Origin of the sequence: Pseudomonas rubra (genome assembly GCF_028656935.1) — a bacterium.
Classification (GTDB): Bacteria; Pseudomonadota; Gammaproteobacteria; order Pseudomonadales; family Pseudomonadaceae; genus Aquipseudomonas; species Aquipseudomonas rubra.
In genome coordinates this window covers 1-228,241 of record NZ_JAMDGZ010000019.1, presented here as the reverse complement: position 1 = coordinate 228,241, position 228,241 = coordinate 1, and the positions used below count along the sequence as shown (strand labels likewise).

At 62.3% G+C, this 228,241-nt stretch carries 208 protein-coding genes, 2 pseudogenes and 1 riboswitch (1 of these 211 cut by a window edge); of the genes and pseudogenes, 119 read left to right on the top strand and 91 right to left on the bottom strand.

Going from position 1 to position 228,241, the window contains the following annotated elements; translation table 11 throughout:
• The 5 genes from M5G17_RS10565 to yccS all read left to right on the top strand — a co-directional run.
• Positions 1 to 151, top strand: partial view of a TldD/PmbA family protein gene (locus tag M5G17_RS10565; protein ID WP_273892861.1) — the final stretch only. 1,181 nt of this gene lie to the left of the window's left edge; 151 of the gene's 1,332 nt are visible here — the last part of the coding sequence; its start codon lies off the left edge, out of view; it ends in the stop codon at positions 149 to 151.
• A 105-nt stretch (positions 152 to 256) separates the two neighbouring features.
• Positions 257 to 1,684 carry a multidrug transporter subunit MdtD gene (gene mdtD / locus M5G17_RS10560; RefSeq protein ID WP_273892860.1) on the top strand — a complete coding sequence of 476 codons (1,428 nt, stop codon included), beginning with the start codon at positions 257 to 259 and terminating at the stop codon, positions 1,682 to 1,684.
• A gap of 105 nt (positions 1,685 to 1,789) precedes the next feature.
• A complete protein-coding gene (gene dbpA, locus M5G17_RS10555) occupies positions 1,790 to 3,127 on the top strand; it encodes an ATP-dependent RNA helicase DbpA (RefSeq protein ID WP_273892925.1) in 1,338 nt (445 codons plus the stop codon).
• Positions 3,128 to 3,212: 85 nt separating this feature from the next.
• Positions 3,213 to 4,394, top strand: coding sequence for a BaiN/RdsA family NAD(P)/FAD-dependent oxidoreductase (locus tag M5G17_RS10550; protein ID WP_273892859.1), 1,182 nt, complete (start codon positions 3,213 to 3,215; stop codon positions 4,392 to 4,394).
• Between the two features lie 117 nt (positions 4,395 to 4,511).
• Entirely contained in the window at positions 4,512 to 6,695 is a 2,184-nt protein-coding gene (gene yccS / locus M5G17_RS10545; protein ID WP_273892858.1) for a YccS family putative transporter, read from the top strand.
• On the opposite strand, the gene M5G17_RS10540 is transcribed toward yccS, so the two are convergent.
• Positions 6,696 to 7,436, bottom strand: a complete 741-nt coding sequence (locus M5G17_RS10540) for a substrate-binding periplasmic protein (RefSeq protein WP_273892857.1) — start codon at positions 7,434 to 7,436, stop codon at positions 6,696 to 6,698.
• 232 nt (positions 7,437 to 7,668) lie between these two features.
• On the opposite strand from M5G17_RS10540, the gene M5G17_RS10535 reads away from it, so the two are divergent.
• On the top strand, positions 7,669 to 8,121 hold the full coding sequence (locus M5G17_RS10535) for a GNAT family N-acetyltransferase (protein ID WP_273892856.1): 453 nt from the start codon (positions 7,669 to 7,671) through the stop codon (positions 8,119 to 8,121).
• A gap of 95 nt (positions 8,122 to 8,216) precedes the next feature.
• Here the strand turns inward: M5G17_RS10535 and M5G17_RS10530 are convergent, their stop codons facing one another.
• The 9 genes from M5G17_RS10530 to tkt form a co-directional block, all read right to left on the bottom strand.
• On the bottom strand, positions 8,217 to 8,513 hold the full coding sequence (locus tag M5G17_RS10530) for a winged helix-turn-helix domain-containing protein (protein WP_273892855.1): 297 nt from the start codon (positions 8,511 to 8,513) through the stop codon (positions 8,217 to 8,219).
• Between the two features lie 17 nt (positions 8,514 to 8,530).
• Positions 8,531 to 9,031 carry a M48 metallopeptidase family protein gene (locus M5G17_RS10525; protein ID WP_273892854.1) on the bottom strand — a complete coding sequence of 167 codons (501 nt, stop codon included), beginning with the start codon at positions 9,029 to 9,031 and terminating at the stop codon, positions 8,531 to 8,533.
• Positions 9,032 to 9,071: 40 nt separating this feature from the next.
• On the bottom strand, positions 9,072 to 11,192 hold the full coding sequence (locus M5G17_RS10520; protein ID WP_273892853.1) for a putative bifunctional diguanylate cyclase/phosphodiesterase: 2,121 nt from the start codon (positions 11,190 to 11,192) through the stop codon (positions 9,072 to 9,074).
• A gap of 213 nt (positions 11,193 to 11,405) precedes the next feature.
• Positions 11,406 to 12,470, bottom strand: a complete 1,065-nt coding sequence (gene fba, locus M5G17_RS10515; RefSeq protein WP_273892852.1) for a class II fructose-bisphosphate aldolase — start codon at positions 12,468 to 12,470, stop codon at positions 11,406 to 11,408.
• A 97-nt stretch (positions 12,471 to 12,567) separates the two neighbouring features.
• Positions 12,568 to 12,894: an MliC family protein gene (locus tag M5G17_RS10510; RefSeq protein ID WP_130262751.1), complete on the bottom strand. Its 327-nt coding sequence runs from the start codon at positions 12,892 to 12,894 to the stop codon at positions 12,568 to 12,570.
• A 51-nt stretch (positions 12,895 to 12,945) separates the two neighbouring features.
• Entirely contained in the window at positions 12,946 to 13,197 is a 252-nt protein-coding gene (locus M5G17_RS10505; protein ID WP_420793373.1) for a hypothetical protein, read from the bottom strand.
• Positions 13,197 to 14,360 carry a phosphoglycerate kinase gene (locus M5G17_RS10500; RefSeq protein ID WP_273892850.1) on the bottom strand — a complete coding sequence of 388 codons (1,164 nt, stop codon included), beginning with the start codon at positions 14,358 to 14,360 and terminating at the stop codon, positions 13,197 to 13,199. Before M5G17_RS10500 ends, M5G17_RS10505 begins: the two co-directional genes overlap by 1 nt.
• 12 nt (positions 14,361 to 14,372) lie before the next feature.
• The gene (gene epd / locus M5G17_RS10495; protein WP_273892849.1) at positions 14,373 to 15,440 is read right to left on the bottom strand and encodes an erythrose-4-phosphate dehydrogenase; all 1,068 of its coding nucleotides are present in this window, start codon (positions 15,438 to 15,440) and stop codon (positions 14,373 to 14,375) included.
• 103 nt (positions 15,441 to 15,543) lie between these two features.
• Entirely contained in the window at positions 15,544 to 17,541 is a 1,998-nt protein-coding gene (tkt, locus tag M5G17_RS10490) for a transketolase (protein WP_273892848.1), read from the bottom strand.
• 259 nt (positions 17,542 to 17,800) lie between these two features.
• On the opposite strand from tkt, the gene M5G17_RS10485 reads away from it, so the two are divergent.
• From M5G17_RS10485 to M5G17_RS10470, 4 genes are all read left to right on the top strand, one after another.
• Positions 17,801 to 18,802: an ArsR/SmtB family transcription factor gene (locus M5G17_RS10485; RefSeq protein ID WP_273892847.1), complete on the top strand. Its 1,002-nt coding sequence runs from the start codon at positions 17,801 to 17,803 to the stop codon at positions 18,800 to 18,802.
• A 12-nt stretch (positions 18,803 to 18,814) separates the two neighbouring features.
• Positions 18,815 to 20,005 carry a methionine adenosyltransferase gene (metK, locus tag M5G17_RS10480; RefSeq protein ID WP_130262739.1) on the top strand — a complete coding sequence of 397 codons (1,191 nt, stop codon included), beginning with the start codon at positions 18,815 to 18,817 and terminating at the stop codon, positions 20,003 to 20,005.
• 166 nt (positions 20,006 to 20,171) lie between these two features.
• Positions 20,172 to 21,851 (top strand): NAD-dependent DNA ligase LigB, encoded by a 1,680-nt coding sequence (ligB, locus tag M5G17_RS10475; RefSeq protein ID WP_273892846.1) that lies wholly within the window; start codon positions 20,172 to 20,174, stop codon positions 21,849 to 21,851.
• A gap of 59 nt (positions 21,852 to 21,910) precedes the next feature.
• Positions 21,911 to 22,306, top strand: coding sequence for a DUF1090 domain-containing protein (locus M5G17_RS10470; protein WP_273892845.1), 396 nt, complete (start codon positions 21,911 to 21,913; stop codon positions 22,304 to 22,306).
• Positions 22,307 to 22,365: 59 nt separating this feature from the next.
• Here the strand turns inward: M5G17_RS10470 and M5G17_RS10465 are convergent, their stop codons facing one another.
• On the bottom strand, positions 22,366 to 22,812 hold the full coding sequence (locus tag M5G17_RS10465) for a c-type cytochrome (protein ID WP_273892844.1): 447 nt from the start codon (positions 22,810 to 22,812) through the stop codon (positions 22,366 to 22,368).
• A 130-nt stretch (positions 22,813 to 22,942) separates the two neighbouring features.
• Between M5G17_RS10465 and mltA the strand changes: the two genes are divergently transcribed.
• The gene (gene mltA, locus M5G17_RS10460) at positions 22,943 to 24,094 is read left to right on the top strand and encodes a murein transglycosylase A (protein WP_273892843.1); all 1,152 of its coding nucleotides are present in this window, start codon (positions 22,943 to 22,945) and stop codon (positions 24,092 to 24,094) included.
• Positions 24,095 to 24,100: 6 nt separating this feature from the next.
• Here mltA and M5G17_RS10455 read toward each other — a convergent pair whose 3' ends face one another.
• Both M5G17_RS10455 and M5G17_RS10450 read right to left on the bottom strand, forming a co-directional pair.
• Positions 24,101 to 24,487 (bottom strand): MAPEG family protein, encoded by a 387-nt coding sequence (locus M5G17_RS10455; RefSeq protein ID WP_130262729.1) that lies wholly within the window; start codon positions 24,485 to 24,487, stop codon positions 24,101 to 24,103.
• 25 nt (positions 24,488 to 24,512) lie between these two features.
• Positions 24,513 to 25,346, bottom strand: a complete 834-nt coding sequence (locus M5G17_RS10450) for an EamA family transporter (RefSeq protein ID WP_273892842.1) — start codon at positions 25,344 to 25,346, stop codon at positions 24,513 to 24,515.
• A 182-nt stretch (positions 25,347 to 25,528) separates the two neighbouring features.
• On the opposite strand from M5G17_RS10450, the gene M5G17_RS10445 reads away from it, so the two are divergent.
• The gene (locus M5G17_RS10445; RefSeq protein WP_273892841.1) at positions 25,529 to 26,764 is read left to right on the top strand and encodes a cation:proton antiporter; all 1,236 of its coding nucleotides are present in this window, start codon (positions 25,529 to 25,531) and stop codon (positions 26,762 to 26,764) included.
• A gap of 64 nt (positions 26,765 to 26,828) precedes the next feature.
• Here the strand turns inward: M5G17_RS10445 and M5G17_RS10440 are convergent, their stop codons facing one another.
• On the bottom strand, positions 26,829 to 27,227 hold the full coding sequence (locus tag M5G17_RS10440; RefSeq protein WP_273892840.1) for an acyl-CoA thioesterase: 399 nt from the start codon (positions 27,225 to 27,227) through the stop codon (positions 26,829 to 26,831).
• Positions 27,224 to 27,394: a hypothetical protein gene (locus tag M5G17_RS10435; protein WP_273892839.1), complete on the bottom strand. Its 171-nt coding sequence runs from the start codon at positions 27,392 to 27,394 to the stop codon at positions 27,224 to 27,226. Before M5G17_RS10435 ends, M5G17_RS10440 begins: the two co-directional genes overlap by 4 nt.
• 15 nt (positions 27,395 to 27,409) lie before the next feature.
• Positions 27,410 to 27,514: riboswitch (S-adenosyl-L-homocysteine riboswitch) on the top strand.
• Positions 27,515 to 27,535: 21 nt separating this feature from the next.
• On the opposite strand from M5G17_RS10435, the gene ahcY reads away from it, so the two are divergent.
• The 4 genes from ahcY (at position 27,536) to M5G17_RS10415 (ending at position 32,856) form a co-directional block, all read left to right on the top strand.
• Positions 27,536 to 28,945, top strand: coding sequence for an adenosylhomocysteinase (gene ahcY / locus M5G17_RS10430; protein ID WP_273892838.1), 1,410 nt, complete (start codon positions 27,536 to 27,538; stop codon positions 28,943 to 28,945).
• Between the two features lie 96 nt (positions 28,946 to 29,041).
• Positions 29,042 to 29,887: a methylenetetrahydrofolate reductase [NAD(P)H] gene (gene metF, locus M5G17_RS10425; RefSeq protein ID WP_273892837.1), complete on the top strand. Its 846-nt coding sequence runs from the start codon at positions 29,042 to 29,044 to the stop codon at positions 29,885 to 29,887.
• Positions 29,888 to 29,953: 66 nt separating this feature from the next.
• Positions 29,954 to 30,739: a substrate-binding periplasmic protein gene (locus M5G17_RS10420; RefSeq protein ID WP_273892836.1), complete on the top strand. Its 786-nt coding sequence runs from the start codon at positions 29,954 to 29,956 to the stop codon at positions 30,737 to 30,739.
• Positions 30,740 to 30,960: 221 nt separating this feature from the next.
• Positions 30,961 to 32,856 (top strand): RNA helicase RhlE2, encoded by a 1,896-nt coding sequence (locus M5G17_RS10415; protein ID WP_273892835.1) that lies wholly within the window; start codon positions 30,961 to 30,963, stop codon positions 32,854 to 32,856.
• A gap of 64 nt (positions 32,857 to 32,920) precedes the next feature.
• Here the strand turns inward: M5G17_RS10415 and M5G17_RS10410 are convergent, their stop codons facing one another.
• The 3 genes from M5G17_RS10410 to M5G17_RS10400 all read right to left on the bottom strand — a co-directional run bounded on the left by M5G17_RS10410 (position 32,921) and on the right by M5G17_RS10400 (position 36,207).
• Positions 32,921 to 33,499, bottom strand: a complete 579-nt coding sequence (locus M5G17_RS10410; RefSeq protein WP_273892834.1) for a YceI family protein — start codon at positions 33,497 to 33,499, stop codon at positions 32,921 to 32,923.
• A gap of 33 nt (positions 33,500 to 33,532) precedes the next feature.
• Positions 33,533 to 34,084 carry a cytochrome b gene (locus M5G17_RS10405; protein ID WP_273892833.1) on the bottom strand — a complete coding sequence of 184 codons (552 nt, stop codon included), beginning with the start codon at positions 34,082 to 34,084 and terminating at the stop codon, positions 33,533 to 33,535.
• Between the two features lie 263 nt (positions 34,085 to 34,347).
• Positions 34,348 to 36,207, bottom strand: coding sequence for a flavin monoamine oxidase family protein (locus M5G17_RS10400; RefSeq protein WP_273892832.1), 1,860 nt, complete (start codon positions 36,205 to 36,207; stop codon positions 34,348 to 34,350).
• Positions 36,208 to 36,399: 192 nt separating this feature from the next.
• Between M5G17_RS10400 and M5G17_RS10395 the strand changes: the two genes are divergently transcribed.
• Both M5G17_RS10395 and M5G17_RS10390 read left to right on the top strand, forming a co-directional pair.
• Positions 36,400 to 37,806: an adenosylmethionine--8-amino-7-oxononanoate transaminase gene (locus tag M5G17_RS10395; protein ID WP_273892830.1), complete on the top strand. Its 1,407-nt coding sequence runs from the start codon at positions 36,400 to 36,402 to the stop codon at positions 37,804 to 37,806.
• A 117-nt stretch (positions 37,807 to 37,923) separates the two neighbouring features.
• Positions 37,924 to 38,643 carry a 16S rRNA (uracil(1498)-N(3))-methyltransferase gene (locus M5G17_RS10390; protein WP_273892829.1) on the top strand — a complete coding sequence of 240 codons (720 nt, stop codon included), beginning with the start codon at positions 37,924 to 37,926 and terminating at the stop codon, positions 38,641 to 38,643.
• Here the strand turns inward: M5G17_RS10390 and trhA are convergent.
• Genes trhA through pilG form a run of 7 tightly spaced genes read right to left on the bottom strand, consistent with a single transcriptional unit; the run spans position 38,640 to position 48,538 of the window.
• The gene (gene trhA / locus M5G17_RS10385; protein WP_273892828.1) at positions 38,640 to 39,257 is read right to left on the bottom strand and encodes a PAQR family membrane homeostasis protein TrhA; all 618 of its coding nucleotides are present in this window, start codon (positions 39,255 to 39,257) and stop codon (positions 38,640 to 38,642) included. The two genes, M5G17_RS10390 and trhA, sit on opposite strands and share 4 nt — an antisense overlap.
• 55 nt (positions 39,258 to 39,312) lie before the next feature.
• Positions 39,313 to 39,780, bottom strand: coding sequence for a chemotaxis protein CheW (locus tag M5G17_RS10380; protein WP_130262702.1), 468 nt, complete (start codon positions 39,778 to 39,780; stop codon positions 39,313 to 39,315).
• The gene (locus M5G17_RS10375) at positions 39,773 to 45,082 is read right to left on the bottom strand and encodes a hybrid sensor histidine kinase/response regulator (protein WP_273892827.1); all 5,310 of its coding nucleotides are present in this window, start codon (positions 45,080 to 45,082) and stop codon (positions 39,773 to 39,775) included. The genes M5G17_RS10380 and M5G17_RS10375 overlap by 8 nt, the downstream gene beginning before the upstream one ends.
• Positions 45,083 to 45,107: 25 nt before the next feature.
• Positions 45,108 to 47,153 carry a methyl-accepting chemotaxis protein gene (locus tag M5G17_RS10370; RefSeq protein ID WP_273892826.1) on the bottom strand — a complete coding sequence of 682 codons (2,046 nt, stop codon included), beginning with the start codon at positions 47,151 to 47,153 and terminating at the stop codon, positions 45,108 to 45,110.
• A 15-nt stretch (positions 47,154 to 47,168) separates the two neighbouring features.
• Positions 47,169 to 47,723: a chemotaxis protein CheW gene (locus tag M5G17_RS10365; RefSeq protein WP_130262696.1), complete on the bottom strand. Its 555-nt coding sequence runs from the start codon at positions 47,721 to 47,723 to the stop codon at positions 47,169 to 47,171.
• A complete protein-coding gene (pilH, locus tag M5G17_RS10360; RefSeq protein ID WP_130262694.1) occupies positions 47,720 to 48,085 on the bottom strand; it encodes a twitching motility response regulator PilH in 366 nt (121 codons plus the stop codon). Before pilH ends, M5G17_RS10365 begins: the two co-directional genes overlap by 4 nt.
• A gap of 42 nt (positions 48,086 to 48,127) precedes the next feature.
• Positions 48,128 to 48,538 carry a twitching motility response regulator PilG gene (gene pilG, locus M5G17_RS10355; RefSeq protein ID WP_273892825.1) on the bottom strand — a complete coding sequence of 137 codons (411 nt, stop codon included), beginning with the start codon at positions 48,536 to 48,538 and terminating at the stop codon, positions 48,128 to 48,130.
• A gap of 227 nt (positions 48,539 to 48,765) precedes the next feature.
• On the opposite strand from pilG, the gene gshB reads away from it, so the two are divergent.
• The 15 genes from gshB (at position 48,766) to M5G17_RS10280 (ending at position 63,655) form a co-directional block, all read left to right on the top strand.
• Positions 48,766 to 49,719, top strand: a complete 954-nt coding sequence (gshB, locus tag M5G17_RS10350; protein ID WP_273892824.1) for a glutathione synthase — start codon at positions 48,766 to 48,768, stop codon at positions 49,717 to 49,719.
• 109 nt (positions 49,720 to 49,828) lie between these two features.
• On the top strand, positions 49,829 to 50,734 hold the full coding sequence (locus M5G17_RS10345; protein ID WP_273892823.1) for an energy transducer TonB: 906 nt from the start codon (positions 49,829 to 49,831) through the stop codon (positions 50,732 to 50,734).
• Between the two features lie 83 nt (positions 50,735 to 50,817).
• Positions 50,818 to 51,798, top strand: coding sequence for an ankyrin repeat domain-containing protein (locus tag M5G17_RS10340; RefSeq protein WP_273892822.1), 981 nt, complete (start codon positions 50,818 to 50,820; stop codon positions 51,796 to 51,798).
• Between the two features lie 71 nt (positions 51,799 to 51,869).
• Positions 51,870 to 52,439 carry a YqgE/AlgH family protein gene (locus tag M5G17_RS10335; protein ID WP_273892923.1) on the top strand — a complete coding sequence of 190 codons (570 nt, stop codon included), beginning with the start codon at positions 51,870 to 51,872 and terminating at the stop codon, positions 52,437 to 52,439.
• On the top strand, positions 52,439 to 52,870 hold the full coding sequence (gene ruvX / locus M5G17_RS10330) for a Holliday junction resolvase RuvX (RefSeq protein ID WP_038997540.1): 432 nt from the start codon (positions 52,439 to 52,441) through the stop codon (positions 52,868 to 52,870). Before M5G17_RS10335 ends, ruvX begins: the two co-directional genes overlap by 1 nt.
• Positions 52,871 to 52,932: 62 nt before the next feature.
• Entirely contained in the window at positions 52,933 to 53,451 is a 519-nt protein-coding gene (pyrR, locus tag M5G17_RS10325) for a bifunctional pyr operon transcriptional regulator/uracil phosphoribosyltransferase PyrR (RefSeq protein ID WP_273892821.1), read from the top strand.
• A 13-nt stretch (positions 53,452 to 53,464) separates the two neighbouring features.
• Entirely contained in the window at positions 53,465 to 54,469 is a 1,005-nt protein-coding gene (locus M5G17_RS10320; protein WP_038997542.1) for an aspartate carbamoyltransferase catalytic subunit, read from the top strand.
• Positions 54,466 to 55,737 (top strand): dihydroorotase, encoded by a 1,272-nt coding sequence (locus M5G17_RS10315; RefSeq protein ID WP_273892820.1) that lies wholly within the window; start codon positions 54,466 to 54,468, stop codon positions 55,735 to 55,737. The genes M5G17_RS10320 and M5G17_RS10315 overlap by 4 nt, the downstream gene beginning before the upstream one ends.
• Positions 55,738 to 55,914: 177 nt before the next feature.
• Complete coding sequence (gene hslV, locus M5G17_RS10310; protein WP_038615396.1) at positions 55,915 to 56,445, top strand: ATP-dependent protease subunit HslV; 531 nt, start codon at positions 55,915 to 55,917, stop codon at positions 56,443 to 56,445.
• Between the two features lie 77 nt (positions 56,446 to 56,522).
• A complete protein-coding gene (gene hslU / locus M5G17_RS10305) occupies positions 56,523 to 57,860 on the top strand; it encodes an ATP-dependent protease ATPase subunit HslU (RefSeq protein WP_273892819.1) in 1,338 nt (445 codons plus the stop codon).
• Between the two features lie 45 nt (positions 57,861 to 57,905).
• On the top strand, positions 57,906 to 58,283 hold the full coding sequence (locus tag M5G17_RS10300) for a gamma-butyrobetaine hydroxylase family protein (protein ID WP_273892818.1): 378 nt from the start codon (positions 57,906 to 57,908) through the stop codon (positions 58,281 to 58,283).
• A gap of 350 nt (positions 58,284 to 58,633) precedes the next feature.
• Positions 58,634 to 60,313 (top strand): class II poly(R)-hydroxyalkanoic acid synthase, encoded by a 1,680-nt coding sequence (gene phaC, locus M5G17_RS10295; protein WP_273892817.1) that lies wholly within the window; start codon positions 58,634 to 58,636, stop codon positions 60,311 to 60,313.
• A 60-nt stretch (positions 60,314 to 60,373) separates the two neighbouring features.
• Positions 60,374 to 61,225, top strand: a complete 852-nt coding sequence (gene phaZ, locus M5G17_RS10290) for a poly(3-hydroxyalkanoate) depolymerase (protein WP_273892816.1) — start codon at positions 60,374 to 60,376, stop codon at positions 61,223 to 61,225.
• A gap of 119 nt (positions 61,226 to 61,344) precedes the next feature.
• Positions 61,345 to 63,027: a class II poly(R)-hydroxyalkanoic acid synthase gene (gene phaC, locus M5G17_RS10285; protein ID WP_273892815.1), complete on the top strand. Its 1,683-nt coding sequence runs from the start codon at positions 61,345 to 61,347 to the stop codon at positions 63,025 to 63,027.
• Positions 63,028 to 63,040: 13 nt separating this feature from the next.
• Positions 63,041 to 63,655, top strand: a complete 615-nt coding sequence (locus M5G17_RS10280; protein ID WP_273892814.1) for a TetR/AcrR family transcriptional regulator — start codon at positions 63,041 to 63,043, stop codon at positions 63,653 to 63,655.
• A gap of 71 nt (positions 63,656 to 63,726) precedes the next feature.
• Here the strand turns inward: M5G17_RS10280 and M5G17_RS10275 are convergent, their stop codons facing one another.
• From M5G17_RS10275 to M5G17_RS10265, 3 genes are all read right to left on the bottom strand, one after another.
• A complete protein-coding gene (locus M5G17_RS10275) occupies positions 63,727 to 64,452 on the bottom strand; it encodes a phasin family protein (protein ID WP_273892813.1) in 726 nt (241 codons plus the stop codon).
• A 10-nt stretch (positions 64,453 to 64,462) separates the two neighbouring features.
• On the bottom strand, positions 64,463 to 64,882 hold the full coding sequence (locus M5G17_RS10270) for a phasin family protein (RefSeq protein WP_273892812.1): 420 nt from the start codon (positions 64,880 to 64,882) through the stop codon (positions 64,463 to 64,465).
• 181 nt (positions 64,883 to 65,063) lie between these two features.
• On the bottom strand, positions 65,064 to 65,339 hold the full coding sequence (locus M5G17_RS10265; RefSeq protein ID WP_273892811.1) for a polyhydroxyalkanoic acid system family protein: 276 nt from the start codon (positions 65,337 to 65,339) through the stop codon (positions 65,064 to 65,066).
• Between the two features lie 124 nt (positions 65,340 to 65,463).
• On the opposite strand from M5G17_RS10265, the gene ubiE reads away from it, so the two are divergent.
• The 11 genes and pseudogenes from ubiE (at position 65,464) to M5G17_RS27600 (ending at position 73,433) form a co-directional block, all read left to right on the top strand.
• Complete coding sequence (ubiE, locus tag M5G17_RS10260; protein WP_273892810.1) at positions 65,464 to 66,234, top strand: bifunctional demethylmenaquinone methyltransferase/2-methoxy-6-polyprenyl-1,4-benzoquinol methylase UbiE; 771 nt, start codon at positions 65,464 to 65,466, stop codon at positions 66,232 to 66,234.
• Complete coding sequence (locus M5G17_RS10255) at positions 66,234 to 66,857, top strand: ubiquinone biosynthesis accessory factor UbiJ (protein ID WP_273892809.1); 624 nt, start codon at positions 66,234 to 66,236, stop codon at positions 66,855 to 66,857. The genes ubiE and M5G17_RS10255 overlap by 1 nt, the downstream gene beginning before the upstream one ends.
• On the top strand, positions 66,854 to 68,461 hold the full coding sequence (ubiB, locus tag M5G17_RS10250) for a ubiquinone biosynthesis regulatory protein kinase UbiB (RefSeq protein ID WP_273892808.1): 1,608 nt from the start codon (positions 66,854 to 66,856) through the stop codon (positions 68,459 to 68,461). The genes M5G17_RS10255 and ubiB overlap by 4 nt, the downstream gene beginning before the upstream one ends.
• Positions 68,462 to 68,533: 72 nt before the next feature.
• The gene (hisI, locus tag M5G17_RS10245) at positions 68,534 to 68,926 is read left to right on the top strand and encodes a phosphoribosyl-AMP cyclohydrolase (RefSeq protein WP_273892807.1); all 393 of its coding nucleotides are present in this window, start codon (positions 68,534 to 68,536) and stop codon (positions 68,924 to 68,926) included.
• A 1-nt stretch (position 68,927) separates the two neighbouring features.
• Entirely contained in the window at positions 68,928 to 69,263 is a 336-nt protein-coding gene (locus tag M5G17_RS10240) for a phosphoribosyl-ATP diphosphatase (RefSeq protein WP_273892806.1), read from the top strand.
• Between the two features lie 25 nt (positions 69,264 to 69,288).
• Entirely contained in the window at positions 69,289 to 69,558 is a 270-nt protein-coding gene (locus tag M5G17_RS10235) for a twin-arginine translocase TatA/TatE family subunit (protein ID WP_273892805.1), read from the top strand.
• A 4-nt stretch (positions 69,559 to 69,562) separates the two neighbouring features.
• Entirely contained in the window at positions 69,563 to 69,946 is a 384-nt protein-coding gene (tatB, locus tag M5G17_RS10230; RefSeq protein ID WP_273892804.1) for a Sec-independent protein translocase protein TatB, read from the top strand.
• A complete protein-coding gene (gene tatC, locus M5G17_RS10225; protein WP_273892803.1) occupies positions 69,943 to 70,734 on the top strand; it encodes a twin-arginine translocase subunit TatC in 792 nt (263 codons plus the stop codon). The genes tatB and tatC overlap by 4 nt, the downstream gene beginning before the upstream one ends.
• On the top strand, positions 70,731 to 71,438 hold the full coding sequence (locus M5G17_RS10220) for a 16S rRNA (uracil(1498)-N(3))-methyltransferase (RefSeq protein WP_273892802.1): 708 nt from the start codon (positions 70,731 to 70,733) through the stop codon (positions 71,436 to 71,438). The genes tatC and M5G17_RS10220 overlap by 4 nt, the downstream gene beginning before the upstream one ends.
• A 24-nt stretch (positions 71,439 to 71,462) precedes the next feature.
• Positions 71,463 to 72,578, top strand: a pseudogene (locus tag M5G17_RS27605) (methyl-accepting chemotaxis protein); the annotation flags it as partial.
• Positions 72,561 to 73,433, top strand: a complete 873-nt coding sequence (locus M5G17_RS27600) for a methyl-accepting chemotaxis protein (protein ID WP_407691958.1) — start codon at positions 72,561 to 72,563, stop codon at positions 73,431 to 73,433. The pseudogene M5G17_RS27605 and the gene M5G17_RS27600, both read left to right, overlap by 18 nt.
• Positions 73,434 to 73,508: 75 nt before the next feature.
• On the opposite strand, the gene M5G17_RS10210 is transcribed toward M5G17_RS27600, so the two are convergent.
• The 14 genes from M5G17_RS10210 to hutC form a co-directional block, all read right to left on the bottom strand.
• Positions 73,509 to 74,243, bottom strand: coding sequence for an amino acid ABC transporter ATP-binding protein (locus tag M5G17_RS10210; RefSeq protein WP_273892922.1), 735 nt, complete (start codon positions 74,241 to 74,243; stop codon positions 73,509 to 73,511).
• Entirely contained in the window at positions 74,236 to 75,198 is a 963-nt protein-coding gene (locus M5G17_RS10205; protein ID WP_273892800.1) for an amino acid ABC transporter permease, read from the bottom strand. Before M5G17_RS10205 ends, M5G17_RS10210 begins: the two co-directional genes overlap by 8 nt.
• Positions 75,199 to 75,276: 78 nt before the next feature.
• Positions 75,277 to 76,077 (bottom strand): transporter substrate-binding domain-containing protein, encoded by an 801-nt coding sequence (locus M5G17_RS10200; RefSeq protein ID WP_273892921.1) that lies wholly within the window; start codon positions 76,075 to 76,077, stop codon positions 75,277 to 75,279.
• Positions 76,078 to 76,272: 195 nt separating this feature from the next.
• A complete protein-coding gene (gene mdoH / locus M5G17_RS10195) occupies positions 76,273 to 78,846 on the bottom strand; it encodes a glucans biosynthesis glucosyltransferase MdoH (RefSeq protein ID WP_273892799.1) in 2,574 nt (857 codons plus the stop codon).
• A complete protein-coding gene (locus tag M5G17_RS10190) occupies positions 78,839 to 80,554 on the bottom strand; it encodes a glucan biosynthesis protein G (RefSeq protein ID WP_273892798.1) in 1,716 nt (571 codons plus the stop codon). Before M5G17_RS10190 ends, mdoH begins: the two co-directional genes overlap by 8 nt.
• Positions 80,555 to 80,815: 261 nt before the next feature.
• A complete protein-coding gene (gene dtd / locus M5G17_RS10185; protein ID WP_273892797.1) occupies positions 80,816 to 81,253 on the bottom strand; it encodes a D-aminoacyl-tRNA deacylase in 438 nt (145 codons plus the stop codon).
• A complete protein-coding gene (pip, locus tag M5G17_RS10180; RefSeq protein WP_273892796.1) occupies positions 81,250 to 82,221 on the bottom strand; it encodes a prolyl aminopeptidase in 972 nt (323 codons plus the stop codon). Before pip ends, dtd begins: the two co-directional genes overlap by 4 nt.
• Before the next feature lie 169 nt (positions 82,222 to 82,390).
• Positions 82,391 to 83,194: an N-formylglutamate deformylase gene (hutG, locus tag M5G17_RS10175; RefSeq protein WP_273892795.1), complete on the bottom strand. Its 804-nt coding sequence runs from the start codon at positions 83,192 to 83,194 to the stop codon at positions 82,391 to 82,393.
• Between the two features lie 10 nt (positions 83,195 to 83,204).
• Positions 83,205 to 84,410 (bottom strand): imidazolonepropionase, encoded by a 1,206-nt coding sequence (hutI, locus tag M5G17_RS10170; RefSeq protein ID WP_273892794.1) that lies wholly within the window; start codon positions 84,408 to 84,410, stop codon positions 83,205 to 83,207.
• A 15-nt stretch (positions 84,411 to 84,425) separates the two neighbouring features.
• The gene (locus tag M5G17_RS10165; protein ID WP_273892793.1) at positions 84,426 to 85,829 is read right to left on the bottom strand and encodes an amino acid permease; all 1,404 of its coding nucleotides are present in this window, start codon (positions 85,827 to 85,829) and stop codon (positions 84,426 to 84,428) included.
• 129 nt (positions 85,830 to 85,958) lie between these two features.
• Complete coding sequence (gene hutH, locus M5G17_RS10160; RefSeq protein ID WP_273892792.1) at positions 85,959 to 87,491, bottom strand: histidine ammonia-lyase; 1,533 nt, start codon at positions 87,489 to 87,491, stop codon at positions 85,959 to 85,961.
• A gap of 67 nt (positions 87,492 to 87,558) precedes the next feature.
• Positions 87,559 to 89,238, bottom strand: a complete 1,680-nt coding sequence (hutU, locus tag M5G17_RS10155; protein WP_273892791.1) for a urocanate hydratase — start codon at positions 89,236 to 89,238, stop codon at positions 87,559 to 87,561.
• A 298-nt stretch (positions 89,239 to 89,536) separates the two neighbouring features.
• Positions 89,537 to 90,106 (bottom strand): HutD/Ves family protein, encoded by a 570-nt coding sequence (locus tag M5G17_RS10150; protein ID WP_273892790.1) that lies wholly within the window; start codon positions 90,104 to 90,106, stop codon positions 89,537 to 89,539.
• Positions 90,103 to 90,813, bottom strand: a complete 711-nt coding sequence (hutC, locus tag M5G17_RS10145; RefSeq protein WP_177414056.1) for a histidine utilization repressor — start codon at positions 90,811 to 90,813, stop codon at positions 90,103 to 90,105. The genes M5G17_RS10150 and hutC overlap by 4 nt, the downstream gene beginning before the upstream one ends.
• Before the next feature lie 143 nt (positions 90,814 to 90,956).
• Between hutC and M5G17_RS10140 the strand changes: the two genes are divergently transcribed.
• Positions 90,957 to 92,321, top strand: a complete 1,365-nt coding sequence (locus tag M5G17_RS10140; protein ID WP_273892789.1) for a formimidoylglutamate deiminase — start codon at positions 90,957 to 90,959, stop codon at positions 92,319 to 92,321.
• Positions 92,322 to 92,412: 91 nt separating this feature from the next.
• Here the strand turns inward: M5G17_RS10140 and M5G17_RS10135 are convergent, their stop codons facing one another.
• Both M5G17_RS10135 and bamE read right to left on the bottom strand, forming a co-directional pair.
• Positions 92,413 to 92,988: a lipocalin family protein gene (locus M5G17_RS10135; RefSeq protein WP_273892788.1), complete on the bottom strand. Its 576-nt coding sequence runs from the start codon at positions 92,986 to 92,988 to the stop codon at positions 92,413 to 92,415.
• On the bottom strand, positions 92,985 to 93,239 hold the full coding sequence (bamE, locus tag M5G17_RS10130; RefSeq protein WP_273892787.1) for an outer membrane protein assembly factor BamE domain-containing protein: 255 nt from the start codon (positions 93,237 to 93,239) through the stop codon (positions 92,985 to 92,987). Before bamE ends, M5G17_RS10135 begins: the two co-directional genes overlap by 4 nt.
• A gap of 234 nt (positions 93,240 to 93,473) precedes the next feature.
• On the opposite strand from bamE, the pseudogene M5G17_RS27595 reads away from it, so the two are divergent.
• Both M5G17_RS27595 and M5G17_RS27590 read left to right on the top strand, forming a co-directional pair.
• Positions 93,474 to 94,511: pseudogene (locus tag M5G17_RS27595) on the top strand (HAMP domain-containing protein); the annotation flags it as partial.
• A 24-nt stretch (positions 94,512 to 94,535) separates the two neighbouring features.
• A complete protein-coding gene (locus M5G17_RS27590; protein ID WP_420793372.1) occupies positions 94,536 to 95,366 on the top strand; it encodes a methyl-accepting chemotaxis protein in 831 nt (276 codons plus the stop codon).
• An 84-nt stretch (positions 95,367 to 95,450) separates the two neighbouring features.
• On the opposite strand, the gene M5G17_RS10120 is transcribed toward M5G17_RS27590, so the two are convergent.
• The 3 genes from M5G17_RS10120 to M5G17_RS10110 form a co-directional block, all read right to left on the bottom strand.
• Positions 95,451 to 96,047, bottom strand: coding sequence for a DUF924 family protein (locus tag M5G17_RS10120; RefSeq protein WP_273892785.1), 597 nt, complete (start codon positions 96,045 to 96,047; stop codon positions 95,451 to 95,453).
• A gap of 3 nt (positions 96,048 to 96,050) precedes the next feature.
• Positions 96,051 to 97,061: a class 1 fructose-bisphosphatase gene (locus M5G17_RS10115; protein ID WP_038997578.1), complete on the bottom strand. Its 1,011-nt coding sequence runs from the start codon at positions 97,059 to 97,061 to the stop codon at positions 96,051 to 96,053.
• Between the two features lie 142 nt (positions 97,062 to 97,203).
• Positions 97,204 to 99,654: a glycogen/starch/alpha-glucan phosphorylase gene (locus tag M5G17_RS10110; protein ID WP_273892784.1), complete on the bottom strand. Its 2,451-nt coding sequence runs from the start codon at positions 99,652 to 99,654 to the stop codon at positions 97,204 to 97,206.
• Between the two features lie 199 nt (positions 99,655 to 99,853).
• On the opposite strand from M5G17_RS10110, the gene M5G17_RS10105 reads away from it, so the two are divergent.
• A complete protein-coding gene (locus M5G17_RS10105; protein WP_130262600.1) occupies positions 99,854 to 100,261 on the top strand; it encodes a YkgJ family cysteine cluster protein in 408 nt (135 codons plus the stop codon).
• Positions 100,262 to 100,394: 133 nt separating this feature from the next.
• Here the strand turns inward: M5G17_RS10105 and typA are convergent, their stop codons facing one another.
• Positions 100,395 to 102,218 (bottom strand): translational GTPase TypA, encoded by a 1,824-nt coding sequence (gene typA, locus M5G17_RS10100; RefSeq protein ID WP_273892783.1) that lies wholly within the window; start codon positions 102,216 to 102,218, stop codon positions 100,395 to 100,397.
• Between the two features lie 128 nt (positions 102,219 to 102,346).
• Positions 102,347 to 103,801 carry a tRNA uracil 4-sulfurtransferase ThiI gene (gene thiI / locus M5G17_RS10095; RefSeq protein ID WP_273892782.1) on the bottom strand — a complete coding sequence of 485 codons (1,455 nt, stop codon included), beginning with the start codon at positions 103,799 to 103,801 and terminating at the stop codon, positions 102,347 to 102,349.
• Positions 103,802 to 104,131: 330 nt separating this feature from the next.
• Here thiI and glnA point away from each other — a divergent pair, with 330 nt between their 5' ends.
• The 4 genes from glnA (at position 104,132) to ntrC (ending at position 109,009) form a co-directional block, all read left to right on the top strand.
• A complete protein-coding gene (gene glnA / locus M5G17_RS10090) occupies positions 104,132 to 105,538 on the top strand; it encodes a type I glutamate--ammonia ligase (protein ID WP_273892781.1) in 1,407 nt (468 codons plus the stop codon).
• A 147-nt stretch (positions 105,539 to 105,685) separates the two neighbouring features.
• Positions 105,686 to 106,234, top strand: a complete 549-nt coding sequence (locus tag M5G17_RS10085; RefSeq protein WP_273892780.1) for a chorismate mutase — start codon at positions 105,686 to 105,688, stop codon at positions 106,232 to 106,234.
• Positions 106,235 to 106,490: 256 nt separating this feature from the next.
• A complete protein-coding gene (glnL, locus tag M5G17_RS10080) occupies positions 106,491 to 107,576 on the top strand; it encodes a nitrogen regulation protein NR(II) (RefSeq protein ID WP_273892779.1) in 1,086 nt (361 codons plus the stop codon).
• The gene (gene ntrC, locus M5G17_RS10075; RefSeq protein ID WP_273892778.1) at positions 107,573 to 109,009 is read left to right on the top strand and encodes a nitrogen regulation protein NR(I); all 1,437 of its coding nucleotides are present in this window, start codon (positions 107,573 to 107,575) and stop codon (positions 109,007 to 109,009) included. The genes glnL and ntrC overlap by 4 nt, the downstream gene beginning before the upstream one ends.
• A gap of 229 nt (positions 109,010 to 109,238) precedes the next feature.
• Here the strand turns inward: ntrC and M5G17_RS10070 are convergent, their stop codons facing one another.
• The gene (locus M5G17_RS10070) at positions 109,239 to 109,676 is read right to left on the bottom strand and encodes a hypothetical protein (protein WP_273892777.1); all 438 of its coding nucleotides are present in this window, start codon (positions 109,674 to 109,676) and stop codon (positions 109,239 to 109,241) included.
• On the opposite strand from M5G17_RS10070, the gene M5G17_RS10065 reads away from it, so the two are divergent.
• Positions 109,675 to 110,130, top strand: a complete 456-nt coding sequence (locus M5G17_RS10065; RefSeq protein ID WP_273892776.1) for a tRNA (cytidine(34)-2'-O)-methyltransferase — start codon at positions 109,675 to 109,677, stop codon at positions 110,128 to 110,130. The two genes, M5G17_RS10070 and M5G17_RS10065, sit on opposite strands and share 2 nt — an antisense overlap.
• A 51-nt stretch (positions 110,131 to 110,181) precedes the next feature.
• On the opposite strand, the gene secB is transcribed toward M5G17_RS10065, so the two are convergent.
• The 3 genes from secB to M5G17_RS10050 are packed head-to-tail and all read right to left on the bottom strand — an operon-like array spanning position 110,182 to position 111,386.
• A complete protein-coding gene (secB, locus tag M5G17_RS10060; RefSeq protein ID WP_130262582.1) occupies positions 110,182 to 110,673 on the bottom strand; it encodes a protein-export chaperone SecB in 492 nt (163 codons plus the stop codon).
• A 40-nt stretch (positions 110,674 to 110,713) separates the two neighbouring features.
• Positions 110,714 to 110,968: a glutaredoxin 3 gene (grxC, locus tag M5G17_RS10055; RefSeq protein ID WP_130262580.1), complete on the bottom strand. Its 255-nt coding sequence runs from the start codon at positions 110,966 to 110,968 to the stop codon at positions 110,714 to 110,716.
• Between the two features lies 1 nt (position 110,969).
• On the bottom strand, positions 110,970 to 111,386 hold the full coding sequence (locus M5G17_RS10050) for a rhodanese-like domain-containing protein (protein ID WP_010222286.1): 417 nt from the start codon (positions 111,384 to 111,386) through the stop codon (positions 110,970 to 110,972).
• Between the two features lie 217 nt (positions 111,387 to 111,603).
• Between M5G17_RS10050 and gpmI the strand changes: the two genes are divergently transcribed.
• The 4 genes from gpmI to M5G17_RS10030 all read left to right on the top strand — a co-directional run bounded on the left by gpmI (position 111,604) and on the right by M5G17_RS10030 (position 116,747).
• Positions 111,604 to 113,139 carry a 2,3-bisphosphoglycerate-independent phosphoglycerate mutase gene (gpmI, locus tag M5G17_RS10045; protein WP_273892775.1) on the top strand — a complete coding sequence of 512 codons (1,536 nt, stop codon included), beginning with the start codon at positions 111,604 to 111,606 and terminating at the stop codon, positions 113,137 to 113,139.
• Between the two features lie 128 nt (positions 113,140 to 113,267).
• Positions 113,268 to 114,554: a murein hydrolase activator EnvC family protein gene (locus M5G17_RS10040; RefSeq protein WP_273892774.1), complete on the top strand. Its 1,287-nt coding sequence runs from the start codon at positions 113,268 to 113,270 to the stop codon at positions 114,552 to 114,554.
• Between the two features lie 87 nt (positions 114,555 to 114,641).
• Positions 114,642 to 115,970, top strand: a complete 1,329-nt coding sequence (locus M5G17_RS10035) for a S41 family peptidase (RefSeq protein WP_273892773.1) — start codon at positions 114,642 to 114,644, stop codon at positions 115,968 to 115,970.
• A gap of 9 nt (positions 115,971 to 115,979) precedes the next feature.
• A complete protein-coding gene (locus tag M5G17_RS10030) occupies positions 115,980 to 116,747 on the top strand; it encodes a divergent polysaccharide deacetylase family protein (RefSeq protein WP_273892772.1) in 768 nt (255 codons plus the stop codon).
• Here M5G17_RS10030 and M5G17_RS10025 read toward each other — a convergent pair.
• On the bottom strand, positions 116,738 to 117,478 hold the full coding sequence (locus tag M5G17_RS10025; RefSeq protein ID WP_273892771.1) for a substrate-binding periplasmic protein: 741 nt from the start codon (positions 117,476 to 117,478) through the stop codon (positions 116,738 to 116,740). The genes M5G17_RS10030 and M5G17_RS10025 overlap by 10 nt on opposite strands.
• Before the next feature lie 144 nt (positions 117,479 to 117,622).
• Here M5G17_RS10025 and M5G17_RS10020 point away from each other — a divergent pair, with 144 nt between their 5' ends.
• Positions 117,623 to 119,128, top strand: coding sequence for a S1 family peptidase (locus tag M5G17_RS10020; RefSeq protein WP_273892770.1), 1,506 nt, complete (start codon positions 117,623 to 117,625; stop codon positions 119,126 to 119,128).
• A 61-nt stretch (positions 119,129 to 119,189) separates the two neighbouring features.
• On the opposite strand, the gene betT is transcribed toward M5G17_RS10020, so the two are convergent.
• Positions 119,190 to 121,193 (bottom strand): choline BCCT transporter BetT, encoded by a 2,004-nt coding sequence (gene betT, locus M5G17_RS10015; RefSeq protein ID WP_273892769.1) that lies wholly within the window; start codon positions 121,191 to 121,193, stop codon positions 119,190 to 119,192.
• A 422-nt stretch (positions 121,194 to 121,615) separates the two neighbouring features.
• On the opposite strand from betT, the gene betI reads away from it, so the two are divergent.
• The 6 genes from betI to selO all read left to right on the top strand — a co-directional run bounded on the left by betI (position 121,616) and on the right by selO (position 132,456).
• Positions 121,616 to 122,281: a transcriptional regulator BetI gene (betI, locus tag M5G17_RS10010; protein ID WP_273892768.1), complete on the top strand. Its 666-nt coding sequence runs from the start codon at positions 121,616 to 121,618 to the stop codon at positions 122,279 to 122,281.
• A gap of 31 nt (positions 122,282 to 122,312) precedes the next feature.
• The gene (gene betB, locus M5G17_RS10005; protein ID WP_130262558.1) at positions 122,313 to 123,785 is read left to right on the top strand and encodes a betaine-aldehyde dehydrogenase; all 1,473 of its coding nucleotides are present in this window, start codon (positions 122,313 to 122,315) and stop codon (positions 123,783 to 123,785) included.
• 78 nt (positions 123,786 to 123,863) lie between these two features.
• Positions 123,864 to 125,561, top strand: coding sequence for a choline dehydrogenase (gene betA / locus M5G17_RS10000; RefSeq protein ID WP_273892767.1), 1,698 nt, complete (start codon positions 123,864 to 123,866; stop codon positions 125,559 to 125,561).
• 243 nt (positions 125,562 to 125,804) lie between these two features.
• Positions 125,805 to 127,547 carry a potassium/proton antiporter gene (locus tag M5G17_RS09995; protein WP_130262554.1) on the top strand — a complete coding sequence of 581 codons (1,743 nt, stop codon included), beginning with the start codon at positions 125,805 to 125,807 and terminating at the stop codon, positions 127,545 to 127,547.
• A 39-nt stretch (positions 127,548 to 127,586) separates the two neighbouring features.
• Positions 127,587 to 130,937, top strand: a complete 3,351-nt coding sequence (gene mscK / locus M5G17_RS09990) for a mechanosensitive channel MscK (RefSeq protein ID WP_273892766.1) — start codon at positions 127,587 to 127,589, stop codon at positions 130,935 to 130,937.
• Positions 130,938 to 130,995: 58 nt separating this feature from the next.
• Positions 130,996 to 132,456, top strand: coding sequence for a protein adenylyltransferase SelO (gene selO / locus M5G17_RS09985; RefSeq protein WP_273892765.1), 1,461 nt, complete (start codon positions 130,996 to 130,998; stop codon positions 132,454 to 132,456).
• Positions 132,457 to 132,466: 10 nt separating this feature from the next.
• Here the strand turns inward: selO and M5G17_RS09980 are convergent, their stop codons facing one another.
• A complete protein-coding gene (locus M5G17_RS09980) occupies positions 132,467 to 132,952 on the bottom strand; it encodes a DUF4265 domain-containing protein (RefSeq protein WP_273892764.1) in 486 nt (161 codons plus the stop codon).
• Positions 132,953 to 133,062: 110 nt separating this feature from the next.
• Here M5G17_RS09980 and trxC point away from each other — a divergent pair, with 110 nt between their 5' ends.
• Entirely contained in the window at positions 133,063 to 133,497 is a 435-nt protein-coding gene (gene trxC / locus M5G17_RS09975; RefSeq protein WP_273892763.1) for a thioredoxin TrxC, read from the top strand.
• Here trxC and M5G17_RS09970 read toward each other — a convergent pair.
• On the bottom strand, positions 133,494 to 134,267 hold the full coding sequence (locus tag M5G17_RS09970) for a ParA family protein (protein ID WP_130262543.1): 774 nt from the start codon (positions 134,265 to 134,267) through the stop codon (positions 133,494 to 133,496). The genes trxC and M5G17_RS09970 overlap by 4 nt on opposite strands.
• Before the next feature lie 316 nt (positions 134,268 to 134,583).
• Between M5G17_RS09970 and M5G17_RS09965 the strand changes: the two genes are divergently transcribed.
• From M5G17_RS09965 to M5G17_RS09860, 22 genes are read left to right on the top strand one after another with little or no spacing between them, the layout of a single operon-like run.
• Positions 134,584 to 135,300: a beta-ketoacyl synthase chain length factor gene (locus tag M5G17_RS09965; RefSeq protein WP_273892762.1), complete on the top strand. Its 717-nt coding sequence runs from the start codon at positions 134,584 to 134,586 to the stop codon at positions 135,298 to 135,300.
• Positions 135,276 to 136,088, top strand: coding sequence for a lysophospholipid acyltransferase family protein (locus tag M5G17_RS09960; RefSeq protein WP_273892761.1), 813 nt, complete (start codon positions 135,276 to 135,278; stop codon positions 136,086 to 136,088). Before M5G17_RS09965 ends, M5G17_RS09960 begins: the two co-directional genes overlap by 25 nt.
• Positions 136,063 to 136,335, top strand: a complete 273-nt coding sequence (locus M5G17_RS09955) for a phosphopantetheine-binding protein (protein WP_130262537.1) — start codon at positions 136,063 to 136,065, stop codon at positions 136,333 to 136,335. The genes M5G17_RS09960 and M5G17_RS09955 overlap by 26 nt, the downstream gene beginning before the upstream one ends.
• Before the next feature lie 9 nt (positions 136,336 to 136,344).
• A complete protein-coding gene (locus tag M5G17_RS09950; RefSeq protein WP_273892760.1) occupies positions 136,345 to 136,599 on the top strand; it encodes an acyl carrier protein in 255 nt (84 codons plus the stop codon).
• Entirely contained in the window at positions 136,596 to 137,141 is a 546-nt protein-coding gene (locus M5G17_RS09945) for a COG4648 family protein (protein WP_273892759.1), read from the top strand. The genes M5G17_RS09950 and M5G17_RS09945 overlap by 4 nt, the downstream gene beginning before the upstream one ends.
• Positions 137,138 to 138,817, top strand: a complete 1,680-nt coding sequence (locus tag M5G17_RS09940) for an acyl-CoA synthetase family protein (protein ID WP_273892758.1) — start codon at positions 137,138 to 137,140, stop codon at positions 138,815 to 138,817. The genes M5G17_RS09945 and M5G17_RS09940 overlap by 4 nt, the downstream gene beginning before the upstream one ends.
• Positions 138,810 to 139,544, top strand: a complete 735-nt coding sequence (locus M5G17_RS09935) for a glycosyltransferase family 2 protein (RefSeq protein ID WP_273892757.1) — start codon at positions 138,810 to 138,812, stop codon at positions 139,542 to 139,544. The genes M5G17_RS09940 and M5G17_RS09935 overlap by 8 nt, the downstream gene beginning before the upstream one ends.
• Complete coding sequence (locus M5G17_RS09930) at positions 139,541 to 140,479, top strand: LpxL/LpxP family acyltransferase (RefSeq protein WP_273892756.1); 939 nt, start codon at positions 139,541 to 139,543, stop codon at positions 140,477 to 140,479. Before M5G17_RS09935 ends, M5G17_RS09930 begins: the two co-directional genes overlap by 4 nt.
• A complete protein-coding gene (locus tag M5G17_RS09925; protein ID WP_273892755.1) occupies positions 140,460 to 142,004 on the top strand; it encodes an HAL/PAL/TAL family ammonia-lyase in 1,545 nt (514 codons plus the stop codon). Before M5G17_RS09930 ends, M5G17_RS09925 begins: the two co-directional genes overlap by 20 nt.
• A complete protein-coding gene (locus M5G17_RS09920) occupies positions 141,997 to 142,422 on the top strand; it encodes an acyl-CoA thioesterase (protein WP_273892754.1) in 426 nt (141 codons plus the stop codon). The genes M5G17_RS09925 and M5G17_RS09920 overlap by 8 nt, the downstream gene beginning before the upstream one ends.
• On the top strand, positions 142,419 to 143,018 hold the full coding sequence (locus M5G17_RS09915) for an outer membrane lipoprotein carrier protein LolA (protein ID WP_273892753.1): 600 nt from the start codon (positions 142,419 to 142,421) through the stop codon (positions 143,016 to 143,018). The genes M5G17_RS09920 and M5G17_RS09915 overlap by 4 nt, the downstream gene beginning before the upstream one ends.
• Positions 143,008 to 145,320 (top strand): MMPL family transporter, encoded by a 2,313-nt coding sequence (locus tag M5G17_RS09910; RefSeq protein WP_273892752.1) that lies wholly within the window; start codon positions 143,008 to 143,010, stop codon positions 145,318 to 145,320. The genes M5G17_RS09915 and M5G17_RS09910 overlap by 11 nt, the downstream gene beginning before the upstream one ends.
• Entirely contained in the window at positions 145,317 to 146,477 is a 1,161-nt protein-coding gene (locus tag M5G17_RS09905) for a sodium:proton antiporter (protein WP_273892750.1), read from the top strand. The genes M5G17_RS09910 and M5G17_RS09905 overlap by 4 nt, the downstream gene beginning before the upstream one ends.
• A complete protein-coding gene (locus M5G17_RS09900) occupies positions 146,464 to 147,711 on the top strand; it encodes an NAD(P)/FAD-dependent oxidoreductase (RefSeq protein ID WP_273892748.1) in 1,248 nt (415 codons plus the stop codon). Before M5G17_RS09905 ends, M5G17_RS09900 begins: the two co-directional genes overlap by 14 nt.
• Entirely contained in the window at positions 147,708 to 148,451 is a 744-nt protein-coding gene (locus M5G17_RS09895) for a class I SAM-dependent methyltransferase (protein ID WP_273892747.1), read from the top strand. The genes M5G17_RS09900 and M5G17_RS09895 overlap by 4 nt, the downstream gene beginning before the upstream one ends.
• Positions 148,448 to 148,933, top strand: coding sequence for a hypothetical protein (locus tag M5G17_RS09890; RefSeq protein ID WP_273892746.1), 486 nt, complete (start codon positions 148,448 to 148,450; stop codon positions 148,931 to 148,933). The genes M5G17_RS09895 and M5G17_RS09890 overlap by 4 nt, the downstream gene beginning before the upstream one ends.
• Positions 148,930 to 150,129, top strand: a complete 1,200-nt coding sequence (locus M5G17_RS09885) for a beta-ketoacyl-[acyl-carrier-protein] synthase family protein (protein WP_273892745.1) — start codon at positions 148,930 to 148,932, stop codon at positions 150,127 to 150,129. Before M5G17_RS09890 ends, M5G17_RS09885 begins: the two co-directional genes overlap by 4 nt.
• On the top strand, positions 150,126 to 150,596 hold the full coding sequence (locus M5G17_RS09880; protein ID WP_273892744.1) for a hotdog family protein: 471 nt from the start codon (positions 150,126 to 150,128) through the stop codon (positions 150,594 to 150,596). Before M5G17_RS09885 ends, M5G17_RS09880 begins: the two co-directional genes overlap by 4 nt.
• A complete protein-coding gene (fabG, locus tag M5G17_RS09875; protein WP_273892743.1) occupies positions 150,589 to 151,317 on the top strand; it encodes a 3-oxoacyl-ACP reductase FabG in 729 nt (242 codons plus the stop codon). Before M5G17_RS09880 ends, fabG begins: the two co-directional genes overlap by 8 nt.
• Positions 151,317 to 152,543, top strand: coding sequence for a beta-ketoacyl-ACP synthase (locus M5G17_RS09870; protein WP_273892742.1), 1,227 nt, complete (start codon positions 151,317 to 151,319; stop codon positions 152,541 to 152,543). Before fabG ends, M5G17_RS09870 begins: the two co-directional genes overlap by 1 nt.
• A 25-nt stretch (positions 152,544 to 152,568) precedes the next feature.
• Positions 152,569 to 153,012 (top strand): hypothetical protein, encoded by a 444-nt coding sequence (locus M5G17_RS09865; protein ID WP_273892741.1) that lies wholly within the window; start codon positions 152,569 to 152,571, stop codon positions 153,010 to 153,012.
• Between the two features lie 15 nt (positions 153,013 to 153,027).
• Entirely contained in the window at positions 153,028 to 153,474 is a 447-nt protein-coding gene (locus tag M5G17_RS09860) for an excinuclease (protein WP_273892740.1), read from the top strand.
• 1 nt (position 153,475) lies between these two features.
• On the opposite strand, the gene M5G17_RS09855 is transcribed toward M5G17_RS09860, so the two are convergent.
• On the bottom strand, positions 153,476 to 154,375 hold the full coding sequence (locus M5G17_RS09855; RefSeq protein WP_273892739.1) for a LysR family transcriptional regulator: 900 nt from the start codon (positions 154,373 to 154,375) through the stop codon (positions 153,476 to 153,478).
• A gap of 145 nt (positions 154,376 to 154,520) precedes the next feature.
• Here M5G17_RS09855 and M5G17_RS09850 point away from each other — a divergent pair, with 145 nt between their 5' ends.
• On the top strand, positions 154,521 to 155,759 hold the full coding sequence (locus tag M5G17_RS09850; RefSeq protein WP_273892920.1) for an MFS transporter: 1,239 nt from the start codon (positions 154,521 to 154,523) through the stop codon (positions 155,757 to 155,759).
• Positions 155,760 to 155,861: 102 nt separating this feature from the next.
• Here the strand turns inward: M5G17_RS09850 and M5G17_RS09845 are convergent, their stop codons facing one another.
• The 10 genes from M5G17_RS09845 to pilM all read right to left on the bottom strand — a co-directional run bounded on the left by M5G17_RS09845 (position 155,862) and on the right by pilM (position 170,235).
• On the bottom strand, positions 155,862 to 156,209 hold the full coding sequence (locus tag M5G17_RS09845) for a YgiW/YdeI family stress tolerance OB fold protein (protein ID WP_273892738.1): 348 nt from the start codon (positions 156,207 to 156,209) through the stop codon (positions 155,862 to 155,864).
• 111 nt (positions 156,210 to 156,320) lie between these two features.
• Entirely contained in the window at positions 156,321 to 157,385 is a 1,065-nt protein-coding gene (hemE, locus tag M5G17_RS09840) for a uroporphyrinogen decarboxylase (RefSeq protein ID WP_273892737.1), read from the bottom strand.
• A gap of 145 nt (positions 157,386 to 157,530) precedes the next feature.
• Positions 157,531 to 158,949 (bottom strand): FAD-dependent oxidoreductase, encoded by a 1,419-nt coding sequence (locus M5G17_RS09835; RefSeq protein WP_045193948.1) that lies wholly within the window; start codon positions 158,947 to 158,949, stop codon positions 157,531 to 157,533.
• A 33-nt stretch (positions 158,950 to 158,982) separates the two neighbouring features.
• Positions 158,983 to 163,428, bottom strand: a complete 4,446-nt coding sequence (gltB, locus tag M5G17_RS09830) for a glutamate synthase large subunit (protein ID WP_273892736.1) — start codon at positions 163,426 to 163,428, stop codon at positions 158,983 to 158,985.
• A 362-nt stretch (positions 163,429 to 163,790) separates the two neighbouring features.
• Positions 163,791 to 165,395 carry an SPOR domain-containing protein gene (locus M5G17_RS09825; RefSeq protein WP_273892735.1) on the bottom strand — a complete coding sequence of 535 codons (1,605 nt, stop codon included), beginning with the start codon at positions 165,393 to 165,395 and terminating at the stop codon, positions 163,791 to 163,793.
• A 16-nt stretch (positions 165,396 to 165,411) separates the two neighbouring features.
• A complete protein-coding gene (aroB, locus tag M5G17_RS09820; RefSeq protein WP_273892734.1) occupies positions 165,412 to 166,509 on the bottom strand; it encodes a 3-dehydroquinate synthase in 1,098 nt (365 codons plus the stop codon).
• Between the two features lie 99 nt (positions 166,510 to 166,608).
• Positions 166,609 to 167,127 carry a shikimate kinase AroK gene (gene aroK, locus M5G17_RS09815; protein ID WP_273892733.1) on the bottom strand — a complete coding sequence of 173 codons (519 nt, stop codon included), beginning with the start codon at positions 167,125 to 167,127 and terminating at the stop codon, positions 166,609 to 166,611.
• Between the two features lie 4 nt (positions 167,128 to 167,131).
• Entirely contained in the window at positions 167,132 to 168,373 is a 1,242-nt protein-coding gene (locus M5G17_RS09810; protein WP_273892732.1) for a type IV pilus secretin PilQ, read from the bottom strand.
• Positions 168,374 to 168,397: 24 nt separating this feature from the next.
• Positions 168,398 to 169,252, bottom strand: a complete 855-nt coding sequence (locus M5G17_RS09805; RefSeq protein ID WP_273892731.1) for a pilus assembly protein PilP — start codon at positions 169,250 to 169,252, stop codon at positions 168,398 to 168,400.
• Positions 169,249 to 170,235, bottom strand: a complete 987-nt coding sequence (gene pilM / locus M5G17_RS09800) for a pilus assembly protein PilM (RefSeq protein WP_476453924.1) — start codon at positions 170,233 to 170,235, stop codon at positions 169,249 to 169,251. Before pilM ends, M5G17_RS09805 begins: the two co-directional genes overlap by 4 nt.
• Positions 170,236 to 170,484: 249 nt before the next feature.
• Here pilM and M5G17_RS09795 point away from each other — a divergent pair, with 249 nt between their 5' ends.
• The gene (locus M5G17_RS09795) at positions 170,485 to 172,938 is read left to right on the top strand and encodes a penicillin-binding protein 1A (RefSeq protein WP_420793371.1); all 2,454 of its coding nucleotides are present in this window, start codon (positions 170,485 to 170,487) and stop codon (positions 172,936 to 172,938) included.
• Positions 172,939 to 173,123: 185 nt separating this feature from the next.
• Here the strand turns inward: M5G17_RS09795 and M5G17_RS09790 are convergent, their stop codons facing one another.
• The 3 genes from M5G17_RS09790 to rpmE form a co-directional block, all read right to left on the bottom strand.
• Positions 173,124 to 174,392: a malic enzyme-like NAD(P)-binding protein gene (locus M5G17_RS09790; protein WP_273892728.1), complete on the bottom strand. Its 1,269-nt coding sequence runs from the start codon at positions 174,390 to 174,392 to the stop codon at positions 173,124 to 173,126.
• A gap of 178 nt (positions 174,393 to 174,570) precedes the next feature.
• Entirely contained in the window at positions 174,571 to 175,392 is an 822-nt protein-coding gene (locus M5G17_RS09785) for a thermonuclease family protein (protein WP_273892727.1), read from the bottom strand.
• A gap of 2 nt (positions 175,393 to 175,394) precedes the next feature.
• Positions 175,395 to 175,610 carry a 50S ribosomal protein L31 gene (gene rpmE, locus M5G17_RS09780; RefSeq protein ID WP_130262468.1) on the bottom strand — a complete coding sequence of 72 codons (216 nt, stop codon included), beginning with the start codon at positions 175,608 to 175,610 and terminating at the stop codon, positions 175,395 to 175,397.
• Between the two features lie 171 nt (positions 175,611 to 175,781).
• Here rpmE and M5G17_RS09775 point away from each other — a divergent pair, with 171 nt between their 5' ends.
• The 3 genes from M5G17_RS09775 (at position 175,782) to M5G17_RS09765 (ending at position 180,620) form a co-directional block, all read left to right on the top strand.
• Positions 175,782 to 178,001, top strand: a complete 2,220-nt coding sequence (locus M5G17_RS09775; protein WP_273892726.1) for a primosomal protein N' — start codon at positions 175,782 to 175,784, stop codon at positions 177,999 to 178,001.
• Positions 178,002 to 178,192: 191 nt separating this feature from the next.
• The gene (gene argS, locus M5G17_RS09770; RefSeq protein ID WP_273892725.1) at positions 178,193 to 179,929 is read left to right on the top strand and encodes an arginine--tRNA ligase; all 1,737 of its coding nucleotides are present in this window, start codon (positions 178,193 to 178,195) and stop codon (positions 179,927 to 179,929) included.
• 1 nt (position 179,930) lies between these two features.
• Complete coding sequence (locus tag M5G17_RS09765) at positions 179,931 to 180,620, top strand: SPOR domain-containing protein (RefSeq protein ID WP_130262462.1); 690 nt, start codon at positions 179,931 to 179,933, stop codon at positions 180,618 to 180,620.
• Positions 180,621 to 180,668: 48 nt separating this feature from the next.
• Here M5G17_RS09765 and M5G17_RS09760 read toward each other — a convergent pair whose 3' ends face one another.
• Positions 180,669 to 181,088 carry a TM2 domain-containing protein gene (locus M5G17_RS09760; protein ID WP_273892724.1) on the bottom strand — a complete coding sequence of 140 codons (420 nt, stop codon included), beginning with the start codon at positions 181,086 to 181,088 and terminating at the stop codon, positions 180,669 to 180,671.
• Between the two features lie 169 nt (positions 181,089 to 181,257).
• Here M5G17_RS09760 and M5G17_RS09755 point away from each other — a divergent pair, with 169 nt between their 5' ends.
• Positions 181,258 to 181,971 (top strand): C40 family peptidase, encoded by a 714-nt coding sequence (locus M5G17_RS09755; protein ID WP_420793370.1) that lies wholly within the window; start codon positions 181,258 to 181,260, stop codon positions 181,969 to 181,971.
• Here the strand turns inward: M5G17_RS09755 and M5G17_RS09750 are convergent.
• A complete protein-coding gene (locus tag M5G17_RS09750) occupies positions 181,968 to 182,996 on the bottom strand; it encodes a type IV pilus twitching motility protein PilT (RefSeq protein WP_273892722.1) in 1,029 nt (342 codons plus the stop codon). The genes M5G17_RS09755 and M5G17_RS09750 overlap by 4 nt on opposite strands.
• A gap of 66 nt (positions 182,997 to 183,062) precedes the next feature.
• On the opposite strand from M5G17_RS09750, the gene M5G17_RS09745 reads away from it, so the two are divergent.
• The 9 genes from M5G17_RS09745 (at position 183,063) to M5G17_RS09705 (ending at position 189,736) form a co-directional block, all read left to right on the top strand.
• Entirely contained in the window at positions 183,063 to 183,749 is a 687-nt protein-coding gene (locus M5G17_RS09745; RefSeq protein ID WP_273892721.1) for a YggS family pyridoxal phosphate-dependent enzyme, read from the top strand.
• A gap of 38 nt (positions 183,750 to 183,787) precedes the next feature.
• Positions 183,788 to 184,606 carry a pyrroline-5-carboxylate reductase gene (gene proC / locus M5G17_RS09740; RefSeq protein WP_273892720.1) on the top strand — a complete coding sequence of 273 codons (819 nt, stop codon included), beginning with the start codon at positions 183,788 to 183,790 and terminating at the stop codon, positions 184,604 to 184,606.
• Positions 184,607 to 184,616: 10 nt separating this feature from the next.
• A complete protein-coding gene (locus tag M5G17_RS09735; protein ID WP_273892719.1) occupies positions 184,617 to 185,207 on the top strand; it encodes a YggT family protein in 591 nt (196 codons plus the stop codon).
• Positions 185,208 to 185,372: 165 nt separating this feature from the next.
• Positions 185,373 to 186,512 carry a homoserine O-succinyltransferase MetX gene (metX, locus tag M5G17_RS09730; RefSeq protein ID WP_273892718.1) on the top strand — a complete coding sequence of 380 codons (1,140 nt, stop codon included), beginning with the start codon at positions 185,373 to 185,375 and terminating at the stop codon, positions 186,510 to 186,512.
• Between the two features lie 7 nt (positions 186,513 to 186,519).
• Complete coding sequence (metW, locus tag M5G17_RS09725) at positions 186,520 to 187,140, top strand: methionine biosynthesis protein MetW (RefSeq protein ID WP_130262448.1); 621 nt, start codon at positions 186,520 to 186,522, stop codon at positions 187,138 to 187,140.
• A 24-nt stretch (positions 187,141 to 187,164) separates the two neighbouring features.
• Positions 187,165 to 187,599, top strand: a complete 435-nt coding sequence (locus M5G17_RS09720) for a DUF4426 domain-containing protein (RefSeq protein WP_273892717.1) — start codon at positions 187,165 to 187,167, stop codon at positions 187,597 to 187,599.
• A complete protein-coding gene (gene rdgB, locus M5G17_RS09715) occupies positions 187,596 to 188,192 on the top strand; it encodes an RdgB/HAM1 family non-canonical purine NTP pyrophosphatase (RefSeq protein ID WP_130262444.1) in 597 nt (198 codons plus the stop codon). Before M5G17_RS09720 ends, rdgB begins: the two co-directional genes overlap by 4 nt.
• Positions 188,189 to 189,403, top strand: a complete 1,215-nt coding sequence (hemW, locus tag M5G17_RS09710; RefSeq protein ID WP_273892716.1) for a radical SAM family heme chaperone HemW — start codon at positions 188,189 to 188,191, stop codon at positions 189,401 to 189,403. The genes rdgB and hemW overlap by 4 nt, the downstream gene beginning before the upstream one ends.
• A gap of 9 nt (positions 189,404 to 189,412) precedes the next feature.
• Positions 189,413 to 189,736, top strand: coding sequence for a DUF3392 domain-containing protein (locus M5G17_RS09705; protein WP_130262440.1), 324 nt, complete (start codon positions 189,413 to 189,415; stop codon positions 189,734 to 189,736).
• Positions 189,737 to 189,817: 81 nt separating this feature from the next.
• Here the strand turns inward: M5G17_RS09705 and trmB are convergent, their stop codons facing one another.
• The 4 genes from trmB to M5G17_RS09685 form a co-directional block, all read right to left on the bottom strand.
• Entirely contained in the window at positions 189,818 to 190,540 is a 723-nt protein-coding gene (trmB, locus tag M5G17_RS09700; protein ID WP_273892715.1) for a tRNA (guanosine(46)-N7)-methyltransferase TrmB, read from the bottom strand.
• 9 nt (positions 190,541 to 190,549) lie between these two features.
• Entirely contained in the window at positions 190,550 to 191,344 is a 795-nt protein-coding gene (locus M5G17_RS09695) for a thiazole synthase (protein ID WP_273892714.1), read from the bottom strand.
• 48 nt (positions 191,345 to 191,392) lie between these two features.
• Positions 191,393 to 191,593 (bottom strand): sulfur carrier protein ThiS, encoded by a 201-nt coding sequence (gene thiS / locus M5G17_RS09690; protein ID WP_273892713.1) that lies wholly within the window; start codon positions 191,591 to 191,593, stop codon positions 191,393 to 191,395.
• Between the two features lie 101 nt (positions 191,594 to 191,694).
• Positions 191,695 to 192,066 (bottom strand): DUF423 domain-containing protein, encoded by a 372-nt coding sequence (locus M5G17_RS09685; RefSeq protein ID WP_045193969.1) that lies wholly within the window; start codon positions 192,064 to 192,066, stop codon positions 191,695 to 191,697.
• A gap of 34 nt (positions 192,067 to 192,100) precedes the next feature.
• Between M5G17_RS09685 and mtgA the strand changes: the two genes are divergently transcribed.
• Positions 192,101 to 192,859 carry a monofunctional biosynthetic peptidoglycan transglycosylase gene (gene mtgA / locus M5G17_RS09680; RefSeq protein ID WP_420793369.1) on the top strand — a complete coding sequence of 253 codons (759 nt, stop codon included), beginning with the start codon at positions 192,101 to 192,103 and terminating at the stop codon, positions 192,857 to 192,859.
• Between the two features lie 62 nt (positions 192,860 to 192,921).
• Here the strand turns inward: mtgA and M5G17_RS09675 are convergent, their stop codons facing one another.
• The 5 genes from M5G17_RS09675 to ftsY all read right to left on the bottom strand — a co-directional run bounded on the left by M5G17_RS09675 (position 192,922) and on the right by ftsY (position 197,682).
• The gene (locus M5G17_RS09675; RefSeq protein WP_273892711.1) at positions 192,922 to 193,431 is read right to left on the bottom strand and encodes a DUF1993 domain-containing protein; all 510 of its coding nucleotides are present in this window, start codon (positions 193,429 to 193,431) and stop codon (positions 192,922 to 192,924) included.
• Between the two features lie 79 nt (positions 193,432 to 193,510).
• Positions 193,511 to 194,365 (bottom strand): RNA polymerase sigma factor RpoH, encoded by an 855-nt coding sequence (rpoH, locus tag M5G17_RS09670; RefSeq protein ID WP_273892710.1) that lies wholly within the window; start codon positions 194,363 to 194,365, stop codon positions 193,511 to 193,513.
• Positions 194,366 to 194,477: 112 nt separating this feature from the next.
• A complete protein-coding gene (gene ftsX / locus M5G17_RS09665; RefSeq protein WP_273892709.1) occupies positions 194,478 to 195,506 on the bottom strand; it encodes a permease-like cell division protein FtsX in 1,029 nt (342 codons plus the stop codon).
• Entirely contained in the window at positions 195,503 to 196,174 is a 672-nt protein-coding gene (ftsE, locus tag M5G17_RS09660) for a cell division ATP-binding protein FtsE (RefSeq protein WP_273892708.1), read from the bottom strand. Before ftsE ends, ftsX begins: the two co-directional genes overlap by 4 nt.
• A complete protein-coding gene (gene ftsY, locus M5G17_RS09655) occupies positions 196,171 to 197,682 on the bottom strand; it encodes a signal recognition particle-docking protein FtsY (protein ID WP_273892707.1) in 1,512 nt (503 codons plus the stop codon). Before ftsY ends, ftsE begins: the two co-directional genes overlap by 4 nt.
• A gap of 230 nt (positions 197,683 to 197,912) precedes the next feature.
• On the opposite strand from ftsY, the gene M5G17_RS09650 reads away from it, so the two are divergent.
• From M5G17_RS09650 to M5G17_RS09635, 4 genes are all read left to right on the top strand, one after another.
• The gene (locus tag M5G17_RS09650) at positions 197,913 to 199,268 is read left to right on the top strand and encodes a M16 family metallopeptidase (protein WP_273892706.1); all 1,356 of its coding nucleotides are present in this window, start codon (positions 197,913 to 197,915) and stop codon (positions 199,266 to 199,268) included.
• The gene (locus M5G17_RS09645) at positions 199,261 to 200,760 is read left to right on the top strand and encodes a M16 family metallopeptidase (protein WP_273892705.1); all 1,500 of its coding nucleotides are present in this window, start codon (positions 199,261 to 199,263) and stop codon (positions 200,758 to 200,760) included. The genes M5G17_RS09650 and M5G17_RS09645 overlap by 8 nt, the downstream gene beginning before the upstream one ends.
• Positions 200,760 to 201,353, top strand: a complete 594-nt coding sequence (rsmD, locus tag M5G17_RS09640) for a 16S rRNA (guanine(966)-N(2))-methyltransferase RsmD (RefSeq protein WP_273892704.1) — start codon at positions 200,760 to 200,762, stop codon at positions 201,351 to 201,353. The genes M5G17_RS09645 and rsmD overlap by 1 nt, the downstream gene beginning before the upstream one ends.
• Positions 201,354 to 201,425: 72 nt before the next feature.
• On the top strand, positions 201,426 to 202,418 hold the full coding sequence (locus tag M5G17_RS09635; protein WP_273892703.1) for a hydrolase: 993 nt from the start codon (positions 201,426 to 201,428) through the stop codon (positions 202,416 to 202,418).
• A gap of 334 nt (positions 202,419 to 202,752) precedes the next feature.
• Here the strand turns inward: M5G17_RS09635 and M5G17_RS09630 are convergent, their stop codons facing one another.
• Both M5G17_RS09630 and M5G17_RS09625 read right to left on the bottom strand, forming a co-directional pair.
• Positions 202,753 to 203,607, bottom strand: coding sequence for a sulfurtransferase (locus M5G17_RS09630; RefSeq protein WP_273892702.1), 855 nt, complete (start codon positions 203,605 to 203,607; stop codon positions 202,753 to 202,755).
• A 38-nt stretch (positions 203,608 to 203,645) separates the two neighbouring features.
• Entirely contained in the window at positions 203,646 to 204,311 is a 666-nt protein-coding gene (locus M5G17_RS09625; RefSeq protein WP_130266746.1) for a TetR/AcrR family transcriptional regulator, read from the bottom strand.
• Between the two features lie 150 nt (positions 204,312 to 204,461).
• On the opposite strand from M5G17_RS09625, the gene M5G17_RS09620 reads away from it, so the two are divergent.
• The 6 genes from M5G17_RS09620 to ggt all read left to right on the top strand — a co-directional run bounded on the left by M5G17_RS09620 (position 204,462) and on the right by ggt (position 210,723).
• Positions 204,462 to 205,895: a coniferyl aldehyde dehydrogenase gene (locus tag M5G17_RS09620; protein ID WP_273892918.1), complete on the top strand. Its 1,434-nt coding sequence runs from the start codon at positions 204,462 to 204,464 to the stop codon at positions 205,893 to 205,895.
• 25 nt (positions 205,896 to 205,920) lie between these two features.
• Positions 205,921 to 206,454 carry a twin-arginine translocation pathway signal protein gene (locus M5G17_RS09615; RefSeq protein WP_273892701.1) on the top strand — a complete coding sequence of 178 codons (534 nt, stop codon included), beginning with the start codon at positions 205,921 to 205,923 and terminating at the stop codon, positions 206,452 to 206,454.
• A gap of 27 nt (positions 206,455 to 206,481) precedes the next feature.
• Positions 206,482 to 208,083 (top strand): GMC family oxidoreductase, encoded by a 1,602-nt coding sequence (locus M5G17_RS09610; protein WP_273892700.1) that lies wholly within the window; start codon positions 206,482 to 206,484, stop codon positions 208,081 to 208,083.
• Positions 208,084 to 208,195: 112 nt separating this feature from the next.
• Positions 208,196 to 208,675: a pantetheine-phosphate adenylyltransferase gene (coaD, locus tag M5G17_RS09605; RefSeq protein ID WP_130262408.1), complete on the top strand. Its 480-nt coding sequence runs from the start codon at positions 208,196 to 208,198 to the stop codon at positions 208,673 to 208,675.
• Positions 208,676 to 208,783: 108 nt separating this feature from the next.
• Positions 208,784 to 209,035 carry a YfhL family 4Fe-4S dicluster ferredoxin gene (locus tag M5G17_RS09600; protein ID WP_045201878.1) on the top strand — a complete coding sequence of 84 codons (252 nt, stop codon included), beginning with the start codon at positions 208,784 to 208,786 and terminating at the stop codon, positions 209,033 to 209,035.
• Positions 209,035 to 210,723 (top strand): gamma-glutamyltransferase, encoded by a 1,689-nt coding sequence (ggt, locus tag M5G17_RS09595; RefSeq protein WP_273892699.1) that lies wholly within the window; start codon positions 209,035 to 209,037, stop codon positions 210,721 to 210,723. The genes M5G17_RS09600 and ggt overlap by 1 nt, the downstream gene beginning before the upstream one ends.
• A 6-nt stretch (positions 210,724 to 210,729) precedes the next feature.
• Here the strand turns inward: ggt and mutM are convergent, their stop codons facing one another.
• Together mutM and M5G17_RS09585 are read right to left on the bottom strand one after the other, a co-directional pair.
• Entirely contained in the window at positions 210,730 to 211,542 is an 813-nt protein-coding gene (gene mutM, locus M5G17_RS09590) for a bifunctional DNA-formamidopyrimidine glycosylase/DNA-(apurinic or apyrimidinic site) lyase (RefSeq protein ID WP_273892698.1), read from the bottom strand.
• 3 nt (positions 211,543 to 211,545) lie between these two features.
• Positions 211,546 to 212,412, bottom strand: a complete 867-nt coding sequence (locus M5G17_RS09585; protein ID WP_273892697.1) for an HDOD domain-containing protein — start codon at positions 212,410 to 212,412, stop codon at positions 211,546 to 211,548.
• 154 nt (positions 212,413 to 212,566) lie between these two features.
• Between M5G17_RS09585 and M5G17_RS09580 the strand changes: the two genes are divergently transcribed.
• The 4 genes from M5G17_RS09580 to M5G17_RS09565 all read left to right on the top strand — a co-directional run bounded on the left by M5G17_RS09580 (position 212,567) and on the right by M5G17_RS09565 (position 217,315).
• On the top strand, positions 212,567 to 213,763 hold the full coding sequence (locus M5G17_RS09580; RefSeq protein WP_273892696.1) for a class I SAM-dependent rRNA methyltransferase: 1,197 nt from the start codon (positions 212,567 to 212,569) through the stop codon (positions 213,761 to 213,763).
• A 340-nt stretch (positions 213,764 to 214,103) separates the two neighbouring features.
• Entirely contained in the window at positions 214,104 to 215,156 is a 1,053-nt protein-coding gene (locus M5G17_RS09575; protein ID WP_273892695.1) for a SagB family peptide dehydrogenase, read from the top strand.
• Between the two features lie 19 nt (positions 215,157 to 215,175).
• Entirely contained in the window at positions 215,176 to 216,123 is a 948-nt protein-coding gene (locus M5G17_RS09570) for a diiron oxygenase (RefSeq protein WP_273892694.1), read from the top strand.
• Complete coding sequence (locus tag M5G17_RS09565) at positions 216,113 to 217,315, top strand: MFS transporter (RefSeq protein ID WP_273892693.1); 1,203 nt, start codon at positions 216,113 to 216,115, stop codon at positions 217,313 to 217,315. Before M5G17_RS09570 ends, M5G17_RS09565 begins: the two co-directional genes overlap by 11 nt.
• An 82-nt stretch (positions 217,316 to 217,397) precedes the next feature.
• Here M5G17_RS09565 and M5G17_RS09560 read toward each other — a convergent pair whose 3' ends face one another.
• Positions 217,398 to 219,071, bottom strand: coding sequence for a DUF4153 domain-containing protein (locus M5G17_RS09560; RefSeq protein WP_273892692.1), 1,674 nt, complete (start codon positions 219,069 to 219,071; stop codon positions 217,398 to 217,400).
• 315 nt (positions 219,072 to 219,386) lie between these two features.
• Here M5G17_RS09560 and ilvD point away from each other — a divergent pair, with 315 nt between their 5' ends.
• The gene (gene ilvD / locus M5G17_RS09555) at positions 219,387 to 221,228 is read left to right on the top strand and encodes a dihydroxy-acid dehydratase (protein ID WP_273892691.1); all 1,842 of its coding nucleotides are present in this window, start codon (positions 219,387 to 219,389) and stop codon (positions 221,226 to 221,228) included.
• Positions 221,229 to 221,298: 70 nt separating this feature from the next.
• Here the strand turns inward: ilvD and M5G17_RS09550 are convergent, their stop codons facing one another.
• The 4 genes from M5G17_RS09550 to M5G17_RS09535 all read right to left on the bottom strand — a co-directional run bounded on the left by M5G17_RS09550 (position 221,299) and on the right by M5G17_RS09535 (position 226,520).
• Positions 221,299 to 223,704: a TonB-dependent siderophore receptor gene (locus M5G17_RS09550; protein ID WP_273892690.1), complete on the bottom strand. Its 2,406-nt coding sequence runs from the start codon at positions 223,702 to 223,704 to the stop codon at positions 221,299 to 221,301.
• Between the two features lie 130 nt (positions 223,705 to 223,834).
• Positions 223,835 to 224,779, bottom strand: a complete 945-nt coding sequence (locus M5G17_RS09545; RefSeq protein ID WP_273892689.1) for a FecR family protein — start codon at positions 224,777 to 224,779, stop codon at positions 223,835 to 223,837.
• Between the two features lie 29 nt (positions 224,780 to 224,808).
• Entirely contained in the window at positions 224,809 to 225,342 is a 534-nt protein-coding gene (locus tag M5G17_RS09540; RefSeq protein WP_273892688.1) for an RNA polymerase sigma factor, read from the bottom strand.
• 122 nt (positions 225,343 to 225,464) lie between these two features.
• Complete coding sequence (locus M5G17_RS09535; RefSeq protein ID WP_273892687.1) at positions 225,465 to 226,520, bottom strand: HAD family hydrolase; 1,056 nt, start codon at positions 226,518 to 226,520, stop codon at positions 225,465 to 225,467.
• 240 nt (positions 226,521 to 226,760) lie between these two features.
• On the opposite strand from M5G17_RS09535, the gene M5G17_RS09530 reads away from it, so the two are divergent.
• Positions 226,761 to 228,152 (top strand): L-cystine transporter, encoded by a 1,392-nt coding sequence (locus M5G17_RS09530; protein ID WP_273892686.1) that lies wholly within the window; start codon positions 226,761 to 226,763, stop codon positions 228,150 to 228,152.
• Positions 228,153 to 228,241: the final 89 nt, after the last annotated feature.

The following is a 228,241-nucleotide window of genomic DNA, read 5'->3' as shown; positions in this document are numbered from 1 at the left end:
TGACAGCGTCTACAGCCTGCTGGGTTCGCAACTGGAGGCGTTGACGACTGAGCGTGAACTGATTCTGTCGACCAGCACCTATGGCCAGCGCCAGACCAGTTCGAGCCATTTGCCGGGAGCGTTGGTCAAGTGCCTGACGTTGACACTGTGATAACCCCGATCGCTGGCAAGCCAGCTCCCACACGGATCTGTGTGAACTTGTCCCTGTCGGAGCCGGCTTGCCGGCGATGAGGCCCTCGACTTTGTAGAGATGCCCATGCCCAACCGCGCCCCGCTGGACCCGACCACCGCCCGCTGGATTCCCTGGGTGGTGGCCATCGCTTTTTTCATGCAGTCGCTCGACGGCACCATCCTCAATACAGCCCTGCCCGCCATGGCTCGTGACTTGGCCGAAGACCCACTGCGCATGCAGTCGGTGATCATCGCCTACATGCTCACCGTGGCTTTGCTGATTCCGGCGTCGGGCTGGATTGCCGACCGCTTCGGCACCAAGCGCATCTTCTTCGGCGCCATCTTGTTGTTCAGCCTCGGCTCGCTGCTCTGCGCCCTGGCCAGCAGCCTCGGCATGCTGGTGGCGGCACGGGTGGTCCAGGGTCTGGGCGGGGCACTGATGCTGCCAGTCGGGCGGCTGGTAGTACTGCGTGCCTACCCGCGCTCGGAGCTGGTGAGAATCATGAGCTTCATCACCATCCCCGGCCTGCTCGGCCCGTTGCTGGGCCCGACCATGGGCGGCTGGCTGGTGGAGATTCTCAGCTGGCACTGGATCTTCCTGCTCAACCTGCCCGTTGGTGCCATCGGCTGCTATGCGGTGTGGAAATTCATCCCCGACCTGCGTGGCTCAGAACGTACCCGCTTCGACGGTATCGGCTTCGTGCTGTTCGGCGCGGCGATGGTGCTGATCACCATCGCCATGGAAGGCCTGGGTGAGTTGCACCTGCCGCACCTGCGGGTAATGTTGCTGCTGTTCGCCGGCATGGCCTGCCTGGCCGCCTACTGGCTGCGCGCTGGCAGCATCGACAACCCGCTGTTTTCGCCCAGACTGTTCCGCACCCGGACCTTTTCGGTGGGCATCCTCGGTAACCTGTTCGCCCGCCTGGGCAGCGGCGCCCTGCCGTTTCTGGTACCGCTGCTGTTGCAGGTGGCGCTGGGCTACTCACCGTCCCAGGCCGGCATGAGCATGATCCCGCTGGCTGCTGCGGCAATGGTTGCCAAGTCGATTGCCCGGCCGCTGATCGAGCGCTTCGGCTACCGCACCATCCTTACCGGCAACACCCTGCTGCTGGGCCTGCTGCTGGCCAGCCTGGGCCTGGTCGACGAACAGACGCCTTACGCCCTGCTGTTGTTCCAGCTTGCCCTGTTGGGCGCGGTCAACTCGATGCAGTTCACGGCGATGAATACCGTGACCCTGATTGATCTCGACGACAGCAGCGCCAGCAGCGGCAACAGCCTGCTGTCGGTGGTCGCGCAACTGTCGCTGAGCCTGGGCGTGGCCTGCGCCGGCGCACTGCTTGGCGGCTTTACCGCCGCAGGCAGTGCCGAGGGCGTGGAGAGCACCCTTGGAGCGTTCCAGCTGACCTTTGTGACCATCGGCCTGATGGCCATGCTGGCGGCGGCTATCTTCATGCAGCTGTCCAGGGCGGACGGAAGGCGTGCCCCTCGTCCGGAACCGGAGATCGAGCCTTAGGGCTAAAGGCCACGAGGCTGGTACACTGCGCGACATTTTGTTTTGCAGGCCAGTCTCGTGACCACCATTGCCACCGCCTTCGCCACTTTGCCGCTGTCCGCCGCCATGCTGGCCAACCTGGACGCCCTCGGCTACGCCCAGATGACCCCGATCCAGGCCCAGAGCCTGCCGGTAATCCTCAAGGGCATGGACCTGATCGCCCAGGCCAAGACCGGTAGCGGCAAAACCGCCGCCTTTGGCATCGGCCTGCTCAACCCGATCAACCCGCGTTTCTTTGGCTGCCAGGCCCTGGTCCTGTGCCCGACTCGCGAGCTGGCTGACCAAGTGGCCAAGGAGCTGCGTCGCCTGGCCCGCGCTGAAGACAACATCAAGATCCTGACCCTGTGTGGCGGCGTATCCCTCGGCCCACAGATCGCTTCGCTTGAACATGGCGCGCACATCATCGTCGGCACCCCTGGCCGTGTGCAGCAGCACTTAAGCAAGGGCACCCTGGTACTCGATGGTCTGAACAAACTTATCCTCGACGAAGCTGACCGCATGCTCGACATGGGCTTTTACGACGCCATCGCCGACATCATCGAGCAGACCCCCAAGCGTCGCCAGACCCTGCTGTTCTCGGCCACTTACCCGGCTGGCATCAAGCAACTGGCCTCGACGTTCATGCGCGACCCGCAAACCGTCAAAGTCGATTCGCAGCACGCCGACAGCCAGATCGAACAGCGCTTCTACGAGATCAATCCAGATCAGCGCATGGACGCGGTGAGCAAATTGCTCGGCCACTTCCGCCCGCAATCCTGCGTGGCTTTCTGCTTCACCAAGCAGCAGTGCCAGGAACTGATCGAACACCTGCAGGCCCAAGGCATTGCTGCCCAGGCCTTGCACGGTGATCTGGAGCAACGTGACCGCGACCAGGTCCTGACCCTGTTCGCCAACCGTAGCCTATCGGTGCTGGTAGCCACCGATGTCGCCGCCCGCGGCCTGGACATCGATGCCCTGGACATGGTCATCAACGTCGAGCTGGCCCGTGATGCCGAAATTCACGTGCACCGTGTCGGTCGTACTGGCCGTGCTGGAGAGAAAGGCCTGGCAGTGAGCCTGGTGGCACCAGCCGAAGGCCATCGCGCCAAGGCCATTGAAGAGATGCAGAAAGCCGACTTGCGCTGGGAGCAACTGGACAGCCTCAAGGCCCAGAACGGTGAACCACTGCTGCCAACCATGTGCACCCTGTGCATCGCGGCCGGACGCAAGGACAAACTGCGCCCGGGCGACATTCTTGGCGCCCTGACCGGCGATGCCGGATTGCCGGGCACTCAGGTTGGCAAGATTGCCATTTTCGACTTCCAGGCCTTCGTCGCCGTCGAGCGGGCAGTGGCCAAGCAGGCACTGCAGCGGCTCAACAGCGGCAAGATCAAGGGGCGGTCTTTGCGAGTGCGGATCGTCTGACAACCTTTTCGCGGGGCAAGCCCGCTCCTACAGGAGCGGGCTTGCCCCGCGATCGCATCACCACCGAACTCTCGAGGATTTAGCAGTGCGTTCCACCGAAGTGATCATCATCGGCGCTGGCGCCGCCGGCCTGATGTGCGCCTTGAGCGCCGCCAAACGCGGCCGTCAGGTGCTGTTGCTCGACCATGCCAACAAACCGGGCAAAAAGATCCTCATGTCCGGCGGTGGCCGCTGCAATTTCACCAACATGTACACTGAGCCTGGCAACTTCCTCTCGCAGAACCCGCACTTTTGCAAGTCAGCCCTGGCCCGCTACACCCAGTGGGACTTCATCGAGATGGTCGGCAAGCACGGCGTGCCCTATCACGAGAAAAAACTCGGCCAGCTGTTCTGCGATAACAAATCCAGCGACATCCTCGGCATGCTCCTGGACGAATGCGCCAGCGCTGGCGCCGAGTTGCGCATGGACACCAGCATCGAGCAGATCGAAAAACTCGACAGCGGCTACCTGCTGGAAACCAGCGCCGGCCAGTTCCGTTGCCAGTCACTGGTGATCGCCACCGGCGGCCTGTCGATCCCGACCCTGGGCGCCACCGGCTTCGGCTATCAGGTCGCCCGCCAGTTCGGCCACAGCCTGCTACCGACCCGTGCAGGCCTGGTGCCATTTACCATCACCGAACCGCAGCTCAAGGCAATCTGCACTGAACTGTCGGGCACCTCGGTAGATTGCGTGGCCAGTTGCAACGGCAACAGCTTTCGCGAGAACCTGCTGTTCACCCACCGCGGCCTGAGCGGCCCGGCGATCCTGCAGATTTCTTCGTTCTGGCAGGCCGGCGATACCGTTGAGATCAACCTGCTGCCAGAGCACGACGCCCTGAGCTGGCTGCAACAGCAGCAGGCCGAGCGCCCCAACAGCGAGCTCAAGACCCTGCTCGGGGAGATCTTCACCAAGAAGATGGCCAACCTGCTGGCCGAACACTGGTTCGCCTCCAAACCGATGAAGCAGTACACCCCGGCGGAACTGGCCCAGGTCAGCGACAAGCTTGGGGCCTGGCAGGTGGTGCCGGCCGGCACCGAAGGCTATCGCACCGCTGAAGTCACCCTGGGCGGCGTCGATACCCGCGAAGTCTCGTCGAAAACCATGGAATCGCTGAAAAGCCCGGGCCTGTACTTTATCGGCGAAGTGCTCGACGTCAGCGGCCACCTGGGTGGCTTCAACTTCCAGTGGGCCTGGGCCTCGGCGTACGCGGCCGCGCAGTTCGTCTAACCTTCGCGGTAGAATCAGCGCATCAAGGAACAAATTTTGCTGGTCAAGGGCCGTGGTAACACGACTGCCATTTGACTGGCTCAATTTCGATCATCGCCCAAGGCCTGCCCACCCGACATGTCATCCTCCTCGCTCAGCCAATCGTTGCGCCGCCTCTGGGCCCTGGACAAGTTCAGCTACGCCATCCGCGTTCTCATCGCCCTGACCGGCAGCATGTTGCTGTGCTGGTACAAGGACGAGATGAGTCTGCTGATTCCGCTGTTCCTGGGGATTATTGCCAGCGCCCTGGCCGAGACCGACGACAGCTGGCAGGGGCGCCTGAATGCCCTGGCCGTCACCTTGGTGTGTTTCACCGTCGCCGCGCTGTCGGTGGAGTTACTGTTCCCTTACCCGATTATCTTCGGCTGCGCCCTGGCCCTGGCCAGCTTCGCCCTGACCATGCTCGGCGCCCTCGGTGAGCGCTACGGCGCCATCGCCTCGGCGACGCTGATCCTGTCGGTCTATACCATGATCGGCGTCGACCAGCGCGGCGGCGAAGTCACTGACTTCTGGCACGAGCCCCTGCTGCTGGTGGCCGGCGCCGCCTGGTACGGCCTGCTTTCGGTACTGTGGCAGGCACTGTTTTCCAACCAGCCGGTGCAGCAGAGCCTGGCCCGGTTGTTCCGTGAACTGGGCCGCTACCTCAAGCTCAAAGCCACCCTGTTCGAACCGATCCGCCAGCTGGACGTCGAAGCCCGCCGCCTGGAGCTGGCGCAACAGAATGGCCGGGTAGTGGCTGCGCTCAATGCGGCCAAGGAGATCATCCTGCACCGGGTCGGCAATGGCCGGCCGGGCTCGAAAGTCAGCCGCTACTTGAAATTGTACTTCCTTGCCCAGGACATCCACGAGCGCGCCAGCTCTTCACACTACCCGTACAACGCCCTGACCGAAGCCTTCTTCCACAGCGATGTGCTGTTCCGCTGCCAGCGCCTGCTGCGCCAGCAGGGCGTGGCTTGCCAGCAACTGTCAGAATCAATCCAGTTGCGCCAGCCGTTCATCTACGACACCAGCTTCGCCCAGGCCCTGGAAGACCTGCACGCATCCCTGGAGCACCTGCGCATCCAGAGCAATCCGGCCTGGCGCGGCTTGCTGCGTTCACTGCGGGCGCTGGCGGCCAACCTTGCGACCCTCGACCGCCTGCTCAGCGACGCCAGCAACCCCGACAACCTCGCCGATGCCAGCGACAGCAGCCTGCTCGACCGTTCGCCGCGCAACTTCAAGGACGTCTGGAGCCGCCTGCGCCAGCAACTGACGCCTACCTCGCTGCTGTTTCGCCACGCCCTGCGCCTGCCCCTGGCGCTGTCGATCGGCTATGGCATGGTGCACCTGATACACCCGACCCAAGGCTACTGGATCATCCTCACCACCCTGTTCGTCTGCCAGCCCAACTACGGCGCCACACGGCGCAAGCTGGTGCAACGGATCATCGGCACCGCCATCGGCCTGACCGTCGGCTGGGCGCTGTTCGACCTGTTCCCCAGCCCCATCATCCAGTCGCTATTCGCCGTCGCCGCTGGGGTGGTGTTCTTCGTCAACCGCACTACCCGCTATACCCTGGCCACGGCAGCGATTACCCTGATGGTGCTGTTCTGCTTCAACCAGATCGGCGATGGCTACGGACTGTTCCTGCCAAGGCTGTTCGATACTCTGGTGGGCAGCCTGATCGCCATCCTTGCAGTCTTCCTGTTCCTCCCGGACTGGCAGGGCCGGCGCCTGAACAAAGTGCTGGCCAACACCCTGAGCTGCAACAGTACCTACCTACGCCAGATCATGCAGCAATACGCCCAGGGCAAGAGCGACGATCTGGCCTACCGCCTGGCCCGGCGCAATGCCCACAACGCCGATGCGGCGCTGTCGACCACCCTGTCCAACATGCTCATGGAGCCCGGGCATTTTCGTAAAGAAGCAGACGTCGGCTTCCGCTTCCTGGTGCTCTCGCACACCCTGCTCAGCTATCTTTCGGGCCTGGGCGCACACCGCGACACAGCCCTTGCTAGCGAGGTTCGCGAGCAACTGATCGATAGCGCCGGGGCAAGCCTGGCCAACAGCCTGGATGAGATCGCCGAAGGCCTGGCCAGCAAACTGCCGGTGGCGATCCACAGCGATGTCGAGGAAGCCCTGGCCAACGACCTTGAGCAGATGCCCGAAGAACTCGATGAAAACCAGCGCCTGGTCCAAACCCAGCTGGCACTGATCTGCCGGCAACTGGGGCCGTTGCGCACGCTCGCCGCGCACCTGATCAAGGACAGCGCCTCGGCCTGATTACAGGCCGTGCTGCTTGAGCAGCCGGGCATAGCTGCCGTCGGCTTTCATCTGAGCAATGGCGCGGTCGAAGCCGGCGACAATCTGCTGGTGCTCGGGGTTCTTCAGGCTGACCAGGATATGCAGGCTGTTCTCGCTGACGGGCTTGTCGAAGAACTCTACCGCCTCCCGCACCGCTTTGGGCTCGCGTTTGAGGTAGTAACCTGCAACAAACTCGTCTTCCAGTGCCAAACGCACACGACCAGCGGCCAGCATGCCGACGGCGACGGAAAAACTGCGCACCGGAATCTTCTGCAAGTTGGCGTCGTTGTCGAACTCGGGTGAGTAGGCATAGTCGCGCACCACGGCAACGGGGAACGGGTACAGGTCGCTCAAGGCATTGAAGCGCACCGCGTCACCTTTGCGCTTGAGCAGGCGTATACGGTTGGTCAGGTAGCCTGCGGAAAACTGGCCAATCTGGGTGCGCGAATCGTTATACCAGGCATTGACCAGCACATCGTAGCGGCCGTCCCCCACCCCCAGCAGCGCCCGCGCCCAAGGCACCTGCTCATACTGGCTGGCATAGCCGGCACGGGTCAGGGCGGTGGTGACGATGGCCGTGGCCAGGCCACCGTTGGCCATGTTGGCATCCGTGAAGGGTGGCCAGCTGTCGGCAACCAGACGCAGTTTTGCGGCCTGCGCCGCCGTGCTCGCCAGTAGCAGTATTCCCAGTAAAACCAAGACTCGAAGCAATGGCCGCATGCTCAAATCCTTTAGCGAACCCCTGGTTCGCGCCGTTGATTTCAACTGCTTGAGAATGTTCAGTGCCTATCAGCCATCGCAGGTTACACAAAGAAGAAGTAATCGGGCAGAGGCAAATGATATCAAATGGCCTCTATTCTGGTCGACTTTGAGCCTGTGTTGACCTGCAGCAATTAGACCCTCGCCTCGCTGTCTGCCATGATCAGGGGTATCAACCGCTTGAGAGACGCCCATGGCCATCGACTGGATCTGCAAACACCACAGTGACATTGGCAAGGAACAACTCTATGCCATTCTGCAACTGCGCACCGAAGTCTTCGTGGTCGAACAGAAATGCGCCTACCAGGATGTCGATGGCCAGGACCTGGAAGGCGATACCTGTCACCTGATGGCCTGGGAGGATGACAAACTGCTGGCATACCTGCGCTTGCTCGATCCGCAATCCCAGGGCGGTGACGTGGTCATTGGCCGGGTGCTGATTGCCGCTGACGCACGCGGTCGCGGGTTGGGGCATGAGTTGATGGAGCAGGGGCTCAAGTACGCAGAGGAATTCTGGCCCGAGGTGCCGGTGTACCTTTCCGCTCAGGCGCATTTGCAGGATTACTATGGGCGCCATGGCTTCAAGGTGGCGGGAGTAGAGTACCTGGAAGACGATATTCCGCATATCGGCATGCGCCGGGGCTGAAGTTCAGGGCTGCTGCGCAGCCCATCGCTGGCAAGCCAGCTCCCACAGGAGTTGCACAGAAACTTGTGGGAGCTGGCTTGCCAGCGATGAGGCCCTCAGGGGTAACCGAGCACTTCGCGAATGGCGCGCAAGTGCTGAATGATCCACTGCTTGTCGATCGCTCCCCAATCGCGAATCCGGTAGTGGCCAGCATGGTTGCGTGCCCCGGCCTGCTGCTCGAACTCGCAGACAATATCCAGGTCAGCCAGCGCGGCAATGGTGTCCTGGGCGGTGCGCCGCGGCATCCCGGTGGCCTCCACCAGGGCCGGGACCGTACTGGCGGTCTGGCTGTCGATCAGCCAGGCCACATACAGCCGACGGTAAAAACTGCTCTTGGTCTTGCTCACTTCCATTGGCACATCCTCAGGGCCTACAGGCTGGCGGGCAGCTCGCGGTAGGTCAGGTAAACCCGCAGGTCGAATTCCAGTTGATGGTAGCCCGGCTGCATGTACTCGCAGAGCTGGTAGAACGCCTTGTTGTGATCGGACTCTTTGAGGTGCGCCAGTTCGTGCACCACGATCATCTTCAGGAACTGCGGCGCCGCGTCCTTGAACAACGAGGCAATGCGAATTTCCTTCTTGGCCTTCAGCTTGCCGCCCTGTACCCGCGATACCGCCGTGTGCAGGCCGAGCGCGCGATGGGTGAGGTCAAGTCGATTGTCGAACAGCACCTTGTCGAGGTTCGGCGCATTGCGCAGGTGCTCCTGCTTGAGCGCCTGGGCATAGGTGTAAAGTGCCTTGTCACTCTGTACTGCATGCTTGTCCGGATAGCGCTGCAGCAGGTAGTCGCCCAGGCGATTGCTGGCAATCAACTGGCGCACCTGATCTTGTAGGGCGGGCGGGTAGGCTTGCAGGTACTTGAGCACGGTCATGATCAAAAACGACGGGCGAGAAAACGCCCAGTGTACCCAACTACACCCGCTGCCAGTCAAAAAAGCCCGGAAACACCCCGGCATCAAGCGCGGTCATCGGCCGTGCCACCAGAAAGCCCTGCACGTACTCGCAGCCATTGGCCCGCAGCCAGTTCGCCTGTTCAAGGGTTTCGACACCTTCGGCAATCACGCTGATAGCGTACTGCCTGCACAACTCGATGACACAGCACACCAGCGCCGCGTCGGCCTGAGAATCTGGCAATCGGGCGACCAGATGCCGGTCGAGCTTGAGCGTATCGATCGGCAGGTCACGCAACATGCGCAACGAACAATCGCCGGCACCGAAATCGTCCAGGGCGATACGCACGCCCAGCTCGCGCAACTTGCGCAGCTGCTTCAAAGCCACGTCGTTGTTGACCATCAACGAGGTTTCGGCAACCTCGACCTCAAGCTGCGCCGGGTCCAAGCCCTGGCTGGCGATCACCCGCCCCAGCTCCTCGGCCAGGTTAGGCATGGCGAACTGCACACGGCTAAGGCTGATGCCCAGCACCAGAGAGGGGTCGAAGCATTCGCGCCAGTCGCGCCGCTGGGCCACACCCTGGGCATAGATCCAACTGGCCAGTTGCGAGATCAGCCGCGCCTCCTCCAGCAAGGGCAGGAACAACCCCGGCGGGACATCGCCGACGCTTGGGTGCTGCCAGCGCAGCAGCGCCTCAAAGCCACGCAGGCGCCCATCGGCGAAGGCCACCTGAGGCTGATAGACCAGGCTGAAGTCCTGGTGCTCAATGGCCCCGCGCACCGAGTTTTCGAGCATCAAGCGTGAGCGCGCCCGGCCATTGAGGTCCTGGTCGTAATAGCGGTATTGCTGGCGCCCGGCCTGCTTGGCCGCATACATCGCAGCATCGGCCGCGCGCAGCAGGCCGTCGAGGTTGGCGCCACAGTCGGGGTAGGTGGCAATGCCGATACTCACGCCCAAGGTGACGTCCATGCCTTCGACCTGCTGACAGATGGACATCCGCTCGATCACCCGCTCGGCAAAGCGCGCGGCCTGCTCCGGATACTCCAGGGCATCGAACAGCGCAGTGAACTCATCGCCGCCCATCCGCGCAAGGATCGCTTTGGCCCCCAGGCAATCCTTGAGCTGCTCGGCGACCCAGTGCAGCACCCGGTCGCCAGCTTCATGACCAAGAAAGTCATTGATGTGCTTGAAGCCATCCAGGTCCAGGTACATCAAGGCCTGGCTCTTGTCGCTACGCTCATTGCGCACCAACGCGCTCTCGGCCGCCTGGTAGAAGCCGCGGCGATTGAGCAGGCCGGTCAAGGGGTCGGTGACGGCCTGAAACTCCAGTTGCTGGTGCAGGCTGCGCACCACCGACATGTCCAGCACGGTGACGACCATGGCCCGCTGGCCGTCGGTCAGGGGCGAACACGACAGCGCCACCGGCACCGGCTCACCGCTCGCCGTGCGCAGCAGGGCATCGTGAATGCGGAAGATCTGCCGATCCAGGTAGGCCTGATAAAAGGCCGACTCACTCCACAAGGTCATCCCCGGCGCTTGCACGAAGTCGAGCAGGCGAGTGCCCTGCAACGCCTCGACGGGCGCCTTGAGCAAGTGTGAAATGGCCGGGTTGGCAAAGGTGATCTGACCATCCTCAGCCACCACCAGAATGCCTTCGGCGGCATTGTTGAGCACCGAGGCACTGAATGCCCGTGCAGCTTCCAGGTCGCGACTCAGACGCTGCAACGAGCGGCGGTTGCGCTGCTGTTCGAGCAACGCCTGGACCTTGGGCTTGAGGATCTGCGGGTCGAAGGGCTTGAACAGGTAGTCAACCGCGCCACTGGCATAGCCCTTGAGCACGGCGGCCTGGGACTGCTCGTTGGCGGTAAGGAAGATGATCGGGGTCAGGCGCGTGCGCTGACTGCCGCGCATCAAGCGGGCGACCTCGAAACCGTCCATGCCCGGCATCTGCACATCCAGCAGGACCAGGTCCACTTCATGTTCGAGCAGCGCGCTCAGGGCTTCGGTCCCCGAGCTCGCGGTGAGTACTTGCCAATCCTGGCGAGCCAGCAAGGCCCGCATGCTGATCAGGTTTTCCGGGTAGTCATCAACGACCAGCAGCACTGAGCCGCTATCGTGTGACTGAGGTTGCGCGCAATCCATGCTGCTTCTCTTTGGACACCCATGCCGGACTTCGGCTGAAATCTGTGCGTAACTCTAGACCCGCCTGCCAGAAATCTGAAGTCAGCACATTGCCATCATGGGCGGAATAGCCTGTTAGCCGACTAACGGTCTGTCTGTTCGGGCCATGCCCGCCGCCTCCCTGGCGCGCGGGCATAAAAAAACCCGCATCACTGCGGGCTTTTCTGTTCAGGCTCAGTTGACCTTGGCGGCCAGCTCACCCTTGGCGTAACGCTGGAACATCGCTTCCAGGGAGATCGGTTTGATCTTCGAAGCGTTGCCTGCGGTGCCGAAGGCTTCATAACGCGCGATGCACACGTCACGCATGGCCTTGACGGTTTCGCCAAAGAACTTGCGTGGGTCGAACTCGCTCGGGTTCTGCGCCATCAGGCGACGCATGGCACCGGTGGAAGCCAGGCGCAGGTCGGTGTCAATGTTGACCTTGCGTACACCGTATTTGATGCCTTCGACGATTTCTTCAACCGGTACGCCGTAGGTTTCCTTGATGTCGCCGCCGTACTGGTTGATGATCGCCAGCCACTCTTGCGGTACCGAGGACGAACCGTGCATCACCAGGTGGGTGTTGGGGATGCGCTTGTGGATTTCCTTGATGCGGTCGATTGCCAGCACGTCACCGGTAGGTGGTTTGGTGAACTTGTAGGCACCGTGGCTGGTACCGATGGCAATCGCCAGGGCATCGACCTGGGTCCGTTTGACGAAGTCGGCGGCTTCTTCCGGGTCGGTCAGCATCTGGCTGTGATCCAGCACGCCTTCGGCGCCGATACCGTCTTCTTCACCGGCCATGCCGGTTTCCAGCGAACCCAGGCAGCCCAGCTCGCCTTCAACCGAAACGCCACAGGCGTGAGCCATGGCAACGGTTTGCTGGGTAACGCGCACGTTGTAGTCGTAGTCGGTCGGGGTCTTGCCGTCTTCGCCCAGCGAGCCGTCCATCATCACCGAGCTGAAGCCCAGCTGGATCGAGCGCTGGCAGACGTCAGGGCTGGTGCCGTGGTCCTGGTGCATGCACACCGGGATGTGCGGGAACTCTTCGATGGCCGCCAGGATCAGGTGGCGCAGGAACGGTGCGCCAGCGTATTTGCGAGCACCGGCCGAGGCCTGGACAATCACCGGGGAGTCGGTCTTGTCGGCGGCTTCCATGATGGCGCGCATCTGCTCAAGGTTGTTGACGTTGAAAGCTGGAACGCCGTAGCCGAATTCAGCGGCGTGGTCCAGCATCTGGCGCATGCTAATGAGTGCCATTGTGTATCTCTCTCCCGACAAGCGTCGTTTTTCGTGCAAGCCTGCCGCAGCGGCGGTTGCTATTCAAGTAGTGTGGGCCTTCAAGCGGCCCGGCCAGTCACGGCGCCTTGCAGCCCCGCCCTATCAAATCGTTGGTGGCGACCCAGTACACCAGGCCCTCTTCACCCTTGCTGTGGAACGCCAGCACTCCATCGCTGTACAACGCACCCGAACCACTGGGCTCAGGCTTGAGCCGGTAGACCTGGTCACCGCCGCCCAGGCGCACATCCACGTCCTGCTGACTGCTATCGGCAAAGCGCCAGAGCACTTCAGCCTGGCTGTCACAGACCCAGCGGGTCCAGTTGTCGGTGGGTGCAGGCGCAGGTTTGAAGCTTGCGCAACCACCAAGCACTGCCAGGGCCATCAAGGCCAGTACCGCTTTCATCCAATATCCTCTAGCAGACCACAAACCGGCCGGTAGGTTGCCGCAAACCGATCAAGGGCAACCCTGGGCACGACGTTGATGTTCGTCGTCGTATTTTTCCAGGCCATCCGGGCCCAGCCTTTTGTTGATCACCGGGGCTGTTTCAGCCTGCCATTCAGACTGATAGCAACCACCTTTCGGCGCGCCGGGCTTTTGCGCCGCTTGCTCCGGATTGCTGGAGCAAGCGCCGAGCAGCCCGGCCAGGATAATCACAGGCAATTGCTTGACCATCAGGTCGCTCCCTTTGCCAGGCGCTGAGTGAATCAGGCCTTGGCCCGCTGTTCCAGCACTTCAACGGCCGGCAGCACTTTACCTTCGACGAACTCGAGGAATGCACCGCCACCGGTAGAAATGTAGGAGATTTGCTCGGCAACGCCATACTTGTCGATGGCCGCCAGGGTATCGCCACCACCGGCGATGGAGAACGCAGCGCTGTCGGCGATGGCCTTGGCCAGCACCTTGGTGCCGTTGCCGAACTGGTCGAACTCGAACACCCCGACCGGGCCGTTCCACAGGACGGTCTTCGACGACTTCAGCAGCTCGGCGAAGTTGGCTGCGGTTTGCGGGCCGATGTCGAGGATCATGTCGTCTTCGGCAACGTCAGCCACCTGCTTGACGGTCGCTTCGGCGCTTTCAGCAAATTCCTTGGCAACCACGACGTCCACCGGCAGCGGCACGTTGACCTTGGCGGCGATGGCCTTGGCGGTGTCGATCAGGTCAGGCTCGTACAGCGACTTGCCCACCGGGTGACCGGCCGCAGCCAGGAAGGTGTTGGCGATGCCGCCACCGACAATCAGCAGGTCGCAGATCTGGCTCAGGCTGTTGAGCACGTCCAGCTTGGTAGAAACCTTGGAGCCGGCAACGATGGCTGCCATCGGCTTGGCCGGGGCTTTCAGGGCCTTGCCCAGGGCGTCCAGCTCGGCAGCCAGCAGCGGGCCTGCAGCCGCCACCTTGGCAAACTTGGCCACGCCGTGGGTCGAACCTTCGGCGCGGTGAGCGGTGCCGAAAGCGTCCATCACGAACACGTCGCACAGTGCGGCGTACTTCTGCGCCAGCTCGTCGGCGTTCTTCTTCTCGCCCTTGTTGAAGCGCACGTTCTCGAACAGGACGATGTCACCGGCCTTGATGTCGACGCCGTCGAGGTAGTCGGCAACCAGCGGCACGTCGCGGCCCAGGGCCTTGCTCAGGTACTCGGCGACCGGCTTGAGGCTGTTCTCGGCAGAAAACTCGCCTTCGGTCGGACGGCCCAGGTGCGAACAGACCATCACGGCCGCGCCTTTTTCCAGGGCCAGCTTGATGGTCGGCAGCGAAGCGAGGATGCGCGCATCGCTGGCAACCACACCGTCCTTCACAGGTACGTTGAGGTCTTCGCGGATCAGTACGCGCTTACCTTGCAGATCGAGGTCGGTCATCTTCAACACGGTCATGAATGCAGTCCTTCAGGGCTGTTTACAAGTGGAGCGGGTTTGATTGACGACGTGCAGAAAGTGATCGGCAACGTCGAGCATACGGTTGGCAAAACCCCATTCGTTATCGAACCAGGCCAGCAGGTTGACCAGCCGGGGGCCGGAAACGCGGGTCTGGCTGGCATCGACAATCGCCGAATGCGGGTCATGGTTGAAATCACAACTGGCGTGAGGCAATTCAGTGTAGGCCAGCAGACCCTGCAACGGGCCGCTCAGGGCGGCTTCGCGCAGCACCCGGTTGACCTCGGCCGCGGTGGTGTCGCGGGCAGTCTGCAAGGTGATGTCCAGGCACGACACGTTGACGGTCGGCACGCGTACGGCTTTGGCCTGAATTCGCCCGGCAAGTTCCGGCAGTAACCGCTCGATGCCGCGGGCCAGGCCCGTGGACACAGGGATCACCGACTGGAACGCCGAACGGGTCCGGCGCAGGTCTTCATGGTGGTAGGCGTCGATCACCGGCTGATCGTTCATCGCCGAGTGAATGGTGGTGATCGACACGTACTCCAGGCCAAAGGCCTGGTCCAGCACCCGCAGCAGCGGCACGCCGCAGTTGGTGGTGCAAGAGGCGTTGGAGACCAGCTTCTCGCTGCCGTTCAGGCAATCCTGGTTGATGCCGTAAACGATGGTTGCATCGACATCCGCTTCACTGGCCATAGGCTGGGAGAACAGCACCCGTGGCGCACCGGCGTCGAGAAAGCGCTGGGCATCGGCGCGGGTGTTGTAGGCGCCGGAACACTCCAGCACCAGATCGACGCCAAGCGCCGCCCAGTCAACCCCTTCGGGGGTGGCACTGCGCAAGACTTTCACGCAGTCGCCATTGATATGCAGACAATCGCCATCGACCTTCACCTCACCGGGGAAACGCCCATGGGTGGAGTCGAAGCGTGTCAGGTATTCGATACTGGCCTGATCGGCCAGGTCGTTCAGTGCAACGATCTCAAAGCCCGCCTTCGCCCCCCGCTCAAAGAGTGCGCGCAAGACGCAACGACCAATACGGCCGTAGCCGTTGAGTGCAACTTTGTAAGGACGCGATTGGGGCATGGGATGCTCACGGAACAGAAGCGTTATCTGCAATCGCGGGGCAAGCCCGCTCCTACAGGACTGTAGGAGCGGGCTTGCCCCGCGATGAATCCAGCACGATCGATCAGTCTTCCAGCAGCTCTTCAGCAGTACCCAGGATGTTTTCCAGGGTGAAACCGAACTCTTCGAACAAGGCCGACGCAGGTGCCGACTCGCCGTAGGTGGTCATGCCGATGACGCGGCCTTCGAGGCCGACGTACTTGTACCAGAAGTCGGCATGGGCCGCTTCGATGGCAATACGCGCACCGACTTCCAGTGGCAGTACCGACTGTTTGTAGGAAGCGTCCTGGGCATCGAACACACTGGTGCACGGCATCGAAACGACGCGGGCCTTGCGGCCTTGCTCGGTCAGTTTGTCGTATGCCTGAACAGCCAGGCCCACTTCAGAACCGGTAGCGATGAGGATCAGCTCAGGCTCGCCTGCGCAGTCTTTCAACACGTAGCCGCCACGGCTGATGTCAGCGATCTGACCGGCATCACGGGTTTGGTGCTGCAGGTTCTGACGCGAGAAGATCAGCGCCGAAGGGCCGTCTTTACGCTCCAGGGCGAACTTCCAGGAAACCGCCGACTCGACGGCATCGGCTGGGCGCCAGGTGTCCAGGTTTGGCGTGCTGCGCAGGCTGGTCAGTTGCTCGATCGGCTGGTGGGTCGGGCCGTCTTCGCCCAGGCCGATGGAGTCGTGGGTGTAGACGTGAATGACGCGCTGTTTCATCAGCGCCGACATGCGTACTGCGTTACGCGCATATTCCATGAACATCAGGAAGGTCGCGCCGTAAGGCACCAGGCCGCCGTGCAGGGCAACGCCGTTCATGATCGCGGTCATGCCGAACTCGCGCACGCCGTAGTACATGTAGTTGCCACTGGCGTCTTCAGCGCTGACACCTTTGCAACCTTTCCACAGGGTCAGGTTGGAACCGGCCAGGTCAGCCGAACCGCCAAGCATTTCAGGCAGCAGCGGACCGAAGGCGTTCAGGGCGTTCTGGCTGGCTTTACGGCTGGCGATGGTCTCGCCCTTGGCCGCGACTTCGGCGATGTAGGCCGCTGCTTTTTCGGCGAAATCAGCCGGCAGGTCACCGCTCAGGCGACGCAGCAACTCGCTGGCCAGTTCCGGGAAGGCTGCGGAGTAGGCGGCGAAACGCTTGTCCCACTCGGCTTCGGTAGCCTTGCCGGCTTCCTTGGCGTCCCACTCGGCGTAGATGTCAGCCGGGATTTCGAACGGGCCGTGGTTCCACTTCAACGCCTCACGGGTCAGGGCGATTTCCGCGTCACCCAATGGGGCGCCGTGGCAGTCTTCCTTGCCACCTTTGTTCGGCGAACCGAAGCCAATGGTGGTCTTGCAGCAGATCAGCGTCGGCTGCGCGCTCTTGCGAGCGGTGTCGATGGCAGTCTTGATCTCTTCCGGATCGTGGCCGTCGACATTGCGGATCACCTGCCAGTTGTAGGCTTCGAAACGCTTAGGGGTGTCATCGGTGAACCAGCCTTCGACTTCGCCATCGATGGAGATGCCGTTGTCATCGTAGAAGGCAATCAGTTTGCCCAGGCCCAGTGTACCGGCCAGGGAAGCGACTTCGTGGGAAATGCCTTCCATCATGCAACCATCACCCAGGAACACATAGGTGTGGTGATCGACGATGTTGTGGTCCTTGCGGTTGAACTGACCCGCCAGGACTTTTTCCGCCAGGGCGAAACCAACGGCATTGGCCAGGCCCTGACCCAATGGGCCAGTGGTGGTCTCGACGCCCGGGGTGTAACCGAACTCCGGGTGGCCCGGGGTACGGCTGTGCAACTGACGGAAGCTCTTCAGGTCGTCGATCGACAGGTCGTAGCCGGTCAGGTGCAGCAGCGAATAGATCAGCATCGAGCCGTGGCCGTTGGACAGCACGAAGCGGTCACGGTCAGCAAAGTTCGGGTTGGTCGGGTTGTGTTTCAGGTAGTCACGCCAAAGAACCTCGGCGATATCCGCCATGCCCATAGGGGCACCGGGGTGGCCGCTGTTGGCCTTTTGCACGGCATCCATGCTGAGGGCACGAATGGCGTTGGCACGCTCACGACGGCTGGGCATCGCTTATCTCCTGGGTGTTGAATTAGTTACGAAACGAAAAAAGGCGGCCATTTTCGCCCAGGCACATGCCCGGGGGCAATGACGGATGGTCGATGCAGCATGATTTTCCTGTGATTGAGAGAAGAATCAGGCGTAAAGCCGGGCAAACAGCTGGATCGGTTGCGTAGCCTGCGACGAATTGCCCCGCCTATCGCGCAATATCAAAACTTTTTGATATTGCCCTTGCGACCTTTTCGCTGCCTGACTAGACTGCCGCTCCATGAACCTGCCCGTACCGTCGATCCGTCAAGAGCAAAGCGATGCGCTGGCCGCCCTGTGCAAGGCCGGCGGTGATCCGTTGCGCCTGAACGTATTGCGCGCATTGGCCAGCGATTCGTTCGGCGTACTGGAGCTGGCGCAGATCTTCGCCATCGGCCAGTCGGGCATGAGCCATCACCTCAAGGTGCTGGCCCAGGCCGGCCTGGTGGCGACCCGCCGCGAAGGCAATGCGATCTTTTACCGCCGCGCCCTGCCCGATGGCCTCAGCCTCGGCGGCAAGCTGCATGCCGCACTGCTCGAAGAGGTCGACAGCTTGAGCCTGGCCGATGAAGTACAGGCACGTATCGCGCAGGTGCAACAACGGCGCGCGGCTACCAGCCAGGACTTTTTCCTGCGTGTCGAAGAAAAATTTCGCGCCCAGCAGGATCTGATTGCCGGTCTGCCGCAGTACCGCGAAAGCCTGCTCGCACTGCTCGACAAACTCAGCTTCGAAGCCAACGCCGACGCCCTTGAAGTGGGCCCCGGCGATGGCGAATTTCTTCCCGAGCTGGCCCGGCGCTTTACCCGGGTCACAGCTCTGGACAACAGTCCGACCATGCTCGACCTGGCCCGCCAGGTCTGCGAGCGCGAAGGTCTGGCTAATGTGAACCTGCAGTTGGCCGATGCACTCAGTGCAACGGATGTGGACGCCGACTGCGTAGTGCTGAACATGGTCCTGCACCATTTCAGCGCCCCGGCCGAAGCCCTGCGGCAGCTGGCCAACCGCGTGAAACCAGGCGGCAGCCTGTTGGTAACAGAGTTGTGCAGCCACGACCAGAACTGGGCCAGAGAGGCCTGTGGCGATATCTGGCTGGGCTTTGAGCAGGACGACCTGGCCCGTTGGGCCAGCGCTGCGGGACTGGCTCCCGGGGACAGCCTCTATGTGGGCTTACGTAATGGTTTCCAGATTCAGGTCCGCCATTTTCAGCGACCGGCTGGCGACATCACCATCGGTAAATTTTAGGAACCCGTCGAGATGAGCGAATACTCCCTTTTCACCTCCGAGTCCGTGTCTGAAGGGCATCCGGACAAAATCGCCGACCAGATTTCGGACGCCGTACTGGACGCCATCATCACCCAGGACAAGTTCGCCCGCGTGGCCTGCGAAACTCTGGTGAAAACCGGCGTAGCAATCATCGCTGGCGAAGTCACCACCTCGGCCTGGGTCGACCTGGAAGACATCGTCCGTAAAGTCATCGTTGATATCGGCTACAACAGCTCCGACGTCGGCTTCGACGGCGCGACCTGCGCGGTCATGAACATCATCGGCAAACAGTCGGTCGACATCGCCCAAGGCGTTGACCGCAGCAAGCCTGAAGACCAGGGTGCGGGCGACCAGGGCCTGATGTTCGGCTACGCCAGCAACGAAACCGACGTGCTGATGCCAGCGCCGATCTGCTTCTCGCACCGCCTGGTCGAGCGTCAGGCCGAAGCCCGTAAATCCGGCTTGCTGCCGTGGCTGCGCCCGGATGCCAAATCGCAGGTTACCTGCCGTTACGAAGGCGGCAAGGTGGTCGGTATCGACGCCGTGGTGCTGTCGACCCAGCACAACCCTGAAGTGTCGCAAAAAGACCTGCAGGAAGCGGTGATGGAGCTGATCGTCAAGCACACCCTGCCAGCCGAACTGCTGCACAAGGGTACCCAGTTCCACATCAACCCGACCGGCCAGTTCATCATCGGTGGCCCGGTAGGCGACTGCGGCCTGACCGGCCGCAAGATCATCGTCGACAGCTACGGCGGCATGGCCCGTCACGGCGGTGGCGCGTTCTCCGGCAAAGACCCATCCAAGGTTGACCGTTCCGCTGCCTACGCCGGTCGCTATGTAGCCAAGAACATTGTCGCCGCTGGCCTGGCCGAGCGCTGCGAGATCCAGGTTTCCTACGCGATCGGTGTCGCTCAACCGACGTCGATCTCGCTGAACACCTTCGGCACCGGCAAGATCTCCGATGACAAGATCGTCCAGTTGGTGCGCGAGTGTTTCGACCTGCGTCCGTACGCGATCACCACCATGCTCGACCTGCTGCACCCGATGTACCAGGAAACCGCGGCCTATGGTCACTTCGGCCGTACCCCGCAGCAGAAGACTGTCGGCGACGACACCTTCACCACCTTCACCTGGGAACGCACCGACCGCGCCGACGCCCTGCGCGCCGCTGCTGGCCTGTAAGTAACAGGTGATCAAGAAGCCCCGTCCGGGAAACCGGTCGGGGCTTTTTTGTGCAGAAACGGGGCGCTGCACGATCGCCCGACACATGACCTGACAGTTGCGAACCCGCAAGGCGAACAAACTTTCCTAGGCTTGTTACTCCACCCCACCGAGCAAGGATGCTCGCATGTTGCACACCTCGCTGCTCCCCCTGCTGCTCTTGCCCTGGCTACTCCCGACACAAGCGCAAACCTGTCCAGACTGGTCGCCGATCCAGGCCCGGGCCGAAATCCACCAGCTCCAGCAAACCCTCGCCCGCTGGGACGACCACTATCATCGCCAGGGCGTATCACTGATTGCCGACGAACTCTACGACCAGAGCCGCACACGCCTGAGCCGTCTGCAAACCTGCTTCCCGTCGCCGACAAAGCCGCAGAACAATCCACTGAAAACCGCCGCGGGCCCGCTGCGCCACCCGATACCCCATACTGGTCTGGGCAAGCTCGCCGACGAAGCGGCCGTCAAAGCCTGGTTGCACGGCAAGCATGACCTGTGGGTTCAGCCCAAGATCGACGGCGTGGCCGCCACCCTGGTCTATCGCGGTGGCAAGCTGGTGCAGTTGATCAGCCGCGGCGACGGCGTCCACGGCCACGACTGGAGCCGACACATTCCTTCACTGGGCACGCTCAACCAACAACTGCCCGAGCCTCTCGACCTGGTTCTTCAGGGCGAACTGTTCTGGCGCCTGGAGGGCCACGTGCAGGCCAACGCCGGCAGCCTCAACGCCCGCGGCAATGTCGCCGGCCTGCTGGCACGTAAAAACATCAGCGCCGAACAGGGCGCGGTGGTCGACCTGTTTGTCTGGGCCTGGCCACTGGGGCCAGCCGATCAGCGCGAGCGACTCAAAGGATTGAGTGCATTGGGCTTTGCATACAGCGAGCACTACAGTGAACCCCTGGCCAGCTTTGCCGATGCTGCCAAGTGGCGTGAGCACTGGTACCGCAGCCCGTTACCCTTCGCCAGCGACGGTGTGGTGATACGCCAGGGCAAGCGCCCGGATGGCACTCGCTGGCAAGCACGCGCGCCTTACTGGATAACAGCCTGGAAGTATCCCTTTGCCCAGGCCCTCGCCGAAGTCCGCGATGTGCGGTTCACTATCGGCCGTACCGGGCGCATCACCCCGGTGCTGCAGATAAAACCGGTGCAACTGGATGATCGGCAGGTCCGCCAGGTCAGCCTGGGCTCCTTCCAGCGCTGGCAGCAACTGGACATCCGCCCCGGCGACCAGGTCGCCATCAGCCTGGCCGGGCTGACCATCCCACGTCTGGACAAGGTCGTACATCGTAGCGTTCAACGCAGGGACCTGCTGGTGCCGGACCCTGCACAGTATCACCCGCTCAGTTGCTGGCAGCCGGAGCCCGACTGCCGTAACCAGTTCATTGCCCGACTCAACTGGCTCAGTTCCAGGCAGGGCCTGGACATGGCACGACTGGGGCCCGGTACCTGGGAAAAGCTGATCGACAGCGGCCATGTCCGCCGCCTGGGCGATTGGCTTGATTTGCAAGACGAGGACTTGCAAACCGTTCCCGGGCTTGGCGAGCGTAGCCGTCAGCAGTTGTTGCATGCCTTCGACCAAGCTCGTAGGCAACCCTTTGAGCGCTGGCTCAGTGCGCTGGGCATACCAGCCTCCACAGCAATCGCCCCATCCACCACTTGGGCAGACCTGCTCCAGCGCGATGCCGAACAGTGGCTGACCGAGCCCGGTATCGGTCGCGGGCGTAGCGCTCAATTGCTGGCATTTTTCCACTCGCCAGAGGTGCAGAAAGTGGCTGAACAATTGCGCAGACACACAATAGAGGGTTTCTAATTCTTCCAGATCAGGGCAGCATCATGGATTCTGCCAAGCCCGCGACAACGGAGCCCCTAATGAAACTGCTTTCCCCGCTTGCCCTGGTCACTGTCTGCTCACTTCTGGCCACGCCCTTGCTGGCTGCTGAACAGGAGCCTGGCCTGACCGGTTGCGCAGCCAAGAAGCAAGCCATCAGTGAACAGATCGAACAGGCTCGCGCCCATGGCAACAGCGACCAGCAAGCCGGCCTGGAAAAAGCCCTGAGCGAAGTAAACGAGCACTGCACCGATGCCGGCCTGCGCAAAGAGCGCGAACAGAAAGTCCTCGATGCCCGCCACGAAGTGAACCAGCGCACCAAGGACCTGGACAAAGCCATGAAAAAAGGCGATGCCGAGAAGATCAACAAGCGCAAGGACAAGCTGGCCGAGGCCAAGAAGGAATTGCAAGAAGCGCTGGATGAGCTGGAGAAGTAATCGATAGGAGCGGCGGCTTGACTGGCCTCATCGCGGGTCAAGCCCGCTCCTACAGTGAATCAGTGATTACGAAACTCGGTATGGCAGGCTTTGCACGCCGCCTCGACCTTGTCCATCGGTGCAGCCAGGTCCACAGCCTTGAGTGGCTGAGTACGGGTCATCGCTACCAGTTCGGCGGTGCTGGTCTCCATCTGCCGGGCCAGGTCCTGAAAGCGCGCCTGCTTCTCCCAGACATCGGCACGAGCGCTGGTATCATCCTCTTCGCGAACCTGCGGGAAGTGCTTCCACGGTTCACGAGACAGGTTATCGAGTTTGACTGCACCGTCGGCAAACTTCTGTCCATCGAAGGCCAGGCGCCCGCGCAGCATGCCACCCAGGTCTTCGCTGGTCTTGAGCATTTGTTTGAAGATCGTCTTGCGCTGACCCAGTGGCGAGTTGGGATCAACCCCGCCACAGGCACTCAGGGTCAAACACGCCAGCAGTACAACAGAAAGTCGCTTGAGCATCTTGATCACTTCGGCTCAGGGAAAAAGGCGGCCAGTATCCTCGCCTCACCGGCAAAGACCAATACCCTTATTAAAACTACGGTTTGCGAAACAGGCTGCGAGCCCCGCCAACCGTCGAGGAAACCCGTTGATGAAACTTCCCTTGCGCCACCTTGGCTGGACCCTGTCGGTGCTGGCCCTGCTGGCCGGCTGCAACGGCAGCGCACCAGAAAAACCCAAGCCACACCCCCTGGCCACTTACGTCGGAGCCACCTGGAAAGACCTGCCAACGGTCAGCGACAGCGACCTGGTGGCAGGCTTCGAGTCCTGGCGCAGCGCCTGCGAGCGGCTCAAGCGCGATGCGATCTGGGCCAACACCTGCACCGCTGCGGCGGCCGTTCCTTCAAGCCCAGCTGAAGTACGCAGCTTTCTCCAGGCGCAGCTGGAGGTCTACAGCATGCGTTCGGCCGAAAACAACGCCAACGGCCTGATCACCGGCTACTACGAGCCGGTCTACCCCGGCAGCCTGACCCAGACGGACAGCGCCAACGTGCCGGTCTATGGCGTGCCGGACGACATGATCGTGGTGGCGCTGGACAGCATCTATCCCGAGCTCAAGGGCAAGCGCCTGCGCGGCCGCCTCGAAGGCCGGGTGCTCAAACCCTACGACACGGCTGAAACCATCAATGCCCAAGGCGCCAAGGCCCCGGTACTGGCCTGGTTGACCGACCCGATGGACCTGCAGTTCCTGCAGATCCAGGGCTCGGGGCGCATTCAACTGGAAAACGGCCGCCAGTTGCGGATCGGCTACGCCGACCAGAACGGCCACCCCTACCGGCCAATTGGCCGCTGGCTGGTGGAGCAAGGGCAATTGAAGAAAGAAGACGTGACCATGGGCAGCATCCATGCCTGGGCCCAGAGCAATCCGACACGGGTACCGGAACTGCTGGCGAGCAACCCCAGCTACGTGTTCTTCAGCACCCGTCCCGACAGCAACGAAGGCCCCCGCGGCTCGCTCAATGTACCGTTGACGGCCGGCTACAGCGTGGCCATTGACCGCAAGGTGATTCCGCTGGGCAGCCTGCTGTGGCTTTCCACCACCCGGCCTGATGGTACCCCGGTGGTACGCCCGGTCGCGGCCCAGGACACCGGTGGCGCGATCACCGGAGAGGTACGCGCGGACCTGTTCTGGGGCACCGGCAGTGAAGCTGGCAAACTGGCCGGCGACATGAAGCAGCAGGGCCAGATCTGGCTGCTGTGGCCCAAGGGCACAGCCTTGCCGGCCGTGCCCCAGGTGCCCTGACGCGGCTCAGATCGAAACGAAGAAGAACGAGGCGATCAGGCCAAGGCCGACGAACCAGACCAGCGAGCGCAACGCGGCCCAGTCGGCCAGGTAGCAGATGATGTACAGCAAACGGCTGGTGATGTAGAGCACCGCCAGCACGTCTTGGGTCACCTGCTCGGCGTTGCCGACAATATCGGCAATGATCACCGCAGCGGCAAACGCCGGGAACGCTTCGAAGCTGTTCAATTGCGCCGCGTGCGCCCGACGCGGCAAGCCCTCCAGCTTGTCGAGGAAGGCCCGCGGGTCATGGTTTTGGCGCAGGTTGAAACGCCCGCTGCCAACCTTGGCAATGCTGGTGCAGACAATGGGCAGGAACAACGCAATCAATACACACCAGAAGGCAACGGTCATGGCCAAATCCTTGTCAGTCGAGTTATCAGAATTTCATGATCAGCATACCGATCAGCACCACTACACAGGCTAAGAGCCTCGGCCCGCCAAAAGGTTCTTTGAGGTAGCGCATGCCGAACAGCACCACCAGAATCACGCTGACTTCACGCAACGCTGCAGCCTCGGCCACCGAGCCCAGTTGCATGGCCCAGAGCACCAGGGCATAGCTGAACAACACGCAAAAGCCCACCGCCAGCCCCAAACGCCACTGCAGGCGCCAGAACAGTATGAACGGCGCGCGCCGGGCCAGCCCTGCCAGCAACGGAAACGGCCAGGCACTGACCAGGGTCAGCCATACAAGATAGTCGAGCGGGTGCGACCACAGCCGGATCGCCTGGCCATCGAGCCAGGTGTAGCAACCGATGCACAAGCCGATCAGGGCCACCACCGGCAGCATCGACCAGGGCAGCCGGTCGCCGCCGCCACCGTGCCAGAGCAGACAGGCCATGCCGCAGGGAATGAGCAGGATGCCGATGATCTGCTGGCTGCTCAGGGCTTCGCCGGCAAAGGTCAGGGTCAGCGCCAATACCACCAGCGGCGACAAACCGCGCATAAGCGGGTAGACCAGCCCCAGGTCGCCAACCCGATAGGCCTGAATCAGCAGGAAACGATAGAACAGTTCAAACAGTGCCGACGCCAGCATCCAGGGCCAGACTTCAGCCGGCGGCACCTCAACGAACGCGACCATGGCAACGGCAAACACCAGCGCCACCACGTCCATGCTGGCAATCACCAGCAAGCGTTCGCCGCTGAATTTGATCAGGGTGTTCCAGGTCGCGTGCAGCAATGCCGCGACCAGTACCAATGAAGTGGCTAACACGCAACGGTCCTTGGCAATGGCCAGCCGCTATATAACCACTTCAGCGCAGGCTGCTGGAAACGAAATCGGAGAAACGCGGTCAACGGATCCAGTCAAAAGTGTGTCCCGAAGCCCTCGGCAAGTCATCAAAGAAATGCCCGAGGCTATCGGGTGTCGACTTGGAAGCCACTACAGGACCTAGGATGCTTGAGCTCGTTGCTGCGTTTATCTGTTTGACCACCCTCCTCACCTATGTAAATTACCGTTTCATCGGCCTGCCCCCGACCATCGGCGTGATGGTCACCGCCTTGCTGTTCTCGCTGCTGCTACAAGGCCTGAGCGTGATCGGCTACCCCGGCCTGGAAGAGCGCGTGCAAGGCCTGATGAACCAGATCGACTTCAACGATCTGCTGATGCACTGGATGCTGTCGTTCCTGCTGTTCGCCGGCGCCTTGCACGTCAACCTTGCCGATCTGCGCAGCTACCGCTGGCCGATCGGCCTGCTGGCAACCGTCGGCGTGCTGATCGCAACCGTGGTCATCGGCTTTCTGGCGCATTGGATCTTTGCCCTGTTCGGCTGGCACGTGAGCCTGCTGTACTGCCTGCTGTTCGGTGCGCTGATTTCACCCACCGATCCGATCGCAGTACTTGGCGCGCTGCGTACCGCCAATGCCTCCAAGCCACTGAAGACCACCATCGTCGGCGAGTCGCTGTTCAACGACGGCACTGCAGTCGTGGTGTTCACCGTATTGCTGGGCATCGCCCAGCTAGGCGAAACGCCAACAGTAGCCGACACCGCGATCCTGTTCGCCCGCGAAGCCATCGGCGGCATCGTGTTCGGCGGCCTGGTGGGCTACATCACCTACCGCATGATCAAGAGCATCGAGCAATACCAGGTCGAGGTCATGCTAACCCTGGCGCTGGTGATCGGTGGTTCGGCCATGGCCTATGAGTTGCACGTTTCGGCGCCGATCGCCATGGTCGTGGCCGGCCTGATCATCGGCAATCTGGGCCGCAACCTGGCGATGAACGACATGACTCGTCGCTATATGGACGGTTTCTGGGAACTGATCGACGACATGCTCAACGCCCTGCTGTTCGCCCTGATCGGCCTGGAGTTGTTGCTGCTGCCGTTTTCCTGGATGCACCTGGCGGCCGCCGGCGTGCTGGCAGTGGCGATCCTGCTGTCGCGATTGCTGACCGTGGCCCCGGCCATTGTCATGCTGCGCCGCTGGCGCCCGGTACCGCGCGGCACTGTACGAGTACTGACCTGGGGTGGCTTGCGCGGTGGCGTATCGGTGGCCCTGGCCCTGTCGCTGCCAACCGGTCCCGAACGTGACCTGCTGCTGAGCATCACCTACATCGTGGTGCTGTCGTCGATCCTGTTGCAGGGCCTGACGATCGGACGGGTGGTGCGTGGGGTTACCGAGCAGCCTTGAGACCGCTATCGCTGGCAAGCCAGCTCCCACAGGGATATGGGAGCCGGCTTGTCGACGATGCCTTTCATTCCACCGCGGTATCGAACTGATCCTTGATGTACTTGATCTCGGTCCGCCCATGCGGCGCCGGCAGGCCGTCTTCACCGAGGTTGACGAAGACCATGCGATCAACCGTAAGGATGCTCCTGCGGGTAATCTTGTTGCGCACTTCGCACTTGAGAGTGATCGAGGTCCGGCCGAATTCGGTGGCAGTGATGCCCAGCTCGATGATGTCGCCCTGGCGCGAGGCGCTGACGAAGTTGATCTCCGAGATGTACTTGGTCACCACACGCTGGTTGCCCAACTGGACGATCGCATAGATCGCCGCCTCTTCGTCGATCCAGCGCAAAAGGCTGCCGCCGAACAGGGTGCCATTGGGGTTGAGGTCTTCGGGTTTTACCCATTTGCGGGTGTGGAAATTCATAGCTGCTCCTGACCGTCTTGCCAATCGATGTGGGTAATGATGGCAGAGCCTGCCCCCCTCCTCCATTTAACATCGACTATGGTCTCGATTAATCGACAGAAAACCTTGGGCAGTTGCGCTGGCGCAGCTATAATCGCCAACGTTTCAAAACGGTCATCGTCATCCACGACCGTTCCCGCCACCTGTCCGAGGGGCGCTGCAGCAGGTTCAACCTGTCAGGCTCGGATGGGGCGTTGTCCCGCCAGGCCTGCCTGCGGACACTAAACGCACAACGGCGCCCATTCGCACATTACGAATGGAGGCTCTCAATGAGCGCTGTAAACACGCCTGCTGGTTTTACCGATTACAAAGTCGCCGATATCTCCCTGGCTGCCTGGGGCCGTCGCGAGACCATCATTGCTGAATCGGAAATGCCTGCGCTGATGGGCCTGCGCCGCAAGTACCTGGAAGAGCAACCGCTCAAAGGTGCAAAAATCCTCGGCTGCATCCACATGACCATTCAGACCGCCGTGCTGATCGAAACCCTGGTAGCCCTGGGTGCTGAAGTTCGCTGGTCGTCCTGCAACATCTTCTCGACTCAGGACCAGGCCGCTGCATCCATCGCCGCTGCCGGCATCCCGGTTTTCGCCTGGAAAGGCGAAACTGAAGAAGAGTACGAGTGGTGCCTGGAGCAGACCATCCTCAAGGATGGCCAGCCATGGGACGCCAACATGATCCTCGACGACGGCGGCGACCTCACCGAACTGCTGCACAACAAGTACCCGGCTGTGCTGGAGCGCGTTCACGGCGTCACCGAAGAGACCACCACCGGTGTGCACCGCCTGCTCGACATGCTGGCCAAAGGCGAGCTGAAGGTTCCGGCGATCAACGTCAACGACTCGGTCACCAAGAGCAAGAACGACAACAAGTACGGCTGCCGTCACAGCCTCAACGACGCCATCAAGCGCGGCACCGACCACCTGCTGTCGGGCAAGCAGGCCCTGGTCATCGGTTACGGTGACGTGGGCAAGGGCTCGGCCCAGTCGCTGCGTCAAGAAGGCATGATCGTCAAGGTCTCGGAAGTCGACCCGATCTGCGCAATGCAAGCCTGCATGGACGGTTTCGAGCTGGTCTCGCCGTTCATCGACGGTATCAACAGCGGTACCGAAGCCAGCATCGACAAAGCCTTGCTGGGCAAGATCGACCTGATCGTGACCACCACCGGTAACGTCAACGTCTGCGACGCCAACATGCTCAAGGCCCTGAAAAAGCGCGCCGTGGTCTGCAACATCGGCCACTTCGACAATGAAATCGACACCGCTTTCATGCGCAAGAACTGGGCTTGGGAAGAAGTCAAACCACAGGTACACAAGATCCACCGTACCGGCCACGGCGACTTCGACCCACAGAACGATGACTACCTGATCCTGCTGGCCGAAGGCCGCCTGGTGAACCTGGGCAACGCCACCGGTCACCCAAGCCGGATCATGGACGGCTCGTTCGCCAACCAGGTGCTGGCACAGATCTTCCTGTTCGAGCAGAAATACGCCGACCTGCCAGCCGCTCAGAAAGCCGAGCGCCTGACTGTTGAAGTCCTGCCGAAGAAGCTCGACGAAGAAGTGGCACTGGAAATGGTCCGCGGCTTCGGCGGCGTGGTCACCCAACTGACCCCGCAACAGGCCGAATACATCGGCGTTACGGTTGAAGGGCCGTTCAAGCCACACGCCTACCGCTACTGATGGGCCAAAGCCGGTGTCGCTACCAAGCGTCACCGGCTTTTTTCTGTGAGCCAGTTGCAAAACTGGCCTGCTTGATCGGTTTACCAGGATTTCGCCATGTCTCAAGAACGTCGTTACAGCTTCGAGTTCTTCCCGACCAAGACCGATGCTGGACATGAAAAACTGCTCGCCACTGCCCGTCAGTTGGCCAGCTACAACCCGGATTTCTTCTCCTGCACCTATGGTGCCGGTGGCTCGACCCGCGACCGCACGATCAACACCGTGCTGCAGCTGGAAAACGAAGTGAAAGTACCGGCGGCCCCGCACCTGTCGTGCGTCGGCGACAGCAAGGATGATCTGCGCTCGCTGCTGACCCAGTACAAGGCCGCCGGCATCCAGCGCATCGTCGCCCTGCGCGGCGACCTACCATCAGGCATGGGCATGGCCAGCGGCGAGCTGCGCTACGCCAACGAACTGGTGGAGTTCATCCGCCAGGAAAGCGGTGAGCACTTCCATATTGAAATCGCCGCCTACCCGGAAATGCACCCCCAGGCGCGCAACTTCGAAGATGACCTGAAGAACTTTGTGCGCAAGGCCAACGCCGGTGCCAACAGCGCCATCACCCAGTACTTCTTCAACGCTGACAGCTACTTCTACTTCGTCGAGCGCGTGCAGCAGATGGGTGTGGATATTCCTGTCGTACCGGGGATCATGCCGATCACCAACTATAGCAAGCTGGCGCGCTTCTCCGACGCCTGCGGCGCTGAGATCCCGCGCTGGATCCGCAAACAGCTGGAAGCCTATGGTGATGATGTCAGAAGCATCCAGCAGTTCGGTGAAGAGGTCATCACCCGCATGTGCGAGCAACTGCTGCAAGGCGGCGCTCCAGGGTTGCACTTCTACACCCTGAACCAGGCCGAACCGAGCCTGGCGATCTGGAGCAATCTCAAGTTGCCCCGCTGATCGTCCTGCCTGGATCGACATGCACGGCTACTAGCCATAGCCGTGCGCACGTCGTAATCTCCAGCCATGCCCGACTTCACCCGCCTGTTGACCGCGCTGTTTCTCACTTGCCTAAGTGCCTTTGCTTACGGCGAGAAGCTGCGTATCGTCACCGAACCCTGGGCCCCCTATGTGTACCTGGAGAACGGCCAGGCCAAAGGCATCGACTACGAAGTCACCGCCGAGGTATTCAAGCGCCTTGGGATCGAGGTGGAATGGCAGTTTCTGCCCTGGAAGCGTTGCCTGGCCATGATCGAGCAAGGCCTGGCTGATGGTGTGCTGGACATCTTCCAGACCGAGCAACGCGACAGCCAGCTGTTCTACCCTAGCGAACCTTTGTCCGACGTTGAGTTCACCCTGTTCTATGCCAACGACCGCCCGCACAGGGTCAAGCGCCTGGAAGATCTGCGCGGCCTGACCGTCGGGACTTCACCTGGCTACAGCTACGGCACGGCGTTCATCGAATCGCCGCTGTTCACCCGTGAACCTGCTCCCACCCACGAAGCCAACTTCGGAAAGCTCGAGCGCGGGCGTATCGATCTGCTGATCACTGACCGCCGGGTAGGACGTTACCTGGTACGCAACCTGGGCCTGGGGCAGCAAATCAGCGAACTGCCGCTGGTGGTCAGCCGCCAGAGCCAGTACCTGGCCGTACGCCGCAATGTTGGCATGGACCTGCTGGCCCAGCGCTTTGCCGCCGAGCTGCGCCGCTTCAAGCGCGAACCGGCCTATGCCGAGCTGCATGCCCGTTACGCCAGTGCCGGGGATAACTTTCAACCCGCCGTTGAGCAGCAGGAAAGCAGCACACGCTGAATGCTCTGTTATACTCGGGCCTTCCCGCCAGGCTTACGCCCGGACGCTCGGCCTTGCAAAAGGCATCCCGACCGGCAGGACAGCGCGGCCAAGAGCCCGCCCGCCGCCCCGGATGCGCATTGAAGACCCTGCTGGACCGGACGCGATAGCATCAACTGATGCCCGTCGCGCCAGGCAAGATTATCCCATCGGGCTCAGCCCCCATTAGAACAGGATTGCTCATGTCCTTTGCCTCCCTCGGTCTCTCCGAGGCTCTAGTCCGCGCCATCGAGGCTGCGGGCTACACCCAGCCCACTCCGGTGCAACAGCGGGCCATTCCCGCCGTGTTGCAAGGCCGCGACCTGATGGTTGCCGCCCAGACAGGTACTGGTAAAACCGGCGGTTTCGCCCTGCCGATCCTTGAACGCCTGTTCCCCGGTGGTCACCCGGACAAATCCCAGCGTCATGGCCCACGCCAGCCGCGGGTACTGGTGCTGACCCCGACGCGCGAGCTGGCCGCCCAGGTTCATGACAGCTTCAAGGTCTACGCCCGCGAACTCAAGTTTGTCAGCGCCTGCATCTTCGGCGGCGTCGGTATGAACCCCCAGGTTCAGGCCATGGCCAAAGGTGTTGACGTGCTGGTGGCTTGCCCGGGTCGCTTGCTCGACCTGGCCGGCCAGGGCAGCGTTGATCTGTCCCACGTCGAAACCCTGGTGCTCGACGAAGCCGACCGTATGCTCGACATGGGCTTCATTCACGACGTGAAGAAGGTCCTCGCCCGCTTGCCGGCCAAGCGTCAGAACCTGCTGTTCTCGGCGACGTTCTCCAAGGACATCACCGACCTTGCCGACAAGCTGCTGCACAACCCGGAACGCATCGAAGTCACGCCGCCGAACACCACCGTCGAGCGTATCGAACAACGTGTCTACCGCCTGCCAGCCAGCCACAAGCGTGCCCTGCTGGCGCACCTGATCACCATGGGTGCCTGGGAACAGGTCCTGGTCTTCACCCGTACCAAGCACGGCGCCAACCGCCTGGCCGAGTACCTGGAAAAGCATGGCCTGACCGCCGCGGCGATCCACGGCAACAAGAGCCAGAACGCACGCACCAAGGCCCTGGCCGACTTCAAGGCCGGCAGCGTGCGTATCATGGTCGCCACCGACATCGCCGCACGTGGTCTGGACATCGACCAACTGCCGCACGTGGTCAACTTCGAGCTGCCCAACGTCGAGGAAGACTACGTCCACCGCATCGGCCGTACCGGCCGTGCCGGTCGTTCGGGCGAGGCCATCTCGCTGGTCGCCCCGGATGAAGAAAAGCTGCTCAAAAGCATTGAGCGCGTGACCCGCCAGAAGATCCAGGATGGCGACCTGATGGGCTTTGATGCCTCCAAGGTCGAAGCTGAAAAACCCGAAGTCCGTGAACGTCCGCAAAACAATCCGCGCGGTGGCCGTGGCCAGCGTGCCGATGGCAGCAATGCCGGTAGCGGCGGTCGCAAGGACAAAGGCAAGGATCAGGGCAAAGACAAAGGCCGCGAAAAGGACAAGGAAAAAACCGCGGAGAAATCCGCCGGTGGCCGCCAGGAGCGCAAGCCGCGCGACAACAAGCCGCGTCAAAGCCAGTCGGCCCAGCCAGGTACACCGCCGGTGTCGGCCAACCGTGATCCGGAAGAGTTCCTGGATGACGACGTGGACAATTTCGGCAACCGCGCCGACTACGTCAGCCCCTACCAGGGCAAGGGCAACCCGGGCCGCAATCGCCGTCCGGGCGCACCTGCGCAAACCGGTTCTGGTTCCGGCGCTGGTACTGGTACTGGCAACCCACCACGTGGCGGACAGCCGCGCAGCAACAACGGCCCGCGCAGCGGTGGCGGTGCAGCAGCCAATGGCGAGAAGCGCGGTGACGGCGCCCGAAATGGCGGTGGCAGCCGTGACGGTGGCGGTCGCAATCGCCGCCCGGCTCGTGATGATCAACCAAGCAAAGAGCCGGCCGTACGCAATCCGCGTGAAGGCCAGCCGCAGCCGAAGATCATGCACAAAGAGTCGAAAGTCGACCGCTTCCCGACTGCCGAACAGCTCGAACAGCTGCCAAGCCGTCCACGTGGCGAGAAGCCCGCACTGCTGACGCGCAACCGCTGAGTTAGCGACCGCGCCAACAAAAACGCCGCCCTCAGGGGCGGCGTTTTTGTTTGTCCAGCAACAATTACTTCTGCTTGATACCTTCGATCGAGATGTCCAGATCCAGGGTCTGCGAAGAAGCACCTGGGCCTTTGATACCGAAGTCGTTCAGGTTCAGCGTGGTGGTAGCGTTGAAGCCGGCACGCTCGCCACCCCATGGGTCCTTGCCTTCACCGTTGAAGGTGGCCTTGAAGATCACAGGCTTGGTAACGCCGTGCAGGGTCAGGTCGCCGGTCACGTCAGCGGTTTTCTCGCCGGTGGATTTGACAGCGGTAGAGACGAACTTGGCGTCTGGGTACGTCTTCACATCGAGGAAGTCTTTGCTGGCGATGTGCTTGTCACGCTCGGCGTGGTTGGACCACAGGCTGGCGGTTTTCAGGTCGACAGCGATCTTGCTGGCTTCAGGCTTGGCGGCATCCCAGCTGAAGGAGCCATCGAAATCCTTGAAGGTACCGTGGATGAAGCTGTAGCCCAGGTGGCTGATTTTCCAGTCAACGAAGGCGTGCTGGCCTTCCTTGTCGATCTTGTAGTCTGCTGCCATTGCCTGACCGGCCGAGAACAGTGCGGTACCGAGCGCCAGAGCGGCAAAAGTCTTTTTCAACATGCGTCTATATCCCTTTGGAGTTGAGGTTGAACATCAAGCTTTGCGGCCCAGCATGCGAGTCAGGGTCGCGTCACGGTCAATAAAGTGGTGTTTCAGGGCTGCCAGGCCGTGCAGCCCGGCAAAGATCACCAGGCCCCAGGCCAGGTAGAAATGGACCTCACCGGCAATATCGGCCTGATCGGGAATACTGCTGATCAGTGCCGGCACTTCGAACAAGCCGAACACCGGGATGCCGACACCATCGGCGGTAGAAATAAGGTAACCGGCGATCATCACCGCGAACAGGCCCAGGTACAGCACGCCATGGCCTAGTTTGGAGGCAATGCGGGTGAACGTGCCGTGATTGTCCAGGGCTGGCGGTGGCGGGCTGACAAAGCGCCAGAGCACGCGTAGCAACATTACCCCCAGCAGGACCAGGCCAATGCTTTTGTGCAGGTCGGGGGCGTCTTTGCGCCATAGGCTGTAGTAGTCCAGGCCCATCATCCACAGGCCCAGGCCGAACAGGCCGAATACAGCCAGAGCAACACCCCAGTGCAGGACGATGCTGACAAAGCCATAACGAGAAGGTGAATTGCGCAGTTGCATTGCCGTGTTTCCCTGTAAGAACTGTGCTCAAGACTAACGAGTTATCTATCGATTAAAAGCAGAAAAACTTGCTGTGAAATATCGAGAAATATGATCTTTAGTATGAGGCGAAGCTATTAAGGAAACATTAACTACGTGGGAAGGGAAGCCCCTGAGGGTCTTGGGGCCGCGATACGGCCCATCGCCGGCAACGCCGGCTCCCACAAGTTCAGCTTGCACAAAACCCTGTGGGAGCCGGCCTTGCCGGCGATGAAGTCAGCGCTCTATTGCACCTTGGCCTGGGTATTGGCCAGCGGCTTTTTCGCAGGCTCCGCCTTGGCGGCGGCTTTCTTGGCCGGTGCAGCCTTGGCTGCCGTCTTCTGCTGCTGTTGCGTCTTGGCTACCGGCTTCTTCGCCGGTGCCTGCTTGGCCGCAGGTTTGGCCGGGGTCGCTTTCACCGGCGCCTTGACTGGCTCTTCCTTGGCCACGGGTGCCACCACAGGCGCTGGTGCAGCCGCCGGGGTTGGTGTCGGAGCCACCTCGACCGGCTTGGCCGCTGGCTGCTCGGCAGGCTTGTCAGCTGCACCGAACAGGCGCTTGAAGAACCCTGGCTTGCCCTCTTCCTGCTTCACCGGTGCCTCGGCCTTGGCCGCTTTGTCGGACGAGCCGCCAAACAGGTTGCTGAAGAAGTTGCCCTTGCTCGCCGCCGCCGCTGCAGCGGTGCCTGCAGCGGCGGTAGCAGCAACCGCCTTGACCGGTTCGAACGACTTGCCGGCAGCCAGGTCCTGGACCTGACTGGCAGCGCGCTGGCCACTGCGCAGTGCGCCTTCGAGGGTGCCTGGGTACATCGCATCGGTGTGCTCACCAGCAAAGGCAATGCGCTGCACCGGACGCTCCCACAGGCGCCAGAACTTGCTGATCTGGCCTGGCCCGTAGGCCAGGTAGGCGCCACCGGTACCAGCGTCGGTGCTGTAACGGCGTACTTCGTAACCGCTGAAGGCACCCCGGGCTTGCGGGTAGAAGGCGTGCAGGCGAATCAGTACCTGATCGACCATCTGCTTGTCGCCAAAGGCCTGGAGCAGACGGGCGTTGTCACCGGAGAGGTTGATTACGACGTTGGCGCCGCCCTTGAGCGCAGGCTCGATCCAGAGCATGCCCAGACCAGTATTGCTGTAGATTTCGCCGGACATCCGCGCGCGGCTTTCCCACACCGGTGTCTTGAACTTGAGCATCAGCTGGTCGCGCCAGCCGTAGTTGGTGCCCTTGAGGGCAGCCAGGTGTTTGGTGTCCAGGCCTGGGGTCATCTGGATTTTCGACAGCGCACGCAGCGGTACCGCCAACACGACATAGTCGGCCTGGTAACCGACGCTACCCACCTTGACGGTAACGCCGTCCTTGTCCTGAATGATGGCGCTGACCGGCGACTGGGTCTTGATGGTCTTCAGTTGCTTGACGAAGGCCTGGGCCAATACCGGGCTGCCGCCAGGCAGGCGTGCGGCGCGCAGGTCACGGTCGCTGACGCCACGGTAGACGCGGGTCTGCTGGGCGAAGTAGAGCAGCGACAGGCGCGAAGGCTCGTCGTAGCGGGTACGGATCTGCTGGTTGATCAACTGACGCGCGGTAGCTGGCAACTGCAGCTTGTCGAGCCAGCCGGAAACGTTGAGCTGGTCCAGGGCAAACAGGGTGCTGTTGGCCGCCGGGTTCAGGGGATCATCGATCGAACGCGCCAGGTCGTCGAGGGTCTTCTCGTAGCGCTTGAGCGCCTCGGCAGTGGCCGGTTGCTTGGTGGCAAGGTCGGCCGCGCTGAAATACTCGCCGTCGATCAGATAGCCAGGAGTGCGCACGAACTCCGGCGCCGGCAGGGTGCTGAGCTTGAAGGCGTCCAGGTACTGGTTGAGCACCGGCTGGGCCTTGCTGTTGCCGATCCATTCACTGGTGGCCAGGCCCGAGCGCCCGCCCATGCCGGATTTGGCTTCCAGCAGGGTCACCTGCCAGCCTTTGTTCTGCAACTCATAGGCGGCTGTCAGGCCGGCCAGACCGCCACCGACGACGATTGCCGTCGGGGCCTTGTCTTTGGCCAGCGCAGCGCCGCTGAACAGTCCTATCATTACCAGCGCACAGGCGCGCAGCCAACCAGCAGACATTTGGCGAACTCCGGATATAAAGCAGAAGTGTTTTGGGGGGATCCCCCAGAAAGAGTAGCCGAAGGATACGCCACGCCAAGCGCCCCCGCCAGCAAGCCCAGCACCCTGATTGCAGCGTACGGGTTGTTCTCGACCGGCGCTTTGCATAGGCTTGCGCGGCATGTCCAAGCCGCCGTCGTCAGGAGAATCGAAATGGGCCTCAACCAACAGTGGATGGAACGCGACCTCAAGGTCCTGTGGCATCCCTGCACCCAGATGAAAGACCACGAAAAGCTGCCGCTGATTCCGATCAAGCGCGGTGAAGGCGTTTGGCTGGAAGACTTCGAAGGCAAACGCTACCTCGACGCCGTCAGCTCCTGGTGGGTCAACGCCTTCGGTCATGCCAATCCGCGCATCAACCAGCGCATCAAGGACCAGGTCGACCAGCTCGAGCATGTGATCCTCGCCGGCTTCAGTCACCAACCGGTGATCGAGCTGTCCGAGCGTCTGGTGCAGATCACCCCTGCAGGCCTGGACCGGGTGTTCTACTCCGATAATGGTTCGTCCTGCATCGAAGTGGCGCTGAAAATGAGTTTCCACTACTGGCTGAACAAGGGTCAGCCAGAGAAAAAGCGTTTCGTCACCCTGAGCAACAGCTATCACGGCGAGACCATTGCGGCGATGGCGGTTGGCGATGTGCCGTTGTTCACCGAAACCTACAAGGCATTGCTGCTCGACACCATCAAGGTACCCAGCCCGGACTGCTACCTGCGCCCCGAAGGCATGGGCTGGGAAGAACACTCGCGCAACCTGTTCGCGGCCATGGAGCAGACCCTGGCAGAGCACCACGCCAGCGTCGCTGCGGTGATTGTCGAGCCGCTGATCCAGGGCGCCGGTGGCATGCGCATGTACCACCCGGTGTACCTCAAGCTGTTGCGCGAAGCCTGCGACCGCTACGGCGTGCACCTGATCCACGACGAAATCGCCGTAGGCTTTGGCCGCACCGGGACGATGTTCGCCTGCGAACAGGCCGGCATCCGTCCGGATTTCCTGTGCCTGTCCAAGGCCTTGACCGGTGGTTACCTGCCGCTGGCAGCCTGCCTGACCACCAACGAGGTGTACAGCGCCTTTTACGACGATTACCCGACCCTGCGCGCCTTTCTTCATTCTCACAGTTACACCGGCAACCCGCTGGCCTGTGCCGCAGCGCTGGCGACCCTGGATATCTTCGAGCAAGACAACGTCATCGAAGCCAACAAGGCGCTGGCCCAGCGAATGGCAACGGCGACTGCGCACCTGGTCGACCACCCGCATGTCGCCGAAGTGCGCCAGACCGGCATGGCCCTGGCCATCGAGATGGTCCAGGACAAGTCCAGCAAGAGCGCCTATCCGTGGCAGGAACGCCGCGGCTTGAAGGTCTTTGAGCACGCTCTGAGCCGCGGTGCCCTGCTGCGCCCCTTGGGCAGCGTGGTGTACTTCCTACCGCCTTATGTGATCACCCCAGAGCAGATCGACTTCCTTGCCCAGGTGGCCACTGAAGGCATCGACATTGCCACCAGCAGCAAGGTCAGCGTGGCGGTGCCGGCTGACTTCCACCCTAATTTCCGCGATCCGGGCTAACCCCATCGCCTGTAGGAGCGGGCTTGCCCCGCGATCCGGGTTGCCTGCATCGCGGGGCAAGTCGAGGCGTCGAACCGCCACTCCCACATAGCACCAACACATATTTAGAGTTAGTACATGAGACTGTCCCGCTTCTTCATCGATGCCCCCCTGAGCCTCGGCGAGCACGACCTGCCCGAAGCCCAGGCCCACTACATCGGCCGCGTGCTGCGCATGGCTGCCGGTGACGCCGTACAACTGTTCGACGGCAGCGGCCAGGAATTTCGCGGCCAGTTGCTCGAAGTCGGCAAGAAAGCCGTCCGCGTGCAGCTCGATGAAGCCTTCGCCGGGCAAGCCGACTCCAGCCTGCACATCCACCTCGGCCAGGGCCTGTCCCGCGGCGAACGCATGGACTGGGCGATCCAGAAAGCCACCGAGCTGGGCGTCGCGGCCATCACCCCGATCGTCAGTGAGCGCTGCGAAGTGCGCCTGAAGGATGAGCGCGCCGACAAGCGCCTGGCCCACTGGCGTCAGGTGGCAATCAGCGCCTGCGAACAGTGCGGGCGCTCAAGCGTGCCGGTGATTCATCCGCCGCAGCTGCTGGCCGACTGGCTCAAGGCTTGCGACGAGGACCTCAAGCTGGTCCTGCACCCGGTCGCCGAGCCCATGATCAGCCATCAGAAGCCGGCCAGCCTGGCCTTTCTGATCGGCCCAGAAGGCGGCCTCAGCGAAGCGGAAGTCGAGCAGGCCAAAGGCGCAGGCTTTCACGCCGCGCGCCTGGGCCCACGCGTGCTACGCACCGAAACCGCACCGGTGGTCGCCCTGTCCGTCGCCCAGCAGTTGTGGGGCGACTTTTAAAGGACGTAGAAGAACACCGCGATGAAGTGCAGCAGGCTGCCGGCGATCACGAACAGGTGCCAGATGCCATGCCAATGGCGAAAGCGGCTGTCGTAAGCAAAGAAGATGATGCCGATGGTGTAAAACGCCCCGCCACCTGCGAGCCAGGCAAAGCCTGCAGTACCGAGGCTGGCCAGTAACGGCTTGACCGCAACCAGGACGATCCAGCCCATCAACGCGTAGATGATGATCGACATGACCCGCGCTTCCGAGCGCGGCTTGATCTCTTGCAGCATGCCGATCAGCGCCAGCCCCCAAACCACCCCGAACAGGCTCCAGCCCCAGGGCCCACGCAAGCTGACCAGGCAGAACGGGGTGTAGCTGCCGGCAATCAACAGGTAGATCGACAGGTGATCGAGCTTGCGCATGATCACTTTGGCCCTGCCGCGCACGCTGTGATACAGCGTCGAGATGCTGTAGAGCAACAGCAAGGTAAAACCATAGATCGCCAGGCTGACGATTTTCCAGGGATCGCCCTGCAGGCTTGCCACCACCAGCAACCAGATGGCGCCGATACAGGCCAGAACGGCGCCGACCAGATGGGTCCAGGCGTTGAAACGTTCACCGTGATACATGCAACAGGGTCCTCCTGACTTGAAACAGGACTCCCATCCTACACAGGCAAATGTTTCAAACCACCCCTGCGTCCACCATCAGTTGCTCCAGTGCGGGCAAGTCCGGGACTCGCGCCACCTGCTCACCCACCTGCACCGCCGCCAGCTCCAGGGCGGCCAGCGGCACATCGACGAAGTTGAGCTGGCTATCGAGCTTGCACGAGCGCGGGATACCCTGCACCAGCAAGGCGACAAAGCGCAACGGGCTGCTGCCCAAGGCATTGAGCACCACGATGCGCGCCCGCTCGCCCACCTGCAGCTGGCCACCACACGCCGCCTCGAAGCTCAGCAGGGGCAGGCGCTGGCCACGCCAGTCGATCCAGCCGAGCAACCATTCAGGCGGCTCCAGGGTCGGACTACCGGCTTGAAAGCCGATCAACTCGGCCACGGCAACGTTGGGCAGCACCAGGCAGCGATCGCTCAAGGGCAGCAGCAAGCCGGTCAGGCTGCTGCGCCGGTTATGCCGGGCGTTTTGTTCAAGCATCGCGGTGACTCCATTGGGCAATGCTCTGCAGCAGCACCGATTCCTGATAGGGCTTGCCCAGGTAGTCGTTGACACCAATGGCAATGGCCCGATCTCGGTGCTTCTGGCCGGTGCGCGAGGTGATCATGATGATCGGCAGGTCCTTGAGCTGGGGATCATGGCGAATCTGGGTGGCGACTTCAAAGCCGTCCATGCGCGGCATCTCGATATCCAGCAGAAGAATATCCGGACGATGCTCCTGCAACAGGGCCATGGCGTCGACACCGTCCTTGGCGGTCAGCACATTCATGCCATGGCGCTCGAGCAGGCGCCCGGTGACCTTGCGCACGGTGACCGAATCGTCCACCACCATGACCAGCAGCGGCCTTGCCGGCAAACTGCCAAGGCTGTCCCGGCGCTGACCGGCGCTGCCCGGGTGGTGCCGGGCCATCTGCTGCAAACCGCGCAACTGGCCGGGCAGATCGAGAATCAGCACCACCCGCCCATCACCCAGTAACGTCGCCCCGGACAAACCCTGGACCGCCGCAAACTGCGGCCCGAGGCTCTTGACCACGATTTCGCGGCTGGCTGCCAGGCCATCGACCTGCACTGCATATTGCTGATCATGAGAGTGCACCAGCAGTACCGGCAGCGGCAGGCTCTGGCCCAACAGCTTTGGCTGCGTTGCGCCCTGCAGCAGTTCACCCAGGTAGTGCAGCGCGTAGCGGTGCCCGGCGTACTGGTAATACGGCGGATCGAGCTGATAACAGGCTTCCAGCTCGGCTGGCGGCACGCGGACAATACCTTCGATGGTGTTCAGCGGAATCGCGTACTGCTCTTCCCCGTAGTGGACCATCAGCCCGCGGTTGATCGACACGGTGAACGGAAGACGAATCAGAAAGCGCGCGCCCTTGCCCGGGTTCGACTCGATCACCATCGATCCACCGAGCTGCTTGACCTCTTCATGCACCACGTCCATGCCCAGGCCCCGTCCGGAAATCTGGGTGATCTTCTCGGCAGTGGAAAACCCCGGCTGCAGAATGAACTGCATGATCTCGTGGTCGCTGAGCACAGCGGCAGGGTCGAGCAGCCCGCGCTTGATCGCTTTGCGCCGCACGGCTTCCAGCGGCACCCCGGCGCCGTCATCGCTCATTTCGATGACGATATCGGCCCCTTCATGCAGCAGGTTCAGGCAAATCAGCCCCTGCTCCGACTTGCCCGCCGCCAGGCGCGCCTCCCGCGACTCCAGGCCATGGTCAACGGCGTTGCGCAGCATATGCTCCAGGGGCGCCATCATGCGCTCCAACACGCTGCGGTCCATTTCCCCTTCAGCATTGCCGACCACCAGCTCGACCTGCTTGCCCAGCTCACTGGACACCTGCCGCACCACCCGCTGCAAACGCGGCACCAGGCGCTCGAACGGCACCATGCGCGTGCGCATCAGGCCCTCCTGCAGCTCACTGTTGACCCGCGCCTGTTGCTGCAACAGGCTCTGCGCGTCATGGGCACGCACACTCAGGGTTTCCTTCAGGTCAAGCAAGTCGGAGGCCGATTCGAACAGGGCCCGGGACAACTGCTGCAACTGCGAATGGCGGTCCATTTCCAGTGGGTCGAAATCCTCATAAGCCTGGCCATCGCCATCTGCCTGGCGGCTGAGGATGCGTCCCTGGGTTTCAGTGTCCAGGCGTCTGAGCTGATCGCGCATGCGCTCCAGCGTGGTTTCCATCTCGCTCAAGGCCACTTGCGCATCGTTGACCTGCTGCTCGATTCGGCCACGGATGATCGAGTTTTCCCCGGCTAGGTTGCCAAGGTCATCCAGCAGTTCCGAAGCCACCTTGACCATGTCACCGGCGCCACGCTCAGGCGCGGTCACCGGCAGCTCCGGCGGTGCCGTGTCCGCTAGCGCCTGGCTGGCGCCGGCGTCGGCCAGGGCCGCGCTGCTGAAGTTGCGGATGTAGTCGATCAGCGCCGTGGCCGCATGCAGCGGCTGTTGCAGGCGCACGGCGTCGAGCATATGAGCCAGACGGTCATGGCAGTTCTGCAGCAGGCTGAACAGCGCTGCACTGGGCTGCAGCTGGCCGGCTGCGAGCAACTCGTAGAGAAATTCAAGCTCGTGGGCCAGGTCGCCGATCGGTGCGATCTCGACCATCCGCGCCCCCCCTTTGAGGGTGTGCAAGTCGCGCAGCAGGTTCTCTACTTCAACGCCGTTGCGCGGCTCGGCCTGCCAGCGCAGCAGCGCTGCGCTGGAGCTTTCGACCAGGTCGAGGCTTTCTTCGAGGAAGATTTCCAGCAGTTCTTTGTCGCCTGCATCCTGCTGCGCTTCGACCGGTTTTTCCACAGGTGTCGGCTGCGGTGCGTCATGGCGGAACTCGCGCAGCGCCGCCAGCAGTTCGACCTGAGCTGTGGGCAACTGGCCTTGCTGCAACTGCTCAAGCATGTGCGCCAGCTGCTGGTGGCTACGCTTGAGCAAGGCGAACAGCTCGGCGCCAGCGCTGAAGCGGCGGTCTACCAAGCCTTCGTACAGAAGCTCCAGCTCTTGCGCCAGCGCTTCGAATGCCCCCAAGGTGGCCATCTGCGCGCCCCCCTTGAGGGTTTGCAAATCGCGCGACAACGATGACAACGCCGAAGCATTGTCGATGTCCAGCAACCAGCGCGCCAGGGCCTGGCCGGCGCTGTCGAGAATGTCATTGGCCTCGTCGAGAAACAGCTCCAGCACGGCGGGGTCCGGCACCTGGGCCGCCAGTTCCGCGGTGGCACTGGCAAGCTCGGTGACTGCCCCGCCCTGGCTGCTGACCAGTCCCATGGCCGAGGGATCGAGGCCCTCGGCCAACAGGTCACGCAAGGCCTGCAGTCGTTCGGGACGCGGGGCGACTTCCTGGCCGGCGGCAATCTGATCGAGCATGTCGATCAAGGCTTCATGGGCACCCTGGGCCTCGCTGAAGAACCGCGCGCTGACCGCCAGGCTACTCTCCTCCACGGCGCCATACAGGTCGAGCAGGGCTTCGCACAGTTCGTCCACTTGCCACAGGTCGGCCAGGTGCGCGCTCTGCCCCAGGGTAGTCAATTCATCGAGCAGGGCGCTGAGTTCCTGGCGCTCGCCCGGATGCTCCTGCCAGCGCAGCAGCAGCGACTCGGCATCCAACAGGATGTCCATGCCCTGGGCCAGGAAGCTGGCGATCAGTTGCGGGTCACGCTTGACCCGCAAGCCCTGGCTGGGCGCAACGAGCAAGGCTTGCAGGCGCGCATCGACTACCTGATGGATATCGGCGATCAACGTCGCGGCCCCGGCAATCGGCGCCAACGGTGTACTGAACAGCTGCTGCAGACCACGCCGCAGCAAGGGCTCTGCGGTTTCCAGCAGGTAAATTTCTTCGAGGTCGAATACCAGTTGATGGGCCTTGAACTCACGGGCCAGCAAATCCAGGCCACCGGCCAGCTCGGCAATCGGCAACACACCGGCCATCGCCGCACTGCCTTTGAGGGTATGCAAGGCACGCTGCAGGCTGTCGCTGACCGCCAGCGGCAGATGCCGGTCGGCCTCGCGCAAAAAGACTTCCAGGCTATCCAGGTGCCCCAGCGCTTCGTTACGGAAAATCTCCAGCAACTGCGGGTCAATGGCCTCGCTGGCCTCGGCCTGGCTGTGCGGGTCATTCATTGCCAGGGCATGCAGGTGGGCGGCCAGTTGTTCGATTTCGGCGTGGGCCGGCGCCTGGCCCCTGGCAAACTCGCCGAGCAGCACCGGCAACTGACCCAGCGCCTGCTGCAACGCCGCCAACGGCGCCTGGCCAATTTCCACCCGGCCTTCGAGCACACGGTTGAGAAAGTGCTCTGCCGCCCAGGCCAGTTCCGCCAGTACCTGTGCACACACCATGCGCCCGCTGCCCTTGAGGGTATGCAGGCCACGGCGCAGCTCGATCAACGCCTCGCGGTCGGTGCCATCGGCTTGCCAGCGGGCCCACATGGCATTGAGCAAAGGGAGTAGCTCGTTGGCTTCTTCAAGAAAGATCTCGCGAAGCTCGTCGTCAACTGGCGGATCTTCAAGCACCGCAAGCGGCGCCGCTTCGACCACCACCGGTTCAGCCTCCAGCCGATAGCCGAGCATACCGAGGCTATTCTGCGCCACTTCGAGGAAGCGCGAGGGATTGGCCTGAGGGTCGGCGATCAGCCACTGCAGGTAGCACTCACACGCGCTCAAGGCCTCGGCCAGATGCCCCAGGGCGGCCGGATCGGTTAGCGATGCACTGCTCAACAGCCGCTGCTGCACATAATCACCGCAGTGCCCGATCAATGCCGCAGCCCGTGGCAGCATCAGCATCGCCAGGGCGCCACGGATCTGCTGCAGCAAACCTGGCAGCCCTTGCAGGCGCTGGGGTTGCCAACCGGCATCCAGACAATCGCCGATCTGGTCCTTGACCTGCTGCAACACGGCATAGGCTTCTTCGAGCACCAACTGACGAATTTCGGCCAGGTCCGTGCCGGGCAGCGGGCTCTGGCTGTTCTGCTCCAGCGGCCCGACCATGCCCGCCAGCGTCGCCTCGACATACAACAGTGCCCCGGCGATATCCATCAGCAAGGCGTCGGCAGGTTCACGCTGGCCCTGGGCCAGGCTTTGCAACACCAGCACCTGGTCGATGATCACCCGCCGTGGCTGACCAAAGCCCAGCACGGCCAAGGTGTCGGCGATCTGTCGCAGCGGCGCCAGCAGTGGTTCCAGCTCGCCCAGATGCTGGCGATCGCCACGCACGAACTGGTCGAGGCGCTCCTTGACCCGTTTGAGGTCCTCGCACAACGCCGCAACGACCGAACGCAAGGCATCACGATCGGGGCCGGCCTGCAGGCGGTCGCGCCAGGTGCCCAGGTACAGGTCAAGGTTGGCCAACTGTTCGGCGTCAGCAGGACTGCTGGCGAGCAGGCTGTCCTGGGCCAAGGCCCCTGCGCCGCGCTCTGCTCGCAACTGATTGAGCACCGGCAACACCACCAGTGGCAAATCGCGGCGGGCACTGCGCAGACGCTCAAGGTACAGCGGCAACTGCTCCAGGCCGCGAAACAATGCCCCCAGGGCTTCGCCGCGCTGGTTGGCACGGCCCTGGCGCAAGGCCAGGCCCAGTTGCTCCATCTCCTCGGCGAGCAGCGCTGCGCCATTGAGTTCAAGCATCAGCAGGCAGCCGCGCACTTGATGCAACTGTTCGATGAAGCCATCGAGCACCGCTTCGTCCCCGGGCTCGGCGGCGAAGTGTTCAAGGGTCTGGCGTGCTTGCCCCAGGCAGTCGGCAATCGAGCCTTTGACCCAGGCCAGCGCCACCGTATCGTGCCGATCCGCCATAACTGCTCCCATCACCATGATGCCCTCAACGCGGCGGCGCCGGCGGCAGGGTAAAGCCGGACACCGAGCGGCGCATTTCACTGGCCATGCGCGCCAGGTTGCCGATGCTCTCGGCGGTGGCGGTTGAGCCCGCCGAGGTTTGCGAGGTGATCTGTTGAATCACCGACATGGTATGCGAGATCTGCCCGGCCGAAGAGGTCTGCAGCTGGGCGGCATCGGAGATGCTGTGAATCAGATCGGCGAGGGTTTGCGACACGCCTTCGATTTCCGCCAGGGCAACCCCGGCATCCTGGGCCAGACGCGCACCGCGTACCACCTCAGCGGTGGTCTGCTCCATGGAAATCACCGCTTCGTTGGTGTCGGCCTGAATGGTGCGCACCAAGGCTTCGATCTGCCGCGTGGCCGACGACGAGCGTTCGGCCAGGCGTTGTACTTCGTCGGCCACCACGGCAAAGCCGCGGCCGGCTTCCCCGGCCAGCGAAGCCTGGATCGCCGCGTTGAGGGCAAGGATGTTGGTCTGATCGGCAATGTCGTCGATCAGGTTGACGATATCGCCGATCTCCTGGGACGACTCGCCCAGGCGCTTGATCCGTTTAGCGGTGTCCTGGATCTGTTCGCGGATGTTGTCCATGCCATTGATGGTGTTGTGCACCACTTCGTTGCCCTTGTTGGCGATGGCCACCGAACGCTCGGCCACTTTCGCCGACTCGTAGGCGTGGGTGGACACCCGGTCGATGGATTCGGCCATGTCACCGACCGCCACCGAGGCATCGCTGATCTGTTGGGCCTGGTGCTCGGAGGCCTTGGCCAGCTGACGTGCAGTGTTCTGGGTGTCCTGCACGGCGGCGGCGACTTCTTCGGCACTCAGGTTGATGGTCGCCACCAGATCGCGCAGTTGGTCGATGGAGTAATTGATCGAATCGGCGATGGCCCCGGTAAAGTCTTCAGTCACCGAGACCGTCACCGTCAGGTCGCCATCGGCGAGGTCTTCGATCTCATCGAGCAGGCGCATGATCGCCTGCTGGTTGCGTTCGTTCTTCTCGGCAGTTTCGCGCAACTGGCGGTGAGTGGTGCGCACCATCACCAGGCCGATGAGGATGATCGAGGCCAGCGCCAGCAAGCCCAGTACGTAGCCGCCGACCGTATCCAGGGTGCGCCCACCGGCCAGGTTTTCAAAGCCGGTGGCCAGCCGCGAGGCTTCATCGAGCAGGGTTTGCGACAGGCCGAAGATACTGCCGGCAGCTTCACGGACGCGGAACAGCTCGGGGGAGGTTTCGAGGATTTCGTCCACGGAACCGGCGACGAACTGGAACAACTCGGCGATCTCGGCCAGGCGCGCGCGGGCGTCCGGATCTTGCACGCGAGTAATCTGGATCGTTTCGTTGCCGCCGAGCATGGCTTCGAGCACCTGGCCAAAACGGCTGGCGTCGCGACCAAAGGCATCAGCGGCCTGCACCGCAGTATCGTCGCCGGCCAGCACGGTGTTGACCGAGCCCAGAATGCGTTCGGCCAATAGCGACTGGCGCTGGGCCACGGCCACCTGGCTGGCCGGTGCCCCGCTCTGCAGGAGGATCTCTACGACCTTTTCGTATTCGATCTGCAACTGCGGCACGGTTTCAGCCAGGGTCGCGGCAACCTGATGCAACGACAGCACGGTCTGCTCGCTGGCCAGAATCGTATCGGTGTTCTTGCGCAGGTTCTCCCAGTCGCGCAGCACGGCGTCCATTTCCTTGCGCACCGCCGGTGGCGCCGCGGGCAGGCCGGTACCGGCATCGCCTTTTTTCAGGTAGCCCCAGCGCTGCTCGAAATCGTTACGCGCCTCGCTCAGCAAGCGAAAAGCCACGGCCTTGCCGGCAGCGGCTTCGGTGGCGTTCTTGGCGATGCGCTGGGACAGCACGCGCAACTCACCGGCATGGCCGATGTACTGCTTGTCGTAGTTGGCCTGGGTGTTGAGGTAGGCAAAGTTGGCGAACAGCAGGATGATCGACAGGATCAACACCACGAACAACGCCGCGATCTGCGCGCTGTTGCGGGAGCCCTGGGACGATGGAGCCGTCTTGGTGGTGGTCACGGGAGAGGCATTCCTTTACAGCGCGACATCAAGAAAACCCGGCGCCTGGGCCAGGGCGAAGGGGCTGAAGATCGCCCAACTGCGCTCGCGCTGAAAATGCCCTTGAACAAAGGGCGCAGCAGCGCTGAGCAGTGGGGTTGGCGGCGACAGGTCGAGGCTGTGCAGAGGAAAATGCTGCAAGCCCAGCACTTCATCGACCAGCAACCCGGTGAACAGCTCGTCATGATCGAGCACCAGAACCCGCCGTTGCTTGCGCGGCGCCGACAGGCCCAGGCCAAAGAAGCCACGCAGGTCCATCACCGGCAGCAGGCGACCGCGCACATTGGCCACGCCGCTGACCCACGGCTTGACCCCGGGGATGCGACTCAGGCGCGGCTCATGCAGGACCTCGGCAACTTCGCCCATGGGCGCGACGAACCACTGTTCGGCGATGCGAAAGCCAATGCCGCTCCAGCTCTGCAGGCGGGTTTCCTGCAGCGGCAGGTCGGCGGCCAGCAAGCGGCAACGCCGGTCGATGTCCAGCAGCAGCTCGAAGGCCGTCAGCGACTCGCCCATGGGCCGGGTGGTCAACCTTTGAGCACGTCGTTGAGCTTCTTGATCAGGGTGTCTTCGTCCACCGGCTTGGTCAGGTAGTCCTTGGCGCCCTGGCGCTGGCCCCAGACCTTGTCGGTCTCCTGATCCTTGGTGGTGACGATGATCACCGGGATGTGCGCGGTTTCAGGGTCTTTGCTCAGCTGGCGGGTAGCCTGGAAGCCATTGACCCCGGGCATGACGATGTCCATCAGCACCGCATCGGGCTTTTCGTGACGGGCCAGAGCCACACCGTCGGCACCGTTTTCGGCCTTGAGCACCTGATGCCCGTGTTTTTCGAGCATACCGGTCAGTTTGTACATTTCGGTCGGCGAATCGTCGACGATCAGAACTCGGGCCATGCTGTTCCCCATGAAGGAATAGACGCCTGCGCAGACGCAGTGTCAGGGTGCGTGTTGTTCTTCTGCGGCGAATCCGGGCACATGGGTGCGGATTGCATCCAGCAGTTCTTCCTTGCTGAAAGGCTTGGTCAAAAATTGATCAGATCCGACGACACGGCCGCGGGCCTTGTCGAACAGGCCATCGCGGGACGACAGGAGTATCACCGGCGTGTCCTTGAAGCTGCTGTTCTGCTTGATCAGGGCACAGGTCTGGTAACCGTCCAGACGCGGCATCAGCACGTCGACGAAAATGATCTGTGGCTGGTGGTCGATGATCTTGGCCAGGGCGTCGAAACCGTCGATGGCCGTAATGACCTCACATCCTGCTTCACTGAGCAATATCTGAGCGGTGCGGCGAATCGTCTTGGAGTCGTCGATCACCATTACCTTCAATGCCGCGCCGGGCTGTTCCATAATTGCTCTACCATCGCTGCTCTAGCGTCGCCTGGAAGGCCGTGCAGGCCACGTGCCAGGCCTTTTTAGCACACTCTGGGGGGTGCATTCCATCGGCCCGCGCCGACGCCCGCCAACGCACTGGCCAGGATGCGTTTTTCCCTTGACCGCCAGCGCTGCGAGCGCCACCCTGACGCCACTTTTCATTCGAGCCAATGCGGCCCATTGCCGCTGAGAGGATTTAGCCCATGAGCGTTCGCCTCGGGATTGTCATGGACCCCATTGCGCGCATTTCCTATAAAAAGGACAGCTCGCTAGCCATGTTGCTGGCCGCCCAGGAGCGCGGCTGGTCGCTGTTTTACATGGAACAGCAGGACCTCTACCAAGGCGCCGGTGAAGCCCGTGCGCGCATGCGCCCACTGAAAGTCTTCGCCGACCCCGAGCACTGGTTCGAGCTTGATGCAGAACAAGACAGCGCCCTGAGCGAGCTGGACGTGATCCTGATGCGCAAGGATCCGCCGTTCGACATGGAGTTCGTCTACAGCACCTACCTGCTGGAGCAGGCCGAAGCCGCCGGGGTGCTGGTGGTCAACCGCCCGCAAAGCCTGCGCGACTGCAACGAGAAGCTGTTCGCCACACTGTTCCCGCAGTGCACCCCACCGACCTTGGTCAGCCGCCGCGCCGATATCCTGCGCGAGTTCGTCAACCAGCAGGGCGACACCATCCTCAAGCCCCTGGACGGCATGGGCGGCACCTCGATCTTCCGCCATCGCCCGGGCGATCCGAACCTCTCGGTGATCCTCGAAACCCTGACCGCCAATGGCGCCCAGCAAATCATGGCGCAAGGCTATCTGCCGGCCATCAAGGACGGCGACAAGCGCATCCTGATGATCGATGGTGAGCCGGTGCCTTACTGCCTGGCGCGCATTCCGGCGTCTGGCGAAACCCGTGGCAACCTGGCCGCCGGTGGCCGTGGCGAAGCCCGGCCGCTGACCGACCGCGACCGCTGGATCGCTGCACAGGTCGGCCCGACCCTGCGCGAGAAGGGCCTGCTGTTCGTTGGCCTGGACGTGATCGGCGAACACCTGACCGAAATCAACGTCACCAGCCCGACCTGCATCCGCGAAATCGATAACGCCTTCGGCACCCGTATTGGCGTGCTGTTGATGGATGCCATTGATCGCAAGCTCAAGGCGCGCTGACAACCGACGCGGAGCAACCGCGCAGAGTGGGGTATCATGCCGGTCGTTTTTATGACCTGGGCACCTGTTCTGCCGGTTTTCCCCGGTTTTTGCAGCTGCTGGATACCTGATGACGCTTCCTGCTGACATCCCTGCCGACTTCTCTCCACCCCGCGTACGCCCGGTGGACCGCCTGGGCTTTACCCTGTTCCTGGCGGCGCTGCTGCACCTGGCGCTGATCCTCGGCGTCGGTTTCACCTTCGCCAAGCCCGAAGAAATCCGCCGGACCATGGAAATCACCCTGGCCACCTTCAAGAGCGAGAAGGCGCCGAGCAAAGCTGACTACCTGGCCCAGGACAACCAGCAAGGCAGCGGCACCCTGGATAAGAAAGCGCTGCCGAAAACCACCGAAGTGGCACCCTTCCAGGACAGCAAGATCAACAAGGTCACCCCGCCCCCGGCCGCCAAGCCCGAGGTGCAGCCACAACCGACGCCGCCTAAAGCGGTGGTCGCAACCAAGGCGCCAAAGCCGGAAAAAGTCGAAACCCGGCCCAAGGAAAGCAAGCCGCAGCCTACACCCAAGGCCGCGACCCCGGATTTCGACAGCTCGCAGTTGTCCAGCCAGATTGCCAGCCTAGAAGCCGAGCTGTCCAATGAGCAACAGTTGTATGCCAAACGTCCGCGCATCCACCGCCTCAATGCCGCCTCGACCATGCGCGACAAGGGCGCCTGGTACAAGGATGAGTGGCGCAAGAAGGTCGAGCGCATCGGCAACCTCAATTACCCTGACGAAGCCCGACGCCAGCAGATCTATGGCAGCTTGCGGCTGATGGTGTCGATCAACCGCGACGGCTCGTTGTATGAAGTGCTGGTGCTGGAGTCCTCCGGCCAGCCCCTGCTCGACCAGGCTGCGCAACGCATCGTGCGCCTGGCCGCTCCGTTCGCGCCGTTTACCGGCGACCTTGCCGATATCGACCGGCTGGAGATCATCCGTACCTGGCGTTTCGCCCGCGGCGATCGACTGCAAAGCAACTGATCTAAGGCTCCGCCTGATGGCAAAACAATAGCCATGCTGCGATTATGCGCGCCCGTATATCCCCCCAAGAAAGGACTCTTTTGATGTCGCGCATCCGTTTCGCCCGTAAAACCGCTGCCTTGGCCTTGGCCCTGGCCGCTTGCGCACTGCCTGGCGCAGCCTTCGCCAGCGCCGCCGAGCTGTCGAAGCAGCTTTACAACGAAGTCGGCGAATACAAGTACGATGAAACGCCGGCGCGCCTGGCCAAGATCCAGGCCCTGCTCGACCAGGGTGCCGATCCCAAAGGCCAGCCGATGTTCCTGGCAGCCTCCTACAAGATCGTCGCGCCGTTCGAGTTGTTCCTGCCGAAGATCGACGCCAAAGCCCCGATCCAGGAGAACGGCGAAACCCTGCTGCTGTTCGTCCTCAACCAGGCCGAACAGTCCAAGGCTTCCGAGGCCGACCTGCGCATGGTCAAGGGCCTGATTAAAGCCGGCGCCGACGTCAACGTGATCGCCCAGGGCGATTCCGCCACACCGCTGAACACTGCGGCACGCAAGGGCTCACCCGAATTGATCAAACTGTTGCTGGCTTCTGGCGCCGATGCCAAGGCGGTGCGGCCGAACGGCTTTACCCCTCTGACCGGACCGGGTGCCTCGAACCTGGAAGTGATCAAGCTGCTGGTCGCTGCCGGCGCCAATCCGTATCAGGTAACCCTGACCGGCACGACGCCGCTGCATCACGTCTGCGAACGCGCCTTTGAAATGAACGGCCAGCCCGACCCGCAAGCCGCCCAGCGCATCGCCCTGCTGCTGAAAAAAGGCAGCTCGATCGATGCCTACCACGAGCAACAAGGCACCTTCCCGGTCGGTACACCGCTGCAAGAAGCCGCCCGCATGGACAACCCGGACTGCGTCGCTGCGCTGATCAAGGCCGGCGCAAGCCTCAAGGCACCGGCGTTCCCCGAGAGTTACCTGGCCAAGTACCCGCAGGCCAAGCAGAAGACCGTCCAGGAGTACGTGCTGTCGGCCGCTGAAGAGTCGCCAACCCTGTACACCGAAGAAGTGGTCAAACTGTTCAAGTAACCCCACAGTAAAGCTGACAAGGTGATCGCAGCACCTTGTCAGCGTGGCCGCTCGCCGCCACACTATCAGCCATGAAGAACCTCAGCCCGGATTACCTCAAGCATCAGTTCCTGATTGCCATGCCGCACATGGCCGACCCGAACTTCGCGCAGACCTTGACCTACATCGTCGAGCACAACGCCAATGGGGCGATGGGACTGGTGGTCAACCGGCCGCTGGAGCTCAACCTGGCCGATATCCTCGAACAGCTGCGCACGGACGTCGAGCCGCCCGCCAGCAGCATTCACGTCCCGATCTACACCGGCGGCCCGGTGCAAACCGACCGCGGCTTCGTCCTGCACACCAGTGACCGCACCTTCCAGGCCACCGTCGAGCTCGATGGCCTGTCGCTGACCACCTCCCAGGACGTGCTGTTCGCCATTGCCGACGGCCTTGGGCCGAAAAAGAGCCTGATCACCCTCGGTTATGCCGGCTGGGAAGCCGGGCAACTGGAAGCGGAGCTGGCCGACAACGCCTGGCTGAACTGCAAATTCGACCCCGAGATCATCTTCGGCATGGCCTGCGAACAGCGCCTGGCCGCAGCCGCCGCCAGCCTGGGAATCAACCTCAGCCTGCTGACCAGCCAGGCGGGGCACGCCTGATGGCCGAAGTACGCCTGCTGCTGGGCTTTGATTACGGCAGCCGCCAGATCGGCGTCGCGGTCGGCCAGGTGATCACCGGCCAGGCCCGCGAGCTGTGCACCCTCAAGGCGCAGAACGGCACGCCGGACTGGGCCCAGGTGGAAAAACTGATCAAGGAGTGGAAACCCGATGCCCTGGTGGTCGGCCTGCCATTGAACATGGACGGCAGCCCCAGCGAAATGAGCGAGCGCGCAGAAAAATTCGCCCGCCGCCTCAATGGCCGTTTCAACCTGCCGGTACACACCCACGACGAACGCCTGACCACCTTCGAGGCCAAGGGCGAACGCATGGCCCGTGGCGGCCAGCGCGGCAGTTACCGCGACAACCCGGTGGACGCGATTGCCGCCGCCTTGCTGCTGCAGGGCTGGCTGGAGGCCAATACCGGGGCCTGAGACCCGATCATCGCATTCAAGCCGGGCCAGCGCACCGCTCCCCGGCCTCTTGAGGAGCAAGCATGAGCCTACCCAATCCCGCCGAACTGATCCGGCAGATGGCTGTCGACCTTCGTGCCCATCTGGCCCGGCGCGCCATTGCCGAACCGCGTTTCATCGGTATCCGCACCGGTGGTGTCTGGGTTGCCCAGGCATTGCTGAAAGAGCTGGGCAGCGACACCGCCCTGGGCACCCTCGACGTTTCCTTCTACCGCGACGACTTCAGCCAGAACGGCCTGCACCCGCAGGTGCGCCCGTCAGACTTGCCCTTCGAGATCGAAGGCCAGCACCTGGTGCTGATCGACGACGTACTGATGAGCGGGCGTACCATTCGCGCCGCCCTCAACGAACTGTTCGACTATGGCCGCCCGGCCAGCGTGACCCTGGTCTGCCTGCTCGACCTGGATGCCGGTGAATTGCCGATCCGGCCGAATGTAGTCGGTGCCACCCTGTCGCTGGCCGCCCATGAACGGGTAAAATTGACCGGACCCGCACCGCTCGCCCTCGAGCGCCAGGACCTCCCCTGCGCCTCCGCCCTTTAAAGAGTCCCCCGCGATGACGCCAATCGACGCCAAGCGCCCGCTGCAGCTCAATGATCAGGGCCAGCTGCGCCACTTTCTCTCGCTCGACGGTTTGCCCCGCGAACTGCTGACCGAAATCCTCGACACTGCCGACTCGTTCCTCGAAGTCGGCGCCCGGGCCGTGAAGAAGGTCCCGTTGCTGCGCGGCAAGACCGTCTGCAACGTGTTCTTCGAGAATTCCACCCGTACCCGCACCACCTTCGAACTGGCCGCCCAGCGGCTGTCAGCCGACGTTATCACCCTGAACGTGTCGACCTCCTCGACCAGCAAGGGCGAAACCCTGTTCGACACCCTGCGCAACCTCGAAGCCATGGCCGCCGACATGTTCGTCGTGCGTCACGGCGACTCGGGTGCTGCGCACTTCATCGCCGAGCACGTGTGCCCGGAGGTGGCGATCATCAACGGCGGCGACGGCCGCCACGCCCACCCGACCCAGGGCATGCTCGACATGCTCACCATTCGTCGGCACAAAGGCGGTTTCGAGAACCTCTCGGTGGCGATCGTCGGCGACATCCTGCACTCGCGGGTGGCGCGCTCGAACATGCTCGCGCTGAAAACCCTGGGCTGCCCGGATATCCGCGTCATCGGCCCGAAAACCCTGCTGCCGATCGGTATCGAGCAGTACGGCGTGAAGGTTTATACAGACCTGGAACAAGGCCTCAAGGACGTCGACGTGGTGATCATGCTGCGCCTGCAGCGTGAGCGCATGGCCGGTGGCCTGCTGCCCAGCGAAGGCGAGTTCTACCGCCTGTTCGGCCTGACCACCGCGCGCCTGGCTGGGGCCAAGCCGGATGCCATCGTCATGCACCCGGGGCCGATCAACCGCGGCGTGGAGATCGAGTCGGCAGTGGCCGACGGCGCCCACTCGGTGATCCTCAACCAGGTCACCTACGGCATCGCCGTGCGCATGGCGGTGCTGTCCATGGCCATGAGCGGACAGACCGCGCAACGTCAATTCGAGCAGGAGAACGCCCAGTGAGCCTCAGTATTCTCGGCGCCCGGGTCATCAACCCGCTGAGCGGCCTGGACCAGACCACTGACCTGCACATCGATGCCGGCAAGATCATTGCCATCGGCGCCGCTCCGGCAGGCTTCAAGCCTGCGCGCAGCATCGATGCCCAGGGCCTGGTGGCCGCCCCCGGCCTGGTCGATCTCAACGTCGCCCTGCGCGAGCCCGGCTACAGCCGCAAAGGCAGTATTGCCAGCGAAACCCGCGCCGCCGCTGCCGGTGGCGTCACCAGCCTGTGCTGCCCACCACAGACCAAGCCAGTGCTGGACACCTCGGCAGTGGCCGAGCTGATCCTCGACCGCGCCCGCGAAGCCGGGCACAGCAAGGTCTACCCGATCGGCGCCCTGAGCAAAGGCCTGGAAGGCGAGCAGCTCGCCGAACTGATCGCCCTGCGCGACGCCGGCTGCGTGGCCTTCGGCAACGGCCTCAATGCCTTTGCCAACAACCGTACCCTGGCCCGCGCCCTGGAGTACGCCGCAACCTTCGATCTGACGGTGATCTTCCATTCCCAGGACCGCGACCTGGCCCAGGACGGCCTGGCCCACGAAGGCGCCATGGCCAGCTTCCTCGGCTTGCCGGGCATTCCGGAAACCGCCGAAACCGTGGCCCTGGCGCGTAACCTGCTGCTGGTCGAACAAACCGGCGTGCGCGCGCACTTCAGCCAGCTGACCAGCGCCCGCGGTGCGCGGCTGATCGCACAGGCCCAAGAGCTTGGCCTGCCGGTCACCGCAGACGTGGCCTTGTACCAGCTGATTCTGACCGATGAAGCGCTGCGCGACTTTTCCAGCCTGTACCACGTGCAACCGCCACTGCGCACCCGCGCCGACCGTGACGGCCTGCGCGCTGCGGTGAAGTCCGGGGTGATCCAGGCGATCTCCAGCCACCACCAGCCCCACGAGCGCGACGCCAAGCTGGCACCGTTCGGCGCGACCGAACCGGGCATCAGCAGTGTCGACGTGTTGCTGCCGCTGGCCATGACCCTGGTGGAAGACGGCCTGCTGGACCTGCCAACTTTGTTGCAACGTTTGTCTGCAGGGCCTGCAGCGGCGCTGCGCCTGCCGGCGGGCGAACTGAAGGTTGGCGGTGCGGCGGACCTGGTGCTGTTCGACGCCAAGGCCTCGACCGTTGCTGGCGAGCAGTGGCGTTCCAAAGGCGACAACTGCCCGTTCATCGGCCACTGCCTGCCAGGCGCGGTGCGTTATACCTTGGTCGATGGGCATATCAGCCACGAAGCCTGAGTCTGCATTGCCACATCGCGGGTCAAGCCCGCTCCCACAGGATTTCACCCATCCGTGTAGGAGCGGGCTTGCCCCGCGATAGCCAATACCGCTCATCCTGTAAGGTTGAAATCCTTCCCTGCACCCCCATATGAGTCTGCATCAGGCATTTTCGCCCCGCTGCGTGGAGACTCTCCCTTGACCACCATCGTTTCAGTTCGCCGCCACGGCAAAGTCGTCATGGGCGGCGACGGCCAGGTTTCCCTCGGCAACACCGTGATGAAAGGCAACGCCAAGAAGGTCCGCCGCCTGTACCACGGCCAGGTCATCGCCGGTTTCGCCGGTGCCACCGCCGATGCCTTCACCCTGTTCGAGCGCTTTGAAGGGCAGCTTGAGAAACATCAGGGCCATTTGATCCGCGCTGCCGTCGAGCTGGCCAAGGAATGGCGTACCGACCGCTCCCTGAGCCGCCTGGAAGCCATGCTGGCCGTCGCCAACAAGGACGCCTCCTTGATCATCACCGGCAACGGTGACGTGGTCGAACCAGAAGATGGCCTGATCGCCATGGGTTCCGGTGGCGCCTACGCCCAGGCCGCCGCTCGCGCCCTGCTGCAGAAGACCGACCTGTCGGCCCGCGAAATCGCCGAGACCGCACTGAACATTGCCGGTGACATCTGTGTGTTCACCAACCATCACCTGACCATCGAGGAGCAGGACCTGGCCGAGTAACTCAGCTGTTCTGGCGCCCGGCCCCGGTGGCCGGGCTTTTCCACGCTGATTCATCGAGCCCAAGGACCATCACTATCATGTCCATGACCCCCCGCGAGATCGTCCACGAACTCAACCGTCACATCATCGGCCAGGACGACGCCAAGCGCGCCGTCGCCATCGCCTTGCGCAACCGCTGGCGGCGCATGCAACTGCCGGCCGAGCTGCGCGTTGAAGTGACGCCAAAGAACATCCTGATGATCGGCCCGACCGGTGTCGGCAAGACCGAAATCGCCCGACGCCTGGCGAAACTGGCCAACGCACCGTTCATCAAGGTCGAAGCGACCAAGTTCACCGAAGTTGGCTATGTCGGCCGTGACGTCGAGTCGATCATCCGTGACCTGGCCGATGCCGCGATCAAGATGCTCCGCGAGCAGGAAATCATCCGCGTCGGCCACCGCGCCGAAGACGCCGCCGAAGAGCGCATCCTCGATGCCCTGCTGCCGCCGGCACGCACCGGTTTCAATGAAGACCAGGTCACCAGCCAGGACTCCAATACCCGTCAGCTGTTCCGCAAGCGCCTGCGCGAAGGCCAGCTCGATGACAAGGAAATCGAGATCGAAGTGGCCGAGGCCGTGGGTGTCGACATTTCCGCGCCACCGGGCATGGAAGAGATGACCAACCAGTTGCAGAACCTGTTCGCCAACATGGGCAAGGGCAAGCGCAAGAGCCGCAAGCTCAAGGTCAAGGAAGCGCTCAAGCTGGTGCGCGACGAAGAGGCCGGGCGCCTGGTCAATGAGGATGAACTCAAGGCCAAGGCCCTGGAAGCAGTCGAGCAGCACGGCATCGTGTTCATCGACGAAATCGACAAGGTAGCCAAGCGCGGCAACGTCGGCGGCGCAGATGTCTCGCGTGAAGGCGTACAGCGCGACCTGCTGCCGCTGATCGAAGGCTGCACGGTGAACACCAAGCTGGGCATGGTCAAGACCGACCATATCCTGTTCATCGCCTCCGGTGCCTTCCACCTGAGCAAGCCGAGCGACCTGGTGCCCGAGCTGCAAGGCCGCCTGCCGATCCGTGTCGAACTCAAGGCCCTGAGCCCGGAAGACTTCGAGCGCATCCTCAGCGAACCCCACGCCTCGCTCACCGAGCAATACCGCGAGCTGCTCAAGACCGAAGGCCTGAACATCGAGTTCGCCGCCGACGGTATCAAGCGCCTGGCCGAGATTGCCTGGCAGGTCAACGAAAAGACCGAGAACATCGGTGCCCGTCGCCTGCACACCTTGCTTGAGCGCCTGCTCGAAGAGGTGTCGTTCAGCGCCGGTGACCTGGCCAGCGCCCACAGTGAAGCTCCGATCCGCATCGACTCCGACTACGTCAACGGCCACCTGGGCGAATTGGCGCAGAACGAAGACCTTTCTCGTTATATTCTGTAAGCCTTTCTCTCTTACAGGCAGGGCCGCCTAGCGGCCCTGAACCACATGGCCAGACTCCCTACCGGCATCAACTTGCACAAAGCCTCCAAGACCCTCACCCTGACCTACGGGCCAGACGAGGCGTACCAACTGCCCGCCGAGTTCCTGCGCGTGCACTCCCCCTCCGCCGAGGTCCAGGGCCACGGCAATCCGATCCTGCAGCACGGCAAGCTTGGCGTTGGCCTGAGCGGGCTGGAGCCTGCCGGCCAGTACGCACTGAAACTGACCTTCGACGACGGCCACGACAGCGGCCTGTTCACCTGGGAATACCTTGAGCAGTTGTGCCTGCGCCAAGAGGCGCTCTGGGCAGACTATCTCGACGAACTGGCCAAGGCCGGAAAATCCCGCGACCCCAACGAGTCGATCGTCAAGCTGATGCTCTAGCCCGGACCCTTCAGGGTTTAGAGCGCATTTTCTAATTCTATTTGCTTGAATGCCTGCACCACGGCCAATGAGTGGCCGTCTTGCGCAATACCAAAAAGTCGGGTAACCAATGGATCTGGCAAGGTCCCTGCATCGGATTTAATGCAGGGTCGGGCCGGTATGTAGAGGTCGCGAGCGAAAGCAGGCAGTCTTCTCACGCAGAACAAACCCGCAGGGCTCATCGTCGTTTGCATCCGGCCGCAGGACCGCAGTTCGTTATCACTGGTCACCCGAGCAGCAGTACCGGGCGTTAGTCTGTGTAACGCGCACAGTCAAACCGGTACTCGTCTCAGGACAACGGAGCGTCGTAGATGAGTAACAAGAATAACGATGACCTGCAGCGCCAAGCCTCGGAAAACACCCTGGGTCTGAACCCGGTGATCGGCTTGCGCCGCAAGGATTTGCTGACTTCTGCTCGAATGGTGCTGCGCCAGGCCATTCGTCAACCGCTGCACAGTGCCAAGCATGTCGCCCATTTCGGCATGGAACTCAAGGATGTGATCTTCGGCAAGTCGAGCTTGCACCCGGAGAGCGACGACCGTCGTTTTCATGATCCGGCCTGGAGCCAGAACCCGCTGTATCGCCGCTACCTGCAGACTTACCTGGCCTGGCGCAAGGAGCTGCACGACTGGATCGATACCAGCAACCTCAGTGACCAGGACATCAGCCGCGGTCACTTTGTCATCAACCTGATGACCGAGGCCATGGCGCCGACCAACACCGCAGCCAACCCTGCGGCAGTCAAACGCTTCTTCGAAACCGGCGGCAAGAGCCTGCTCGATGGCCTGTCGAACCTGGCCAAGGACATGGTCAACAACGGCGGCATGCCCAGCCAGGTGAACATGGATGCCTTCGAGGTCGGCAAGAATCTGGGGACCAGCGAAGGTGCGGTGGTGTTTCGCAACGATGTGCTGGAGCTGATCCAGTACCGGCCAATCACCGAGCAGGTGCTGGAAAAGCCGCTGCTGGTGGTGCCACCGCAAATCAACAAGTTCTATGTCTTCGACCTCAGCCCGGACAAGAGCCTGGCGCGCTTCTGCCTGCGTTCCAACGTGCAGACCTTCATCGTCAGTTGGCGCAACCCGACCAAGTCCCAGCGCGAATGGGGCCTGTCGACCTATATCGACGCACTCAAGGAAGCGGTCGAGGTGGTCCTGGCAATCACCGGCAGCAAGGACCTGAACATGCTCGGTGCCTGTTCCGGCGGCATCACCTGCACCGCTCTGGTGGGCCATTACGCGGCGCTCGGCGAGAAAAAAGTCAACGCCCTGACCCTGCTGGTTAGCGTGCTCGACACCACCCTCGACACCCAGGTGGCGCTGTTCGTCGACGAGCAGACCCTGGAAGCGGCCAAGCGCCATTCCTACCAGGCCGGGGTGCTCGAAGGCCGCGACATGGCCAAGGTGTTCGCCTGGATGCGCCCCAACGACCTGATCTGGAACTACTGGGTCAACAATTACCTGCTGGGCAACGAGCCACCGGTGTTCGACATCTTGTTCTGGAACAACGACACCACACGCCTGCCGGCCGCCTTCCACGGCGACCTGATCGAAATGTTCAAAAACAATCCACTGCTGCGCCCCGATGCACTGGAAGTGTGCGGCACGCCGATCGACCTCAAGCAGGTGACCACCGATATCTTCAGCGTCGCCGGCACCGCCGATCACATCACCCCGTGGCAGTCGTGCTACAAGTCGGCGCAGCTGTTTGGCGGCAAGGTCGAGTTCCTGCTGTCCAACAGCGGCCACATCCAGAGCATTCTCAATCCGCCGGGCAACCCCAAGGCGCGCTACATGACCAGCAGCGATATGCCCGCTAGCGCCCTCGACTGGCAAGAGAACTCGACCAAGCACACCGACTCCTGGTGGCTGTATTGGCAAACCTGGCTGGCCGAGCGTTCGGGCAAGCTCAAGAAAGCCCCGGCCAACCTCGGCAATAAGGCCCATGTGGCCGGTGCCGCGGCGCCAGGGACCTACGTTCACGAGCGTTGATAGCGAACACCGCCGCAGCTCGCAGGGGCGGCGGCGTTTACCAACCACAGGGCTTCGCGCATGCCGCAACCGTATATATTCAGGACCGTCGACCTGGATGGCCAGACCATCCGCACCGCCGTCCGACCCGGCAAGCCGCACTTGACGCCGTTGCTGATTTTCAATGGCATCGGCGCCAACCTGGAGCTGGTGTTCCCCTTTGTCCAGGCTCTGGACCCGGACCTCGAAGTCATTGCCTTCGATGTGCCCGGGGTCGGCGGCTCTTCCACACCACGCCACCCCTATCGCTTCCCCGGCCTGGCTAAGCTTACGGCGCGCATGCTCGATTACCTCGACTATGGCCAGGTCAACGCCATCGGTGTGTCCTGGGGCGGCGCCCTGGCCCAACAGTTCGCTCACGACTATCCCGAGCGCTGCAAAAAACTGGTACTGGCTGCCACCGCTGCGGGCGCGGTGATGGTTCCGGGCAAGCCCAAGGTACTCTGGTTGATGGCCAGCCCCAGGCGTTATGTGCAACCCTCCCATGTGATCCGCATTGCACCGCAGATCTACGGCGGCGCCTTTCGCCGTGACCCGGACCTGGCCCTGTCGCACGCGGCCAAGGTGCGCTCCGGGGGCAAGCTGGGTTACTACTGGCAGCTGTTCGCCGGGCTTGGCTGGACCAGCATCCACTGGCTGCACAAGATCCAGCAGCCAACGCTGGTGCTGGCCGGTGACGACGATCCGCTGATCCCGTTGATCAACATGCGCCTGCTGGCCTGGCGAATTCCCAATGCCCAGCTACACATAATCGACGACGGTCACTTGTTCCTGATCACCCGGGCAGAGGCCGTCGCCCCGATCATCATGAAGTTCCTTCAGCAAGAGCGCCAACGCGCCGTCATGCACCCTCGGCCCGCCCCCAGCAGCTGAGACGCCCGCCACACCCGAGCCCATGGCGGGACGCCAGGCAACCCGGGTGCGCGGCGCAAGGTTGGTGTCGCTTTTGCATTGATGTGTTTGTTGATGGCTTGACGACGGAGTGTTGCCTGATGAAAGACAAACCCGCGAAGGGGACGTTACCGGCCCCCGCCACCTATATGAACGTGCAGAGTGCAATCAGTGGCCTGCGCGGCCGCGACCTGCTCTCGACCTTGCGCAGCGTCAGCCGCCATGGCTTGCGCCACCCGCTGCATACCGCCAAGCACATGCTTGCCCTGGGCAACCAGTTGGGCAAAGTGCTGCTCGGTGAAACGCCCTACCAACCCAGCCCCCGCGACAACCGCTTCAAGGACCCGGCCTGGAGCCAGAACCCGCTCTACAGCCGTGGCCTGCAAGCCTACCTGGCCTGGCAGAAACAGACCCGCCTGTGGATCGAAGAGAGCCAGCTTGAGCCGGACGACCGCGCCCGGGCGCACTTCTTGTTCACCCTGCTCAACGACGCCGTGTCGCCGAGCAACTCACCGCTCAACCCCCTGGCGGTCAAGGAGCTGTTCAACTCCGGCGGCCTGAGCCTGCTGCGCGGTATCAATCACCTGCTCGATGATCTGCGCCACAACAACGGCCTGCCGCGCCAGGTCAGCCTGCAAGCCTTCGAGGTCGGCCGCAACCTGGCCACCACCCCGGGTTCGGTGGTGTTTCGCAACGAGCTGCTGGAACTGATCCAGTACAAGCCGATGAGCGAAAAACAGTACGCCAGGCCCCTGCTGGTGGTACCGCCACAGATCAACAAGTACTACATCTTCGACTTGAGCCCGGCCAACAGCTTCGTCCAGTACATGCTCAAGAACGGCCTGCAGACCTTTATGGTCAGCTGGCGTAACCCCGACCCGCGGCATCGCGAATGGGGCCTGTCGAGCTATGTCGAGGCGCTGGAAGAGGCGCTGAACGTGTGCCGGGCGATCACTGGCAGCCGCGAGGTCAACCTCATGGGTGCCTGCGCTGGCGGCCTGACCATGGCTGCACTGCAAGGTCACTTGCAGGCCAAACGCCAGTTGCGCCGGGTCAGCAGCGCCACCTACCTGGTCAGCCTGCTCGACAGCCAGATCGACAGCCCGGCCAGCCTGTTCGCCGACGAGCAGACCCTGGAAGCGGCCAAGCGCCGCTCGTATCAGCAAGGGGTACTCGATGGCCGCGAGATCGCCCGGGTGTTTGCCTGGATGCGCCCCAACGACCTGATCTGGAACTACTGGGTCAACAACTACCTGCTGGGCAAGGCGCCACCAGCGTTCGACATCCTTTACTGGAACAACGACAACACCCGCCTGCCGGCCGCCCTGCATGGCGACCTGCTGGACTTCTTCAAGCACAACCCGCTGGCCCGCGCTGCGGGGCTTGAGGTGTGCGGCACACCGATCGACCTGCAGAAAGTCAACGTCGACAGCTTCAGCGTCGCCGGCAGCAACGACCACATCACGCCCTGGGATGCGGTGTATCGCTCGGCAGCGCTGCTGGGTGGCGACAAGCGCTTCATCCTCGCCAACAGCGGCCATGTGCAAAGCATCATCAACCCGCCGGGCAACCCCAAAGCGCACTATGTCGACAACCCCCGCCTGAGCAGCGACCCACGGGCCTGGCTCTATGACGGCAAGCAGGTTGACGGCAGTTGGTGGCCGCAGTGGCTGGAGTGGATTCAGGCACGCTCCGGCGCCCAGCGCGAAACCCTGATGGCCCTCGGCAACCAGAACTACCCTCCCATGGACCCCGCGCCCGGCAGCTACGTACAGGCGCGCTGAACAAGAAGAACGGATGAAAACCCGCGACCGTATCCTTGAGTGTGCCCTGCAACTGTTCAACCGCCAGGGCGAGCCGAATGTCTCGACCCTGGAGATTGCCAACGAAATGGGCATCAGCCCGGGCAACCTCTACTACCACTTCCACGGCAAGGAGCCGTTGGTGCAGGGGTTGTTCGAACGCTTCGAGGACGAGCTCACACCACTGCTCGACCCACCGTTGGAAGTGCGCCTGGATGCTGAGGACTACTGGCTGTTTCTGCACCTGATCGTCGAGCGCATGGCCCAGTACCGCTTCCTGTTCCAGGACCTGTCGAACCTGACCGGGCGCCTGCCCAAGCTGGCGCGCGGCATGCGCAACCTGCTCAACGCCCTCAAGCGCACCCTGGCAGCATTGCTGGCCAGCCTCAAGGCCCAGGGCCAGGTGCTTAGCGATACCCGCGCACTGGGGCAACTGGTGGAACAGATCACCCTGACCCTGCTGTTCTCCCTCGATTACCAGCGCGTGCTGGCCCGTGAGGGTGAGGTGGGGGTGGTGGTGTATCAGGTGATGATGCTGGTGGCGCCGCACCTGGAGGCCACGTCACGGCATGCGGCCGAGCAGTTGGCCTTGAGGTACCTAGACGGCTGAAAGCATCGCGGGGCAAGCCCGCTCCCACAAAGTTTCTGTGGAAGCGGGCTTGCCCCGCGATAAAGCCAGTATCAGGCCTGGCTGATCGAGCTGACCGGTGCCGAAGGTGCCGTCGTGGTCGGTGCTGCCGTTACCACTGCAGCTGCGCTTGCTGCCGGTGCAGCGCTGGCCGCAGGTGCTGCCGGTTTCGCTGCAGCAGGCTTGGCGGTCGCAGGCTTTCTCGCTGCCGGTTTCTTCGCCGCAGCCGGTTTGGCCACAGGCTTGGCAGCAGTTTTTGCTGCTGGCTTGGCCGCTGCAGTTTTAGCTGCAGGTTTGGCCGCAGCTTTCGGTGCGGCCTTAGCCAGTGGCTTAGCCACCGTCTTGCTCGCCGCTGGCTTTTTCGAGATAGGCGTGACCGATGCACCGGTCAACTTCTCGATCTGCTTGGTCAGCGTGTCGACCTTCGAATGCAACGCCTTGACCTCACTGCGGCTCGGCACGCCCAGGCGCGAGATGGCACTGTTCAGGCGTTTGTCGAAAGCCTCTTCGAGCTCGCCCCATTTGCCCAGTGCGCGGTCTTTGACATCACTGACCCGAGAGGTCGCCGACTTGGCGCTTGCCTTGGCCGAGTTGACCGAACTCTTGGCCAGTTTTTCAGCTTTCTCACCATCCTTGACCAGGGTGTCGAACAGCTTGTTGCCATCCTGATCGATCTTGGAGTAGATACCCAAACCAGCCAGCCAGATCTTGCGGGAATATTTCTCGATCCCCCCGACCCAGGAGCTGCCTTCTTTCTCAGTAGTCTTCTTGCCAGCCATCCCGCTCTCCTTATTGTTTACGTGCGACACGTTCAAGCAATGCCGTGAGCTCATCGAGCTTGGCAGAGAGTGCCTCCACGTCATGTTTAGACGGAATGCCGATGCGATTCAAGGCGCTTGCGACCCGAGTGTCGAAAGCCTTTTCGATTTTGTCGAGTTGAACCTCGACCTTGCCCCTGACGCTGGTCAGCTCGCTCTTCACCGAATCGATCTCGGAGTTGGCGGCATCGAGCTCGGCATCCAGGCGTTTCTTGCCGCGTTTTTCTACCGATTCACCGGCCTTGACCAGCTCCTTGAGGTAGTCGGCACCTTCCTGGCCGGCCCGGGTGTAAGCCCCAAGGCCCGCCAGCCAGATCTTGCGCGCGTAGCCGCGCACATCACCCAACCTGCGTTGGGCATCGTCTTTTTTCTTCAGGATAATATTGGCCATGCTCTACACCTCACGCGCTGAACGGAAATGGAAGAACTGCCCAGGGAAGTTGGGCTTGAGCACAAGGTAGGGGGAAAAATTAGAATTCTCACCCTAAGGGCAAGATCAGCTGATCCAAATCAGACCAGCTCACACAAATCCTGTGGGAGCCGGCCTTGCCGGCGATGAGGCCAACGCGCAATCAAACCAACGCCTTGTCCAGCGCCCGCTCGATCTCGCTCTTGATGGTCGCGCTCATCATCGACAGCATCATGCCCAGCTTCAGTTCGACCTTGATGCTGTCCTCGCCGATCTGCACGCTGCCATTGGCACCGCTGCGCTTGATCTCGACCCGGTCACCGTTCCAGCTGGCCTTGAGGTCGTACTCACGGGCCAGCTTGTCGACCAGGGCTTCGGCCTTTTGCCGAGCCGCGTCGCGGCCCAGGCTGTGTTTGCGTTCAACGCTGATCTGGGTCATTCATTCAATCCTGGGTTCGAAGGCATACTTGTATTATGCCCGCGTCCCACCTGCGACACACCCCGCCAAGACAAAACCGACCGTACGCCCTAGAATGGCCAGTAATTTTTTCCGGTGAAGCGATATGAACGATCAGCGCAAAGGCGACCACGCCGAACCCACCACCCACTTCGGCTACAAAGATGTGCCGGAAAGCCAGAAGGCCGAGAAAGTCGCCGAGGTGTTCCACTCGGTGGCGGCCAAGTACGACCTGATGAACGACGTGCTCTCCGGCGGCATGCACCGCCTGTGGAAGCGCTTCACCATCGAGCTGTCGGGCGTGCGCCCAGGTAACCGCGTGCTCGACATCGCCGGCGGTACCGGCGATCTGGCCGCCAAGTTCTCGCAGCTGGTCGGCCCTAGCGGCCAGGTGGTGCTGGCCGATATCAACGAGTCGATGCTCAAGGTCGGCCGTGACCGCCTGCTCGACCGCGGCGTGGCCGGCAATATCGAGTTCGTCCAGGCCGACGCCGAAAAGCTGCCGTTCCCGGACAACCACTTCGACTGCGTGACCATCGCCTTCGGCCTGCGCAACGTCACTCACAAGGATGAGGCCATCCGCTCCATGCTGCGGGTGCTCAAGCCCGGTGGCCGCTTGCTGGTACTGGAATTCTCCAAGCCAACCAACAAGCTGATGTCCAAGGTCTACGACGCCTACTCGTTCGCCTTCATGCCGCTGGCCGGCAAGCTGATCACCAACGACTCGGAAAGCTATCGCTACCTGGCCGAATCGATCCGCATGCACCCCGACCAGGAAACCCTCAAGGCGATGATGGTCGAGGCCGGTTTCGACCGCGTCACCTACCACAACATGACCAGCGGCATCGTTGCCCTGCACCGGGGAATCAAGCCCTGATGCTCCTGGCCGGCCTGCTCGCCAGCGTCGAACACGGCCTCAACCGTGTCTTGCGCCTGGACAGCACAGCGCTGCCGCGCCTGCGCCCGCTCGACGGCAAGGTGATTGCCATCGACTGCCGCCAGCCTGCCCTGCAGCTGTTCATCCTGCCCGGCGACGAAGGCCTGATGCTGGCCACGCACTGGGCCAACGAGGCTGACTGCACCCTGCGTGCGCCGGCCAGCAGCCTGCTGCGCCTGGCCCTGAGCCAGGACAAGAGCGCCGTGCTGCACAGCCCGCAGGTCGAGCTTGAAGGCGACAGCGCGGTGCTGCTTGACCTGGTCGCCGTGCTGCAGGACCTGGAGCTGGACTGGGAGTACGAAGTCTCCCGCTGGCTCGGCCCGGTCGCCACGCAGATGCTCAGCGGCCACTTGCGTAGCCGCGCCAACTGGACTCGCCAGGGCCTGGCGGCGCTCAACCAGAACCTGTCCGAGTACCTCGCTGAAGAGGCCAGGACCCTGGTTGGCCAGCGCGAAGCCGAAGCCCGCTTCAGCGAACTCGACACGCTCAAAGTCGATATTGAACGCCTTGAGGCGCGCCTTGAGCGCCTTGCCCGATCCCTTGATACCAGCGATAACGCATGAAGCTGCTTGCCGTCCGCCGTTTGTTGCGCATCCAGCGCGTCGTGATCCGTTACCGTCTCGATGACCTGCTGTTCGCCCTGCCCCTGCCCTGGTGGCTGATGGGCCTGCGTTACGCCATGCCCTGGCGCTGGCTGCCGCGCAAGCAGCTTGAACTGAGCCGTGGCGCGCGCCTGCGCCTGGCACTGCAGGACCTGGGGCCGATCTTCATCAAGTTCGGCCAGTTGCTCTCGACCCGCCGTGACCTGCTGCCTGAAGACATCGCCGACGAGTTGATGCTGCTGCAGGACCGCGTACCACCGTTCGACTCGCAACACGCCATCGCCCTGATCGAAGAACAGCTCGGGGCAAGCATCAGCGAGGTGTTCAGCCGCTTTGACGTCGAGCCACTGGCCTCGGCGTCGGTGGCCCAGGTGCACGCAGCCAAGCTCAAGAGCGGCGAAGAGGTGGTGGTCAAGGTGGTGCGCCCGGGCCTGAAACCGGTCATTGCACAAGACCTGGCCTGGCTGTTCCTGATTGCCAAGGGTGCCGAGCGGGTCTCGGCCGATGCGCGCCTGCTGCACCCGGTGGAAGTGGTCAACGACTACGAGAAGACCATCTACGACGAACTCGACCTGTTGCGCGAAGCGGCCAACGCCAGCCAGCTCAAGCGCAACTTCGAAGGCTCGGAGATGATGTACGTGCCCCAGGTCTACTGGGACTGGTGCCGGCCGAAGGTGCTGGTGATGGAGCGCATCTACGGCATCCAGGTCACCGACCTTGTGACCCTGGCCGATCAGCGCACCGACATGAAGATGCTTGCCGAACGCGGTGTGGAGATTTTCTTCACCCAGGTATTTCGCGACAGCTTCTTCCACGCCGACATGCACCCGGGCAACATCTTCGTCAGCACGGTCAAGCCGTGGAGCCCGCAGTATATTGCCATCGACTGCGGCATCGTCGGCAGCCTGACGCCCGAGGACCAGGACTACCTGGCGCGCAACCTGTTTGCCTTCTTCAAGCGCGACTATCGCCGCGTGGCGCAGTTGCACATCGACTCGGGCTGGGTACCGGCGCAGACCAAACTGAATGAATTCGAAGCGGCGATCCGTACCGTTTGCGAACCGATCTTCGAAAAACCGTTAAAGGATATTTCCTTCGGCCAAGTGCTGATGCGCCTGTTCCAGACCGCACGGCGCTTCAACATGGAAGTCCAGCCGCAGCTGGTTCTGTTGCAAAAGACCCTGCTCAACATCGAAGGCCTGGGCCGCCAACTGTACCCGGACCTGGACCTGTGGAGCACCGCCCAGCCATTCCTGGAACGCTGGATGCGCGAGCGGGTCAGCCCCAAGACCCTGCTGCAGAACCTGCACGGTCAGGTCGAGCAGATTCCGCACCTGGCCGGCATGACCCGCGACCTGCTCGAACGCATGTCGCAGCCGCACCCGTCCGACCCACCGGCGCCCTGGCAGCAGAGGAGCGATCACTGGGCCCTGCGCCTGCTCGGTGCCGGGTTGCTTGGCGGCGGTGCCACCCTGGCCGCCGGCGCGGTCAGCCTGAGCGCTCCCGCCGCCTGGCCGGCCTGGCTGATGCTGGCCGCCGGCCTCTACCTGATCGTGCGTCGATAGCCAGCCGCGCCGCTGGCTGGCACACTAGCGCAAGGGTTCGGCACAGGCTCGAACCCGGCTTTGGAGTCGAAGATGAAAGACTGGCTGGACGAGATCAACTGGAACAGCGATGGCCTGGTACCGGCTATCGCCCAGGATCACAAAACCGGGCGCGTGCTGATGATGGCCTGGATGAACCGCGAATCGCTGACCCTGACCGCCGCCGAGCAGCGAGCCATCTACTGGTCACGTTCGCGTGGCAAACTGTGGCGCAAAGGCGAAGAATCCGGCCACGTGCAGAAGCTGCATGAAATGCGCCTGGACTGCGACGCCGACGTAATCATCCTGATGGTTGAACAACTGGGTCATATCGCCTGCCATACCGGCCGCGAAAGCTGCTTCTACCGGGTCTTCGAGCACGGTGAGTGGAAGACCGTCGATCCGGTCCTCAAGGACCCGCATGCCATCTACAGCGCAGGACACTGACATGAGCGACACCCTGACCCGCCTGGCCGAAGTACTCGAAGCGCGCAAAGGCGCCGAGCCCGACAGCTCGTACGTGGCCAGCCTGTATCACAAGGGCCTGAACAAGATTCTGGAAAAGCTCGGCGAAGAGTCGGTCGAGACCATCATCGCCGCCAAGGACGCCGCCCACAGCGGCGACTGCAGCGATGTCATCTACGAGACCGCCGATCTGTGGTTCCATAGCCTGATCATGCTTGCCCAACTGGGCCAGCACCCGCAGGCGGTGCTGGACGAGCTGGACCGCCGTTTCGGCCTCTCCGGGCATGCCGAGAAAGCAGCGCGTCAGCCGTCGGCCTAACTGAATTATTTCGAGGGATTGCACCATGGGTATTTTTGACTGGAAACACTGGATCGTCCTGCTGGTCGTGGTGGTACTGGTGTTTGGTACCAAGAAGCTGAAGAACTTCGGCAGCGACCTGGGCGAATCGATCAAAGGCTTCAAGAAAGCCATGAACGAAGAAGAGTCCAAGCCCGACGAGCAGACCCCAGCGTCGGTGCAACCTGTCCAGCCGCAGGCCGCTTCGCCGCTGAACCAGCCGCAGACCTTCGAAGGCCAGGCCCACAAGGTCGAAGAACCGGCCAAGAAAGAGTAATCACATGTTCGGGATCAGCTTCAGCGAACTGTTGCTCGTGGGCCTGGTGGCCCTGCTGGTGCTCGGCCCCGAGCGCCTGCCGGGCGCCGCGCGCACCGCCGGGCTGTGGATCGGCCGGCTCAAGCGCAGCTTCAATGCGATCAAACAGGAGGTCGAGCGCGAAATCGGCGCTGATGACATCCGTCGCCAGTTGCACAACGAGCACATCCTCTCCATGGAGCAGGAAGCGCGCAAGATCCTCAACCCCAACAGCGTAACGCCCGAGCCGCCTGCAACCCCGGCGGCTACCAGCGAAAGCGCCCCGGCGCCAGCCCCGAGCGGCAGCGAAGCCACGCCGCCAGTTGCCAGCGCGCCCACCGAACCGACACAGCCTCCGCGAGCCCCATGAGCGAAATTCCGGAAAACGACCAGCCGATGCCGCTGGTTTCGCACCTCACCGAATTGCGTACGCGCCTGCTGCGCTGCGTCGCAGCCATCTTCCTGATCTTCGCCGGGCTGTTCTCCTTCGCGCAGCAGATCTACACCCTGGTCTCGGCCCCGTTGCGCGAGCACTTGCCGGCCAACGCAACGATGATCGCCACCGATGTGGCCTCACCATTTCTGACGCCGTTCAAGCTGACCATGATCGTCTCGCTGTTCCTGGCGATTCCGCTGATCCTCCAGCAGATCTGGGGCTTCATCGCGCCGGGCCTGTACCGCCATGAAAAACGCATCGCCATTCCGCTGCTGGTGTCGAGCATCATCCTGTTCTACGCCGGCATGGCCTTCGCCTACTTCCTGGTGTTCCCGCTGATCTTCGGCTTCTTCGCCAGCGCCACCCCGGACGGGGTGGCGATGATGACGGACATTTCCAGCTACCTGGACTTCGTCATGACCCTGTTCTTCGCCTTCGGCGTGGCCTTCGAGATCCCGGTGGCCGTGGTGCTGCTGGTGTGGATCGGCGTGGTCGACGTGAAGTACCTGAAGAAGATCCGCCCGTACGTGATCATCGGCTGCTTTGTGGTCGGCATGATCCTGACCCCGCCGGACATCTTCTCGCAGACTCTGCTGGCGGTGCCGATGTGGCTGCTGTTCGAGATCGGCGTGCTGTTTGGCGGCCTGATCCGCAAACGCGGCGATCACCCGCAAGATGCGGCCGACGATCATAACGACCAACCGCCAGCGACCCAGCCGTGAACCTGCTGTTACTCGAAGAGGCCGACTTCATCGCGGCCGACCGTGTGGTGCTGGCTGATCGGCGCTTTACCCACATGCAGGAGATCCACCGCGTAGCGGTGGGCGATACCTTGCGCGTGGGTCGTATCGGCGGGCTGATGGGCCAGGCCGTGGTGCTGCGCCTGGAAGGCCATGAAGCCGAGCTCAGCGTCAGCTTCGATCTGCCACCTCCGGCCAAGCTGCCACTGACCCTGGTGCTGGCCCTGCCACGGCCTAAAATGCTGCGCCGGGTGTTCCAGACCGTCGCCACCATGGGCGTGCCGAAAGTGATTCTGGTCAACAGCTACCGGGTCGAGAAAAGCTTCTGGCAAACGCCATTCCTCGAACCCGAGGCCATTCGCGAGCAACTGATCCTTGGCCTTGAGCAAACCCGCGATACCGTCCTGCCCGAAGTGATCATCGAAAAGCGCTTCAAGCCCTTTGTCGAAGACCGCCTGCCGGCCATCAGCGCTGGCACCCTCGGCCTGGTCGGCCACCCCGGCCAGTATCCGGCCTGCCCGCGCGGGCTGAATGAGCCGGTAACCCTGGCCATCGGCCCTGAAGGCGGCTGGATTCCCTACGAGATCGACCTGCTGGGCAAGGCCGGGCTGAGCCCGGTACAGCTCGGCGAACGCATCCTGCGCGTGGAGACAGCGGTCACCGCGCTATTGGCACGCTTGTTCTGACTTCAGTTTTGCCGCTCCTGGCCGATGCATTGGCAACAGAACAAAAACCGCCTCTGCCGATCGCAATGGAGTCCCACCATGTACCGTTGGTTAGCCCAGCATCTGGGTAATGTGAGCGTCAACCTCAAACTCGGCATTGGCTTCGGCCTGGTCCTGCTGCTGACCCTGACCATTACCCTGACCGGCTGGCAGGGCCTGAACGGTATCTCCGAGCGCGGCGACACCCTGGGCGGCATCTCCCAGGTGCACCAGGCCACCCTCGAACTGCGCATCGCCCGCCAGGGCTACCAGATCAAGGGCGATGAGGCGGCCGCACAGAACCTCAGCAATGCCCTGACGGCGCTGGAGCGTCAACTGCAAGCAGTCGACCAACGCATCGTTCTGCCCGAGAACCGCCGCCGTATCGAGCAGCAGCACGAAACCGTGCGCCAGTATCGCCAGGCCCTCGACAGTGCCGACAAGGCCGCCCGGCAGCGGGAAGCCAGCCGCGCCGTGCTTGGCAACAGCGCCGACGAGGCCGCAGCCCTGATCGCCCAGGTCGAGCAACAACTGCTTGGCGGCAGCGACCTGAACCTGTTCAACAGCGTGGTCGGCGCCAGCAAGTTGCTGCAACAGGCGCGTTTCCAGGTCCGCGGCTACACCTACAGCGGCAAGGCCGAATTCCAACAGACCGCGCTGCAAGCCATCGAGCAGGCCACCGCACAACTCAAGACCCTGGCCGAAGTGCTGCCTGCCAGCTACTCCAGCAACTTCAATCAGGCGGCTCGCGCCCTGGGCAACTATCGCGGCGCGGTGATCGAATTCGGCAACGCGCAAAACGCTTCCGAGCAGGCCGCCCAACAGATGGTCGTGCTCGGCCAAAGCCTGATCGAGCTCAGCCAGCAACTGACCACCACCCTCACTGGCCTGCGCGATGAAGAGTCGCAGCACGCCAAATCGATGCTGGCCCTGGCCACCGCATTGGCCTTGCTGATCGGCCTGCTGGCCGCCTGGGTCATCACCCGGCAGATCATCATCCCCCTGCGCCAGACCCTCAACGCCGCCGACCGGGTTGCCAGTGGCGACCTGCGCCACGACCTCAACGTCGAGCGCCGCGACGAACTGGGCCAGTTGCAGCGCAGCATGCAGCGCATGACCGTCAGCCTGCGCGAACTGATCGGCGGCATCGGCGACGGCGTCACCCAGATTGCCAGCGCCGCCGAAGAGCTGTCGGCGGTTACCGAGCAGACCAGCGCCGGGGTCAACAATCAAAAGGTCGAAACCGACCAGGTGGCCACTGCCATGAACGAAATGGCCGCGACCGTGCAGGAAGTCGCGCGCAACGCCGAAGAAGCCTCGGAAGCCGCGGTGATGGCCGACCAGCAGGCCCGTGAGGGTGATCGAGTGGTTGGCGAAGCCATCGCCCAGATCGAGCGCTTGGCCAGCGAGGTCAACCACTCCAGCGAAGCCATGGGCCAGCTCAAGGCCGAAAGCGACAAGATCGGCAGCGTGCTCGATGTGATCAAGTCAGTGGCCCAGCAGACCAACCTGCTCGCCCTCAACGCCGCCATCGAAGCTGCGCGTGCTGGTGAAGCCGGGCGTGGTTTTGCCGTGGTGGCCGACGAAGTGCGCAGCCTGGCGCAACGTACCCAGCAGTCCACCGAAGAGATCGAGCAATTGATCGCCGGCCTGCAGAACGGCACCCAGCAGGTAGCCTCGGTCATGGACGCCAGCCGCGGCCTGACCGACAGCAGCGTCGAACTGACCCGCCGCGCCGGCACCTCGCTAGAGACCATCACCCGCACCGTCTCGTCGATCCAGGCGATGAACCAGCAGATCGCCGCAGCTGCCGAGCAGCAAAGCGCGGTGGCCGAAGAGATCAACCGCAGTGTGATGAATGTGCGCGATGTGTCGGATCAGACCTCGGCCGCCAGTGAGGAGACAGCGGCGTCGAGCGTAGAGCTTGCGCGGCTGGGCACGCATTTGCAGACACTGGTCGGCAAGTTCCAGCTGTAGAAAGCATCGCGGGGCAAGCCCGCTCCCACAGGTTGTTCGAACTCTGTGGGAGCGGGCTTGCCCCGCGATACGGCCTCAAAGTACCTGACGCAAAAACGCCTGAGCGCGCAGGTCCTTGGGCGAGGTGAAGAACGCCTCTGGCGGCGAGTCTTCCAGCAGCTTGCCATGGTCGAAGAACAGCACCCGGTCCGCCACTTCCCGGGCAAAGCCCATCTCATGGGTAACGCAAACCATGGTCATGCCTTCCAGGGCCAGGGTCTTCATCACATCCAGCACTTCGCCGACCATCTCCGGGTCGAGCGCCGAGGTCGGCTCATCGAACAGCATCACCTTGGGGTCCATGGCCAGGGCGCGGGCGATCGCCACCCGCTGCTGTTGACCACCGGACAGGCGTGAGGGGAACTCGTTGGCCTTCTGAGCGATACCAACCTTCTCCAGCAAGGCCCGGGCCTTGGCCTCGCGCTCGGCCTTGCCGCGCTTGCGCACGACCTTTTGCGCCAAGCACAGGTTCTCCAGCACGGTCATGTGCGGGAACAGGTTGAAATGCTGGAACACCATGCCGACTTCACGGCGGTAGGCGTTGACGTCGGTCTTCGGGTCGGCCAGTTGCAGGCCGTCGATGGCCACGGTGCCTTCATCGAACGACTCCAGGCCGTTCAGGCAACGCAAGAACGTCGACTTGCCCGAGCCCGAAGGGCCAAGCACCACCAGCACTTCGCCCTTGGCCACGTCGGTGCTGACGTGATCCACCGCGCGCACGACCTGCCCACGGGTGTCGAAGACTTTTACCAGGTCACGGACTTCAATCACTTTGCGCAAGCCTCCGCTCAAGCCGGCTGGCCATGTGCGACAGCGGCAGGTTGATCAACAGGTACAGGCCGGCGACGCAGAACCAGATCTCGAACGTCGAGAACGAGGTGGTGATCGCCTCGCGACCGCTTTTGGTCAGTTCGGTGATGGCGATCACCGAAACCAGCGAGGTGTCCTTGACCAGGCTGATGAACTGCCCGGCCAACGGTGGCAGCACACGCTTGAAGGCTTGCGGCAGCACCACATGGCGCATCGACTGGCCGGCGCTCAGGCCCAGCGAGCGTGCAGCCTCACCTTGGCCTCTGGCGATCGACTGCACGCCTGCGCGAACGATCTCGGCGACATACGCGCCAGTAAATAGCGCCAGCGCCGCCACCCCGGCAAACTCCCGGGACAGGTTGAGCACGGTACCGATGAAGAAGTAGAAGATGAAAATCTGCACCAGCAGCGGCGTGCCGCGTACCAGCTCGACGTAGACCGTCGACAGGTCACGCAGAGTCGGGTTGTTCGACAGCCGGCAGAGCCCGGCAAACAGGCCGATCAAGAGCCCCAGCACGCCGGAGGCGACCGAGATCCATACCGTGGTCCACAGGCCCCAGGCCAGTGGGCCGGCAGCCCAGTGATGGGTAACGCCGATCAGGTCGCCTTCGGCCACATCGTCGCCGCGCGACAGCTGCACGCTGGCTTGCTCGACCTCAAAGACCTGCTCGCCGCCGCTCTCGTCACGTACAGTGACGCTGGCCATGTCGCCCTTGCTGACGATGGCTTCGATGGTGCCGTTTTCACTGACGCGCTGGGTGACCTCCGCCTGGTAGGCGAAGTACTGCGGCACCCGGTTCCAGCGCCACTCGTAGGACATCATCGAGGTCGCGTAATACAGGCTGATCGCCAGGCCGATCAGGACCAGCGCGGTCAGCCCGTGCCAGGGCCACTGGGCTTTCTTGTGTTTGATCACGTGAGGTACTTCCGTAAAAGCGAACGCGCAGGGCTTAGCCTGCGCGTCGGGTTTCAAGCCAGGCGTGCTGCCGCAGCCTTATTCCATGTCCTTGAGCCAGGCGGTGTCCTTGAACCACTTGTCGTGGATTCGATCGTAGGTACCGTCGTGCTTGATCTGGTGCAGGAAGTTGTTGATGAAGTTGAGGCTGTCGTAGTCGCCCTTCTTCAGGCCGAAGGCCAATGGCTCGAAGGTGAACGGCTTGTCGAGGAACAGCAGCTTGCCAGCGCCAGCCTTGTTCACCGCCACGACGTTGTAAGGCGCGTCGTAGACGAAGGCGTCGGCCTTGCCGTTGACCACGTCCATCACCGCTTCCTGCTCGTTGTCGTAGCCGTGGTACTTGGCCTTGCCGATCAGTTTCTTGGCGACCATCTCACCGGTGGTGCCGAGCTTGGAGGTCAGGCGGTACTTTTCGTTGTTCAGGTCTTTGTAAGACTTGATCTCGTCAGCCAGCTCTTTGCGGATCAGCAGGGTCTGGCCAACAACGATGAAGGGTTCGCTGAAGTTCAGCTTGAGGTTGCGTTCCTGGGTCAGGGTCATGCCGCTGCTGATGATGTCGAACTTGTCGGTCATCAGTGCCGGGATGATGCCATCGTAGGCGGTGGAGACTATCTCCAGCTTGACGCCCATGGACTTGGCCATGGCCTTGAGGATATCGACCTCGAAGCCGATGATCTCGCCGCGCTTGTTGGTCATCTGGAACGGCATGTAGGTCGGGTCCATACCCGCCCGCAGGGTGCCGCGCTTGACCGCATCATCGATGGCGCCGGCCGCCTGGGCGGCATTGACCGCGACCAGCGCCGTGACGCCGACCAGCAGCATCGACAGATACTTCTTAATCATCACCAGATCCCCCAGCAAGAAAGCTCGAATTTTATTTTTAGTGCGAACCGTCCTAGTCAGACGGGTGCGAGATATTCGGGGAGGGATGCTAACGCATGGACAGCGTTGTGGGTATCGGAAAAAGGGCTGAAACAAATCGCGGGGCAAGCCCGCTCCCACAGTTTTGTAGGAGCGGGCTTGCCCCGCGATCAGTCAGGCACCGACCAGCGAAGGCTGCACGGAAGGTTCCGGATGCAAGGGCAACAACGGCGAGTGTGGATCGTTGGCGATCGACTGGCGCCAGACGCCCAACCAGGCCTCGTTCTGCTCAGCCCAGACCGCCGTATGCAGGCGCGAGAGTGCTACCGGATCGCTGAGCAGGGCCAGCCGGGTACTACCGTCCAGACCACCAGGGCCAACCTTCAGAGCCTTGGCAATACGCTCGGCACGCAGCGCCTCGATCGGCGCCGCAACGCCGTGGCGCGCAGTGGCCAGGGCACACGCCAGGGCGTTCTGCTGCGGGTCGACCACCGCACGCACGAATCCGTCGTGCATGGCGTGCCAGCGGTTCTCATGGGTGTACTGGTCGGTGGCCAGCAGCTCCTGAGGCGTGGCGTATTCCTCGGGAATCAGGAACAGGCTCTCATCCTTGGCCCGCAGGCCCAGGTGCACGCGGCTGGAGATCACCGAAACCGGGATCGACAGCATCAGCGAACCTACGATCGGCACCAGCCACCACAGGAAGCTCGGGTTCAGCCACGCCACCAGCAAGGCCCACGCCACACCCAGCAGGGTTTGCGGGCCATGGCGGCGTACTGCTTCGCTCCACGGGGTGGAGTCATCGTCACGCTGCGGCGAGTTCCAGGTCGCGGCCCAGCCGAGGAACGCGGCGAGCACGAAGCGGGTGTGGAAGATCATCCGCACCGGCGCCAGGAGCATGGAGAAGAGCATCTCCAGCAACATCGACAGGGTCACCTTGAAGCGCCCGCCAAACTCTTTCGCACCCTTGGCCCAGATCAGGATGACGCTGAGCAGCTTGGGCAGGAACAGCAGCACGATGGTGGTGGAGAACAGCGCAATGGCCTTCTCCGGGTGCCACTGCGGCCACAATGGATAGAGCTGGCGTGGTTCCAGGAAGTACTGAGGTTCCATCAAGGTGTTGGTCGCCAGCAACGCAGTCGACAGCACCAGGAAGAAGAACCACAGCGGCGCCGACAGGTACGACATCACCCCGGTGAGGAACACCGCACGGTGCACCGGGTGCATGCCCTTGACCAGGAACAGGCGGAAGTTCATCAGGTTGCCATGGCACCAGCGCCGGTCACGCTTGAGCTCATCGAGCAAGTTCGGCGGCAACTCTTCATAGCTGCCCGGCAGGTCGTAGGCAATCCACACGCCCCAGCCGGCCCGGCGCATCAGCGCCGCTTCGACGAAGTCGTGGGAAAGAATCGCACCAGCAAAGGCACCCTTGCCCGGCAATGGCGCCAGGGCGCAGTGCTCGATGAAGGGCTTCATGCGGATGATCGCGTTATGGCCCCAGTAGTGCGACTCACCGAGCTGCCAGAAGTGCAGGCCGGCGGTGAACAGCGGGCCGTAGACGCGGGTGGCGAACTGCTGCATGCGCGCATACAGGGTGTCCATGCCCGAGGCTTTGGGCGCGGTCTGGATGATCCCGGCGTCCGGGTTGGCCTCCATCAGGCGTACCAGGCTGGTCAGGCATTCGCCGCTCATCACGCTGTCGGCGTCGAGCACTACCATGTAACGGTAGTCGCCGCCCCAACGACGGCAGAAGTCGTCGAGGTTGCCGCTCTTGCGTTTGACCCGGCGACGACGGCGACGGTAGAAGATCCGCCCGAAGCCCTTGGCCTCACGGCAGACTTCCAGCCAGGCCTGTTGCTCGGCCACGGCGATGTCGGTGTCGTTGGTGTCGCTGAGCACGAAGAAGTCGAAACGATCGAGGTCACCGGTCGCGGCGACCGACTCGAACGTCGCCCGCAGGCCCGCGAATACCCGCGGCACGTCTTCGTTGCAGATCGGCATGACGATCGCGGTGCGCGCACCGGCTTCGATCGGCTCATTGCCGGCGCTGCTGCCGGAGATCCGGTACTTGTCCCGGCCGGTGAGCAGCTCCAGAAAGCCCATCAATGCGGTCCAGAAACCCGCCGATACCCAGCAGAACAGGATACCGAAGAGGACCAGGATGCTGGTCTGCAATGCATACGGCCAGACTTGCGAGGCGGTCTGCATCAACGGTTGGTGCATGACTTCGTCAAGGTCGACGAACGACCAGCCCTGGTACGGCAGGATGCCCTTCATGTACCAGCCGGCGACGATAGTCTGACCAAGCATCAGCGCCAGCAGGATATAGCGGCGCATCGAGCCGACCCAGCGCCAGCGCGCCTTGGGCAGCTCACGCTTTTCTGGTGCCGGCGCGTTGGTGCGGCCGGTCAGGCGGCGCCAGGCGCGGATCAGGATGTTGGTCCGCCACGGCTCGGGAATGACCCGGGTACGACGGATTGGCGGGGTGGCCTTGAGGCACACCCGACCGCTGCCGTCGACCGCGAGCATCTCGGCGTCTTGCAGTTCTTCAGCGCTGGCCAGGTGCAGGCGCTCGCCCACCGAAGCCTGGACGGCCTCGGCAGCGTTGGCGTCCGGCTGGGCAGACAGACGTTGGTGCAGCTCACTGAACGACGTGCAGCGGGCGAGCTCGGCGCGCTGTTCGTCGCTCAGAGGCAGGTGGGCCAGGTATTCGCTGAGCGATTCTGGCCGGGTTTGAGCATTACTCATCGGCAGGCAACTGATAGCTCCAGGTCTCGGTCAGCACCTGTTCGGTGGTGGCCGGTGCCCCGGTGGTGGATGCCGCGTCGGCGGCAGGTTGCTCGGCAGGCTTTTCAGCCTTGGCGTGTTTGGCCGCAGCTTTGTCCTGCTTGCTTGGTTTGGCAGGCTTGGCCGGCTCAACCGGAACGTCACGCAGCAGGGCAGCGCGCATTTCCACGGACTTGCTCGGATCCTTGACCTTCAACCGCAGGGTCAGGCGCCAGCCTTTGATTTCCGGGTTGTAGCGCAGGTTGTTCTCGACCAACTCGGCGTTGTCGCCGACGCTTACCTGGCTGCGCACGGCGGTGTCTGCCGGCAGTTCGCTCAGTACCGGGCCTTCGAAGTCGACCAGGAAGGCAACGCTGCCATCGGCCTGACGAATCAGGTTGGACTGCTTGACGTCACCGGTCGAGCGCAGGGTCTGCTTGACCCAGCCCAGTTTCGGCGAGTGCAGCTCGGACTCGTCGATGGTCCAGTGCAAGCGGTAGGCGTATTCGAACGGGGTACCTGGCTCCGGCAGTTTCTCCGGGCTCCAGAACGCCACGATATTGTCGTTGGTTTCGTCGGCAGTCGGGATCTCGACCAGATCGACGGTACCCTTGCCCCAGTCACCGACCGGCTCAATCCAGGCGCTCGGACGCTTCTGGTAGTTGTCGTCGAGGTCTTCGAACTGGCTGAATTCACGCTGACGTTGCAGCAGGCCGAAACCACGCGGGTTCTCGACGCTGAAGTTGCTCACGGCCAGGTGTTTCGGGTTGTTCAGCGGGCGCCACAGCCACTCGCCGTTGCCGGCGTGGATCGACAGGCCTTCGGAGTCGTGCAGGGCCGGACGGTAGTTGAGCACCTTGGACGGCTGGTTGCCACCGAACAGGAACATGCTGGTCAGCGGGGCAATACCCAGGCGGCTGACGTGGTCACGCAGGAACACCTTGGACTGCACGTCGACAATGGTATCGCTGCCCGGACGCAGGGTCAGGCGGTAGGCGCCGGTGGAGCGTGGCGAATCAAGCAGTGCGTAGATCACCAGTTGTTTGTCGGTGGCTTTGGGACGCACGATCCAGAACTCGCTGAAGCGTGGGAACTCTTCACCCGAGGGCAGCGCGGTGTCGATGGCCAGACCACGGGCAGACAAGCCATACGCATGGCCCTTGCCGACCACGCGGAAATAGCTGGCGCCCAGCAGGGTCATGATTTCATCCTGCTTGTCGGCCTTGTTGATCGGGTAGAGCACGCGGAAACCGGCGTACCCCAGCTTCTCGGTGGCCTTGGCGTCGAACTGCAGGTCGCCGAAATCGAAGCGGCTCGGGTCGTATTTGATCTCTTTCACGGCTTTCGCGGTGATTTCGTTGATCTTGACCGGCGTGTCGAAATGCATGCCCTGGTGGTAGAAGGACAGCTTGAACGGCGTCTTGTCCTTGGTCCACTCGGCTTTTTCATTGAGGAAGCGGATTTTCTGGTAGTCCGCGTACTTCATGTCACGGAACACCGCCGGCAGATTGCTTTTCGGCGCCTCGTACTTTTGTCCGGCAAGGTCCTTCGCCTTGGCCGCGACATCGTCAAGGTTGAACGCCCAGAGCTGGCCTGCGCCGAGCAGGCTTACCAGCGTTGCGCCTGCCAACAGGGCCTTGCGCAACCGAATGCCGGGAGTTCTTGGTGCATTACAGGGACTTACAATCACGAGCAACCCTCGCCGAAAACAGATCATAAAACCAACGGCCAGCGACATATGCCAGGTTGGCGAGCACTGTTCGGACTCCGAAAGGGCGCAATGATTCCCCAAACGGTTCCGGACAGTCTCAAGTCAGAGTGAAACGAACCTGCGAACACAGGCCCACATAGCGCGCGATTATCCAGCAGGCCGCGTTACAACGCATCAGGCGGAACAAACTATTTCTGCTGGAAAACCCCTTGTTTTGCCGCAAACAGGGGTTTTTTGCCATCATATTTGTAACATAAATGTTACGGGGCCATCATTGACCAGGTGCACTTGCATGTCAGCCCCGAACTGACCACTGGCAACCGTTGCGTGTTGCGCATGCGCCTGGGCCAGCAAATAGTCGAAAAGTTCGGCACCCAGCGCCGGTGGCGCAGCTGTCGAGAAGCTTGGGCGCAGGCCGCTCTGGGTGTCGGCGGCCAGGGTGAACTGCGACACCAGCAGCAAGCCGCCGCCGATATCCTTGAGCGACAGGTTCATCTTGCCCTCGGCATCGCTGAACACCCGGTAGTTGAGCAACTTGTGCAACAGTTTGTCGGCATGGGCCTGGGTATCGCCTGGCTCGACCGCAACCAGCACCAGCAGGCCCTGGTCGATCGCACCGACGGTCTTGCCCTCGACATCCACCCGCGCGCCGCGCGCCCGTTGCAGCAAGCCCTTCATGCTTCTTCCAGAGGCAAGTCGAGCAGGCGCCGGGCCATCTGATCGGCGGCACGCACCAGCGCGTCGGTGATACCCGGCTCGGATGCCGCGTGGCCTGCGTCGCGAATCACCTTCAGTTCACTGTTGGGCCAGGCCTGATGCAGCTCCCAGGCATTGTCCAGCGGGCAGATCACGTCGTAGCGGCCATGCACGATCACCGCCGGCAGATGGGCGATCTTCGGCATGTCGCGGATCAGTTGGTCCGATTCCAGGAAAGCATTATTGGTGAAGTAGTGGCATTCGATGCGGGCGATCGACAGCGCACGCTGAGGTTCGGAGAAGCGATCGACCACCAGCGGGTTGGGCCGCAGGGTCGCAGTGCGCCCTTCCCAGGTCGACCAGGCCTTGGCGGCGTGCATCTGGGCAATCTGGTCGTTGCCGGTCAGGCGCTTGTGGAAGGCCTTGACCAGGTCGCCACGCTCTTCGGCCGGAATCGGCGCGATGTAATCTTGCCAGTAGTCGGGGAACAGGCGGCTGGCGCCGGCCTGGTAGAACCACTCGATCTCTTGCGGACGGCACAGGAAGATGCCGCGCAGGATCAGGCCATGTACGCGCTCGGGGTGGGTCTGGGCATAGGCCAGGGCCAGGGTCGAGCCCCAGGAGCCACCGAACAGTACCCACTTTTCGATGCCCAGGTGCTTGCGGATGCGCTCAAGGTCTTCGACCAGATGCCAGGTGGTGTTGTTTTCCAAGCTGGCATGGGGGGTCGAACGGCCGCAGCCGCGCTGATCGAAGGTAATGATGCGATACAGGTTGGGATCGAAATAGCAGCGGCTCTGAGCATCGCAGCCGGCCCCCGGGCCGCCATGGATGAACACCACCGGCAGACCTTCCGGCGAACCGCTTTCATCGACGTACAACACATGCGGTGCTTCCACGGCCAGATCGTGCCGGGCGTAGGGTTTGATCTGCGGGTACAAGGTCTGCATTACGCACTCCGTGTGGGAATTATTCTGCCGTTGGGCATCATAAACCTGAATTGCGCTTTGAGCATGTACCTGTGTTGTTCTTCAGGGCCCCATCGCTGGCAAGCCAGCTCCCACAGGGGGCAGTCCAACCTGTGGGAGCTGGCTTGCCAGCGATGAGTTCACCCTGGTCTCAAGCCTGGTAGCGCTCCTTGCCCCAACCCAGCACCGTCTCCAGCAATTGCTTCAACACCACCTGGGTCGGCTCGGCCAGGTCTTGCCGATACTTGAACGGCTCGACCTCTTCCATGTAGGTGCTCTGCGCCAGCTCCAGTTGCACTGCATGAATATGCTTGTCCGGGTCGCCATAGTGGCGAGTGATGTGCCCGCCCTTGAAGCGACCGTTGAGCACATGGCTGTACTGGTGAAATTTTGCACACACATCTTGCAGCCTTTGCGCCAACTGCGGATCACAACTGGCGCCATTGAAGGTGCCGAGGTTGAAGTCCGGCAGTTTGCCGTCGAACAGGTGCGGGATGTGCGAGCGGATCGAGTGGGCATCCCAAAGCAAGGCATAGCCGAACTGCTCGCGCAGGCGCGCCAGCTCTTCAACAATAGTGGCGTGATACGGCCGCCAGATCGTCTCCAGGTACCCTGCCCGCTCCTGCTCCGAGGGGGCCTTGCCGTCCTTGAACAGCGGCTCGCCTTCAAACAGGGTCGCCGGGTACAGGCCGGTGGTGGCACCGACGTACAGCGGCTTGTCGTCGTCCGGGCGGTTCAGGTCGATGACGAAACGCGAATATTCGGCTGCGACCACGCTGGCCCCAAGCTCGCGGGCAAAGTCATAAAGCTGCGGGATATGCCAGTCGGTGTCCGGCAGGCTTTGCGCCTGCTCGACCAGGCCGTCCCGCACCACCGAGGTCAGGTTCAAACCAGCGTGGGGCATGCTGATCAGCAGCGGCAGCGTACCCTGGTGAAAATTCAGTACCTTGTCCATAGGCCCTCTCTTAATTGAATAATTCATGGCCCAGGCGCACTACCCGCTTGGGCAGGTCACCACCGAGCCAGTAAGCCAGGTCGGCCGGTCGTTCAATCTGCCAGGCGACAAAGTCGGCGACCTTGCCTACCTCCAGCGAACCGTGGCTGTCGCCCAGGCCCAGAGCTGTCGCCGCATGCTGGGTGACACCGGCCAGGGCTTCTTCCGGGGTCATGCGAAACAGGGTACAAGCCATGTTCAGCATCAGGCGCAACGACAGCGCCGGCGAAGTCCCCGGGTTGAGATCACTGGCGATAGCGATCTTCACCCCATGCTTGCGCAAGGCGTCCATCGGCGGCAGCTGGGTTTCACGCAGGAAGTAGAAGGCACCGGGCAGCAGCACCGCCACGGTACCGGCCGCCGCCATGGCGATGGCGTCGTCTTCGGTCATGAACTCCAGGTGATCGGCCGACAGCGCCTGGTAGCGTGCTGCCAGGCTGGAGCCGGCCAGGGACGACAGTTGTTCGGCATGCAACTTGACCGGCAGCCCCAACTCACGCGCCTTAATGAATACCCGCTCGACCTGGGCCGGCGAAAACGCCAGGTATTCACAAAAGGCATCGACGGCGTCCACCAGGCCCTCGGCAGCCAGGGCCGGGAGCATTTCATCGCAGATATGGCTGATGTAGTCGTCAGCCCGATCTTTGTACTCCGGCGGCAAGGCATGGGCGGCCAGGCAGGTGCTGCGCACGGTCAATGGCAGCTCCTCGCCCAGGCGGCGGATGACCTTGAGCAGCTTGCGCTCGCTGGCCAGGTCCAGGCCGTAGCCAGACTTGATCTCCACAGTAGTGACGCCATCGCGCATCAGCGCCTGCACGCGCTGGCGGGCGCTGGTGAACAGTTCGTCCTCGCTGGCCGCACGGGTAGCGCGCACGGTGCTGGCGATACCGCCACCCTGGGCGGCGATCTCGGCATAGCTCACCCCTTGCAGGCGCTGCTCGAACTCGCCGCTGCGGTTGCCGCCGAACACCGCGTGGGTGTGACAGTCGATCAACCCCGGGGTGACCCAAGCGCCGCCCAGGTCAACGGTTCTGTCAGCGACCAGATCCGGCAGCTGCTGGCGCGGGCCGATCCACTCGATATGGCCGGCGCTGGTGACGATCGCCGCATCCTCGATGATCGAGTAGGCGCCTTGCGCCATGCTTGCCACATGGCAATGCTGCCAGAGGGTTTTCATCCAGAGTCTCCTTGATCAGAGTTGAGTAGGTTCCTGCACCAGCGGCTGCGCGCTGGCAACCACCTGCGGCTTGCACCAGAGCTTGTAGGCCACCACCAGGAACAGCACCCAGACCACACCCACCAGCAGTGCTGCCTGGGTATCAGGGAAGTACCCGAGCACGCCGAATACGAACAGCATGAAGGCAATCGCCGCCGCAGGGCCATAAGGCCAGAACGGTACCGGGAATTTCAGCTGGGCGACTTCTTCACGGCTCATGCTGCGGCGCATGGCGACCTGGGTCACCAGGATCATCAGCCAGACCCACACGGTTGCGAAGGTGGCGATCGAAGCGATCAGCAGGAAGACGTTTTCCGGGATCAAGTAGTTGAGCACCACGCCGCCGAGCAAGGCTGCGCCCATGACCACTACGGTCATCCACGGCACGCCGTGACGGGAGATCTTGGCGAAGCCCTTGGGCGCCTGCCCTTGCTGGGCCAGGCCGTACATCATGCGCCCGGCACCGAAGATGTCGCTGTTGATGGCCGAGATCGCCGCCGAGATCACCACGATGTTCAGTACGGTCGCCGCCGAGCCGATCCCCAGGTTGCTGAAGATCTGCACGAACGGGCTGCCCTGGCTGCCAATCTGCGGCCAAGGGTACAGGCACATCAGCACAAACAGAGTCAGCACATAAAACAGCAGGATGCGCATCGGCACAGCGTTGATGGCCTTGGGGATAACCCGCTGCGGATCCTTCGCTTCACCGGCGGTGATGCCGATGATCTCGATGCCGCCGAAGGCAAACATCACCACGGCAAACGATGCGATCAGGCCACTAACACCGTTGGGCATGAAACCGCCATGCTCGAACAGGTTGCTGATACCCACGGCGTTGCCGGCACCGGCATTGCTCAGGCCGAAGGCCATGATGCCGAAGCCTGCGAGGATCATCGCGACGATGGCGCCAACCTTGAGCAGCGACAGCCAGAACTCCATCTCGCCGAATACCTTGACGTTGCACAGGTTCAGGCCGCCGATCAGGAAGACGATGCCCAGCACCCAGATCCAGCGCGCCACTTCCGGAAACCAGAAGCCCATATAAATGCCAAAGGCGGTGACGTCGGCCAGGCAGACGATGATCATTTCAAAGGCATAGGTCCAGCCGAGGATGAACCCCGACATCGGCCCCAGGTAGGTGCTGGCGTAATGGCCGAAGGAGCCAGCCACCGGGTTGTGCACGGCCATTTCACCCAGCGCGCGCATAACCATGAACACCGCTGCACCACCGATCAGGTAGGCCAGCAGTACTGCCGGTCCAGCCATCTGGATGGCCGAGGCGGAGCCGTAAAACAACCCGGTGCCGATCGCCGAGCCCAGTGCCATGAAGCGAATGTGACGCGCGGTGAGCCCGCGCTTCAGACCTTGAGTTTCTTGCATGTCACGTCCTTATTGTTGTTCTGGTCGTGAAAATGATTGAGCTGCGTCATCGACCATCGCGGGGCAAGCCCGCTCCCACAGTAGGAGCGGGCTTGCCCCGCGAAGTCGCTCGCAGCCGCCCCTGGGGGATTACAGGCTAGGCAGGACCTTGGCCGGCAGCAGGCCGGTCAGTTGACCTTCGGCCAGCAGGGCGATAGCCGCCTCGATGTCTGGGGCGAAGAAGCGGTCTTTCTCGTAGAAGGCGACCTTGCCGCGCAAGGTCTGACGCGCCTGCTCCAGCTTCGGCGAAGTCTTCAGGCCTTCGCGCAGGTCCAGGCCTTGCGCTGCAGCCAGCCATTCCACGGCGAGCACCCCACGGGTGTTCTCGGCCATTTCCCACAGACGCTTGCCAGCAGCCGGGGCCATCGACACGTGGTCTTCCTGGTTGGCCGAGGTCGGCAGGCTGTCGACGCTGTGCGGATGCGCCAGGGCCTTGTTTTCGCTGGCCAGGGCCGCAGCGGTAACCTGGGCGATCATGAAGCCGGAGTTGACCCCACCATTGGCGACCAGGAACGGAGGCAGCTGGGACATGTGCTTGTCCATCATCAGCGAAATGCGGCGCTCGCTCAGCGAACCGATTTCAGCGATGGCCAGGGCCATGTTGTCGGCGGCCATGGCAACCGGTTCGGCGTGGAAGTTACCGCCGGAGATCACATCACCTTCGGCCGCGAACACCAGCGGGTTGTCGGACACCGCGTTGGCTTCGACCACCAGTACTTCGGCGGCCTGGCGCAGTTGGGTCAGGCAGGCGCCCATGACCTGTGGCTGGCAACGCAGCGAGTACGGGTCCTGGACCTTGCCGCAATTTTCGTGGGACGCCGAAACCTCAGTGCCATCACCGAGCAGGTCGCGGTAGCAGGCAGCGGAGTCGATCTGGCCACGTTGGCCACGGGCTTCGTGGATACGTGCGTCGAATGGCGAGCGCGAACCGAGCACGGCTTCCACGGTCAGGGCACCGATCGAGGTGGCAGCGGCGAACAGGTCTTCGCCTTCGAACAGGCCGCGCAAGGCATAGGCAGTGGATGCCTGGGTACCGTTGAGCAGCGCCAGGCCTTCCTTGGCCGCCAAAGTCAGCGGCTCAAGGCCGGCAACCGCCAGGGCTTCGGTGGCCGACAGCCATTGGCCGTTGTGGCGCGCCTTGCCTTCACCGAGCAGTACCAGTGACATGTGCGCCAGCGGAGCCAGGTCGCCGGAAGCACCGACCGAACCTTTGAGCGGGATGTGCGGGTAGACCTCAGCGTTGATCAAGCTGATCAGCGCGTTGATGACCTTGCGGCGGATACCGGAGAAACCACGGCTCAGGCTGTTGACCTTGAGCACCATGATCAGGCGCACCAGGGCATCGTCGATCGGCTGGCCAACACCTGCGGCGTGGGACAGTACCAGCGAACGCTGGAGGTTTTCCAGGTCGTGGCTGGCGATACGGGTCGAGGCCAGCAGGCCGAAACCGGTGTTGATGCCGTAGGCGGTGCGGTTTTCCGCAAGAATCTGCTCGACACAGGCGACGCTGGCGTCGATCTGCTGGTCAGCGCTGGCGTCCAGCTTGAGTTTTACCGGTTGCTGGTAGATCGCACGCAGCTGCGCCAGGGTCAGGGTGCCAGGCTTGAGGGTCAATTCAGTCACGTTAATGCTCCGTACTCGTGAGGCGTATTCGCCTGCATAGATATCAGTATCAACTATTTAACGAAGATCAGCCGGTGATCATCGGCAGGTTCAAGCCTTGATCCTTCGCACAATCGATGGCGATCTGATAACCGGCATCGGCGTGACGCATGACACCGGTGGCCGGGTCGTTGTGCAGTACGCGAGCGATACGCTCGGCCGCTTCATCAGTACCATCGCAGACAATGACCATGCCCGAGTGCTGAGAGAAGCCCATGCCAACGCCACCACCGTGGTGCAGGGAAACCCAGGTTGCGCCACTGGCGGTGTTGAGCAGGGCGTTGAGCAGCGGCCAGTCGGAGACGGCATCGGAGCCATCTTGCATCGATTCGGTTTCACGGTTCGGGCTGGAAACGGAACCGGAGTCCAGGTGGTCGCGGCCGATGACGATCGGTGCCGACAGCTCACCGCTGCGGACCATTTCGTTGAACGCCAGGCCAAGCTTGGCACGCAGACCCAGACCCACCCAGCAGATACGTGCTGGCAGGCCCTGGAAGCTGATGCGCTCGCGGGCCATGTCCAGCCAGTTGTGCAGGTGGGCGTCGTCGGCGATCAGTTCTTTAACCTTGGCGTCGGTCTTGTAGATGTCTTCGGCGTTGCCCGACAGTGCAGCCCAACGGAACGGACCGATACCGCGGCAGAACAGCGGACGGATGTAGGCTGGTACGAAGCCTGGGAAGTCGAACGCGTTGCTCACGCCTTCTTCCTTGGCCATCTGACGGATGTTGTTGCCGTAGTCGAAGGTCGGGACGCCTTGCTTCTGGAAATCCAGCATGGCTTGAACGTGTACAGCCATGGATTGCTTGGCAGCCTTGACCACAGCGGCCGGTTCGGTTTGCGCGCGGTCGCGGTATTGCTCCCAGGTCCAGCCGGCTGGCAGGTAGCCGTTGAGTGGGTCGTGGGCGCTGGTCTGGTCGGTGACCATGTCCGGACGCACGCCACGCTTGACCAGCTCAGGCAGGATTTCTGCAGCGTTGCCCAGCAGGGCGATGGAGATGGCCTTGCCTTCTGCGGTGTACTTGGCGATACGTGCCAGGGCGTCATCCAGGTCCTTGGCTTGCTCGTCGACGTAACGGCTGCTCAGGCGGAAATCGATGCGGCTCTGCTGGCATTCGATGTTCAGCGAGCAAGCACCGGCAAGCGTTGCCGCCAGTGGCTGGGCGCCGCCCATGCCGCCGAGGCCTGCGGTCAGTACCCACTTACCCTTGAGGCTGCCGTTGTAGTGCTGGCGACCGGCTTCGACGAAGGTTTCATAGGTGCCCTGAACGATGCCCTGGCTGCCGATGTAGATCCAGCTACCGGCGGTCATCTGGCCGTACATGGCCAGGCCCTTGGCATCCAGTTCGTTGAAGTGCTCCCAGTTGGCCCAGTGTGGCACCAGGTTGGAGTTGGCGATCAGCACGCGCGGGGCATTGCTGTGGGTCTTGAACACGCCAACCGGCTTGCCGGATTGCACCAGCAGGGTCTCGTCGTCGTTCAGGTTGGTCAGGCTCTCGACGATCTTGTCGTAGCACTCCCAGTTACGCGCGGCACGGCCGATACCGCCGTAGACCACCAGCTCTTTCGGGTTTTCGGCGACTTCCGGGTCGAGGTTGTTCATCAGCATGCGCAACGGTGCTTCAGTCAGCCAGCTTTTGGCGGTCAGCTTGTTGCCGCGCGCTGCGCGGATTTCGACGTCACGGAATTTCTTGAAATTGTTGTCAGTCACGGAAATAGCTCCTCAGCGATCGGTCCAGAGCAACCCAGGCATTGGGTGGGTCATGGCGCTTATACAAACACATCTTTACTTGTATGTACAAGCATAGGCAATTGAAATGCCAACTCCTCTCCAGCATCGCTAAGGCGCCGCCAAGGCAGGCGCTAGAGCCCCGCAGTACACGGGCTGTGGCGAGATAAAAAAATTCTGGGGAGATGAACGGTCAAGCCAAGGGGACCAGCGGCGTTGCACCACTTTGGGTCAATCGGTAACAGCCCCGGCCGCCGTGTGCGGCCGAGGCGTAACAACGTCAGCGCGGACTCAACTCGATCAGGCAGCAACGCCCCTGAATGTTCAAGGTCCGCAGGCCCTGGTTGCCCTCCAGGTGCAGGCAGTCATGGCGCCCGAGCAACTGCACAGCCTCGTCCATCGCCACCTCGACCTGAGCGGACACAGCAAACAACAGCAGAGTCGAGGCTGAACTGAACACCCGCTGGCTGCCATCGAGCCACTGCAGGCGGGCACAGTAACGCTCGGGGGAATAGATCAGGTTGAAGTCGCGAATCGAGCCGCCGAGCAGACTGCAACTGACCTGGCTTTCGCCGCTGAAAGCAAAGGCATCGAACGGCAGCAGCGGCCGCGTTGGCTGGCCGTCAACCTGCAGGCGCATGCCCTCGCCCTCAAGCACAGTGATGATCCGCTGATACCCGGCAAAACTGGAAAAGCCTCCCGACTCGCTGATGTCGGCAATCGACAGACGCCAGCCAAAGCCATCCAGGCCGACGCCGGCATCGCGGGTGATTTCTTCGGTGCTGCCGCCGCCGTTCTTCCAGGGCATGCGGGGATAGTCTTTGGCACGTAATACCTGCAACTGGCTCATTTGCTGAAGCGTCCTTCAAGACGATGACGGGATCCGGGATGAATCAGACGAGCGGCAGTCACCGGCTGACGACCCGACCAGGTACGGCGGCGGATCAGCAGGCACGGCTCACCCTGTTCGATTTGCAGCAGGCGGCATTCTTCCGGCTCGGCGAGGATCGCTTCGACCACATGCTCGCCCTCGGTCAGCGGCGCCACCTGGGACAGGTAGGCGTAGGGCGTCTGCCGGGTGAAGTCCTGGCGCAGGTAATCGGGCGCCACGGCGGCGTTGACGAAGCGGTCTTCGATTTGTACGGCAACATCGTTCTCGTAATGCACGATCAACGAGTGGAACACCCTTTGACCTTCTCGCATGTCCAGGGCCAGGGCGCGCTCGGAGCCGGCGGCCTCTTCGGCGAGAATGACCACCTGGCAAGTATGCTGGTGGCCACGGGCGGCGATTTCATCGGCTATGTTGTTGACCTCGAACAAGGCTGAACGGGTCTTGGGCTCGGCCACAAACGTACCGACGCCTTGCATGCGCACCAGCAGACCTTCGGCGGTCAGCTCGCGCAGGGCGCGGTTGATAGTCATGCGGCTAAAGCCCAACTGGTTGACCAGCTCGCTCTCAGACGGCACCCGATGATGCGGCGGCCAGCTGCCATTCTGGATCTGCTGGGCGATCATTTGTTTGACCCGGGCGTACAGCGGCGCCGGACCCTCGCCCATCTGGGCAACCAGCGCGGAGACAGGAGGTGTCGGCACGGAAAATATCCTTGTTCGGTTGAATGAACGGTAGCTTGCCGGAGTTTACCCAGCAGGCAAACGTCTGTATATGTATATACAAATAATCACAACGAGGTGTTACGCCGATGTCCGTCTTCTTTGCCGAACGTGCTTTGCTGCCTACAGGCTGGGCCGAAAACGTCCGAATCGAGGTCGGCGCCGACGGCCTGCTGGCCAGTATCCAGGCCAACGCTTCGGCCGAAGGCGCCGAACGCCTGGCCGGGCCATTGCTGCCAGGCATGCCCAACCTGCACTCGCACGCCTTCCAGCGCGCCATGGCCGGGCTTGCGGAAGTGGCCGGCAACCCCAATGACAGCTTCTGGACCTGGCGTGAACTGATGTACCGCCTGGTCGGCAAGATCAGCCCTGAACAGTTGGAGGTCATCGCCCGCCAGCTGTACATCGAGATGCTCAAGGCCGGCTACACCTCGGTCGCAGAATTCCATTACGTTCACCATGACACCCAGGGCCAGGCCTACGCCGACCCGGCGGAGCTGTCCCTGCGTATCAGCGCCGCCGCCCGCGCAAGCGGCATCGGCCTGACCCTATTGCCCGTGCTCTACAGCCACGCGGGCTTCGGCGGGCAAACGCCCAACGACGGCCAGCGGCGCTTTATCAACAGCACCGAGCAGTACCTCAAACTTCAGCAGCGGCTGGCGCCAGTGCTGGCCAAGCAGCCTGCCCAGCAACTGGGGCTGTGCTTTCACTCGCTTCGCGCCGTCACGCCAGAACAGATCGCCCAGGTCATGGCCGCCAGCGACAAGGCCTGCCCGGTGCATATCCACATTGCCGAACAGCAGAAGGAAGTAGACGACTGCCTGGCTTGGAGCGGGCGCCGACCTTTGCAGTGGCTGTATGAAAACACCGAAGTCGATCAGCGCTGGTGCCTGGTGCATGCCACCCACGCCGAGCCTGACGAGGTCACCCTGATGGCCCGCAGCGGCGCAATTGCAGGCCTGTGCCTGACCACCGAGGCCAACCTGGGCGACGGTATTTTCCCGGCGGTGGACTACCTGGCCCAAGGCGGGCGCCTGGGCATCGGCTCCGACAGCCATGTGTCGCTGAGCGTGGTCGAGGAACTGCGCTGGCTGGAATACGGCCAGCGACTGCGCGACCAGCGGCGCAACCGCTTGTATGGCAGCGACCAGCCAATGGTTGGACGGACGTTGTACGACGCCGCCCTGAGCGGCGGCGCCCAGGCGCTGGGACAAGCCATTGGCGAGCTCAGCGTGGGCAAACGTGCGGACTGGCTGGTGCTCGATGGCAATGACCCGTACCTGGCCACAGCCAGTGGCGACGGTATCCTCAACCGCTGGTTGTTTGCCGGTGGTGACCGTCAGGTGCGTGATGTGATGGTCAATGGCCAGTGGGTCGTGCGTCAGGGCCGTCATGCCCAGGAAGAAGACAGCGCTCGGGCATTTGCCGGGGTGTTGCGCAGCCTGTTGGGCTGACCAAAATCCGAGGCGAGACTATCGCTGGCAAGCCAGCTCCCACAGGGATTGCACTGCCCTTGTGGGAGCTGGCTTGCCAGCGATTTGGGCATCAGGGCTTAGCCGCAACCATGTCCTTGTCCGCCACCCGCCAGATCAGCCGCTGGGTGTCATAACCCTGCTGGCGCGCCTTGGCCAGCAGGCTTTCGCGCTGCAACGCCGGGATGGTCGGGGTACGCGAGAGTATCCACAGATACTTGCGATCGGGATTGCCAACCAGCGCGGTCTGGTATTTGTCATCGACATAGAGGATCCAGTAGTCGCCCTTGGCAACCCCCGGCAGCAAGGTCGAGAACCAGTTGTCGAACTCTACCCAGAGCTTGTCGGTCTTGCCCGGCACTTGCGCCATGGCCGTGCCACTGGCTTCCTGCCATTCACCGGCAAGGGTGCGGCAACGGTTGAGCACGCCAACACTACCATCAGGCTTCAAGTTGTAATGGGCTTCGGACTGAGCGCAGTCACGCTGGAAATACATCGGCAAGCGCGCCAATTCATACCACTTGCCCTGATAGCGCTTGAGGTCGACCCGCTCGGCCGTTTTCGGCGCAAGCGAGCCCGCGCCAGAGCTGGCGCAGCCACCCAGGATCAACCCAGCACACAGCACCAGCAGCAGTTGCAATCGCTTCATTTCAAGCCCTGCCCGGAATACATCAGCACTTTGTCGGCGGCGTACTGGATGCTGATGAAGGTTTTCTCGTCGCCCCAGGTGCAGCTGGACATACCCAGTGCGCCCGAGCAATCGGCCGGCGCGCCCAGCAGTTTTTCGACCTCGACCTTGGTCATGCCAGACTTGAGCTGTGAGTAGTTTTCCTGGTTGATCTTGTTGCACGCAGTGAGGAACACGCACAACGACAGCAGGGCGAGAGAACGCAACGACATGAAAGGTCACTCCTGGACATGAGGGTGCAGGCACGATGGCCTACCGACAGCTTAGAAGGGAAAAAGCCCCTCCGGTTCCCGAGCACCAAGGCTTTGTTGACGTCAAACCCCCGCCATTGGTCGACTGGTCAGTTCTGCCATTAATCTTTTGCCCATAACGGACGACATAGGAAGGCGCTGCGACCGATTGCCGCGCCCGTCCCGTTGACCCGCCTTGTGCAGACAGACCTCGCAATGACAAAAAACCTGAAGTTCAGCCACAAGATTCTGCTCGCCGCCGCCCTGGTGGTTGCTGTCGCCTTTACTTGCTTCATCCTGTTCAACGACTATCGCCAACGGCAGACCCTGCGCAGCAACACCGAAGCCTCGATGCAGGAGCTCGGCAGCCTGACCGGCAGCAACATCCAGACCTGGCTGCAAAGCCGCATGCAGCTTTTGCAGTCGCTGTCCCAGCAGGTCGCCGTCGATGGCGCCAACAAAGACAGCCTGACGCGTAGCCTGAATCTGCCGGTATACGGCGGTAACTTCCTGCTGACCTACTTCGGTGGCCAGGACGGTTACATGCAGTCGGTACCGCTGGGTAATCGCGCCGCCGATTACGATCCACGGGTTCGCGGCTGGTACAAAGCCGCCACTGGCGCCGGCCAGACCATCGTCACCGAACCCTACATTTCGGTGTCCGCCAACAAGCTGGTGATCACCCTGGCTACCCCGGTACAGCACCAGGGTCGGCTGATTGGCGTCAACGGCGTGGACACCGACCTGGACAGCATCAGCACCATCATCAACGCACTGAACTTCGATGGCCACGGCCAGGCCTTCATCGTCAACGGCGCCGGCAAGATCCTCGTGCACCCCAAAGCCGACCTGGTGCTGAAAAACCTCAGCGACGCCTACCCCCAAGCCACCCCGCAGGTCGGCAGCGGCCTGAAGGAAGCCGAGCGTGACGGCCACCAGCAGTTCATCACCTTCACCAAGGTCAACGGCGTGCCTTCGGCTGACTGGTACGTGGCGCTGGAGCTTGATCAGGATTTTGCCTTCGCCATGCTCAGCGAACTGCGCACCTCTGCAGTGGTGGCCACGGTCATCGCGGTACTGATCATTATTGCCCTGCTCGGCCTGCTGATTCGCGTGCTGATGGAGCCGCTGCATGTGATGGGTCGGGCCATGCACGACATCGCCGAAGGTGAAGGCGACCTGACCCGACGCCTGCGCATCCATGGCCAGGACGAGTTCGGCAGCCTCGGTCAGTCGTTCAACCGCTTCGTCGAGCGTATTCACGAGTCGATCCGCGAAGTGGCCTCGGCCACCGGCCAGGTCAATGAAGTGGCCCAGCGTGTCGTCAGTGCCTCGAACGCCTCGATCCACAATGCCGACCAGCAGTCGAGCCGCACCAGCAGCGTCGCCGCCGCGATTAACCAACTGGGCGCCGCCGCTCAGGAAATCGCCCAGAACGCCGCCCTCGCCTCGCAGCACTCAAGCGATGCACGCAACCTGGCCGAACAAGGCCAGCAAGTGGTCGAGCAAACCATCGAGGTGATGAACCAGCTGTCGGAGAAGATCAGCGACTCATGCAGCAACATCGAGACCCTGAACGCCAACACGGTCAACATTGGCCAGATTCTTGAGGTGATCAGCGGGATTTCCCAACAGACCAACCTGCTGGCCCTCAATGCCGCCATTGAAGCAGCCCGCGCCGGTGAAGCCGGGCGCGGCTTTGCCGTAGTGGCTGACGAGGTACGCAACCTTGCCCACCGCACCCAGGACTCAGCGCAGCAGGTCCAGCGCATCATCGAAGAGTTGCAGGCCGGCGCCCAGGTGGCGGTGAGCACCATGACCCAAAGCCAGAGCCACAGCCAGCACAGCGTCGGCATCGCCAACCAGGCCGGCGATCGGCTGGGCAGCGTGACCATGCGCATTGGCGAAATCGACGGCATGAACCAGTCGGTGGCCACTGCCACCGAAGAGCAGACAGCCGTGGTCGAGTCGATCAATGTCGACATCACTGAGATCAATACGCTGAATCAGGAAGGGGTAGCGAACCTGCAGACAACCTTGCGCGCCTGCAATGACCTGGAGAATCAGGCCAATCGGTTGAAGCAGTTGGTGGGCAGTTTCAGGATTTGAGGTGAAGCTGATCGCGGGGCAAGCCCGCTCCCACAGGCAATGCAAATCTCTGTGGGAGCGGGCTTGCCCCGCGATGAATTCAACTCAGAACCTTGAGCCCGGTTCCAGCAGAAAATCCATCTCTTCATCGGTACTCGGCCGATTCAGCAACAGATTGCGATGCGGGAAGCGGCCAAAGCGGGCAATCACCCGCTGATGCTGCTCGGCGTAATCGAGGAAACCCTCGAACAAGCGCCGATCGGCTTCGGGCTGGGCATCGAGCAGCAACTGATAACGCTCGATGCTGATGTTCTGCCAGTCCAGCACCTCGGCATGCTCCAGCACCAGCAGGATGAACACCCGCTGGATTGGCAGAAGCTGGTAATCCCAGGCCTTGTCCAGGCCCTGCATAACCAGCACCTGGGCACGCCGGTCGCCATCGAAGGCGCGCGGCGTGTCGCGGTGGATCATGCGTGGCAACTGGTCTAGCAGCAACACCAAGCCCAACCAGCCCTGCGGGCTTTGCAGCCACTCATCGAGGCCGCCGGCCAACGCCTGTTCGACCAGGTCGCCGAAGCGCTCACGCGCTTCGTCGTCGTGGTGCTTGCCGAACCACAAGGTGCTCTTCTCGTCAGCCACATCCTGGGGGCTGGTGCCCCAGCCAAACCACCACTCCAGCAACGGCTGCCAAGGTGCGAGCATGATTTACTCCTTGTGATAACCGGTAACGCGCTCGACTTCCTGCTTGGAGCCCAGGAACACCGCCACACGCTGGTGCAGGCTCTCTGGCTGGATGTCGAGGATGCGCTGTTTGCCGTCGGTGGAAGCACCGCCGGCCTGTTCGATGATGAAGGACATCGGGTTGGCTTCGTACATCAGGCGCAGCTTGCCCGGCTTGGACGGCTCACGAGCGTCGCGCGGGTACATGAACAGGCCGCCACGGGTGAGGATGCGGTGCACATCGGCAACCATCGAGGCGATCCAGCGCATGTTGTAGTTCTTTTTCAGCGGACCGGTCTCACCGGCCAGCAGCTCGCCCACGTAGCGGGTCACAGGCTCTTCCCAGTGACGCTGGTTGGACATGTTGATGGCGAACTCGGCGGTGGTTTCCGGCACCTGAATGTTCTCGTGGGTCAGCACGAAGCTGCCCAGCTCGCGGTCCAGGGTGAAACCCTTGACGCCATTGCCCAGGGTCAGGATCAGCATGGTCTGCGGGCCGTAGATCGCATAACCGGCGGCAACCTGCTTGGTGCCTGGCTGCAGGAAGGCCTGCTCATTGAGGCTTTCGTTCTGGCTCAGGTATTCGTTCGGGCAGCGCAGTACCGAGAAGATGGTGCCGACCGAGACGTTGACGTCGATGTTCGACGAGCCGTCCAGCGGGTCGAAGACCAGCAGGTAGGCGCCTTTGGGGTATTTGCCCGGGATCTGGTAGGCGTTGTCCATCTCTTCGGAGGCCATGCCGGCCAGGTGACCGCCCCACTCGTTGGCTTCGAGCAGGATGTCGTTGGAAATCACGTCCAGCTTCTTCTGCACTTCGCCCTGCACGTTTTCAGTGCCCATGCTGCCCAGAACGCCGCCAAGCGCGCCTTTGGAGACGTTGTGGCTGATTTCCTTGCACGCACGCGCCACCACTTCGATCAGGAAGCGCAGATCGGCAGGGGTACTGTTGCTGCGGGTCTGCTCAATCAAATAGCGACTCAGGGTAACGCGGGACATGTAAGGCTCCGAAGGAAGGGGGTAGTAAAAACCCACGCAGTTTACAGGGAGAGTGAAGCGCTAGCGAGCAATCAGACACGCTTGGCCGATCAGACGGCACATCGGCCCGAGAGTTCATCCCTCCCGGGCCGGCCCTTGAAGCTTAGTCGAGGGCTTTCCAGATTTCGGTCGCGTACTCGCGGATGGTCCGGTCCGAGGAGAACCAGCCCATGCGCGCGGTGTTGAGCACCGCCATGCGCCACCACTGTTTGGGCTCCTGCCACAGCGCTTCGACGCGCAACTGCGCTTCCCAGTAAGCGTCGAAATCGGCGCACAGCAGAAAGCGGTCATAGGCCACCAGCGAATCGACCAGGCCGACATAGCGGGCCGGGTCATCCGGTGAAAACACGCCGCCTCGAATGGCCTGGAGCACATCGTTGAGCCGATGGGAGGCGCCGATTGCGGCACTGGCACCAAAATCACCGCTGCGCTTGCGCGCCTCCACCTGCTGGGAGGTCAGGCCGAAGATGAACATGTTCTCGGCCCCCACCTGCTCGCACATCTCGACGTTGGCGCCGTCCAGGGTGCCGATGGTCAGCGCGCCATTGAGGCCGAACTTCATGTTGCTGGTGCCGGAGGCTTCGTAACCGGCGGTGGAAATCTGCTCGGAAAGGTCGGCCGCCGGGATGATGCTCTCGGCCAGACTGACGTTGTAGTTGGGCAAGAACACCACCTTGAGCAGGCCGCGCACAGTCGGGTCGTTGTTGACCACCTTGGCGATATCGTTGCTCAGTTTGATGATCAGCTTGGCCTGGTGATAACTGGCGGCGGCCTTGCCAGCGAAGATTTTCACCCGTGGCGCCCAGCCGGTGCCGGGCTCGGCCCGGATCGCCTGGTACAGGGCCACGGTGTGCAGCAGGTTGAGCAACTGGCGTTTGTACTCGTGGATACGTTTTACCTGCACATCGAACATCGCCTCGGGGTTGAGGGTGATGCCCAGGCGCTCCTGGATCAGGCTGGCCAGGGCCCTTTTACTGTGCAGGCGCTGGGCGGCGAACTGCTTGCAGAATGATGCCTTGTCGGCAAACGGTTCAAGGTCACGCAAGCGCCCTTGCGGGTCATCGAGTACCTCGGCGCCCAGGGACTCGACCAGCATGCCGGTCAGTTGCGGATTGGCCTGGAACAACCAGCGACGGAAGGTGATGCCGTTGGTCTTGTTGTTGATCCGCTCGGGGTAGAGCTTGTGCATTTCGGCGAACACCGTGCTGCGCATCAGCTTGCTGTGCAGCGCCGACACGCCGTTGACACTGTGCGAGCCGAGGAACGCCAGGTTGCCCATGCGCACCCGCCGGCCGTTGTCCTCCTCGATCAGCGACACCGCCCGCAGCACGTCAAAGTCATGGATGCCCTTGGCGCGCAAGGCATCGATATGAAAGGCGTTGATGAGGTAGATGATCTGCATGTGCCGCGGCAACATGCGCTCCATCAGGCCCACCGGCCAGGTCTCCAGGGCTTCGGGCAAGAGCGTGTGGTTGGTGTAGGCCAGGGTCTCGACGGTCAGTTGCCAGGCGGTGTCCCACGGCACCTCGTGCTGATCGACCAGCAGGCGCATCAGCTCGGCGACGGCAATCGAAGGGTGGGTATCGTTGAGCTGGATCGCTGCTTGCTGCGGCAGGTTGAGCAGGCTGTCGTGCATGTTCAGGTGCCGGCGCAGCAAGTCCTGCAGCGAGGCAGAAACAAAAAAGTACTCCTGGCGCAGGCGCAACTCCTGGCCGGCCTCGGTGCTGTCGGCCGGGTACAGCACCCGCGAGATACTCTCGGCCCGCGCCACTTCGGCCACCGCTCCGAGATGGTCCCCGGCGTTGAAGCGCTCCAGGTGCAGCTCTTCCAGCGCCCGTGCCCGCCACAGGCGCAAGGTGTTGACGCTGGCGCCGCGCCAGCCGACCACCGGCGTGTCGTAGGCCACCGCGCGCACGGTTTCTGCCGGCCACCACACCTGGCGCGGCTGGCCTTCGGTGTCGTGCACGGTTTCGACGCTGCCGCCAAAGCTGATCGGATAGATCACCTCGGCCCGCTCGAACTCCCAGGGGTTGCCAAAGTCCAGCCAGTTCTCGGTCTGCTCCTGCTGCCAGCCATCGACCACCGCCTGGCGAAACAGGCCGTGCTCGTAACGAATACCGTAGCCATGGGCGGCAATACCCAGGGTCGACATGCTCTCCATGAAACAGGCCGCCAGGCGCCCCAGGCCACCGTTGCCAAGGGCCGCATCAGGCTCCAGCAGACGGATGCGCTCAAGGTCGACGTTGAGCCCGTCCAGTGCCTCGCGGGCGACATCCAGCAGGCCCAGGTTGCTCAGGCTGTCGTACAGCAGGCGGCCGATGAGGAACTCCAGCGACAGGTAGTACACGCGCTTCTGGCTTTTGCGGTAGATCTGCCGGGTGTGGTCCATCCAGTGATCGACCATATGATCGCGGGCGGCCAGGGCAATGGCTTCGAACCAGTCGTGGTCAAAGGCGTGCTCCGGATCCTTGCCGACCGCATAGGTCAATTTATCCAGCACAGCGGTGCGAAAAGCGGCCACCTCTGCGTCACGAGCGAGCGGTTCCTGAGACATGCGACGTCCTCGGGCAAGTTGACGAAAGCGGATGGAGATTTCTCAGCCTAGACCGTTCGACACAGAGCGACAGCGCAGGTTCTGGAGTTTCTGTGCAAAAGCGGCAGCCGTCGGCGCGGCAACCGGCAAATGGTTGTTCACATTTTGACCAACTCCGGTATGATCGCGCGCCAACTAGAACATCTAAAACCTGAGCCTGATGAAACCGACCCTGATTGCCGCCGCCGAAGTCGACCGACTGGAGACCTGGCAGAAGTACCAAAGCCATATGTGCGGGGGCTGCAATTCGACCTGCTGCACATTAGCAACAGAAGTGAAAATCAAAGACCTGATCCGCATGGGTGTAGTGGATGAGTTCGAGCAAGGCGATCCGCCGAAGAACATCGCCAAACGCTTGCAGAAGGACGGGATCATCCAGCGCTTCAACCAGAAGTCGGGGATTTTCACCCTGACTCAGTTGAGCAACGGCGATTGCCTCTATCTGGACCGTAAGAGCCGTCTGTGCACCATTTATGAGACGCGTCCGGACACCTGCCGCAACCATCCACGGGTGGGGCCACGGCCGGGTTATTGCGCGTACATCCCAAAACCGGCAGCGCGCCGCTAGAAATCATCGCGGGGCAAGCCCGCTCCCACAGTGCTGAGCCTGTGGGAGCGAGCTTGCCCCGCGATTGTTTTACCAGACAAACAAAAACGCCCCCGGCCTTGCGACCGGGGGCGTTTTTTTATTTCAGCCGAGCTTAGTTAGCTTTGGCTTTCTTGGCAGCGCGGGTACGCTCGCTTTCGTCCAGGATCTTCTTGCGAAGACGGATGGACTTAGGAGTGACTTCGCACAGCTCGTCTTCCTGGATGTATTCCAGAGCCTGTTCCAGAGTGAAGCGAACAGGTGGAACCAGAGCGATGGTTTCGTCTTTACCCGAAGCACGCATGTTGTCGAGCTTCTTGCCCTTGGTAGGGTTGACGCCCAGGTCGTTGTCACGGCTGTTCTGACCAACGATTTGACCGTTGTAGATTTCCTGACCGTGTTCAACGAACAGCTTGCCACGCGCCTGCAGGGTTTCCAGGGAGTAGGTCAGTGCCTTGCCGGTTTCAACCGAAACCAGTACGCCGTTCTGACGACCGGACATGTGGCCGGATTTGACAGGGGCATAGCGATCGAAGATCGAGGTCAGGATGCCAGCACCGTTGGTCAGGGTCAGGAACTGGTTACGGAAACCAATCAGACCGCGAGCAGGGATGTTGTATTCCAGACGAACACGACCTTTGCCATCCGGCACCATGTTGGTCAGGTCGCCTTTACGCAGACCCATCTCTTCCATGACCTTGCCCTGCGAATCTTCAGGGATGTCGATGGTGACGTTTTCGAACGGTTCTTGTTTCACGCCGTCGACTTCGCGGATGATCACTTCTGGACGGCCCAGGGCCATTTCGAAGCCTTCACGACGCATGGTTTCGATCAGTACCGAGAGGTGCAGCTCACCACGGCCGGAAACCTTGAACTTGTCAGCCGAGTCGCCTTCTTCAACGCGCAGTGCAACGTTGTACAGCAGCTCTTTGTCCAGACGTTCCTTGATGTTACGGGAAGTCACGAACTTGCCTTCTTTACCGCAGAATGGCGAGTCGTTTACCTGGAAGGTCATGGAAACGGTTGGCTCGTCAACGGTCAGCGGCTTCATCGCCTCGACGTTCAACGGGTCGCACAGGGTGTCGGAGATGAACAGCTCGTCGAAACCGCTGATGCAGACGATGTCGCCAGCCAGTGCTTCTTCAACGTCAACGCGGTGCAGACCGTGGTGACCCATCAGCTTCAGGATACGACCGTTGCGGCGCTTGCCGTCAGCGGAGATAGCCACAACTGGAGTGTTCGGCTTGACGCGACCACGTGCGATACGGCCAACACCGATAACACCCAGGAAGCTGTTGTAGTCCAGAGCGGAGATTTGCATCTGGAACGAACCGTCACGGTCAACGGCTGGAGCCGGAACGTGATCGATGACCGCTTGGTACAGCGGGGTCATGTCTTCCGCCATGGCGGTGTGATCCAGACCGGCAATGCCGTTCAGGGCCGAGGCGTATACAACCTGGAAGTCCAGTTGTTCTTCGGTAGCACCGAGGTTGTCGAACAGGTCGAAGATCTGGTCCAGAACCCAGTCAGGACGGGCGCCTGGACGGTCGACCTTGTTGATGACCACGATTGGACGCAGGCCGGCTTCGAAAGCCTTCTTGGTCACAAAACGGGTTTGCGGCATAGGGCCGTCTTGGGCGTCGACCAGCAGCAGTACCGAGTCAACCATCGACATTACACGCTCAACCTCGCCACCGAAGTCGGCGTGGCCGGGGGTGTCGACGATGTTGATGTGGTAGCCGTTCCAGTTGATGGCGGTGTTTTTCGCCAGAATGGTAATACCGCGCTCTTTTTCCTGGTCGTTGGAGTCCATGACGCGCTCGTCGTTGAGCTCGTTACGCTCCAGAGTGCCGGACTGACGCAGGAGTTTGTCGACCAGGGTGGTTTTACCATGGTCAACGTGGGCGATGATGGCGATGTTACGCAGATTTTCGATCACGTGTGTATCTCGATCAGAGGATTCGGGTTGCCGCCCAGTCTAGGCGGCCAATATGAATGAATGGCGCTCAACGGGCCCGTAGGTCGGGAGGGCGATGGCGGATGCTCCCGCCATATAGCCCCGGCGTCTTATGTCGGACGATAAACGCGCACATTGGCATGTCCCTCACTGAGCAGATGATGGGCATGCAGGCGACTCATTACCCCCTTGTCGCAATACAGCAGGTACTGGCGCGTAGCGTCCAGCTCCTTGAAGCGACTGTTCAGGGCATAGAACGGCAAGGCCTTGACCTCGATGCCGTCCAGTTCCAGGGGCTGGTCTTCCTGGGCATCGGGGTGGCGAATGTCGATCACCACCTGCCCGGCCAGCGCCTGGCTGACTTCTTCGATCTGAATATCTTCGCTGAGTTCATCGATCACGTGGTCGATGGAGATCAGGCGGGCGCGCTCCAGGGCGCGCTCGAGCACCGCCATGTCGAACTGCTTCTCTTCATAGTCGAGGCGATGACGCTTGGCGCAGGTGGTCGGGTTCACCGAAATCACGCCGCAGTATTCGGGCATGTGCTTGGCAAACTCGGCGGTGCCGATCTGCTGGGCCTGGTCGATGATGTCCTGCTTGTGGCTGGCCAGCAGCGGGCGCAGTACCAGCTTCTCGGTGGCCGAATCGATCACCGCAAGGTTGGGCAGGGTCTGGCTCGAGACCTGGGAGATGGCTTCACCGGTCACCAGGGCGTCGATCTGCAGGCGGTCGGCGATGTTGGTCGCCGCACGCAGCATCATGCGCTTGAGGGTCACGCCCATGTAGCTGTTGTCGACCTTGCCGAGGATCTCGCCGACCACTTCTTCGAACGGCACGCTGACGAACAGCACGCGCTGGCTGCTGCCGTACTTCTTCCACAGGTAGTGGGCGACTTCCATCACCCCCAGTTCGTGGGCACGGCCGCCAAGGTTGAAGAAGCAGAAGTGGGTCATCAGGCCGCGGCGCATCATCTGATAGGCGGCGACAGTGGAGTCGAAACCGCCGGACATCAGCACCAGGGTCTGCTCCAGCGCGCCCAGCGGGTAGCCGCCGATGCCTTTGTGCTGGTTGTGGATAACGTACAGGCGCTTGTCGCGCACCTCGATACGCACCTCCACTTCCGGGGTACGCAGATCGATACCGGCGGCGCCGCACTGCTGGCGCAACTGGCTGCCAACGTAGCGGTCAACGTCCATCGAGCTGAAATCGTGGTGACCGCCGCGTTTGCAGCGGACTGCAAAGCGCTTGCCGGCCAGCAGGTGACCAAAGTGCTGCTTGCACTTGGCGACGATATCGTCGAAGTCACCCAGCGGGTATTCGTCGACCTGCAGGAAGTGGGCAATGCCCGGCATGCAGGTCAGACGCTCGGTCATCTCGCGCAGGACTTTCTCGTCCTCGATGTGAGTGATCACTTCGAGGTTATCCCAGACACCATTAACCGCGAGCGCAGGATCGAGGTCCTTGAGCACGTTGCGGATGTTGCGGGCCAGTTGACGGATGAAGCGCTTGCGAACCGGCCGGCTCTTGATGGTGATCTCTGGGAAGACTTTTACGATTAGTTTCATGAAATACAGCGCGCGCGATGCCGACTAAAAAAGTGGGGCGCGGATTATAGCGGAAATCGCTCACGTTTTGAGCAACTTTTGTACAGAAGGTTTTTCGTGCGCCAAAATGGTGCATTATGCCCGCTTAGCGCATCTTTAGAGTGCAGAAAAAAGCCGGAAATTTGCGAAATCGGCCGGAAACGCTGGGGTTTGAGGCAAACATTCCAACTCGGGGCACTGGCATGCAATTTGCTCCCTTGTGAGGCAGGTTGCCTTGGCCGACTATTCGCGCCCGGCATCACCCAAATTAAAGGGCTGCACAGGCAAGCTCTACCCCACCCGGAGGACACTATGTCGAAGTCGGTTCAACTCATCAAAGATCATGACGTTAAATGGATTGATCTGCGCTTCACTGACACCAAGGGCATCCAACACCACGTCACCATGCCTGCCCGTGACGGCCTGGACGAAGAATTCTTCGAAACCGGCAAGATGTTCGACGGTTCCTCCATCGCCGGCTGGAAAGGTATCGAAGCCTCCGACATGATCCTGATGCCGGATGACTCCACTGCCGTGCTCGATCCGTTCACCGAAGAGCCGACCCTGATCCTGACCTGCGACATCATCGACCCTGCCAGCATGCAGGGCTACGATCGCGACCCACGTGCCATCGCCCGCCGCGCCGAAGAGCACCTGAAAAGCACCCTGATCGGTGACACCGTGTATGCAGGTCCCGAGCCTGAGTTCTTCATCTTCGACGAAGTGAAGTTCAAGTCCGACATCTCCGGCTCCATGTTCAAAATCTTCTCCGAGCAAGGCTCGTGGATGTCCGACCAGGACGTCGAAGGCGGCAACAAAGGCCACCGTCCGGGCGTCAAAGGTGGCTACTTCCCGGTTCCGCCGTTCGACCACGACCACGAAATCCGTACTGCCATGTGCAATGCACTGGAAGAAATGGGCCAGATCGTCGAAGTTCACCACCACGAAGTGGCGACTGCCGGTCAGAACGAAATCGGCGTCAAGTTCAACACCCTGGTGAAGAAAGCCGACGAAGTTCAAGCCCTGAAATACGTCGTGCACAACGTTGCCGATGCCTACGGCCGCACCGCCACCTTCATGCCTAAGCCACTGTACGGCGACAACGGCTCGGGCATGCACGTGCACATGTCGATCTGGAAAGACGGCAAGAACACCTTCGCAGGCGAAGGCTATGCCGGCCTGTCCGACACCGCCCTGTACTTCATCGGCGGTATCATCAAGCACGGTAAGGCCCTGAACGGCTTCACCAACCCGGCCACCAACTCCTACAAGCGTCTGGTGCCAGGTTTCGAAGCGCCGGTCATGCTGGCCTACTCGGCTCGCAACCGTTCCGCCTCCATCCGCATTCCTTACGTGTCGAGCCCTAAAGCCCGCCGTATCGAAGCGCGCTTCCCGGACCCGGCTGCCAACCCGTACCTGTGCTTTGCCGCGCTGCTGATGGCCGGCCTGGACGGTATCCAGAACAAGATCCACCCAGGCGATGCCGCCGACAAAAACCTGTACGACCTGCCGCCTGAAGAGGCGAAAGAAATCCCACAGGTGTGCGGCAGCCTGAAAGAGGCCCTGGAAGAGCTGGACAAGGGCCGCGCGTTCCTGACCAAGGGCGGCGTGTTCTCCGACGACTTCATCGATGCCTACATCGAGCTGAAATCGGAAGAAGAGATCAAAGTGCGCACCTTCGTGCACCCACTGGAATACGAGCTGTACTACAGCTGCTGATCCAGTGACGCCCGCGCAAGCGGCGTAGCGTGACAAAGGCCTCCTTCGGGAGGCCTTTTGTTTTTCTGACATTCTTATGGGCATTGACCGACAGGTAATAGCAGCGCAAAGCTGCACACTGCTGTTTTGCCGCTCCGGACCCTCGCCATGCGCACACCGCTGCTTTCCCTGCTGCTGACGTCAACCTTGCTTTTGCACGGCTGCGCCACAACACCTGCACCACCTACCGCCCTGTCACGCTTGCTCGATAGCGTGAGTCAACGCCTGGACATCGCCGAAGCAGTCGCCCTTCACAAGTGGGACTCAGGCCAGCCGGTAGCTGCGCCTGAGCGCGAGCAACAAGTCATTGCCAATGCCCAGACGCAAGCCATGCGCTTTGGGGTGGATGGGCAACGGGCAACCCACTTCTTTGCCGACCAGATCGAAGCCAACAAGCTATTGCAATACAGCGCCCTTTCACAATGGCACGCAACCGGCAGTGCCCCAAGCACACAGCGCTTGGACCTCAACACGCAATTGCGTCCCCAGCTGGACCGCCTGCAACGCACATTGCTGAGCCAACTGGCGGAGTTTGACCGCAACCGCCCGGCACACTGCCAGGCGACCCTCGCCCGCGCCATCGAGCAGTTGGATAAAAGCCCGCAGCATTCCCTGGCCCTGATCCGCGCCACCACGTATTTGTGCTCGCCGCTGTAATCCTTCCTCTATGCTCTATATTGGTGCACGCATCTGCCTGCACCTGAGCAACTCAGCCCATTTTGGTTCACACAAAGCGCTGCCTCAGGGCTTTGTAGGTATTTTTCGCGCAAATACAGGTCTTAATCCGGAAATTCCGCTTCTTTTCGGAGCCTTGGTTTGCTTTTTGCATTTTCTTCGTATCAGCGGATTACCAGCGACCGCGACTTGGGCCCAGGCCGAGGTTGTATGAGCCAAAAGAGGTCACCGACGCCCCATGACCATCAGCGATGCACTGCACCGACTGCTACTGGACAACCTGACCACCGCCACCATCCTGCTCGACGCCCAGCTGCGCCTCGAGTACATGAACCCGGCGGCGGAAATGCTCCTGGCCATCAGCGGCCAGCGCAGCCATGGGCAATTCATCAGCGAGCTGTTCACCGAATCGCCCGAGGCGTTGAACTCCCTGCGCCAGGCGGTGGAACAGGCGCACCCTTTCACCAAGCGTGAAGCCCAGCTGACCTCGCTGACCGGGCAGACCCAGACCGTCGACTACGCGGTGACGCCGATCCTCAGCAAAGGCTCGACCTTGCTACTGCTGGAAGTACACCCGCGCGACCGACTGCTGCGCATCACCAAGGAAGAGGCCCAGCTGTCCAAGCAGGAAACCACCAAGATGCTGGTGCGCGGCCTGGCTCACGAGATCAAGAACCCGCTGGGCGGCATTCGCGGCGCCGCCCAGTTGCTGGCCCGCGAGCTACCCGAGGAGGGCCTGAAGGACTACACCAATGTGATCATCGAAGAGGCCGATCGCCTGCGCAACCTGGTCGATCGCATGCTCGGTTCGAACAAACTGCCGTCGCTAGCCATGACCAACATTCATGAGGTGCTGGAGCGGGTCTGCAGCCTGGTCGAGGCCGAAAGCCAGGGCGGGATCACCCTGGTGCGCGACTATGACCCGAGCCTGCCGGATGTACTGATCGACCGTGAACAGATGATCCAGGCGGTACTGAACATCGTGCGTAACGCCATGCAGGCGATCAGCGGCCAGAACGAGCTGCGCCTGGGCCGCATCAGCCTGCGCACCCGGGCCATGCGCCAGTTCACTATCGGCCACACCCGTCACCGCCTGGTGGCCCGCATCGAAATCATCGACAACGGCCCCGGCATCCCTGGCGAACTGCAGGAAACCATCTTCTACCCCATGGTCAGCGGCCGCCCGGACGGTACCGGGCTGGGCCTGGCCATTACCCAGAACATCATCAGCCAGCACCAGGGCCTGATCGAATGTGACAGTCACCCTGGCCACACCACCTTCTCGATCTTCCTGCCGCTGGAACAAGGAGCCAACGCCTCATGAGCCGAAGTGAAACTGTCTGGATCGTCGACGATGATCGCTCCATTCGCTGGGTACTGGAAAAGGCCCTGCAGCAGGAAGGCATGACCACCCAGAGCTTCGACAGCGCCGACGGGGTCATGAGCCGCCTGGCCCGGCAGCAGCCGGACGTGATCATTTCCGACATCCGCATGCCCGGCGCCAGCGGCCTCGACCTGCTGGCGCAGATCCGCGAGCAGCACCCGCGCCTGCCGGTGATCATCATGACCGCCCACTCCGACCTGGACAGCGCGGTGGCATCCTATCAGGGCGGCGCTTTCGAGTACCTGCCCAAGCCGTTCGATGTTGACGAGGCGGTATCGCTGGTCAAGCGCGCCAACCAGCACGCCCAGGAGCAACAAGGGCTGGACGTGGCACCCAGCCTGACCCGCACTCCGGAGATCATCGGCGAAGCACCGGCGATGCAGGAGGTGTTCCGCGCCATCGGTCGTTTGAGCCACTCCAATATCACCGTGCTGATCAACGGCGAATCTGGTACCGGCAAAGAACTGGTGGCCCACGCCCTGCACCGCCACAGCCCGCGCGCGGCGTCGCCGTTCATCGCCTTGAACATGGCGGCTATCCCGAAGGACCTGATGGAGTCGGAGCTGTTCGGCCATGAAAAAGGCGCGTTCACCGGCGCCGCCAACTTGCGCCGCGGCCGTTTCGAGCAGGCCGATGGCGGCACCCTGTTTCTCGATGAGATCGGCGACATGCCGGCCGACACCCAGACCCGCTTGCTGCGGGTATTGGCCGATGGCGAGTTCTACCGGGTGGGCGGGCATGTGCCGGTCAAGGTCGATGTACGAATCATCGCCGCCACTCACCAGAACCTGGAAACCCTGGTGCAAGCCGGCAAGTTCCGCGAAGACCTGTTCCACCGCCTGAACGTGATCCGCATCCACATCCCGCGCCTTGCCGACCGCCGCGAAGACATCCCGACCCTGGCCCGGCACTTCCTCGGCCGCGCTGCCCAGGAGTTGGCGGTAGAGCCCAAATTGCTCAAGGCGGAAACCGAAGAATTCATCCGCAACCTGCCATGGCCGGGCAACGTCCGGCAGTTGGAAAACACCTGCCGCTGGATCACGGTGATGGCCTCGGGGCGTGAAGTGCACATCGGCGACCTGCCGCCCGAGTTGCTCAACCTGCCGCAAGATGCCGCACCGGTGACCAACTGGGAACAAGCCCTGCGCCAATGGGCCGACCAGGCCCTGGCCCGCGGTCAGTCGAGCCTGCTCGACAGTGCCGTGCCGAACTTCGAGCGAATCATGATCGAGACCGCGCTCAAACACACCGCCGGCCGCCGCCGGGATGCAGCAGTACTGCTGGGCTGGGGACGCAACACCCTGACGCGCAAGATCAAGGAGTTGGGGATGAAGGTCGCTGGCGGCGACGAGGACGGCGACGAAGAGGCCTAAGCATCAGCCCGCCCCCAATCTGTGGGAGCGGGCTTGCCCCGCGATGCTTTTTGCACCGATGCTGTGCCTTGCGCACCGCAGCAAGGCACAAATTCCCCCCGAAACCCTAGCTAACCTCTCAAAACCCGCCATTTTCCGTACTGCAATAAAACTGGCACACCCCCTGCATTAGTATCAGTACTTCCAGTTTTGGGGGCCTTGGTACAGGCAGGCCGGGGAATCCCCTCTTTTATTCACGCAGCTTCACCTGCACCCGCCAGCGTCCATCCTCCTCTGCACCGCTCCATTCGCCATGCAGGGGGCGGGCCGCAACCAGGGTCACGAGCAAGCCACCATCGCTGTGCTGCACCCGCCAGCTCACCGGCTTGCCCTGCACCTGCAACTGCCCGCGCGCAGCCTTGCCCTCGGCCTCGAACAGCAGCGCCAAGGTGCCTTCGACCTCTTCGCCGTGCAGCTTGGGCTCTTCGTTGAACCACAGGTTCAACCCCGCCTCAAGCACCTCGACCTGCTCCAGCACCCGCGGCTCGGGAGCGGTCATACGACCGATCATCAGCCCCACCAGCATGCCGAACAGCGCCAGGGAAAACAGCACGCGCGGCCATAGCTGCGAACGCGGGTCCGGTTCAGGAGTAGAATGCTCACCATCTTTATGTTCGGAGCCGTGCATGTTTCACGTCATCCTCTTTCAACCAGAGATTCCGCCGAATACCGGCAACATCATCAGACTGTGTGCCAACAGCGGCTGCCACCTGCACCTGATCGAGCCGATCGGCTTCGAACTGGACGACAAGCGCTTGCGCCGGGCCGGTCTGGACTACCACGAGTATGCCACGCTCAAGCGCCACGCAGACCTGCCCAGCTGCCTGGAAAGCCTGGGTCAACCACGCGTGTTCGCCTTCACCACGAAAGCCTCGCACCCTTACCATGAAACCGCTTTCCAGCCGGGTGACGCCTTTCTGTTCGGCCCGGAAAGCCGCGGCTTGCCTGCCGACGTGCTAGACAGCCTGCCCGCCGAGCAACGCCTGCGCCTGCCGATGCGTCCGGGCTGCCGCAGCTTGAACCTGTCCAACACTGTCGCGGTGACAGTGTATGAAGCGTGGCGTCAGCAGGGGTTTGCCTGAGCCAAGAAAAAAGCGCCCCTGAGGGCGCTTTTTCAATACATCGCAACAGGCTTATTGCAGCGAAGGCGCTTCGCCAGCTTCCTGCATGCGTTGCATTTCCTGAGCGTACAGGGCGTCGAAGTTGACCGGCGAGAGCATCAGTGCCGGGAACGAACCACGGGTCACCAGGCTGTCCAGCGTTTCACGCGCGTACGGGAACAGGATGTTCGGGCAGAACGCACCCAGGGTGTGGCTCATCGACGCTGCGTCAAGGTTCTTGATCAGGAAGATACCGGCTTGTTGCACTTCAGCGATGAAGGCTACTTCGTCGCCGTTCTTCACGGTCACCGACAGGGTCAGCACGACCTCGTGGAAGTCGCCTTCCAGGCCTTTCTGCTTGGTGTTCAGGTCCAGGGCAACGCTCGGCTCCCACTGCTGACGGAAGATCGCCGGGCTTTTCGGCGCTTCGAACGACAGGTCGCGCACATAGATGCGCTGCAGGGAGAATTGCGGAGTGTTGTCGTCGGCTGCTGCGGCGGCATCGTTGTTCTGTTGATCAGTCATGACAGATCCTTCTTTCCAGAGTCTTTAACGGGTTTCTGATTCAGGCCTTGAGCAGCGCGTCGAGCTTGCCGGCGCGCTCCAGGGCATACAGGTCGTCGCAACCGCCGACGTGGGTGGAGCCCACCCAGATCTGCGGCACCGAAGTACGGCCGGCCTTCTGGCTCATTTCGGCGCGCAGTTGTGGCTTGCCATCGACCTTGATCTCTTCGAAGGCCACGCCTTTGCTGGCGAGCAGGTGCTTGGCCCGCGAGCAATAAGGGCAGTAATCGCTGGAGTAGACGATGACCTGGCTCATGTCACTTCACCAGCGGCAGGTTGTCGGCCTTCCAGCTCGACACACCGCCCGACAGTTTGGCAGCTGTGAAGCCGGCCTTGAGCAGTTCGCGAGCGGTAGTACCGGCGTGCTGGCCCATGGCGTCGACGATGATCAGGGTCTTGTTGGCCTTGTGCTTCTCCAGTTCGCCGATGCGCGCGGCGACTTTGTCCTGGGGAATGTTCACGGCGCCAACGATATGACCTGCGGCGTAGTCCTTGCTCGAACGGATGTCGATCACCAGGCCTTTGTCGGCGTTGACCAGCGCAGTCAGCTCGCCAGTGCTCAGGCTGCGGCCGCCCTTGCGTGCTTCGGTGACGATCAGCAAAACCAGCAGAACGACGAAGATACCGACCAGCAGATAGTGATTTGTTGCGAATTCAATCAGGTGAGCAACCATCGGAGGGTGTTCCAGGCCATTAAAAATGTTGGCCAGTATACACAGCCCCCAAGGTCGGCCAAAGCCCGCCGGGCAGGGTTATCGCCAGTAATTCTCATTGCCGTCTTGCAGCCCGTCGGCCAGCGCCGCCGGGGCCGCAAGGTTAATTCGTCATTCGTGGCCAATTTGCCCTAAAATGCGTGTCTTTATCATCTGAACAACCGTGAGTGTGGGATTGATGACGAGCACGCCAAAACCCTTGGTCCTGATCATCCTGGATGGTTTCGGTCACAGCGAAAGCCACGAATACAACGCCATCTATTCGGCCAACACGCCTGTCTACGATCGCCTGCGCGCAACCCAACCGCACGGCTTGATCTCCGGGTCCGGCATGGATGTCGGCCTGCCGGACGGGCAAATGGGCAACTCCGAAGTCGGCCACATGAACCTCGGTGCCGGCCGCGTGGTGTACCAGGACTTCACCCGGGTGACCAAGGCTATCAAGGACGGCGAGTTCTTTGACAACCCCGTACTGTGCGGCGCGGTCGACAAAGCCGTCGGTGCCGGCAAGGCCGTGCACATCCTCGGCCTGCTTTCCGATGGCGGCGTACACAGCCACCAGGACCACCTGGTAGCCATGGCTGAACTTGCCGCCAAGCGCGGTGCCGAGTCCATCTACCTGCACGCCTTCCTCGATGGCCGTGACACCCCACCGAAAAGCGCGCAGTCGTCGATCGAACTGCTCGATGCCGCCTTCGCCAAGCTCGGCAAGGGCCGCATCGGCAGCCTGATCGGCCGTTACTTCGCCATGGACCGCGACAACCGCTGGGACCGCGTATCGGCAGCCTACAACCTGATCGTCGACAGCAGCGCCGAATTCAGCGCCGACACGGCCCTTGCCGGCCTGGAAGCAGCCTACGCCCGTGGTGAGAGCGACGAATTCGTCAAGGCCACACGCATTGGCGAAGCGGTCAAGGTCGAAGACGGCGACGCGGTGATCTTTATGAACTTCCGCGCCGACCGCGCCCGTGAGCTGTCGCGGGTGTTCGTCGAGCCGGATTTCAACGAATTCCCACGGGCACGTCTGCCAAAACTGGCCGCCTACATCGGCCTGACCCAGTACTCGGCAAAAATCCCCGCCCCGGCGGCGTTCGCCCCGGGCAGCCTGGACAACGTGCTCGGCGAATACCTGGCGAAAAACGGCAAGACCCAGCTGCGCATCGCCGAAACCGAGAAATACGCCCACGTCACCTTCTTCTTCTCCGGTGGCCGTGAAGAGCCGTTCGAAGGCGAAGAACGCATACTGATCCCGTCGCCGAAAGTCGCCACTTACGACCTGCAGCCGGAAATGAGCGCACCGGAAGTGACCGACCGCATCGTCGAGGCCATCGAGCAGCAGCGCTACGACGTGATCGTGGTCAACTACGCCAACGGCGACATGGTCGGCCACAGCGGTGTTTTCGAGGCCGCAGTCAAGGCCGTCGAGGCGCTGGATCTGTGCGTCGGACGCATCGTCGAGGCGCTGGACAAGGTTGGCGGCGAAGCGCTGATCACCGCCGACCACGGCAACGTCGAGCAGATGGAAGACGAATGCACCGGCCAGGCGCACACCGCGCACACCACCGAGCCGGTACCGTTCATCTATGTCGGCAAGCGCAAGGTACAGGTCCGCGAAGGCGGTGTACTGGCCGACGTGGCGCCGACCATGCTCAAGCTGCTGGGCCTGGAAAAACCCGCCGAAATGACCGGCACCTCGATCCTGATCGACGCCTGAAATCGATAAACCGTCGATTACGGTCGGTTTTCCGGACAAACGCCTCAACGCATATGCCTTGAGGCGTTTTTTTTGCAGCCTGTGGCGGGCATACTAGGCCAGTCTCTATGCCTGGTGCTGCCCACCCCATGTTTCGCGCCCTGATCGTACTCGCCCTGTCTTGCCTGCTCAGCCCGGCCTTTGCCGATGAGCGCGCGCAAACCCAGCAGCAACTGGACGCCACGCGCCAGGACATTGCCGAGCTGAAAAAGATGCTTGGCAAGCTGCAGGAAGAAAAATCCGGCGTGCAGAAAGACCTGCGCTCGACCGAAACCGACATCGGCAAGCTGGAAAAGCAGGTGGAGGCCCTGCAACACGAACTAAAAAAGACGGAAGGCGAACTGGAGCGCCTTGATACCGAGAAAAAAAAACTCCAGAGCGCCCGCATTGAACAACAACGACTGATCGCCATCCAGGCCCGTTCGGCCTACCAGAACGGTCGCGAGGAATACCTCAAGCTGCTGCTCAACCAGCAGAACCCGGAAAAATTCGCCCGCACCCTGACCTATTACGATTACCTGAGCCAGGCGCGCCTGGAACAGTTGCGCAACTTCAATGAGACGTTGCGCCAATTGGCCAACGTGGAAAAAGACATCAGCCTGCAGCAAGCCCAGTTGCTGGCTCAGCAAGGCAGCCTCGACACTCAGCGCCAGGAGCTGGAGAAAGTGCGCACCGAGCGCACGCAGGTGCTAGCCAAGCTCAACAATGACGTCAAGGCCCGCGACCAGAAATTGCAGGCCCGTGAACAGGATCAGGCCGACCTGAGCAAGGTACTCAAGACCATCGAGGAAACCCTCGCCCGTCAGGCTCGTGAAGCCGAAGAGGCACGGCAGAAGGCCCTGCTCGCCGCTCAAGAAGCGGAAAAACAACGCCAGCGCGAAGCCCTGGCCGCCAACGACAGAGACGAACCGAAGAAGCCTCGGACGATTCCCGGCCCGCTGGTTTCCAGCAACGGCGAAACCTTCGGCGGGTCTTTTTCTGCCGCACAGGGAAAACTTCCATGGCCGGTCAATGGTCGATTGCTGGCACGCTTTGGCGAAACCCGCGGCGGCGACGCCCGGGCCAAGTGGGACGGGGTGATGATCAGCGCCTCGCCGGGCAGCCAGGTGCATGCCGTGCATGGTGGCCGCGTGGTGTTTGCCGACTGGTTGCGCGGCGCTGGACTTCTGGTCATTCTCGACCATGGTAATGGTTACCTGAGCCTGTATGGCCACAACCAGAGCCTGCTTAAAAGCGCCGGCGACGTGGTCAAGGCCGGTGAGGCCATCTCCACCGTCGGCAACAGCGGCGGCCAGGACAGCTCCGGGCTGTACTTCGCCATCCGCCAGCAGGGCCGCCCCAGCGACCCTGCACAATGGTGCCGTGCCCAGGGATAGGCACTACCCCCTATTTGACGGCGCAGCGTAACTTCAAGCTGCGCCGATGCTCTACGGAGCGCTACCAGGATCAGGAGTTCGTTCGACATGCTGCAATCGCCTCGCCTCACCTCGCTGGCCCTGACCATCGCCATGGTCCTTGGCGCGCCCTTGGCCCGTGCGGCCGAGCCAGCCAAGCCCGCCGCGATTCCAGCAACAACGGTCTCGGCACCGTCGAGCAAGGCACCGCTGCCGCTGGAAGAGCTGCGCACCTTTGCCGAGGTCATGGACCGCATCAAGGCCGCCTATGTCGAACCGGTAGACGACAAGACCCTGCTGGAAAACGCCATCAAAGGCATGCTCAGCAACCTTGATCCGCACTCGGCCTACCTCGGCCCGGAAGATTTCCTCGAACTGCAGGAGAGCACCAGTGGCGAGTTCGGCGGCCTGGGTATCGAAGTCGGCATGGAGGACGGTTTCATCAAGGTGGTCTCGCCGATCGACGAGACTCCGGCCTCGCGCGCCGGCATCGAAGCCGGCGACCTGATCGTCAAGATCAACGGTCAGCCGACTCGCGGCCAGACCATGACCGAAGCGGTCGACAAGATGCGCGGCAAGGTCGGTGAAAAAATCACCCTGACCCTGGTGCGTGACGGCGGCAACCCGTTTGATGTAACCCTGGCCCGTGCGGTGATCCAGGTCAAGAGCGTCAAGAGTCAGATGCTCGAAGACGGCTACGGCTACATCCGCATCACCCAGTTCCAGGTCAAGACCGGTGAAGAAGTCGGCAAGGCCCTGGCCAAACTGCGCAAGGACAACGGCAAGAAGCTGCGCGGCCTGGTGCTGGACCTGCGCAACAACCCGGGCGGTGTATTGCAGTCGGCGGTGGAAGTGGCCGACCACTTCCTGACCAAGGGCCTGATCGTCTACACCAAGGGCCGCATCGCCAACTCCGAGCTGCGCTTCTCCGCCGACCCGGCCGATGCCAGCGAAGGCGTGCCACTGGTGGTGCTGATCAACGGCGGCAGTGCCTCGGCCTCGGAAATTGTCGCCGGCGCCCTGCAAGACCAGAAACGCGGCGTACTGATGGGCACCGACAGCTTCGGCAAAGGCTCGGTGCAGACCGTGCTGCCGCTGAACAACGACCGCGCGCTGAAAATCACTACCGCCTTGTACTTCACCCCTAATGGCCGATCGATCCAGGCCCAGGGCATTGTCCCGGACATCGAGGTGCGCCGCGCCAAGATCACCGCCGAGCAGGACAGCGAGAACTTCAAGGAAGCCGACCTGCAAGGCCACCTGGGTAATGGCAACGGCGGCGCCGACCGGCCGTCGGGCAAAGGCGGCAGCGCCAAGCCACGCCCACAGGACGATGATTACCAGCTCAGCCAGGCCCTGAGCCTGCTCAAGGGCCTGAGCATCACCCAGGGCAAGTAAGGCCAGCAAATGCGTTACCTGCTATTGGCCCTGTTGTACCTGATGAGCGGCGTCGCCCTGGCGGCGCCGGCTCAAGCGGGCAAGGCCTACCTGACGCTGATCATCGATGACCTGGGGCAAAGCCCCGGGCGAGATGCCCGCACCCTCGCCCTGCCTGGCCCAGTGACCCTGGCCATCATGCCCGACACACCCCATGCCAGCGACTTCGCCCGCAAGGCGCACCGTGCCGGCAAGACCGTGATCCTGCACATGCCCATGGACCCCGCCACTGGCCCCTACGCCTGGCACCCCGGCGCACCGCTGCCGGAGCTTGCGCGACGGCTGGACGCAGCGCTCGCCAAAGTGCCCTACGCCGCTGGCATCAACAGCCACATGGGCAGCCGCATGACCGCCGAGCCTGTGGCCATGGCCTGGTTGATGGGTGAATTGCAACGACGCGGCCTGTTCTTCGTCGATAGCCGCACCAGCGCCGCCACGGTCGCGGCGAAATCTGCGCAAAACATCAACCTCGCCAGCGTATCGCGGGATGTATTTCTCGACGATGTGCGGACCACCGAAGCCATTGCCCGCCAGTTACAACAGGGCATTGCCCTGGCGCGCAAGCAGGGCACGGCGGTACTGATCGGTCATCCTTATCCACAGACCCTGGAGGTGCTTGAGCGTGAACTGCCCAAGCTCAAAGCCCAGGGCATCGAATGGATAGAGATTCACCAGATGATTGCCGAACGCAGCAATCGCGCCATGTCCGGCCACGGCCACAACGGCCTCTACAGGTAACGGGCGAAGGTCGCCTCGACAAAGCCGTCGTTGCGCATCTGCTCCAGTGCATGCTGCAGCTTGTTCACGACCTCGTCCGGCACGTCTCGGTTGAGCGCAAGATACAGCTCGGCGCCGTGAAAGCGCAGTACCGTCTTGAGGTTGCTCACACCCACCTGCCGGGCCAGGTAGCGGCCGGCCGGGTCGCCACTGGCCCACAGGTCAATCTCGCCCTTGAGCAGTTTTTTTGCGTTGTCGCGATCACGTAGCACCAGCACCGGGTTCAACCCTTGCTTGGCCAGGTACTCGGCAATCGCATCGCCCTTGTAGGCACCAATGCGGTAGCGGCGGGCGTCCTGCAGGTTGGTCAGGGTAATCGGGCTACCCTCCGGGGCCAGCAGAATCCAGTCATCGGGCCCCAACGGCCCGACCCACTTGAACAGTTTTTCCCGCTCAGGCTGGCGCGCCATGACGAACACGCCGTAGCCGGGAGTGTGCAACGCCTGCTCGTAGATTCGCTGCCAGGGAAAGCGCAGGGTCATGCTGTAGGGAACCCCGGCGCGCTTGAACATCTCGCGCACAAGGTCGGCGGCAATGCCATTGATGCCATCGTCGCGGGCAAAGCTCTTGCCGCTGATGGCCATGTTGTAGGGCGGAAAATTTTCGGTCAGCAGCACCACAGGCTCGCTCGCACGGGCAAGGCTGGTGAACGACAGACAACTGCACAGCAACAGGACAAGACGCTTGAACATGAGGGTACCGGGCTCCTTGGCAACACCAAGAGTGCCGGGGCCTGTGGGCGCTGTCCAGGCTTTCCGGGCGACTGATATATGTACCGCTCGCCACACCGCCTTCCGGCCAATAGTGCATCCCACCTACACCCCCGGAGGCTCGACATGTTCAAAGCTCACACTATTTATCTAGGCGCTATCCTGGCAACTGCTACATGCCAGACCCTGGCAACGGATTACGGCCAGGGGCTGCCAAGCCCTTCTGCCCCCCTGACCCTGCACAACGCACAGAGTCAGAACGAACACTGGAATGGCATCGGCCGGCTCTCGGACAACCTGCAATGCATGGCCTCGCTGATTGACAGCCGTGATCCCTGGAGCCCCTCGGACGGCCCGGCTTACGTGGTCACCAGCGGTCACTGCGTTGATCAACGCAATGGCGTGATCGTTCATGACGTGCCGGTAACCGGCAGCATCGCGTTCAACTATTTTGTCGACACCCTCGAACAACGCCAGGTATTCCCACTCAAGCGTCGAGTCTGGAGCAGCATGCAAGGTGTGGACCTGGCCCTGCTGGAGCTGGACGCCAGCTTGCAGGAAGTCATGGCCAAGGGTATCAAGCCGCTCACGCTGGCCAACACCCAGCAGTCAGGAGTCGAAGTGCTGGTGCTCGGCGACCCGATCAACCCGGGGCAAGGCCTGCGTCTGGCCGCCTGCACCCAGAACAATGCAACGAGTGTGGTGGAGTATCCCTGGGTCTGGCGAAATGTGCGCAGTAACAACTGCCAGGGTATTGCCTCCGGCGCATCTGGAAGCCCGGTCGTTGAGCGCTCCAGCAATCAGGTCGTCGCAGTCCTTAACACCACCACTGACACCCGTTTCGGCACGCCCTCTTGTGGCCTCAACAACCCGTGCACCCTGGACGATGGAAAAGCTGTCGATGCTCCGGCGCTCAACTATGCAATACCGGTGGGGCGCCTGCTCGGATGCTTCCGAGACGGGCTCGCCGACCTGAGCCTGAACACCTGTCATCTGCTGCCTGGCTTCCAACTGGAACAGCAAGACGCCTATTCATTCAAGCCGCTCACCAAGATAGCCACACACGCCGACGGCAGCGAGACCTTGCCGGCGTGGAACTTCAGCTTCAGCATCGACAAACCTTTCTACCGCTACAAGACCACCCGCGATCCATTGGCATGCGAGAACCCGGTGGGTTACAGCGGCACAATCGCCTCCATTGAAGCCAGCATCAAGGATGTCATCGGTCCGCAACCGGGCTGGCACTTCCTCTGTCTGCTGGGTGTGGACTCAGCCGCTCAACGCCCATCCCTGGCGTTGATGGGCAATAGTCTGAGCATTGCTGTCGACCTGCTGCCCGCTGCGCCTGTACCGGAGCCGGACATGTCCGTCGAGCCGCAGGACAATGGCGACATCAAGGTCACCTGGCGTATCGACCCGCCGGACCTGGAAGGCTACCGGGTCAAACGCGGTCCACCCGGCACCACCGATTGCGACGACGACCAAGGCTACGGCATCTTCCACCATGACCGGACCTTCACCTTCAAAGCCGCCAAGCTGCCGCTCACCTTGTGCAGTCAGGCCCAGGATGTCATCGGTCAAGGTTCGGCGGTTCGCAACGACCTGCTCCAGGCGCCAGAAACTTCAGGCTGAAGGCTGAAACAAAGAGGGCCCCGTTGTCACCAACGGGGCCCTCTTTTTCACTCAGGCAGGATCAGCTATAGACCCGGCCAAGCAACTGCCGGTGGCTTTCGAACTGATCGAGCACATCACGGGTGATCTGCTCCGGGCTGAAGCCCATCAGGTCGTATTCCTGGCTGCCGTTGTGCAGATACACCTCGGCACGGTAGAAGCGCTGGCGCACTTCCGATTCGCCTTCCACCGGTGCCTCACTCGGCGCCGCCAGGTAGCCGTCCAGGCTCACTTCGTAGACGAAAGGATTACCCTCATCCATCATCACCCGCAGGCCCATGGTCGAGCGTGACTGACCGACGCGGGTCTCTACTTCAACGCCCAGGTTGCGCAGTTGTCCGGCGGCTTCCTTGAGCGCCGGGCTGACCTGCTTGTCCATGAAGCGCTGGACGATCGCCTGGGTCGGCTGCAGGTCCAGCTGGCTCAGGCGCTCACTGAAGCCGCGACGACCGCGGGCGGCCAGCTCGGCTTGCTCCTGCTCGACCTGGCTGTCCTGCTTCATGGCCTTGTACAAGCCGAACATGAACAGCACCAGCACTACCGAGAACGGCAGGCCAGCCAGTACCACCATGGTCTGCATGGCGGCGAAGTTGCCGGCGAGCAACAGACCGATGGTCACCAGCGTGATCACCACCGACCAGAACACCACCATCCAGTGCGGCGCGTCCTCGTCGACCTTACCGCCTTTGCACGACAGGTTGGCCATCATCACCGCGCCCGAATCGGCCGGGGTGAGGAACAGCACGAAGCCGACGAACACTGCCACGCCAATGACAATCTTGGCCGCCGGGAAGAATTCCAGCAGTTGGTAGATCGACATCGCCGGCTGCTCGAGCGCGGTCTTGCCCAGCTCCACGGCGCCATGATTCATCACCAGGTCCAGCGCAGTGTTGCCGAAAATCGACAGCCAGGCCAGGGTGAAGCCCAACGGGATCAGCAGCACACCGGCAACCAGTTCACGCACGGTGCGGCCTTTGGAGATACGCGCGATGAACATGCCGACGAACGGGCCCCAGGAAATCCACCAGGCCCAGTAGAACACGGTCCACAGACCCAGCCAGCGCTCGGACTTGCCCGCCTCGCTTTCGTAGACGTAGAGATCGAAGGTTTTCAGCACGATACCGTTGAGGTAGTCGCCGATGTTCTGTACGAAGCCGTTGAGCAGGTGCAGGGTGTCACCTGCCAGCAGGACGAAGATCAACAGGCCGCTGAACAAAATAATGTTCAGGTTCGACAGTCGGCGGATACCGTTCTCCACACCGGAAACTGCGGCCACAGTGGCCACTGTGGCCATGACCAGGATCACGATCATCAGGTTGGTATCGCTGTGCTCCATGCCGAACAGGTATTCCAGGCCCGAAGACACTTGCATCGAGCCGATACCGAGGTTGGTCACCAGCCCCAGCAGCGTCACGAACATGCCGAAGATGTCCACCGCATGACCGGCGCCACCCTTGACCCAGCGCTCACCCATCAGCGGGTAAAGCGCCGAGCGCAGTGCCAGCGGCTGGTTGTGACGGTAGGCGAAGTAGCCCACAGCCAGACCGACCAGGGCGTAGATCGCCCAGCCGTGCAGGCCCCAGTGCAGGAAAGTCAGTTGCAGGCCCTGGCGCGCAGCTTCGGCAGTGGCCGAGGCGCCTTCTGGCGGGTTGAAGTAGTGATCCAGCGGCTCGGAAGCGCCGAAGTACAGCAGCGAAATGCCGATACCCGAGGAGAACAGCATGCCGGCCCAAGCGCCGTAGCTGAAGTCGGGTTTGTCGTCCTTGCCGCCAAGCTTGAGCTTGCCGAAGCTGGAGAAGGCCAGGACGACCACGAATACCAGGTAGCCGCCAATCACCAGCATGTAATACCAGCCGAAGCTGCGTGTCAGCCAGGTCTGGGCGAGGTTGAGCACTTCGCCGGCTTTTTGAGGTACAGCGATAAGCAAGGCAGTCAAAACGAGGATCAGCAACGCCGAGGTGAAGAACACCACGCGGTTGACCCGGACCCTCTCAGTGGGGGTCTTGGTAAGGGAGGCAGAACTCATTGCACATTTGCTCCGGGCAGTGCGAGAGAAGCACGAAACGACCTATCCCTGAGCAAATGGTGCAATAGCCCCACTGCCACAGGTGTTATAAAAGCACCTTGAAAAAACCGTGATCCCGAATCGATTGCATTGAAAAAAACAGGCCGAAAACCCCGTCCCGAGGGTTGTCCGCGCGGTGTGATACCGCTCGGCAGATCTGTTCAACGCGCCGTTTACGCCCGTCAACACCTTGTATTACGGGGGTTTCACGTCTTTTTGGGGTGCCAATTTGTGCCAACCGCAGGTAGGAAAAACCTGTCAATGGCACAGATTGTCGCAGAGCTTATTCTTTGTTGATTGAACGTTCAATCAAAACAAAATAGACTGGCCTTCGCCGAGGCAGCCGCTCGTCGACTGCTCGCAGGCCTGAGGAGATTTGCAAGATGCCCAAGGTCGGTATGCAACCCATTCGCCGCCAGCAGTTGATCGAAGCCACATTGCTGGCCATCGACCAGGTCGGCATGGGTGACGCCAGCATTGCGCTGATCGCCCGTTTGGCCGGTGTGTCGAATGGCATCATCAGTCACTACTTTCAGGACAAGAACGGCCTGATCGCAGCGACCATGCAGTACTTGATGAGCGTGCTGAGCGAGAACGTCGCCGCCAACCGGCAGACGCTCAAGGACAACAGCCCGCGTGCCCACCTGCAGGTGATCATCGAAGGCAACTTCGACGCCAGTCAGGTCAATGGCCCGGCAATGAAAACCTGGTTGGCCTTCTGGGCCTCCAGCATGCACCAGCCGTCTTTGCACAGGTTGCAGCGGATCAACGATCACCGCTTGTATTCCAACCTGTGCTGCCAGTTCCGCCGCACCCTGCCGTTGCCCGAGGCACGTAGCGCGGCTCGGGGACTGGCAGCGTTGATCGACGGTCTGTGGCTGCGCGGTGCGCTGTCAGGAGACGCTTTCGACACCGACCAGGCGAAACAAATCGCTTACGAATACATGGATCTACAACTGGCGAAACAGACGAGCCCGGACATGCAAATCCGGGCCTCTGAACCACCGCGCGCCGCGATTGCCAAAAAAGCAGGAGCGCTGCACGGATAGCCAAACACACATATGCACTTGCGAGGACACTATGGCCCGTTTCGAACTGCAAAAACTCTACATTGATGGTGGTTATGTCGACGCTTCCAGCGACGCTACTTTCGACGCCATCAACCCGGCCAACGGCGAAGTCCTCGCCCAGGTGCAACGTGCTACCCAAGCTGACGTCGAGCGTGCGGTAGAAAGCGCCGAACGTGGCCAGAAAGTCTGGGCCGCCATGACCGCCATGCAGCGTTCGCGCATCCTGCGCCGCGCCGTCGACATCCTGCGTGAGCGCAACGATGAGCTGGCCGCCCTGGAAACCCTGGACACCGGCAAGTCCTACTCCGAAACCCGCTACGTCGACATCGTCACCGGCGCCGACGTGCTGGAATACTACGCAGGCCTGGTACCGGCCATCGAAGGCGAGCAGATCCCGCTGCGTGACAGCTCGTTCGTCTACACCCGTCGCGAGCCGCTGGGCGTGACCGTCGGTATCGGCGCCTGGAACTACCCGATCCAGATCGCCCTGTGGAAATCCGCACCTGCCCTGGCGGCCGGTAACGCGATGATCTTCAAGCCGAGCGAAGTCACCTCGCTGACCACCCTGAAACTGGCCGAAATCTACACCCAAGCCGGCCTGCCAGACGGCGTGTTCAACGTCCTGACCGGCAGCGGCCGCGAAGTCGGCACCTGGCTGACCGAGCACCCGCGCATCGAGAAAATCTCCTTCACCGGCGGCACCACCACCGGCAAGAAAGTCATGGCCAGCGCCTCGAGCTCGACGCTCAAGGAAGTCACCATGGAACTGGGCGGCAAGTCGCCACTGATCATCTGCGACGACGCCGACCTCGACCGCGCCGCCGACATCGCCATGATGGCCAACTTCTACAGCTCGGGCCAGGTCTGCACCAACGGTACCCGCGTGTTCGTCCCTGCCTCGATGAAAGCGGCTTTCGAAGCCAAGATCGCCGAGCGCGTTGCCCGCATCCGCGTTGGCAACCCTGAAGACGAAAACACCAACTTCGGCCCACTGGTCAGCTTCGCCCACCTGGAAAGCGTGCTGGGCTACATCGCCAAGGGCAAAGAAGAAGGTGCTCGCGTGCTGTGCGGCGGCGAGCGTCTGACCGAAGGCGAATTCGCCAAGGGCGCGTTCGTCGCGCCGACCGTCTTCACCGACTGCCGTGACGACATGACCATCGTCAAGGAAGAAATCTTCGGCCCAGTGATGAGCATCCTCTCCTATGAGAGCGAAGAAGAAGTCATCCGTCGTGCCAACGACACCGAATACGGCCTGGCGGCAGGCGTCTGCACCAACGACATCAGCCGTGCCCACCGCATCATCCACCAGCTCGAAGCCGGTATCTGCTGGATCAATGCCTGGGGCGAGTCGCCAGCCGAAATGCCGGTCGGCGGTTACAAGCAGTCCGGTGTCGGCCGTGAGAACGGTGTCAGCTCGCTGGCTCAGTACACTCGCATCAAATCGGTACAGGTTGAGCTGGGCAACTACAACTCGGTGTTCTAAGCACCCCTTGTAGACACGCCCGTGCCCTTGTGCACGGGCGTCCCCGCTCCCTGCTCACTGCCAATGAGGGTACTTAACATGTCCCATGAATTCGATTACATCATCGTCGGTGCCGGCTCTGCCGGTAACACCCTGGCGACCCGCCTGACCGAAGACGAAGGCGTTACCGTCCTGCTGCTCGAAGCCGGTGGCCCTGACTACCGCGCCGACTTCCGCACCCAGATGCCGGCCGCCCTGGCCTTCCCGCTGCAGGGTCGCCGCTACAACTGGGCCTACGAGACCGACCCGGAGCCGCACATGGACGGCCGCCGGATGGAATGCGGTCGCGGCAAGGGCCTGGGCGGCTCGTCGCTGATCAACGGCATGTGCTACATCCGCGGCAACGCCATGGACTTCGACGGCTGGGCACAACTGCCAGGCCTTGATGACTGGACCTACCTGGACTGCCTGCCGTACTTCCGCAAAGCGGAAACCCGTGACATCGGCGCCAACGACTTCCACGGCGGCGAAGGCCCGGTCAGCGTGACCACGCCCAAAGCCGGCAACAACCCGCTGTTCCACGCCATGGTCGAAGCCGGCGTGCAAGCCGGTTACCCGCGTACCGAAGACCTGAACGGCTACCAGCAGGAAGGCTTCGGCCCGATGGACCGTACCGTCACGCCAAAAGGCCGTCGCTCCAGCACCGCCCGCGGCTACCTGGACACCGCCAAGAAGCGCTCGACCCTGACCATCGTCACCCACGCCCTGAGCGATCGCGTGCTGTTCGACGGCAAGCGTGCCGTAGGCGTGAGCTACCTGGTTGGCGCCAGCGAAGAGCGCGTCGAAGCCCGTGCACGCAAGGAAGTCATCGTCTGCTCCGGCGCCATCGCCTCGCCGCAACTGCTGCAGCGTTCCGGCGTCGGCCCGCGCGCCCTGCTCGAAGGTCTCAACGTACCGGTGGTCCACGACCTGCCAGGCGTCGGCGAGAACCTGCAGGACCACCTGGAGCTGTACCTGCAGTATGCCTGCACCCAGCCGGTCTCGCTGTACCCGTCGCTGCTCTGGTACAACCAGCCGGCCATCGGTGCCGAGTGGCTGTTCAAGGGCACTGGCATCGGTGCCAGCAACCAGTTCGAAGCCGGTGGTTTCATCCGTACTCGCCCTGAGTTCGAATGGCCAAACATCCAGTACCACTTCCTGCCGGTAGCGATTAACTACAACGGCAGCAACGGCGTACAGGAACACGGCTTCCAGGCCCACATGGGTTCGATGCGCTCGCCTAGCCGCGGCCGTATCCAGCTCAAGTCCAAGGACCCGCGCCAGCACCCGAGCATCCTGTTCAACTACATGGCGAGCGACCAGGACTGGCAGGAATTTCGCGATGGCATCCGCCTGACCCGCGAAATCATGGCTCAGCCTGCGCTGGACGCCTACCGTGGTCGCGAGATCAGCCCGGGCGCCGACGTGCAGACCGACGAGGAACTGGACAAGTTCATCCGCGAACACGCCGAAACCGCGTTCCACCCGTCCTGCTCGTGCAAGATGGGCGACGATGACATGGCGGTCGTAGACGGCCAGGGCCGCGTGCATGGCATGCAGGGCCTGCGCGTGGTCGATGCCTCGATCATGCCGATCATCATCACCGGCAACCTCAACGCCACCACGATCATGATCGCCGAGAAAATCGCCGACAAGATCCGCAACCGCCAGCCGCTGCCGCGCAGCACTGCCAAGTACTACGTGGCCAATGGCGCGCCGGTGAAAGGCAAGGCAATGCGTGAGGTGAAGCAGGCCTAAAGCCCTGCAACGCCCATCGCTGGCAAGCCAGCTCCCACAGGATTTGTACAGACCTTGTGGGAGCTGGCTTGCCAGCGATGACGTCAGCGCCAGCAACATAAAAAAGGCACCTTGCGAGGTGCTTTTTTTGTACCCGCGATTAACCCTTTACAGCCCGCCAACCCCTCAGGTTAGAATCCTTGGCACGCGACCTGCTTATCGAAAAGCTCACCGCCCCTTTCTGTTTTCCCCGGAGTACTGCCTTTGGATGCGTCCACCATCAATAGCCTGTTCTTGATCGGCGCATTGCTGGTAGGTGCAAGTATTCTGGTCAGCTCACTGTCTTCACGCCTGGGCATCCCGATCCTGGTCATCATCCTGGCGGTCGGCATGATCGCCGGTGTCGATGGCGGCGGCATCATCTTCAACAATTACCCAACCGCCTACCTTGTGGGCAACCTGGCCCTGGCGGTCATCCTGCTCGACGGCGGCTTGCGCACCCGCGTAGCGAGCTTCCGCGTGGCCCTGTGGCCGGCCCTGTCACTGGCGACCGTCGGCGTGTTGATCACCACCGGGCTGACCGGCATGGTCGCCGCCTGGCTGTTCGACCTGAGCCTGATCCAGGGCCTGCTGATCGGCGCCATTGTCGGCTCCACCGACGCCGCAGCGGTGTTTTCGCTGCTCGGTGGCAAGGGCCTGAACGAGCGGGTGACGGCAACCCTGGAGATCGAGTCGGGCAGCAACGACCCGATGGCGGTGTTCCTTACCGTAACCCTGATCGAGATGATCGCCAGCGGTCAGACGGGCCTACACTGGAGCCTGCTCACCCACTTGCTGCGCGAGTTCGGCATCGGTGGCCTGCTGGGCCTGGGCGGCGGCTGGTTGATGCTGCAACTGGTCAACCGCATCAACCTCGCCGGCGGCCTGTACCCGATCCTGGTGGTGGCCGGCGGCCTGGTGGTGTTCTCGCTGACCAACGCCTTGCACGGCAGCGGCTTCCTGGCCGTGTACCTGTGCGGCCTGGTGCTGGGCAACCGGCCGATCCGCAGCCGCCATGGCATCCTGCACATGCTCGACGGTATGGCCTGGCTTGCGCAGATCGGCATGTTCCTGGTCCTCGGCCTGCTGGTAACGCCGCACGACCTGCTGCCGATTGCCCTGCCGGCGCTGGGCCTGGCCCTGTGGATGATCGTCGTGGCCCGGCCGCTGTCGGTGGTCGCCGCCTTGCTGCCGTTCAAGGCCTTCCATGGCCGCGAAAAGGCCTTTATTTCCTGGGTTGGCCTGCGCGGCGCGGTACCGATCATTCTTGCGGTGTTCCCGCTGATGGCCGGGCTGCCCGATGCCCAGCTGTTCTTCAACCTGGCATTCTTCATCGTGCTGGTCTCGCTGCTGGTGCAAGGCACCAGCCTGCCCTGGGTGGCCAAGCTGCTGAAAGTAACGGTACCGCCCGACCCCGCGCCCATTTCCCGTTCGGCCCTGGAAGTGCACGTCACCAGTGAATGGGAGCTGTTCGTCTATCGCCTGGGTGCGGAAAAATGGTGCATCGGCGCCGCCCTGCGGGAACTGAAAATGCCCGAAGGCACCCGCATCGCGGCGCTGTTTCGCGGCCAGCAACTGCTCCATCCGTCGGGAAGTACCACCCTGGAAGTCGACGATCTGCTCTGCGTGATCGGCCACGAACACAACCTTCCGGCCCTCGGCAAGCTGTTCAGCCAAGCGCCGCAGCGTGGCCTGGACCTGCGCTTCTTTGGTGACTTCGTGCTCGAAGGTGACGCAGAACTGGGGGCTGTAGCGGCGTTGTACGGTTTGAAGCTCGACGGCCAGGACCCGCACATGCCGCTCAGCCGCTTCATCACGCAGAAGGTTGGCGGCGCACCGGTGGTCGGCGACCAGATCGAATGGAACAGCACCTTGTGGACGGTTGCGGTGATGGAAGGGAACAAGATCAACAAAGTGGGCGTCAAATTTCCCGAAGGTACTCGACCCGGCCCAGGGTTGTTCCTTTAAACTCCGTTCTTCGCCTCTGCCTGTACGAATTTTCTGCCTATGTCTCTGCGTACTTTTTTAAGCGCAGCCCTCTTCGGGCTGTGCCTGTCCCTCTCCCCGGTCTGGGCGGCGGAGCCGCCAAGCACAGCATCGATCCAGCAAAGCCTGGACAAGATCGCCGAACGCAAGCTGCCCGAGGCTGAGCAGAAAGCCCTGCAGCAGGTGCTCGAACAGACCCTGACCTTGCTCGGCACCAAAGAGGACAGCGAGAAAAAGCTCACGGCCCTCAAGCATCAGCTCAGTGACGCGCCGCGCCAGACCAGCGAAAACCAGCGCGAGCTGGCCAAGCTGCAAAACAGCAAGGTCATCCCGGTCGCCCAGCGCTATGCCGCCTCCAGCGTGCCGCAGTTGGAGCAACTGCTGGCCGAGCGCAACACCGAGCAGGGCGAACTGCAAAAAGCGCTGTCTGAGGCCAATAGCCTGACCATCACCGCGCAGACCCGGCCCGAGCGGGCCCAGGCAGAAATCAGCGCCAACCAGACCCGTGCCCAGCAGATCAACACCAGCCTGAAGATCGGCAAGGACGGCGGCAAGCCGCTTAGCGCCGATCAGCGCAACCAGCTCAATGCGGAACTTGCCGCGCTCAATGCCCTGACCCTGCTGCGTCGCCAGGAACTGGCCGGCAACAGCCTGTTGCAGGATCTGGGCAACAGCCAGCATGACCTGCTGATCGAGCGCGCCGCACGCCTGGAACAGGAAATCCAGGACCTGCAGACGCTGATCAACCAGAAGCGCCTGGCCCAGTCCCAGCAAACCGTCACCGAGCAGTCGATCGAAGCACAGAAGGCCGGCGGCAGCACCCTGCTGGCCACGGAAAGCGCTGCCAACCTCAAGCTTTCCGACTACCTGCTGCGCAGCACCGACCGCCTCAACGAACTGACCCAGCAGAACCTCAAGACCAAGCAGCAGTTGGACACCCTGACCCAAAGCGACCAAGCCCTGGACGAGCAAATCAGCGTGCTCAAAGGCAGCCTGCTGCTGTCGAAGATCCTCTACAAGCAGAAGCAGGCGCTACCGCACCTGAAGCTCGACCGCGACCTGGCCGACCAGATCGCCGATATCCGCCTGTACCAGTTCGAGATCAACCAGCAGCGCGAGCAGATCAGCAGCCCGAGCAGCTATGTCGACAAGCTGCTCACCGCGCAACCGCCCGAGACCGTCACCCCGCAACTGCGCAAGGCCCTGCTGGAAGTGGCGATCACTCGCAGCGACCTGCTTGAACGCCTTAACCGTGAACTGAGCGCACTGCTCAATGAATCGATCACCCTGCAACTGAACCAGAAGCAACTGTTCAGTACCGCACAAAACCTGCGCGCAACCCTTGATGAGCAGATGTTCTGGATTCCCAGCAACAAGCCGCTGGACCTGGAATGGCTGCGCACCGTGCCCGAGCGCCTGCAGAAACAGGTGGTCAGCCTGCCCTGGGGGTCGGGCCTGAGGGAGCTGACCGACGGCCTGGGCCAGCGGCCGCTGCTGTTCCTGCCCTTGCTGTTGCTGATCGGTGCCCTGCTGTGGCGGCGCAAGTACCTGTATGCGCGCCTGACCAAGGTTCACCAGGATGTCGGCCACTTCAAGCGTGACAGCCAATGGCACACGCCCCAGGCAATTCTGGTCAATATCCTCCTGGCCATGCCGCTGAGCCTGGGCCTGGCCCTGTGCGGCATTGCCTTGCAGATCGATGCCCGCGGCCAGAATGCCAACCTCGGTTCTGCCCTGTTCCAGGTCGCCCAGGCCTGGCTGGTGTTCTACACCGCCTACCGGATACTTGCCCCGGGCGGCGTGGCTGAACTGCATTTCCGCTGGGAAAAACCCCAGGTCGAATTCCTCCGCGGCTGGATCCGCCGCCTGGGTACCGTGGTCCTGGCCCTGGTCGGTGTGGTGGCGGTAGCCGAGCATCAACCCTCGGCACTGGCGGATGACGTGCTCGGCATCGGCGTGGTGCTGACCTGTTACGCGCTGATGGCCTGGTTGCTCAGCCGCCTGCTGCTGAGCAGCCCCACCCATCGCAACACTTCACTGTTTCGCAAGGCAGTGGGCGTGGCGTTCACCGTGCTGCCGGTAGCGCTGTTCATCGCCGTCTGCTTTGGCTACTACTACACCGCGCTCAAGCTCACCGACCGCCTGATCGACACCTTGTACCTGCTGATGTTCTGGCTGGTGATCGAGGCCGCCTTCGTCCGCGGCCTGGCCGTGGCCGCCCGGCGCCTGGCCTACCAACGGGCGCTGAGCAAGCGCCAGGCTGCCAAGGAGGGCCTGGATGGTGAAGTGGTGGTCGAAGAGCCGACCCTGGACATCGAGCAGGTCAACCAGCAGTCCCTGCGCCTGATCCGCCTGGCCCTGCTCGGTGGCTTCATCGCCGCCTTGTACTGGGTCTGGTCAGACCTGATCAGTGTGTTCGCCTACCTCGACAACATCACCCTGTACGAGTACACCAGCGGCACTGGCGCGGCCATGAGCATGGTGCCGATCAGCCTGCGCGACCTGCTGGGCGCACTGGTGATCATCGGCATCACCATTGCCCTGGCCGGCAACTTGCCGGGCCTGCTCGAAGTGCTGGTGCTGTCACGCCTGAACCTGGCCCAGGGCAGCGCCTACGCCACCACCACTTTGCTGTCCTACGTGATTGCCGGGGTCGGCTTTGTCTCCACCCTGTCAGCCCTGGGCGTGAGCTGGGACAAGCTGCAATGGCTGGTAGCGGCGCTGTCAGTGGGCCTGGGTTTTGGCATGCAGGAGATCTTCGCCAACTTCATCTCCGGGATCATGATCCTGTTCGAACGCCCGGTGCGTATCGGCGACACCATCACCATCGGCAACCTTTCGGGTACGGTCAGCAAGATCCGTATTCGCGCCACCACCATCACCGACTTCGATCGCAAGGACATCATTGTCCCGAACAAGACCTTCATCACCGGGCAATTGATCAACTGGTCGCTGACCGACACCATCACCCGGGTGACCCTCAAGCTGGGCGTCGACTACGGCTCGGACCTGGACCTGGTGCGGACCCTGTTGCTCAAGGCGGCCAACGACAACCCGCGAGTGCTCAAGGAACCGGCGCCGATCGTCTACTTCCTCAACTTTGGCGAAAGCACCCTGGACCACGAACTGCGCATGCATGTACGTGACCTCGGCGACCGCAATCCGGTGCTGGACGAGATCAACCGTTACATCAACAAAGAGTTCAAGAAGCAGCACATCAACATCTCCTTCCGGCAGATGGAGATCTACCTGAAGAACATGCAGGGCCAAGAGTACAAGATGGTACCGGTAGAAAACCTCGACAAGACCGTGCTGCCAACCACTGCCAACGGCGCCAAGCCCGACGACGAGGCCACCGGCAAACCGGCCTGACTGGACGCCAACGGCCATACCCTTGCAGAATACTCAGGTTTTCTTCAGGAGATGGCCGTTGAAAGCCCTCGACGAACTGACTTTCGATAACCGTTTCGCCCGCCTGGGCGACGCCTTCTCCACCTCGGTGCTGCCCGAGCCGATTGCCGAGCCACGCCTAGTGGTGGCCAGCGAAGCAGCCATGGCGCTGCTTGACCTGGAGCCTAGCCAAGCCCACTCCCCGGTGTTTGCCGAACTGTTCAGCGGCCACAAGCTGTGGGCCGAGGCCGAGCCACGGGCGATGGTGTATTCCGGGCATCAGTTCGGTTCCTACAACCCGCGTCTGGGCGATGGCCGTGGCCTGCTGCTGGGCGAAGTGCGCAACGATGCCGGCCAATCCTGGGACCTGCACCTCAAGGGCGCCGGGCAGACGCCGTACTCGCGCATGGGCGATGGCCGCGCGGTACTGCGCTCGTCGATCCGCGAGTTCCTCGCCTCCGAAGCCCTCCCAGCCCTGGGTATCCCCAGCAGCCGCGCGCTGTGCGTGATCGGTTCGAGCACGCCAGTGTGGCGTGAAACCCAGGAGCGCGCGGCCATGCTGCTGCGCCTGGCGCCGAGCCATGTGCGCTTTGGTCATTTCGAGTATTTCTATTACACCCGCCAGCCCGAGCAGCAGCGCATCCTTGCCGAGCATGTGCTCAACACCCACTTTGCCGAATGCCGCGACGCGCCGGAGCCGTACCTGGCGATGTTTCGCAGCATCGTCGAGCGCAATGCCGAGCTGATTGCCCGCTGGCAGGCCTATGGCTTCTGTCACGGGGTGATGAACACCGACAACATGTCGATCCTGGGCATCACCTTCGACTTCGGCCCTTATGCTTTTCTCGACGACTTCGACGCCAACTTCATCTGCAATCACTCCGATGACCAAGGCCGCTACAGCTACAGCAACCAGGTGCCCATCGCCCACTGGAACCTCAGCGCCCTGGCCCAGGCCCTGACGCCGTTCATCAGTGTTGAAGCGCTGAAAGAAACCCTTGGGCTGTTCCTGCCGCTGTACGAGGCCCACTACCTGGACCTGATGAGTCGGCGCCTGGGCCTGACCCGGGCAGAGGAAGACGACACGCTGCTGATCGAACGCCTGCTGCAGTTGATGCAACCGGGCGCGGTGGACTACACCCTGTTCTTCCGTCATCTGGGCGACCAGAGCGCCGAGCAGGCTCTGCAGGTGGTGCGCGACGACTTCATCGACCTGGCCGGTTTTGACTTGTGGTCAGCAGACTACCTGGCACGCTTGCAGCGCGAGCCCGGCAACGCCGATGGCCGTCGCGAGCGTATGCATGCGGTCAACCCGCTGTACATCCTGCGCAACTACCTGGCCCAGCGCGCCATCGAGGCTGCCGAGGGTGGCGACTACGAGGAAGTACGCCGCCTGCACCAGGTGCTAAGCAAGCCGTTCGAGGAGCAACCGGGAATGGATACCTATGCCCAGCGGCCACCGGAGTGGGGCAAGCATCTGGAGATCAGTTGCTCATCCTGATGGGCATGGCTCAACTGTCGAGCCACCAGTCGAGCAGGGTTTCGTCTTCATCGTCGTCAAGGTTGCGGTAGATGTTGGCGTAATACCATTCGACGCCGGTGGCCTCGCGAAACCGGTCAAACACTTCGCGGATGGCTGCAAAACCGTTGCGCGCCGGAATGGCCAGGGTCAGGTTGCCCTTGTAGCGACCATCCAGGGTACCGCCGAGCAGCGTCTGTACCTGGTCTTGCAGCGAATCGACGGCATCCTGGGGCAGGTCGTCGGCATAGATATGGATGCAGAAGTTACCACCGCGCTGCAGCACCTCGGCGCGTTGCTCCGGGTGGTTGATGCGAATCGTGTCGCCACGGGCCAGGTCAAGGGCCAGCCCGGGTGACGACAACAGCTCGTATGTGTTCGTGTCGATCTCGCGTACCGGCACGTTCTCGAACACCGGCTCGCCATTCTTCCGGCTGTCGATAAAAATGCGAATATGCGCTGAATGCTGGCAATCCATCGGGCTCTCCATGGCCTGTTTACGAAGTGCACATCCTAAACCATTCCATCTGTAGGAGCGGGCTTGACCCGCGATCGACCGCACAGCGGTCGCATTCCCCGGAGCTGTCAATGACTGACCCACTACTCATCCCCTGCCCCCACTGCAATGGCCTCAACCGCATCCCCGGCGAGCGCCTTGGCGACAGTCCGAAATGCGGCCGCTGCAAGAAGCCGGTCCTGCTGAGCACACCGTTCGATTTGCAACAGGGTGATTACGCCAGCCAGATCAAGGGCGACCTACCGCTGCTGGTCGATGTCTGGGCCGACTGGTGTGGGCCGTGCAAATCGTTTGCGCCGGTCTTCGCCCAGGCGGCCAGCCAGCTCAGCGGGCGCTGCCGCCTGGCCAAGCTGGACAGCGAGGCCAACCCGCAATTGGCCGGGCAATTGGCGATTCGTTCGATTCCCAGCCTGATCCTGTTCAGAAACGGCCGGGAAGTGGCGCGCCAAAGTGGTGCATTCCCACTCCAGCAACTGCTGGAGTGGCTGCGCAGCCAGGGCGTCTAGGCGTTTTCTTCGAGAAGGGCATGCAGTTCAACGAACTGCAGGGTCAGCTTGTGCCGAGGTTCCAGGTGAATCAGCGGCAGGCTGGCCTGGTGTGATTCGCGCATTTTCACCGAGCTGTTGAGGTACACCGGCAGTACTGGCAAGCCCTCGGCGATCAACTCGTCGAGCATTTGCTGAGGGAGGCTGGCGCGGGCCTGGAACTGGTTGACGACGATACCTTCGACTTGCAGCTCGTCATTGTGATCCTCCTTGAGCTCGTCGATCTCGGCCAGCAGGCCATACAGCGCCTGGCGAGAAAAACTGTCGCAATCAAAGGGAATCAACACGCGATCAGCAGCAATCAGCGCCGAAACCGCATAGAAATTGAGGGCGGGCGGGGTATCCAGGTAGATCCGGTCGTAGTCCTCGTCCAGCTCATCGAGCAGTTTGCGCAGCTTGTTGATCTTGTGCTTGGCCTCAAGCTTGGGCTGCAGGTCTGCAAGCTCCGCGGTGGCGGTCACCACATGCAGGTTGTCGAAGGGTGTTTCGTAGATATCGACCTTGTTCTTCTTGGCAAACGGCCCGGTGGACAGGGTCTGTTTGAAGAAGTCGGCAATGCCCATGGGAATGTCCTCGCCGGTCAGGCCGGTGAGGTACTGGGTCGAGTTGGCCTGGGCATCCAGGTCGATCAACAGGGTCCGATAGCCTTCATTGGCACTCACCGCTGCCAGGTTGCAGGCAATGCTCGACTTGCCAACGCCACCTTTCTGATTGAACACCACGCGCCGCATGGAATGACCTCCGTGTGTCAGGGGAAGACCGAGTATGTGTGCCACGGCACGGCTTGGCCAGCACCGTCTGGCTCAAGTTTGCCAGCAGGCGACCGACAACCGATAACCGCCACTGGTCGGGAAACCTCGGACCGATCCGACGAATCTTCAGGACCGCTGTCTGTTGCACACGGCAATCCGTACAACCAAAATTTGCTACACATCAACTCCACCGGGATAATGCGCGCCACTCGGCGATTGCGCCACACCCCTGTCAGGTCGTTGTTCCGAGTCTTACCCTCGGCAAGGAAGTCCCTCAGGGCGGGAAGTACAGCAAGTGATCACATTCAACATCAGCCAGTGGCGCGCCTGGGCACCAGGCCTGCAGACGGCTGCCGACTGGCAAGCCTGGAGTCAGGCAACCCAGCTGCCGGCCCTGGCCGAACAGGCACCGGATGTGTCGTTTTTGCCGGCCATGCAACGCCGTCGTTTGAGCCGTCTGGCGCGCATGGCCTTCGCCGTGGGCTGGCCACTGGCCGAAGGTCTGCAGGATTTGCCGCTGGTGTTCGTCTCCCGGCACGGCGAAACCCCGCGCACCTTCGAGATCCTCGGCGACCTGGCCAATGAACAGCCGCTATCGCCCACCCAGTTCAGTTTGTCGGTGCACAACGCGGTCATCGGCCTGTGGTCGATCATGCGCGGAGAAACCAGTGAAATGACCGCCCTGGCCGCAGCCGGTGACGGCTTTGAACAGGGCGTGATGGAAGCCGCCTACCTGTTGGGCGAAGGCGCACCCGCAGTGTTGCTGATTGTCACTGAAGAACAACCGCCCGCGGCTTACGGGCCATGGATTGATGACGTGCCCTTTGCCTATGCCCTGGGCCTGTTGCTGACCCCGGGCGACGACTGGCAGTTGGCCCTGGGCACGGCCGCAGCCACCTTACCTGCAAGCGAACCCCATGCCTTGAGCTGGTTGCGTTGCCTGCTCAGGGGCAACAGCACCTTGACCCACACCTGGAAGAGCCGTACATGGAACTGGCAACGCAAGCCATAGACAGACCGCGCAACGCCTATTACTGGCGCCTGCTCGCTACTGCCGTCAGCTTTGCGCTGTTCGGTGTGGGCGGCCTGTGCCTGCGCGTGCTGGTGTTCCCGCTGCTGGCCTGCCTTCCCGGCGATGCCCTGCGCCATCGACAACGGGCCCGACACACCATCAGTTGGCTGTTCTGGCGTTTCATTCGCTTCATGGCCGCCAGCGGTGTACTTACTTACGAAGTACAGGGCGCCGAAAAGCTCGGCCGCCCGGGGCAGATGATCATCGCCAACCACCCGTCGCTGATCGACGTGGTGTTCCTCATCGGCCTGGTACGCCAGGCCAACTGCGTGGTCAAGCAGAGCCTCTGGCACAACCCCTGTACCCGTGGTCCGGTGCGTTCGGCCGCGTACATCAGCAACGACGGCAGCATGGACATGCTCGACAGCGCCGTCGACGCACTGCAGGGCGGCCAGACCCTGATCATCTTCCCCGAAGGCACCCGCACTCAACCGGGCCAGGCGCCTGCCTTTCATCGCGGAGCTGCGGCCATCGCCCTGCGCGGTGCGAAGATCATTACCCCGGTCACCATCAAGGTCACACCCAGCACGCTGACCAAGGCCGAACCCTGGTACCGCATCCCCCAGCGCCGGGTGCATTTCAGCCTGCAGGTCGGTGCCGACATCTCCCCCAAGGCCTTTGCTGCCCAGGGTCCGGCACCACAGGCCTCACGCAAACTCAACGATTACCTGCATCAGCACTTCATCAAGGAGCTCGCCGAAGATGAGCGATCCACAGAACACCCTTAACCACGACATCAAGCTGTTGATCATCGACGCCCTGGGCCTAGAAGACATCAGCGCCCAGGACATCGGCGACGAGCAGAGCCTGTTCGGCGAGGGCCTGGGCCTGGATTCGGTAGACGCCCTCGAGCTCGGCCTGGCGATCCAGAAAAAGTACGGCATCAAGATCGATGCCGACGCCAAGGACACCCGTAACCATTTCACCAGCGTGGCCAGCCTTGCGGCTTTCGTCACCGCCAAACAGGCAGCCTGAGACAGCACCATGCAAACCCGCGAAGACATCTTCAACACCCTGCGCGACGCCCTGGTCGAACTGTTCGAACTCGAGCCGGCCAGCATCAGCCTGGACTCGAACCTGTACCAGGACCTGGAAATCGACAGCATCGACGCCGTCGACCTGATCGACCACATCAAGCGCCAGACCGGCAAGAAAATCGCCGCCGACGAGTTCAAGGCCGTGCGTACGGTCAATGACGTAGTCGAAGCGGTCTACCGCCTGGTCAACACCGCGGCATGAAACGCCTGATCGGCCTCGGCCTGCTGCTGGCCGGTCTGCTGTACCCCTTTGCGGTGTATTTCGGCATGGCCCACTTTGCCCCCTGGCAATTCGGCTTGCTGCTCGGCGGGCTGTGGCTGGCACGGGCCTTGAGCGAGCCCAGGCGGCCCGGCGGGCATTGGATGGCCGTGGCAGCGATTGCCTTCTGCGCGTTGCTGGCGCTGTTCAACAGCCCGCAGTTGCTACGTTGGTACCCGGTGCTGATCAGCGCGTTCATGCTGGGCCTGTTCAGCCTGAGCCTGAAGTTCGGCCCGCCGGTGGCCGAGCGCCTGGCACGGCTACATGAGCCGGAGCTGCCCGCAGTAGCGGTCCGCTATACGCGCCAGGTGACCAAGGCCTGGAGCCTGTTCTTCCTGGCCAACGGCCTGGTTGCCGCCACCCTGACCCTATGGGCACCACTGAGCTGGTGGACCCTGTACAACGGCCTGATCGCCTACGGCTTGATGGGCCTGCTGTTTGCCATTGAATGGCTGATAAGACAACGCGTGCGAGGACGCTCATGAAATGGATTGCCCTTGAGCAACTGCTGCACCCGGCCAACGTAGCGCGCCCAGTGAGCGTCGCCCCGGCGCTGGACCACGCCACCTTATGTAAGCACGCCCTGCAGTTGGCCGCCGGCCTTCAGCAGCGAGGTCTCAAACGCATCGCCGTGCACCTGGACGACGCCGCCGAGCTGGCCGTGGCCCTGCTCGGCGCCTGGCGCGCCGGGGTGCAGGTGCTGCTGCCGGCCGACCTGCAAGCCCAGACCCGCCAGCGCTGGCTGGGCGAGGTCGAGCTGTGGCTGAGCGACCAGCCACAAGACACCGCGCTGCAAACCCTGTTCGAAGCGCCCTTGGCGGCTGCGGATCTCGATCTGGACGCCTGCGGGCTGAGCCTGTGCACCTCCGGCTCCAGCGGCGAACCCAAGCGCATCGACAAGACCCTGCGCCAGCTGGCCAATGAAGTCCAGGCCCTGGAGCAACTGTGGGGCACCGAGCTGGGCAACGCCTGCATCATTGGCAGCGTCGCCACCCAGCACATCTACGGCCTGCTGTTTCGCGTACTCTGGCCGCTGTGCGCCGGACGCCCGTTCGTGCGCCGCCAGTTGCCCTTCCCCGAGGACCTGCAACGCGCCAGCCGCGAACATCCAGCGTTTGCCTGGGTAGCCAGCCCTGCACTGCTCAAGCGCATGGGCGACAACCTCGACTGGCCGGCCCTGAGCCAGGTACGTCGGGTGTTTTCCTCGGGTGGCGAGTTACCAGCCAGCGCCGCCCAGGCCTTGCAGCAGCGCCTGCAGCAGTGGCCAACGGAAATCCTCGGCAGCTCGGAAACCGGCGGCATCGCCTGGCGCCAGGGTGACAACCTGTGGCAACCCTTCGCCGAAGTGCGCCTGAGCCAGAACGAGCAAGGTGCACTGTGCATCGAGTCGCCGTATTTGCCGCCGAACCATGTCGAACAAAGCGCCGATGCCATCGAGTTCAGCGCCGACGGTCGCTTTCGCCTGCTCGGGCGCCTGGACCGCATCGTAAAACTGGAAGAAAAGCGCATCTCGCTACCCATGCTGGAACAAGCCCTGCTCGAGCATGCCTGGGTCGAGGAAGCCCGCCTGGCTGTGATCCAGGAAAACCGCGCCAGCCTCGGCGCCCTGCTGGTGCTCAGCGCCGCGGGCTTGCACGCCTTGCGCAATCAGGGCCGCCGCGCACTGACCGAGGGCCTGCGTCAGCATCTGAGGCAGCATTGCGAAGCCCTGGCCCTGCCCCGGCGCTGGCGCCTGCTGCGCCAACTACCGTTCAACGCCCAGGGCAAACTGCCCCAGGCTGAACTCCAGGCCCTGCTGCTGGCACCCCGGCCAAAAGGCCCGGAAGTCCTGAGCCAGGCCGAGGTCGACGGCGCACTGCAGTTGCAACTGGCAGTGTCAGCGGATCTTGCCTACTTCAACGGCCACTTTCCGCAAACCCCAGTACTGCCGGGCGTGGTTCAGGTCGACTGGGCGCTGGCCCTGGGGCAACAGCTACTCGACCAGCCGCGCCAGTTCGCCGGCATGGAAGTGCTGAAGTTCCAGCAACTGGTGCGCCCTGGCGACCCGCTGCAACTGACCCTGCGCTTCGATGCCGAGCGCGGCAAGCTGTACTTCGCCTACAGCAACGCCGGGGTGCCCTGTTCCAGCGGCCGTATCGTGCTGGAGGCCGTCGGTGAATAAGCCCTGTGCGGTAATCCCGGTGTACAACCACGAACAGGCCGTACCGGCGGTGGTTGCCGACCTGCTCGCCGCCGGCCTGCCCTGCGTGCTGGTCGATGACGCCAGTAGCCCGGCCTGCGCCGCCGTACTGAGCCAACTGGCCGAACAGCAGCAGGTGTTTCTGGTGACATTGCAGGTCAACCTGGGCAAGGGCGGTGCGGTCATGGCCGGCCTGCGCGAAGCCTCACGCCTGGGCTTCAGCCATGCCTTGCAGGTCGATGCCGACGGCCAGCACGACCTGGCCGATGTCAGCCGCTTTCTTCAACAGTCACAGGCTTATCCACAGGCGCTGATCTGCGGTTATCCACAGTACGACGCCAGTGTGCCCAAGGGCCGCCTGTATGCCCGTTACCTGACCCACGTGTGGGTGTGGATCAACAGCCTGTCGCTGCAGATTCCCGATTCGATGTGCGGCTTTCGCGTTTACCCATTGCCGCCGACCCTGGCGCTGATCGATGCGGTCAACCTCGGCAAGCGCATGGACTTCGACCCGGAGATCCTCGTGCGCCTGGCCTGGCGTAACCAGCCGATGCGCTGGCTGCCGACCAAGGTGCATTACCCGGCCGATGGCCTCTCGCACTTTCGTCTGTTCCACGACAACGCGCTGATCTCGAAGATGCACACCAAGCTGTTCTTCGGCATGCTGCTGCGCGCCCCGGCCATCCTCTGGCGGCGGTGGCAGGCATGAGCCAGGGCGAGCAACACTGGGCCCAGCGCCAGGAGCGCGGCAGCTTCTGGCTGATGAAGCTCACCGCGCTGGGTATCAAGCTGCTGGGCCGGCGCCTGCTCAGCCCGGTGCTGTATGGCATCGTCCTGTACTTCTTCGTCTGCGGCCGAAGGGCCCGGCTGAGCATCTGGCAGTACCAGCAGAACCTGGCCGACTGGAGCGGGCAAGCCAGCCTGCGTCCGAGCCTGCGGCGCGTGTTCGGCCAGTTCATGGCCTTCGCCGATGCCCTGCTGGACAAGCTCGATGTCTGGAACGGCAAACTGCGCCTGGAGCAGATCGACATCATCGACCCGGGGCAACTGCACACCCAGCTGCGCGCCGAGCGCGGGCAGATGCTGGTCGGCGCCCACCTGGGCAACCTCGAAGTCTGCCGCGCCCTGGCCGAACTTGGCGAACAGGTGACCATGAACGTGCTGGTGCATACCAAGCATGCCGAACGCTTCAATCGCCTGCTCGGCGAGTCGGGGGCGACCAACCTGCGGCTGATCCAGGTCAGCGAGCTGGACCCGGCGATCATGCTGCAACTGAGCCAACGCCTGGAGCGCGGCGAGTGGCTGGCGATCGCCGGCGACCGCGTGCCACTGCAAGGCGCACGCACCGTGGAGGTCGACTTCCTCGGCCACCGCGCTGCGTTCCCCCAAGGCCCATGGCTGCTGGCCGGGCTGCTCAAGTGCCGGCTCAACCTGTTCTTCTGCCTCAAGCAGCAAGGCCGCTACCAGGTGATTCTCGAACCCTTTGCCCAGGCCATCGAATGGCGCCGCGGCCAGCGCGATCGGGTGATCGCCGACTGGGCCGGGCGCTATGCCGAACGCCTGGGCCACTATTGCCTGCAAGCGCCGCAGCAATGGTTCAATTTCTACCCTTTCTGGAAGACCGATGACGATGCATCCGCATAAGCCCGTGACCTTCGGCGCGCTGCCGCTGGCAATCGAAGACGTCCTCGCCCTGGCCAACCGCCAGGCCGAAACCCGCCTGCAGGAAGATACCGAGTACCGCGCGCGGATTGCCCGTGGCGCGCAGTTCCTCGACTCGCTGCTGGACAAGGAAGGGGTGATCTACGGGGTGACCACCGGCTACGGCGACTCGTGCGTGGTGGCGGTACCGCTGGAGCATGTCGAGGCGCTGCCCAAGCACCTGTACACCTTCCATGGCTGCGGCCTGGGCCAGTTGCTCGATGCACCGGCCACTCGCGCTGTGCTGGCCGCCCGTTTGCAGTCGCTGTGCCATGGCGTCTCTGGCGTGCGCGTCGAGTTGCTCGAGCGCCTGCAGGCGTTCCTCGCCCATGACATCTTGCCGCTGATTCCCCAGGAAGGCTCTGTAGGCGCCAGCGGCGACCTGACGCCGCTGTCCTACGTGGCCGCGACCCTGTCCGGCGAACGTGAGGTCATGTACCGCGGCGAGCGCCGCAGCGCCGCCGACGTGCATCGTGAACTGGGCTGGCAGCCACTGGTGCTGCGGCCCAAGGAAGCCCTGGCGCTGATGAACGGCACCGCCGTGATGACCGGCCTGGCCTGCCTGGCATTTGCCCGTGCCGATTACCTGCTCAAGCTCGCCACGCGCATCACCGCGCTGAACGTGGTCGCCCTGCAAGGCAACCCGGAACATTTCGACGAGCGCCTGTTCGCCGCCAAGCCCCATCCAGGGCAAATGCAGGTGGCTGCCTGGTTGCGCCAGGACCTCGCCATTGACGCGCCGACCGCACCACTGCACCGCCTGCAAGACCGCTACTCGCTGCGCTGCGCCCCCCATGTGCTGGGCGTGCTGGCCGACAGCCTGGGCTGGCTGCGCGGCTTTATCGAGACCGAACTCAACAGCGCCAACGACAACCCGATCATCGACGCCGAAGCCGAACGCGTGCTGCACGGCGGGCACTTCTACGGCGGCCATATCGCTTTTGCCATGGACAGCCTGAAGAACCTGGTGGCCAACGTCGCCGACCTGCTCGACCGCCAGCTCGCGCTGCTGGTCGACACCCGCTACAACCACGGCCTGCCAAGCAACCTGTCGGGCGCCAGCGCCGAGCGGGCGATGCTCAACCACGGCTTCAAGGCGGTGCAGATCGGCGCCAGCGCCTGGACCGCCGAAGCGCTGAAAAACACCATGCCCGCCAGCGTGTTCTCGCGCTCCACCGAGTGCCACAACCAGGACAAGGTAAGCATGGGCACCATCGCTGCCCGCGATGCCCTGCGGGTGCTGGAGCTGACCGAACAGGTCGCCGCCGCCGCCCTGCTGGCGGCCAACCAGGGTGTCTGGCTGCGCTGCCGCGAAGCCGACGCCCGCGACCTGCCGCCAGCGTTGGCCGAAATGCACGTTGCGCTGCTCGAAGACTTCGCCCCGGTCATTGAAGACCGCGCCCTGGAAGGCGACCTGCGTCTGTGCCTGAGCCGAATTGCCGAACAACACTGGAGGCTGCATGCGTAGTCAGGGAGTGCTGCACGTCGATACCGAAGTGCTGGTGCCGTTTTTTGACGTCGACAGCATGCTGGTGGTCTGGCACGGCCATTACGTCAAATACCTGGAAGTGGCGCGCTGCGCGCTGCTCGAGCGTCTCGAGCACAACTACCTGCAGATGCAGGCCTCGGGTTTCGCCTGGCCGGTGATCGACCTGCAACTGCGCTATGTGCGCGGCGCCACCTTTGGCCAGCGCCTGAACGTGCGCGCCAGCCTGGTGGAGTGGGAGAACAGCCTGAAGATCAACTACCTGATCAGCGATGCCGCAACCGGCCAGCGCATGACTCGCGCAAGCTCCGTACAGGTCGCAGTCGAGATCGCCAGCGGCGAGATGCAACTGGCTTCACCACAGGTGATGCTCGACGCCGTGAACAAGGTGCTGCCATGAAGACGCTGCTGCGAGGCCTGCTGTGCCTTGGCTTGCTGGCCAGTTGCACCCTGGCCCAGGCCTTTGGCCTCAACGACCTAAGTAAACAGCTAGGCGAACCTGCGGTCATCAAGGGCCCGTTCATCCAGGAAAAACACCTGCGCGCCCTGCCGCAGCCACTGGTCAGCAAAGGCCAGTTCGTGCTGGCCCGCGACCATGGTTTGCTCTGGCTGCTGCAAACACCGCTCAAGCAGGACTACCGCCTCAACGTCCTGGGTATCGCCCGCCGCGACCCGTCCGGCTGGCAGATGCTGCCGGGCAAGAGCGCCGGCGCCGAACAGAACCGTCTGTTCTTCGCCGTGCTGCAAGGCGACAGCAGTGGCCTGCAGCGTGACTTCGAGCTGAGCCTGCAAGGCGACGCCGCGCACTGGCAACTGCGCCTGACCCCACGCTCGCTGCTGCTCAAGCAAGTGTTCAGCCAGATCGATATCGAGGGCGGGCGCTACGTCGAACGCATCCAGCTGCTGGAAACCCAGGGCGACAGCACGGTACTGCGCATGCCATCGAGCAACAGCGCCAGCCTGACCGACACGGAGCGCCACGATTTTGCCGAGTGAGCGCCTGATGCTACGGCTGTTTCTGCTCCTGCTGATCGCGGTGCTGGCACTGGCCGGCTGGCAGTGGCACCGCGCTGCGCCCTTGTCTGCCGACCTGATGACACTGGTCCCCGGCGCCACCCAGGACCCGCTGGTGCAGCGCGCCGAACAACGCATGCAGGAGCCGCTTAACCGCGAGATGCTGGTGCTGGTCGGCCATCCCCAACGGGACCAGGCCATCGCCCTGGCTCAACGCCTGGCGCAGCAATGGCAGGCCAGTGGCCTGTTCGAGAAAGTCCAATGGAGCCTGCAAACCGACCTGCAAGCACTGCGCGAGCAGTTGCTGCAAGGGCGCCTGGCGATGCTTTCGCGCGCCGATCGCAGCAGCCTGATCGACAACCCGCAAGGTTTCATCGAGCAGCGCGTGCAGAACCTCTACGACCCCTTTGCAGGGTTTAGCCTGGTGCCGAGTCAGGACGACTGGCTGGGCCTGACCGGGCGCATCCAGAACAGCCAGCCACGGCCTGCCGCTGTGCAACTGGACACCGCCAGCGGCGCACTAGTGGCCGAAGCGGACGGGCACAACTGGGTACTGCTGCGCGCCCGCACCCTGGGCAATGCGTTCGACATGCAGCTACCGCTGCAAGTCGCCGACCTGCTCGCCAACAGCCGGGTTGAAGCCGGGCAGAACGGCGCCCGCCTGCTGGCCGCCAGTGGCCTGCTATATGCCGCCAACGGCCAGCGCCAGGCCAGTCAGGAAATCACCTGGGTGGGCGGCGGCGCCACGGTCGGTATCCTGCTGCTGTTGCTGCTGGCGTTCCGCCGTTTGCGCATCCTCCTGGCCTTCGTTCCGGTGCTGGTCGGCATGCTGTTCGGTGCGGTGACTTGCGTGGCGCTGTTCGGTCAGATGCACGTGATGACCCTGGTGCTGGGCTCAAGCCTGATTGGCGTGGCCGTCGACTACCCGCTGCATTACCTGTCCAAGAGCTGGAGCCTGCGCCCCTGGCAGGCCTGGCCGGCCGTACGGCTGACCCTGCCGGGCCTGAGCCTGAGCCTGGCCACCAGTTGCATCGGCTACCTGGCCCTGGCCTTCACGCCATTTCCGGCCCTGACCCAGATCGCCGTGTTTTCCGCCGCCGGCCTGATCGGCGCCTATCTCAGCGCCGTGTGCCTGCTGCCAGCACTACTCAAGGGAATTGAGCTGCAGCCTGCGCAATGGCCCCTGCAGATTGCCCAGTGGTTGGTGGACCTGCGGCAGAAACTGTTGAGCAAGGTGCCCAGTCCGGTCTTGCTCGGTTTGCTGATCCTGTTCTGCGCAGCCGGCCTGTGGCAGTTGGACAGCCGCAACGACATCCGCCAGTGGGTCGGCAGCCCGCCGCAACTGCTCGAAGAAGCCCAGGCCGTGGCACGCATTACCGGCTACCAACCCACCAGCCAGTTCTATCTGGTGCGTGGCGCCGACCAGGCCCAGTTGCTGGCACGCCTGCAAAACCTCGGCACGCGCCTTGATGAACTGGTCGTAACCGACAAGCTCAAGGGCTACATGGCCCTCAGCCAGCTGGTCGCCAGCGCCACCGAGCAGCAACAGGTACGCGATGCACTCGGCAAGCTGCCGTTGCAACCGCTGCAGGCCCTGGGCGTACCGCAAAGCGCGTTAAAGGCTGAACTGGCAAAGGTGCAGGCTCTGCCAACCCTCGACATCGATCAGGCCCTCAGCGGCCCGCTGGGCGAGCCCTGGCGTACCCTGTGGCTGGGCGCGGACGCTGAGGGTGTCGCCGCCATCGTCAGCCTGCAAGGCTTGAACGACCCGGCGTTGCTGCGCTTGCAAGCCGACGACCTCGACGGCGTGCAACTGGTCGACCGCCTCGGTGACCTCAACCGGGTGTTCGCCGCAACCCAGGTCAGCGCTGCCGAACTCAAGCTGCTGTCGTGCGCGCTGATCGTGGTGCTGCTGATCCTGCCCTTCGGCCTCGGCGGCGCTTTGCGCATCGTCGCCCTGCCGCTGCTCGCCGCGCTGTGCAGCCTGGCGTGCCTCGGCTGGCTGGGCCAACCGCTGACCCTGTTCAGCCTGTTCGGCCTGCTGCTGGTCACTGCCATCAGCGTCGACTACGCGATCCTCATGCACGAGCAGATTGGCGGCGCTGCCGTCAGCCTGCTTGGCACCCTGCTCGCAGCGACCACCACCTGGTTGTCATTCGGCCTGTTGGCGGTGTCGAGCACTCCGGCGGTGAGCAACTTCGGCCTGGCCGTCAGCCTCGGCCTGGCCTTCAGTTTTGTCCTGGCGCCCTGGGCGGCCACGGCTGACAAGGAGCAGGCGGCATGAGCATTGCGCTGTTCTGGGCCCTGGCCCTGGCACTGTTCTGGATTGCCAGTGAGCTGGGCCGGCGTCTGGGGCTGATCCCGATTGTCAGCCAGTTGTTGCTGGCGACCCTCGGTCTGCCGCTACTGATGCTGTTCTGGGTCGAGCCGCACTGGCAGCTCAGCGGCGCCGCGCTGGTGGCGCCGTCCTGGCTGAAAACCCTGTACGGCCTGAGTTTCGCCCTGCTGCTGGGGCACATTCTGGCTGACGTGGTGGAGCTGGAGTTCGACCGCCAGAGCCTGAAGATCGCCCTGCCAAGTTTCTTCGTACCCTTCGCCTGTGGCCTGGCCTGCGGCGCGTTGTTGTTGCCCGAGCAGCCCTGGCTGACCACCCTGGCGCTGGGCCTGGTGTTCGCCATTACCGCTATTCCGGTGCTGTACCTGTACCTGCGCAACATCGACTACCCGCCCGCCGCGACCCGTCGCCTGATGCAGTCGGCCATCCTCATCGACCTGACCTGCTGGCTGCTGTTCGGCCTGGGCAAGGGCAGCCTAGAACCGCTGAGCCTGTTGCTGCCACTGCTCGGCGCTTGCCTGCCATTACCCTTGTTCGCCCTCGGTGTGCGGCGGCCCTGGGTCTATAGCCTGGGTTTCTTCGGCTTGCTGTTCGTTGCCGAGCACTACTGCCTCAACGCGTTGATCTTCGGCATCGGCTACCTGTGCTGCCTGGCCTGGCTCAAGTTGCCGCTGCACATGCCGCTACCACCGCTGTGGATAAAGCGCCTGCAGAATGGCATTGCCATCCCGCTGATCCTGACCTTCGGCATCATCCAGATCGATATCCACAACGTCCTGCAAGGCTTCGATGCTCTCCAGTTGAGTGCCTTGCTGCTGTTGCCAATCGTCAGCAAGCTGCTCGGCAACTGGCTGGGCCTGTGCTGGGCGACGCCGTCGTTCGCCGGCGCGAGCAAATGGCGGGAGAGCCTGCTGCTCAATATTCGCGGCTTGAGCGAGATCGTCTTTCTCAACCTGCTACTGCAACAACAGCTGATCAGCCCGGCGCTGTACTTCGCGCTGATGCTGATGAGCCTGGTCGCCACGCTGATGCCCGCGCTGGCAGGCCTGCACCGGATTCCATTGAAGACTGCCCAACCGCCAAGGAGGCCTTATGCCGAACACTGAACTGCAACAACGGCAGGTGCTGATCATCGGCGCCGGCCCGTCCGGCGCCATCGCCGGCGCACTGCTCAAGCGCAACGGCCACGACGTGCTGATCATCGAGCGCCAGCGCTTTCCGCGCTTTTCCATTGGCGAGAGCCTGTTGTCGCACTGCATCGACTTCGTCGAGGAAGCCGGCATGCTCCCGGCCCTTGAAGCGGCGGGTTTCCAGCGCAAGAACGGCGCAGCCTTCGCCTGGGGCGACGAGTACAGCGCCTTTGACTTTGGCGACACCTTCAGCAACGGTAAGCCGAGCACCTTCCAGGTCCAGCGCGCCCAGTTCGACCAGTTGCTGGCCGACCAGGCCGCGGCACAGGGCGTGGAAATCCGCTACGAAGAAGAGATCATCGCCGCCGACTTCGAGCGTGCGCGCCCGCAAGTACGGGTACGCCGCCTGGATGGCAGCGAGTACCGTGTTGAAGCCGAGTTCGTCCTCGATGCCAGCGGCTATGGCCGCGTGCTGCCACGCCTGCTGGACCTTGAAGCGCCATCGAACTTCCCGGTGCGCCAGGCGGTGTTCACCCATATCGAAGACCGCATCGACCACCCGGCCTTCGACCGGGAAAAGATCCTCATCACCACCCATCCACAGCACCGCGACATCTGGTTCTGGACCATTCCGTTCAGCAATGGCCGCTGCTCCCTGGGCGTGGTCGCCGCCGCCGAGCACTTTGCTGCAGCACCGGCTGACCTGGATGCCTGCCTGAAGGACTTCGTTGCCCAGACGCCAAGCCTGAGCAAGGTGCTGACCAACGCCGTGTGGGACACCCCGGCGCGGACCATCGGCGGCTACTCGGCCAACGTCAAGACCCTGCACGGCCCGGGCTTTGCCCTGCTCGGCAACGCCGCCGAATTCCTCGATCCGGTGTTCTCCTCCGGGGTGACCATCGCCATGCGTTCGGCGAGCATGGCTGCCGGCGTGCTGCACCGCCAACTGCAGGGCGAAAGCGTCGACTGGCAGAGCGAGTTCGCCGAGCCACTCAAGCGCGGCGTCGATACCTTCCGCGCCTACGTTGAAGGCTGGTACAACGGCAGCTTCCAGGACGTCATCTACCACCCGGCCAGCTCGCCGCAAATCCGCGCGATGATCAGCTCGATCCTCGCCGGCTACGCTTGGGACCAACGCAATCCGTTCGTCAGCGAGCCCAAGCGGCGCCTGCGCATGCTTGCCGAAATCTGCGCCAGGACGGCGGCATGAACCAGCAGCCCTTCCTCAGCGATAGCTACGTAGAGGAAACCCGCTTCGGCTTCTGGTTCCTGCGCAGCCACACCTGGCAGCACCATGTGCTGCGCGTGGCGATCAACGACCTGCGGAGGCTGTTCGACACACCGTTGCCGCAAGCACCGGTGCTGCTCGATGCCGGCTGCGGCCAGGGCAAGTCGTTCCAGTACCTGCAGCAGGTGTTCGCCCCCGGCCAGTTGCTGGGTACCGACGCCGACCCGCACAGCCTTGAGCTGAGCCAGGCCGAAGCGGTGCGCCTGGGCTTACATGTCGAGCTGCGTGGCAGTGACTGCGCAGCGTTGCAATTCGCTGACAACAGCGTCGATATCCTCTTCTGTCACCAGACCTTCCACCACCTGGTCGAGCAGGAACAGGCTCTGGCCGAGTTCTACCGGGTGCTCAAGCCCGGTGGCTACCTGCTGTTCGCCGAATCCACCGAAGCCTACATCGACACCTGGGTGATCCGCTGGCTGTTCCGTCACCCCATGCACGTACAGAAAAGTGCCGGGCAGTACCTGCAGATGCTTCGCGATCAGGGCTTCGAGTTCGGCGCGCAGAATGTCTCCTATCCCTACCTGTGGTGGAGCCGCTCCAGCGACTTCGGCCTGCTCGAACGCTTCGGCTTGCGCCAGCCGCCAGCGATCGGCCAGCGCGAAGAAACCCTGGTCAACGTCGTTGCCCGCAAACCCCTGAACCCCGCCGAGCCGAGTGCATGAAACGCCTGTTGCTGATCCTCGCCTTCGCCCTGTTGAGCGCCTGCGCCAGCCGCCCACCGCTGCCTGGGCAGTTGCCGGCGCTGACGCTGCCAATGCAGTTGCATATCCAGCGCGAACAGGCCGGGCAACATCAGGACTGGTTGCTGGTGATCCAGCGCGAAAACGCCAGCCTGCGCTGGTCGCTGCTGGATCTGCTTGGTATTCCACAAGCCCGGCAGTTGCTCAACGACGGCCAGTGGCAAGCCGATGGTTTGCTACCGCCCAACCCGGCCGCACGGGAACTGTTCGCCGCCGTACTCTTCGCCCTGACCCCGGCAGAGCAGCTGCAACCGCTCTACCCCGGCGCCCACCAGCAAGGCCAGCAGCGCTGGCTGGGTGAACGCTGGCGTGTCGACTACCGACAAGCCGACGACTTCACCTTGAACCTGGGCCAGGGCCTGCGTTATCTAGTCAGCCCACTGCCCAGCGAGAACACGCCATGACCGCTTACCTCAATGCCCTGGGCCTGGTCTGTGCCCTGGGGCGCGGCCAGGCCGAAGTCGCCCGCAAGCTGTTCGCCGGTGACTGTTCGGGGATGCGCGTGGAAGACGGCTGGGTGCCTGAACGCAGCCTGCCGGTGGCGGCCGTGCCAGGTGAACTGCCTGCCTTGCCAGCCGCGATGCAAGCCCATCACAGCCGCAACAATCAGTTGCTGTTCGAGGCCTGCTTGCAGATTGGCGCAGCAATCGAAGCAGCCATCCTGCGTTTTGGCCGCCAGCGTATCGGTATCGTCCTGGGCACCAGCACCTCGGGTATCAAGGAAGCCTGCGACGGCATCGCTCACTACCTGCGCGAACAACAGTTCCCGCCCGGCTACGACTATGCCCAACAGGAGCTCAGTGCGCCGGCCAATTTCCTCGCCGACTGGCTGCAACTGAGCGGCCCGGCCTATGTGATTTCCACCGCCTGCACCTCCAGTGCCCGCGCCCTGATGAGTGCCCGGCGCCTGTTGGATCTCGGCGTTTGCGACGCGGTGATCTGCGGCGGTGTCGACAGCCTGTGCAAGCTGACCCTCAACGGCTTCAGCGCCCTGGAGGCGGTCAGCGCCGAGCGCTGCAACCCGTTCTCGGCCAACCGTAACGGCATCAACATCGGCGAAGCCGCAGTGCTGTTCCTTATGACCCGTGAAGCCAACCACGAAGGTACCAGCATCGCCCTGCTCGGTGCCGGCGCCAGCTCCGATGCGCACCATATCTCGGCGCCGGAACCCGGCGGCAAAGGCGCCTTGCAGGCCATGCGCAAAGCGCTGGACAATGCCCACCTGCAAGCGCATCAGATCGACTACCTGAACCTGCACGGCACCGCTACCCGGCACAACGACGCCATGGAAAGCCTGGCCGTGCATGCACTGTTCGGCAGCCAGCTGGCCTGCTCATCGAGCAAGCCGATGACCGGTCACACCCTGGGTGCCGCTGGCGCCCTGGAAGCGGCGTTCTGCTGGTTGAGCCTGGCCGCCGACAATGTCGACGGGCGCCTGCCGCCGCATGTCTGGGATGGCGTCGATGACCCGCAACTGCCGGCCCTGAACCTGGTCGAAACCAGCCAGCGTCTGCCGGCCAACGGCCCGCGGCACCTGATGAGCAACTCGTTCGCCTTCGGTGGCAACAACGTCAGCCTGATTCTCGGAGACACCCCATGATCACCTGGCCATTGGCCGAACTGCTGCCTCATGCCGGCGACATGATCCTCATCGATCAGGTCGAAGCCTTTGATGAGGAGCAGATCCACACCCACCTGACCGTGCGCCCCGGTGGCCTGTTCAACCGCGCCGACGGCAGCATGCCGGCCTGGGTCGGCATCGAGCTGATGGCCCAAAGCGTGGCCGCCTATGCCGGTTGCCGCGCGCGCCAGCAAGGCCTGCCGGTGGAGCTGGGCTTTTTGCTCGGCACACGCAAGTTCGAATGCAATGTCGAACATTTCCCTGCCGGTGCACACTTGCGCATCCATGCCCTGCGCTCGCTTGAAGACGACAACGGCATGGGCGTGTTCGAGTGTCACCTGCGCGGCCCGGGCATTCATGCCATGGCGCGTTTGAACGTTTTTCGCCCGCCGCAGGTCGCCAGCTACCTGGCCGAAGCGGGCCCAGAGGAGTCCCCCCATGACTGATACCATCCTGGTCACCGGTTCCAGCCGTGGCATTGGCCGGGCCATAGCCCTGCGCCTGGCGCGCGCCGGTTTCGACCTGGTCCTGCATTGCCGTAGCGGGCGCAGTGAAGCCGACGCCGTTGCAGAAGAAGTCCGGGGCCTGGGCCAGCAAGCCCGCGTGCTGCAATTCGACGTCGCTGATCGCGCCGCCTGCGCCGCCATCCTCGGTGATGACGTGGAAACCCATGGCGCTTACTACGGTGTGGTCTGCAACGCCGGCCTGACCCGCGACGGCGCCTTCCCGGCGCTGACGGAAGAAGACTGGGACCAGGTGCTGCGCACCAACCTCGATGGTTTCTACAACGTTCTGCACCCGCTGATGATGCCGATGATCCGCCGGCGCAAAGCCGGGCGCATTGTCTGCATCACCTCGGTGTCGGGCATGATCGGCAACCGTGGCCAGGTCAACTACAGCGCCTCCAAGGCCGGGGTGATCGGCGCGGCCAAGGCCCTGGCGATCGAGCTGGGCAAGCGCAAGATCACCGTCAACTGCGTCGCCCCGGGGCTGATCGATACCGCCATGCTCGACGAGCATGTGCCGGTCGAAGAGTTGCTGAAGATGATCCCGGCGCAGCGCATGGGCACCCCGGAAGAAGTCGCCGGCGCGGTGAATTTCCTGATGTCGGCCGAAGCCGCCTACATCACCCGCCAGGTGCTGGCAGTCAATGGAGGCCTGTGCTGATGAAACGTGTGGTCGTCACCGGCATGGCCGGTATCACCTCGCTGGGCAGTGACTGGCAAACCATCGCCGGCAACTTTGCCAGCAACCGCAGCGGTATCCGTCGCATGGACGAATGGGACCGCTTCGAGGAGCTCAACACGCGCCTGGCCGGCCCCATCGATGACTTCAAGGTGCCCAGTGGCTGGACCCGCAAGCAACTGCGCAGCATGGGCCGGGTCTCGCGCCTGGCCGTGGCGGCAGCGCAAAACGCGCTGCGCGACGCCGGCCTGCTCGATGACCCGTCGATCCGCGACGGGCGCATGGGCGTGGCCTGCGGCTCGTCCACCGGCAGCACCGACGAGATCAAGGCGTTCGGCAACATGCTGCTCAACTCGGTGGCCGAAGGCCTCAATGCCAATTCCTATGTGCGGATGATGCCGCATACCACTGCGGCCAACATCAGCATCTTCTTTGGCCTGACCGGGCGCCTGATCCCCACCTCCAGCGCCTGCACCAGCGGCAGCCAGGGCATCGGCTACGCCTATGAGGCGATCAAGTTCGGCCGCCTGCCGCTGATGCTCGCAGGCGGTGCCGAGGAGTTGTGCCCGACCGAGGCCATGGTCTTCGATGCGCTGTACGCCACCAGCCTGAAGAACGACACCCCGCACAAGAGCCCGAGCCCCTATGACAGTGGCCGCGACGGCCTGGTCATCGGCGAAGGCGGTGGCATGCTGGTGCTTGAGGAACTCGAACACGCTGTCGCTCGCGGTGCGCACATCTATGCCGAGATCGTCGGTTTTGGCAGCAACGCCGACGGCCAGCACACCACCCGCCCGGAACAGGTGACCATGCGCCGGGCCATGGAGCTGGCGCTGGAAGACGCATGCCTTGCGCCCGATGCCATCGGTTATGTGAACGGCCACGGCACCGCCACCGAACAGGGCGATATCGCCGAGACCCTGGCCACCAGCAGCCTGTTCGGCCCACGCATGCCGATCAGTTCGCAAAAGAGCTTCCTGGGCCACACCCTGGGTGCTTGCGGCGCGCTGGAGTCCTGGTTCAGCATCGAAATGATGAACAGCGACCGCTATGTGCACACCCTCAACCTTGAGCACATCGACCCGCGCTGCGGTGAGCTGGACTACCTGTGCGGCGAGTTTCGCAGCATGAGTCACGACTACGTGATGAACAACAACTTCGCCTTTGGCGGGGTCAACACCTCGCTGATTTTCCGACGCTGGACCTGACCTACAACTTGCTGGAGAGAAAGGAATGTCTTCATTGATTCGCGCCGCTGTGCTTGGCCTGGCCCTGGCGGGCCTCGCGGGCTGTACCTCGAAACCGGTACTGACCCCGCAAGAACAGCTTGTGGTCGGCCACAACTACAGCAACCAGCAAGTCCAGCAGGCCATCCTCAAGGCTGTAGCTGAGCGTGGCTGGACTGCACGCACGATCACCCCGAACCTGATCCAGGCCGACATCCTGGTGCGCAACACCTTCTACGCCGCCGTCGACATCCGCTACAGCGTCAGCAACTTTCGCATCAACTACCGCGACAGCCGCGAGATGGGCTACAAGGACGGCAAGATTCACCGCAACTACAACCGTTGGGTGAACAACCTCGACAAGAACATCCTGCAAGAACTGAAGCGGGTGGAAGCGCAAAACATCGTGCAACGCGCCCTCAACGAACAGCATTCGAACACTGTTGAATAATCAAGGAACGACATAATGCGTCTGAAGACCTGGACCGCCACCACCGCCCTGCTGCTCTGCGCCCTGCCGGGCCTCAGCCAGGCCCGTGACACTACCCACTACCTGCCGTTCGAGAAAGTCGTGGCGCAGATGACCGCCGAGCACAAGCTCGACGGTTCGGTGAAGTTCTACCTGGCCGGTGTGCAGCCCAAGGGCAAGGTCACCGTGCTCAGCCCGGCGGCGATCACCAACAAGAAAACCAACGCCTTCAACAAGACTGACGAAGCAGCCTGCGAATGGGCCCTGCAATCGGCGCTGCTGACTATGCAGGACGCCGCACGCAAGGTCGGCGCCAACGCCGTGACCAACATCAGCAGCTACTACAAGCGCAACGAGCGCAAGGACGCCAGCACCTATGAATGCCACGCCGGCGCAGTCATGGCTGGCGTTGCGCTCAAAGGCGACCTGGCCAAGGTCCAGTAACTCAAGCGCGCTCCAGGGCCTGCCGGGTCAGTAACTCGGCAAAGGCCCTGGCCATCGCCGACGGCGCATCGCGGCGCTGCACCAGCCACACTGCAGTCACTGCATCGTCGTCGAGCAGGGTCCGGTACACCACGCCGTCGATGCGCATACGCTGGAACGAGGCCGGCAATACCGACACCCCCAACCCCGCTGCCACCAGGCCGATGATGGTCATCGCCTCCCCCGCCTCCTGGGCAAAATGCGGACTGAACCCGGCTTGACGTGCCAGGCTCAACAACTGCGCATGCAAGCCACTGCCATAGCTGCGTGGGAAGAAAACGAACGGCTCATGAGCCAGGGCCGCCATGTTCAGCCCCGTTTCGCTGCCTTGAGCCAAGGGGTGGGCAGCATTGATCACCGCCACCAACGGCTCGCGAAACAGCTCGACGACATTCAGGCTTTCGGGCAACGCCAACGGTCGCATCAGGCCGACTTCGATTGACTCGTCGAGCAAGGCATCGGCCACGTCGCGGCTGCTCATTTCCTTGAGGTTCAGGTGCACAGCCGGAAAACGCTGGCGAAAGGCGTGAATCGCCTTGGGAATACTCGAATTGAACGGCGCCGAGGAGGTGAAGCCAATCTTCATCTCACCCAGCTCACCCAATTGCGCACGCCGCGCCACATCAGCAGCCTTGTCCACTTGTGCCAGCACCAGCCGTGCCTCCTCAAGGAACAAGCGCCCGGCCTCGCTGAGCTCGACCCGCCGATTGGTCCGCTCGAACAGGCGCGCGCCAAGCTCCTGTTCCAGGGCCTGGATCTGCTGGCTCAACGGTGGCTGGGAGATCCCCAGGTTCTGCGCCGCACGGCCAAAATGCAGCTCTTCGGCAACAGCGATGAAGTAGCGCAGGTGTCGCAATTCCATGGCGGCTCCAATAGGTCGTAAAACCTCTTAAACAGGTCGAACAATATATTGGAAATGATCATTAGCCAGCTATATGCTTTTTTCACTGCCTGACAGGCCGTAGTGCCCCCCGAGGTTCCCTGTGAAAACTGCTGTTGCGCCACACATCCACGAACTGCCCCCGGCTCCTCTCGACGAGATTGTCGCCACCCTCAACGAAAGCTGGATCGAGAAAGGCACCCCGGCCTTTTTACGCACGGTGCTGGCACTGTTCTGCGGTGGTTTTGCCACCTTTGCCTTGTTGTATTGCGTGCAACCGATGATGCCGCTGCTGTCCCAGGAGTTTTCGATCAGCGCCGCGCAAAGCAGCCTGATCCTCTCGGTGTCCACTGGCACGCTGGCGTTCGGCCTGCTGATCACCGGGCCGATCTCCGACCGTATCGGGCGCAAGCCGGTGATGGTTTTCGCCCTGTTTTGTGCAGCGCTGTGCACTATTGTCAGCGCGCTGATGCCCAGCTGGCACGCTGTGCTGCTGTCCCGCGCGCTGCTCGGGCTGTCACTGAGCGGCCTGGCGGCGGTGGCCATGACCTACCTGAGTGAAGAGATCCATCCTCAGCACATCGGCCTGGCGATGGGCTTGTACATCGGTGGCAATGCCATTGGCGGTATGAGTGGACGGTTGATTACCGGAGTACTGATCGACTTTGTCAGTTGGCACACTGCATTGTTGGTAATCGGTGGCCTGGCGCTGATTGCTGCGGCGGTATTCTGGAAAATCCTCCCGGAATCACGCAACTTCCGCCCGCGCTCGCTGCACCCACGCAGCCTGCTCGATGGTTTTACTCTGCACTTTCGCGATGCTGGCCTGCCGTGGTTGTTCCTTGAAGCCTTCTTGCTGATGGGTGCATTCGTCACCCTGTTCAACTATATCGGCTATCGCCTGCTGGCGGAGCCGTACCACATGAGCCAGGCACTGGTCGCCCTGCTGTCGGTGGTGTACCTGTCAGGCATCTACAGCTCGGCGCAAATCGGCGCCCTGGCCGACAAGCTGGGCCGACGCAAGGTGTTCTGGGCAACGATTGTGCTGATGTTCAGCGGTTTGTTGATGACCCTGCTCAGCCCGTTACTGGTGATTATCGTCGGCATGCTGGTGTTCACCTTCGGCTTTTTCGGCGCCCATTCGGTGGCCAGTAGCTGGATCGGCCGCCGGGCGATAAAGGCCAAGGGGCAGGCATCGTCCTTGTATCTGTTCAGTTACTACGCGGGGTCGAGTGTCGCGGGGACGGCGGGCGGGGTGTTCTGGCATCAGGCGGGGTGGAACGGGATTGGGCTGTTCATTGGCAGCCTGCTGGTGGTGGCTTTGCTGGTGGCTGTGCACTTGAGCCGATTGCCGGCCAAGGCCTGAACAGCGGGGCCGCTTTGCGACCCATCGCTGGCAAGCCAGCTCCCACAGGGATCGCGTGGGAGCTGGCTTGCCAGCGATGGGCTACGAAGTAGCCCCACTGACTCAGTTGATCACTTCAACCAAATCAACATCCACTTCACGGCTCATCAGGTGCTTCTCGACTTCACCTGTCAGCTTGACCTTGGTCTTGTCGTTGAAGGCTACGGGCGGCAGGTCTTCATTGTCGATCTCGACGGTGATGGTGCCGGTGGTGTCCTTGAACTCGTACTTGTCATCGTTGTTCACCTTTTTCACCACGTAGCCTTGCAGCACAACCGGGGTGTCATCAGCAGCGTCGTGGGCGGCGGCAACCGTGGTCACCGGCTGGGCGCCAGGGCCGGTGTAGCCGGCGGCCAGGGCAGCGGTGCTGAACAGCGGGGCAAGCAGCAGAGCGAGGTAGCGAGTTTTCATGGTGAAGATCCTGTCTGGGTTTCGATGGAGCCAGATTACCCAGGCAGGCTGAATTGAACCTTAATAGCAAAACGCCCGGCATGTGCCGGGCGTTTTTGTCTGCAGCGCTGTTTACTGGTGATACTGCGCCGACAGCTCGTGCACGGCGTTGATGAACGCGCCGGCGTGCTCCGGGTCGACTTCCGGGGTAATGCCATGGCCGAGGTTGAACACGTGGCCAGTGCCATGCCCATAGCTGGCAAGGATGCGCCCGACTTCAGCACGAATGGCCTCAGGCTTGGCGTACAGCACGGTCGGGTCCATGTTGCCCTGCAGGGCGACCTTGCTGCCGACGCGCTGGCGCGCTTCGCCGAGGTCGCAGGTCCAGTCCAGGCCCAGGGCATCAGCGCCGGCATCGGCAATGCTTTCCAACCACAGGCCGCCGTTCTTGGTGAAGAGAATGACCGGCACCTTGCGTCCTTCGTGCTCGCGGATCAGGCCGCTGACGATCTTGCGCATGTAGGCCAGGGAGAACTCCTGGTACGCCGCCGCCGACAGGTTGCCACCCCAGGTGTCGAAGATCTGCACCGCTTGCGCGCCCGCGAGGATCTGCCCGTTGAGGTAGCTGATGACCGACTGCGCGAGCTTGTCGAGCAGCAGGTGCATGGCCTGCGGGTTGTCGTAGAGCATGGCCTTGGTCTTGCGGAAGTCTTTCGACGAGCCGCCTTCGACCATGTAGGTGGCCAGGGTCCAGGGGCTGCCGGAGAAGCCGATCAGTGGCACACGGCCGTTGAGCTCGCGGCGGATGGTGCTGACCGCGTCCATGACATAACCCAGGTCCTTTTGCGGATCGGGGATCGGCAGTGCCTCGATGTCAGCCAGGGTGCTGATGACCTTCTTGAAACGTGGGCCTTCGCCGGTTTCGAAGTACAGGCCCTGGCCCATGGCGTCAGGAATGGTGAGGATGTCCGAGAACAGGATCGCGGCGTCCAGCGGGTAGCGGTCCAGTGGCTGCATCGTGACCTCGCAGGCGAACTGCGGGTTCATGCACAGGCTCATGAAGTCGCCGGCCTTGGCACGGCTGGCACGGTACTCCGGCAGGTAGCGGCCGGCCTGGCGCATCATCCACACTGGGGTGACGTCTACGGGTTGCTTGAGCAGGGCGCGCAGAAAACGATCGTTCTTCAAGGCAGTCATGTCGGCATCCGGAAAAAAAGTGGGGGCATTTTCTCAGAGCCCAACGTAAAAGGCACGGTATCAACCGTGCCTTTTGTCTATCGACTTGTGACAGGTCAATAGATTTAGTTAAAAGCATCGCTGGCAAGCCAGCGATGAGGCCCTATCAGACCCCGAGGTAATCCAGAATCCCCTCGGCAGCATTGCGCCCCTCGAAGATCGCCGTCACCACCAGGTCAGAACCGCGGACCATGTCGCCACCGGCGAAAATCTTCGGGTTGCTGGTCTGGTGCTTGTAGGTGTTCTTCTCCGGCGCCACCACGCGGCCCTGGCTGTCGGTCTGGATGCTGAACTGCTCGAACCATGGCGCCGGGCTCGGACGGAAGCCGAAGGCGATGACCACGGCATCGGCCGGGATGATCTCTTCGGAACCCGGAATCGGCTCGGGGCTACGGCGACCCCGGGCGTCGGGCTCGCCGAGACGGGTCTCGACCACCTTCACACCCTCAACCTTGTCTTCGCCGACAATCGCAATCGGCTGGCGGTTGTAGAGGAACTTCACGCCCTCTTCCTTGGCGTTCTTCACCTCTTTGCGCGAGCCAGGCATGTTCGCCTCGTCACGACGGTAGGCACAGGTCACAGCCTTGGCCCCCTGGCGGATGGAGGTGCGGTTGCAGTCCATCGCCGTGTCGCCGCCTCCGAGCACCACGACCTTCTTGCCCTTCATGTCGACGAAATCTTCCGGCGACTTTTCAAAGCCCAGGTTGCGGTTGACGTTGGCCACCAGAAAGTCCAGGGCATCGTGCACGCCCGGCAGGTCTTCACCCGGGAAACCGCCCTTCATGTAGGTGTAGGTGCCCATGCCCATGAACACTGCGTCGTATTCTTCGAGCAGTTGCTCCATGCTGACATCCTTGCCCACCTCGGTGTTGAGGCGAAACTCGATGCCCATGCCGGTGAAGACTTCGCGGCGATTGCTCAGCACGGTCTTTTCCAGCTTGAACTCGGGGATGCCGAAGGTCAGCAGGCCACCGATTTCCGGGTTGCGGTCGAACACCACCGGAGTCACCCCGCCGCGCACCAGCACGTCGGCACAGCCCAGGCCCGCTGGGCCGGCACCGATAATGGCAACGCGCTTGCCAGTCGGCTTGACCTTGGACATGTCCGGGCGCCAGCCCATGGCGAAGGCGGTGTCGGTGATGTACTTCTCTACCGAACCGATGGTCACCGCGCCGAAGCCGTCGTTGAGGGTGCAGGCACCCTCGCACAGGCGGTCCTGCGGGCACACCCGGCCGCAGACTTCCGGCAGGGTGTTGGTCTGGTGCGACAGCTCCGCGGCGGCGAGGATGTTGCCTTCGGAGACCAGCTTCAACCAGTTGGGGATGAAGTTGTGCACCGGGCACTTCCACTCGCAGTACGGGTTGCCACAGCCCAGGCAGCGGTGGGCCTGCTCGGCCGACTGCTGGGGTTTGAAGGGTTCGTAGATTTCCACGAACTCTTTCTTGCGTTGACGCAACAGTTTCTTCTTCGGATCCTTGCGCCCGACCTCGATGAACTGGAAGTCATTACTCAGACGTTCAGCCATGTTCAAAACCTCATCAAACTCTTCAGGCGCATATCACTGCGGGTTGGCACGGGTGCTGGACAGCAGGTTCTTCAGGTTGGCCGCCTTGGGCTTGACCAGCCAGAAGCGCCGCACGTAGTCGTCCAGGTTTTCCCAGAGCTCACGCCCCCATTCGCTGTTGGTTTCTTCGACGTATTCAGCCAGCACGCGTGACAGGTGGCTGCGATAAGCCTCCATGGCCTCGCCGCTGATGCGCTGGATCTCGACCAGTTCATGGTTGAGCTTGTCGACGAAGCTGTTGTCCATGTCCAGTACATAGGCAAAACCACCGGTCATGCCCGAGCCGAAGTTGTAACCGGTCTTGCCCAGAACGCAGACAAAGCCACCGGTCATGTATTCACAGCAGTGATCGCCTGTGCCCTCGACAATCGCGTGGGCACCGGAGTTGCGCACGGCAAAGCGCTCGCCCGCGGTACCTGCGGCGAACAGCTTGCCGCCAGTGGCACCGTACAGGCAGGTGTTGCCGATGATGGCGCTGTGCTGGGTGGCGAACGGGCTGCCCACAGGCGGCACGATCACCAGCTTGCCACCGGTCATGCCTTTACCGACGTAGTCGTTGGCATCACCTTCGAGGTACATGTTCAGGCCACCGGCGTTCCACACCCCGAAGCTCTGCCCGGCAGTGCCCTTGAAGCGGAAGGTGATCGGTGCCTTGGCCATGCCCTGGTTACCGTGCAGGCGGGCGATTTCGCCGGAGATCCGCGCGCCGATGGAACGGTCGCAGTTGCAGATATCCAGGGCGAACTCGGCGCCCGACAGGTCGCGAATGGCTGGCAGCGCCATGCCGACCATCTTCTCGGCCAGCACGCCCTTGTCGAACGGAGGGTTGCGCTCGACTTCACAGAACTGCGGCTTGTCGGCCGGCACGTGCGGGCTGCCCAGCAGCGGGCTGAGGTCCAGGTGCTTCTGCTTCTCGGTTTCGCCGGGGAGCATTTCCAGCAGGTCGGTACGCCCAATCAGCTCGCCGAGGCTGCGCACGCCGAGCTTGGCCAGCCATTCACGGGTCTCTTCGGCGACGTAGGTGAAGAAATTCACCACCATGTCGACGGTGCCGATGTAGTGATCCTTGCGCAGCTTGTCGTTCTGGGTGGCAACGCCGGTGGCGCAGTTGTTCAGGTGACAGATACGCAGGTACTTGCAGCCCAGGGCGATCATCGGTGCGGTGCCGAAGCCGAAGCTTTCGGCGCCGAGAATCGCCGCCTTGATCACATCCAGGCCGGTTTTCAGGCCGCCGTCGGTCTGCACCCGGACCTTGCCGCGCAAGTCGTTGCCGCGCAGGGTCTGGTGGGTTTCAGCCAGTCCCAATTCCCACGGCGCGCCGGCGTACTTGATCGAGGTCAGCGGCGAAGCGCCGGTACCACCGTCGTAACCGGAGATGGTGATCAGGTCAGCGTAGGCCTTGGCCACACCGGCGGCGATGGTACCGACGCCGGCTTCTGCCACCAGCTTGACCGAGACTAGCGCCTGCGGGTTGACCTGCTTGAGGTCGAAGATCAGTTGCGAGAGGTCTTCGATCGAGTAGATGTCGTGGTGCGGCGGTGGCGAGATCAGGGTCACACCAGGCACGGCATAGCGCAGCCGAGCGATCAGGCCGTTGACCTTGCCGCCTGGCAGTTGCCCGCCTTCACCCGGTTTGGCGCCCTGGGCCACCTTGATCTGCAGCACTTCGGCGTTGACCAGGTACTCGGGGGTAACGCCAAAGCGGCCGGTGGCCACCTGTTTGATTTTCGAGCTCCTGATGGTGCCATAGCGGGCCGGGTCTTCGCCGCCCTCACCGGAGTTGGAGCGCGCGCCCAGGCGGTTCATCGCCTCGGCCAGGGCTTCATGAGCTTCCGGCGACAGCGCGCCGAGGGAGATACCGGCGGAGTCGAAACGCTTGAGGATGGCTTCCAGCGGTTCGATCTCGCTCATCTCCAGCGGCTGCTCCAGGGTTTTCACCTTGAGCAGGTCGCGGATCATCGATACCGGACGCTTGTCGACCAGCGCGGTGTATTCCTTGAACTTGGCGTAGTCGCCCTGCTGCACGGCGGCCTGCAGGGTATTGACCACATCCGGGTTGTAGGCGTGGTATTCGCCACCGTGGACGAATTTCAGCAAGCCACCCTGCTGGATCGGCTTGCGCGCGCTCCAGGCTTCGGCGGCGAGCAGCTTCTGCTCGTTCTCGATGTCGACGAAACGTGCGCCTTTGAGGCGGCTGGCAACGCCACGGAAACTCAGCTGGACGACTTCCTCGGACAGGCCGACGGCCTCGAACAGTTGCGCACCCCGATAGGAACCCACGGTCGAGATGCCCATCTTCGAGAGGATCTTCAACAGGCCCTTGGAGATGCCCTTGCGGTAGTACTTGAACACCTCATCCAGGTCACCGAGCACTTCGCCGGTGCGGATCAGGTCGGACAGTACTTCGTAGGCCAGGTACGGATAGACGGCCGAGGCACCGAAACCGATCAGCACGGCGAAGTGATGCGGGTCGCGGGCAGTGGCGGTTTCAACCAGGATGTTGCTGTCGCAACGCAGGCCCAGCTCGGTCAGGCGGTGATGCACGGCACCCACCGCCAGCGACGCATGCACCGGCAGCTTGCCCGGGGCTATATGACGGTCGCTCAGCACCAGTTGAGTCTTGCCGCTGCGCACGGCTTCTTCAGCCTGGTCGGCGATGTTGCGCACCGCAGCTTCCAGGCCAAGGCCTTCGGCATAGTTGAGGTCGATCAGCTGACGCTCGAAGCCGGGGCGGTCGAGGTTCATCAGCGAGCGCCACTTGGCCGGCGAGATCACCGGCGAGCTGAGGATCACCCGCGAAGCGTGCTCGGGAGATTCCTGGAAGATATTGCGCTCGGCACCCAGGCAGATCTCCAGCGACATGACGATCGCTTCACGCAGCGGGTCGATCGGCGGGTTGGTGACCTGGGCGAACTGCTGGCGGAAGTAGTCGTAGGTCGAACGCACGCGCTGCGAAAGGATCGCCATCGGCGTGTCATCGCCCATCGAGCCGACTGCTTCCTGACCTTGCTCACCGAGCGGACGCAGGACCTGATCACGCTCCTCGAAGGTGACCTGGAACATCTTCATGTACTGCTTGAGCTGGTCAGCGTCATAGCTGGCCACGCCCTGGTCGTCGCTGAGGTCGGCCTGGATGCGCAAGGCATTCTGGCGCAGCCAGCGCTTGTACGGGTGGCGCGACTTCAGACGGTTGTCGATGGCATCGGTGTCGAGGATCTGCCCGGTTTCGGTGTCCACGGCGAAGATCTGCCCCGGGCCGACGCGGCCCTTGGCGATAACATCTTCGGGCTTGTAATCCCATACGCCGATTTCCGACGCCAGGGTGATGTAGCCGTTCTTGGTGGTGACCCAGCGCGCCGGACGCAGACCGTTACGGTCGAGCAGGCACACCGCGTGGCGACCTTCGGTGAGCACCACGCCAGCCGGGCCGTCCCACGCTTCCATGTGCATGGAGTTGTATTCGTAGAAGGCGCGCAGGTCGGCGTCCATGGTCTCGACGTTCTGCCACGCCGGCGGAATGATCATCCGCACGCCACGGAACAGGTCAATGCCGCCGGTGACCATCAGTTCGAGCATGTTGTCCATGCTCGAGGAGTCGGAACCGACGCGGTTGACCAGCGGGCCTAGCTCTTCCAGGTCCGGGATCAGGTCGTTGGCGAACTTGGTGCGACGGGCCTGAGCCCAGTTGCGGTTGCCGGTGATGGTGTTGATCTCGCCGTTGTGGGCGAGGAAGCGGAACGGCTGCGCCAGCGGCCATTTCGGCAGGGTGTTGGTCGAAAAGCGCTGGTGGAACACGCAGATCGCGGTTTGCAGGCGCTCGTCGCTCAGGTCCGGATAGAAGGCGGTAAGATCCGCCGGCATCATCAGGCCTTTGTAGATGATGGTCTTGTGCGAAAAGCTGCAGATGTAGTGCTCGGTATCGGCGGCGTTGGCCACCGAAGAGCGCCGACGGGAGCTGAACAGCTTGATCGCGAATTCCTGATCGCTCAGGCCGTCGCCGCCGATGAACACTTGCTCGATCTGCGGCAGGCGCTCCAGAGCCAGGCGGCCGAGAACGCTGGTGTCGATCGGGACTTTGCGCCAGCCCACCAGTTGCAGACCAGCCGCGAGGATCTCGCGGTTCATGTTGTCGCGCGCCGCTTCAGCCTTGGCGTTGTCCTGATTGAAGAACACCATGCCGACCGCGTACTGCTTGGGCAGTTCATTGCCGAACTGTTCGCGGGCCACGGCGCGCAGGAACTGATCGGGCTTTTGCATGAGCAGACCGCAACCGTCGCCGGTCTTGCCGTCGGCGTTGATCCCACCACGGTGGGTCATGCAGGTCAGGGCCTGGATGGCCGTTTGCAAAAGGTGGTGGCTGGGTTCGCCCGTCATATGGGCGATCAGGCCGAAACCACAGTTATCCTTGAATTCTTCGGGATGGTACAGACCTGTTTTCATAGACACTTTCTCACCAGGTTCGCCTCTCACCAAGGCAAATCTTTTTTAGTACAACCACTTACCATCCACGCCGAACGAATGCCAGCTTTGCGGGGGCAATAGGGGAGCCATTGTTGCACAGCGACAGGGAAGCCCACAAATTTACGACGAAATGTCGCAAATCCATGTCGCATTTTTGAATGTTTTTAAGCGTGCGCCGTGGTAACGGCATGGCTTGAGTCTGAAGCGTTTCAGCCTGGACTGCAAGATGGGCTTGTGGCCGGCAGTCTGGGACAGAAAAGCCTGCCGCGCAGTACGCAGCAGGCTTGACCGATGTTCAGGAGTCGCTCAGCAGGTGGCGGGGGTAGTGCCACCAGGCTAGGTCAGCGGGTCGAGGCCAGTTCTTGTTGGACGCTGGCGACGGTACGTGGCCAAGGTTTACCAGCCTGGACCTTGGCTGGCAAGGCTTTGATTGCAGCCAGGGCGGCATCACGGCTGGCAAAGTTGCCGTAGGTGATGACATACAGCGGCTTGCCCTGCAGGTTTTTCTTGAAGTAGCGATAGTCGCCACCTTGAGCCTTCACGTAGGCCTGAGCCGACGCTTCGGAACTGGTGCCTAGGATTTGCACAACATAATTGCCCGGCTTCTGCCCGGCATACCAGGTACCACCAGCTGCTGGCTTGGCGGCCGGCTTCTCGGCAGGCTTGGGTGCAGGTTTGGCAGTTGCAACCTGGGTAGGCGCAGGCTTGACAACAGGTGCAACCGGCTTACTGACAACGGGAGCAACCGGTTGCTGTACCGGTGCAACCGGCTGCACCGCGGCAACAGGCTGTGCAGGTGTTGGCGCCGGGCCTGCGGCGACACCCGCAGGAGGCGCGATGGCGGTGACGGTCGGCGGCTGCAGCGCGGTTTCACCCGCCGGCGTAGACTCTTCGCCTTCGCCCATGCCGGTTGATTCAGCCAGCGGGCCACGCATGACCGGTTGCGACTGGCCTACCAGCGGCAGCGGCATCGGTTGCGAGTTGCCGGCAAATTCGATGGCCGGGCCGCCATTGTTCGACTGGGCAGTGCCCGGTTGGCCCTGGCCCAGCGGCAGTTGCGCCTGCTCGGCAGGAGCCGTGGGCGCCTGATCGCCTTTCTTCGGCATCAGCACGGCAGCCGCAACAGCGACCACAACAACTGCAGACAGCGCCAGCACATGTTTCTTTGGCATATTGAACCCCATAGATGGTCGCTTCGCCGTGGTCCGGCTGGCGATCATGGCTTCGATCAAGGTATCGCGGGCGACCTGGTTGATTGCCCCAGGCCAGCCGTCAGAGTTTTGGTGGATATCAACGATCTGTTCGCTGGTAAACACCTCGATACCACGCCCGGCACCTTCCAGGCGCTGCTCGAGGTACTCACGGGTTTCTTCTTCGCTGTAGGGCTCAAGCTCGATGACATGAAAGCGCTCCTGCTCGGCATTGAGCTCGTCCAGCCCGGCAATCAGTGATGACTCGCCAAACAGGAATACATGCGGACGCCCTTCCGGAGTGCCCGCCGCCAACTCCAGCAAGGCTTGGAGTGCCGACTCGCCCAGTTGTTCCGCATCGTCAACCAGCAAATAGACTTCCTGCCCGGTCAATGCCAGTTGCACCACCTGGGAAAGGATCTCCGGCACTTCAGCCTGAGCCACACCCAGCGACTGGGCGACCTGACCGAGCAGGGCGGCCGCATCGCTGGCGCCACGGGCGGAAACCACCACGCTCTGCACCGACTGCTTGTTGGTGCTGGCCACCAGAGCCTGGCGCAGCAAGGTCTTGCCGCTGCCCTGCGGGCCGGTAACCACCAGCAGCAAATGGCTGTAGCGAGCCAGGTGATGCAGCTGGCCCAGCACTGGCTTGCGCTGGGCGGGGAAGAATTTGAAACCCGGCACCCGTGCAGCGAAGGGGTCGTGGTTCAACTGGTAATGGCCGAGAAAGGCCTCGTCGGCATGCAAACTAGTCATCGGACGCTCATCAACCTCAAAGCTGGGCCACGATTGCGCGGTAATCCGCCGCCAACGTGGCCTGAAGAATCTCTTTCGGATAGTCGTCGGTGATCACCGCTTCGCCCATGCGGCGCAGCAGGACCAGACGCAGACGACCGTCGAGTACCTTTTTATCTACTGCCATGTGTTCCATGAACTGCGCCGGGGTCATTTCCACTGGCGGCACCACCGGCAGGCCTGCGACCTGGAACAGACGGATACCACGGTCACGCTCCTGCTGGCTGATCCAGCCCAGGCGCATGGACATTTCCAGGGCCATGACGGTGCCGGCAGCAACGGCCTCACCGTGAAGCCAGACACCATAGCCCATGTGGGTCTCGATGGCGTGGCCAAAGGTGTGCCCCAGGTTCAGGGTGGCACGCACACCCGACTCGCGTTCATCGGCACCCACCACGGCAGCCTTGGCCGCACAGGAACGGCAGATGGCTTCGGTCAGTGCCACCTGATCGAGGTTGCGCAGGGCCTGCATGTTCGCTTCGAGCCAAGTTAGGAAGGGTTCGTCACAGATCAGGCCGTACTTGATCACCTCGGCCAGGCCCGCCGACAGCTCGCGCGGTGGCAGGGTATTGAGGCTGCGGGTGTCGATCAGCACCGCATTGGGCTGATAGAAGGCGCCTACCATGTTCTTGCCCAGGGGATGGTTGATGCCGGTCTTGCCCCCCACCGACGAATCGACCTGGGACAGCAAGGTCGTCGGCACCTGGATGAAATCCACACCGCGCTGATAGCAGGCGGCGGCGAAGCCGGCCATGTCACCGATCACTCCGCCGCCAAGGGCGACTACGGTCGTGCGGCGATCGTGACGGGCAGTCAGCAGCGCATCGAAGATCAGTTGCAGGGTTTCCCAGTTCTTGTGCGCTTCACCATCGGGCAACACCACTGGCAGCACCGAATAGGCACCCAGGGCCTTGCTCAGGCGTTCAAGATAGAGGGGCGCGACAGTCTCGTTGGACACGATGGCGACCTGCCGGCCAGCGATATGCGGCGCCAGCAGCTCAGGTTGATCCAGCAGGCCTTCGCCAATGTAGATCGGGTAGCTACGTTCGCCCAATTCGACCTTAAGTGTCTGCATGTGTCCCCACAATGAACTAAGCGCGGCATCGATGGCTCGAACCGCGCGATAACGGTGTGCCCTGTCACGGCATGACTGGTCGCCGAGGATAGTCCTGGCTTAACGGGGCGGCAACTTCTGCAAGCGTTCGAGAATATCCAGCACCACCATCCGCGGTGGCCGTTCGTCGGTTTCCACCACCAGATCGGCAATCTCGCGGTAAAGCGGGTCGCGAACCTCCAGCAGCGCACGCAAGGTCGCCTCCGGATTGGCCGTGCGCAGCAGCGGCCGGTTGCGGTCGCGCGAGGTACGCCCAACCTGTTGCTCGACCGAGGCGTGCAGATACACCACCCGCCCGCCGGCATGCAAAGCCTGGCGGTTGGCATCGCGCATCACCGCGCCGCCGCCGGTAGCCAAAACCAAGCCATCGAACGCGCACAACTCGGCGATCATCGCCTGCTCGCGGTCACGAAAGCCCGGTTCGCCTTCCTTATCGAAGATCCACGGGATATTGGCGCCCGTGCGCAATTCAATTTCCTTGTCGGAATCCTTGAATGGCAGGCGCAGCTCTTTGGCCAGCAGGCGGCCGATGGTGCTTTTGCCAGCACCCATGGGCCCCACAAGTATCAAATTTCGCACAGAATCAACGACTCACAGCAATCGCCTGGTCACTCATGATACGCGGAGTCAGGAAGACCAGCAGCTCGGATTTTTTCTCTTGTAGAACATCGCGACGAAACAGCCGCCCAACATACGGCACATCGCCGAAAAATGGCACCTTGTCGACAACTTTACTTTGCACCGTCGAGTACACGCCGCCAATGACGATGGTCTGACCATCCTCAATGCTCACCTTGGCATTGACCTCGTTCTTGCGGATCGCTGGCACGTGGTCCAGGGCATTGAGATAGTCGGGTTCATCCTTGGTTACCTTGACCGCCATGATCACCCGGTTGTCCGCAGTGATCTGCGGGGTGACTTCCAGAGACAGCGATGCCTCGCGAAAGGTCACGGATGTGGCACCGCTGCCGCTGGTTTCCTGGTAAGGCACCTCGGTGCCCTTGAGGATCCGTGCGGTTTCCTTGTCGGCGGTGACCACCTTGGGCTGGGAGATGATCTCGCCATTGCCGGTCTTTTCCATGGCACTGAGCTCCAGATCAAGCAGCACGTTGTTGCGCACCAGTCCCACGCCGATACTGGCTGCCGCCCGATCGACCCCGAGATCGACAAAGGTATCGCCGCTACCCAGGCTCAGGCCCTTGCCCAACTGCACCGCCCCACCCCAGCGAACCCCCAGGGCCTTCTCGAAATCGACATTGGCTTCGACGATGCGCGCCTCGATCATGACCTGACGCACCGGTACATCCAGCTCACTGATCAGCCTGCGCAGCTCTTCCAAACGTTCCGGCGACTGGCTGGCAACCAGGGTATTGGTACGCTCGTCGACACTCAGCGAACCGTGGCTGGCACCGCCGGCCTCGTGGGCCATCAGGGCATGAAATATCTCGGCGATATCAGCGGCCCTGGCGTGATGGATCGGAATCAGTGCGCGCCGCGACGGTGCTGATCCGGCTATCTCGGCAAGCGGTGCGACCAGCAGCACATTGCCTTCCATGCGCTGTTCCAGACTCTTGCTGCGCAGCACCAGACCCAGGGCCTGCTCCCAGGGCACATCCTCCAGGCGCAGGGTCACCGTGCCCTGTACCGCGTCGCTAGCCACCAGATTGAACCCGGAAAAATCTGCCAGCACCTGCAGTACCGTGCGCACCTCGACATCCTGAAAGTTCAACGACAACGGCTCGCCACCGTTCAACTGCTTGCCGGCAACAGCGCCTGCCGATAACCAGCTCCACAACAACACTGCAATGACACCTCCCTTGCCCATCGATGACCTCCCTGGTCAGCATCTTCAACGCAGAGCGAGTGTTCGCCGCCGCGCTTGCCAGCCTTGGCCGGCAACAAAAACCTGCTCGACGACTGCTAGTTGCCGCTCACTGACCTCGACAACCTGCCCCTCGTCACGCCCCAATCGGTCGCCAATCTGCAACCGATACACCCGGCCTTGTGCCTGAACCAGCGCGTAGTAGGCCCCTCCACTGGCAAGGCTGCCGACCATCTCGAATTGCTCCAGCGCCAAGCCCTGCAGAACATCGACAGCTGCCTGCGGTGCGGCAGGCGCGAATGGATTGCGCAGCGCGGCAACAATCCGTCGCTCGGCAGGCTCTGGCGGCGGGCCCTGCTCAAGGGAATGCAATGCATGAGGGCGGTAGGACCTGGCTTGCAGCTCCACCAGCACCAGTCCCGCATCGACCGGTTTTAGCGAAAGGGCGTGCACGGTCACCAGCCGCGACTGACCGGCCAGATCGGTGAAGAACGCGACAAGAGCGGAAAAGGCGCCACTAAGGCGCAACTGAAGGGGCAACCCCTGGTAATGCTCAGTGGCCAACACATCGAGCACCTGTAACTGCTCGATAACCACCGCATGGGCCTCAGCCAGGCGAGACAGGGTTTCGAACAATTCGGGCTCCTCCCCCACAGCCAGCAACTGCCGGCGGGCCTGGTGCAAACGGCTGTGCAATGTTGCTGCCCCCTCAGTGCTGCTTGTGCCCTCGAGCGACAGTTGACCTGCGCCCTGACCTGCCTGCATCAACAACGGCCGCAAATGCAGGGAATAGGCCACACCCATCAGCAATGCCAGCAGCCCCATCAGCGCCAAGACCTGCAAAGGCCAGGTGCCTTTCGCCAGCGGACTCCAGACGTTCAAGGCGCAGCCTCCAGGATTGCCTGCAATTCGAACTCATGACCCTGATCGAATGCGCTCATGCGCTGCACCGTTGCAGAGCTGATCAAAGAAGAAGAGGAAAGACCGGCCGCCAATTGCACCACCGCAGACGCCGACGGAGCCATCCCGGTGAGTCTCAGCGCAGTCTGCTCCTGGCCAAGGGCGGTAAAATACACGCCGTCAGGCATGGCCAGATCAAGCTGTTCGAGCATATCCACGACAAAGTAGCGGGCCACCTGCAAGCCTTCCAATGCACGCAGTTCAGGCATCAGGACTTCAGGCTGCCCAGCCACATCTATTGACGCAGTCAGGCCATGCGCCTGCTCCTGCAATACGCTGCGACCATGCCGGTCGACCAGCCAGGTGACAACAGCCGCCAGCAGCACAACACCCACACAGCCGACCTGAAACCTTCGAATACGCAACTGGTCGCGCCGTTCACGCCATGGCAGCAGATTCAGCCGCTCGCCACCCATGGCCAGGCCACAGGCGACGATCAAGGATGAGGCCAGCGCCTCATCGCCCTGCGGCATTGCCACATCGCCCGTGGTTGCTCGCTGCAATGCCTGGCTGTCGACCTCCAGCACCCTTGCGCTCAGCCCGGCGACTTCGAAGGCGGCCTCCAGCGCATCCAGCACACCGCGATGACAGGCTATAACCGCCAGCTGGGTCCCCCCTGCAGCACCGGCAGCCCGCTCCAGCACCTTATAGTCCAGCGCGATGTCTTCAAGATCAAAGGGGATGAACTGCTCGGCGGCATCACGCACACACGCAGCGACCTCGGCATCACTCAGGCCCGCCGGCAGCGCCAGCTGCTTGTTGATAGCACGGCTCGCCGGCAATCCCACGGCGGCCAGGCGACAGCCGCTGCCACTGCGTTGCAGCGCACGCATCAAGGCTTGACCGACGACCTCAGGATCAGCGATCCAGCCGTCGAGCATGGCCCCCCGCGGGCAGCGCCTCAATCGCCCAGGCCTGCACGCACCAGGCCTCTTTGCGACGGTGCAACTGCACCAGCCGAATGGAAGGAGGGGAGATTTCTATCCCCAGGAGTGAACCGGCATCCTTGCCCAAGCGTCCAAGCATTGGTTTTTTCCTTGCAGCCGCGCGCATAACGCGGCGAGTTGAAAAATGCTTATAATACCCAGCGTTTATCCTTTGTCCGCTGGCCCCGCGCGCAACCCACTCTTCTATCTGGACGCCCAAAAGCCTTGATACGCCTGCTGAAGTTTTTCTGGTGGTCTTTCGTCGCAGTCATCTGCGCGCTCGTGCTCGGTCTGAGCGGCGCATTTCTGTATCTTAGCCCCAGCTTGCCCTCGGTAGAGGCCCTCAGAAGCATCCAGTTGCAGATCCCTTTGCGGGTCTACAGCAGCGACGGCAAGCTGATCGCCGAGTTTGGCGAAATGCGCCGCTCGCCCATCCGTTTCGCCGATATTCCGCCGCATTTCATCCAGGCGTTGCTCTCGGCTGAAGACGACAATTTCGCCAATCACTACGGCGTCGACCCCAGCAGCCTGATGCGCGCTGCAACACAATTGCTCAAGTCCGGGCACATCCAGACCGGCGGCAGCACCATCACCATGCAGGTGGCGAAGAACTTCTTCCTCAGCAGCGAACGCAGTTTCTCGCGCAAGACCAACGAAATCCTCCTGGCCCTGCAGATCGAACGCGAACTGACCAAGGACGAGATTCTCGAGCTGTACGTCAACAAGATCTACCTGGGCAACCGCGCCTACGGGATCGAGGCGGCAGCCCAGGTGTACTACGGCAAATCGATCCGCGAGGTGAGCCTGGCGCAGATGGCGATGATTGCCGGCCTGCCTAAAGCGCCATCGCGTTTCAACCCGCTGGCCAACCCGGTACGCGCCAAGGAGCGTCGTGACTGGATCCTCGGGCGCATGTACAAGCTCGGCAAGATCGACGAAGCCAGCTACCAGGCCGCACTGGCCGAGCCGATCAACGCCAGTTATCACGTACCGACGCCAGAAGTCAGCGCCCCGTACATTGCCGAAATGGCCCGCGCCGAAATGGTCGGCCGCTACGGCAGCGACGCCTACACCGAAGGCTTCCGCGTCACCACCACGGTGCCAAGCGACCTGCAGGAAATCGCCAACAAGGCTGTACTCGACGGCCTTAGCGCTTACGACGAACGCCACGGCTACCGCGGCCCCGAATCGCGCTTCCCGGGCAAGACCCGCGACGCCTGGCTGCAGGAACTGAGCAAGCAACGTCCTCTGGGCGGCCTGGAACCGGTGATCGTCACTGAAGTGACCAAGGCCGGCCTGCAGGTTCTGACCCGCGCCGGCAACCAGGAGTCCGTGGCCTGGGACACCATGAAGTGGGCCCGCCCGTTCCTCAACACCAACAGCCAGGGCCGCGCACCACAGCAGCCTTCGGATGTTGCCCAGATCGGCGACCTGATCCGCGTGCAGCGCCTGGAGGATGGCAGCCTCAAGTTCAGCCAGGTGCCGGGCGCGCAGAGCGCCCTGGTGACGCTAGACCCGAACAGCGGTGCGATTCGCGCACTGGTTGGCGGCTTCTCGTTCGAGCAGAGCAACTACAACCGCGCCATGCAGGCCAAGCGCCAGCCGGGTTCGAGTTTCAAGCCATTCGTCTACAGCGCCGCACTGGACAACGGCTACACCGCCGCGACTCTGGTCAACGATGCGCCGATCGTGTTCGTCGACGAGTACCTGGACAAGGTCTGGCGCCCGAAGAACGACACCAACACCTTCCTCGGCCCGATCCGCATGCGTGAGGCGCTGTACAAGTCGCGCAACCTGGTGTCGATCCGCCTGCTGCAGGCCATGGGTGTCAGCTCGACCATCGAGTACATCAGCAAGTTCGGCTTCAACAAGCAGGACCTGCCGCCCAACCTGTCCCTGGCCCTGGGCACCGCGACCCTGACCCCCATGGAAATCGCCACGGGCTGGAGCACCTTCGCCAACGGCGGCTACAAGATCAGCCCGTACCTGATCGAACGCATCGAAAGCCGCAACGGCGAGACCCTGTTTACCGCCAACCCACCGCGAGTACCGCAAGCCGAGCAGGTCGAGGAAGGCATTGCCGCACCCGAGCAGCCGATCAGCACGCAAATGCCAGGCGAAGCCCCAAGCAGCGTTGCCAGCAACCCGACCGCCGCCATTGCCCAGCCGCCAGCCGTGGCCGAGCGCATCGTTGACGGGCGCACTACCTATATCCTCACCAGCATGCTGCAAGACGTGATCAAGCGCGGCACCGGGCGCCGCGCCCTGGCCCTGGGTCGTACCGACCTTGCCGGCAAGACCGGCACCACCAACGAGTCCAAGGACGCCTGGTTCTCTGGTTACAACGCCGATTACGTGACCACGGTCTGGAGCGGTTTCGACCAGCCGGAAACCCTCGGTCGTCGCGAGTACGGCGGCACCGTGGCGCTGCCGATCTGGATGAGCTTCATGGGCGCCGCGCTCAAGGACAAACCCAACCATGCACCGGCCGAGCCGGAAGGCATCCTCAGCCTGCGCGTCGATCCGGTCAGCGGCCGGGCGGCCACACCGAGTACGCCGAATGCCTACTTCGAGTTGTTCAAGGCCGAGGACACGCCGCCGTCGGTGAATGAGCTGGGTAACGGCAGTGCGCCAGGCAGCCCACTGCCAGCGGATGAGGCGGCACCGATCGACCTGTTCTGATGACCAATGGGGCTGCTTCGCCAGCCCATCGCCGGCAACGCCGGCTCCCACAATCGAGCTGCGTATGCTGAACCTGTGGGAGCTGGCCTTGCCAGCGATGAAGCCAACATCGATCTACAGACGATCACGCACAAAAAAGCCCCGACTCTCACGAGCCGGGGCTTTTTGTTTGACGCTACAACAACTTAGCCGTTGAACACGTCATCCACGCTTTTGAGCGGGTAGTTCTTCGGATATGGCAGGGTTGCCACGCCGGTCTCGATCGCGGCCTTGGCCACGGCGTCGGAAACCAGGGTGATCAGACGGGCATCCATTGGCTTGGGAATGATGTACTCACGGCCGAATTCCAGGGAGTCGACACCATAGGCTGCACAGACTTCCTTAGGCACTGGCAGTTTGGCCAGGTCTTTCAGGGCGTTTGCAGCGGCGATCTTCATTTCTTCGTTGATGCGCTTGGCACGAACGTCCAGGGCACCGCGGAAGATGAACGGGAAGCCCAGTACGTTGTTGACCTGGTTCGGGTAGTCGGAACGACCGGTGGCCATGATCACGTCATCACGGGTGGCGTGAGCCAGCTCCGGGGAGATCTCTGGGTCCGGGTTGGAGCAGGCGAACACGATCGGGTTCGGCGCCATCGACTTCAGGCCTTCAGCACTCAGCAGGTTCGGGCCGGACAGGCCGACGAACACGTCAGCGCCTTGCAGGGCGTCTGCCAGGGTGCGCTTGTCGGTCGCGTGGGCAAACACCGCCTTGTACTGGTTCAGGTCGTCACGGCCAGCGTGGATCACGCCAGTGCGGTCAACCATGAAGATGTTCTCGATCTGCGCACCCATGCTCACCAGCAGCTTCATGCAGGAGATGGCGGCGGCACCGGCGCCCAGGCAGACGATCTTGGCGTCGGACAGGGTTTTGCCAGCGATTTCCAGGGCGTTGATCATGCCGGCGGCGGTCACGATCGCGGTGCCGTGCTGGTCATCGTGGAATACCGGAATATCGCACTGCTCGATCAGGGTGCGCTCGATCTCGAAGCACTCTGGCGCCTTGATGTCTTCAAGGTTGATGCCACCGAAGGTGATGGAAATGCGGCGTACGGTATCGATAAAGGCTTGCGGGCTTTCCGATTCGACTTCGATGTCGAACACATCGATACCGGCGAAACGCTTGAACAGAACGCCCTTGCCTTCCATGACTGGCTTGGAGGCCAGTGGGCCGAGATTACCCAGACCAAGGATGGCGGTGCCGTCGGAAATGACTGCTACCAGATTGCCCTTGCCGGTGTACTTGTAGGCCAGTTCCGGATCGCGACCGATTTCGCGAACCGGCTCAGCCACGCCAGGGCTGTAGGCCAGCGCCAGGTCGCGTGCAGTCGCGGTAGGTTTGGTGAGCTCGACGCTCAGTTTCCCCGGACGAGGCTGAGCATGGTATTCGAGAGCGGCAGTTTTCAAATCTGACATGGTGGGCATTCCGCTATTTACTGTTCTGACGGACCGCCGAGGATACGCAAAGAGCAAAGGGCCGACAAGACTGCCCGGTCACTTGTGTCAAGGGCTTTAACCTACGACTTTCCGCCAAGAGCCACAGCCTGCAAGGGTTTCGATGTGTACAATTGAAATTAAAAATGTAGACAATATTTTATCTTTCGACCCTTTCCAGCATCGACGGATCCGTCAATGGCAGTAGCCAGCGCTGTTGCCCAGGTTTCAAGCCGCCTTTGCGGGAACGATCCAGCACCCAGCCGCGCGCTTCGATGGATCGACCTTTCAGATCGGTGAGGAACGAGGAGGGGAAGTTGCGCTGCAAGCGCGCCGGCACCTGAAGCACCAGGGAGTCGTCGATTTCGATCCAGATACCCCCGCGATTGCGCTCGATACCCATCACCTTGCCACTTATCAGCGCAAAACCGGACTGACGCAACTCGCTCGCCTGTGTCAGTGGCGATTGCCGCCAAAGGCCTTTGCCGGCCTGACGAGCGGCGCGCTCGGCCTGCTCCTGACAGCCTGTCAGCGAGACGTTTGGCGCCACCGCAACACGGTAGCCAAGGCCTTCACTGAGCAGTTGTGCTTCGAAATTGTCGCCAGAGCGGCTGTAGACGTGCGCCAGGGTACGGTCGTATTTGTCCCGCGACTCGACACCCGGAACCAGGCCCACCTGGCCGCCACTGGCCTTGACCAGGGCCTGCAAGCGCTGGCGTGCAGCCTCGGCGAAGGCTTCGCTGGTGCGACCTTTGCGACCGATTTCCGGCGCGTTGATACCAATCAGACGAACACTGCGGCCATCATTCAGACGCAAAGTATCGCCATCGACCACCTGGCGCACGCTGACTACCTGGGCATCGACCGGCGCCGCGCAGAACGCCTGGGCCGGCAACTGCCAAATCGCGCCCATAAAAAAGGCGCCCACAAGGGACGCCTTTTTCAGCAGCAATGCCAAACCCATGGGGCCAGCGTCGCGCAATCTTACTTCTTGGCACCGAACATGCCGAAGCGATCTGCGAACTTCTGTACGCGGCCGCCGGTGTCCAGGACCTTCTGCTTACCGGTGTAGAACGGGTGGCAGAGGTTGCAAACGTCGATCGGCAGTGGCTTGGCCAGAGTCGAACGAGTTACGAATTTGTTACCGCAGCTGCAGGTAACGTCTACAGCTTCGTATACCGGATGGATATCGGCTTTCATGGTGTTTCCTCAGTGCTGACGTGCCGCCACTCAACACCATTGTTGAATACCGCACGCAAAATAGGGTCGGAATAATACCAGAGCAAACAGCCAACGCAAGTTGTCGCTTACACCGGCGGTCGTCTGCTAGGCTCGCCGAGTCCTGGAATCCCCCTGCAGAGAACCTTTCGCGTGTCCGACGTCATTCTACGCCTTGCCCTGCCCTCGCCCCTGCGGCGGCTGTTCGACTACAGGGCACCGGCGAGCATGGCGCGCCAGGCACTGACTCCGGGCATGCGTATCCGCGTACCGTTCGGTCGGCGCGAAATGATCGGCATCCTCATCGAGATCAGCGACGCCAGCGAGGTGCCGGCCGACAAACTGAAACCGGCAATAGCCTTGCTCGACCCGGTGTCGCCGCTGCCACCGGCGCTGTTCAAGCTGTGCCTGTGGACCGCGCAGTATTATCAGCACAGCCTCGGCGACACCCTGAGCTGGGCCCTGCCGGTGCTGCTGCGCCAGGGTGAACCGGCGCAAGCGCGCCAAGAACGCTTCTGGCAAGTAGTACCGGGCGCACGCCTGGACGACCCGCGCATTGCCCGCGCACCGCGTCAGCGCGAAGCCCTGGCAACCCTCGCGCAGCACCCCCACGGCGTTGCCCATGCTTTATTGAATAAACTGATGCTGAGCAAGGACAGCCTCGACCTGCTGCTGGCCAAGGAACTGGTGCAGGTCGAAGTGCGTCGCCACCTGCCCCAGGAGCGCCACGAGCGCTGGCTGGCGCAGCCGGAGCTCCCCCTCAATGATGAGCAGCGCGCCGCGTTCAATGCGGTGCGTTCAGGTTTTGACAGTTTTCATGCCTTTCTCCTGGCCGGGGTCACTGGCAGCGGCAAGACCGAGGTCTACCTGCAACTGATCCGCGAAACCCTCGAAGCCGGCAAGCAGGCGCTGATCCTGATTCCGGAAATCAACCTGGGGCCGCAAACCCTGGCGCGTTTCGAACAGCGCTTCAACGCCCGTATCGCCTTGCTGCACTCGGCGGTCAACGACCGCGAGCGCCTGGATGCCTGGCTGGCCGCTCGCGATGGCGAAGCCGACATCATCATCGGTACCCGCTCGGCGCTGTTCACTCCGATGAAAAACCCCGGGCTGATCATCATCGATGAAGAGCACGACGGCTCTTATAAACAGCAGGAAGGCCTGCGCTACCACGCCCGCGACCTGGCGCTGGTACGCGCACGTCAAGAGAACATCCCAATCCTGCTGGGCTCGGCCACGCCGTCACTGGAGAGCCTGCACAATGCCCACAGCGGTCGCTACGGCCTGCTGCGCCTCAACCAGCGCGCCGGCGGCGCCCAGCAGCCGCGTTTCTTGCGCCTGGATGTAAAAAGCCGGCCACTGGACAGCGGTATCAGCGGGCCAATGCAGCAAGCCATTGGCCAGACCCTGGCGGCGGGCCAGCAGGTACTGGTGTTCCTCAACCGTCGCGGCTTTGCTCCGACGCTGCTATGCCATGACTGTGGCTGGATGTCCGAATGCCCCCGCTGCGATGCACGAATGACTGTGCACCAGCGCTCCAATGAACTGCGTTGCCATCATTGCGGCTATGACGAGCGGGTGCCACGCCAGTGCCCGCAGTGCAACAAGGTCGACCTGCGTCCGGTCGGCGCTGGCACCGAGCGCGCCGAAGAGCGCCTGAACATTCTCTTTCCGGATTACCCGGTGCTGCGCGTCGACCGTGACAGCACCTCGCGCAAGGACGCGATGAACCAGTTGTTCGCCACCATCCAGCGCGGCCAGCCGTGCATCCTGGTCGGCACCCAGATGCTCGCCAAAGGGCACCACTTTCCACGGGTGACCCTGGTGTCGATCCTTGATGCCGACGGCGGGCTGTTTTCGGGGGATTTTCGCGCCAGCGAGCGCATGGCGCAGATGATTGTTCAGGTTGCCGGGCGCGCCGGCCGCGCCGAAGAGCCGGGCAAGGTGATCATTCAAACCCACCTGGCCGACCATCCTTTGTTGGTGCAACTGACCGAGCAGGGCTACTTCGCCTTTGCCGAGCAGGCCCTGAGCGAGCGCCGTGCTGCCGGTCTGCCGCCGTTTGCGCATTTGGCCTTGTTGCGCGCTGAAGCACATAAGCCGGGGCAAGCCGAGGGCTTTCTGGATGAGGCCTGCAGCGCCGCCGAGCAGTTGCTGGCCGAACAAGGCCTGCACGGTATCGAGCTGCTCGGCCCGGTGCCCGCACCCATGGAGCGTCGTGCCGGGCGCTTTCGCGCGCAATTGTTGCTCCAGGCCAATGCCCGGGCACCTTTGCATCGACTGATCAGCGCCTGGTTGCTAGTGTTGGAACAAATGCCGTCCGGGCGCCAGGTGCGCTGGTCGCTGGATGTCGATCCGGTGGATCTGTATTGATCCCTGTGGGAGCTGGCCTTGCCAGCGATGCAGACACCTCGCATTCACTGACAAAGCGCTGATGCAATCGCCGGCAAGGCCGGCTCCCACAGGGATTGGTGGTTGGCAACCTCGCCTCGGCAACGGATAATGTCCAGTTTTTCCACCTGCGCATCGAAGCGCCGCCGCGCTTGCGGTCGAAAGAGAAGCCCATGAAAGACACCATTCGCCAGCTGATCCAGCAAGCCCTCACCCAACTCGTCACCGACGGTGTGCTGCCTGAAGGGCTGACGCCGGCGATCCAGGTGGAGAACGCCCGGGACAAGACCCACGGTGACTTCGCCAGCAACATCGCGATGATGCTGGCCAAGCCCGCCGGCATGAAGCCTCGCGATCTGGCCGAGAAGCTCATTGCCGCCCTGCCTGCCGACGAGCAGGTCAGCAAGGTCGAAATTGCCGGCCCCGGCTTTCTCAACTTCTTCCAGAACACCCAGGCCCTGGCTGCACGCCTGGATGCTGCCCTGGCCGACGCCAAGCTGGGCGTGCACAAGGCCGGCCCGCAGCAGAAGGTGGTGGTCGACCTGTCGGCACCGAACCTGGCCAAGGAGATGCACGTTGGCCACCTGCGCTCGACCATCATCGGCGATGCCGTGTCGCGCGTGCTGGAGTTCCTCGGCGATGACGTGATCCGCCAGAACCACGTCGGCGACTGGGGCACCCAGTTCGGCATGCTGATGGCCTACCTGCAAGAGAACCCGATCACCAGCGACGAGCTGTCGGACCTGGAGAACTTCTACCGCGCCGCGAAGAAACGCTTCGACGAATCCGAAGACTTCGCCGACCGCGCCCGTGGCCTGGTGGTCAAGCTGCAAGCCGGCGATCCGGAATGCCTGAAGCTGTGGACCCGCTTCAAAGACATCTCGCTGTCGCACTGCCAGAAGACCTACGAGCTGCTCAACGTCAAGCTGACCATGGCCGACGTCATGGGCGAGAGCGCCTACAACGACGACCTGGCCAATGTCGTCAACGACCTCAAGGCCAAAGGCCTGCTGGTCGAGAGCAAGGGCGCCCAGTGCGTGTTCCTTGAAGAGTTCAAAACCGCCGAAGGCGAGCCACTGCCAGTGATCGTGCAGAAAGCCGATGGCGGCTACCTGTACGCCACCACCGACCTCGCCGCCGTGCGCTACCGCAGCAATGTGCTTAAGGCCGATCGCGCCCTGTACTTCGTCGACCAGCGCCAGGCCCTGCACTTTAACCAGGTGTTCGAAGTGGCCCGCCGCGCCGGCTTCGTCGGCCACCCGATGCAGATGGAACACATGGGCTTCGGTACCATGAACGGCGCCGACGGCCGTCCGTTCAAGACCCGCGACGGCGGCACGGTGAAGTTGATCGACCTGCTGACCGGAGCCAAGGAGCGTGCCTACGCCCTGGTCAAAGAGAAAAACCCGGAGCTGGCCGAGGCCGAACTGCGCACCATCGGTGAAGTGGTGGGGATTGGCGCAGTAAAATACGCCGACCTGTCCAAGCACCGCACCAGCGACTACAGCTTCAACTTCGAATTGATGCTCAACTTTGAAGGCAACACCGCGCCTTATCTGCTGTACGCCTACACCCGTGTTGCTGGCGTGTTCCGCAAGCTGGGCAAGAACTTCGACGAAGTCGACGGCCAGATCATCCTGCAAGCACCCCAGGAGCAGGACCTGGCCGCGCGCCTGGCGCAGTTTGGCGAGATCCTCAACAACGTCGCCGAAAAAGGCACGCCGCACGTGCTGTGCACCTACCTGTACGACGTTGCCGGCCTGTTCTCCAGCTTCTACGAGAACTGCCCGATCCTCGGCGCCGACACCCCTGAACAACAGCAGAGCCGTCTGCGCCTGGCAGCACTGACTGGCCGCACCCTCAAGCAAGGTCTGGAACTGCTCGGCCTGGAAACCCTGGAGCGCATGTAAGTTGGCTGCCAAGAAAAAACCCGCACCCAAGCGCGGCGCCAGTCGCTATCAGCCACCGGCCAAGCAACCGATCCCGGGCTGGCTGTGGCTGGCAATCGGCCTGTCGGTGGGCGCCTTTGTCGTGTTCCTGATGAAGCTTGAGCCTGGCAACGACGAGGTCAAGCGCACCAAGCCCGAACAGCAGAAGGCCGAGAAGGTCGCCGAAGCCAACAAGACCGCGCCAAGCCCGCAGCAGCCGGTAAAGCCCAAGTACGACTTCTACACCTTGCTGCCGGAATCGGAAGTGATAGTGCCGCCTGAGGCCGTGCCGGAGAAAACCCCGCCGGTGCCGGCGCAACCTCCGGTCACCCCGGCGGAAGCGGCGAAGATCGACACCGCCCGCGCCCAGGCCGCACTGTTGGGCCAGACGCCACCGCCAGCACCGCCGGTGATCAAGCCGGCGGCCACCACCCAGTTCTTCCTGCAAGCCGGCTCGTTCCGCAAGCAGGCGGATGCCGACAAGGTCCGCGCGCAGATCATACTGCTCGGCCAGGCGGTCAAGGTGGAGTCCGGTACGGTGAAGGAAGAAACCTGGTACCGCGTACTGGTCGGCCCGTTCAGCAACCGTGAACAGCTGACCGTGGCGCAGAAGCAACTGGCCGGCAGCGGCTTCAGCAACTTGCTGTTGCAGCAGCGCCAGACCCGCCAGTAACTCCGCCCCAAGGCCTTGTCGCAGCACACTGCGACAAGGCCTCAGGCTTCAGCGCCGCTGGGCGTTGGCCAGTGACACCTGGGTATTGAGCGTCCAGAAGTCATACAGCACCCCCACCAGAAACAGCCCGCCAGTGCACAAGTAGATCAAGCCCGTGATCCACTTGCCCTGGTACATGCGGTGCACGCCAAATACTCCCAGGAAGGTCAGCAGGATCCACGCCAAGCTGTAGTCCAGAGGACCCGGCTGAAAGCGCAGGTCGGCTTCGCGGTCCATTGCCGGAATCAGGAACAGGTCGATCAACCAGCCGATGCCGAGCAGGCCCAGGGTGCAAAACCAGAGGGTGCCGGTGACCGGCTTGCCGTAGTAGAAACGGTGTGCGCCAGTGAAGCCGAAAATCCACAGCAAATAGCCGATCACTTTGCTGTGGGTATCATGTAACGGACCGCCCTGTTGATAACTGTTCATTCATAGCCCCTGTGGGTTATCGATAAATTTTCTAAAGAAAAATGTGACTTTTGCGTGGCAACCCGACGCGTGGTCATTCGCCACCCTGCCGCCCGCAAACCCCTATCCCATCTGGCTCGCGCCTTTCCAATGCAGGCAAATCGCCGCTTTTGCCGGTTTTTGCCGCCCCTTGGAGTCGACCAACGGATCAAAATTTGATCAAAAAGCTGTTATAAAGTTGCGCGCCAACCCACCTAGAGCCCTGCCTATGCGTCCTTTTTTCAAGACATGGCTGACCATCTGCCTATTATTGCCACTGGCTGCCCACGCCACCAATCGTGAGCAACGGTTACCCAACGGTTTCTCCGGGTATACCTCCAATTCCACTGCTACGCGTCCACACAAGAACGTCGGCAGCAGCAAAGCCCAGCACAGCCCCAAGCGCAGCAGCCGCTCGAGCGTACCGCTGCCGGTCGCCGCTGCCATGTCGCCGCAACAGAGCAGCGATGTGCTCAGCCGCGCGGTCAATGTGCTTGGCACCCCGTACCGCTGGGGCGGCAGCAGCCCGAGCAAGGGCTTTGACTGCAGTGGCCTGGTCAAGTACGCCTTCAACGACATCGATGAAGTCGACCTGCCACGTACCTCCAATGCCATGGCCAGCGGCCACGGCATCAAGGTCGACCGCAACGACCTCAAGCCAGGCGACCTGATTTTCTTCAACATCAAGAGCCGCCGGGTCAACCATGTCGCCATTTACCTGGGTAACGACCGCTTCATCCACGCACCGCGTACCGGTAAGCGGGTCAGCATCGACACCTTGAACAAGCCTTACTGGCAAAGCCGTTACGTGGTTGCCAAACGTGTCCTGCCGAAAAGCCAGCAACTGGCCCTGGCCAAGCGCTAGAACCGCCCCGGCGCCCGCTCTTGGGCGCTGTCAGGGCTGACCAGGCCTCGGTGCACCAGGTCCTGCAGGCAACCCTCCAGGGTTTGCATGCCCTGCGCCCCACCTGTCTGAATCACCGATTGCAACTGCGCCACCTTACCCTCGCGGATCAGGTTGCGCACGGCAGGTGTTGCCAGCAGAACCTCATGGGCCGCCACCCGGCCACCGCCCACTCGCTCGATCAGCACCTGCGACACCACCGCCTGCAACGCCTCGGCGAGCATGGCACGCACCAGTTGCTTCTCTTCGGCGGCAAACACATCCACCAGGCGATCGACGGTTTTTGCCGCCGAGCCGGTGTGCACCGTGGCCAGCACCAGGTGCCCGGTTTCCGCCGCAGTCATGGCCAGGCGGATAGTCTGCGGGTCACGCAGTTCCCCGAGCATGATCACATCCGGGTCCTGGCGCAACGCGGCGCGCAAGGCTTGGGCAAAGCCATGGCTGTGCCGGCCGATTTCGCGCTGGCTGATCCGGCTACGCTGTGAGCGGTGGATAAACTCGATGGGGTCCTCGAGGGTAACGATATGCAGCGGCCGCTCGCGGTTCAGGTGATCGACCAGCGCCGCCAGGGTGGTTGATTTACCCGAACCCGTGGGGCCGGTGACCAGCACCAGCCCACCCGGCAGTTCGGCAATCTGCCGAAACACATCCCCAAGACCCAGCTCGCTCAGGCTGCTGACCTGTGCCGGAATCACCCGTAGCACCGCAGCGGCGCCTTGGTGCTGCTGAAATGCATTGACCCGGAAGCGCGCCAATGCTGGCACGGCAAAGGCAAAGTCGATATCCAGATGTGTTTCAAAATCCTTTTGCTGCGCGGTGGACATGAGCTGAGCGAGCAATTCATCCATCTGCCCGGGTGTCAGCTGCGGCAGCGTCATCGGCCGCAAACGCCCTTCAAGCCGCAGCGCCGGTACCTCGCCCGCCGCCAGGTGCAGGTCGCTGGCGCCGGCCCGCACTGCCTGCGCCAGCAGTTGCGTCACATCCATGAGACTCCCCAAAGGCCGCCAAGCAGGTAGAATGCCGCAGACCCAAAGAGCCGCTGGCATCGATCAATGTCCACCATAGCAGACAACCTTTCCACGCTCGCCGCACGCATCCGTGCCGCCGCGCTGGCCGCCGGGCGCGAGCCTGAGACGGTGCAGTTGCTGGCCGTGAGCAAGACCAAACCCGCCGCCGCCGTGCGCGAAGCCTTCGCCGCCGGCGTTCGCGATGTCGGTGAAAACTATCTGCAGGAAGCCCTGAACAAACAGGGCGAATTGAGCGACCTGCCCTTGACCTGGCACTTCATCGGCCCCATTCAGTCGAACAAGACTCGTGCGATTGCCGAGCACTTTGCCTGGGTACATTCCGTGGACCGCCTGAAAATCGCCCAACGCCTGTCCGAGCAACGCCCTGGCGACCTGCCTGCATTGAACATCTGCCTGCAGGTCAACGTCAGTGGCGAAGCGAGCAAGTCCGGCTGCACCCCCGAGGAGCTGCCAGCCCTGGCCCGCGCCGTTGCCGCGCTGCCACGCCTGCGCTTACGCGGGCTGATGGCGATTCCCGAGCCGACCGACGACGAGGCGCTCCAGCAAGCTGCCTTTGCCCGGGTTCGCGCGCTGCAGGCGAGCCTGGGGTTACCACTCGATACCTTGTCCATGGGCATGAGCCATGACCTGGAAGCCGCAATTGCCCAGGGTGCAACCTGGGTGCGTATCGGCACCGCGCTGTTCGGTGCCCGCGACTACGGCCAGCCCTGACCCATGCTGACTCCCTCTTTCCCTATCAAGGACCTGACATGAGCAAGACTCGTATTGCCTTTATCGGCGCCGGCAACATGGCCGCCAGCCTGATCGGCGGCCTGTGCGCCCAGGGCCTGGAAGCTTCGCAGATCCGCGCCAGCGACCCGGGCGCCGAGCAGCGGGCAAAAATCCATGCCGAACACGGCATTGAAATGTTCGCTGACAACGCCCAGGCCATCGAAGGCGCCGACGTGGTGGTGCTGGCGGTCAAACCGCAGGCAATGAAAGCCGTGTGCGAGGCCCTCAAGCCGAGCCTTGCGCCTGAGCAACTGGTGGTCTCGATTGCCGCCGGAATCACCTGTGCAAGCATGAACAACTGGCTTGGCGCCCAGCCGATCGTACGCTGCATGCCCAACACCCCGGCGCTGCTGCGCCAGGGCGTCAGCGGCCTGTTCGCCACCTCCGAAGTTACGCCGGCCCAGCGCCAGCAGGCCGAGCAACTGCTATCGGCCGTGGGCATCGCCCTGTGGCTGGACAACGAACAACAGCTCGATGCAGTGACTGCGGTGTCCGGCAGTGGTCCCGCGTATTTCTTCCTGCTGATCGAGGCGATGACCGCTGCAGGCGAAAAACTTGGCCTGCCACGGGAAACCGCCGCCAAGCTAACCCTGCAAACCGCCCTGGGCGCCGCCCACATGGCCGTCAGCAGTGACGTCGACGCCGCCGAACTGCGCCGTCGGGTCACCTCGCCGGCCGGCACCACGGAAGCGGCGATCAAGTCGTTCCAGGCCAATGGATTCGAAGCGCTGGTGGAAAAGGCGCTGGGTGCCGCTGCGCACCGCTCGGCCGAAATGGCCGAACAACTGGGCAACTAAGGAGCCGAACATGATCGGATTGAACACCGCTGCAATCTATGTCCTGCAGACCATCGGCAGCCTTTACCTGCTGATCGTGGTTCTGCGCTTTGTCCTGCAACTGGTGCGCGCGGACTTCTACAACCCGCTCAGCCAGTTTGCCGTGCGTGCCACCCAGCCACTGCTCAAGCCAATGCGCCGGGTGATCCCCAGCCTGTTCGGCCTGGACATGTCGTCGCTGGTACTGGCGATCATCATCCAGCTGCTGGTAATGGGCCTGACCCTGCTGCTGGCCTACGGCACCACCGGCAACCCGCTACAGCTGCTGGTCTGGTCGATCATCGGGGTGACTGCGCTGTTCCTGAAGATTTTCTTCTTCGCCCTGATCATCAGCGTGATCCTCTCGTGGGTCGCACCGGGCAGCCACAACCCGGGTGCCGAGCTGATCAACCAGATCTGCGATCCGTTCCTCGCACCGTTCCGGCGTATCCTGCCGAACCTGGGCGGCCTGGATATCTCGCCGATCCTGGCGTTCATGGCGCTGAAGCTGATCGACATGCTGGTGATCAACAACCTGGCGGCGATGAGCGGGATGCCGGAGATTCTGCGTTTGCTGGTCTGATCGGTAACCGCAGCGCCCCTATCGCTGGCAAGCCAGCTCCCACAAGGTTCTCAACAACCTGTGGGAGCTGGCTTGCCAGCGATGCTTTTCAAGCCTTGGCACATTGCTTGCCCCCCACCCCGGTGGTCTTTAGACTTACGCCTCATTCAAGCGTGAGCAGGGTCGATGTCCACTGTCTTTCCCGAAGATTCGGTCGGTCTGGTAACACCGCAACTGGCGCAATTCAGCGAGCCGCTGGCGCTGGCATGCGGTCGCTCGCTGGCCTCCTATGAACTGATCTACGAAACCTACGGCACGCTCAACAGCAGCGCCAGCAACGCCGTGCTGATCTGTCATGCGCTGTCCGGCCATCACCATGCGGCCGGCTACCACAGCCCCGACGACCGCAAGCCGGGCTGGTGGGACAGCTGTATCGGCCCCGGCAAGCCGATCGACACCAATCGTTTCTTCGTGGTCAGCCTCAACAACCTCGGCGGTTGCAACGGCAGCACCGGCCCCAGCAGCCTCAACCCGCTCACCGGCAAACCCTACGGCGCCGATTTCCCGGTATTGACCGTGGAAGACTGGGTACACAGCCAGGCGCGCCTGGCCGATCGCCTGGGCATCGCGCAATGGGCCGCCATCGTCGGTGGCAGCCTGGGTGGCATGCAGGCTCTGCAGTGGACCATTACCTACCCCGACCGCGTGCGTCACTGCCTGGACATCGCCTCGGCGCCCAAGCTCTCGGCGCAGAACATCGCCTTTAACGAGGTGGCGCGCCAGGCCATCCTCACCGACCCGGAGTTCCATGGCGGCTCGTTCCAGGATCAGGGCGTGATCCCCAAGCGCGGCCTGATGCTGGCGCGCATGGTCGGCCACATTACCTACCTGTCCGATGACTCCATGGGCGAAAAATTTGGCCGTGAGCTCAAAAGCGACAAGCTCAACTACGACTTTCACAGCGTCGAGTTCCAGGTCGAAAGCTATCTGCGCTATCAGGGCGAAGAGTTCTCCGGCCGTTTCGACGCCAACACCTACCTGCTGATGACCAAGGCCCTGGATTACTTCGATCCGGCTGCTGCCCACGGTGGCGACCTGGCTGCAACTCTGGCCAATGTCACGGCACAATACTGCGTGATGTCGTTCACCACCGACTGGCGCTTCTCGCCGGCACGCTCGCGGGAGATCGTCGACGCCCTGATCGCCGCGCGCAAAAACGTCTGCTACCTGGATATCGACTCGCCCTATGGCCACGATGCCTTCCTGATCCCGACCCCGCGCTATATCACGGGTTTCACGAACTACATGAACCGCATCGTCTGCTGAGGACCTTATGAGAGCCGACCTGGAAATAATCCAAGACTGGATCCCCGCCGGCAGCCGGGTACTCGACCTCGGTTGTGGTAGCGGTGAACTGCTGGCGTCGCTACGCGACCACAAGCAAGTCGCAGGCTACGGCCTGGAAATCGACCCCGACAACATCGCCCAGTGCGTGGCCAAGGGCGTCAACGTCATCGAACAGGACCTCGACAAGGGCCTGGGCAACTTCGCCAGCAACAGTTTCGACGTGGTGGTCATGACCCAGGCACTGCAAGCCGTGGAGTACCCCGACCGGATCCTCGACGAGATGCTGCGCGTGGGCCGCCAGTGCATCATCACCTTCCCCAACTTTGGCCACTGGCGCTGCCGCTGGTACCTGGCGACCAAAGGTCGCATGCCGGTATCCGACTTCATGCCGTATACCTGGTACAACACGCCGAACATCCACTTCTGCACCTTTGAAGACTTCGAGGCCCTGTGCGGCGAACGCCGCGCCCAGGTCCTCGACCGCCTGGCGGTCGACCATTTGCACCGCCACGGGTGGGCGAGCAAGCTATGGCCTAATCTTCTAGGTGAGATCGGCATTTACCGTGTCAGCAGCCCCGGCCTTACCGAACACAAGGTCGCGGTTTAACCCGCACACTGGAGGAGAACGATCATGGGTCGCTTGTTGAGCTGTTTACTGGTTGCCTGCCTGAGCCTGCCGGCAGTCGCCGCCGATGCCATCAAGGGCGAGCGCAAGGAAGTGTTCGGGGATACCACGGTGCACTACAGCACCTTTATTTCCACCTTTCTGACGCCTGAGACCGCCAAGGCCACTGAACTGGTTCGCAGCAAGAATCAGGGCGTGATCAACGTTTCGGTCATCAAGGCCGGCAAACCGATGGTCACCGAAGTCAGCGGCACCGTCAAAGACCTGACCAGCAACTCGGTACCGTTGAAGTTCAAGCAGATCAACGAACAAGGGGCGATCTACTACATTGCCCAGTATCCGGTTCCGCAGCAGGAAACCCGCACCTTCACCATCAACGTTGGGGTTGATGGCAAGACCGAAACCATCAGCTTCAACCAAGAGCTTTTCCCAGGGCAATGATGACTTTTCAGCAGATCGTATTGGCCAGCCACAACGCCGGCAAACTCAAGGAACTGCAGGCCATGCTCGGTGACACCGTGCAGCTGCGCTCCATTGGCGAATTCAGCAGCGTCGAGCCGGAAGAAACCGGCCTGTCGTTCGTCGAGAACGCCATTCTCAAGGCGCGTAATGCCGCGCGTATTTCCGGCATGCCAGCGCTGGCCGACGACTCGGGCCTGGCCGTAGACTTCCTTGGCGGCGCGCCCGGTATTTATTCGGCGCGTTACGCCGACGGCAAGGGCGACGCGGCGAACAACGCCAAGCTGCTCGATGTGCTCAAGGACGTTCCGCAAGAGCAGCGCGGTGCTCAATTTGTCTGCGTGCTGGCCCTGGTCCGCCACGCCGATGACCCGCTGCCGATCCTCTGCGAAGGCCTGTGGCACGGGCGCATCCTGACCCAGGCCAGCGGCGAACACGGTTTTGGCTACGACCCGCTGTTCTGGGTACCGGAGCGCGATTGCTCCAGCGCCCAGTTGAGCCCTGCCGACAAGAACCAGATCAGCCACCGTGCCCGCGCCATGAGCCTGTTGCGTCAACGTCTGGGCCTGGCATGACCGATCGTTCGCCGGCACAGCCACTGCACCTGGGCGAGGCTGGCTTTACTTCCCAAGCACCACGGGTGGCCCTGCCACAACTGCCACCCCTGTCGCTGTACATCCATATTCCCTGGTGCGTGCGCAAATGCCCGTACTGCGACTTCAACTCCCACGCCGCCAGCCCCGAGCTGCCTGAAGAAGCCTATGTCGATGCTCTTTTAACCGACCTGGACCAGGAGCTGGGCGCCGTCTATGGCCGCCCGATCAGTTCGATCTTCTTTGGCGGCGGCACCCCGAGCCTGTTCAGCGCCCGCGCCTTGGGCCGCTTACTGGTGGGTGTGGAGCAGCGCATCGCGTTTGCCAGCGATATCGAGATCACCCTGGAAGCCAACCCCGGGACTTTTGAGCAGGAGAAGTTCAAGGCCTACCGGCAGTTGGGCATCAATCGCCTGTCGATCGGCATCCAGAGCTTCCAGCAGGCCAAACTTGAGGCGCTCGGGCGCATCCACAACGGTGACGAGGCCATTCGTGCCGCCGATATGGCGCGCAACGCAGGCTTCGACAACTTCAACCTCGACCTGATGCACGGCCTGCCCGACCAATCGTTGGACGACGCCTTGAGCGACCTGCGCCAGGCCATCGCGTTGAACCCAACGCACTTGTCCTGGTACCAGTTGACCCTGGAGCCGAACACGGTGTTCTGGAACCAGCCGCCGCTGCTGCCCGAGGACGACATTCTCTGGGACATTCAGGAAGCCGGACAAGCGCTGATGGCCAGCCATGGCTACAGCCAATATGAAGTCTCGGCCTACGCCCAGCCCGGCCGCGCCGCCCGCCACAACCTCAATTACTGGAGTTTTGGCGACTTCATCGGCATCGGTGCCGGCGCCCACGGCAAGCTCAGCCACCCGGACGGGCGTATCCTGCGTACCTGGAAGACCCGCCTGCCCAAGGACTACCTGAACCCGGCCAAGGCCTTCAAGGCCGGCGAGAAGCTGCTGCCGGTGGATGAGCTACCCTTCGAGTTCCTGATGAACGCCCTGCGCCTGACCCAAGGCGTGGACGCCGATCAATTCAGCCTGCGCACGGGGTTGCCGCTGGAGCAGCTAGCCGAGGCCCGCCGCGAGGCCGAACAAAAGGGCCTTTTGCAGGTCGAAACCTCGCGACTGGTCGCCACCCCACGAGGCCAGCTGTTCCTCAACGACCTGCTGCAGTATTTCTTGACCTAAGGATTGCGAATGGATCTGGTACTCGACCTGCTCTCGACTGTTTCCCGCTGGAGTCGCAGCAACTTGTCGGAGATCTCCCTGGCTTTGGTGGGCTGTTTGCTGGTGTTGTTTGGCACCGACATCAAAGGCTGGGTCGAACAACGCCTGGGCGGCCTTGCAGGCGCCTTGCGCGTGCCGTTCATGGCCGTGTTGGTGATGATCGGCAGCGGTGCGGCGCTGATCTATGCCACGCCGTGGGTCATCAAAGGCCTGGCGCAGTTCAACAACTATGCGTTGGCGCCGGTGTTGCTGATTGTGCTGGTGTTGATTGGCGTGGTCGCTGATCGGCGCTGAAATGCATCGCGGGGCAAGCCCGCTCCCACAGAGTCCAAAACACCTCTGTGGGAGCGGGCTTGCCCCGCGATCTGCTACAAATTACGCCAGTTTTTCGAACTTTAGATCCCACACCCCATGCCCCAGTCGCTCGCCACGGCGTTCGAACTTGGTGATCGGGCGCTCGGCCGGACGCTCAACGCACTTGCCGTCGGCAGCCAGATTGCGATAACCCGGGGCCACGTTCATCACTTCCAGCATGTATTCGGCATAGGGTTCCCAGTCGGTCGCCATATGGAACACGCCGCCGACCTTGAGCTTGCTCAGTACCAGGGCTGCGAACTCCGGCTGGACGATGCGACGCTTGTGGTGACGGCTCTTGTGCCAAGGGTCGGGGAAGAACAGCATCAGCCGGTCGAGGCTGTTGTCCGCCACGCACTTGTTCAGCACTTCGATGGCATCGCAGTCATACACCCGCAGGTTCTTCAGGCCCTGGGTCAGCACACCATTGAGCAGCGCACCGACACCCGGACGGTGCACTTCGACACCGATGAAGTCCTGCTCGGGGGCGGCAGCGGCCATTTCCAGCAGGGAATGGCCCATGCCAAAACCGATCTCCAAAGTACGCGGCGCCGAGCGGCCGAAGACTTGGTCGTAGTCCACCGGGCTCTCGGCCAGGGGCAGGATGAACAACGGCCCACCCTGGTCCAGGCCACGTTGCTGGCCTTCGGTCATGCGCCCGGCGCGCATCACGAAACTCTTGATGCGGCGGTGTTGGCGCTCTTCGCCTTCGGCGGTGCTCGGCGTTTCTTGCGATTCAGTCATCAGGGGCTCTTACTTGATCAGACCATCCAGCGGCGACGAGGCGCTGGCATAGAGTTTTTTCGGCATACGCCCGGCCAGGTACGCCAGGCGGCCAGCGACAATGGCGTGTTTCATGGCTTCGGCCATCATGATCGGCTGCTGTGCGTGAGCGATCGCCGAGTTCATCAGCACCGCCTCACAGCCCATTTCCATGGCGATGGTGGCATCGGATGCAGTACCGACGCCGGCATCGACCAGCACCGGTACTTTCGATTCTTCGAGGATGATCTGCAGGTTGTACGGGTTGCAGATTCCCAGGCCCGTACCGATCAGACCGGCCAGCGGCATTACCGCGATGCAGCCGATTTCGGCCAACTGGCGGGCGATGATCGGGTCGTCGCTGGTGTAAACCATTACATCGAAACCGTCCTTGACCAGCACTTCGGCGGCCTTGAGGGTCTCGATCACGTTGGGGAACAGGGTCTTCTGGTCGGCCAGTACTTCGAGCTTGACCAGGTTGTGGCCATCGAGCAGTTCACGGGCCAGGCGGCAGGTGCGCACGGCTTCGACCGCATCGAAGCAGCCAGCGGTGTTCGGCAGGATGGTGTAGCGAGCTGGCGGCAGCACGTCGAGCAGGTTCGGTTCGCCCGGGTTCTGGCCGATGTTGGTGCGACGCACGGCTACCGTGACGATCTCGGCACCGGAGGCCTCGATGGCCAGGCGGGTTTCTTCCATGTCGCGGTACTTGCCGGTGCCGACCAGCAGGCGCGACTGGAAGGTACGACCGGCCAGGGTGAAGGGCTTGTCGCTACGAACATTGCTCATCGGTAATCCTCTTGAAGGTTGAGGGACTTGCAGGTGAAGCGCTAAGGCCTAGCCGCCGCCAATGGCGTGCACCACTTCAACCTGGTCGCCTTCGCTCAAGGCGGTGGCTTCGTGCTGGCTGCGCGGCACGATGTCCAGGTTGAGCTCGACCGCCACCCGGCGACCCGCCAGGTCAAGCCGGTTGAGCAGGGCCGCGACGCTTTCGCCATCGGCCACTTCGAAAGGTTCACCGTTCAGTTGAATGCGCATGCGCACGGCCGCCATTATTTTTAGGGGCCCGCATTCTAGCCCTGATCAGGGGGCAAACCCAAGGCCGGGCCGCGCCATTCGTCTCGATCCGGACCCGCTGGTCAGCTCAGGCGCCAGGCTGCAAGGCCCAGGCACAGCCAGCCGCCAAGAAACGCCAGGCCGCCGAAAGGGGTAATGATACCGAGCTTGCCGATGCCGCTCAGGGTCAGCACATACAGGCTACCGGAAAACAGCAGGATCCCCAGGGTGAACAGACCACCGGCCCAACCGACCAGGCGCCCGGGCAGGTGCACCGAAAGCACCGCCACCGCAAGCAGGGCCAAGGCGTGCACCAACTGGTAGGTGACGCCGGTATGGAAGATCGCCAGGTATTCGCTGCTCAACCGGCCCTTGAGGCCATGGGCAGCAAAGGCGCCCAGGGCCACGCCGGTGAATCCGAAAAACGCCGAAAGCAGCAGAAAACTACGCAGCATTGGGAAGACTCCTAGTCAGCACAGGGTCTGTATAATGGCCCGCTCCATCGGTTCGGCCAAGCCATCACCTATGCTGTCTTCCATTTTCCGTCGCCTCAGCCGAGCCCTGCTGTGGTTTGCCGCAGGTAGCGTCCTGCTGGTGCTGCTGTTTCGCTGGGTACCGCCGCCTGGCACTGCGCTGATGGTTGAGCGCAAGGTCGAGTCCTGGTTCAACGGCCAGCCCATCGACCTGCAACGGGACTGGGAGCCATGGGAGCGGATCTCCGATGAGCTGAAAGTGGCGGTAATCGCAGGCGAAGACCAGAAGTTCGCCAACCACTGGGGCTTTGACTTCAATGCCATCCAGGCAGCACTGGCCCACAACGAACGCGGTGGCAGTATCCGCGGCGCCAGCACCCTCAGCCAGCAAGTGGCCAAGAACCAGTTCCTCTGGGCGGGCCGCAGTTGGCTGCGCAAAGGCCTGGAAGCCTGGTTCACTGGGTTGATTGAGCTGTTGTGGCCCAAAGAGCGGATTCTCGAGGTTTATCTCAACAGTGCCGAATGGGGCGAAGGCGTGTTCGGCGCGCAGGCGGCGGCGCGGCACCACTTCGGCGTAGATGCCAGCCAGTTGTCGCGCCAGCAGGCCAGCCTGCTGGCCGCCGTCCTGCCCAGTCCGTTGAGGTGGAGTGCCAGCCAACCCAGTAGCTATGTAGCACGGCGTGCCGGCTGGATTCGTCAGCAGATGCGTCAGTTGGGCGGCAACAGCTACCTGGCACAGCTGGACAGCCCGCGCCGGGCGCCCTGGAACCAATAAAAAACCCGGAAAAGTGCACACCTTGCCGGGTTTTATTGTTTGCTGATTACTGGGTAACCGCCTTAGAAAGCGCCCATGTAGTCGCGTTTGCCCACTTCTACACCATTGTGACGCAGGATTGCGTACGTGGTGGTGACGTGGAAAAAGAACTGCGGCAGGCCGTAGCTCAGCAAATAAGCCTGGCCACTGAAGCGCTTCTCTTTGGGCGTGCCCGGACGAGTCACGATTTCAATGCCTTCCTTGCCATCGATCTGGGCCGGCGCAATGCCGTCGAGGAAAGCCAGCACCTTACCGATCAGCGCTTGCAGCTCGGCAAAGGTGGTTTCGCTGTCATCGTATTTCGGCAACTCGACCTCAGCCAAGCGCGCCGATACCCCCTTGGCGAAATCAACAGCGATCTGCACCTGGCGAACCAGTGGAAACATATCCGGATACAGGCGAGCCTGGAGGAAGACGCTCGGATCGATGTTTTTCGCCGTAGCGTGAGCTTCGGCCTTGTTCAGCACATCACTCAGGGCGTTGAGCATTTGCTTGAAGACAGGAACAGAAGCGGCGTACAAGGAAATGGTCATAGCAGTCTCGACAGGGGGGCGGAGAATCATGAAAAAGCCCCGACACGTCGGGGCTTTTTGGTTATTGCCGTATTGCGACTCAGACTGCGATCAAGGCTTTGACCTTGTTCATCGCATTCTTTTCCAGCTGGCGAATCCGCTCGGCAGACACGCTGTATTTCGCGGCCAGGTCATGCAAAGTGGCCTTTTCCTCGGCCAGCCAGCGCTGGTAGAGGATATCGCGACTGCGGTCATCCAGGCCTTGCAGGGCTTCGTGCAGGTTGCTGGTGGAGTTGTCACTCCAGTCGGCATCCTCCAGTTGACGCGCAGGGTCGTAACGGTGGTCTTCCAGGTAGTTGGCCGGCGACTGGAATGCACTGTCGTCATCGGCTTCGCTGGCCGGGTCGAAGGCCATGTCCTGACCGGTCAGGCGGCTCTCCATCTCGCGCACTTCACGTGGCTCGACACCCAGGCTTTCGGCAACACGATGTACTTCATCGTTGTTCAGCCAGGCCAGGCGCTTTTTCTGGCTGCGCAGGTTGAAGAACAGCTTACGCTGAGCCTTGGTAGTGGCCACCTTGACGATGCGCCAGTTGCGCAGGATGAACTCGTGAATCTCGGCCTTGATCCAGTGCACTGCAAAGGACACCAGGCGCACACCCATTTCCGGGTTGAAGCGCTTGACCGCTTTCATCAGGCCGACGTTGCCTTCCTGGATCAGGTCGGCCTGGGCCAGCCCGTAGCCGGAATAGCTGCGCGCGATGTGTACGACAAAACGCAGGTGGGCGAGCACCATCTGCCGAGCTGCCTCAAGATTTTGCTCATAGTAGAGACTCTCAGCCAGTTCACGCTCCTGCTCGGGCGTCAGCAATGGAATGCTGTTGACCGTGTGCACATAGGCTTCCAGGTTTGCGCCGGGAACCAGGGCATAGGCAGGTTGCAACGAAGTGGTCATACGAAAAAACCTCCGACTCACTAAACTCGTGCCATAGGCACTGCCAACATTGACCGGGAACCGCGAAACAAGTTCCCTAAAAGTGAAAAGAGTCAATACCAGCAAAAAGACACTATCGCGGTGCAAGCTCGCTCAAGTGGCGGGCGACCGCAATCCAAGCACCGATATACCCTAACAAGACCGCTCCAAGCAAGAGGGACAGACCATCGGCTGACGGAACCCCGGCCAGGGAAAAATCACTGCCATACAGCCCGGAAAGCCCGATTACCGCGTCATTCAGCCAGTTCAGGCCAAATGCCAGCACCCCCCAGGCCAACACCCCCGCACCCAGGCCATACAAGGCGCCCATGTACAGGAAAGGCCGGCGTACATAGCTGTCGGTGCCGCCAACCAGCTTGATCACCTCGATTTCGGTACGCCGATTCTCGATGTGCAGGCGAATTGTGTTACCAATTACCAAAAGCAGTGCAGACACCAGCAAAACGGTCAAACCGAACACAAACCGGTCACCCAGTTTGAGGATCGCCGCCAGGCGCTCGACCCACACCAGGTCCAGCTGAGCAGCTTCAACCTTGGGCAGTTCGGCCAGGCGCTGGCGCAGGGCTTCCAACGCCGGCTTGTCGACTTCTGCCGGGGTTACCACGATCACGCCAGGCAGCGGGTTCTCCGGCAATTCGCGCAGGGCTTCGCCCAGGCCCGACTGCTGCTGGAACTCGTTGAGGGCTTGCTCGCGGCTGACATATTCGGCCTCGGCAACACCCGGCAGGCCCTTGATTTGTTCACGCAAGGCCTCGCCTTCATGGCTGCTGGCATCGAGCTTCAAGTACAGCGAAATCTGCGCCGCACGCTGCCACGAGCCGCCCAGGCGCTCGACGTTGCTCAGCAGCAGCGACAAGCCCATCGGCAGGCTCAAGGCCACGGCCATCACCAGGCAGGTGAAGAAGCTGCCGATCGGCTGCTTGGCGAGACGCCGCAGGCTGTCGACCAGGCTCGAACGGTGGCTTTCCAGCCAGGCGTGCAACAGGGTACGGAAATCCGGGCCGTCATCATCGTGACCGCCCCGTTTTTTCTTCTCAGGTCCAGGGTCAGCGGCTTTGGGCGCTACCCGCTCGGAAACCTTGGGACTGCGTGTCGCACTCATTGCCCGGCCTCCCCATCGCCGATCAAGCGACCGCGCTGCAGGGTCAGCATGCGATGGCGCATGCGCGCGATCAGTGCCAGGTCGTGACTGGCGATCAGCACGCTGGTGCCCAGGCGGTTGATATCTTCGAAAACACCCATGATCTCCGCAGCCAGGCGCGGGTCGAGGTTACCGGTAGGTTCGTCCGCCAGCAGCAAGGCCGGACGGTGGACGATGGCGCGGGCAATGCCGACGCGCTGTTGCTGGCCGGTGGACAAGTCGCCTGGGTACAGCTCGGCCTTGTCCGTCAGGGCCACGCGCTCAAGCGCCGAGTCGACCCGCTTGGCCACTTCTACCTTGGACAGGCCGAGGATCTGCAGCGGCAGGGCGACGTTGTTGAAAACCGTGCGGTCGAACAGCAGTTGGTGGTTCTGGAACACCACACCGATCTGCCGGCGCAGGAACGGGATCTGCGCGTTGCTGATCTGCCCCAGGTCCTGCCCGGCCAACAGCAGCTTGCCGCTGGTGGGACGTTCCATGGCCAGCAGCAGGCGCAGCAAAGTACTTTTACCGGCACCGGAATGGCCGGTCACGAACAGAAACTCGCCCCGACGCACCCGAAAACTCAACTCATGCAGGCCAACGTGACCATTGGGGTAGCGCTTGGCGACCTGTTCGAATCGAATCATGGGTGCTCCCGCTCGGCAAACAGTGCTTTCACGAAGGGTTCGGCTTCGAAGGTGCGCAGATCGTCGATGCCTTCACCCACGCCAATATAGCGGATCGGCAGGCCGAACTGCTTCGCCAGGGCAAAGATCACCCCGCCCTTGGCGGTGCCATCGAGCTTGGTCAGGGCCAGGCCGGTCAGCTCCACGCTCTGGTTGAAATGCTTGGCCTGGTTGATGGCGTTCTGGCCAGTGCCAGCATCGAGCACCAGCAACACCTCGTGAGGTGCATCTGCATCAAGCTTGCCGATCACCCGACGGACTTTCTTCAGCTCTTCCATCAGGTTGTCTTTGGTGTGCAGGCGACCGGCGGTATCGGCGATCAGCACGTCGACATTACGGGCCTTGGCGGCCTGCACGGCATCGAAGATCACCGAAGCCGAATCGGCACCGGTGTGCTGGGCGATGACCGGGATCTGGTTGCGCTCGCCCCACACTTGCAGTTGCTCGACCGCCGCAGCACGGAAGGTGTCGCCAGCGGCGAGCATGACCTTCTTGCCTTCAAGCTGCAGTTTTTTTGCCAGCTTGCCGATGGTGGTGGTCTTGCCAGCGCCGTTGACGCCGACCACAAGGATCACAAACGGTTTGCCTTGGTTGTGGATGCGCAGTGGCTGCTCGACCGGCTTGAGCAGGTCGGCCAGCTCGCCTTGCAGCGATTTGTACAGGGCATCGCTGTCGGCCAGCTGCTTGCGCGCGACCTTCTGGGTCAGGCTCTGGACGATCACCGAAGTGGCTTCGACACCAACGTCGGCAGTCAGCAGGCGGGTTTCAATTTCATCGAGCAGGTCGTCATCGATGGCCTTCTTGCCCAGGAACAGGCTGGCCATGCCCTCGCCGATGCTGGCGCTGGTCTTGCTCAGGCCCTGTTTGAGGCGGGCGAAGAAACCACCCTTGCTCTCGTCGCTACGCACGGGCTCGGCTGGTTCGGCCACAATGGGCTCGGTCACCGGGGCAGGTGCTTCAACCGCTGCGAGCGCAGGTGCGGGCTCGGGCACGACCACAGGCTCGGGAACTGCAACTGGCGCGGGCGGGGGAACAGGGATGGGCTCGGGAAGCGGCTCAGGTTCAGGCGCAACCAGCACAGGCTCAGGCTCGATGACCGGCACAGGGTCCTGGCGCGGCGGGATCGGTGGCGGCGTATGCGGCTCAAGGTCAGCAACCAGGGCTACCGGCTCTTCAGGCACAGGCAGCACCAGGCCGACGGACGGTTCGGGCTGGACCTCGACCGGTGCAGCAACTGGCGCAGTGGTAACCGGCTCTGGCGCGACAACGGCAGCAGGCACAACCTCCACCGCAGCGACGGCAGCAGGAGCCTCGGCAGGCAACGCGGCAGGTTGCTGCGTTTCAACCGGAGCAGGGGCGTGTGGCTGTTCGGCTACGGGTTGCTGGGGCTTTTTGCGCAGCCAGCCGAACAGGCCTTTCTTTTCACCAGCCGCAGCCGGCGTCTTTTTGTCGTCGTTGGAACCAAACATGGAAGACGGCTATCTCAGGGTAGCGATGCGCCACTGCGGCGCTTCGTAAATTCTTTTAACGCAGAACAGTCTACTTTTAGTCCGGCTCGTTCTTGCGCAGCATTTTGACATCAAGCCTTCGGGCTGGATCCATGACAGGCATGGTCCTCAGGCAACCGGATCAGTATCCTAGCACCTCCAAGCCCGCCGACGCTAAGACCACGCGGGCAGTCCTACAGGTTAAACAACGTATGAATGCTCTAGCCCGCCGCGCCGCTGGCCTGTTGCTCAGCACAGTTTGTCTGCCGTTCGCAGCCTTTGCCGCCGATACGCAACCCACCCACGAGTTCATTCTCGACAACGGCCTGAAAGTGGTCGTACGTGAGGACCACCGGGCGCCGGTGGTGGTCTCGCAGATCTGGTACAAGGTCGGTTCGACTTACGAGTCCCCCGGCCAGACCGGCCTTTCCCATGCCCTGGAACACATGATGTTCAAAGGCAGCGAAAAGCTTGGCCCCGGCGAAGCCTCGCGCATCCTGCGTGACCTTGGCGCCGAAGAGAACGCCTTCACCAGCGACGATTACACCGCCTATTACCAGGTGTTGGCCCGCGACCGCCTGCCGGTGGCGCTTGAGCTTGAAGCCGACCGTATGGCCAGCCTGCGCCTGCCGGCCGACGAGTTCAGCCGCGAAATCGAGGTGATCAAGGAAGAGCGCCGCCTGCGCACCGACGACCAACCCAACGCCAAGGCCTTCGAGCTGTTCAGCGCCATGGCCTTTCCGGCCAGCAGCTACCGTACCCCGACCATCGGCTGGATGGCCGATCTTGACCGCATGAAGGTCGAGGAACTGCGCCACTGGTATGAGTCCTGGTACGTGCCGAACAACGCCACCCTGGTGGTGGTCGGCGATGTCACCGTCGATGAGGTCAAGGGCCTGGCCCAGCGCTTCTTCGGCGCCATCCCGAAACGCGCGGTGCCACCGGCCAAGCTGCCGCTGGAACTGGCCGAACCGGGCCTGCGGGAAACCACTCTGCACGTGCAAACCCAGCTGCCGAGCCTGATCTACGGCTTCAACGCCCCGGGCCTGGCCACCGCCAAGGATCCACGCAGCGTGCACGCCCTGCGATTGATCTCGGCACTGCTCGACGGTGGCTACAGCGCGCGCCTGCCGAGCCGCCTGGAACGCGGCCAGGAGCTGGTCTCCGGCGCTTCGTCGAGCTACAACCCGTTCACCCGCGGCGACAGCCTGTTCCTGATATCGGCTACGCCGAACCTGCAGAAGCACAAGACCCTGGCCGATGTCGAAGCCGGTATCTGGAAGCTGCTCGAAGAGCTCAAGACCACCCCACCTTCGGCTGAAGAGCTTGAGCGGGTGCGCGCCCAGGTCATCGCCGGGCTGGTTTACGACCGCGACTCCATCAGCAGCCAGGCCACCGCCATTGGCCAACTGGAAACCGTCGGCCTGTCGTGGAAGCTGATCGACAGCGAGCTGGACGAGCTGAAAAGCGTCACCCCGGCCGACATCCAGAACGCCGCCCGCACCTACTTCACCCGTGAACGCCTGAGCGTTGCCCACGTACTGCCCGAGGAGAACGCTCATGAGTGAACGCAGCGCACCCCGCTACACCCTGATCGGCCTGGGCCTACTGTTGTTGATCGGCCTGCTGGCATTCTTCCTGGCCAAGCCTGCGCAGTCCGATAACGCCGCGCAACCGGCCACCAGCACCGCCGCCAAAGCGGCCAACACCCTGCAATCGCTGGCCGAGCTGGACGGCAAGGCGCCAAGCCGCCGGCAATTGAACATCCAGACCTGGAACACCGCCGAAGGCGCGCGCGTGCTGTTTGTCGAGGCCCGCGAGCTGCCGATGTTCGATCTGCGCCTGACCTTCGCCGCCGGCAGCAGCCAGGACGGTGATGCCCAGGGCCTGGCCACCCTGACCAACGCCATGCTCAATGAAGGCGTGGCCGGCAAGGATGTCACCGCCATCGCCGAAGGTTTCGAAGGCCTGGGCGCCGATTTTGGCAACGGTGCCTACCGCGACATGGCTGTGGCCTCGCTGCGCAGCCTGAGTGCTACCGACAAGCGCGAGCCGGCGCTCAAGCTGTTCGCCGACGTGGTCGGCAAGCCAACCTTCCCGCAAGACGCCCTGGCACGCATCAAGAACCAGATGCAGGCCGGCTTCGAGTACCAGAAGCAGAACCCGGGCAAACTGGCCGGCATCGAGCTGTTCGAGCGCCTGTACGGCACCCACCCCTATGCCCACCCGAGTGACGGCACCGCCAAAAGCATCCCGCCGATCACCCTGGAGCAACTGCGCGCCTTCCACGCCAAGGCCTATGCCGCTGGCAACACGGTGATCGCCCTGGTCGGCGACTTGAGCCGCAGTGACGCTGAAGCCATTGCCGCGCAAGTGTCCGCAGCCCTGCCCAAAGGCCCGGCCTTGGCCAAGGTGGCACAGCCAAGCGAACCCAAGGCCGGTGCGACCCACATCGATTTTGCCTCCAAGCAGACCCACCTGATGCTCGCGCAACTGGGCATAGACCGTAATGATCCTGACTACGCCGCGCTGTCGCTGGGCAACCAGATCCTTGGCGGTGGTACCTTCGGCACCCGCCTGATGAGCGAAGTGCGCGAGAAGCGCGGCCTGACCTACGGCGTGTACTCGGTGTTCAGCCCGATGCAGGTACGTGGCCCGTTCATGATCAACCTGCAGACCCGTGCCGAGCTCAGCGAGGGCACCCTCAAGCTGGTCCAGGACATCCTCGCCGACTACCTCAAGAGCGGCCCGACCCAGCAGGAACTGGACGACGCCAAGCGTGAACTGGCCGGCAGCTTCCCGCTGTCCAACGCCAGTAACGCCAGCATCGTCGGCCAGCTGGGCGCCATCGGCTTCTACAACCTGCCACTGACCTGGCTGGAAGACTACATGCAGCAGTCCCAGGCGCTGACCACTGAACAGGTCAAGGCCGCGCTGAACAAACACCTGGCCGCTGACAAGATGGTCATCGTCACCGCCGGGCCCAGCGTGCCGCAAAAGCCACTGCCGCCGCCCACTGACAAACCCGCCGAGCAGCCGCTTGGCGTACCGGAGCATTAATGGCCAGTCCATCCGCAAAACCGGCCAAGCCGCACCACGGCCAGGGCCAACTGCGCATCATCGCCGGCGAATGGCGCAGCCGTCGCCTGAGCTTCCCTGACGCACCAGGCCTGCGTCCGACCCCGGACCGGGTCCGCGAGACCCTGTTCAACTGGCTTGCGCCACACATCGCAGGGGCCAAGGTGCTCGACGCCTACACCGGCAGCGGTGCGCTGTACCTCGAAGCGCTTTCCCGTGGCGCGGGTGACTCCGTGGCCCTGGACAGCAACCCGGCGGCCATCGCCAGCCTGCGGCAGAACCTGGAAGCCCTGCGCTGCCCCCGCGGCCAGGTGATCCAGACCGACGCCCAGCGCTACCTGCAAGGCGAGCCGAAGCTGGCCTTCGACCTGGTGTTCCTCGACCCGCCGTTCAACCAGGACCTACTGACCAGCACCTGCGCACTCCTCGAAGAGCGCCAGTGGCTAGCCGAAAACGCCTGGATCTACACCGAAAGCGAAACCCCACCCTCAACCCTGCAACTGCCGAGCAACTGGCGCCTGCACCGGGAGAAAAAGGCCGGCCAGGTGTACTACGCCCTCTGGCAGCGCGGCTAACTCGCAGCAAAAAAGTGCAACGGGCATTACACTTCAACGCAACCGTTGCACTTTTTTACCGAGATACCTGCGATGTCATCTGCCCCGTCCAGCCCCTTCAAACCCGCCTTGGGGCTGGGCAACCCGCATATGCAGACGCTGTGGGGGCCTTTGTGGCGCAAGTCGGCGGCCTTGAGCCGTCAGCGCGAACGGCTGTGGCTGGCCGATGGCGATTTTCTCGACCTCGACTGGCACGGCCCCCACGAAGCAACAACGCCGGTTGTGCTGGTGCTGCACGGGCTCACCGGCTCCTCCAGCTCACCCTATGTTGTCGGCTTGCAACAGGCCCTGGCCAACCGCGGCTGGAGCAGCGTGGCGCTGAACTGGCGTGGTTGCTCGGGCGAGCCCAACCTGCTGCCACGCAGCTACCATTCCGGCGCCAGCGAAGACCTGGCCGAAACCATCGACCACCTGCGCGCGCAGCGCCCACAAGCACCGTTGTACGCTGTGGGTTACTCGCTGGGCGGCAATGTGCTGCTCAAGCATCTGGGCGAAGCAGGTTCGGCCAGCCAGTTGCAGGCGGCCGTGGCGGTCTCGGTGCCGTTTCGCCTGGACCATTGTGCCGACCGCATCGGCCTTGGGTTTTCCCGGGTGTACCAGGCGCACTTCATGCGCGCCATGCTCGCCTATGTGAAAGACAAGCAGCGCCACTTCCGGCACCACGGCCATGACGAGGGCCTTGCCGCGCTGGAGCGGCTCGGGCCATTGGAGAACATGCGCACGTTCTGGGATTTCGATGGCCGGGTGACGGCGCCACTCAATGGCTTCGCCGACGCCAAGGATTACTACCGGCGGGCATCAAGCCGGTACTTTCTCGGCGAGAACCGCACACCGACGCTGATCATCCACTCCAGCGACGACCCGTTCGTGTTTGCCCACAGCCTGCCGGCAGCCAATGAGCTGGCGGCGCAGACCACCTTCGAACTGCACACACGCGGTGGGCATGTGGGGTTTGTCGATGGCAGTGTGCGCAATCCGGGGTATTACCTGGAGCGGCGGATTCCGCAGTGGTTGGCTGACTTTTAGGGCCTCATCGCGGCATAGGTATCTACACATCTCGCGATTGCTCCGCCGGTTTGTGGCCCTGACCCACGCTCTCGCCACGCACCAAGACTGACGACGCCGCTCTAACAGGCCATGGCACGTTGCAACAAATGTGGGAGCGGGCCTTGCCCCGCGATGCGCCGCGCGGGCGGCGCTCAATCTCAAGGACGCCACAACCCTAACGGCGTACACCTACTGGCCCTCACCTCATCTCAAACCCCACACCTCACCGTCATCACGCAATCGCAAGATGTGTAGATACCTATGCTCATCGCGGGGCAAGCCCGCTCCTACAGAGGAGACCCAGCGATGCTTCTCAGTCGCCCGTGGCCACCTTCCGCGTGGGGTCGGTAATCCACTCACTCCACGACCCCGCATACAGCTTGCCCAAGGGATAACCCGCCAGCGCCAGGGCAAACAGGTTATGGCAGGCCGTCACACCGGAACCGCAATACGCTACCAGGTGCTCTGGCGAACGCTGGCCGAGTTTTTCGGCAAAACGCTGCTTAAGCTGCTCAGTCGACAAAAACCGCCCATCGGCACCCAGATTGTCGGTAAATGCCGCCCATTGCGCGCCGGGGATATGCCCGGCCACCGGGTCGATCGGCTCGACCTCGCCACGAAAACGCGGCAGGCCACGGGCGTCGATCAAGGTCAGCTCGGGCTTGCCCAGGCGCTCGCCCAACTGGACGGCATCCAGCACCAGACTGTCATCCGGCTCACCACTGAAACTGCCTTCGCGTTTAGCAGGCGGATCTAGGCTCAGCGGCAGCCCGGCCGCGTGCCAGGCCTTTAGGCCGCCATCAAGGATCGCTACGCCCGTGCGTTTGCCCAGCCAGGCCAGCAGCCACCAGGCCCGGGCCGCGAAGGCGCCCGGGCCATCGTCGTACAGGACAATCTCACTGTCGTTGTCGATACCCCAGGCCCGCAACCGCTCGACCAGTTGCTCCGGGGCCGGCAACGGATGACGCCCGGTCACACCCTTGATGATCGGCCCACTCAGGTCACGCTCCAGGTCGGCAAAATGCGCGCCGGCGATGTGCCCCTCAGCGTAGCTGCGCTGACCATAATCGACGTCTTCCAGGGCAAAGCGGCAATCGAGAATCACCTGCTTGGGCGCCTCCAGGCGTTCGGCCAATTGTTGGGCGGTGATCAGTTGCGCGAGGGGCATGACAGTCTCCTGAACGATTGAACGGTGAGGCCCGGGCCTTATTGCTCCAGTGCCTGGTTAAGCGAAACGTAGAACTCCTGGCACAAGGCATCCACCGCAGGGCGGGCCTTGGCGGTGACGAAACCGAGCTCCAGCACCAATACCTGATAGACACCGCGCTTGAAGGCTTCTTCACTCAAGTGCGCGGAATTTTCGCGAGTGGTGCAGAGAAAACGAACCCATGAGGTCAGCACGATCCAGGCATTAAGGGTCAACGACTCGATCTGCACCTCGTCCATTTCAACAATATCGGCCTCGACAAAGCCACGGTAGATCGCCTGGCCTTGCAGCAGGCAGCGCTGGGAAAAGCGCCGGTAGCGGGCGGCCAGTTCCTTGTCGCTGTCGAGCAGGTGCTCAAGGTCACGGTGCAAAAAGCGGTAGTTCCACATCGCCGCCAGCAGGGCCTTGAGGTAGAAACGCTTGTCCTCGACCGTAGCCAGGCGGCCATGGGGCGGGCGCAGGAAGCTTTCCACCAGTTCTTCATACTGGGTGAAGAGCACGGCGATGATTTCCTGCTTGTTAGCGAAGTGGTAGTACAGGTTGCCGGGCGATATCTCCATGTGCGCAGCAATGTGGTTGGTACTGACACTGCGCTCGCCTTGCTGGTTGAACAGCTCAAGGCTGTTCTGCACGATGCGCTCGCGGGTCTTGATACGCGGGGCCATGATCAGCTCCAGGTTTTGAGCTTGAATGAATGGGTCCATATTACGGTGTATCCACACCGCTATGTACCCGCAGGTACTGTGAAAAACAGTCGCACGGGATGGATATTAGAGTATATGCTCTATAAAACCTGCCTTGCCGAGGAATTTCGCATGCTCGCCGACGCTACCCACCCCTTGCCGCTTACTGAATTCGACGACCTCAATGGGCTGTTTGCCCGCCAGCGTCAGGCTTTTGCCGGTAACCCGATGCCGGTGGCCGCGCAACGCCTGCAATGGCTCAAGAGCTTGCGCAGCGCGCTGCTCGCCCAGCAGCAGGGGTTGATCGCCGCCATCAACGAGGACTTCAGCGGGCGCAGCGCCGACGAAACCTTGCTGGCTGAGCTGATGCCGAGCATTCAAGGCCTGCGCCATGCCGAAAAGCACCTCAAGCAGTGGATGAAAGCCTCGAAACGCACGGTCGGCCTGGCCTTCCAGCCGGCTAGCGCGCAGGTGCAATACCAACCGCTGGGGGTGGTCGGCATCATCGTGCCGTGGAACTACCCGCTATTTCTCGCCATTGGTCCGCTGACCTGTGCTCTGGCCGCGGGCAACCGGGTGATGCTCAAGCTCAGTGAAGCCACACCAGCCACCGGCCAGTTGCTCAAGCAATTGCTCGACCAGGTCTTCCCAGAGGATCTGGTCAGCGTGGTACTGGGCGAAGCTGACGTTGCCCAGGCCTTCTCGCGCCTACCGTTCGATCACCTCCTGTTCACCGGGGCCACCAGCGTCGGCCGCCAGGTGATGCTGGCCGCGGCAGAAAACCTGACCCCGGTGACCCTGGAACTGGGCGGCAAGTCTCCGGCGATCGTCTCTGCCAGCGTGCCACTGGCCGACGCGGCCGAACGCATCGCCTTCGGCAAGACCCTCAATGCCGGCCAGACCTGCGTAGCGCCTGACTACGTGCTGGTGCCGCGCGAGCGCCTGGATGACTTCGCCAAAGCCTACCAAAACGTGGTCCGACGCTTTTATCCGACCCTGGCCGACAACCCGGACTACAGCGCCATCATCAACCCGCGCCACCTGGCCCGGCTGCAAAGCTACCTCGACGATGCCCGCAACAAGGGCGCCGAAATCATTGACCTGTATCCGCAAGAGCCGCGTCAGGGACGGCGCCTACCACCGCACTTGTTGCTCAAGGTCAGCGACGACATGCGCGTGATGCAGGATGAGATCTTTGGCCCGCTACTGCCGTTGGTGCCCTACGACTCCCTCGACCAGGCGCTGGCCTACATCAATCAGCGCCCGCGCCCGCTGGCCCTTTACTACTTTGGCTACGAGCGTAACGAGCAGCAGCACGTGCTTGAACACACCCACTCTGGCGGTGTGTGCCTCAACGACACCCTGCTGCATGTCGCCCAGGACGATCTGCCGTTCGGCGGTATCGGCCCCTCGGGCATGGGCCATTACCACGGCCATGAAGGCTTCCTGACCTTCAGCAAGGCCAAGGCGGTGTTCGCCAAGCAGCGCTTGAATGCCGCGCGCCTGATCTACCCGCCCTACGGCAAGTCGTTGCTCAAGCTGGTGTACAAACTGTTCATTCGCTGAAAAACCACCCACGGGCCTGATAACAATGACTACAAGCCTGCCTGTACACCCCGCGCTGAGCCGGCGCGGGCTGCTCAAGTTCAGCCTCGGCGCCAGCGCCTTGCTCGCCACTGCCGGGCTGGGCGCCAGTCTCAGCGGCTGCTCGGTGCAAACGCCGGCCAGCGGCTTCATCTGCTTGCGCGCCAACGACCTGCTGATTCTTCAGGCGTTGATCCCGGTTGTGCTGGCCGGCACCCAGGCGGCCGACAAGCGCGACGCCTTGCTGCTCAGGCTGGACAACAAGCTCACGGCGCTGTCACCGGCCATGCTCAAGCTGACCCACCAACTGTTCGACGTACTCGCGATGGCGGTCACCCGCGGGCCGTTGACGGGTATCTGGGGCAGTTGGGACAGCGCCAGCAGCGCGCAGATCGAAGCCTTTCTGCAACGCTGGCAGGACAGTTCGCTGAACCTGCTACGCATGGGCCACGCCTCGCTCCTGCAACTGTTGCACATGGCCTGGTACGAACTGCCCGACGCCTGGGCCCACTGCGGCTACCCAGGGCCACCCAAGGTCTGATCCACTAATAACGACAAGAGGCTGAAGATGCCCGTACCCGACCTGTTCCGCGACGGCCTTGACAACCGTGGCTGGAAGACCCGTGACGCCTCGCGCCTTGACCAGGACCTGCACCTTGCCGCCGACATCGCCATCATCGGCAGCGGTGCTGGCGGCGCCACCAGTGCCGAGCTGCTCAGTGCTGCCGGCTTCAAGGTGCTGCTGATCGAAGAAGGCCCGCTGAAAACCAGCAGCGACTTTCACATGCTCGAAGACCAGGCCTACGCCAGCCTCTACCAGGAAGGCATCGGCCGCATGAGCAAGGATGGCGCCATTACCATCCTGCAGGGCCGTGCGGTCGGCGGCACGACCCTGATCAACTGGACCTCGAGCTTTCGAACCCCCGAACCGACCCTGGAGCACTGGGCCAGGGAACATGGCGTCAAGGGCCTGGGCAGCGCCGAACTGGCGCCCTGGTTCGCACGCCTGGAACAGCGCCTGGGCATCGAGCCGTGGATCATGCCGCCCAATGCCAACAACGAGGCGCTGCGCCGTGGCTGCGAAGCGCTGGGCTACAACTGGAAGGTGATCCCGCGCAACGTGCGCGGCTGCTGGAACCTGGGTTATTGCGGCATGGGCTGCCCGGTCAACGCCAAGCAGTCGATGCTGGTCACCAGTATCCCGGCAACCCTCGAGCACGGCGGCGAGCTGCTGTACCTGGCCCGCGCCGAGCGCCTGGAACATAACGGCGAGCAGATCAGCGGCCTGCACTGCGTGGCCATGGACTCGCGCTGCGTCGAACCCACCGGCCGGCAAATCAAGGTCAAGGCCCGGCACTACATCCTTGCCGGCGGCGGCATCAACAGCCCCGGCCTGCTGCTGCGCTCCGACGCCCCGGACCCTCATGAACGCCTGGGTAAACGCACCTTCCTGCACTTGGTCAACTTCAGTGCCGGGTTGTTCAAGGATCAGGTCAACCCCTTTTACGGCGCGCCACAATCGATCTACTCCGACCATTTCCAGTGGCGCGACGGCGTCAGTGGGCCGATGGGCTACAAGCTCGAGGTGCCGCCCCTGCACCCGGCGCTGGCCAGTACCCTGCTGGGCAGTTTCGGCAAGGAAAATGCCCTGCGCATGGAGCAACTGCCGCATACCCACGTGATGCTCGCCCTGCTGCGCGACGGTTTTCACCCGGACAGTGCCGGGGGCGAGGTGCAGTTGCGCAGCGATGGCGCACCGGTGCTCGACTACCAGGTCTCGCCCTACGCCTGGGACGGCGTACGCCGGGCCTTCCAGAGCATGGCCGAGATCCAGTTCGCGGCAGGTGCCGACAGCGTCATGCCAGTGCACAGCGATGCCCGCCATGTGAAAAACCTGACAGAGGCCCGACAGATGATCGACGGGCTGAACCTCGAGCTGTTTCGCACCCGCCTGGGCAGCGCCCACGTCATGGGCGGCTGCGCCATGGGCGAGGACCCACGCCAGGCGGTGTGCGACAGCCTGGGCCGGCATCATCAGCTGGGCAACCTGTCGATTCACGACGGTTCTCTGTTCCCCACCAGCATCGGCGCCAACCCGCAATTGTCGGTGTATGGCCTCAGTGCGCTGCTCAGCGATGCCCTGGCCACGCGCCTGGTTGCTGGCAGATGACAACAAATGGCCTCACTGTCTATAGTGCCTTTAGCGTGGACGGGCGACTTGGCCGACCGCCACTGCTGCGATACCATCCGACTCCCCAACGCACTCCTGCCAGGACGACGCGATGAACCGAGTGTTGTACCCAGGTACTTTCGACCCTATTACCAAGGGCCATGGCGATCTGGTCGAGCGTGCCTCACGGCTGTTCGACCAGGTGATCATTGCGGTCGCCGCCAGCCCGAAGAAAAACCCACTGTTCCCGCTGGAACAACGGGTGGAACTGGCTCGTGAGGTCACCAAGCACCTGCCCAATGTCGAAGTCATCGGCTTCTCCACCTTGCTGGCGCATTTCGCCAAGGAACAGCAGGCCAATGTGTTCCTGCGCGGCCTGCGCGCGGTCTCGGACTTCGAGTACGAATTCCAGCTGGCGAACATGAACCGGCAACTGGCCCCCGACGTCGAGAGCCTGTTCCTCACGCCTTCGGAGCGCTATTCGTTCATCTCCTCGACCCTGGTCCGGGAAATCGCCGCACTGGGTGGCGACATCACCAAATTCGTCCACCCGGTGGTGGCCGACGCCCTGACCGAACGCTTCAAGAAGTGACATCGGTGATTTGACCAAGGCGCCCGCGTGCACTGCGGGCGCTAATGCGGCACAATTATGCCCATTGGTTTTCAAATGCCCGGGTGCTGAGCCCTGGCCGGAGTCCCCATGTCCCTGATCATCACCGACGATTGCATCAATTGCGACGTCTGCGAACCCGAGTGCCCGAACGCTGCGATCTCTCAAGGCGAAGAGATCTACGTGATCGACCCCAACCTGTGCACCCAATGCGTCGGCCACTACGACGAGCCCCAGTGCCAGCAAGTCTGCCCGGTAGACTGCATCCCTCTGGATGAGGCCCATCCGGAAAGCGAAGCGCAGCTGATGGAAAAATACCGCCGAATCACCGGCAAGGCCTGATGCCGTTCGTCGCCCGGTTTGCCCTGCGGGTACTTGGTGCCGCCCTGGCGCTAGCGGCAGCCTGTGCCCAGGCACAAGGCCCGGGCCGCGCAGCGATTGCCACGCCGCATGCCCAAGCGACGGCTGCAGCGCAAGAAATCTTCGAACAGGGCGGTAACGCCTTTGATGCCGCGATTGCTGTCAGCGCCGCGCTGGCGGTGGTCGAGCCTTACGGCTCGGGCCTTGGCGGCGGCGGTTTCTTCCTGTTGCGCGAAGGCGATACACCAGCGCGCTACGCCTTTATCGATGCCCGTGAGCGCGCGCCTGGCAAGGCCAGCGAAACCATGTACCTCAAGGACGGCAAGGTCCAGCCGGGCTTGTCTATCAATGGTCCGCTGGCCGCGGCGATTCCCGGCTTACCGGCAGCACTGGCCGATCTTGCCGCCGATTACGGCAAGCTGCCGCTCAAAAGCACCCTGGCCCCGGCCATTCGCCTGGCCAATCAGGGTTTTGCCGTCGACCGCGTTTACCGCGACCGCGCGCAAATGCGCTTGAGCGCGCTGCGCGACGATCCGGAAAGCGCCCGGCTGTTCCTTATCAACGGTGAAGTACCGGCCCTTGGCGCGCAAATCCGCCAACCGCAACTGGCCGTTACCCTTGAGCGCATCGCCAGCGGAGGCCGTGAAGGCTTTTATAGCGGCCCTACCGCCCAGGCCATGGTTCAGGGCGTACAGACTGCAGGTGGCATCTGGAGCCTGGATGACCTGGCCAACTACCGCACCGCCAAACGCGAGCCACTGCGCTACCAACTGGCCGGCCAGCGTGAGCTGATCAGCGCCCCGCCGCCCTCGGCCGGTGGCGTAGCCCTGGCCCAGAGCCTGGCGATGCTGCAACGCCTGCCCTGGCAAAGTGCCGAACCTGTGCAGCGCAGCCATTACGTGCTGGAAGTATTGCGCCGCGCCTACCGCGACCGAGGCTTGCTTGGCGATCCGGATTACGTGGTCAACCCGATTCCACAGTTGCTTGCGCGAAATTACCTGACCGCCCTGGCCAACAGCATCGACGTGCACCAGGCAACCCCCAGCAGCAGCCTGCCGCCTGCCTCGGCCTGGCGCGAAGGCGATCACACTACTCACTTTGCGGTGATCGACGCCGACGGCAATGCCGTGGCAGCGACGCTGTCGGTCAACCTGCCGTTCGGCGCTGCCTTCAGCGCGCCGGGCACCGGTGTGGTGCTGAACAACGAAATGGATGACTTTGCCGCCGACCCACGTGGCAGCAACAGTTATGGCCTGGCCGGCAGCCAGGCCAACGCCGTGGCTGCCGGCAAGCGCCCGCTGTCGAGCATGAGCCCCAGCTTCATCGAAAGCCCGACCCAGTTCGCCGCCTTCGGCACACCGGGCGGCAGCCGTATTCCGAGCATGGTGCTGTTGTCGGTGATGGGCTTTCTCGAAGGCAAGCCGGTTACCGACTGGCCGGCCGTACCGCGCTATCACCACCAGTACCTGCCCGATGTGGTCGAACACGAACCGGGGGCTTTCAGTGCCGGGCAACAGCGCGAGCTGCAAGCGCGCGGCTACCAGCTCAAGGACCTGGGGCGGACCTACGGCAATCAGCAAGTGCTGTACTGGGACAAGGCCGGGCAGACCCTGGAAGCCGCGAGCGACCCTCGCGGCGTGGGCGCCGCGCAAGTGCTCAGCCCGCGCTGAGCACCGTCACTTCTGGCAGCGCAGGCAGAAAACGCTGGCGCGCTGGCCGAGCTTGACCTCGCGCAGGATGCTGCCGCAGACCTTGCACGGCTCTTCTCCTCGTCCGTAGACGAACAGTTCCTGCTGGAAGTAGCCCGGCTGGCCGTCGCCGCCAATAAAGTCGCGCAAGGTAGTGCCGCCACGCTCGATGGCGCAGGCCAGGATGCGTTTGATCTCGATCGCAAGCTTCAGGTAGCGTGCCCGCGAGATACTCCCAGCCTCGCGACGCGGATCGATGCCCGCAGCGAACAACGCTTCGGTCGCATAGATATTGCCGACCCCGACCACCACCGCGTTGTCCATGATGAACGGCTTGACCGCCATGGAGCGGCCACGTGACAGCTGGAACAGGCGTTCGCCATCGAACAGGTCGGTCAACGGCTCCGGGCCAAGCTTGATCAACAGCTCATGATTGAGCGGATCGAGGCTCCAGAGCATCGCGCCGAAGCGTCGTGGGTCGGTGTAGCGCAAGGCCAGCCCCGATTCCAGTTCGATATCCACATGCTCATGCTTGGCCGCCGGCAAGCCGACCTCGACCAGGCGCAGGTTGCCAGACATGCCCAGGTGGCTGATCAGGGTACCGACCTCGGCATTGAGCAGCAGGTATTTGGCCCGCCGCTCGATTTTGACGAAGCGCTGGCCGGACAGGCGAATGTCGAGATCCTCGGGGATCGGCCAGCGCAAGCGCCGGTCACGCACGATCACCCGGCTGACCCGCTGGCCTTCCAGGTACGGCGCGATACCGCGTCGGGTGGTTTCGACTTCTGGCAATTCCGGCATGGATCAGTGGCTACCCAGTTCGCGAATGGTCTGCTTGAGGTTCTCGAAGTCATACTCGGACAGGCCGACATAATCGAGTACCAGGTGCCCGACGGTATTCCATTCGTGGTCGACGCTCTGGTTGCCCAGCACACGGTACGAGGCGCAGATGTGCTCGGCCATCTTCAGAATCGCCAGGAGGTTTTTCAGCTGGCTGTTGCGCGCCGAGTCATCGTTGAACACCGCCAGGGCATTGTGATGGTTGGCAATGGCATTGCTCAGGTGTTCCGGCAGGCGCCAGGACTTGGCGGTGTAGTAACCCACCACCGCGTGGTTGGTGTTGAACTTCTGGTTCTCGGTGTCGACCACACGCTGATCAGTACTGGCGTTGGCGTAGGCATCCTCGAGCACCCCCATGTAGTCGGGGAAGCGCTTGAGCATCAACGGCACGCCGCAATCGTGGAACAGGCCCAGGGCATAGGCCTCGTCCACCGCCTGCGAGCCGATGCGCTTGGCCAGGGTCAGGCAGGTCATGGCCACGTCCTGGGCGGTGTCCCAGAAGCGGTTGAGGGTAACGATGGTGTCGTCGCTCATCTCGCCCTTGATCGACTGGGCGTTGATCAGGTTGATGATCGAGCGACTGCCGAGCAGATTCACCGCACGCTGGATCGAAGCAATCTTGTTGCTCAGGCCGTAGTACGGCGAGTTGACCAGCTTGAGCAACGCGCCGGACAGGCCCGGGTCCTGGGAGATCAGCTTGGCGATCACTTCCAGGTCGGGGTCGGGCATGTATTGTTCGAACTGCAGGTCAACCATGATCTGCGGCTGCGGCGGTACGCTGATGCCCTGCAGGGCATCCTGGATCTGTTCGGCGGAGAGTTCCTGGGACATAAGTACACACTCGGGGCTGAGCGGCGATTCTAACCCGATCATGCTGGCCAGGGGTGACGCGAAAGGCCATCACTCTGTTGCAATTTGTCGCTATTCCCCATCGAGGCGCCGGGCATCGGGTTATAATCCCGCTCTTTTTTCCCGGAGCGACGTCATGTCCCTGCCCAGCCTTCGTCTCAAAGCCAATGCCGACCGCCGCCTGCGCGCCGGCCACCTGTGGGTCTACAGCAACGAAATCGACGTCGCCGCGACCCCGCTGCATGGCTTCAAGGCCGGTGACCAGGCGATCCTCGAAACTGCTGGCGGCAAGGCCCTGGGCATTGTCGCCATGAGCCCGAACAACCTGATCTGCGCTCGCCTGCTGTCGCGCGACGCCAAGCTTGCGCTGGACAAATCGCTGCTGGTGCACCGCATCAACGTTGCCCTGTCGCTGCGCGAGCGTCTGTTCGACAAGCCGTTCTACCGCCTGGTGTACGGTGACTCCGACTTGCTGCCAGGCCTGGTGGTCGATCGCTTCGGCGACATTCTGGTGGTCCAGCTCGCTTCGGCGACCATGGAGCAACACAAGGATGACGTGATTGCCGCGCTGGTCCAGGTGCTCAAGCCAACCGGCATCCTGTTCAAGAACGATTCGGCCGCGCGCGATGCCGAAGGCCTGGGTCGTTACGTTGAAACCGTGTTCGGCCTGGTGCCGGAGTGGGTTGCCCTGGAAGAGAACGGCGTGAAGTTCGAAGCCCCGGTGATGGAAGGCCAGAAGACCGGCTGGTTCTATGACCACCGCATGAACCGCGCGCGCCTGGCACCGTACGTCAAGGGCAAGCGCGTGCTCGACCTGTTCAGCTACATCGGTGGCTGGGGCGTACAGGCCGGTGCCTTTGGCGCCAGCGAAGTGTTCTGCGTCGATGCCTCCGGCTTTGCCCTGGACGGCGTCGAGCGTAACGCCGGGCTCAACGGCATTGCCGAAAAACTGACCTGCATCGAAGGCGACGTGTTCGAAGCCCTGAAAGAACTCAAGGCTTCCGAAGAGCGTTTCGACGTGATCGTGGCCGACCCGCCCGCCTTCATCAAGCGCAAGAAAGACCTGAAGAACGGTGAAGGCGCCTACCGCCGCCTGAACGAACAGGCCATGCGCCTGCTGACCAAAGACGGCATCCTGGTCAGCGCATCCTGCTCGATGCACCTGCCTGAAGACGACCTGCAGAACATCCTGCTGACCAGCGCCCGCCACCTGGACCGCAACATCCAGCTGCTCGAACGCGGCGGCCAAGGCCCGGATCATCCGGTCCACCCGGCAATCCCGGAAACCCGCTACATCAAGAGCATCACCTGCCGCTTGCTGCCGAACAGCTAAGGCGTGATGCAATAAAAAATCCCGGCCTGGTGCCGGGATTTTTTTTGCAAAAAAAGAACTTAAAATTCAATAATCTACAGTTGATAAAAGTTCCACAAAGACACTAAAAGATAGATCCTACGAATCACAACGAAAAACCTCACGCACTACTCCACCAGTAAGCCACTACTCTCTTGATGTCGCCACGATGCGACGCCCACAAAAAAGGAGAGAAATCATGAAAGAAGTAATTCTGGAATGCAAAAAACTGGCAAACCTCAACTACATCGTAAAAGCCAAATAAATTTGGCCTGAGTAAGGCGTAGTGCCGGCCTACGCCTCACTTTTCCGGAAAAATATCATGATAATCAATCCAAATGGCTTTCTACTGCCCAGTGGCTCCGGACTTGTATTCTGGAATTTCGAGGAGCACAGACAGTTCGAGTTAACTGGAAAGCACCTTCAACGCCTTATAGAACTTGCAGAGAACATAAACAACTACTGCGCTGATCATCCACTCGACCAAGATTTTTGCAACACCAATATCTTGATTGACAAACCTTCACTTACACCTACGTGGGGCTGGGATGAGCTATCACGGTTATTTCATTTGGGAACGCGAGATATTCCCTACGAAGACACTCCTACCGACGAAGCCACTTGGACAGCCGCGTACCTACAGCATTGCAGCGATGCACTTAAGCAACCGTTTCCTACTGAAACCTTTGAAGCCATGGCGCCCGCCTCTGTGCACCTTGAAAAACCGGACGCTAATTACACCGAATTACCGCTACTAACAACACGCGCCACCTCACGCGTTTTTAGTAGAAATCCAGTATCGCTAGATCTACTCAGTGAGATACTTTTTTACACCTTGGGATTTATCGACGAACGTGCTTTACCTGAATCGACTTGCCTCCCCATCAGCTTACGGCAACGTCGCTGTAGTCCTTCAGGCGGAGGGCTAAACTCAACAGAGGGGTACCTCTATGCGAAAAATATAGAGGGTTTGGATGCTGGACTATATTTTTACAACCCTGCGCATCATGCTCTTCATTCATGCACACACCAACTGCCGGATTTGGGTGAATTACTATCAGGACAACACTTCATCAACACGTTACCCTTCGGGATATTTCTAGCTTCGAGGTTCGATAAACTGTGGTGGAAATATAAACATTCTCGCGCTTATCGCATGGCGCTGATTGAAGTCGGCCATATTTCTCAAACCTTTCAATTGGCCGCAACTCATTTTGGCCTAAAAACATGGCTAACAGGCGCAATAGATGAACGTGCAGTCGAGTCCCTTATCAATCCAAAAAACCCGGCCGCGCAAATATTATTTTTTGTGGGTGCTGGGCACGGCGAAAACGAACCTGCTCCTCGAAAACTTTCCAACCTCATAAACACCTAGACGTTCTAAAGAGGCCGCCATGACTCAGGACCCATTAAGCCCCAGAACCAGTAACACATTTAAACACTGGGACATTGAAAGCAGCGTAAGATCCCGACCCAATCGATATTTACTTACGCAAGAAGCGATACAATCATCGACCACAAAAAATTGGTTCCCTCCAATTATGCTACCCTTCTTAAGACATCCTGCCATCAGCGTAATGCCTGACCACTCAATAAAATATCTCCAAGCACACTACCTTGTTCACTTTCTAGACTATACAACGACGCTGGAGCACACCATCGTCAACCGGGCCGTAGAAAATATAGTCCACGACCGAATGGGAATAACATTCAACAAGAATGTCCGTGACGCCGGTCTTAAAATTTATACAGACGAAGGCTATCACGCACAGTACTCCGCCGTATTGGCCGAACAAGTTGCCAATCACTTCACCCTGGCCAGAATGAGTTCAGCTCGCATTTCAAAACTTAACGACTTACTACGATCTGCGGATCAAAAACACCTACCTTTAGTCCAATTCCTCGTGGGCTTTGTGTCAGAGACAGTTATTGCCACCGAGTTGCTGGACCTTACGCGCCATAAACTGATTACTCCCGTCCATCACGCATTCCGTGACCACCTGCATGATGAAGCAAGACACGCGCAATATTTTTCTGAGTGTTTTGTTTCGGTCTGGCAACACCTTCCAACAGCTGAAAAGTTGCTCGCGGTGGATTACATTATCGAAATTTTAGACGTCTTCTGCCAATTCGACGAACCGTGGCTATCCATCAGCCTGATGTCCTGTCCAACCCCTCCTGTTTACCCTCATGAGATCATCAATGAAAGTCGAAAATGGGCAACCGAGCGTAGAAAGTTATCAGCCCTTGGCACGCTAGAAGCCATAAAGCGTACTGATCTACTCAATACCACGGCCTTTAAGAAATCATTCGTTCAGCAGGGTTTGATCGATGAGTGTTAGGTCCACCTCCAAACGCACCATTCGTACAGAAATGCTCATCATCCTACTGCTAATGATGAGCTTGCTCGGCGTTTTCCCGCTAGATGTGATCTTGCCGTCGTTCCCGGCATTAGGCGCGCAGTTTGCCGTCGAGACCACCCAGATTGCCTACTCGATCAGTCTGTTTGCCCTCGGCGTCGGCGTGTCCCAGTTAGTGATCGGCCCGCTATCCGACAGAATTGGACGCAAACGCCTGCTACTGTTGGGGCTGCTGGCTTCGATAACGGGCGCTGTGGGCTGTGTGCTATCAAGCCACTACCTCATGTTCATCGGCTTTCGAATGTTGCAGGCGCTGGGCTGTGGATGTTTTGTACTGACCCAGGCGCTTGTTCAGGATCTCTTCGAAGGCAAGCAACGCAACACCCTGCGCATCTTGCAGACGAGTGCGAGCGGCCTGTTCATTTCCCTGTCACCACTGGCGGGAAGCTGGTTGCAACAGGCCCTTGACTGGCCCGGCAGCTTCATCGTGTTCGCCTTGATCGCCTGTGTGGTCCTACTGATGAGCCTGTTCTGGCTGGGGAACGATGTTCACAGACGTGATGCAGACTTAAGCTTTTTATCCACCTACCGCGAAATCTGCAGCAATCGGCCATTCATGGCCTATAGCGCGATTGCCGCGATTGCCTTTGCCTGCCATTTTTCCTTCATTGTTGTGAGCCCCCTGCTGTTCATGGACAGGTTGGGACTCTCCACCTACGCCTTTGCCCAGGTGTTTGTTCTGTACGGCGTCGCTTATGTCGCGGGCGGAGTGGTTGCAGGGCGCTTGAACCAGCGAATGAACACTTCCGTGCAGATGCTGGTTGGCTTGAGCCTGATTGGCTTGGCGGGTGTGATCATGCTGACCTGGTACTTACTGGGCCCACTCTCGCAGGCCTCGATCCTACTGCCCATGATCATCGCCACGACCGGCACCACCTTGACGCGCCCGGCAGCCACCAGTTGCGCCCTGGCGTTACAGCCATCTCGTGCAGGGGCAGCAGCATCCATGATCAGCACCCTGGTATTTGCCGTAGGTGCCGCCACCAGCAGTGCCGTTGCAATGTTCAGCGAACACTTGATGGTGGGACTAGGGGCTGGCTTCGTGGTGTTGGCGGCAGGTGCCATGCAGTTACTACCACGTCACCCGCATCGTGCTTTAGACCCAACCACCTGAGCACCCAAAAGTCCCGGCCATGTGCTTAGGGCTGCTTTGCAGCCCATCGCGGCACAAGGCCGCTCCCGCAGGAGTAGTAGCGTTAACGGTTGGGCTGCCAGGTCAAATCGTCGCCATCGAGGGTCAGCGTCTTGTAACGCGGCATCACCGGTTTCATCTGCCCATTGCGGATCAGTTGAACCAGTCGCTCGGTGTTATCGCGAATGCTGTGCAGGCTACCGACCTCGCGCCACTCACCCTCGCCCTCGCGGGCAAACAGGAAAACGCTCGACGCATAGGTATGCCGCGGGATCATCAGCACTTCGTTGCGCCCGTCGCCGTCCATGTCCACCCCCCACAGAAAGCACCCCCTGCCGCCGCACTGGCTCTGGGCCATGACCATCGTGGCGAACGCCTCGCTGCCAGGTTGCTCAGGCCCCAGCCATTCGAGTTTCGGGCCGCGAGTGTCCTCGGCATACCGGACATGGGCTTCATCCATGATCCCCAGCAGCTTTTCCCGACCTTGTGCGTCGAACAGCTCATCCGTTTTGAGCCGCGCTTCCAGCGCCTTGAACGCCTCGCGTCCCGGCTTGCCAAGGCGGTGGTACAAGGTTCTGGCATCGAACTCCTGGATCGCGGTACGCCCGCTAAGCAGGCGCTCGACCTGGTTGTTCGCACTGATCTGCAGAGGGTTCAACAGTGGCGTGTAGAACAGCACCACGAGCACCGCACTGAGCAGGGCAATCCACGGGTTGCTCACCCGCAAGCTGTGCAGCCAGCCCTGGCGCGATGCGAACACCGCCCAGAGTGCGGCCAGGCTATGTACCTGCATCACGCCGATCAACAGCAGGGCGAGGATGCGCTCAGGCGTCAGGCCGTATTGATCTACTCGCAACCAGCTTGAATAGCCCGCCAGCGCTACCAGCACCGGCAAGCACAGCAGGCAGGCCTCGACCAGACGCTTGAGCACGCCCGGATAGGGATTGGCCTGATGGCCATCCTGGAACACGCCGTTGAGCAAAAACAGGTTGGTCGCCACCAGCAACAACAGAATGGTGGTCGAATAGCCGGTGTTCCAAACTGGCTGCAGCCCGGTAAACGGCAGGGCCAAGCTGAACAGTACGGCGATCAGTGCACTGAGCGGCAGCAGTACCCGGCACAGGGTCAGCAGGACGCCGCGCAGCAAGCCGATGACCTTTTCGTTCTCAAGGCCCATGCGCATGCCCAAGGAGAACACCACCGCCAGCCCGATACGCAACACCGGTGCCGAGGTCAGTACGTCTTCGACCTGAGGGATGCCGAGCATCAGGAACAATCGCCCACACAGCCACAGCAGCAGCCAGAACAACAAGGTAAACAGCAGCGCCAGGAGGACAATGAAGACGTTGTTCCAGGCATGCCGGAACAAGTCTTCATAACGCGGCCGCAGCCCTTCGCGGGTTGGCCAACTGAGGATGAAGGCGGTGCCGATGTAAGCGAGGACAATCGCTGCCAGCCACGAGCTTTGCCAGACCCAGCCCAGGGTGTCCTGGCTGAAGGTCCAGCTACTGATAAAGCCAATCAGCAGGGTCAGGCCCAGCACCAGCCAGCCCGTACCGCGTTGCAATACCGCGCTGCCGAGCAGTTGCAGGTTGGCCCCGGCCACCAGCACAGCAGAACACAGGCCGAATGGCAGCCCGGCGATATCGATTTGGATGTGCCTGGCGTAGAGGAACACCAGGCCCTGTATCAGGCCGATGGCCACGTAGAACAGTAAAGATCGACTTGTCGCAGGCATTGCAAATCCTTTTGGCCAGTGGGGTGCGAGGCGCGCAAGTCTACCCAAAGCCGGCCCACCGACGCCAAGGCCTTTACCTTGCGGGCTGCGCCAACGGCCAATTATCACAACGCCATTCCCTCAAGGCCGCAGCGGTGTAGAATCGGGCTATTCATCGCCAGTCATCCCCGGCGGGTTTATGAGCTCTGGCCGAGCGCACGGCGATCCCGCGGCGTCCTCGGCTTCATCCGTACCAGCGGCCACCTGCCTTCGGTGCAAAGGACAAGAGAAGCTCACTCCCCTTTTTGTTACCTGATTAGCCGCCAGGAGTGCTTCATGCCTGATTACCGCTCGAAAACGTCCACCCACGGCCGCAATATGGCCGGCGCCCGCGCCCTCTGGCGTGCCACCGGGATGAAGGACGAAGATTTCAAGAAACCGATCATCGCCATCGCCAATTCCTTCACCCAGTTCGTCCCGGGCCATGTGCACCTGAAGGACCTGGGCCAGTTGGTAGCCCGCGAGATCGAGCGCGCCGGTGGCGTGGCCAAGGAATTCAACACCATCGCAGTCGACGACGGCATCGCCATGGGCCATGACGGCATGCTCTATTCGCTGCCAAGCCGCGAGATCATCGCCGACTCGGTCGAGTACATGGTCAACGCCCACTGCGCCGACGCCATCGTCTGTATTTCCAACTGCGACAAGATCACCCCCGGCATGCTGATGGCCTCTCTGCGCCTGAACATCCCGGTGATCTTCGTTTCTGGCGGGCCGATGGAAGCCGGCAAGACCAAACTGGCCAGCCACGGCCTGGACCTGGTCGACGCCATGGTCATCGCCGCCGACGCCACTGCCAGCGACGAAAAAGTCGCCGAGTACGAGCGCAGCGCCTGCCCGACCTGTGGTTCATGCTCGGGCATGTTCACCGCCAACTCGATGAACTGCCTGGTCGAAGCCCTGGGCCTGGCCCTGCCGGGCAACGGCTCGACCCTGGCCACCCACAGCGACCGCGAGCAACTGTTCCTGCAGGCGGGCCGCACCATCGTCGAGCTGTGCAAGCGCTTCTACGGTGACAACGACCAGAGCGTACTGCCGCGCAGCATCGCCAACTTCAAGGCGTTCGAGAACGCCATGATGCTCGACATCGCCATGGGCGGTTCGACCAACACCATCCTGCACCTGCTGGCCGCCGCCCAGGAAGCCGAGATCGACTTCGACCTGCGCGACATCGATCGCCTGTCGCGCAAAGTGCCGCAGCTGTGCAAAGTGGCGCCAAACATCCAGAAGTACCACATGGAAGACGTCCATCGCGCCGGCGGCATCTTCAGCATTCTCGGCTCGCTGGCCCGCGGCGGCCTGCTGCACACCGACCTGCCGACCGTGCACAGCCCGAGCATGGAAGAAGCCATCGCCAAGTGGGACATCACCCAGACCAGCGACGAAGCGGTTCACCACTTCTTCAAGGCGGGCCCCGCCGGCATCCCGACCCAGACAGCGTTCAGCCAGTCTACCCGTTGGGAAACCCTGGACGACGACCGCGAGAATGGCTGTATCCGCAGCTTCGAGCACGCCTATTCGCAAGAGGGCGGCCTGGCGGTGCTGTACGGCAACATCGCACTGGACGGTTGCGTGGTGAAAACCGCCGGCGTCGACGAGTCGATTCATGTCTTCGAAGGTAACGCCAAGATCTTCGAAAGCCAGGACAGCGCCGTACGCGGGATCCTTGCTGATGAAGTGAAGGCTGGCGACATCGTCATCATCCGCTACGAAGGCCCCAAAGGTGGCCCGGGCATGCAAGAGATGCTCTACCCAACCTCGTACCTCAAGTCCAAAGGCCTGGGCAAAGCCTGTGCGCTGCTCACCGACGGCCGCTTCTCGGGCGGTACTTCGGGCCTGTCGATCGGCCACGCTTCACCAGAAGCCGCTGCCGGCGGCGCCATCGGCCTGGTGCAAGATGGCGACAAGGTGCTGATCGACATCCCCAACCGTTCGATCAACCTCTTGGTCAGCGATGAAGAGCTGGCGGCGCGGCGTGTCGAGCAGGACAAGAAAGGCTGGAAGCCGGTGGAAGTGCGACCACGTAAAGTGACCACCGCACTGAAAGCCTACGCCCTGCTGGCCACCAGTGCCGACAAGGGCGCGGTGCGCAACAAGGCGCTGCTGGACGGGCTGTAAGTAAAAAATCGCGGGGCAAGCCCGCTCCTACAGGTGTGTAGGAGCGGGCTTGCCCCGCGATAGCCTCAACTCAGTACTTGGCCCGCAAGGTCAACGTCAGGTTGCGCGGCTCGCCATAGAAGTTCGACCCCCACGAACTGTCCACACGCTCATAGTAGGTCCGATCAAACAGGTTGTTGGCCGTCAGTTTCGCCGACAGGTTGTCGTTGAACTTGTACCCCACCTGGGCTGTGGTAAGGGCATAACCGCCCTGAACAAAGTCCACGTCACGCTTGTAGTACGTGGCACTCACCGCACGCACCCCACCACCCACGCTGAAGTCCTTCAGTGGCCCGTCGGTAAACTCGTAATTCGTCCACAGGTTGAAGTTGTGCTTGGGCGTGATGGTAGTGCCCTGGTTGGTGTCCTCGCCGCTCAGCGACTTGAGCATGGTGAAGGCGTAACCGGTGCTGATGCTCCAGTTGTCGGTAAGGTTGCCGCTCAGCTCGGTTTCCCAGCCCTGGCTACGAATCTTGCCCTGGGGCTCGTAGTACTGACTGTTGGCCACAAGCTCGGCACGGTTCTCGTCATAGATGCGAAACAGCGCCACGCTGCCGTTCAAGCGGCCATCGAAGAACTCGCGCTTGAGGCCGATTTCGTACTGTTTGCCTTTGCGCGGAGCAATGGTCTGGCCCCCACTGTCGACATCGGTCTGCGGCTTGAACACGCTGGTGTAGCTGGCATAGGCCGACAGTTCCGGGGTCAGCTTGGCGATCAGCGCCGCGTAAGGGATGACCTTGCGGTTGATGTTGGTCTCGGTGTTGCTGAAGTTGTTGAAGAAGGCGTTGGCGTTGTGCGCTTCACTATCGAACCAGGTCACCCGGCTGCCGAGGATCACGTCCAGCCAGTCGGTAGCGCTGATCTTGGTGCGGGCATAGAGGCCGTACTGGTGCGACTTGGACCAGTTGCCGTTGTCCATCTCGTACTTCTGCTTGGGGATATTGATGCTGCCCGGATCAAAGACATTGGTGTCGAAGTATTCACCACCACCGTAAGTGAAGTCCTTGTCCAGGTGCTGGTACTCGGCGCCCACGGTCATCTCGTGGGTACGGCCGAAGGCTTCCACCGGCAAGGTCACGAAGCTGTCCAGGCCCAGCGTCTTGATGTGGGTGTAGTAGGAGTAAGCCACCGCCGAACTGGCACCCGTGGCCGGGTCTACCGCGCCGTCGCTCCAGGTGAAGTTGCGCGTCGGGGTTTCCGCGTCGCGGTAGGTCAGCGAGGTTTTGAACTGGCCACCGTTGTCCAGGGTGTGGTCAGCCTCGAAGAAGCTTTCCCACACATGCTCATCCAGCTCGTTCCACTTGGCGTCGACAAAAGTCGAGCGTTTCACGTCCAGCAGCTTGCCGTTGGCATAGGCCGGCAGGCCAAACGCGGGGGTGGAATGGTTCTTCTGGTAGGCGCCGCCCAACGACAGGGTGGTGTCCGGGGTCACGTCATACTCAAGCCGGCCGTAGACCATCGGCCGCTCGTTCTGGGCGTAATCGACGAAGGACTTGTTGTCTTCGTAGGCGGTGACAAAGCGCCCGCGCAGGCTGCCGTCGCTGTTGAGCGGGCCGGTGATGTCCACGGTCGAGTGGTAGTGATCATAAGAGCCTGCCGACAGCTCGCCACTGAGGGCGAACTGGCCGAGGGCACGCTTGCGCACCAGGTTGATGGTGCCGCCAGGCTCGCCGGCGCCTTGATACAGGCCGGAAGGCCCGCGCAACACTTCGACCCGGTCGAACATCGCCAGGTCGAAGCTGGTCATCAGGTCGCCCTGGCCGGTCATTTGCGAAACGCCGTCGACCTGCACCTGGTCGACCAGAAAGCCGCGCACGTAGACGTCATTGAGGCTGGAGCCGGAGTTATAGCTCTTGATGGTTGCCCCGGTGACCTGACGCATGGCGTCCTGCAGGCTATTCATGTTCTGGTCGTCCATGCGCTGACGAGTAACGACCGACACCGATTGCGGAATATCCTTGAGCTTCTGCTCGCCCTTTCCGATGGTCAACGCACCCGTGGTGTAGGACTGACTTCCTTCGGTGGTGGCGCCGAGCACCTTGCCGCCGACCATGATCGCCCCCAACTGCAACGCGTCGTCTTTGCCCTGGCGTTTTTCCAGGGTCACGCTGTCGCGGTCGATGTAGCTTGCGCTCAGGCCAGTGCCGGCCAACAGCCTGGCCAAGGCCTGATCCTGTGGATAACTGCCATTCAAGCCTGGGGAGCGCAGGCCCTGGGTCACCTCGGCACCGACCAGCACCTGCACCCGGGTCACTGCACTGAAGGCTGCCAGCGCCGCATCCAGCGATTGCGCCGGGATCTCAAAGCGATAGACCTGCGCTTGCGCGGCAGGCGCCGCTAGGGTCGGCATCGCCAAGGTGCCGCAGCCCAGGGCAATGGCCAGGCTCAACAGGGTCGGCAGGCCGGGCAGGCGCCGGGTGGCAGTGGTGTTTTCCATCAGTGGTGCTCCCCAGAATCGTCGAAGTCGTAGAGTGGCGCCGCACTATCTGAGAGTGCTTATTATTTGCGCCTACGAGATCAAGGACGTCTGCTGCTGGGGAAACCCTGAAACTTTTGTAAGAAATTTTTCAGCCTTCGCGCAATACCCGCAGGTACGGCGTGTAATGCTCGGCGTGCAAGCCCAAGGTGTGGGTCAAGGCCTTGAGCACGGCATCGGGCTTGTCGATCTCGAAAACCCCCGAGACTTTGCGCTGGCGCAGGCTCTCGCCCAGCACCAGGGTCTGCCCCGGCCAGTAACGGTTAAGGGCATCGACCACCTCGGCCAGCGGCTGCTCGCGGAACACCAACTGGCGTTGGCGCCAGGCGAACTCGGCGGCCACATCGAAGGCATGCTCGCGACTCAACTGAGCGCCGCGGTACTCGACGGCTCGGCCGGGTTCAAGCAGTACGGACTGCTGGTTGTCGGCGCTGACCTGGACCTTGCCCTGCGCCACTCGTACGCGGGTCTGCTCGCCTTGCCGGGCGACGCTGAAGCGCGTGCCAACAACCTTGACCCAGCCATCACCGGAGCGAATCACAAACGGTCTTGCCGGGTCACGACTGACCTCGAACCAGGCCTCGCCACGTAACAAGCGCACTCGCCGCTCGCCATCGGCCAGCTCGACCTGCAGGGCCGTGTCGGTGTTGAGCTGAAGTTGCGAACCGTCTGCCAGGGCGATGCTGCGCGACTCCCCGGTGGCGGTGGCATAGTCGGCGCGCCAGCGGTCCGGCCAGGGGCTGTACGCCAGCAAACCGATCATCAACAGCACGGCTGCAGCACTGGCCCAGAGCTGCAGCCGTGGCCGGCGCCAACGTGCGTGCTGGGCCTGGCGAATCTGCCGCGCCGACTCACGCAAGGCACCCAGCAGGCCAAGCACCTCATCCCAGGCCTGAGCCTGGGCCGGGCCCCGGGCCAACCAGAGAGTAAAGGCCTCGCGCTCCTTGGCCGTGACATCGTCGGCCTGCAGGCGGTAGTACCAGCCACTGGCTTGGGCGAACAGATCGCCGGCATCCGTGGCGTGAGGGTCGGTCATCGGAGTATCCATCGCTGCAATCGGCCGCTTCATGGACGCGGCCCCGGCGTGCCGCTGAGCAGGCGCGCCTTGATGAAGGCCCGACATTCGATCAGCGCACGGCGCAATTGGTATTCGACACTACGCGGGGAAATGTGCAGCCGTTCGCCAATTTCCCGGTAGGAACATTCGTCGACATGATAAAGCAGGAAGATATGCCGGGTCGCCTCGGGCAGGGCTTGAATAGCTTCATGCATCAAGGCTTGCTCCTGCAGCACAGACAATTGCTCGTCGGCACCGGGCGTTTCGCAGGCCAGCTCCTCGCTGGGTTCTCCGCCGTCCAGGCGCTCGCGGCGAATGGATTGACGCTGATGATCGCGCACCAGGTTGCTGGCAATGGTGAAGAGGAAGGCCGGCAGATTGTCGATTTTCTTGTCGGCAGGCAGCCGCGCAAGACGCAGGAATGATTCCTGAGTCAGGTCGGCTGCCACCTGAGCGTTACCGGTGCGGCGTGCAACAAAAGCTTCCAGCGCTTTCTTGTGCTCGGCGAACAAGCGGGCTATCTGCGTATTCCACGAAGACACGGTACTTCCTGGCGATGGACCTCAAGGTGAGCGCACGCTAGCAGAAGATGAGATAGATTCGCAATTGATATCTATTTTGTGAGCTGCGGGGATTTCATCGCGGGGCAAGCCCGCTCCCACCCCTACTGGATCTGCTCCGGCGTGACGATCACCCAGTTCTTGTCTGCCGTCACCGGCAAGCCCTCTTTGGCCTGGGCCGCCGCATGCTTGGCGATCATGCCGTTGAGCTGGTCCATGTACTTGGCCTTGCGATTTATCCACAGGTGGATGCCGCCCTTGGCCACGTCGACGCTATGGAACTGCATGTAGCCATCGCTGCTGGGCGTATCGCCACCGACCAGCACCGGCTTCTTCCATTCATCGATATAGGTCAGGATCGCCGCCTGCTTGCCCGCCATCCAGGTGGCCGGGGTCCATAGGTAAGGGGTCAGCTCCAGGCCCAGGTTGGCCTGCGGGTCATAACTGCCAGCGCTGATCTGCTTGCGCGCGGTGGTCAGGGCACCACTGCTGCGGTCCTTGAGCAGCAGGCTGACGCCAATCACGTTCTGCGGTTTGACGTTGTAGCCGTACTTGGGATCGGCGGCGACCATGCGCACCAGCTCTTCGGAGGCCGCGGTCATCACGTAGACCTCGATGCCGTTGTCCATCAGCTTGTTGAACAGCTCAGTCTGGCCGGCGAACACTTTCGGCGGCTGTACCTCGATGCTCTTGACCTGATCACCCTCGTAATAGGTGCTCGGCACCGGCTTGCCCGATACCATCAGCTCATCGACATAGCCCTTGAGCTCCTTGAGGGTGAAACCGGAAAACACCTGGGCAACCCACGGGTAGCAGACCATGTCGTCGATTTCGCAGAGCCGGTAGTAGTAACTGAACAGGCTCTCCTTGTGCTCGGCGGTGTCTTTGAAGGGGATAAGCTTGAGCGAAGGGTCGAGCTTGTCGCGGCTGAGCAGGCCTTTGTTCTCCATGAATGGCAACAGCGATTCTTCAAGGTCGAAGCGGTAGCTGGTGTTGTCCATGTCAAAGACCGCGTAATTGCCCTTGTTGGCATTGGCGGCAATCATGCTGTCCAATTGCTTGGCAGCCGCGGCCGGCCAGTGCTTGAGTTCGGTGGCCCAGCTGTGTCCGGCCAATAACAGGGCAAGGCCGGCGGCGAGGATTTTCGGAGCAGACGTCATGTGCATTTCTCCAGAAAAGTGGCCCGCCCACGCTAGCAAAACCGCACATGCACACCGACCCGACAACGACACCGACACGCCCCTGAGCGGCCACGAGCATTCTGTTTACGACCTGTTGTTATTCCAAAAACGACTATCTAAATTCCATTTCGATATAAATTCGTTGGTTTTCATGCTGTTAGCATTTCCGTTCGTAATCGCACACAGAGGCGATGCCCCGCCTTTTCTCCTGGAGCTTCAATGAATCTGCCGTTGTCTCTCAACTTGCTGGCGTTCCTGGCGTTGCTGCTAGGGCTGGCACAAACCCGTCATGGCAACTGGAGCCTGGCCAAGAAGGTCCTGGTCGGCCTGATCCTCGGCGTGCTGTTCGGCGCCGCCCTGCATGCCATTTATGGCGCGGGCAACCCGGTGCTCAAGGCGACCATCAGCTGGCTCGACCTGGTCGGCAACGGTTATGTGCAGTTGCTGCAAATGATCGTCATGCCGCTGATCTTCGCCTCGATCCTCAGCGCCGTCGCGCGTCTGCACAACGCTTCGGCGCTGGGCAAGATCAGCTTCCTGACCATCGGCACCTTGCTGTTCACCACGGCGATTGCCGCGCTGATCGGCATCGTCCTGACCAACCTGTTCGGCCTGACCGCCGAGGGCCTGGTCGCCGGCACCGCCGAAACCGCGCGCATGGCTGCGATCCAGAGCGACTACGTGGGCAAGGTCAGCGACCTGAATATCCCGCAACTGCTGCTGTCGTTCATCCCCAGCAACCCGGTAGCCGACCTGGCCCGAGCCAAACCGACCTCGATCATCAGCGTGGTGATCTTCGCCGTGTTCCTCGGCATGGCGGCCTTGCAACTGCTCAAGGATGACGCGGAAAAAGGCAACCGCGCCCTGGCCGCCATCGATACCCTGCAAGCCTGGGTGATGCGCTTGGTGCGTCTGGTGATGAAGCTCACCCCTTATGGCGTGCTCGCGCTGATGACCAAGATGGTGGCCAGCTCGAACCTGGACGACATTCTCAAGCTCGGTAGCTTCGTGGTGGTGTCGTACCTGGGCCTGGGCCTGATGTTCGTGGTGCATGGCCTATTGCTGGCACTGAGCGGCGTGAACCCGCTGCGTTTCTTCCGCAAGGTCTGGCCGGTGCTGAGCTTCGCCTTCACCAGCCGCTCCAGCGCGGCAAGCATCCCGCTGAGCATCGAGGCACAAACCCTGCGCCTGGGTATTCCACAGTCGATCGCAAGCTTTGCTGCATCGTTCGGCGCGACCATTGGCCAGAACGGTTGTGCCGGCTTGTACCCGGCCATGCTGGCGGTAATGGTGGCGCCAGCGGTGGGCATCGACCCGTTTGATCCGCTGTGGATTGCCACCCTGGTGGCGATCGTTACTCTGAGCTCGGCAGGTGTTGCCGGTGTGGGCGGCGGTGCGACCTTCGCCGCGCTGATCGTGCTGCCGGCCATGGGCTTGCCGGTGGAACTGGTGGCCTTGCTGATCTCGGTCGAGCCACTGATCGACATGGGCCGTACCGCGTTGAACGTGAACGGCGCGATGGCTGCGGGGGCGATTACCAGCCAGATGCTTCAGCAGACCGACAAGTCGGTGCTGGATGCGCAGGAGCATGTGCAACTGACGCATTCCTGAGATTTTCGGGAAGTTCATCGCGGGGCAAGTCGGGTCGCCGCATCGCCGCTCCCACAGGATTTAGATTATCCCTGTGGGAGATTCTATGG

Bases quoted from the DNA above. Each gene is read 5' to 3' on its own strand.
- mdtD (WP_273892860.1), top strand. From the start codon at position 257: ATGCCCAACCGCGCCCCGCTGGACCCGACCACCGCCCGCTGGATTCCC.
- dbpA (WP_273892925.1), top strand. From the start codon at position 1,790: ATGCTGGCCAACCTGGACGCCCTCGGCTACGCCCAGATGACCCCGATC.
- yccS (WP_273892858.1), top strand. From the start codon at position 4,512: ATGTCATCCTCCTCGCTCAGCCAATCGTTGCGCCGCCTCTGGGCCCTG.
- M5G17_RS10540 (WP_273892857.1), bottom strand. From the start codon at position 7,436: ATGCGGCCATTGCTTCGAGTCTTGGTTTTACTGGGAATACTGCTACTG.
- M5G17_RS10535 (WP_273892856.1), top strand. From the start codon at position 7,669: ATGGCCATCGACTGGATCTGCAAACACCACAGTGACATTGGCAAGGAA.
- M5G17_RS10530 (WP_273892855.1), bottom strand. From the start codon at position 8,513: ATGGAAGTGAGCAAGACCAAGAGCAGTTTTTACCGTCGGCTGTATGTG.
- M5G17_RS10525 (WP_273892854.1), bottom strand. From the start codon at position 9,031: ATGACCGTGCTCAAGTACCTGCAAGCCTACCCGCCCGCCCTACAAGAT.
- M5G17_RS10520 (WP_273892853.1), bottom strand. From the start codon at position 11,192: ATGGATTGCGCGCAACCTCAGTCACACGATAGCGGCTCAGTGCTGCTG.
- fba (WP_273892852.1), bottom strand. From the start codon at position 12,470: ATGGCACTCATTAGCATGCGCCAGATGCTGGACCACGCCGCTGAATTC.
- M5G17_RS10510 (WP_130262751.1), bottom strand. From the start codon at position 12,894: ATGAAAGCGGTACTGGCCTTGATGGCCCTGGCAGTGCTTGGTGGTTGC.
- M5G17_RS10500 (WP_273892850.1), bottom strand. From the start codon at position 14,360: ATGACCGTGTTGAAGATGACCGACCTCGATCTGCAAGGTAAGCGCGTA.
- epd (WP_273892849.1), bottom strand. From the start codon at position 15,440: ATGCCCCAATCGCGTCCTTACAAAGTTGCACTCAACGGCTACGGCCGT.
- tkt (WP_273892848.1), bottom strand. From the start codon at position 17,541: ATGCCCAGCCGTCGTGAGCGTGCCAACGCCATTCGTGCCCTCAGCATG.
- M5G17_RS10485 (WP_273892847.1), top strand. From the start codon at position 17,801: ATGAACCTGCCCGTACCGTCGATCCGTCAAGAGCAAAGCGATGCGCTG.
- metK (WP_130262739.1), top strand. From the start codon at position 18,815: ATGAGCGAATACTCCCTTTTCACCTCCGAGTCCGTGTCTGAAGGGCAT.
- ligB (WP_273892846.1), top strand. From the start codon at position 20,172: ATGTTGCACACCTCGCTGCTCCCCCTGCTGCTCTTGCCCTGGCTACTC.
- M5G17_RS10470 (WP_273892845.1), top strand. From the start codon at position 21,911: ATGAAACTGCTTTCCCCGCTTGCCCTGGTCACTGTCTGCTCACTTCTG.
- M5G17_RS10465 (WP_273892844.1), bottom strand. From the start codon at position 22,812: ATGCTCAAGCGACTTTCTGTTGTACTGCTGGCGTGTTTGACCCTGAGT.
- mltA (WP_273892843.1), top strand. From the start codon at position 22,943: ATGAAACTTCCCTTGCGCCACCTTGGCTGGACCCTGTCGGTGCTGGCC.
- M5G17_RS10455 (WP_130262729.1), bottom strand. From the start codon at position 24,487: ATGACCGTTGCCTTCTGGTGTGTATTGATTGCGTTGTTCCTGCCCATT.
- M5G17_RS10445 (WP_273892841.1), top strand. From the start codon at position 25,529: ATGCTTGAGCTCGTTGCTGCGTTTATCTGTTTGACCACCCTCCTCACC.
- M5G17_RS10440 (WP_273892840.1), bottom strand. From the start codon at position 27,227: ATGAATTTCCACACCCGCAAATGGGTAAAACCCGAAGACCTCAACCCC.
- ahcY (WP_273892838.1), top strand. From the start codon at position 27,536: ATGAGCGCTGTAAACACGCCTGCTGGTTTTACCGATTACAAAGTCGCC.
- metF (WP_273892837.1), top strand. From the start codon at position 29,042: ATGTCTCAAGAACGTCGTTACAGCTTCGAGTTCTTCCCGACCAAGACC.
- M5G17_RS10420 (WP_273892836.1), top strand. From the start codon at position 29,954: ATGCCCGACTTCACCCGCCTGTTGACCGCGCTGTTTCTCACTTGCCTA.
- M5G17_RS10415 (WP_273892835.1), top strand. From the start codon at position 30,961: ATGTCCTTTGCCTCCCTCGGTCTCTCCGAGGCTCTAGTCCGCGCCATC.
- M5G17_RS10410 (WP_273892834.1), bottom strand. From the start codon at position 33,499: ATGTTGAAAAAGACTTTTGCCGCTCTGGCGCTCGGTACCGCACTGTTC.
- M5G17_RS10405 (WP_273892833.1), bottom strand. From the start codon at position 34,084: ATGCAACTGCGCAATTCACCTTCTCGTTATGGCTTTGTCAGCATCGTC.
- M5G17_RS10400 (WP_273892832.1), bottom strand. From the start codon at position 36,207: ATGTCTGCTGGTTGGCTGCGCGCCTGTGCGCTGGTAATGATAGGACTG.
- M5G17_RS10395 (WP_273892830.1), top strand. From the start codon at position 36,400: ATGGGCCTCAACCAACAGTGGATGGAACGCGACCTCAAGGTCCTGTGG.
- M5G17_RS10390 (WP_273892829.1), top strand. From the start codon at position 37,924: ATGAGACTGTCCCGCTTCTTCATCGATGCCCCCCTGAGCCTCGGCGAG.
- trhA (WP_273892828.1), bottom strand. From the start codon at position 39,257: ATGTATCACGGTGAACGTTTCAACGCCTGGACCCATCTGGTCGGCGCC.
- M5G17_RS10380 (WP_130262702.1), bottom strand. From the start codon at position 39,780: ATGCTTGAACAAAACGCCCGGCATAACCGGCGCAGCAGCCTGACCGGC.
- M5G17_RS10375 (WP_273892827.1), bottom strand. From the start codon at position 45,082: ATGGCGGATCGGCACGATACGGTGGCGCTGGCCTGGGTCAAAGGCTCG.
- pilH (WP_130262694.1), bottom strand. From the start codon at position 48,085: ATGGCCCGAGTTCTGATCGTCGACGATTCGCCGACCGAAATGTACAAA.
- pilG (WP_273892825.1), bottom strand. From the start codon at position 48,538: ATGGAACAGCCCGGCGCGGCATTGAAGGTAATGGTGATCGACGACTCC.
- gshB (WP_273892824.1), top strand. From the start codon at position 48,766: ATGAGCGTTCGCCTCGGGATTGTCATGGACCCCATTGCGCGCATTTCC.
- M5G17_RS10345 (WP_273892823.1), top strand. From the start codon at position 49,829: ATGACGCTTCCTGCTGACATCCCTGCCGACTTCTCTCCACCCCGCGTA.
- M5G17_RS10340 (WP_273892822.1), top strand. From the start codon at position 50,818: ATGTCGCGCATCCGTTTCGCCCGTAAAACCGCTGCCTTGGCCTTGGCC.
- M5G17_RS10335 (WP_273892923.1), top strand. From the start codon at position 51,870: ATGAAGAACCTCAGCCCGGATTACCTCAAGCATCAGTTCCTGATTGCC.
- ruvX (WP_038997540.1), top strand. From the start codon at position 52,439: ATGGCCGAAGTACGCCTGCTGCTGGGCTTTGATTACGGCAGCCGCCAG.
- pyrR (WP_273892821.1), top strand. From the start codon at position 52,933: ATGAGCCTACCCAATCCCGCCGAACTGATCCGGCAGATGGCTGTCGAC.
- M5G17_RS10320 (WP_038997542.1), top strand. From the start codon at position 53,465: ATGACGCCAATCGACGCCAAGCGCCCGCTGCAGCTCAATGATCAGGGC.
- hslU (WP_273892819.1), top strand. From the start codon at position 56,523: ATGTCCATGACCCCCCGCGAGATCGTCCACGAACTCAACCGTCACATC.
- M5G17_RS10300 (WP_273892818.1), top strand. From the start codon at position 57,906: ATGGCCAGACTCCCTACCGGCATCAACTTGCACAAAGCCTCCAAGACC.
- phaC (WP_273892817.1), top strand. From the start codon at position 58,634: ATGAGTAACAAGAATAACGATGACCTGCAGCGCCAAGCCTCGGAAAAC.
- phaZ (WP_273892816.1), top strand. From the start codon at position 60,374: ATGCCGCAACCGTATATATTCAGGACCGTCGACCTGGATGGCCAGACC.
- phaC (WP_273892815.1), top strand. From the start codon at position 61,345: ATGAAAGACAAACCCGCGAAGGGGACGTTACCGGCCCCCGCCACCTAT.
- M5G17_RS10280 (WP_273892814.1), top strand. From the start codon at position 63,041: ATGAAAACCCGCGACCGTATCCTTGAGTGTGCCCTGCAACTGTTCAAC.
- M5G17_RS10275 (WP_273892813.1), bottom strand. From the start codon at position 64,452: ATGGCTGGCAAGAAGACTACTGAGAAAGAAGGCAGCTCCTGGGTCGGG.
- M5G17_RS10270 (WP_273892812.1), bottom strand. From the start codon at position 64,882: ATGGCCAATATTATCCTGAAGAAAAAAGACGATGCCCAACGCAGGTTG.
- M5G17_RS10265 (WP_273892811.1), bottom strand. From the start codon at position 65,339: ATGACCCAGATCAGCGTTGAACGCAAACACAGCCTGGGCCGCGACGCG.
- ubiE (WP_273892810.1), top strand. From the start codon at position 65,464: ATGAACGATCAGCGCAAAGGCGACCACGCCGAACCCACCACCCACTTC.
- M5G17_RS10255 (WP_273892809.1), top strand. From the start codon at position 66,234: ATGCTCCTGGCCGGCCTGCTCGCCAGCGTCGAACACGGCCTCAACCGT.
- ubiB (WP_273892808.1), top strand. From the start codon at position 66,854: ATGAAGCTGCTTGCCGTCCGCCGTTTGTTGCGCATCCAGCGCGTCGTG.
- hisI (WP_273892807.1), top strand. From the start codon at position 68,534: ATGAAAGACTGGCTGGACGAGATCAACTGGAACAGCGATGGCCTGGTA.
- M5G17_RS10240 (WP_273892806.1), top strand. From the start codon at position 68,928: ATGAGCGACACCCTGACCCGCCTGGCCGAAGTACTCGAAGCGCGCAAA.
- M5G17_RS10235 (WP_273892805.1), top strand. From the start codon at position 69,289: ATGGGTATTTTTGACTGGAAACACTGGATCGTCCTGCTGGTCGTGGTG.
- tatB (WP_273892804.1), top strand. From the start codon at position 69,563: ATGTTCGGGATCAGCTTCAGCGAACTGTTGCTCGTGGGCCTGGTGGCC.
- tatC (WP_273892803.1), top strand. From the start codon at position 69,943: ATGAGCGAAATTCCGGAAAACGACCAGCCGATGCCGCTGGTTTCGCAC.
- M5G17_RS27600 (WP_407691958.1), top strand. From the start codon at position 72,561: ATGCAGCGCATGACCGTCAGCCTGCGCGAACTGATCGGCGGCATCGGC.
- mdoH (WP_273892799.1), bottom strand. From the start codon at position 78,846: ATGAGTAATGCTCAAACCCGGCCAGAATCGCTCAGCGAATACCTGGCC.
- dtd (WP_273892797.1), bottom strand. From the start codon at position 81,253: ATGAAGGGCTTGCTGCAACGGGCGCGCGGCGCGCGGGTGGATGTCGAG.
- pip (WP_273892796.1), bottom strand. From the start codon at position 82,221: ATGCAGACCTTGTACCCGCAGATCAAACCCTACGCCCGGCACGATCTG.
- hutG (WP_273892795.1), bottom strand. From the start codon at position 83,194: ATGGACAAGGTACTGAATTTTCACCAGGGTACGCTGCCGCTGCTGATC.
- hutI (WP_273892794.1), bottom strand. From the start codon at position 84,410: ATGAAAACCCTCTGGCAGCATTGCCATGTGGCAAGCATGGCGCAAGGC.
- M5G17_RS10165 (WP_273892793.1), bottom strand. From the start codon at position 85,829: ATGCAAGAAACTCAAGGTCTGAAGCGCGGGCTCACCGCGCGTCACATT.
- M5G17_RS10150 (WP_273892790.1), bottom strand. From the start codon at position 90,106: ATGAGCCAGTTGCAGGTATTACGTGCCAAAGACTATCCCCGCATGCCC.
- hutC (WP_177414056.1), bottom strand. From the start codon at position 90,813: ATGGGCGAGGGTCCGGCGCCGCTGTACGCCCGGGTCAAACAAATGATC.
- M5G17_RS10140 (WP_273892789.1), top strand. From the start codon at position 90,957: ATGTCCGTCTTCTTTGCCGAACGTGCTTTGCTGCCTACAGGCTGGGCC.
- M5G17_RS10135 (WP_273892788.1), bottom strand. From the start codon at position 92,988: ATGAAGCGATTGCAACTGCTGCTGGTGCTGTGTGCTGGGTTGATCCTG.
- bamE (WP_273892787.1), bottom strand. From the start codon at position 93,239: ATGTCGTTGCGTTCTCTCGCCCTGCTGTCGTTGTGCGTGTTCCTCACT.
- M5G17_RS10120 (WP_273892785.1), bottom strand. From the start codon at position 96,047: ATGCTCGCACCTTGGCAGCCGTTGCTGGAGTGGTGGTTTGGCTGGGGC.
- M5G17_RS10115 (WP_038997578.1), bottom strand. From the start codon at position 97,061: ATGTCCCGCGTTACCCTGAGTCGCTATTTGATTGAGCAGACCCGCAGC.
- M5G17_RS10110 (WP_273892784.1), bottom strand. From the start codon at position 99,654: ATGTCTCAGGAACCGCTCGCTCGTGACGCAGAGGTGGCCGCTTTTCGC.
- M5G17_RS10105 (WP_130262600.1), top strand. From the start codon at position 99,854: ATGAAACCGACCCTGATTGCCGCCGCCGAAGTCGACCGACTGGAGACC.
- thiI (WP_273892782.1), bottom strand. From the start codon at position 103,801: ATGAAACTAATCGTAAAAGTCTTCCCAGAGATCACCATCAAGAGCCGG.
- glnA (WP_273892781.1), top strand. From the start codon at position 104,132: ATGTCGAAGTCGGTTCAACTCATCAAAGATCATGACGTTAAATGGATT.
- M5G17_RS10085 (WP_273892780.1), top strand. From the start codon at position 105,686: ATGCGCACACCGCTGCTTTCCCTGCTGCTGACGTCAACCTTGCTTTTG.
- glnL (WP_273892779.1), top strand. From the start codon at position 106,491: ATGACCATCAGCGATGCACTGCACCGACTGCTACTGGACAACCTGACC.
- ntrC (WP_273892778.1), top strand. From the start codon at position 107,573: ATGAGCCGAAGTGAAACTGTCTGGATCGTCGACGATGATCGCTCCATT.
- M5G17_RS10065 (WP_273892776.1), top strand. From the start codon at position 109,675: ATGTTTCACGTCATCCTCTTTCAACCAGAGATTCCGCCGAATACCGGC.
- M5G17_RS10070 (WP_273892777.1), bottom strand. From the start codon at position 109,676: ATGCACGGCTCCGAACATAAAGATGGTGAGCATTCTACTCCTGAACCG.
- secB (WP_130262582.1), bottom strand. From the start codon at position 110,673: ATGACTGATCAACAGAACAACGATGCCGCCGCAGCAGCCGACGACAAC.
- grxC (WP_130262580.1), bottom strand. From the start codon at position 110,968: ATGAGCCAGGTCATCGTCTACTCCAGCGATTACTGCCCTTATTGCTCG.
- M5G17_RS10050 (WP_010222286.1), bottom strand. From the start codon at position 111,386: ATGGTTGCTCACCTGATTGAATTCGCAACAAATCACTATCTGCTGGTC.
- gpmI (WP_273892775.1), top strand. From the start codon at position 111,604: ATGACGAGCACGCCAAAACCCTTGGTCCTGATCATCCTGGATGGTTTC.
- M5G17_RS10040 (WP_273892774.1), top strand. From the start codon at position 113,268: ATGTTTCGCGCCCTGATCGTACTCGCCCTGTCTTGCCTGCTCAGCCCG.
- M5G17_RS10035 (WP_273892773.1), top strand. From the start codon at position 114,642: ATGCTGCAATCGCCTCGCCTCACCTCGCTGGCCCTGACCATCGCCATG.
- M5G17_RS10030 (WP_273892772.1), top strand. From the start codon at position 115,980: ATGCGTTACCTGCTATTGGCCCTGTTGTACCTGATGAGCGGCGTCGCC.
- M5G17_RS10025 (WP_273892771.1), bottom strand. From the start codon at position 117,478: ATGTTCAAGCGTCTTGTCCTGTTGCTGTGCAGTTGTCTGTCGTTCACC.
- M5G17_RS10020 (WP_273892770.1), top strand. From the start codon at position 117,623: ATGTTCAAAGCTCACACTATTTATCTAGGCGCTATCCTGGCAACTGCT.
- betT (WP_273892769.1), bottom strand. From the start codon at position 121,193: ATGAGTTCTGCCTCCCTTACCAAGACCCCCACTGAGAGGGTCCGGGTC.
- betI (WP_273892768.1), top strand. From the start codon at position 121,616: ATGCCCAAGGTCGGTATGCAACCCATTCGCCGCCAGCAGTTGATCGAA.
- betB (WP_130262558.1), top strand. From the start codon at position 122,313: ATGGCCCGTTTCGAACTGCAAAAACTCTACATTGATGGTGGTTATGTC.
- betA (WP_273892767.1), top strand. From the start codon at position 123,864: ATGTCCCATGAATTCGATTACATCATCGTCGGTGCCGGCTCTGCCGGT.
- mscK (WP_273892766.1), top strand. From the start codon at position 127,587: ATGTCTCTGCGTACTTTTTTAAGCGCAGCCCTCTTCGGGCTGTGCCTG.
- M5G17_RS09980 (WP_273892764.1), bottom strand. From the start codon at position 132,952: ATGGATTGCCAGCATTCAGCGCATATTCGCATTTTTATCGACAGCCGG.
- trxC (WP_273892763.1), top strand. From the start codon at position 133,063: ATGACTGACCCACTACTCATCCCCTGCCCCCACTGCAATGGCCTCAAC.
- M5G17_RS09970 (WP_130262543.1), bottom strand. From the start codon at position 134,267: ATGCGGCGCGTGGTGTTCAATCAGAAAGGTGGCGTTGGCAAGTCGAGC.
- M5G17_RS09960 (WP_273892761.1), top strand. From the start codon at position 135,276: ATGGAACTGGCAACGCAAGCCATAGACAGACCGCGCAACGCCTATTAC.
- M5G17_RS09955 (WP_130262537.1), top strand. From the start codon at position 136,063: ATGAGCGATCCACAGAACACCCTTAACCACGACATCAAGCTGTTGATC.
- M5G17_RS09950 (WP_273892760.1), top strand. From the start codon at position 136,345: ATGCAAACCCGCGAAGACATCTTCAACACCCTGCGCGACGCCCTGGTC.
- M5G17_RS09945 (WP_273892759.1), top strand. From the start codon at position 136,596: ATGAAACGCCTGATCGGCCTCGGCCTGCTGCTGGCCGGTCTGCTGTAC.
- M5G17_RS09940 (WP_273892758.1), top strand. From the start codon at position 137,138: ATGAAATGGATTGCCCTTGAGCAACTGCTGCACCCGGCCAACGTAGCG.
- M5G17_RS09930 (WP_273892756.1), top strand. From the start codon at position 139,541: ATGAGCCAGGGCGAGCAACACTGGGCCCAGCGCCAGGAGCGCGGCAGC.
- M5G17_RS09925 (WP_273892755.1), top strand. From the start codon at position 140,460: ATGACGATGCATCCGCATAAGCCCGTGACCTTCGGCGCGCTGCCGCTG.
- M5G17_RS09920 (WP_273892754.1), top strand. From the start codon at position 141,997: ATGCGTAGTCAGGGAGTGCTGCACGTCGATACCGAAGTGCTGGTGCCG.
- M5G17_RS09915 (WP_273892753.1), top strand. From the start codon at position 142,419: ATGAAGACGCTGCTGCGAGGCCTGCTGTGCCTTGGCTTGCTGGCCAGT.
- M5G17_RS09905 (WP_273892750.1), top strand. From the start codon at position 145,317: ATGAGCATTGCGCTGTTCTGGGCCCTGGCCCTGGCACTGTTCTGGATT.
- M5G17_RS09900 (WP_273892748.1), top strand. From the start codon at position 146,464: ATGCCGAACACTGAACTGCAACAACGGCAGGTGCTGATCATCGGCGCC.
- M5G17_RS09895 (WP_273892747.1), top strand. From the start codon at position 147,708: ATGAACCAGCAGCCCTTCCTCAGCGATAGCTACGTAGAGGAAACCCGC.
- M5G17_RS09890 (WP_273892746.1), top strand. From the start codon at position 148,448: ATGAAACGCCTGTTGCTGATCCTCGCCTTCGCCCTGTTGAGCGCCTGC.
- M5G17_RS09885 (WP_273892745.1), top strand. From the start codon at position 148,930: ATGACCGCTTACCTCAATGCCCTGGGCCTGGTCTGTGCCCTGGGGCGC.
- M5G17_RS09880 (WP_273892744.1), top strand. From the start codon at position 150,126: ATGATCACCTGGCCATTGGCCGAACTGCTGCCTCATGCCGGCGACATG.
- fabG (WP_273892743.1), top strand. From the start codon at position 150,589: ATGACTGATACCATCCTGGTCACCGGTTCCAGCCGTGGCATTGGCCGG.
- M5G17_RS09870 (WP_273892742.1), top strand. From the start codon at position 151,317: ATGAAACGTGTGGTCGTCACCGGCATGGCCGGTATCACCTCGCTGGGC.
- M5G17_RS09865 (WP_273892741.1), top strand. From the start codon at position 152,569: ATGTCTTCATTGATTCGCGCCGCTGTGCTTGGCCTGGCCCTGGCGGGC.
- M5G17_RS09860 (WP_273892740.1), top strand. From the start codon at position 153,028: ATGCGTCTGAAGACCTGGACCGCCACCACCGCCCTGCTGCTCTGCGCC.
- M5G17_RS09855 (WP_273892739.1), bottom strand. From the start codon at position 154,375: ATGGAATTGCGACACCTGCGCTACTTCATCGCTGTTGCCGAAGAGCTG.
- M5G17_RS09845 (WP_273892738.1), bottom strand. From the start codon at position 156,209: ATGAAAACTCGCTACCTCGCTCTGCTGCTTGCCCCGCTGTTCAGCACC.
- hemE (WP_273892737.1), bottom strand. From the start codon at position 157,385: ATGACTGCCTTGAAGAACGATCGTTTTCTGCGCGCCCTGCTCAAGCAA.
- M5G17_RS09835 (WP_045193948.1), bottom strand. From the start codon at position 158,949: ATGGCTGAACGTCTGAGTAATGACTTCCAGTTCATCGAGGTCGGGCGC.
- gltB (WP_273892736.1), bottom strand. From the start codon at position 163,428: ATGAAAACAGGTCTGTACCATCCCGAAGAATTCAAGGATAACTGTGGT.
- M5G17_RS09825 (WP_273892735.1), bottom strand. From the start codon at position 165,395: ATGACTAGTTTGCATGCCGACGAGGCCTTTCTCGGCCATTACCAGTTG.
- aroB (WP_273892734.1), bottom strand. From the start codon at position 166,509: ATGCAGACACTTAAGGTCGAATTGGGCGAACGTAGCTACCCGATCTAC.
- M5G17_RS09810 (WP_273892732.1), bottom strand. From the start codon at position 168,373: ATGGGCAAGGGAGGTGTCATTGCAGTGTTGTTGTGGAGCTGGTTATCG.
- M5G17_RS09790 (WP_273892728.1), bottom strand. From the start codon at position 174,392: ATGTCAGATTTGAAAACTGCCGCTCTCGAATACCATGCTCAGCCTCGT.
- rpmE (WP_130262468.1), bottom strand. From the start codon at position 175,610: ATGAAAGCCGATATCCATCCGGTATACGAAGCTGTAGACGTTACCTGC.
- argS (WP_273892725.1), top strand. From the start codon at position 178,193: ATGAAAGACACCATTCGCCAGCTGATCCAGCAAGCCCTCACCCAACTC.
- M5G17_RS09760 (WP_273892724.1), bottom strand. From the start codon at position 181,088: ATGAACAGTTATCAACAGGGCGGTCCGTTACATGATACCCACAGCAAA.
- M5G17_RS09750 (WP_273892722.1), bottom strand. From the start codon at position 182,996: ATGGATGTGACGCAACTGCTGGCGCAGGCAGTGCGGGCCGGCGCCAGC.
- M5G17_RS09745 (WP_273892721.1), top strand. From the start codon at position 183,063: ATGTCCACCATAGCAGACAACCTTTCCACGCTCGCCGCACGCATCCGT.
- proC (WP_273892720.1), top strand. From the start codon at position 183,788: ATGAGCAAGACTCGTATTGCCTTTATCGGCGCCGGCAACATGGCCGCC.
- M5G17_RS09735 (WP_273892719.1), top strand. From the start codon at position 184,617: ATGATCGGATTGAACACCGCTGCAATCTATGTCCTGCAGACCATCGGC.
- metX (WP_273892718.1), top strand. From the start codon at position 185,373: ATGTCCACTGTCTTTCCCGAAGATTCGGTCGGTCTGGTAACACCGCAA.
- metW (WP_130262448.1), top strand. From the start codon at position 186,520: ATGAGAGCCGACCTGGAAATAATCCAAGACTGGATCCCCGCCGGCAGC.
- M5G17_RS09720 (WP_273892717.1), top strand. From the start codon at position 187,165: ATGGGTCGCTTGTTGAGCTGTTTACTGGTTGCCTGCCTGAGCCTGCCG.
- rdgB (WP_130262444.1), top strand. From the start codon at position 187,596: ATGATGACTTTTCAGCAGATCGTATTGGCCAGCCACAACGCCGGCAAA.
- hemW (WP_273892716.1), top strand. From the start codon at position 188,189: ATGACCGATCGTTCGCCGGCACAGCCACTGCACCTGGGCGAGGCTGGC.
- M5G17_RS09705 (WP_130262440.1), top strand. From the start codon at position 189,413: ATGGATCTGGTACTCGACCTGCTCTCGACTGTTTCCCGCTGGAGTCGC.
- trmB (WP_273892715.1), bottom strand. From the start codon at position 190,540: ATGACTGAATCGCAAGAAACGCCGAGCACCGCCGAAGGCGAAGAGCGC.
- M5G17_RS09695 (WP_273892714.1), bottom strand. From the start codon at position 191,344: ATGAGCAATGTTCGTAGCGACAAGCCCTTCACCCTGGCCGGTCGTACC.
- thiS (WP_273892713.1), bottom strand. From the start codon at position 191,593: ATGCGCATTCAACTGAACGGTGAACCTTTCGAAGTGGCCGATGGCGAA.
- M5G17_RS09685 (WP_045193969.1), bottom strand. From the start codon at position 192,066: ATGCTGCGTAGTTTTCTGCTGCTTTCGGCGTTTTTCGGATTCACCGGC.
- mtgA (WP_420793369.1), top strand. From the start codon at position 192,101: ATGGCCCGCTCCATCGGTTCGGCCAAGCCATCACCTATGCTGTCTTCC.
- M5G17_RS09675 (WP_273892711.1), bottom strand. From the start codon at position 193,431: ATGACCATTTCCTTGTACGCCGCTTCTGTTCCTGTCTTCAAGCAAATG.
- rpoH (WP_273892710.1), bottom strand. From the start codon at position 194,365: ATGACCACTTCGTTGCAACCTGCCTATGCCCTGGTTCCCGGCGCAAAC.
- ftsX (WP_273892709.1), bottom strand. From the start codon at position 195,506: ATGAGTGCGACACGCAGTCCCAAGGTTTCCGAGCGGGTAGCGCCCAAA.
- ftsE (WP_273892708.1), bottom strand. From the start codon at position 196,174: ATGATTCGATTCGAACAGGTCGCCAAGCGCTACCCCAATGGTCACGTT.
- ftsY (WP_273892707.1), bottom strand. From the start codon at position 197,682: ATGTTTGGTTCCAACGACGACAAAAAGACGCCGGCTGCGGCTGGTGAA.
- M5G17_RS09650 (WP_273892706.1), top strand. From the start codon at position 197,913: ATGAATGCTCTAGCCCGCCGCGCCGCTGGCCTGTTGCTCAGCACAGTT.
- M5G17_RS09645 (WP_273892705.1), top strand. From the start codon at position 199,261: ATGAGTGAACGCAGCGCACCCCGCTACACCCTGATCGGCCTGGGCCTA.
- rsmD (WP_273892704.1), top strand. From the start codon at position 200,760: ATGGCCAGTCCATCCGCAAAACCGGCCAAGCCGCACCACGGCCAGGGC.
- M5G17_RS09635 (WP_273892703.1), top strand. From the start codon at position 201,426: ATGTCATCTGCCCCGTCCAGCCCCTTCAAACCCGCCTTGGGGCTGGGC.
- M5G17_RS09630 (WP_273892702.1), bottom strand. From the start codon at position 203,607: ATGCCCCTCGCGCAACTGATCACCGCCCAACAATTGGCCGAACGCCTG.
- M5G17_RS09625 (WP_130266746.1), bottom strand. From the start codon at position 204,311: ATGGCCCCGCGTATCAAGACCCGCGAGCGCATCGTGCAGAACAGCCTT.
- M5G17_RS09620 (WP_273892918.1), top strand. From the start codon at position 204,462: ATGCTCGCCGACGCTACCCACCCCTTGCCGCTTACTGAATTCGACGAC.
- M5G17_RS09615 (WP_273892701.1), top strand. From the start codon at position 205,921: ATGACTACAAGCCTGCCTGTACACCCCGCGCTGAGCCGGCGCGGGCTG.
- M5G17_RS09610 (WP_273892700.1), top strand. From the start codon at position 206,482: ATGCCCGTACCCGACCTGTTCCGCGACGGCCTTGACAACCGTGGCTGG.
- coaD (WP_130262408.1), top strand. From the start codon at position 208,196: ATGAACCGAGTGTTGTACCCAGGTACTTTCGACCCTATTACCAAGGGC.
- M5G17_RS09600 (WP_045201878.1), top strand. From the start codon at position 208,784: ATGTCCCTGATCATCACCGACGATTGCATCAATTGCGACGTCTGCGAA.
- ggt (WP_273892699.1), top strand. From the start codon at position 209,035: ATGCCGTTCGTCGCCCGGTTTGCCCTGCGGGTACTTGGTGCCGCCCTG.
- mutM (WP_273892698.1), bottom strand. From the start codon at position 211,542: ATGCCGGAATTGCCAGAAGTCGAAACCACCCGACGCGGTATCGCGCCG.
- M5G17_RS09585 (WP_273892697.1), bottom strand. From the start codon at position 212,412: ATGTCCCAGGAACTCTCCGCCGAACAGATCCAGGATGCCCTGCAGGGC.
- M5G17_RS09580 (WP_273892696.1), top strand. From the start codon at position 212,567: ATGTCCCTGCCCAGCCTTCGTCTCAAAGCCAATGCCGACCGCCGCCTG.
- M5G17_RS09575 (WP_273892695.1), top strand. From the start codon at position 214,104: ATGATAATCAATCCAAATGGCTTTCTACTGCCCAGTGGCTCCGGACTT.
- M5G17_RS09570 (WP_273892694.1), top strand. From the start codon at position 215,176: ATGACTCAGGACCCATTAAGCCCCAGAACCAGTAACACATTTAAACAC.
- M5G17_RS09565 (WP_273892693.1), top strand. From the start codon at position 216,113: ATGAGTGTTAGGTCCACCTCCAAACGCACCATTCGTACAGAAATGCTC.
- M5G17_RS09560 (WP_273892692.1), bottom strand. From the start codon at position 219,071: ATGCCTGCGACAAGTCGATCTTTACTGTTCTACGTGGCCATCGGCCTG.
- ilvD (WP_273892691.1), top strand. From the start codon at position 219,387: ATGCCTGATTACCGCTCGAAAACGTCCACCCACGGCCGCAATATGGCC.
- M5G17_RS09550 (WP_273892690.1), bottom strand. From the start codon at position 223,704: ATGGAAAACACCACTGCCACCCGGCGCCTGCCCGGCCTGCCGACCCTG.
- M5G17_RS09545 (WP_273892689.1), bottom strand. From the start codon at position 224,779: ATGACCGACCCTCACGCCACGGATGCCGGCGATCTGTTCGCCCAAGCC.
- M5G17_RS09535 (WP_273892687.1), bottom strand. From the start codon at position 226,520: ATGACGTCTGCTCCGAAAATCCTCGCCGCCGGCCTTGCCCTGTTATTG.
- M5G17_RS09530 (WP_273892686.1), top strand. From the start codon at position 226,761: ATGAATCTGCCGTTGTCTCTCAACTTGCTGGCGTTCCTGGCGTTGCTG.